The organism is Enterococcus quebecensis, assembly GCF_001730365.1.
In the GTDB taxonomy this organism is placed as follows: Bacteria; Bacillota; Bacilli; order Lactobacillales; family Enterococcaceae; genus Enterococcus_L; species Enterococcus_L quebecensis.
On record NZ_MIKB01000001.1, the window covers coordinates 230,687 to 461,372 of the forward strand.

At 35.1% G+C, this 230,686-nt stretch carries 209 protein-coding genes, 2 tRNA genes, 2 pseudogenes, 1 riboswitch and 1 other annotated feature (2 of these 215 cut by a window edge); of the genes and pseudogenes, 39 read left to right on the forward strand and 174 right to left on the reverse strand.

The features are described 5' to 3' along the window. From BCR23_RS01040 to BCR23_RS01070, 7 genes are all read right to left on the reverse strand, one after another. Nucleotides 1-1,929, reverse strand: partial view of a toxin Cry1Ac domain D-VI-related protein gene (locus BCR23_RS01040; RefSeq protein WP_069633648.1) — the 5' portion only. The gene continues 393 nt to the left of window position 1, outside the view; 1,929 of the gene's 2,322 nt are visible here — the first part of the coding sequence; its start codon is at nucleotides 1,927-1,929; its stop codon lies beyond the left edge, outside the window. A gap of 258 nt (nucleotides 1,930-2,187) precedes the next feature. Next, nucleotides 2,188-3,084 carry a hypothetical protein gene (locus tag BCR23_RS01045; protein ID WP_069633649.1) on the reverse strand — a complete coding sequence of 299 codons (897 nt, stop codon included), beginning with the start codon at nucleotides 3,082-3,084 and terminating at the stop codon, nucleotides 2,188-2,190. 183 nt (nucleotides 3,085-3,267) lie between these two features. Further along, nucleotides 3,268-4,566 carry an asparagine--tRNA ligase gene (gene asnS / locus BCR23_RS01050; RefSeq protein WP_069633986.1) on the reverse strand — a complete coding sequence of 433 codons (1,299 nt, stop codon included), beginning with the start codon at nucleotides 4,564-4,566 and terminating at the stop codon, nucleotides 3,268-3,270. Nucleotides 4,567-4,615: 49 nt separating this feature from the next. Continuing rightward, a complete protein-coding gene (locus tag BCR23_RS01055; protein ID WP_069633650.1) occupies nucleotides 4,616-5,806 on the reverse strand; it encodes a pyridoxal phosphate-dependent aminotransferase in 1,191 nt (396 codons plus the stop codon). A gap of 85 nt (nucleotides 5,807-5,891) precedes the next feature. Continuing rightward, the gene (locus BCR23_RS01060; protein WP_069633651.1) at nucleotides 5,892-6,398 is read right to left on the reverse strand and encodes a cell wall elongation regulator TseB-like domain-containing protein; all 507 of its coding nucleotides are present in this window, start codon (nucleotides 6,396-6,398) and stop codon (nucleotides 5,892-5,894) included. Between the two features lie 85 nt (nucleotides 6,399-6,483). Further along, nucleotides 6,484-9,252, reverse strand: coding sequence for a helicase C-terminal domain-containing protein (locus tag BCR23_RS01065; protein WP_069633652.1), 2,769 nt, complete (start codon nucleotides 9,250-9,252; stop codon nucleotides 6,484-6,486). A gap of 319 nt (nucleotides 9,253-9,571) precedes the next feature. Continuing rightward, nucleotides 9,572-11,116, reverse strand: a complete 1,545-nt coding sequence (locus BCR23_RS01070; RefSeq protein WP_069633653.1) for a hypothetical protein — start codon at nucleotides 11,114-11,116, stop codon at nucleotides 9,572-9,574. Nucleotides 11,117-11,481: 365 nt separating this feature from the next. On the opposite strand from BCR23_RS01070, the gene BCR23_RS01075 reads away from it, so the two are divergent. After that, nucleotides 11,482-11,994 carry a DUF5067 domain-containing protein gene (locus tag BCR23_RS01075; protein ID WP_069633654.1) on the forward strand — a complete coding sequence of 171 codons (513 nt, stop codon included), beginning with the start codon at nucleotides 11,482-11,484 and terminating at the stop codon, nucleotides 11,992-11,994. Nucleotides 11,995-12,349: 355 nt separating this feature from the next. Here the strand turns inward: BCR23_RS01075 and BCR23_RS01080 are convergent, their stop codons facing one another. The 13 genes from BCR23_RS01080 to glgB all read right to left on the reverse strand — a co-directional run bounded on the left by BCR23_RS01080 (nucleotide 12,350) and on the right by glgB (nucleotide 29,796). Further along, nucleotides 12,350-13,792 (reverse strand): amino acid permease, encoded by a 1,443-nt coding sequence (locus tag BCR23_RS01080; protein WP_069633655.1) that lies wholly within the window; start codon nucleotides 13,790-13,792, stop codon nucleotides 12,350-12,352. A gap of 454 nt (nucleotides 13,793-14,246) precedes the next feature. Next, nucleotides 14,247-15,293 carry a lysylphosphatidylglycerol synthase transmembrane domain-containing protein gene (locus tag BCR23_RS01085; RefSeq protein WP_069633656.1) on the reverse strand — a complete coding sequence of 349 codons (1,047 nt, stop codon included), beginning with the start codon at nucleotides 15,291-15,293 and terminating at the stop codon, nucleotides 14,247-14,249. A 30-nt stretch (nucleotides 15,294-15,323) separates the two neighbouring features. After that, the gene (locus BCR23_RS01090; RefSeq protein WP_069633657.1) at nucleotides 15,324-15,602 is read right to left on the reverse strand and encodes a DUF1294 domain-containing protein; all 279 of its coding nucleotides are present in this window, start codon (nucleotides 15,600-15,602) and stop codon (nucleotides 15,324-15,326) included. A gap of 91 nt (nucleotides 15,603-15,693) precedes the next feature. Continuing rightward, a complete protein-coding gene (locus BCR23_RS01095; RefSeq protein WP_069633658.1) occupies nucleotides 15,694-16,596 on the reverse strand; it encodes a diacylglycerol/lipid kinase family protein in 903 nt (300 codons plus the stop codon). 128 nt (nucleotides 16,597-16,724) lie between these two features. Then, nucleotides 16,725-17,954 (reverse strand): peptidase T, encoded by a 1,230-nt coding sequence (gene pepT / locus BCR23_RS01100; protein ID WP_069633659.1) that lies wholly within the window; start codon nucleotides 17,952-17,954, stop codon nucleotides 16,725-16,727. Between the two features lie 22 nt (nucleotides 17,955-17,976). Continuing rightward, entirely contained in the window at nucleotides 17,977-19,095 is a 1,119-nt protein-coding gene (locus BCR23_RS01105; RefSeq protein ID WP_069633660.1) for a Nif3-like dinuclear metal center hexameric protein, read from the reverse strand. After that, nucleotides 19,085-19,795, reverse strand: a complete 711-nt coding sequence (locus BCR23_RS01110) for a tRNA (adenine(22)-N(1))-methyltransferase (RefSeq protein ID WP_069633661.1) — start codon at nucleotides 19,793-19,795, stop codon at nucleotides 19,085-19,087. The genes BCR23_RS01105 and BCR23_RS01110 overlap by 11 nt, the downstream gene beginning before the upstream one ends. 168 nt (nucleotides 19,796-19,963) lie before the next feature. Then, nucleotides 19,964-21,880: an endonuclease MutS2 gene (locus tag BCR23_RS01115; RefSeq protein ID WP_069633662.1), complete on the reverse strand. Its 1,917-nt coding sequence runs from the start codon at nucleotides 21,878-21,880 to the stop codon at nucleotides 19,964-19,966. A gap of 383 nt (nucleotides 21,881-22,263) precedes the next feature. Further along, nucleotides 22,264-24,081, reverse strand: coding sequence for a glycoside hydrolase family 13 protein (locus BCR23_RS01120; protein ID WP_069633663.1), 1,818 nt, complete (start codon nucleotides 24,079-24,081; stop codon nucleotides 22,264-22,266). Nucleotides 24,082-24,097: 16 nt separating this feature from the next. Further along, entirely contained in the window at nucleotides 24,098-25,537 is a 1,440-nt protein-coding gene (gene glgA, locus BCR23_RS01125; RefSeq protein WP_069633664.1) for a glycogen synthase GlgA, read from the reverse strand. Further along, a complete protein-coding gene (gene glgD, locus BCR23_RS01130) occupies nucleotides 25,534-26,688 on the reverse strand; it encodes a glucose-1-phosphate adenylyltransferase subunit GlgD (protein ID WP_069633665.1) in 1,155 nt (384 codons plus the stop codon). Before glgD ends, glgA begins: the two co-directional genes overlap by 4 nt. Then, on the reverse strand, nucleotides 26,678-27,820 hold the full coding sequence (locus tag BCR23_RS01135; RefSeq protein WP_069633666.1) for a glucose-1-phosphate adenylyltransferase: 1,143 nt from the start codon (nucleotides 27,818-27,820) through the stop codon (nucleotides 26,678-26,680). Before BCR23_RS01135 ends, glgD begins: the two co-directional genes overlap by 11 nt. A 77-nt stretch (nucleotides 27,821-27,897) precedes the next feature. Further along, nucleotides 27,898-29,796 carry a 1,4-alpha-glucan branching protein GlgB gene (gene glgB / locus BCR23_RS01140; protein ID WP_069633667.1) on the reverse strand — a complete coding sequence of 633 codons (1,899 nt, stop codon included), beginning with the start codon at nucleotides 29,794-29,796 and terminating at the stop codon, nucleotides 27,898-27,900. A gap of 499 nt (nucleotides 29,797-30,295) precedes the next feature. Here glgB and BCR23_RS01150 point away from each other — a divergent pair, with 499 nt between their 5' ends. After that, the gene (locus BCR23_RS01150; protein WP_069633669.1) at nucleotides 30,296-31,042 is read left to right on the forward strand and encodes an SDR family NAD(P)-dependent oxidoreductase; all 747 of its coding nucleotides are present in this window, start codon (nucleotides 30,296-30,298) and stop codon (nucleotides 31,040-31,042) included. A gap of 78 nt (nucleotides 31,043-31,120) precedes the next feature. Here the strand turns inward: BCR23_RS01150 and alaS are convergent, their stop codons facing one another. Together alaS and BCR23_RS01160 are read right to left on the reverse strand one after the other, a co-directional pair. Next, complete coding sequence (gene alaS, locus BCR23_RS01155) at nucleotides 31,121-33,760, reverse strand: alanine--tRNA ligase (RefSeq protein WP_069633987.1); 2,640 nt, start codon at nucleotides 33,758-33,760, stop codon at nucleotides 31,121-31,123. A gap of 327 nt (nucleotides 33,761-34,087) precedes the next feature. Continuing rightward, on the reverse strand, nucleotides 34,088-35,194 hold the full coding sequence (locus BCR23_RS01160) for a DUF7278 family profilin-like fold-containing protein (protein WP_069633670.1): 1,107 nt from the start codon (nucleotides 35,192-35,194) through the stop codon (nucleotides 34,088-34,090). 96 nt (nucleotides 35,195-35,290) lie between these two features. Here BCR23_RS01160 and BCR23_RS01165 point away from each other — a divergent pair, with 96 nt between their 5' ends. Beyond that, on the forward strand, nucleotides 35,291-35,725 hold the full coding sequence (locus BCR23_RS01165) for a GNAT family N-acetyltransferase (RefSeq protein ID WP_069633671.1): 435 nt from the start codon (nucleotides 35,291-35,293) through the stop codon (nucleotides 35,723-35,725). A gap of 28 nt (nucleotides 35,726-35,753) precedes the next feature. Here BCR23_RS01165 and BCR23_RS01170 read toward each other — a convergent pair whose 3' ends face one another. The 6 genes from BCR23_RS01170 to BCR23_RS01195 all read right to left on the reverse strand — a co-directional run bounded on the left by BCR23_RS01170 (nucleotide 35,754) and on the right by BCR23_RS01195 (nucleotide 42,752). After that, complete coding sequence (locus tag BCR23_RS01170; RefSeq protein ID WP_069633672.1) at nucleotides 35,754-37,106, reverse strand: DEAD/DEAH box helicase; 1,353 nt, start codon at nucleotides 37,104-37,106, stop codon at nucleotides 35,754-35,756. Nucleotides 37,107-37,489: 383 nt separating this feature from the next. After that, on the reverse strand, nucleotides 37,490-38,824 hold the full coding sequence (locus BCR23_RS01175) for a trypsin-like serine protease (RefSeq protein WP_069633673.1): 1,335 nt from the start codon (nucleotides 38,822-38,824) through the stop codon (nucleotides 37,490-37,492). 151 nt (nucleotides 38,825-38,975) lie between these two features. Further along, the gene (locus tag BCR23_RS01180) at nucleotides 38,976-39,320 is read right to left on the reverse strand and encodes a zinc ribbon domain-containing protein YjdM (RefSeq protein WP_069633674.1); all 345 of its coding nucleotides are present in this window, start codon (nucleotides 39,318-39,320) and stop codon (nucleotides 38,976-38,978) included. A 101-nt stretch (nucleotides 39,321-39,421) separates the two neighbouring features. Beyond that, on the reverse strand, nucleotides 39,422-40,267 hold the full coding sequence (locus tag BCR23_RS01185) for a histidine phosphatase family protein (RefSeq protein WP_069633675.1): 846 nt from the start codon (nucleotides 40,265-40,267) through the stop codon (nucleotides 39,422-39,424). Nucleotides 40,268-40,466: 199 nt separating this feature from the next. Continuing rightward, nucleotides 40,467-41,417 carry a DHH family phosphoesterase gene (locus BCR23_RS01190; RefSeq protein WP_069633676.1) on the reverse strand — a complete coding sequence of 317 codons (951 nt, stop codon included), beginning with the start codon at nucleotides 41,415-41,417 and terminating at the stop codon, nucleotides 40,467-40,469. A 12-nt stretch (nucleotides 41,418-41,429) separates the two neighbouring features. Continuing rightward, on the reverse strand, nucleotides 41,430-42,752 hold the full coding sequence (locus BCR23_RS01195) for a DRTGG domain-containing protein (RefSeq protein WP_069633677.1): 1,323 nt from the start codon (nucleotides 42,750-42,752) through the stop codon (nucleotides 41,430-41,432). Nucleotides 42,753-43,198: 446 nt separating this feature from the next. Between BCR23_RS01195 and BCR23_RS01200 the strand changes: the two genes are divergently transcribed. After that, a complete protein-coding gene (locus tag BCR23_RS01200) occupies nucleotides 43,199-44,641 on the forward strand; it encodes an MFS transporter (protein ID WP_205688477.1) in 1,443 nt (480 codons plus the stop codon). Between the two features lie 79 nt (nucleotides 44,642-44,720). Here BCR23_RS01200 and BCR23_RS01205 read toward each other — a convergent pair whose 3' ends face one another. Continuing rightward, entirely contained in the window at nucleotides 44,721-45,104 is a 384-nt protein-coding gene (locus tag BCR23_RS01205; RefSeq protein WP_069633989.1) for a phage holin family protein, read from the reverse strand. A 180-nt stretch (nucleotides 45,105-45,284) separates the two neighbouring features. After that, nucleotides 45,285-45,707, reverse strand: a complete 423-nt coding sequence (locus tag BCR23_RS01210) for an ArpU family phage packaging/lysis transcriptional regulator (RefSeq protein ID WP_069633678.1) — start codon at nucleotides 45,705-45,707, stop codon at nucleotides 45,285-45,287. A 405-nt stretch (nucleotides 45,708-46,112) separates the two neighbouring features. Here BCR23_RS01210 and BCR23_RS01215 point away from each other — a divergent pair, with 405 nt between their 5' ends. Together BCR23_RS01215 and BCR23_RS01220 are read left to right on the forward strand one after the other, a co-directional pair. Beyond that, a complete protein-coding gene (locus tag BCR23_RS01215; RefSeq protein ID WP_069633679.1) occupies nucleotides 46,113-46,490 on the forward strand; it encodes a helix-turn-helix domain-containing protein in 378 nt (125 codons plus the stop codon). A 4-nt stretch (nucleotides 46,491-46,494) separates the two neighbouring features. Beyond that, nucleotides 46,495-47,172 carry an ImmA/IrrE family metallo-endopeptidase gene (locus BCR23_RS01220; RefSeq protein ID WP_069633680.1) on the forward strand — a complete coding sequence of 226 codons (678 nt, stop codon included), beginning with the start codon at nucleotides 46,495-46,497 and terminating at the stop codon, nucleotides 47,170-47,172. Between the two features lie 133 nt (nucleotides 47,173-47,305). Here BCR23_RS01220 and BCR23_RS01225 read toward each other — a convergent pair whose 3' ends face one another. Further along, complete coding sequence (locus BCR23_RS01225) at nucleotides 47,306-48,187, reverse strand: helix-hairpin-helix domain-containing protein (RefSeq protein WP_069633681.1); 882 nt, start codon at nucleotides 48,185-48,187, stop codon at nucleotides 47,306-47,308. Nucleotides 48,188-48,721: 534 nt separating this feature from the next. On the opposite strand from BCR23_RS01225, the gene BCR23_RS01230 reads away from it, so the two are divergent. From BCR23_RS01230 to BCR23_RS01245, 3 genes are all read left to right on the forward strand, one after another. Continuing rightward, the gene (locus BCR23_RS01230; RefSeq protein WP_069633682.1) at nucleotides 48,722-49,267 is read left to right on the forward strand and encodes a DUF5626 family protein; all 546 of its coding nucleotides are present in this window, start codon (nucleotides 48,722-48,724) and stop codon (nucleotides 49,265-49,267) included. 705 nt (nucleotides 49,268-49,972) lie between these two features. Further along, nucleotides 49,973-51,103 (forward strand): baeRF6 domain-containing protein, encoded by a 1,131-nt coding sequence (locus tag BCR23_RS01240; RefSeq protein WP_069633684.1) that lies wholly within the window; start codon nucleotides 49,973-49,975, stop codon nucleotides 51,101-51,103. Nucleotides 51,104-51,571: 468 nt separating this feature from the next. Then, nucleotides 51,572-51,772 carry a cold-shock protein gene (locus BCR23_RS01245; protein ID WP_010760878.1) on the forward strand — a complete coding sequence of 67 codons (201 nt, stop codon included), beginning with the start codon at nucleotides 51,572-51,574 and terminating at the stop codon, nucleotides 51,770-51,772. A gap of 278 nt (nucleotides 51,773-52,050) precedes the next feature. Here BCR23_RS01245 and icd read toward each other — a convergent pair whose 3' ends face one another. The 13 genes from icd to BCR23_RS01310 all read right to left on the reverse strand — a co-directional run bounded on the left by icd (nucleotide 52,051) and on the right by BCR23_RS01310 (nucleotide 65,962). Then, nucleotides 52,051-53,325: an NADP-dependent isocitrate dehydrogenase gene (gene icd, locus BCR23_RS01250; RefSeq protein ID WP_069633685.1), complete on the reverse strand. Its 1,275-nt coding sequence runs from the start codon at nucleotides 53,323-53,325 to the stop codon at nucleotides 52,051-52,053. After that, a complete protein-coding gene (locus BCR23_RS01255) occupies nucleotides 53,322-54,467 on the reverse strand; it encodes a citrate synthase (RefSeq protein WP_069633686.1) in 1,146 nt (381 codons plus the stop codon). The genes icd and BCR23_RS01255 overlap by 4 nt, the downstream gene beginning before the upstream one ends. A gap of 419 nt (nucleotides 54,468-54,886) precedes the next feature. Beyond that, entirely contained in the window at nucleotides 54,887-57,595 is a 2,709-nt protein-coding gene (gene acnA / locus BCR23_RS01260) for an aconitate hydratase AcnA (protein ID WP_205688479.1), read from the reverse strand. Between the two features lie 566 nt (nucleotides 57,596-58,161). Next, entirely contained in the window at nucleotides 58,162-59,553 is a 1,392-nt protein-coding gene (locus BCR23_RS01265; RefSeq protein ID WP_069633688.1) for an oxaloacetate decarboxylase subunit alpha, read from the reverse strand. Further along, the gene (gene citX / locus BCR23_RS01270; RefSeq protein WP_069633689.1) at nucleotides 59,550-60,092 is read right to left on the reverse strand and encodes a citrate lyase holo-[acyl-carrier protein] synthase; all 543 of its coding nucleotides are present in this window, start codon (nucleotides 60,090-60,092) and stop codon (nucleotides 59,550-59,552) included. The genes BCR23_RS01265 and citX overlap by 4 nt, the downstream gene beginning before the upstream one ends. Then, complete coding sequence (gene citF, locus BCR23_RS01275; RefSeq protein ID WP_069633690.1) at nucleotides 60,085-61,614, reverse strand: citrate lyase subunit alpha; 1,530 nt, start codon at nucleotides 61,612-61,614, stop codon at nucleotides 60,085-60,087. The genes citX and citF overlap by 8 nt, the downstream gene beginning before the upstream one ends. Nucleotide 61,615: 1 nt before the next feature. Continuing rightward, the gene (gene citE, locus BCR23_RS01280; protein ID WP_069633691.1) at nucleotides 61,616-62,503 is read right to left on the reverse strand and encodes a citrate (pro-3S)-lyase subunit beta; all 888 of its coding nucleotides are present in this window, start codon (nucleotides 62,501-62,503) and stop codon (nucleotides 61,616-61,618) included. Beyond that, nucleotides 62,491-62,799: a citrate lyase acyl carrier protein gene (gene citD / locus BCR23_RS01285; RefSeq protein ID WP_069633692.1), complete on the reverse strand. Its 309-nt coding sequence runs from the start codon at nucleotides 62,797-62,799 to the stop codon at nucleotides 62,491-62,493. The genes citE and citD overlap by 13 nt, the downstream gene beginning before the upstream one ends. A 12-nt stretch (nucleotides 62,800-62,811) precedes the next feature. Further along, a complete protein-coding gene (gene citC, locus BCR23_RS01290) occupies nucleotides 62,812-63,807 on the reverse strand; it encodes a [citrate (pro-3S)-lyase] ligase (protein ID WP_069633693.1) in 996 nt (331 codons plus the stop codon). 18 nt (nucleotides 63,808-63,825) lie between these two features. After that, the gene (locus tag BCR23_RS14950; RefSeq protein WP_069633694.1) at nucleotides 63,826-63,951 is read right to left on the reverse strand and encodes an OadG-related small transporter subunit; all 126 of its coding nucleotides are present in this window, start codon (nucleotides 63,949-63,951) and stop codon (nucleotides 63,826-63,828) included. A 42-nt stretch (nucleotides 63,952-63,993) separates the two neighbouring features. Further along, nucleotides 63,994-65,115: a sodium ion-translocating decarboxylase subunit beta gene (locus BCR23_RS01300; RefSeq protein ID WP_069633695.1), complete on the reverse strand. Its 1,122-nt coding sequence runs from the start codon at nucleotides 65,113-65,115 to the stop codon at nucleotides 63,994-63,996. 29 nt (nucleotides 65,116-65,144) lie between these two features. After that, nucleotides 65,145-65,543, reverse strand: coding sequence for an acetyl-CoA carboxylase biotin carboxyl carrier protein subunit (locus BCR23_RS01305; protein ID WP_069633696.1), 399 nt, complete (start codon nucleotides 65,541-65,543; stop codon nucleotides 65,145-65,147). Nucleotides 65,544-65,638: 95 nt separating this feature from the next. Beyond that, nucleotides 65,639-65,962: a hypothetical protein gene (locus BCR23_RS01310; RefSeq protein ID WP_069633697.1), complete on the reverse strand. Its 324-nt coding sequence runs from the start codon at nucleotides 65,960-65,962 to the stop codon at nucleotides 65,639-65,641. 396 nt (nucleotides 65,963-66,358) lie between these two features. On the opposite strand from BCR23_RS01310, the gene BCR23_RS01315 reads away from it, so the two are divergent. From BCR23_RS01315 to citG, 3 genes are all read left to right on the forward strand, one after another. Continuing rightward, nucleotides 66,359-67,702, forward strand: a complete 1,344-nt coding sequence (locus BCR23_RS01315; RefSeq protein ID WP_069633698.1) for a CitMHS family transporter — start codon at nucleotides 66,359-66,361, stop codon at nucleotides 67,700-67,702. Between the two features lie 153 nt (nucleotides 67,703-67,855). Further along, nucleotides 67,856-68,560, forward strand: a complete 705-nt coding sequence (locus BCR23_RS01320) for a GntR family transcriptional regulator (RefSeq protein WP_069633699.1) — start codon at nucleotides 67,856-67,858, stop codon at nucleotides 68,558-68,560. After that, nucleotides 68,544-69,431, forward strand: coding sequence for a triphosphoribosyl-dephospho-CoA synthase CitG (gene citG, locus BCR23_RS01325; protein WP_069633700.1), 888 nt, complete (start codon nucleotides 68,544-68,546; stop codon nucleotides 69,429-69,431). The genes BCR23_RS01320 and citG overlap by 17 nt, the downstream gene beginning before the upstream one ends. A 46-nt stretch (nucleotides 69,432-69,477) precedes the next feature. Here the strand turns inward: citG and BCR23_RS01330 are convergent, their stop codons facing one another. Further along, complete coding sequence (locus BCR23_RS01330; protein ID WP_069633990.1) at nucleotides 69,478-70,200, reverse strand: response regulator transcription factor; 723 nt, start codon at nucleotides 70,198-70,200, stop codon at nucleotides 69,478-69,480. A gap of 111 nt (nucleotides 70,201-70,311) precedes the next feature. Here BCR23_RS01330 and BCR23_RS01335 point away from each other — a divergent pair, with 111 nt between their 5' ends. Next, nucleotides 70,312-72,162, forward strand: coding sequence for a sensor histidine kinase (locus BCR23_RS01335; RefSeq protein WP_069633701.1), 1,851 nt, complete (start codon nucleotides 70,312-70,314; stop codon nucleotides 72,160-72,162). A gap of 132 nt (nucleotides 72,163-72,294) precedes the next feature. Next, on the forward strand, nucleotides 72,295-73,509 hold the full coding sequence (locus tag BCR23_RS01340) for a YdcF family protein (RefSeq protein WP_069633702.1): 1,215 nt from the start codon (nucleotides 72,295-72,297) through the stop codon (nucleotides 73,507-73,509). A gap of 92 nt (nucleotides 73,510-73,601) precedes the next feature. On the opposite strand, the gene BCR23_RS01345 is transcribed toward BCR23_RS01340, so the two are convergent. The 23 genes and pseudogenes from BCR23_RS01345 to BCR23_RS01445 all read right to left on the reverse strand — a co-directional run bounded on the left by BCR23_RS01345 (nucleotide 73,602) and on the right by BCR23_RS01445 (nucleotide 90,225). Continuing rightward, nucleotides 73,602-73,943 carry a hypothetical protein gene (locus BCR23_RS01345; RefSeq protein ID WP_069633703.1) on the reverse strand — a complete coding sequence of 114 codons (342 nt, stop codon included), beginning with the start codon at nucleotides 73,941-73,943 and terminating at the stop codon, nucleotides 73,602-73,604. Beyond that, the gene (locus BCR23_RS01350; RefSeq protein ID WP_069633704.1) at nucleotides 73,940-75,238 is read right to left on the reverse strand and encodes a Y-family DNA polymerase; all 1,299 of its coding nucleotides are present in this window, start codon (nucleotides 75,236-75,238) and stop codon (nucleotides 73,940-73,942) included. The genes BCR23_RS01345 and BCR23_RS01350 overlap by 4 nt, the downstream gene beginning before the upstream one ends. Before the next feature lie 343 nt (nucleotides 75,239-75,581). Continuing rightward, nucleotides 75,582-76,115: a hypothetical protein gene (locus tag BCR23_RS14805; protein ID WP_205688480.1), complete on the reverse strand. Its 534-nt coding sequence runs from the start codon at nucleotides 76,113-76,115 to the stop codon at nucleotides 75,582-75,584. 99 nt (nucleotides 76,116-76,214) lie between these two features. Beyond that, entirely contained in the window at nucleotides 76,215-77,081 is an 867-nt protein-coding gene (locus BCR23_RS01360; protein WP_240482511.1) for a hypothetical protein, read from the reverse strand. An 89-nt stretch (nucleotides 77,082-77,170) separates the two neighbouring features. Beyond that, nucleotides 77,171-77,710, reverse strand: a complete 540-nt coding sequence (locus tag BCR23_RS14810; RefSeq protein ID WP_205688481.1) for a hypothetical protein — start codon at nucleotides 77,708-77,710, stop codon at nucleotides 77,171-77,173. 369 nt (nucleotides 77,711-78,079) lie between these two features. Then, nucleotides 78,080-78,793 carry a hypothetical protein gene (locus tag BCR23_RS01370; RefSeq protein WP_069633705.1) on the reverse strand — a complete coding sequence of 238 codons (714 nt, stop codon included), beginning with the start codon at nucleotides 78,791-78,793 and terminating at the stop codon, nucleotides 78,080-78,082. A gap of 14 nt (nucleotides 78,794-78,807) precedes the next feature. Next, nucleotides 78,808-79,383, reverse strand: a complete 576-nt coding sequence (locus BCR23_RS01375) for a hypothetical protein (RefSeq protein ID WP_069633706.1) — start codon at nucleotides 79,381-79,383, stop codon at nucleotides 78,808-78,810. A gap of 216 nt (nucleotides 79,384-79,599) precedes the next feature. After that, nucleotides 79,600-79,788 carry a hypothetical protein gene (locus BCR23_RS01380; protein ID WP_240482512.1) on the reverse strand — a complete coding sequence of 63 codons (189 nt, stop codon included), beginning with the start codon at nucleotides 79,786-79,788 and terminating at the stop codon, nucleotides 79,600-79,602. 165 nt (nucleotides 79,789-79,953) lie between these two features. Further along, entirely contained in the window at nucleotides 79,954-80,511 is a 558-nt protein-coding gene (locus BCR23_RS01385) for an SMI1/KNR4 family protein (protein WP_069633707.1), read from the reverse strand. Nucleotides 80,512-80,542: 31 nt separating this feature from the next. Continuing rightward, nucleotides 80,543-81,598 carry a ribonuclease domain-containing protein gene (locus tag BCR23_RS14860; protein ID WP_069633708.1) on the reverse strand — a complete coding sequence of 352 codons (1,056 nt, stop codon included), beginning with the start codon at nucleotides 81,596-81,598 and terminating at the stop codon, nucleotides 80,543-80,545. 34 nt (nucleotides 81,599-81,632) lie between these two features. Further along, complete coding sequence (locus tag BCR23_RS14865) at nucleotides 81,633-82,043, reverse strand: RHS repeat-associated core domain-containing protein (RefSeq protein WP_069633709.1); 411 nt, start codon at nucleotides 82,041-82,043, stop codon at nucleotides 81,633-81,635. Nucleotides 82,044-82,164: 121 nt separating this feature from the next. Continuing rightward, on the reverse strand, nucleotides 82,165-82,614 hold the full coding sequence (locus tag BCR23_RS01400) for a hypothetical protein (RefSeq protein ID WP_069633710.1): 450 nt from the start codon (nucleotides 82,612-82,614) through the stop codon (nucleotides 82,165-82,167). Nucleotides 82,615-82,630: 16 nt separating this feature from the next. Beyond that, the gene (locus BCR23_RS01405) at nucleotides 82,631-83,572 is read right to left on the reverse strand and encodes a hypothetical protein (protein ID WP_069633711.1); all 942 of its coding nucleotides are present in this window, start codon (nucleotides 83,570-83,572) and stop codon (nucleotides 82,631-82,633) included. Between the two features lie 45 nt (nucleotides 83,573-83,617). Next, nucleotides 83,618-83,821: pseudogene (locus BCR23_RS14955) on the reverse strand (RHS repeat-associated core domain-containing protein); the annotation flags it as partial. A gap of 164 nt (nucleotides 83,822-83,985) precedes the next feature. Continuing rightward, complete coding sequence (locus tag BCR23_RS01410) at nucleotides 83,986-84,720, reverse strand: hypothetical protein (protein ID WP_069633712.1); 735 nt, start codon at nucleotides 84,718-84,720, stop codon at nucleotides 83,986-83,988. Between the two features lie 12 nt (nucleotides 84,721-84,732). After that, nucleotides 84,733-85,044, reverse strand: coding sequence for a hypothetical protein (locus BCR23_RS01415; protein WP_069633713.1), 312 nt, complete (start codon nucleotides 85,042-85,044; stop codon nucleotides 84,733-84,735). Between the two features lie 266 nt (nucleotides 85,045-85,310). Then, nucleotides 85,311-85,751 (reverse strand): hypothetical protein, encoded by a 441-nt coding sequence (locus tag BCR23_RS01420; RefSeq protein WP_069633714.1) that lies wholly within the window; start codon nucleotides 85,749-85,751, stop codon nucleotides 85,311-85,313. Nucleotides 85,752-85,885: 134 nt separating this feature from the next. Beyond that, complete coding sequence (locus tag BCR23_RS01425) at nucleotides 85,886-86,335, reverse strand: hypothetical protein (protein WP_069633715.1); 450 nt, start codon at nucleotides 86,333-86,335, stop codon at nucleotides 85,886-85,888. A 359-nt stretch (nucleotides 86,336-86,694) separates the two neighbouring features. Beyond that, nucleotides 86,695-87,219 carry a hypothetical protein gene (locus BCR23_RS14570; protein WP_141706663.1) on the reverse strand — a complete coding sequence of 175 codons (525 nt, stop codon included), beginning with the start codon at nucleotides 87,217-87,219 and terminating at the stop codon, nucleotides 86,695-86,697. 338 nt (nucleotides 87,220-87,557) lie between these two features. Next, the gene (locus BCR23_RS01435) at nucleotides 87,558-88,097 is read right to left on the reverse strand and encodes a hypothetical protein (RefSeq protein WP_069633716.1); all 540 of its coding nucleotides are present in this window, start codon (nucleotides 88,095-88,097) and stop codon (nucleotides 87,558-87,560) included. A 17-nt stretch (nucleotides 88,098-88,114) separates the two neighbouring features. After that, entirely contained in the window at nucleotides 88,115-89,008 is an 894-nt protein-coding gene (locus tag BCR23_RS01440; RefSeq protein WP_069633717.1) for a hypothetical protein, read from the reverse strand. Nucleotides 89,009-89,053: 45 nt separating this feature from the next. After that, a pseudogene (locus BCR23_RS14875) lies at nucleotides 89,054-89,215 on the reverse strand (RHS repeat-associated core domain-containing protein); the annotation flags it as partial. 434 nt (nucleotides 89,216-89,649) lie between these two features. Further along, a complete protein-coding gene (locus tag BCR23_RS01445) occupies nucleotides 89,650-90,225 on the reverse strand; it encodes a hypothetical protein (RefSeq protein WP_069633718.1) in 576 nt (191 codons plus the stop codon). A 578-nt stretch (nucleotides 90,226-90,803) separates the two neighbouring features. Here BCR23_RS01445 and BCR23_RS01450 point away from each other — a divergent pair. Continuing rightward, nucleotides 90,804-91,859, forward strand: a complete 1,056-nt coding sequence (locus BCR23_RS01450) for an AI-2E family transporter (RefSeq protein WP_069633719.1) — start codon at nucleotides 90,804-90,806, stop codon at nucleotides 91,857-91,859. Nucleotides 91,860-92,107: 248 nt separating this feature from the next. Here the strand turns inward: BCR23_RS01450 and BCR23_RS01455 are convergent, their stop codons facing one another. Continuing rightward, nucleotides 92,108-92,614: a DUF5067 domain-containing protein gene (locus tag BCR23_RS01455; protein WP_069633720.1), complete on the reverse strand. Its 507-nt coding sequence runs from the start codon at nucleotides 92,612-92,614 to the stop codon at nucleotides 92,108-92,110. Between the two features lie 142 nt (nucleotides 92,615-92,756). Then, nucleotides 92,757-93,983 carry a serine/threonine protein kinase gene (locus BCR23_RS01460; RefSeq protein ID WP_069633721.1) on the reverse strand — a complete coding sequence of 409 codons (1,227 nt, stop codon included), beginning with the start codon at nucleotides 93,981-93,983 and terminating at the stop codon, nucleotides 92,757-92,759. A gap of 130 nt (nucleotides 93,984-94,113) precedes the next feature. Here BCR23_RS01460 and BCR23_RS01465 point away from each other — a divergent pair, with 130 nt between their 5' ends. After that, a complete protein-coding gene (locus tag BCR23_RS01465; protein WP_069633722.1) occupies nucleotides 94,114-94,542 on the forward strand; it encodes a helix-turn-helix domain-containing protein in 429 nt (142 codons plus the stop codon). Nucleotides 94,543-94,741: 199 nt separating this feature from the next. On the opposite strand, the gene nhaC is transcribed toward BCR23_RS01465, so the two are convergent. From nhaC to tyrP, 3 genes are all read right to left on the reverse strand, one after another. Further along, nucleotides 94,742-96,112 carry a Na+/H+ antiporter NhaC gene (gene nhaC / locus BCR23_RS01470; protein ID WP_069633723.1) on the reverse strand — a complete coding sequence of 457 codons (1,371 nt, stop codon included), beginning with the start codon at nucleotides 96,110-96,112 and terminating at the stop codon, nucleotides 94,742-94,744. Nucleotides 96,113-96,346: 234 nt separating this feature from the next. Beyond that, nucleotides 96,347-98,200, reverse strand: a complete 1,854-nt coding sequence (tdc, locus tag BCR23_RS01475) for a tyrosine decarboxylase (protein ID WP_069633724.1) — start codon at nucleotides 98,198-98,200, stop codon at nucleotides 96,347-96,349. A gap of 64 nt (nucleotides 98,201-98,264) precedes the next feature. Further along, on the reverse strand, nucleotides 98,265-99,671 hold the full coding sequence (gene tyrP, locus BCR23_RS01480) for a tyrosine-tyramine antiporter (protein ID WP_069633725.1): 1,407 nt from the start codon (nucleotides 99,669-99,671) through the stop codon (nucleotides 98,265-98,267). 384 nt (nucleotides 99,672-100,055) lie between these two features. Next, nucleotides 100,056-100,258, forward strand: a binding site (T-box leader). 52 nt (nucleotides 100,259-100,310) lie between these two features. Here tyrP and tyrS point away from each other — a divergent pair. Continuing rightward, the gene (tyrS, locus tag BCR23_RS01485; RefSeq protein ID WP_069633726.1) at nucleotides 100,311-101,579 is read left to right on the forward strand and encodes a tyrosine--tRNA ligase; all 1,269 of its coding nucleotides are present in this window, start codon (nucleotides 100,311-100,313) and stop codon (nucleotides 101,577-101,579) included. Nucleotides 101,580-101,690: 111 nt separating this feature from the next. On the opposite strand, the gene BCR23_RS01490 is transcribed toward tyrS, so the two are convergent. From BCR23_RS01490 to BCR23_RS01530, 8 genes are all read right to left on the reverse strand, one after another. Then, on the reverse strand, nucleotides 101,691-106,013 hold the full coding sequence (locus BCR23_RS01490) for a MucBP domain-containing protein (RefSeq protein ID WP_069633727.1): 4,323 nt from the start codon (nucleotides 106,011-106,013) through the stop codon (nucleotides 101,691-101,693). A 187-nt stretch (nucleotides 106,014-106,200) separates the two neighbouring features. Beyond that, a complete protein-coding gene (locus BCR23_RS01495; RefSeq protein ID WP_420809719.1) occupies nucleotides 106,201-107,253 on the reverse strand; it encodes a WxLIP family cell surface protein in 1,053 nt (350 codons plus the stop codon). A gap of 137 nt (nucleotides 107,254-107,390) precedes the next feature. Beyond that, on the reverse strand, nucleotides 107,391-108,122 hold the full coding sequence (locus tag BCR23_RS01500) for a hypothetical protein (protein WP_069633729.1): 732 nt from the start codon (nucleotides 108,120-108,122) through the stop codon (nucleotides 107,391-107,393). Between the two features lie 89 nt (nucleotides 108,123-108,211). Next, nucleotides 108,212-108,433: a hypothetical protein gene (locus BCR23_RS14880; protein WP_069633730.1), complete on the reverse strand. Its 222-nt coding sequence runs from the start codon at nucleotides 108,431-108,433 to the stop codon at nucleotides 108,212-108,214. A gap of 12 nt (nucleotides 108,434-108,445) precedes the next feature. Then, nucleotides 108,446-108,763 (reverse strand): hypothetical protein, encoded by a 318-nt coding sequence (locus BCR23_RS01510; protein WP_069633731.1) that lies wholly within the window; start codon nucleotides 108,761-108,763, stop codon nucleotides 108,446-108,448. 2 nt (nucleotides 108,764-108,765) lie between these two features. Then, nucleotides 108,766-109,863, reverse strand: a complete 1,098-nt coding sequence (locus tag BCR23_RS01515; protein ID WP_069633732.1) for a WxLIP family cell surface protein — start codon at nucleotides 109,861-109,863, stop codon at nucleotides 108,766-108,768. A 35-nt stretch (nucleotides 109,864-109,898) separates the two neighbouring features. After that, nucleotides 109,899-110,552, reverse strand: coding sequence for a hypothetical protein (locus BCR23_RS01520; protein ID WP_069633733.1), 654 nt, complete (start codon nucleotides 110,550-110,552; stop codon nucleotides 109,899-109,901). Nucleotides 110,553-111,631: 1,079 nt separating this feature from the next. Next, complete coding sequence (locus BCR23_RS01530; protein WP_069633735.1) at nucleotides 111,632-112,723, reverse strand: tyrosine-type recombinase/integrase; 1,092 nt, start codon at nucleotides 112,721-112,723, stop codon at nucleotides 111,632-111,634. A 1,016-nt stretch (nucleotides 112,724-113,739) separates the two neighbouring features. Here BCR23_RS01530 and BCR23_RS01535 point away from each other — a divergent pair. Next, nucleotides 113,740-114,054 (forward strand): YerC/YecD family TrpR-related protein, encoded by a 315-nt coding sequence (locus BCR23_RS01535; protein WP_069633736.1) that lies wholly within the window; start codon nucleotides 113,740-113,742, stop codon nucleotides 114,052-114,054. A 138-nt stretch (nucleotides 114,055-114,192) separates the two neighbouring features. On the opposite strand, the gene BCR23_RS01540 is transcribed toward BCR23_RS01535, so the two are convergent. From BCR23_RS01540 to BCR23_RS01600, 14 genes are all read right to left on the reverse strand, one after another. Next, nucleotides 114,193-114,651, reverse strand: coding sequence for a hypothetical protein (locus BCR23_RS01540; protein WP_069633737.1), 459 nt, complete (start codon nucleotides 114,649-114,651; stop codon nucleotides 114,193-114,195). Between the two features lie 36 nt (nucleotides 114,652-114,687). Further along, nucleotides 114,688-115,113 (reverse strand): hypothetical protein, encoded by a 426-nt coding sequence (locus BCR23_RS01545; protein ID WP_069633738.1) that lies wholly within the window; start codon nucleotides 115,111-115,113, stop codon nucleotides 114,688-114,690. Between the two features lie 27 nt (nucleotides 115,114-115,140). After that, nucleotides 115,141-115,698, reverse strand: coding sequence for a TlpA family protein disulfide reductase (locus BCR23_RS01550; protein ID WP_069633739.1), 558 nt, complete (start codon nucleotides 115,696-115,698; stop codon nucleotides 115,141-115,143). A gap of 12 nt (nucleotides 115,699-115,710) precedes the next feature. Next, nucleotides 115,711-116,385 carry a cytochrome c biogenesis CcdA family protein gene (locus BCR23_RS01555; RefSeq protein ID WP_069633740.1) on the reverse strand — a complete coding sequence of 225 codons (675 nt, stop codon included), beginning with the start codon at nucleotides 116,383-116,385 and terminating at the stop codon, nucleotides 115,711-115,713. A 332-nt stretch (nucleotides 116,386-116,717) separates the two neighbouring features. After that, nucleotides 116,718-118,124, reverse strand: coding sequence for a dihydrolipoyl dehydrogenase (gene lpdA / locus BCR23_RS01560; RefSeq protein ID WP_069633741.1), 1,407 nt, complete (start codon nucleotides 118,122-118,124; stop codon nucleotides 116,718-116,720). A 7-nt stretch (nucleotides 118,125-118,131) separates the two neighbouring features. Continuing rightward, entirely contained in the window at nucleotides 118,132-119,760 is a 1,629-nt protein-coding gene (locus BCR23_RS01565; RefSeq protein ID WP_069633742.1) for a dihydrolipoyllysine-residue acetyltransferase, read from the reverse strand. A gap of 134 nt (nucleotides 119,761-119,894) precedes the next feature. Further along, entirely contained in the window at nucleotides 119,895-120,872 is a 978-nt protein-coding gene (locus tag BCR23_RS01570; protein WP_069633743.1) for an alpha-ketoacid dehydrogenase subunit beta, read from the reverse strand. A gap of 2 nt (nucleotides 120,873-120,874) precedes the next feature. Further along, entirely contained in the window at nucleotides 120,875-121,990 is a 1,116-nt protein-coding gene (gene pdhA / locus BCR23_RS01575) for a pyruvate dehydrogenase (acetyl-transferring) E1 component subunit alpha (RefSeq protein ID WP_069633744.1), read from the reverse strand. A 570-nt stretch (nucleotides 121,991-122,560) separates the two neighbouring features. Continuing rightward, entirely contained in the window at nucleotides 122,561-125,173 is a 2,613-nt protein-coding gene (mgtA, locus tag BCR23_RS01580; RefSeq protein WP_069633745.1) for a magnesium-translocating P-type ATPase, read from the reverse strand. A 569-nt stretch (nucleotides 125,174-125,742) separates the two neighbouring features. After that, a riboswitch (M-box (ykoK) riboswitch) is annotated at nucleotides 125,743-125,910 on the reverse strand. Nucleotides 125,911-125,975: 65 nt separating this feature from the next. After that, nucleotides 125,976-126,353 carry a DUF6483 family protein gene (locus tag BCR23_RS01585; RefSeq protein WP_069633746.1) on the reverse strand — a complete coding sequence of 126 codons (378 nt, stop codon included), beginning with the start codon at nucleotides 126,351-126,353 and terminating at the stop codon, nucleotides 125,976-125,978. Between the two features lie 192 nt (nucleotides 126,354-126,545). Beyond that, entirely contained in the window at nucleotides 126,546-126,710 is a 165-nt protein-coding gene (locus tag BCR23_RS14675; protein ID WP_167352141.1) for a hypothetical protein, read from the reverse strand. A gap of 443 nt (nucleotides 126,711-127,153) precedes the next feature. Then, nucleotides 127,154-127,474, reverse strand: coding sequence for a hypothetical protein (locus BCR23_RS01590; protein WP_069633747.1), 321 nt, complete (start codon nucleotides 127,472-127,474; stop codon nucleotides 127,154-127,156). Then, nucleotides 127,464-127,949 carry a hypothetical protein gene (locus tag BCR23_RS01595; protein ID WP_069633748.1) on the reverse strand — a complete coding sequence of 162 codons (486 nt, stop codon included), beginning with the start codon at nucleotides 127,947-127,949 and terminating at the stop codon, nucleotides 127,464-127,466. The genes BCR23_RS01590 and BCR23_RS01595 overlap by 11 nt, the downstream gene beginning before the upstream one ends. 645 nt (nucleotides 127,950-128,594) lie before the next feature. Further along, a complete protein-coding gene (locus tag BCR23_RS01600) occupies nucleotides 128,595-128,834 on the reverse strand; it encodes a hypothetical protein (protein WP_069633749.1) in 240 nt (79 codons plus the stop codon). A gap of 184 nt (nucleotides 128,835-129,018) precedes the next feature. Here BCR23_RS01600 and BCR23_RS01605 point away from each other — a divergent pair, with 184 nt between their 5' ends. Continuing rightward, nucleotides 129,019-129,312 carry a hypothetical protein gene (locus BCR23_RS01605; RefSeq protein WP_069633750.1) on the forward strand — a complete coding sequence of 98 codons (294 nt, stop codon included), beginning with the start codon at nucleotides 129,019-129,021 and terminating at the stop codon, nucleotides 129,310-129,312. Between the two features lie 103 nt (nucleotides 129,313-129,415). Here BCR23_RS01605 and BCR23_RS01610 read toward each other — a convergent pair whose 3' ends face one another. The 12 genes from BCR23_RS01610 to BCR23_RS01665 all read right to left on the reverse strand — a co-directional run bounded on the left by BCR23_RS01610 (nucleotide 129,416) and on the right by BCR23_RS01665 (nucleotide 143,796). Continuing rightward, the gene (locus BCR23_RS01610) at nucleotides 129,416-129,811 is read right to left on the reverse strand and encodes a DUF1398 domain-containing protein (protein WP_240482520.1); all 396 of its coding nucleotides are present in this window, start codon (nucleotides 129,809-129,811) and stop codon (nucleotides 129,416-129,418) included. A 109-nt stretch (nucleotides 129,812-129,920) separates the two neighbouring features. Further along, entirely contained in the window at nucleotides 129,921-130,844 is a 924-nt protein-coding gene (trxB, locus tag BCR23_RS01615) for a thioredoxin-disulfide reductase (protein ID WP_069633751.1), read from the reverse strand. A gap of 353 nt (nucleotides 130,845-131,197) precedes the next feature. After that, nucleotides 131,198-131,926 carry a trypsin-like serine peptidase gene (locus tag BCR23_RS01620; protein ID WP_069633752.1) on the reverse strand — a complete coding sequence of 243 codons (729 nt, stop codon included), beginning with the start codon at nucleotides 131,924-131,926 and terminating at the stop codon, nucleotides 131,198-131,200. 185 nt (nucleotides 131,927-132,111) lie between these two features. Then, nucleotides 132,112-133,731, reverse strand: a complete 1,620-nt coding sequence (locus tag BCR23_RS01625) for a fibronectin type III domain-containing protein (protein WP_069633753.1) — start codon at nucleotides 133,729-133,731, stop codon at nucleotides 132,112-132,114. A 52-nt stretch (nucleotides 133,732-133,783) separates the two neighbouring features. Next, entirely contained in the window at nucleotides 133,784-135,391 is a 1,608-nt protein-coding gene (locus tag BCR23_RS01630) for a fibronectin type III domain-containing protein (protein ID WP_069633754.1), read from the reverse strand. A 161-nt stretch (nucleotides 135,392-135,552) separates the two neighbouring features. Further along, nucleotides 135,553-137,172 (reverse strand): fibronectin type III domain-containing protein, encoded by a 1,620-nt coding sequence (locus BCR23_RS01635; protein WP_069633755.1) that lies wholly within the window; start codon nucleotides 137,170-137,172, stop codon nucleotides 135,553-135,555. A 249-nt stretch (nucleotides 137,173-137,421) separates the two neighbouring features. Further along, complete coding sequence (locus tag BCR23_RS01640) at nucleotides 137,422-139,206, reverse strand: ABC transporter ATP-binding protein (protein WP_069633756.1); 1,785 nt, start codon at nucleotides 139,204-139,206, stop codon at nucleotides 137,422-137,424. After that, entirely contained in the window at nucleotides 139,206-140,957 is a 1,752-nt protein-coding gene (locus tag BCR23_RS01645) for an ABC transporter ATP-binding protein (RefSeq protein ID WP_069633757.1), read from the reverse strand. Before BCR23_RS01645 ends, BCR23_RS01640 begins: the two co-directional genes overlap by 1 nt. 163 nt (nucleotides 140,958-141,120) lie before the next feature. Next, complete coding sequence (locus BCR23_RS01650; protein ID WP_069633758.1) at nucleotides 141,121-141,342, reverse strand: YneF family protein; 222 nt, start codon at nucleotides 141,340-141,342, stop codon at nucleotides 141,121-141,123. A 241-nt stretch (nucleotides 141,343-141,583) separates the two neighbouring features. Beyond that, nucleotides 141,584-142,477 carry a deoxyribonuclease IV gene (locus tag BCR23_RS01655; protein ID WP_069633759.1) on the reverse strand — a complete coding sequence of 298 codons (894 nt, stop codon included), beginning with the start codon at nucleotides 142,475-142,477 and terminating at the stop codon, nucleotides 141,584-141,586. A gap of 185 nt (nucleotides 142,478-142,662) precedes the next feature. Beyond that, the gene (locus tag BCR23_RS01660; RefSeq protein ID WP_069633760.1) at nucleotides 142,663-143,112 is read right to left on the reverse strand and encodes a DUF1801 domain-containing protein; all 450 of its coding nucleotides are present in this window, start codon (nucleotides 143,110-143,112) and stop codon (nucleotides 142,663-142,665) included. Nucleotides 143,113-143,124: 12 nt separating this feature from the next. After that, entirely contained in the window at nucleotides 143,125-143,796 is a 672-nt protein-coding gene (locus BCR23_RS01665) for a YdeI/OmpD-associated family protein (protein ID WP_069633761.1), read from the reverse strand. A gap of 159 nt (nucleotides 143,797-143,955) precedes the next feature. On the opposite strand from BCR23_RS01665, the gene BCR23_RS01670 reads away from it, so the two are divergent. Then, complete coding sequence (locus BCR23_RS01670; protein WP_069633762.1) at nucleotides 143,956-144,297, forward strand: iron chaperone; 342 nt, start codon at nucleotides 143,956-143,958, stop codon at nucleotides 144,295-144,297. A 242-nt stretch (nucleotides 144,298-144,539) separates the two neighbouring features. Further along, complete coding sequence (locus BCR23_RS01675; RefSeq protein WP_069633763.1) at nucleotides 144,540-147,032, forward strand: transglycosylase domain-containing protein; 2,493 nt, start codon at nucleotides 144,540-144,542, stop codon at nucleotides 147,030-147,032. Between the two features lie 45 nt (nucleotides 147,033-147,077). Here BCR23_RS01675 and ccpA read toward each other — a convergent pair whose 3' ends face one another. Beyond that, on the reverse strand, nucleotides 147,078-148,079 hold the full coding sequence (ccpA, locus tag BCR23_RS01680) for a catabolite control protein A (RefSeq protein WP_069633764.1): 1,002 nt from the start codon (nucleotides 148,077-148,079) through the stop codon (nucleotides 147,078-147,080). Nucleotides 148,080-148,292: 213 nt separating this feature from the next. Here ccpA and BCR23_RS01685 point away from each other — a divergent pair, with 213 nt between their 5' ends. Continuing rightward, nucleotides 148,293-149,393 carry an aminopeptidase P family protein gene (locus BCR23_RS01685; RefSeq protein WP_069633765.1) on the forward strand — a complete coding sequence of 367 codons (1,101 nt, stop codon included), beginning with the start codon at nucleotides 148,293-148,295 and terminating at the stop codon, nucleotides 149,391-149,393. Between the two features lie 201 nt (nucleotides 149,394-149,594). On the opposite strand, the gene BCR23_RS01690 is transcribed toward BCR23_RS01685, so the two are convergent. From BCR23_RS01690 to hprK, 6 genes are all read right to left on the reverse strand, one after another. Next, complete coding sequence (locus tag BCR23_RS01690; protein WP_069633766.1) at nucleotides 149,595-150,185, reverse strand: YtxH domain-containing protein; 591 nt, start codon at nucleotides 150,183-150,185, stop codon at nucleotides 149,595-149,597. Nucleotides 150,186-150,208: 23 nt separating this feature from the next. After that, the gene (locus tag BCR23_RS01695; protein ID WP_069633767.1) at nucleotides 150,209-150,649 is read right to left on the reverse strand and encodes a DUF948 domain-containing protein; all 441 of its coding nucleotides are present in this window, start codon (nucleotides 150,647-150,649) and stop codon (nucleotides 150,209-150,211) included. A gap of 216 nt (nucleotides 150,650-150,865) precedes the next feature. Next, the gene (gene galU / locus BCR23_RS01700) at nucleotides 150,866-151,762 is read right to left on the reverse strand and encodes a UTP--glucose-1-phosphate uridylyltransferase GalU (RefSeq protein WP_069633768.1); all 897 of its coding nucleotides are present in this window, start codon (nucleotides 151,760-151,762) and stop codon (nucleotides 150,866-150,868) included. 20 nt (nucleotides 151,763-151,782) lie between these two features. After that, the gene (locus BCR23_RS01705; RefSeq protein ID WP_069633769.1) at nucleotides 151,783-152,799 is read right to left on the reverse strand and encodes an NAD(P)H-dependent glycerol-3-phosphate dehydrogenase; all 1,017 of its coding nucleotides are present in this window, start codon (nucleotides 152,797-152,799) and stop codon (nucleotides 151,783-151,785) included. Between the two features lie 273 nt (nucleotides 152,800-153,072). Next, entirely contained in the window at nucleotides 153,073-153,903 is an 831-nt protein-coding gene (gene lgt / locus BCR23_RS01710) for a prolipoprotein diacylglyceryl transferase (protein ID WP_069633770.1), read from the reverse strand. Nucleotides 153,904-154,083: 180 nt separating this feature from the next. Then, nucleotides 154,084-155,022, reverse strand: coding sequence for an HPr(Ser) kinase/phosphatase (hprK, locus tag BCR23_RS01715; RefSeq protein ID WP_069633771.1), 939 nt, complete (start codon nucleotides 155,020-155,022; stop codon nucleotides 154,084-154,086). A gap of 229 nt (nucleotides 155,023-155,251) precedes the next feature. Between hprK and BCR23_RS01720 the strand changes: the two genes are divergently transcribed. Then, entirely contained in the window at nucleotides 155,252-156,220 is a 969-nt protein-coding gene (locus tag BCR23_RS01720) for a GIY-YIG nuclease family protein (RefSeq protein ID WP_069633772.1), read from the forward strand. A 40-nt stretch (nucleotides 156,221-156,260) separates the two neighbouring features. Here the strand turns inward: BCR23_RS01720 and BCR23_RS01725 are convergent, their stop codons facing one another. The 24 genes from BCR23_RS01725 to BCR23_RS01840 form a co-directional block, all read right to left on the reverse strand. Beyond that, entirely contained in the window at nucleotides 156,261-156,620 is a 360-nt protein-coding gene (locus BCR23_RS01725; RefSeq protein WP_069633773.1) for a phage holin family protein, read from the reverse strand. Next, nucleotides 156,620-156,940, reverse strand: a complete 321-nt coding sequence (locus BCR23_RS01730) for a PspC domain-containing protein (RefSeq protein WP_069633774.1) — start codon at nucleotides 156,938-156,940, stop codon at nucleotides 156,620-156,622. The genes BCR23_RS01725 and BCR23_RS01730 overlap by 1 nt, the downstream gene beginning before the upstream one ends. A gap of 167 nt (nucleotides 156,941-157,107) precedes the next feature. Continuing rightward, nucleotides 157,108-158,706: a daptomycin-sensing surface protein LiaX gene (gene liaX / locus BCR23_RS01735; protein WP_069633775.1), complete on the reverse strand. Its 1,599-nt coding sequence runs from the start codon at nucleotides 158,704-158,706 to the stop codon at nucleotides 157,108-157,110. Nucleotides 158,707-158,953: 247 nt separating this feature from the next. Then, nucleotides 158,954-160,252, reverse strand: a complete 1,299-nt coding sequence (locus BCR23_RS01740) for a pyrimidine-nucleoside phosphorylase (RefSeq protein ID WP_069633776.1) — start codon at nucleotides 160,250-160,252, stop codon at nucleotides 158,954-158,956. Between the two features lie 20 nt (nucleotides 160,253-160,272). Then, nucleotides 160,273-161,454 carry a phosphopentomutase gene (gene deoB / locus BCR23_RS01745; protein WP_069633777.1) on the reverse strand — a complete coding sequence of 394 codons (1,182 nt, stop codon included), beginning with the start codon at nucleotides 161,452-161,454 and terminating at the stop codon, nucleotides 160,273-160,275. Nucleotides 161,455-161,486: 32 nt separating this feature from the next. Continuing rightward, nucleotides 161,487-162,668, reverse strand: coding sequence for a NupC/NupG family nucleoside CNT transporter (locus BCR23_RS01750; protein WP_069633778.1), 1,182 nt, complete (start codon nucleotides 162,666-162,668; stop codon nucleotides 161,487-161,489). Between the two features lie 70 nt (nucleotides 162,669-162,738). Then, nucleotides 162,739-163,407 (reverse strand): deoxyribose-phosphate aldolase, encoded by a 669-nt coding sequence (gene deoC, locus BCR23_RS01755; protein ID WP_069633779.1) that lies wholly within the window; start codon nucleotides 163,405-163,407, stop codon nucleotides 162,739-162,741. Nucleotides 163,408-163,546: 139 nt separating this feature from the next. Further along, nucleotides 163,547-164,485: a sugar-binding transcriptional regulator gene (locus BCR23_RS01760; protein WP_069633780.1), complete on the reverse strand. Its 939-nt coding sequence runs from the start codon at nucleotides 164,483-164,485 to the stop codon at nucleotides 163,547-163,549. Between the two features lie 313 nt (nucleotides 164,486-164,798). After that, a complete protein-coding gene (gene phoU / locus BCR23_RS01765) occupies nucleotides 164,799-165,470 on the reverse strand; it encodes a phosphate signaling complex protein PhoU (protein WP_069633781.1) in 672 nt (223 codons plus the stop codon). 18 nt (nucleotides 165,471-165,488) lie between these two features. After that, nucleotides 165,489-166,247: a phosphate ABC transporter ATP-binding protein PstB gene (pstB, locus tag BCR23_RS01770; protein WP_069633782.1), complete on the reverse strand. Its 759-nt coding sequence runs from the start codon at nucleotides 166,245-166,247 to the stop codon at nucleotides 165,489-165,491. A gap of 10 nt (nucleotides 166,248-166,257) precedes the next feature. Continuing rightward, a complete protein-coding gene (gene pstB, locus BCR23_RS01775; RefSeq protein ID WP_069633783.1) occupies nucleotides 166,258-167,058 on the reverse strand; it encodes a phosphate ABC transporter ATP-binding protein PstB in 801 nt (266 codons plus the stop codon). Nucleotides 167,059-167,074: 16 nt separating this feature from the next. Beyond that, nucleotides 167,075-167,959 (reverse strand): phosphate ABC transporter permease PstA, encoded by an 885-nt coding sequence (gene pstA, locus BCR23_RS01780; RefSeq protein WP_069633784.1) that lies wholly within the window; start codon nucleotides 167,957-167,959, stop codon nucleotides 167,075-167,077. Next, nucleotides 167,959-168,879, reverse strand: coding sequence for a phosphate ABC transporter permease subunit PstC (gene pstC / locus BCR23_RS01785; RefSeq protein WP_069633785.1), 921 nt, complete (start codon nucleotides 168,877-168,879; stop codon nucleotides 167,959-167,961). The genes pstA and pstC overlap by 1 nt, the downstream gene beginning before the upstream one ends. Nucleotides 168,880-169,135: 256 nt before the next feature. Beyond that, complete coding sequence (locus tag BCR23_RS01790) at nucleotides 169,136-169,990, reverse strand: phosphate ABC transporter substrate-binding protein PstS (RefSeq protein WP_069633786.1); 855 nt, start codon at nucleotides 169,988-169,990, stop codon at nucleotides 169,136-169,138. A 186-nt stretch (nucleotides 169,991-170,176) separates the two neighbouring features. After that, on the reverse strand, nucleotides 170,177-171,625 hold the full coding sequence (cls, locus tag BCR23_RS01795) for a cardiolipin synthase (protein ID WP_069633787.1): 1,449 nt from the start codon (nucleotides 171,623-171,625) through the stop codon (nucleotides 170,177-170,179). Between the two features lie 103 nt (nucleotides 171,626-171,728). Continuing rightward, the gene (gene ftsX, locus BCR23_RS01800; RefSeq protein WP_069633788.1) at nucleotides 171,729-172,613 is read right to left on the reverse strand and encodes a permease-like cell division protein FtsX; all 885 of its coding nucleotides are present in this window, start codon (nucleotides 172,611-172,613) and stop codon (nucleotides 171,729-171,731) included. Next, complete coding sequence (ftsE, locus tag BCR23_RS01805) at nucleotides 172,606-173,292, reverse strand: cell division ATP-binding protein FtsE (RefSeq protein ID WP_069633789.1); 687 nt, start codon at nucleotides 173,290-173,292, stop codon at nucleotides 172,606-172,608. The genes ftsX and ftsE overlap by 8 nt, the downstream gene beginning before the upstream one ends. Nucleotides 173,293-173,399: 107 nt before the next feature. Next, nucleotides 173,400-174,501, reverse strand: a protein-coding gene (gene prfB / locus BCR23_RS01810; protein WP_141706664.1) for a peptide chain release factor 2 whose coding sequence is annotated in 2 segments (ribosomal slippage) — nucleotides 173,400-174,428 and nucleotides 174,430-174,501 — 1,101 coding nt in all. Because the reading frame shifts where the segments join, the coding sequence is not laid out codon by codon here. Between the two features lie 80 nt (nucleotides 174,502-174,581). Then, the gene (gene secA, locus BCR23_RS01815; protein WP_069633791.1) at nucleotides 174,582-177,113 is read right to left on the reverse strand and encodes a preprotein translocase subunit SecA; all 2,532 of its coding nucleotides are present in this window, start codon (nucleotides 177,111-177,113) and stop codon (nucleotides 174,582-174,584) included. 336 nt (nucleotides 177,114-177,449) lie between these two features. Then, the gene (hpf, locus tag BCR23_RS01820) at nucleotides 177,450-178,001 is read right to left on the reverse strand and encodes a ribosome hibernation-promoting factor, HPF/YfiA family (RefSeq protein WP_025869219.1); all 552 of its coding nucleotides are present in this window, start codon (nucleotides 177,999-178,001) and stop codon (nucleotides 177,450-177,452) included. Between the two features lie 137 nt (nucleotides 178,002-178,138). Then, the gene (locus BCR23_RS01825; RefSeq protein WP_069633792.1) at nucleotides 178,139-178,825 is read right to left on the reverse strand and encodes a ComF family protein; all 687 of its coding nucleotides are present in this window, start codon (nucleotides 178,823-178,825) and stop codon (nucleotides 178,139-178,141) included. Continuing rightward, the gene (locus BCR23_RS01830) at nucleotides 178,815-180,143 is read right to left on the reverse strand and encodes an ATP-dependent helicase ComFA (protein WP_069633793.1); all 1,329 of its coding nucleotides are present in this window, start codon (nucleotides 180,141-180,143) and stop codon (nucleotides 178,815-178,817) included. The genes BCR23_RS01825 and BCR23_RS01830 overlap by 11 nt, the downstream gene beginning before the upstream one ends. 139 nt (nucleotides 180,144-180,282) lie before the next feature. Further along, on the reverse strand, nucleotides 180,283-180,609 hold the full coding sequence (locus BCR23_RS01835) for a PTS sugar transporter subunit IIB (protein ID WP_069633996.1): 327 nt from the start codon (nucleotides 180,607-180,609) through the stop codon (nucleotides 180,283-180,285). A 124-nt stretch (nucleotides 180,610-180,733) separates the two neighbouring features. Then, nucleotides 180,734-181,021, reverse strand: a complete 288-nt coding sequence (locus tag BCR23_RS01840; protein WP_141706665.1) for a DUF7662 domain-containing protein — start codon at nucleotides 181,019-181,021, stop codon at nucleotides 180,734-180,736. Nucleotides 181,022-181,200: 179 nt separating this feature from the next. On the opposite strand from BCR23_RS01840, the gene BCR23_RS01845 reads away from it, so the two are divergent. The 4 genes from BCR23_RS01845 to BCR23_RS01860 all read left to right on the forward strand — a co-directional run bounded on the left by BCR23_RS01845 (nucleotide 181,201) and on the right by BCR23_RS01860 (nucleotide 183,592). Next, nucleotides 181,201-181,860, forward strand: a complete 660-nt coding sequence (locus tag BCR23_RS01845) for a YigZ family protein (protein ID WP_069633795.1) — start codon at nucleotides 181,201-181,203, stop codon at nucleotides 181,858-181,860. Next, a complete protein-coding gene (locus BCR23_RS01850) occupies nucleotides 181,850-182,086 on the forward strand; it encodes a DUF2829 domain-containing protein (RefSeq protein ID WP_069633796.1) in 237 nt (78 codons plus the stop codon). The genes BCR23_RS01845 and BCR23_RS01850 overlap by 11 nt, the downstream gene beginning before the upstream one ends. Nucleotides 182,087-182,161: 75 nt before the next feature. Beyond that, complete coding sequence (locus BCR23_RS01855; protein ID WP_069633797.1) at nucleotides 182,162-182,926, forward strand: 3-oxoacyl-ACP reductase; 765 nt, start codon at nucleotides 182,162-182,164, stop codon at nucleotides 182,924-182,926. Between the two features lie 159 nt (nucleotides 182,927-183,085). After that, complete coding sequence (locus BCR23_RS01860; protein ID WP_069633798.1) at nucleotides 183,086-183,592, forward strand: QueT transporter family protein; 507 nt, start codon at nucleotides 183,086-183,088, stop codon at nucleotides 183,590-183,592. 61 nt (nucleotides 183,593-183,653) lie between these two features. On the opposite strand, the gene BCR23_RS01865 is transcribed toward BCR23_RS01860, so the two are convergent. Further along, the gene (locus BCR23_RS01865) at nucleotides 183,654-184,361 is read right to left on the reverse strand and encodes a GntR family transcriptional regulator (protein WP_069633799.1); all 708 of its coding nucleotides are present in this window, start codon (nucleotides 184,359-184,361) and stop codon (nucleotides 183,654-183,656) included. Nucleotides 184,362-184,631: 270 nt separating this feature from the next. Continuing rightward, nucleotides 184,632-188,879, reverse strand: a complete 4,248-nt coding sequence (locus BCR23_RS01870) for a 2-hydroxyacyl-CoA dehydratase (RefSeq protein ID WP_069633800.1) — start codon at nucleotides 188,877-188,879, stop codon at nucleotides 184,632-184,634. A 192-nt stretch (nucleotides 188,880-189,071) separates the two neighbouring features. Here BCR23_RS01870 and BCR23_RS01875 point away from each other — a divergent pair, with 192 nt between their 5' ends. Beyond that, nucleotides 189,072-189,680 (forward strand): TetR/AcrR family transcriptional regulator, encoded by a 609-nt coding sequence (locus BCR23_RS01875; RefSeq protein WP_069633801.1) that lies wholly within the window; start codon nucleotides 189,072-189,074, stop codon nucleotides 189,678-189,680. Between the two features lie 108 nt (nucleotides 189,681-189,788). On the opposite strand, the gene BCR23_RS01880 is transcribed toward BCR23_RS01875, so the two are convergent. From BCR23_RS01880 to yidD, 15 genes are all read right to left on the reverse strand, one after another. Continuing rightward, the gene (locus BCR23_RS01880; RefSeq protein ID WP_069633802.1) at nucleotides 189,789-189,974 is read right to left on the reverse strand and encodes a hypothetical protein; all 186 of its coding nucleotides are present in this window, start codon (nucleotides 189,972-189,974) and stop codon (nucleotides 189,789-189,791) included. Nucleotides 189,975-190,097: 123 nt separating this feature from the next. Next, nucleotides 190,098-190,169, reverse strand: a tRNA-Gln gene (locus BCR23_RS01885). Between the two features lie 10 nt (nucleotides 190,170-190,179). After that, nucleotides 190,180-190,260, reverse strand: a tRNA-Tyr gene (locus BCR23_RS01890). A gap of 91 nt (nucleotides 190,261-190,351) precedes the next feature. Continuing rightward, nucleotides 190,352-190,585 (reverse strand): DUF2969 domain-containing protein, encoded by a 234-nt coding sequence (locus BCR23_RS01895; protein WP_069633803.1) that lies wholly within the window; start codon nucleotides 190,583-190,585, stop codon nucleotides 190,352-190,354. An 86-nt stretch (nucleotides 190,586-190,671) separates the two neighbouring features. Beyond that, nucleotides 190,672-191,526 carry a hypothetical protein gene (locus tag BCR23_RS01900; protein WP_069633804.1) on the reverse strand — a complete coding sequence of 285 codons (855 nt, stop codon included), beginning with the start codon at nucleotides 191,524-191,526 and terminating at the stop codon, nucleotides 190,672-190,674. A 15-nt stretch (nucleotides 191,527-191,541) separates the two neighbouring features. Then, nucleotides 191,542-192,315: a class D sortase gene (locus BCR23_RS01905; RefSeq protein WP_069633805.1), complete on the reverse strand. Its 774-nt coding sequence runs from the start codon at nucleotides 192,313-192,315 to the stop codon at nucleotides 191,542-191,544. 1 nt (nucleotide 192,316) lies between these two features. Beyond that, complete coding sequence (locus BCR23_RS01910; protein WP_069633806.1) at nucleotides 192,317-192,892, reverse strand: hypothetical protein; 576 nt, start codon at nucleotides 192,890-192,892, stop codon at nucleotides 192,317-192,319. A gap of 252 nt (nucleotides 192,893-193,144) precedes the next feature. Continuing rightward, entirely contained in the window at nucleotides 193,145-193,795 is a 651-nt protein-coding gene (locus tag BCR23_RS01915) for a CBS domain-containing protein (protein ID WP_069633807.1), read from the reverse strand. 4 nt (nucleotides 193,796-193,799) lie between these two features. Further along, nucleotides 193,800-194,501, reverse strand: coding sequence for an ABC transporter ATP-binding protein (locus BCR23_RS01920; RefSeq protein ID WP_069633808.1), 702 nt, complete (start codon nucleotides 194,499-194,501; stop codon nucleotides 193,800-193,802). Next, entirely contained in the window at nucleotides 194,501-195,277 is a 777-nt protein-coding gene (locus tag BCR23_RS01925) for an ABC transporter ATP-binding protein (protein ID WP_069633809.1), read from the reverse strand. Before BCR23_RS01925 ends, BCR23_RS01920 begins: the two co-directional genes overlap by 1 nt. Then, the gene (locus tag BCR23_RS01930; protein WP_069633810.1) at nucleotides 195,258-196,226 is read right to left on the reverse strand and encodes a branched-chain amino acid ABC transporter permease; all 969 of its coding nucleotides are present in this window, start codon (nucleotides 196,224-196,226) and stop codon (nucleotides 195,258-195,260) included. The genes BCR23_RS01925 and BCR23_RS01930 overlap by 20 nt, the downstream gene beginning before the upstream one ends. 9 nt (nucleotides 196,227-196,235) lie before the next feature. Continuing rightward, on the reverse strand, nucleotides 196,236-197,114 hold the full coding sequence (locus BCR23_RS01935; protein WP_069633811.1) for a branched-chain amino acid ABC transporter permease: 879 nt from the start codon (nucleotides 197,112-197,114) through the stop codon (nucleotides 196,236-196,238). 115 nt (nucleotides 197,115-197,229) lie between these two features. Next, nucleotides 197,230-198,396, reverse strand: coding sequence for an ABC transporter substrate-binding protein (locus BCR23_RS01940; RefSeq protein ID WP_069633812.1), 1,167 nt, complete (start codon nucleotides 198,394-198,396; stop codon nucleotides 197,230-197,232). A 247-nt stretch (nucleotides 198,397-198,643) separates the two neighbouring features. After that, nucleotides 198,644-199,519, reverse strand: a complete 876-nt coding sequence (locus BCR23_RS01945) for an ROK family protein (protein ID WP_069633813.1) — start codon at nucleotides 199,517-199,519, stop codon at nucleotides 198,644-198,646. Between the two features lie 18 nt (nucleotides 199,520-199,537). Continuing rightward, entirely contained in the window at nucleotides 199,538-199,828 is a 291-nt protein-coding gene (yidD, locus tag BCR23_RS01950) for a membrane protein insertion efficiency factor YidD (protein WP_141706666.1), read from the reverse strand. A 215-nt stretch (nucleotides 199,829-200,043) separates the two neighbouring features. Here yidD and BCR23_RS14680 point away from each other — a divergent pair, with 215 nt between their 5' ends. Continuing rightward, nucleotides 200,044-200,193, forward strand: coding sequence for an SPJ_0845 family protein (locus BCR23_RS14680; protein ID WP_167352142.1), 150 nt, complete (start codon nucleotides 200,044-200,046; stop codon nucleotides 200,191-200,193). A 41-nt stretch (nucleotides 200,194-200,234) separates the two neighbouring features. On the opposite strand, the gene yihA is transcribed toward BCR23_RS14680, so the two are convergent. Both yihA and clpX read right to left on the reverse strand, forming a co-directional pair. Next, a complete protein-coding gene (yihA, locus tag BCR23_RS01955) occupies nucleotides 200,235-200,816 on the reverse strand; it encodes a ribosome biogenesis GTP-binding protein YihA/YsxC (RefSeq protein WP_069633814.1) in 582 nt (193 codons plus the stop codon). A 77-nt stretch (nucleotides 200,817-200,893) separates the two neighbouring features. After that, complete coding sequence (gene clpX / locus BCR23_RS01960) at nucleotides 200,894-202,144, reverse strand: ATP-dependent Clp protease ATP-binding subunit ClpX (protein ID WP_069633815.1); 1,251 nt, start codon at nucleotides 202,142-202,144, stop codon at nucleotides 200,894-200,896. 189 nt (nucleotides 202,145-202,333) lie between these two features. On the opposite strand from clpX, the gene BCR23_RS01965 reads away from it, so the two are divergent. After that, a complete protein-coding gene (locus tag BCR23_RS01965) occupies nucleotides 202,334-203,362 on the forward strand; it encodes a lactonase family protein (protein ID WP_069633816.1) in 1,029 nt (342 codons plus the stop codon). A gap of 88 nt (nucleotides 203,363-203,450) precedes the next feature. Here the strand turns inward: BCR23_RS01965 and BCR23_RS01970 are convergent, their stop codons facing one another. Continuing rightward, nucleotides 203,451-204,656 carry an aminoacyltransferase gene (locus BCR23_RS01970; RefSeq protein WP_069633817.1) on the reverse strand — a complete coding sequence of 402 codons (1,206 nt, stop codon included), beginning with the start codon at nucleotides 204,654-204,656 and terminating at the stop codon, nucleotides 203,451-203,453. A 176-nt stretch (nucleotides 204,657-204,832) separates the two neighbouring features. Continuing rightward, complete coding sequence (locus BCR23_RS01975) at nucleotides 204,833-205,339, reverse strand: QueT transporter family protein (RefSeq protein ID WP_069633818.1); 507 nt, start codon at nucleotides 205,337-205,339, stop codon at nucleotides 204,833-204,835. Between the two features lie 235 nt (nucleotides 205,340-205,574). Here BCR23_RS01975 and BCR23_RS01980 point away from each other — a divergent pair, with 235 nt between their 5' ends. Next, nucleotides 205,575-206,534, forward strand: a complete 960-nt coding sequence (locus tag BCR23_RS01980; RefSeq protein ID WP_069633819.1) for a diacylglycerol/lipid kinase family protein — start codon at nucleotides 205,575-205,577, stop codon at nucleotides 206,532-206,534. A 43-nt stretch (nucleotides 206,535-206,577) separates the two neighbouring features. Here BCR23_RS01980 and BCR23_RS01985 read toward each other — a convergent pair whose 3' ends face one another. From BCR23_RS01985 to BCR23_RS01995, 3 genes are all read right to left on the reverse strand, one after another. Beyond that, entirely contained in the window at nucleotides 206,578-207,693 is a 1,116-nt protein-coding gene (locus BCR23_RS01985; protein WP_069633820.1) for a PLP-dependent transferase, read from the reverse strand. Between the two features lie 165 nt (nucleotides 207,694-207,858). Further along, nucleotides 207,859-210,441, reverse strand: a complete 2,583-nt coding sequence (gene recD2, locus BCR23_RS01990) for an SF1B family DNA helicase RecD2 (RefSeq protein WP_069633821.1) — start codon at nucleotides 210,439-210,441, stop codon at nucleotides 207,859-207,861. Nucleotides 210,442-210,473: 32 nt separating this feature from the next. Continuing rightward, nucleotides 210,474-211,103: a histidine phosphatase family protein gene (locus BCR23_RS01995; protein ID WP_069633822.1), complete on the reverse strand. Its 630-nt coding sequence runs from the start codon at nucleotides 211,101-211,103 to the stop codon at nucleotides 210,474-210,476. Nucleotides 211,104-211,301: 198 nt separating this feature from the next. Between BCR23_RS01995 and gloA2 the strand changes: the two genes are divergently transcribed. Beyond that, on the forward strand, nucleotides 211,302-211,682 hold the full coding sequence (gloA2, locus tag BCR23_RS02000; protein WP_069633823.1) for an SMU1112c/YaeR family gloxylase I-like metalloprotein: 381 nt from the start codon (nucleotides 211,302-211,304) through the stop codon (nucleotides 211,680-211,682). A gap of 82 nt (nucleotides 211,683-211,764) precedes the next feature. Here gloA2 and trmL read toward each other — a convergent pair whose 3' ends face one another. Beyond that, complete coding sequence (gene trmL / locus BCR23_RS02005) at nucleotides 211,765-212,271, reverse strand: tRNA (uridine(34)/cytosine(34)/5-carboxymethylaminomethyluridine(34)-2'-O)-methyltransferase TrmL (RefSeq protein WP_069633824.1); 507 nt, start codon at nucleotides 212,269-212,271, stop codon at nucleotides 211,765-211,767. Between the two features lie 241 nt (nucleotides 212,272-212,512). After that, nucleotides 212,513-213,358, reverse strand: a complete 846-nt coding sequence (locus BCR23_RS02010; RefSeq protein WP_069633825.1) for a methyltransferase domain-containing protein — start codon at nucleotides 213,356-213,358, stop codon at nucleotides 212,513-212,515. Between the two features lie 138 nt (nucleotides 213,359-213,496). Between BCR23_RS02010 and BCR23_RS02015 the strand changes: the two genes are divergently transcribed. Then, nucleotides 213,497-214,129 carry a copper homeostasis protein CutC gene (locus BCR23_RS02015; protein WP_069633826.1) on the forward strand — a complete coding sequence of 211 codons (633 nt, stop codon included), beginning with the start codon at nucleotides 213,497-213,499 and terminating at the stop codon, nucleotides 214,127-214,129. Between the two features lie 597 nt (nucleotides 214,130-214,726). Here BCR23_RS02015 and mgtE read toward each other — a convergent pair. The 4 genes from mgtE to yjbM are packed head-to-tail and all read right to left on the reverse strand — an operon-like array spanning nucleotide 214,727 to nucleotide 218,500. Next, complete coding sequence (gene mgtE / locus BCR23_RS02020) at nucleotides 214,727-216,088, reverse strand: magnesium transporter (protein ID WP_069633827.1); 1,362 nt, start codon at nucleotides 216,086-216,088, stop codon at nucleotides 214,727-214,729. 22 nt (nucleotides 216,089-216,110) lie between these two features. Continuing rightward, entirely contained in the window at nucleotides 216,111-217,004 is an 894-nt protein-coding gene (locus tag BCR23_RS02025; protein ID WP_069633828.1) for an RluA family pseudouridine synthase, read from the reverse strand. A 7-nt stretch (nucleotides 217,005-217,011) separates the two neighbouring features. Further along, complete coding sequence (locus BCR23_RS02030) at nucleotides 217,012-217,809, reverse strand: NAD kinase (RefSeq protein WP_069633829.1); 798 nt, start codon at nucleotides 217,807-217,809, stop codon at nucleotides 217,012-217,014. A gap of 1 nt (nucleotide 217,810) precedes the next feature. Beyond that, a complete protein-coding gene (gene yjbM, locus BCR23_RS02035) occupies nucleotides 217,811-218,500 on the reverse strand; it encodes a GTP diphosphokinase (protein WP_069633830.1) in 690 nt (229 codons plus the stop codon). Between the two features lie 195 nt (nucleotides 218,501-218,695). Here yjbM and BCR23_RS02040 point away from each other — a divergent pair, with 195 nt between their 5' ends. Continuing rightward, nucleotides 218,696-219,280: a CYTH domain-containing protein gene (locus BCR23_RS02040; protein ID WP_069633831.1), complete on the forward strand. Its 585-nt coding sequence runs from the start codon at nucleotides 218,696-218,698 to the stop codon at nucleotides 219,278-219,280. Nucleotides 219,281-219,397: 117 nt separating this feature from the next. Then, nucleotides 219,398-220,048: a DsbA family protein gene (locus BCR23_RS02045; protein WP_069633832.1), complete on the forward strand. Its 651-nt coding sequence runs from the start codon at nucleotides 219,398-219,400 to the stop codon at nucleotides 220,046-220,048. A 57-nt stretch (nucleotides 220,049-220,105) separates the two neighbouring features. Here the strand turns inward: BCR23_RS02045 and pepF are convergent, their stop codons facing one another. The 4 genes from pepF to spxA form a co-directional block, all read right to left on the reverse strand. Continuing rightward, nucleotides 220,106-221,923, reverse strand: a complete 1,818-nt coding sequence (gene pepF / locus BCR23_RS02050) for an oligoendopeptidase F (RefSeq protein ID WP_069633833.1) — start codon at nucleotides 221,921-221,923, stop codon at nucleotides 220,106-220,108. Between the two features lie 36 nt (nucleotides 221,924-221,959). Next, nucleotides 221,960-223,150 carry a competence protein CoiA gene (locus BCR23_RS02055; RefSeq protein ID WP_069633834.1) on the reverse strand — a complete coding sequence of 397 codons (1,191 nt, stop codon included), beginning with the start codon at nucleotides 223,148-223,150 and terminating at the stop codon, nucleotides 221,960-221,962. Nucleotides 223,151-223,243: 93 nt separating this feature from the next. Next, entirely contained in the window at nucleotides 223,244-223,894 is a 651-nt protein-coding gene (locus BCR23_RS02060) for an adaptor protein MecA (RefSeq protein ID WP_069633835.1), read from the reverse strand. A gap of 239 nt (nucleotides 223,895-224,133) precedes the next feature. Continuing rightward, nucleotides 224,134-224,532, reverse strand: a complete 399-nt coding sequence (gene spxA / locus BCR23_RS02065; protein WP_010760718.1) for a transcriptional regulator SpxA — start codon at nucleotides 224,530-224,532, stop codon at nucleotides 224,134-224,136. 360 nt (nucleotides 224,533-224,892) lie between these two features. On the opposite strand from spxA, the gene trpS reads away from it, so the two are divergent. Beyond that, nucleotides 224,893-225,903: a tryptophan--tRNA ligase gene (trpS, locus tag BCR23_RS02070; RefSeq protein WP_069633836.1), complete on the forward strand. Its 1,011-nt coding sequence runs from the start codon at nucleotides 224,893-224,895 to the stop codon at nucleotides 225,901-225,903. Between the two features lie 35 nt (nucleotides 225,904-225,938). Here trpS and BCR23_RS02075 read toward each other — a convergent pair whose 3' ends face one another. Further along, the gene (locus BCR23_RS02075; protein ID WP_069633837.1) at nucleotides 225,939-227,654 is read right to left on the reverse strand and encodes an ABC transporter ATP-binding protein; all 1,716 of its coding nucleotides are present in this window, start codon (nucleotides 227,652-227,654) and stop codon (nucleotides 225,939-225,941) included. Nucleotides 227,655-227,919: 265 nt separating this feature from the next. On the opposite strand from BCR23_RS02075, the gene BCR23_RS02080 reads away from it, so the two are divergent. From BCR23_RS02080 to BCR23_RS02090, 3 genes are all read left to right on the forward strand, one after another. Then, the gene (locus BCR23_RS02080; protein WP_069633838.1) at nucleotides 227,920-228,258 is read left to right on the forward strand and encodes a hypothetical protein; all 339 of its coding nucleotides are present in this window, start codon (nucleotides 227,920-227,922) and stop codon (nucleotides 228,256-228,258) included. Between the two features lie 408 nt (nucleotides 228,259-228,666). Further along, nucleotides 228,667-229,149, forward strand: coding sequence for a hypothetical protein (locus BCR23_RS02085; protein WP_069633839.1), 483 nt, complete (start codon nucleotides 228,667-228,669; stop codon nucleotides 229,147-229,149). A gap of 309 nt (nucleotides 229,150-229,458) precedes the next feature. Continuing rightward, nucleotides 229,459-230,169, forward strand: coding sequence for an HAD family hydrolase (locus BCR23_RS02090; RefSeq protein ID WP_069633840.1), 711 nt, complete (start codon nucleotides 229,459-229,461; stop codon nucleotides 230,167-230,169). A gap of 68 nt (nucleotides 230,170-230,237) precedes the next feature. Here the strand turns inward: BCR23_RS02090 and BCR23_RS02095 are convergent, their stop codons facing one another. Continuing rightward, nucleotides 230,238-230,686: the 3' end of a DEAD/DEAH box helicase gene (locus BCR23_RS02095; RefSeq protein WP_069633841.1), read on the reverse strand. Its footprint extends 2,749 nt past the window's final position; the window shows 449 of its 3,198 coding nt (coding positions 2,750-3,198); its start codon lies beyond the right edge, outside the window — the gene reads right to left on this strand; the stop codon is at nucleotides 230,238-230,240.

Sequence of the window (230,686 nt, forward strand, 5' to 3'; positions counted from 1 at the left end):
AAAATCCTCAATTTCTATCTTACCCTTTGAAAGTTTCAGAACGATTTTTTTGCTTAAAGAATCTATGTTTAGTGTTGCTTCATAAATCCCAGGTTGTTGAATATTATCATCAAATGTAAGATTAATTTCATTTGTTCTGTTTTCTAGCGTTTTCATATTTATTGCGCTTGCTTTACTATGCTCTAGTATGAATTGTTTTTGCGCCTCTTTCTCCTTAGGAAAATCTATTGCCAGAACCGTAATTGATTGTCCAAAAAGAAAAGTTTTTCCATCGTCAACTGTGTCTTCGCTTTTGATAAAAAAAGGAATAGTCAGTTCCAACTGATTTTTTGCTTTATCTCTAAGCACCAAGATAGCTTCCGTATAACCAGGTTTTGATAAATCTGGTTGTTTTGTTATTTCTATATCCACTTGATCTGCACCAGCATTATCTGATAAATCCATAATTAAACTTTCCACAGGTGGTAACCCATCACCAATATTTAAAATTTGAAGTACAGGTTTTGCTTCTGGTGCAAGAGTATCTTGAACTTCTAAAATTTCAGAGCGTTCACTTTGATTGCCACTAGAATCGGTAGCCGTAACATAATATTTTTTATAGGGTTTCAACGGCCTTTGACTCTGAGGAATGTCTATTACAAATTGATCGTCTCGAGTTGCTTTACCAGAAAATATAAGGTCATTCGTCGTGCTATCAAACACTTTTACTGTAGATTCGGTTTCTGCTTGTCCTTCGATTTGATTACTGACGTCTTTTAGCGATGTCACTATCGGTTTGAATGGTGCACTGACATCTTCAACAATTTGTTTCTTCACCACTACTTTACCATGTAGGGCACTTCTGATCATAATCTCTTGTTTCCCTCGAAAATAACTACCTTCTGGTAATTTATAAACGATATCCCCATTACTATCAGCTCTTATTTGGTAGCGATACCCATCCCCTTCAACTTGGGACTCAAGCGAGCCTTTTGGAATGTCCTCATGACCTGAAAACCACACAAATGCATTAGGGTAGGTTTTAGCTCTAATCGTTGTGCTATTTAGAGTAGTTCGATCATCAGTCAACCCGTCCACAGTTAATGTCATACTCACCTTGTTCAATAGATTTTGCGCTTTAGTTATTTCTTTAAGGTAGTTGGCTTTTAATGTTTCATTTAGTACTTCACTCGCTAGTGCTTTTGCTTTATTTATTTTAAGTTGGGTTGTACTGAGTTTGATTGCTGTATGTGTACTATCAGTAAATAGATCTTCTATTAAAGCCTTTGATTCATCAACAGCATGATTCAAATCCACGAAAGAAGACGTCTTAAAAAATCCATTATTCCTATTAAAAACACCGTTTCCATGAACCGAAAATTCAATTGTCGCTTTATCTGATGTTGCCACGAATACCTTTCTTATACTCGTTGTGATCTTATCTCTAGCATTCTGAAATTGATTTACTTGCTTAACATAATAGGAAGAATCTAAATTAGGATACTCGGTTCCTGGAAAAACAAATACCGAGTCTTTGGTACTAAAACCGTTATATCCATGATCTGAAGTTACACTATCAACTGTTATTGAAAATTGGTAGATTTTCCCTGGCACCGTATTAATAACTTGTTTGACAGATACCTTGTCACTAGTTCTTTGAACCGGTGATATTTGAATGTAATCATACCTTTCTGATACTTTAAAACGTGTAAGAAAATCGGGTTCAGCAATTAATTTAGGATAATCAGGGATTGATTTACCATTTAACAGTGGAATCCAACTGTTTTTCGACAATAGGTCAAGCTTTTTCAAACTTTCATCATTCGCATTCGGTGGTGGTAAAATTGACTCAGCCTTTAATTTTTCCGTTGAGCTTTGTAGAGCTACAGCGCAACTAAAAAACAACAACAAACTTAATAAAATAACAGTGTAAAATATATTTTTTTTCAATTTAATATCCCCCCAGTTAACATTCTATAGCACAACGACTTTATTTTATACTCCAATACTGAACACTTTTCTGTTCACATAAGGAATTCCTTACAAAATATAGCCATGTTAAAGAAAAAAAAAAAGAACAGATTGAAAAAACAATCTGTTCGAGAGTTCGAAATATATTTGGACACTTTTCTAGCGTCATTATCTTTGTATGAATTTTATTAACCCTTGTATCACTCAATTTGTTGTTAGGTGATGGATGATTAATAACTATTCAAAATACTTACTATTTTCTAATTCCATACTTGAATCTTCAATAATTCCACTTAAGGATTTATCTAAGATACCTCTTTTTTTCTCTTGTTCTGCTTCCGCTACTTTTTGACCATAAGCTGTTTGACTTTTAGCCTTTTCTTTCGCAGTTTTTAGCTCTTTTCTAGAACGTGGCAACGTATGACTGATATCTTCTTCTTTACCAAAACGTTCCATATCAGGTTTGATTTGTTGGTATTGACGCCTTGTTACTGGGATTTCCGGTGAACCTTTAGGTATATTGAATTTTTGAACTGTAGGATCTTCATCCCCTTTTACTTGAAATGCTGCTGGTTCGTCGTCAAAAAGTAGATATGAGTCTTGATCCTTCTTCATTGCAGTGGCTAACTCTTGCTCTGTTAACATCGGTACTTTTTCTTCTGGGATCACAGAAGCTGGAATATATTTTGGGACAAAATAAGAACGGGTATCATAGGTAAAATTCTTTGACACTGATTTCTTGTTTTTCCCTGAAGTATTTTGAAAATCATTACCGTAGGAACTTTTTTTGGGCATCGTTCCAAATAGGTTGTTTTTTTGTTTTGTTGTTGTTTTATTATGAGTCATCATGTAATTTGGTAAATTGGATTTATGACGAGCTAATTCTGCCACCTGTTCCTGACTATGAGAAACATGCTGCGTATTTTTTTGCATCGGTTGTTTTTCTCGCACTGGTTGAACCATTACTGGGTCAATCACTGGGGTATTTGTCTTTACTTGTGTTGTCGTTTGGGTGAGCACTGGTTCTTCTTGAAAGAGTGTTCGTTTATTTTCAGAAGTTAATTTCACGCCTAATTCATCATCATAAGCTGGAAAACGAAAATGTTTTCTTTTAATTTGAGTTGGGTTTTCCATTCGAGTCATTCCTTTATTATACTTTCTGTCAATTTTACCATAAAACAATTGAATTCTAAACAATTTGCCTTACTTTTTCTGTTTTCAATCAGATATTTTATCCAAATGAATATTATTTCATAAAAATTAGTCGTTGAAGCAAAGCACAAGGCTTCTTCCAACGACTAATTTCAATGTGATTGCCTAAGGGTAAATACGGTTTAACAAACGTGGGAATGGGCTAGCTTCACGAACATGTTCGATTCCAGCCAACCAAGTAACTGTACGCTCTAACCCTAAACCAAAACCAGAATGAGGGACAGATCCATAACGACGTAAATCTAAATACCAAGAATATTCTTTCTCATCTAGGTCATGGTTACGAATTTGCTCTAATAAGTAATCATGATCAATAGCTCTTTCAGATCCACCGATGATTTCTCCATAGCCTTCTGGTGCAATCATATCTGCACAAATCACAACATCATCACGAGTAGGGTGTGGTTTCATATAGAATGCTTTGATTGCTTTTGGATAGTTTAAAATGAATACTGGGCGATCAAATGAATTGGCAATAAATGTTTCATGTGGCGAACCAAAGTCATCTCCCCACTCAATATCATCAAATCCATTTTTCTTCAACAATTCAACGGCTTCATCGTATGAGATACGTGGGAAAGGTAATTGTGTGTATTTTTTCAATACTTCTCTATCGCGCTCTAATACATCTAAAGCATGATCACAATTGTCTAACACACTTTGAACAAGGAAAGCCACATATTGTTCTTGGACTTCTAAACTTTCTTCTTGATGCATAAACGCCATCTCAGGTTCGATCATCCAAAATTCAATCAGATGACGGCGAGTTTTTGATTTTTCCGCTCTAAATGTCGGACCAAATGAGAAGACTTTACCAAATGCCAAAGCTGCTGCTTCCATATATAATTGTCCACTTTGCGACAAGTAAGCTTTTTGGTCAAAGTAGTTTGTTTCAAATAGATCCGTTGTTCCTTCTGCAGTACTTGCTGTTAAAATTGGTGGATCAATCTTAACGAAGTTATTATTATTGAAAAATTCATATGTTGCACGAATAATTTCATTACGAATTTGCATAATAGCATGCTGACGTGAAGAACGCAGCCATAAATGGCGATGGTCCATCAAAAAGTCTGTTCCATGTTCTTTAGGCGTGATTGGATACTCATGGCTTTCTCCAATGACCTCAATGCCTGTCACGCCAATTTCGTAGCCAAATTTTGAGCGGCTGTCTTCTCTAATCTCACCAATGATCCAGACAGATGTTTCCTGTGTTAATCCTTTTGCTAATTGAAATACTTCCTCTGGTACTTCACTTTTTACAACAATCCCTTGAAAATAAGCTGTTCCATCACGTAGTTGTAAAAAAGCAATCTTTCCGCTTGAACGTTTATTGGCGATCCAAGCACCTATTTTAACCGTTTCGCCCACATGATTTTTTGAATCAATAATTTGAATTTGTTTCACAATCGTCTCTCCATTCATTCCTTTTTTACCTATCCCGAATTAAGTGTTTTTAATTAACTGATTTTTTCTCAATAAATGCTGCAATTCTTTTAACAGCTTCTTCCAAAGTAGCTAAGTCTGTTGCATAGCTAATACGAACATGCTCAGGAGCGCCAAAACCCGCTCCTGTTACGAGTGCAACATGGGCTTCTGTTAATAGATCATCCACCCATTTCGTTACGTCTGTGTAACCACACATATTCAAGGTTTCTTTTATATTAGGAAACAGATAAAACGCACCGTGAGGCTTTTCCAACTTGAATCCAGGCAATGCAGCGAACATTGGATAAATCTTATTTAATCGCTCTTCAAACGCCACTCTCATTGTTTCTACCGTATCTTGTTCCCCAATTAGTGCTTCAACAGCTGCATACTGACTAACAGCTGTAGGGTTGCTCGTTGATTGGGATGCAATATCATTCATCGCTGAAATAATAGTCTCATCTCCAACTGCATAACCAATCCGCCAACCTGTCATAGCATAACTTTTAGATACACCATTAATGATAATCGTTTGTTTTTGAATCGCTTCTGATAGTGTTGCGATCGGTGTAAAGGTTGCTCCATTGTATACTAGTCTGCCATAAATATCATCAGATACAATTAAGATATCATTTAAAACAGCCCATTCGCCGATTTTTCTCAATTCCGCTTCAGAATAAATCATTCCCGTTGGATTAGAAGGTGAATTTAAAATAAGTAATTTGGTTTTATCTGTTTTAGCTGCTTCTAATTGTTCTACAGTTACTTTGAATTCATTCTCTTGAGTACATGAGATAAAAACAGGTACACCTTCGGCTAGTTTCACTTGTTCTCCGTAACTCACCCAATAAGGAACTGGAATAAGCACTTCATCGTTTGGATTCAGAACTGCTTGAAATAACAGGTACAAAGCAAATTTTGCCCCATCTGTTATGATTACATTTTTTGACTGATAACTCAACTGATAAAATGTTTTAATGTATTTTACGACCGCTTCTCTTAATTCTTTAATTCCAGCCGAGGGTGTATAATAGCTAGCTTTGCCATTTTCAATCGCTTGAATTGCTGCCTGTTGAATATTTTTAGGGGTGGTAAAATCCGGCTCCCCAACTGTTAAACTTAAAATGTCTTGTCCTTCCGCTTTTAGTGCATTTGCTTTAGCTGCTGCGGCTAAGGTAACAGAAGGTTCTAATTTTTTTGCGCGTGTTGATATCTCCATGCATCTCTCTCCATTCATTTTTTCCCCTTATTTCATCAATAACCTGTATCTCTATTGCTCATAATCTTGTTCAAAAAAAGCCTCGTCAGACATTTTTGATCACCATGATTTCTTCGGCATTTTTGAAGGACAGTAAATAATAAGTTAATAGGCCTTCTTCATTTTTTGTAACAATTTCCCAAGTAGGCTCGTTTTTATACAATCCCAAACTAATTTTTTGAATGTCTTTTTCTTTGTAATCTGTTTCCATAATTTGGCGGATATGTCCTTCCTCCACCCCATCTTTTTGATTTAGTACAGTGACTTTTTCTCCTGATTTCGGGATGATTACAACTAACTCTTCCCCTTTGTCATTTTTTCCAGTCACACTAAAGTAAGTGTCTTTTCTAGTAAACCAATAAAATTTATCAACGGATTCCAAATGTGCATATTCTTTTGCGATTTCTGTTGCTTCTTTTTGTGCTTGTGTTCTAGGATGTGTTGAGCGAACATAGAAAATAATCATCATTACAATGATCGCTAACAAAATCGCAATCACCCCTACAAGAATCTTCGTTTTTCTTGCTTCATGCTGTTCTTCTTGTTCTTGCAATGGCCTCGCCCTTTCCAAACGTACTGGTTATTATTATATCAGAAAATCAGTTTGATTTAATAGATTGACAGTAAATTTATTTCGTTTAATTATTTAAAAATTCCTTTAGCTCAGAAGTTATCTCTGTTAATGCTGCTTCTTTGACTGGCAAACTTTTGGGTAAAGCTTTTATCATCCGCTTACCATATTTTGCTGTGATCAAACGTCTATCTAAAACAACTAACGCTCCTCTATCGTTTTCAGAACGAATCAAGCGGCCTAGTGCTTGACGCAAACGAAGTGCCGCCTTAGGTAAAGCCTCATGAGTGAATGGTTGAATTCCTTTTTCTTCAAGATAATCATAACGCGCTTTTACAAATGGACGCTTAGGGTTTTCAAACGGTAAGCGAGTAACAATTAAGAGCGATAATGCGTCTCCCGGTAAATCCACTCCTTCCCAAAAACTATCCGCACCTAATAAAACACTATTTTTTGAGTATGCAAACCGCTTCAGGATTCTTTCTCGGCTGCCACTTATTCCTTGTGCCAGAAGCTCTCTGCCCTCATTGAGAAATTGTGGATGCAAGCGATAATAAACACTGGATAAAATTTCATGTGACGTGAATAGAACCAACATCGAACGATCTTGTTGCTGAGACAATTCTAGAACGACAGACGCAATATAAGTAGAAAACGCTGTGGCATCTGCTTGGCTGATTGCAATTGCTTCGGTTGGAATATACAATCGGGCATTTTGTTCATAGTCATAAGGATCTGGCAATGTTTTAAACAAGACATCCCTCAATCCTAACTTATTTGGTAAATATTTCTTATCATTACCGAATTTCAAAGTTCCACCAGTATACAAAATTCGTTGATAGCGATCATACCAAGCAGTTTCTGGCAAGATGCTCGAATCTAAGTCATTGATAGAAAGTAAGCCATAGCCTTGTGGTGTTACATTGTACTCCTTGATCCAACGGGGATGCCATTCATTCACATAAATATCAAAGCATTCATAAATAAACTCTATCCGCTCAAAAAATTGCAATAAGCTCACAAAAATAATTCGTTGAGACGGTGTGAATTTGTCCAGTTGTTCAGTAATGGACTGCTGTAATCTTTTTTGAATTTCCTGCATTTCGCTTAATAGAATCTCAATTTTTTGGATCGAAGACTCACCATCTAATGATAAATGATCAAATATCTGTTTAGTCAATAGCGTTGTTTCTACAGTTAACTGTTCTTCACTTGAAAATAGTTGTCCCATTTCATAAAATAAATCACTGAACTCTTCGACTAGATCATTTGATGCTTTACAATAGATACGCAACAATCGTTGTTCTTCTATTTCTTTTCCGAAAATTTGATTGACTTGATCAAACAACTGATCTTCTTCTAAATATAAATTAACTTGCTTTTTAAACGAGAGATAATTAAACTGGCGATTTGCAATTTTCCCAGCAATATCCGGCAAATGATGAGCTTCGTCAATAATCAAATATGAACTTTTTGGAAGGACTGGTATGTCTCTTAGTGTTTCTTGTGCCAAAAATGAATGGTTTACGATTAGTACATTACTTTGTCTAACTTTTTTATATAAAAAAAGGACAAAATCTTCTTTGTACAGCGAGTCTTTTTCTGATAAAAAATCTATTCCACGATGGGCAACTTCTTTCCAGAATACATGATTAAAATTGGCCAATTGCAACTCATCTAAATCCCCTGTTTCTGTTTCCAATAACCAAACTAAAACGCCCATTTGATACAAAGCGTACTGCTTTTGCTGGATAGGATTTTTTAGAGTCGCTTTAAATCGTTGTAAATCAAGATAATGGCGATGACTTTTGATAATTGTTGCCTGCAGTGGTTTGGGGCAAATATCATTCGCTAATGGAATATCTTTTTCAGCCAATTGATTTTGCAAAACGATTGATACCGTACTAATAATAACTGGATTATCAGGCGTTGCTAGATAACTTAAGGGAAATAGGTATCCTAAAGTTTTTCCTGTACCTGTAGCCGCTTCAATAAATAAATCTTTCGTTTCAGACTTGGTAAAATGTTCATAAACTAAGTTCATCATTCGACTTTGTTCTGAACGATACCCAATTTTATTTGCAAACACTTTTTCTTTTGCTTTTTTCTTTTGCGGAAAAATGTGTTCCCCATACAGCTTCTCTTCAAATAAGGGGACTTCTTTTTTTCTTAAGGCAATTCCTGAAACGACATGCTGTTCTTTTGATAATGGTTGAATATCTTTTTTCATTTCTGCATAAATTTGATGAATATATGCGCTAGTATCCATACCTGTTTGCTGACTTAATTGATCGATCGTCTCCATTGTAATCAATGGTAAACGACGCATTCTTGCTTCGATTAATAATAAAAGTTCAGCCGTTACCTGTGCATCACTGTCTGCTTGATGAGGATTATCATGAATCAATCCTAAACTTTCAGACAAATCCCCTAAACGAAAACTTTTTTCTGTCGGTAAAAAAATCTGTGCCAACTCAACTGTATCGATCCCGGGAATATTAAGTTTGGGTGTGCCGCATCTAAGTAATTCCTGTGTTAAAAATGAATAATCAAAATAAATATTATGTGCAACAAATATAGTATCAGCCAACAGATTATAAATCGTAAAGGCAACATCTTCAAAGTAAGGTGCTTTTTGCACGCGGGAATTACGAATACCAGTAAGATTTTGAATTTGTTTAGAAATGGCTTGATTGGGATTAATGTCAGTAGCAAAACGGGAAATGATCGCTCCATCTTGGATCAACACACAACCAAATTGAATGATCCGATCAATTGTGGGATCCGTCCCAGTCGTTTCTATATCAACTACTGCATATATTTGATTTTTATTCATTGAGTCCCCGCCTTTCCTCTATCCTTGAAAATTATACTACAAAATCAAAGTTTTTTTTAGTATTAGTTTATCTTCCTACCTCTCTACAGTTTTTTCAATCGTAAATTAGTATGATTGTTCTAAAAACTGACAATTTTTCTACTCCAAAATAGAATCACCCTTTTGCGATTCCTTACTTTCCTTTCCCTCATCTAACCTTTTTAGAACCTATATACTATTTTTAATTACAAAAAAACCTCAGGTGATATTCTGAGGTTTAAGACTTAAAATTTTTTCTTAATCTTACAACTAAACTAAGATTTTTTTGATACACTTCAAACTACTCTTCAACTGGTATCAAGCTCAAGTTTTGCATATATTGATCCATTAAAATGTACCCTTCTAAACGGCGTAGTAAGTCAACCGAGCAACGGACTTTTTTACCGAATAATGAACGGCTATAAGCAACCTCACGCATTTCTTGTAGAAATTCATCTAAGGAAGCGACTAAACTGCCACAACTTAATCGACCACAAATTAAAACATCCTCTTTGCGTTGTCTCAGTACTTGTCCCCATGAATAGTTTAAATACTCTGCTTGACTAATTTGAGCCAACAAGTCCGAGCGTAAAATGCTTTTTTTCTGAACATGACTTTTCTTAGAACCTAAACGCATACGTTTATTCATAAAGCACAAGTAAATCTCATCTTCCAAGTTTTCCATTTCGCTCTTTGAAAAATTTGGGATTTTCGTTGGTGCTTCAATTGTTTTGCTTGCTTTTAGTTGCTTAGAAAAACGAGGCCAATTACTTGGTGTTGCTTTTTTCGTCCTTCTTTTGTTAAGCACTAATTGATTAAGGTCTAGCATTTCAGATTTCATTGTTTCTTGTGGCGCCTTTTTAGCTATCTCAGATTCAGCAACTTCTTTGTGTTTAGCTTTCATTTGTCTGCGTTTTAATTTCAATGAAGTACGTTCTGTAGACTCTTGGTTTGATTCCTCTTTATTTTTTTGTTCTTGATTTAGGTAAACTGTAGGCTCTTCTTCTACTTGGAAATCTTCTTGAATTGGTTTTCCCGCCAATTCGTTCTCCAACTTTTTTTCTGTTTCTTCTCCTACAACTTCCCATGTCTTTGTTGTTTCGTCTATTTTTTCCGACGTTACTTCTTCTTCGTTTACAACTTCGCTTTCGTCAAGATCGACTTCTACATTAATTGGATTTTCTGAGCGAAGCATTGTTTTTGTTGCCTCTACAGTTTTATCTTCTTCAATCACCAACGGTTGTGCTCTTTTCAGATGAATCGTCTGGATACTTCTAGAAATGATCGGATCACTTTTAGCTGTATGCATTTCGATTTTCCCCCGACTGATCATTTCAGTTAAATCGGTAATCATTTTGCGTAGGCGGAAAATTTCATTTGATGTTTCAATCATTTGTTTCATCATTCCCTGTACTTCACCAGAGCTAAGTGCAGCATCTCCTCGAAAAACAAGTGAACGCTCCTGTTTTTCAAGTGTAATTTCTTCAAACCATCGTTTTAGATTCATACGAAGGTCTCTTCTAGTTGGTTCAAAACTTCCCATAAGTAATGTGTAGTACATCACTTCTGTTTCAACATACATGTAAATCTTCTTAACAACTAACTCTTCGAACTCCTCTGTTTCATCCCAGCTATCACAGATTGCATCAAAAAAGGCTTCGCCTTCAGCTAAATTTTGGTAATCTTTCGCTAGATTTAGCTTTCGAACTAAATAAAATGAATATGGAGTATCCACATTATCGGCATAAACCTCACGGCCTAAATAATCTGGATCGACCTCTTTACAAAGATAGGTTGATCTTTCTTCTTTTTCTGATTGACGTTGTCGCTTACTAATCGTTCTCACTTCCTCAATTTTTTTCCTGTATAAATCGTATCATTTTTTTAGAAAAAAGAACACACTTACTATTCATTATACCTGTAAAAAAGCAAAAAAAAGCTCATTTTTTTACAAATATGTGAAATTAAAAGAAAAACAGTGATAATTATCACATTTTAAAAGCATTTATATTAATAATCTGATTTAACAGTCTTTTTACAACACACTAAAAAAGTCATCATAAAAAAGTATATCTAAGCTATGTTCTGCTCGCTGTATTTTTTTATTTTAGGTTACATACTTCATTTCTCAGAATAGCTAGCTAATTATTTTCTCATTTGTTACAATATGTGAATTGGAATAATTGTAAAAAATGATGATGGAGTGATCAAATGATAGGTGTTTTGAGAAAAATGAGCTTATTCATAGTTTTAATGGCCGTTTTATTTATACTTGTAGCTTGTGGGTTATCAACAAATAGTGTTGGACATGGGCATGGACGAGAAGATAGTAAAAAATCTGCAGATGCTGCAACTGCTAAAGTTGGAGACTTTACAGTGACAATCTATAATGATTATGAAGTGATGAAACTATATGATGAAATGGAGATCATAGTAATTACATATGATTTTACCAACAACAGTGATGAGAACCAAACGTTTAATACCGCAATATATGATAAAGCCTTTCAAGGAGGAATCAGAATAGAGCGTTCCTATTTAGCTGGAATATTTAACAGAAAAAAATTTAAAGGTTCGAGAGTAGAAATTCTACCCGGAACTACAATCACGCTTCAAAAAGCGTATAAATTAAGAGATTCCACTTCGCCTGTGACAATTGAAATTGAAAATTATGATTATGATCATAAGGAAAAGTTAACAAAAGAATTTAATTTGCAAAAATAATGAATAAGCATTTGGCTATTTCAGATCAATATTTATAAATAATCTTTCTATCGTAAATAAGATAAAGTTAGCAAAATCCCGAAGAGAACCTTCGTGAATTCTTACTTATTTATCGAAGTTAAGCACTTCTTTCCCCTCTGTTTACAGGTTTTTATTATATGTGTTAGAAAAAAAGTCATACTGTTTATGACACTAAATTCTGCTATCATAAATTAAAGACTTTAGTAACATTAGCTATATTCATAAATTTTTTTCATACAAATAATAAAGAAAAGGAGCTGGTTTGATCACCTGCTCCTTTTTATCTACTATTTAAAAAGAAGAACACCCTCTGCAGGCATTCTTCTGTTTTTCTTTAATTTAGTTGAGCTTTCTTTTTATCACGGCGAGCAAGCGCTGGTAAAATCATTCCCAATAAAATCAACACGATTGGTGTGATAACATTAGAAGCTAATTGGAAGAACCACGCTTTAGGATCTAATGCAAAATCAACTTTCGGCACCATTCCTAAAATACAAGCAAAAGCTGTGAATAAGAAACACCATAAACCGAAACCAAAGGCAATTTTTGGATTTTTGATAAATTTGTATTCAGACGTATAATTTTTATAGGCTTTATTTAACATCATATAGGCAAAGAAGACCCATAGATAACGCATTGGCATTACTACAGAGTTCAAATTAGTCAACCATTTAACCAATTCTTTGATATTGTCGATACCAAACATCGGCAACACAATAATGATACTTACTAAAATACCAGTTAATAAATAACCATTGACCAGTGTTCCTTTTTTACTTCTTTTACGTAAAGCAGCTGGAACGTATTCTGGATCAGCATCAGCTAAAAGAATTTGTAGAGGCGCATCAATTGAAAAAGCTAGCGCTGAGATCTGACCAATTCCGTTAGTAATCGCATAAATGATCATCAATAAGTTTCCTACACCATAATATTCACCCAATAATTGGAATGCAGTATATGCACCATTTGCCATTAAATCTTCTGGAATGTTATTACTTGCAAATAGCATTCCCATTGCAAATGAACCTAAAACAGCAGAAACACCTACCATTGCAGCTAAGAAAATCATTCCTTTTGGAAATTCTTTTGCTGGATTTTTCATTGAATTCACGTATGGAGAAATTTTTTCAGCCCCACCGACTGCAAATACCAACATGGATACGGTAGTAAAGTAACTAAAGTCGAATTTAGGGATATACGTACTGATTTTATCCATGTGCGGTGTAGCAAATTCAACACTTGAATTCATCATTGGCGCACCAACTGCTAATAGGATAAACAGCATTGACATCACAAAGATTGCTGTTCCAGCCATTCCTCCGATAACTTTTAAAGTCATCAATCCTTTTGTAGATAAAAGCAAGAACACCAAGAAAATAGCTAAAGAAATCAAGCTAATTCCGACAACAGAGAAATTATTTACAATATCTCCATTCCCTTGGATCGCCCAACCAAAAGCAATTAAGACTAATTGCGGTTTTTGAGCTAGATAAGGGATATGTACTACCCAATACGTCCACGCAGCATAATATGCCAAACGTTTTGTACTCGTATTTTGCACCCATGAACTAACTCCACCACTGCTGTCTTTAAAGGTTGAACCCAATTGTCCGACAATCAATGCGTAAGGAATAAAGTATAATACCAAAATCAAGATCCATGAAGTCACAACAGAAATTCCTTGTTGTGCATAGTTATTCACGACGTTACCTAAGCCCCAAACCATGTTGAAAGCAATCAGACCAACGGTAAACCATCGCAGTTGTTTTTGTTCCATCAAAACACTCCTAATCATAATAAAGTATAAAATATCTTTTTAATCATAATCATTTTTAAGTGTTTAAACAAGCTTTCCTTTGCATAAATATCGATTTTATAAGCATTTTATTAGATTAGTCAGAAAATACTCATTTTTCTTAATAAATCTATTCTTTTACTCTGCTCATTTTTTATAAAAGACAGATTAAAACACTGAAAATTAAACAGTTACACCATTGTCAACTTCTCAACTAGAGGTCTCATCTAAAAATTGCACTTTCTAATATTAGCCATTTGAACACTATTTTGAAATGAATTCTATTTCAATTAATGCTGATAAATACAAACAAGACGAGTGTTATATTCAATAGTAGTCTTTTCTCATACAGTAACTTCATCTCTTTATCAAAGTAAAATAAAAACAGGCAGTATAGAAGTTAAGCCCTTCTATTCTTACCTGTTTTTCTATAGTGTTATTCTTCCAAAGTTTTTTTCTTTTCTTCCCTAACATCGTGAAGCCCTATTTTGATCTCTTTTCTTTTTTGAACAAGTACATATCCAAATCCAATTAGAAACGGTAAAACAAAGCTTCCGAAACGATATAATAGCAACGAGGAAACTGCATCAACAGTACCAACTAACGGTCTAAATAATAATAAATAAACAAATTCAAATGGTCCGATTCCTGCTGGTGTTGGAAACACTCCTGACAAAATAACAGAAAAACTAGTAAAAGAAAGAACCAAAAGAAAATCGATATTTGGATGATTCACAACCAATACGATGTAAGGAATCACGTACCAAAATAGTAGTTTCGCTACATTCCAACAAAAAATACGAATCATAGCTGAACGATCTCTTGTGATCGTCTGAACCGTTTCTCTTAATGAATAGATCTGTAAGTTGCATTTATCTACCCAATCACGCAAGCTTTTACGTTTAAAATGTTTATCCGCTAATTTTGTTAAAAATACTTGCAGATTTATACTACTTGAAAGAATCAATAAAGAAAAAATAATCAAAAATGTCAGCACCATACCGACTAAAATAAATGGAATCATTTTGGGAGCACGCTCATAAAATAAAGAAAATTGGAAAACTAATCCAAGCACCGATAAGAAAATAACAGCGACTTTATACATGATCATATGTAAAGCTGTAACACCCACTCCTTGAGATACAGCCAACCCTTTTTTCTTATAGAAATAAATTTCTGAAAGAAGCGTTCCCGTACCAAAAGAAATTACACGATAAAAAGCTACATAACAAGATGTGAAAAAACCATCTTTCGTTGTGAAATCTTTCTGAAAATACGAAGCAATCTGTTTAATCGAACGACCTTCAACAATTTGATAAACGACGCCAAATAATACAACCAAAGCGACAACAACCCAACTTGTTTCCATCAATTGAGCAAATATATCACTAAGAGAATTATCCATCACATAAATAATTACACCAATAAAAATTGCTAACAAACCAATATTCAGAAAAACTTTTGTTTTAGAATTGTTTTTCATGATTTCTCCCAACTAAATTTGTATTCACGGTTATCTCTTATAACTAAAATAAATAATCGCAATAGCTACAAGTGTACCAAAAATGAAGAAAAAATAAAAGCGTAATTTTCTCGTTTTATGGCGAAAAAGTTGTTGTGCCAATAACCCACCAATTCCACCACCGATAATACCTATAAATAAAAGATCAAATTCTGGTACTCGCCATCTTTTTCTTTTTGCCCTTTTTTTATCGAAATACATCACAAAAAATTCGAATACATTTACCACTAGCAAATATAGCCACGGTAAATGTTTTAGCCAACCACTCATACTTTTCCCTCCAACAATTACTCTGCTACTAGAATACCTTGAAAGAGCAACCGATGTAAAGTTAATTAAACAATAAAATTGAAAATTCATGCTAAGATTTTGGTACAAAAACGCTTAGTCCATGCTTGACTACTTTCATCTTAATTGGTAAATCTTCACTTGGATCACCATCAACACGCGTACCTACTTTCTTTTCAGTCATGCTTTTGATATCTATCTCAGCTGCAGTTATATATTTTATTTCAGGAATCTCATAGATTTTTCCTAAAAGAATTTTTGGCAGATAAAAAGCTAATTTAAAAAAGTTTAATTTGGGCAGAATCGTTAAATGAAACAAGCCGTCATCTGGCGAGGCGGAATCATCAAAATTCGTATAGCCACCAACTGAATTAGTCATTGTGACTGTAACCAATTGTGTTTTGCCTACCCATTGTTCTTTATCTGTTTTAATCTCTAAACGATAGCGCTTTTTCTTGGCTAATAATTTAAAAAAATTCTTCACGAAAATAATTTTTCCATACTTTTGTTTGTCTTCCTGACTAATACGAGCCGCCGTATCTGCTAAAAGTCCAATTGTCATGGTACTGACAATAACTTTTTGATTAATCATTCCATAATCAATTTTTCTAGTAATACCATCTAAAATCACATCAGCTGCTGCTTCAAAATTCATAGGAATCCCTAAAACTCTAGCCATATTATTGACCGTTCCACCTGGTAAAAACCCTACGTTTAAGTGAGGTAACTCTTCCTTAAAATCTTTCACATTATGATTGATTGTTCCATCTCCACCAATAAAAACTAGCGTATCGATCTTTTCTTTTTTCGCCTTTTCTACGGTTTTTTTACTATCGCAATCTGGCCCTACTTGTTCTAGTAAAAAATTTGTGCTCATAAATCCATGATCTTTTGCATAAGTCACAAACTTTTCGGCTAATTCTTTTCCTTTATCTTTGCCTGACGTTTCATTAAAAAGAATCATTACATTCTCCATTTGATTACCTCCTGAACATAAAAGCATAGTGAACTCGTCCAATTTTGACAGAAAAAGAGGAAGTATGTCACTACTTGCAACTATACTCCCTCTTTTTACTTTTTACTATTAGTAACACCAACTAGTTTTTATTTTGCGTTAGATTCCGCAATTTTCACAATCACATCTGTTGCTTTTTCCATTGCTTGTAAAGAAACAAATTCAAAGCGTCCATGCATGTTTTCTCCACCAGCAAAGATATTCGGCGTAGGAATACCTAAATAAGAAATTTTAGATCCATCCGTACCACCACGAACAGGCTCTATCAATGGCTCAATATCAAGTTCAATCATCGCATTTTTCGCTAATTCAATAATGCTCATATCTTTTTCAATCACTTCACCCATATTGTAATATTGATCAAATAAATCAATTTGAATACGTTCTTGATCGAATGGTTGGTTAATGATTTCTTGAATTTTTTTAATCAATGCTTTTCTAGCTTCGAATTTTTCACGATTGTGATCACGAATAATATATGTCATTTTAGCTTCTTCTGGTGTTCCGCTCATCTGCGCTAAATGGAAGAATCCTTCGTAGCCGTCTGTTTTTTCCGGCACTTCATTTTGAGGTAGTTGGTTATGAAAATCAATTGCCAACTGTAATGCATTAATCATTGTATTTTTAGCTGTTCCTGGGTGTACATTTTTCCCTTGAATCGTAACCTCTGCTTGAGCTGCATTAAAGGTTTCATATTGTAACTCACCAACTGGTCCACCATCCATCGTGTAAGCAAAGTCTACATTGAATTGGGCAACATCAAACTTATCCGCACCAACACCAATTTCTTCGTCAGGACCAAAAGCAACACGGATCGTTCCATGTTTGATTGACGGATTTTTGATTAGAATTTCCATTGCTGTCATGATTTCAGCAATTCCTGACTTATCATCCGCACCTAAAAGAGTGGTTCCATCTGTTGTAATTAATGTTTGATTTTTATAGTTTTTCAAATTAGGAAAATCAGTTGTATTTAAGGTGAATTTCCCTTCTTTATCTAATTGAATCGTTGATTGCCCATCATACTTTTCAATCACTTGAGGATTTACATTTACTGCATTGAAATCCGCTGTGTCCATATGAGCAATAAATCCGATGGAACGAACATCTTTATCTATATTACTTGGCAAAGTAGCGATCACAAAACCGTTTGTTTCATTATACTTTACATCACTCATACCAATTTCTTCCAACTCTTTTTTCAAGGTTTGGGCAAAATCAACTTGTGTTTGTGTTGAAGGTGTTGTTTCACTTTTTGGATTTGAGCGTGTTTCTGTTTTTACATAGCGTAAAAAACGAGGCAATAAATTTTCGTACATACTTTTGTTCCTTCTTTCTTTTTTATCTAAATTTAAATGGATTGGTATTTACCTCAGACTCGATAAATGTAACGTTCCAATTATAATCTTTTTTCCATTGATTGAATAGTTCTACTAACTTTGGCTTGCACAACTGCTCAATGTAATGGCCAGGATCAATCACTGACAAGCCTTCTGTCAACATGTCATGAGCCGTGTGATAATAAACATCTCCAGTGATATAAACATCAGCTTTCTTCTTAAGAGCATCACGGAAAAACTTTTCGCCGCTGCCACCGCAAATGGCCACACGCTGAATCAATTGCGTTTCATCTTCAGCGACAATTCTTAGCCCCTCTAGATCAAACTTTTGTTTCACAATTGCAATAAATTCACTTAATGGTATGGCTTTTTCCAAATTACCAATTCTTCCCAATCCATACTCTTTGCTGATATTATCTATTGTATACAAATCATACGCTGGTTCTTCGTAGGGATGTGCAGCTATCATCGTTTGGATCACTTCACTTTGAATCGTTTCTGGGAAAATCACTTCGATTTTGGCTTCTTGGACGGTTTCTTCTTTACCAATTGTTCCAATGGTTGGATTAGCACCTTCAACAGGCGTAAATCTGCCAGTTCCAATCAACGAATAACTAGTATTTTCGTACTCACCTTGAAGTCCCGCTCCAGCTTGACCTAAAACTTTGCGCATCATAGGTGCTTCATCGACAGGTACATATACCGCTAATTTTTTATAAGAAATTGTGTGTGTGTTTGTTAAATAAGTCGTTTCATGAATTCCTAGCAATTCACAAAACCAGTCATTTAGCCCATTATCGATAATATCCATATTCGTATGAGCTGCGAAAACAGCAATATCATGCTTCAACAAATCCGCGTACATTTTTGTTTGCAGATCATTCGTATCTAAACGTTTGACTGGTCTAAAGATAGGTGGATGTTTGGCAATGATCAAATCCACTTGTTTTTCAATTGCTTCAGCAACTACTTCGGGGCGAACATCTAAAGTCACTAACACACGATTTAATTTTTTATTCAATGTACCGATGTGTAAGCCCACTGGGTCTCCCTCTTCGGCTAACCACTGAGGACAGTATGCTTCAAAGTGTTCAATAAATGTATTACCATCAAGACTCATGTGACAAAACCTCCTGAATTTCAGTGATTTCTTGTTCTATTTGTTGCATTCTAGCTTGCTGATCTCCTGTAGCTTTAGCTAATTGAGCTAAAATATTTTGGCGTTGTCTCAATTCGCTCTGCCATTTTTTATAAAAAACTGGCGATTGTGTGTTTAACAAGACTGGTCCAAATAATCGTTCTTTTTCTGAATAAGCAACTCTTTGTACTTCTCTAGATGCTACAATGATTTCATAAATTTTATTATTTTCCTCTAAAATCTCTTCTTCAAGGATCGTATATCCATGTATAGTCAGCCAATCACGCACTGCTCTTTCGCCTATATTTGGCTGTAAAATTAATCGCTCATTACCTTGTAAACGCTGACTAGTCCAGCCAGCCTCTAAAATATCACGAATCAAAGCTCCACCCATTCCGCAAATCGTCACAGCTGATATCTCATCTGATTTATTTACAGCATCTAATCCATTAGCTAAACGAACACTGATTTGTTGGTCTAAACCATTTTTTCTCACTTGTTTTTTAGCAGCTTCGTATGGGCCTGTAACGACTTCACCTGCAATTGCAAAGTCAAGTTTTTTTTGTAAAACTAATGCCACAGGCAAGTAGGCATGGTCTGAACCGATATCTGCCAAACGGCTTTGTTTAGGAACTAACTCCCCTACACGTTTTAAACGTTCTGATAATTGATTTTCATTCATTTGTCATAATCCTCCATGGTTATTATACCATTGAAAATTGGGGTTGAAAACGTTGAAGCAAGTAATTTCTTGGCTATATAAAATACACGTTACTGTATCAAGCACTAGCTAAATATTCTACCTAAATTCAGCTACTTGGTTAGCAGTGATTTGGTTTACCCCACCCAGCTACTCTTCATAATACAGACTGTCCTTAGCTTGTCTTTCCTGCATTTCTTTCCTCAATTTCTTATGAGCTTTTTTAGAACCACGTTCTAGGTCTCTGCGTTTTTTTCGTTCATGATAGTCTTCAAAGAGTGAATCTAAATCATAGTTTGCTGGATACAACTCTTTTGCACTTCTATCTAACTTCAGCTGACGCTTATGAACTTTTATCTCTTCATTCTCTACGTAAATTATTACATCATTTGTCATCTCTACTTCTTTATAGACTAGAGCAATTTTTTTCTTTTCTGTCCAAAATACCCGATCACCTTTTTGATAAGTAGGAAATAGTGTTGTCTCTTTTTCTTTTTTTACTTTTTGAAGAGAATATTCTTTTTTAGTTGAATAGTTACGGTCGTGTAAATAGCTTTGTGCTTTTTTTACAACTTGTTCATCTAAATTCATCTTATTGGCGATCCAAAAAGCATTACTTTCTCCAGTTTCACCTAATATTAATTGATATTTTGGTGTCAAGTTCTCTGGATCAAAAGCCATTGCAGCTGTTAGAAAGTCTTCATGTTGTTCGGAAAATCGCTTAATTTCCCCGTAATGGGTTGTTGTAATAATGATGCTGCCCTTTTTATAAAAAGCTTCCATGATTGCAATCGCTAATGCTGCACCTTCGTTTGGCTCCGTTCCACTACCGATTTCATCTAATAAGATCAAGCTGTTTTGCTTTGCTCTCACAAGGATTTCAGAAATATTACGCATATGTCCTGAGAATGTACTCAATGCGTTTTCAATACTTTGTTGATCACCGATATCAACAAAAATTTGATCAAAAATCCCAACATTAGTCCCAGTCTCTGCACTAATCTGCACACCAATCATTGTTTGTAACGTAACTAAACCGATTGTTTTTAAAACAACCGTTTTGCCACCAGCATTAGGTCCTGTAATGGTCAACCCGCGATATTCTTTCCCTACAGATAGATTCAACGGTACTGCGCTGTCACCTAATAAAGGGTGTTTCACATTTACAAATTTGATAATACCGTCCTGATTAATTTCAGGTTCTATTCCTTTGATATCCCTGCTGTATTTTGCTTTAGCAAAAATCATATCGTATTGTGCTACAACATCTAGATTGGACTGGATCGCAGGTAATTGCTCAGCAATCAGACCTGTAAGTGTAGATAAAATTTGATAGATTTCTGTGGCTTCTTCCATTTTCAACTCAAACAATTTATCATTCAATTTTATCACTGTTGTTGGTTCTACAAAAACGGTGGTTCCTTTAGAAGACGTCTCAACAACTGTTCCAGAAATTTGCTTTTTGTAAGTTGCCTTGATTGGTACTGTGAAACGTTCATTTTTCTTAACAATGATTGCTTCTTGAATTTTTGGTTTATTTTGACTGTTTCGAATAAATGCATTTAGCTTACTCTCAATTTCCTTTTCAGTTTCTTGTATTCCTCTACGAGTTTTGCGAAGCTCACGACTGGCATCATTTTCAACTTGATTGTTACGAATAACATGATATATTTCTTCTTCAATAGTAGAAAAGAGTTGTAAAGTTTCACTGTATCTAGCTAAAAGAGGGGCAATAAATGCATTCTTTTGCATAAATGATTGAATCAATCGATTGCTTCTAAGAAAATCAGCATAACTGACTAATTCGTTTGGTTCTAAAACAAAGCCTTTTTCTACTTGTTTGGTTAGATGTTCAATATTGTTTAACCCCATAAATGGTACATGTAAATTTGCCATAAGTAGGGCTTTGGCTTCTGCTGTTTCTTGAAGACGTTTTTTGACTACGTCTAAATGACTGCTTGGTTGTAAAGCTTTGATCCGTTCTTTTCCGTAATGACTCATTGCATGACTCATCAATTTTTCTTTAATTTTGTTGAATTGGGTTTTATTATAGGTTTCTTGGTTCATGTGTATCTCCTTTTCTTTTTAGAGATACCTATCTTTATCTGACTGGCCAAAGAAGTTACTTGTTAGCTCTGTATCTATTTATTGATTCTGATTGTACAATCAACTAAAACACAAAAATAAGAGATGAAGATTTCCCTTCATCCCTCAATAATCAATAAATAAAGATTGTTATACAGCAATCTATCAGGTATTTTTATGAGTTAAGATAGGTATCAAACATAAGTACACTAAAGAAGCCATCAAAAAATGGTCGTTTAATCTTCAGCTATTCATTTCCTTAGGTTAGATACTTACACTCACAAAAACACCTCTATGGCTTTCTTTGGCTATTCATTTCTCGCACAAAGTATACCGCAGTTTTTTTATTTGGTCAATAAAAAAAGTTACAATTTACCCGAAATAAAGCAACAGTCATAAGGAGCTATTTCTAATTCGTCTAGAATAGTTGCAATTTTTTCATCGGTCATTGGACAATTTTTAGTAAAGTTAAACTCAGCTACATTGATTTTTTTTACTATGTTCGTTGAGTTTAAAACATATAGCGAGTAATTACTAGGGTCATAGCGTAAAACTCCAAATAATTCTTTAGTATAAAAAGGAATAAAGTCACCAGATTTTAGCACATTTGTTTTCTTACGAACGTTGATCCAATACTTGAATCCTTTCAGTATGGTTGAGTCCATATTGTTCCACGGAAAGTACTTTCTATTTTCTGGGTCTTTTCCCCCTGTAATTCCTACTTCGTCACCATAATAAACACAAGGAATGCCAGGTAAAACAGTCATTAAAGAAAAAGCGCTCAGAGTTTTGGTTTTATTGCCAGCCATCATCGTCAATAACCTCTCTGTATCGTGAGTACCTAAGTTGTTGAGATTATTGTAAAAGATATCCGTAGGGTAATTTTCTTCTAGTGTTGTCAAACTTTCAGCGGCCTGTTTAGGCGTCATTTCTTCTTTCAACAAAGCTAAAATAATCGAGCGAAATGGATAATTCATCACGCCGTATAAACTATCACCTAGTATATATTGTCGGCGTTTATCATAAGCTATTTTATTGGATGCATCTTCCCACACTTCTCCGAGAAGGATCTTTTCAGGATATTGATTTAAATTCTGACGAATCCCTTGTATAAAGAAATCCGGCAGCTCATCCGCAACATCCAATCGCCAGCCATCGATTCCAAAGCTATTCCACTTTGATAATACACTGTCTGTTTCACCATAAATAAACTCTTGATAGACTAGATTTTCTTTATTAACTTCTGGTAAATCACCAAATCCCCACCATGATTTATAAATACTTGGATAATCAGTAAACGTAAACCAAGGATAATAAGGACTATCTGAGTCTCTGTATGCTCCCTGTTTTTCTCCGTAACTTCCGTCATAATTAAAATAAATACTGTTCTTGCCAACATGATTAAAAACACCATCTAATATTATGTGCATCTCATTTTCATGTAAAAGATCTACAAGTGTTCTAAAATCTGCTTCATCGCCCAAAATACTATCGATTTTCAAATAATTTGCTGTATCATAACGATGATTGCTAATAGATTCGAAAATAGGGTTTAGATAAATAGCAGTCACGCCCAACTTTTTTAAATAAGGAATTTTCTCAATGATTCCTAAAAAATTTCCTCCCTGAAAATCCCAACGAATAATTTCTCCAACCTCGTTTTTGATATACATAGGCTCATCACTATGATTACCATAAATAAAAGAGTTTCTTTTTGGATGGTTGATCTGATTATGGGCATTTCCGTTATGAAAACGGTCTGGAAAAATTTGATAAACTACTGCTTCTCGGTACCACGCAGGTGCTTTGTCAGGTTTTGAAAAACATGTTGCTTGATAAGGAACAACGGAATGTTCCTCTTCATATATTTGCCCTTCACCACTACAAGCTTTTGTCGTCCCATAGAAAAAGGGTTGGTTGCCTTGACGAATCATAAAATAATAAAAATAAAGTCCTTTTCCTTGATTGAATAAATAGGAACAATTATACGAGTCATTTATATCTCTTGTCATTTTATAGTATTCATTTTTATACTTACTATTTTCTTTACGAATAACAAAATAAACTTCCTCGATAGCTTCTCCTTTTGCAACAATTGAAAAATTTACTTGTGTCTCCTTTTGGACAGCGCCAAAAGGATCTTTGTGTTGTTTTAACCACGGATTATAATAAACAGTTGTCATTGTCTTCACCTACAATTTATGATAATTGAAGCAGATTATTATATAGATCCAAGTAAAGTTGACTTGATTTTTCCCAGCTGAAATCCTTTGACATCGCTGTTTTGATCAAGTGATTCCAAGTCTTTTGGTCATTCCAATACAAATCGATCGCCATATTAGTACTATACAGTAGATAATATGAACTAAACTCTGAAAATCCAAATCCAGTTCCATCTTTGGTAACCGGATTGAAAGGAATCACTGTATCTTTTAACCCACCAATTTCATGTACTATCGGTAATGTTCCGTAACGCATCGCAATCATTTGAGACAAACCACAAGGTTCTGTTGCTGATGGCATCATAAACAAATCCGAACCTGCATAAATCATCTGTGCCAACTCAACATCAAAAGTAATTTTAACCTTAAATTTATTTGGATAACGTTCACAAAACGAACGGAAAGAATTTTCAATTCCAGGATCTCCTGTACCAAGCAATACCAACTGAACATCTTTTTCTAATAATTTATCTAGATCATCCAAAATCAGACTAAATCCCTTTTGAAACGTTAGACGACTAACAATCCCAATCAATGGTACTTCTTCACGAACAGGTAGCTCCATTTTCTTTTGTAGGGCTTGCTTATTTTTCTTTTTTCCTGAAAGATCATTGACTGAAAAATTGACCGGGATCAGGTGATCTGTCTCCGGATCATTTGTATCGTAATCAATCCCATTTAAAATACCACATAGTTTTGCTTGCTCCAGACGCAAAATACCATCTAAGCCAAAACCGAATTCAGGCGTTTTTATTTCTTCTGCATAAGAAGGGCTGACTGTATTTACTCGATCAGCATACATAATCCCTGTTTTCAAATAATTGACTCCATCACCAAAACGAGCAGCCCCATCATAATATCTATCTAGTCCCATCCCAAATAGATCTGGCAGTAAATTTTGATCATATGCTCCTTGAAATTCGATATTGTGGATGGTTAAAACTGTTTTGATCGAGCGAAGTGCTTCGATCCATTGGTATTTTTCTTTAAGTAAAAAAGGAATCATCGCCGTATGAAAATCATTGACATGGATAATATCAGGAATCCAATCAATTTTCTCCAACATCTCGATAATAGCTAATGAAAAAAATGCAAAGCGCTCCCCATCGTCATCATAACCATAGAGATTTTCACGGTCAAAATAATACAAATTTTCAATAAAATAATACGTCACGTTGTTCATCACAAAACGCTTAATACCACAATATTGGTGCCTCCAGCCAACATCTACATAAAAATTAGCAATATCTTCACACTGTAACTTAAAGCTTTCAGGTATTTTAGTAAAGTAAGGTAAAACAACGGAAACTTTCGCTCCTTTTTTTGCTAGTTCTTTAGGCAAGGAACCCGCTACATCCCCTAAACCACCTGTTTTAAAAAAAGGAGCGCATTCTGCGGATGCAAACAATACGTTCATGATTCATTTCCTCCAATAATATCTGCTTCAACTACTTGATTTTTTTGAATCACAATGGGATTTTTTGCTGTCCCTATAATTTTGACACCAGATTTAACGATGACATTTTTGTCTAGTATGGCATACTCGATAACCGCATCCTCACTAACCTGAGCATTGGACATGATGATCGCTCCTTTGACCTGAGCTCCTTTTTTAATAACTGTTCTTCTTGAAACTAAGCTATTTTCTAGTTTTCCTTCAATAACACATCCCGTTGCACACTGACTATTTTTTACACTAGAATCTGCTGAATAGTAGGTTGGTACTTCGTTTTTGAGTTTGGTATAAATTTTTTGTTTTGTATACATTAATGCATTAAATTTTTTCCCATCTAACATATCCATATTTGCCTGATAGTATGAATTCACATCATCAATTTTACTTAAATAACCTGTATATTCATAAGCTGTGGTTTTTGTACTAGTCATTCTTTCTTCCAAGAATTCATTAAGATTTGCTGAACTGCCATTGTTTTGACCAATTACTAATTGATCAATCAGCCATTTAGTCTGAACAATGTAAATATTCATAGAAAGATTCAAATGTTCTGTTTTATTTATGATTTCTTCAAATCCTTGAAGATTTGTAACATTGCCTTCTTTATCGACTTGTATGATTCTACTATTTGTTGATATTTTGTCGCTCTCCATCCGTTTATAGACAACAGTTATATTGTTGTTTTGACTTTGATGGGTTTTTAAAACAGCACGTAGATCAATGGAACAAAGCATACTACTGCCCATAAAAACAGTGTACTCAGATTCTGATTTTTCAAGATAGTCAATGATTGATGCGTAATAAGGCAAACCTTGCGCTTTTTGTTTAAAAAAATCTTGATAGAAATAAACAAAATATCGATTTTGCAGGGAGTCTAAATTCCATTCTTTGCCGCCGCCGATATGATCAAAAACAGAGCGAGTTTCTCCTTCATTAAATACCATAAAAATCGAATGAACATTAGCGTTGGCAATGCTTGAAAGTGGAAAATCAATTAAACGATATTTACAGTCAAAAGGCAATGTATCCAAAGGACGATTTTCAGTTAATGGTAATAACCCTTGAAAGCTTGATGGATTCCCTAAAATAGCACACATTTTCTTAGTCTTCATCACTTTGCACTCCAATCACTTCAGCATAACCAATGACTTCAATCTCATCTTCTTTGTAAACTACTGCATCATCACCAATTATGGCATTTTCACCTATAATAGCATTTCTGATTATAACGTTTTTTCCAATTGTTGCACCAGGCATGATCACACTACTTTCAATCGTTGAGCCGCTTTTTATTTGTACGTCCGTCGAAAGAATACTGTCCTTAACTGTCCCAGCTACATAACATCCATCAACAATCAATGAATTTTTCACTGAAGCTGTTTCCGTAATAAAATGCGGCGGTGAAATAGTATTTTTTGAAAACATACGCCAACTTTTATCACGCATACCCAATTTGTTTTCTAAACGGATAAATTCCATATTGGCTTCCCACAATGAATCAATCGTTCCAACATCTTTCCAATATCCTTCAAAGCGATACGCATAAACATTTTCACCCGCCTCTAAATAAGCAGGAATCACATGTTTCCCAAAATCAAGCATTTGACCATCTTTAGAGTAGCTATTTAATAACACGCTACGCAAGCGGCCCCAGTTAAAGATGTAAATTCCCATTGAAGCTAAATTGTTCTTAGGTTCTTCTGGCTTTTCTTCAAACTCAATAATACGATCATTTTCATCTGTATTCATGATGCCAAAACGAGAAGCTTCTTTATACGGTACTTCAATAACAGCAACGCTCAAAGATGCTTTATTCGCATTGTGTTCTTCCAACATCTCATCATAATTCATTTTATATATATGATCCCCAGACAAAATCAATACATATTGAGGGTTCATATGATCGATATAAGAAATATTTTGATAAATAGCATGAGCTGTTCCTTCAAACCACTTTTCACCATCTGAACTGGAATAAGGCTGTAGAATTGTTACTCCAGAATCAATGCCATCTAACCCCCAACTTGAACCATTACCAATATGATTGTTTAAAGTAAGTGGCTGATACTGCGTTACGACTCCGACATTTTTAATTCCTGAGTTGATACAGTTGCTTAATGTAAAATCAATAATTCGATATCTACCGCCAAAAGGTACCGCAGGTTTCGCGATATTTTTAGTAAGCTTTCCTAGACGTGTTCCTTGGCCACCAGCCAAAATCATTGCAAGCATTTCTGTTCCCATTTTACTTCGGGTGAACCTCCACCCTGCCCCCTTTCAAAAATACATGCCTATTTTTATTTAATTTTCTCTGACTTACGCTACTTTTTCTTTGATCTAGTGTTAATTTCTTTGGGTTTTAAGATAATTGCGCCCAGTGCTGGGACAATCGTTTGGATTTGATGATCAAATTGTTTAAAGGGTTCTGCAATAGTTTCACTGACGGGATTCGATGCAGTCCATGTCCCACCATATTCTTTCATCTCTGTGTTTAGTACTTCTTCATATTTCCCTGAAAAAGGAACACCAATCACAAAATCTTTTCTCTCTATAGGCGTAAAATTCAAGATAATGATTAGGAAGTCTTTTTTTGCTTTCCCTTTACGAATAAAGCTCAAGACAGTTTCTTCACTATTATCCGCGTCAATGATTTCAATCGTCTCAAAAATATGATCTAATTCCCACAATGCTCGTTCATTTTTATAAAACGTATTAAGAATCTGCGTAAAGTGCTGCATGTTGTGGTTCATTTCATCGTCAAGATCAATCCATTCTAAATGTTCATCGTATTTCCATTCTAAAAACTGTCCCCACTCACTTCCCATAAATAACAATTTTTTCCCTGGATGAGTCATCATATAGACATACAAATTTCGTAACTGAGAAAACTGCTTGTAACGATCTCCCCACATTTTATGCATCAAACTTCTTTTTCCATGGACAACCTCATCATGAGACAATGGTAAAATGTAATTTTCATTCATCATGTACATAAAAGAAAAGGTAATTAAGTGAAAATTATATTTTCGAAACACCACATCCATTTCATAAAAACACAGGGTATCGTTCATCCAGCCTAGATTCCATTTATAATCAAAACCTAACGCTCCGCTTTCAATTGTTCCAGTGATTTTAGTTTCCGAGGAACTTTCTTCGGCGATCATGATTAGATCGGGATGAGCCTGTTTGATGACAGCATTCAGTTTCTGTAAAAAATAATAGCCGTCCCAATTACGATTACTGCCATCTGGATTCAAAATCGTCGGTCCATCATCATAATCAAGATAAAGCATGTTTGAAACAGCATCTACACGTATGCCATCGATATGAAAGGTTTCAATCCAGTATAGCGCACTGGAAATCAGAAAACTTTGCACCTCAGGTTTACTTAAATCAAAATTCAATGAACCCCAACGAATATTTTTGGCCCTGATTTCATCAGTGTATTCAAATTGTGCTGTTCCATCAAAATAAGCTAAAGCATCATCGTTAATGCAAAAATGCCCAGGTACCCAATCAATAAGAACACCGATATTATTTAAATGACATTCTTCAACAAACTCCTGAAACTCCTCTGTTGTCCCATAATACGAGCATAACGCAAAATAACCGATCAATTGATAGCCCCAAGACATACCTAAAGGATGTTCCATCAAAGGCATAAACTCAATGTGAGAAAAGCCCATTTCTTTTACATAAGGAATTAATGTATCTTTCAATGAGTGAAACGTGTAAGGAGATCCATCTTCTTCACATTTCCATGAGCTAGCATGGACTTCATAGATATTCAGTGGTCGTTTAAAATAGTTAGAACGCTTCTTTCGTCCTTGCCAAAGACCGTCTTTCCATTTTTTTTCTGGTAGTGTATGTATGATAGCCGCATCTTTAGGACGTTTTTCAAACCTAACAGCGAACGGATCGATTTTATATACTTCTCTTCCATCTTCTTGCTTCACCAAATATTTATAAAAATCTCCTTCTTTTGGCTTTGTCGTAAAAATTTCCCATACGCCAAACTGTTCATCTTTTTTCAATGATAAGGAACGATTCCATTCATTAAAATCACCAACTAGCCAAATAGTTTGAGCTTTTGGTGCCCAAACTCTGAAAACATACCCATTTTTCTCTTTCTGAACCATTTTATGACAGCCAAAAAACTGTTGACTATAAAAATTTTCACCTGTTTCAAATCGTTCAATCGAACCCTTTCTATTCGTCATCTACTTCCCCTCACTCTCACTTGAAATGAAGTTTCTTTAAGGATATATGAAAAAAGTTGCAGAAAATATTCTTTTCTTTCTGAATTTTTTCAAAAGAAAACACAATACACTTTCTGAAACTCTATTGATTCCGAGCATTTATGATATAAAACAAACAGATAAATATTGGGAATTCATCTATTATGTTTTGCAGACAATTAACTATCTTTTATTAGATAAAACTCAGTAATTATATACTAAATCTAACAACAAAATGAAAAAAAAGAAAGAAATATCCCTCTACTGCTCAAATAAACTATTAAGAATTGGAATATTCTTCTCCTTTGAGAATTGCTCATTTAATTTTGAAAATATTCAATCAGACGTATAAAAAAGAACTACTTTATACACCTGTTTTATCTTTTTAACGCTCACTAGATGGAAATTATTTTCATACAACACGAATTAAATGATATATTTAACTTGAATTGTATATTATAAAAATAGGAGGAATAAAAGCATGAATATTTCGTTTGAAGACAAAATCGTGATTGTAACTGGTTCTACATCAGGGATTGGTGCCGCTACTGCAGAAGCTTTTGCTCAATCTGGTGCTACTGTTATTGTTTGCGGGCGTAGGGTTGAAAAAGGAGAAGCAGTGGTAGGAAAAATTAAGAAAAATGGTGGACATGCCTTGTTTGTTCAAACAGATGTAAATGACGATTCCAGCATGAATCATTTAGTCGCTGAAGTAATTGAACAGTATGGAAAAATCGATGTCCTTGTGAATAACGCTGGTGTCTATAAATCTTTTGCCTTCGAAGATATCGATATGGAAAAAGAATATGAAGACGTTTTCAACATTAATGTAAGAAGTTACATCTATTTATCTAAATTAGTTTTAAAATTTATGTTGGAACGAAAAGAAGGTAGTATCATAAATATCGCTTCTGTGGGTGCCCTAAATGGAGGTCCTGGCATTGCAACATATTGTGCATCTAAAGGAGCTATTTTACAATTAACTCGTTCGATGGCGAAAGAATTTGGTGGTCGCGGAATTAGAGTGAATAGTATTTTACCAGGACTAATTCATACGGAAATGATGCCTGAAGGTGGGCCAATGGATAAAGTTATTGATACTATGATTCCCTTAAAAAGAGCTGGAAATAGTATGGAAATTGCTCAACCAATCCTTTTTGTCTGTAGCCCATATGCTTCTTTTATTAATGGTGCATCTATTGTCATTGATGGCGGACAAAGCGCGTAAAACGAATACGCCTATAAAAAATAAGCATTAAGAAGTGTGATCGTAAAACGTTCACTTCTTAATGCTTCATTTTTTATACTAGCTATTCAACCAGTTAGCTACTTCATTTAATGCATCACTGATTCCAGCTGGATTTTTCCCTCCGGCTTGAGCCATGTCGGGACGTCCACCACCGCCGCCACCAACTTTTGGTGCGATTGTTTTGATTAAATCACCAGCTTTTAGCCCTTTTTCATTTGCTGTTTTAGTCATAGCTGCTAACAGACTAACTTTATCGTCTTGAGCTGTCGCTAAAACTAGAACATCTGACAATTCTTTTTGTTTCCATTGGTCTGCTAATTGACGTAATTGATTCATATCTTTTACGTTCACTTTTGCAGCAATATAAGTTGTTCCATTGACTTCCTTGATATCTTTGAAAATGTCTCCTGCTTGTTGATTGGCTAATTTTCCAGCAAGTTGTTCATTTTCTTTTTGTAGATCACGTAATTGTTGTTGTAACTGCTCTGTTTTTGATACAACTTCTTTCAATTGAGGTGATTTAACAATACCTGCAATTGCTTTTAATTGTTTTTCTTCCTCATTCATTAATTCATAGGCTTCTTTACTTGTTACAGCTTCGATACGACGAACGCCAGCACCAATTCCTGATTCAGAAATGATTTTGAAAATGCCGATATCTTCTGTATTTTTCACATGAGTTCCACCACAAAGCTCGATTGAATAGCCACCGATATTTACAACACGAACTTCTTTGCCGTATTTTTCACCGAATAAGGCCATTGCTCCCATATTTTTAGCTGTATCAATATCTGTTTCTACAGTTTCAACTGGGATTGCTTCCCAAATTTTTTCATTAACGATTGCTTCCATTTGGACTAACTCTTCTGGCGTTACTTGACCAAAGTGAGTAAAGTCAAAACGTAAATGTCCTGGTGATACTAGTGAGCCTGCTTGGTTTGCATGATCACCTAAAATATCTTTTAATGCACGGTGCAATAAATGGGTTGCTGTATGATTTTTTAAAATACGATTGCGCATTTTCTCATCTACATGTAGCTCATAAGTTGAGCCTTCAACTAGTTTTCCTGTTAATTGAACTGTGTGTAAAAATTGACCATTTGGTGCTTTTAGAACATTCTCTACATGTGCTACGATCGTTCCATTTTGATCCTTGATCGTTCCGTGATCGGCAACTTGTCCACCCATTTCTGCATAGAAAGGCGTTTCTGAGAAGATTAATTGTGCAGTCCCCTCCGAAAGTTCATTGACGATTTCTTCGTCTTTTAGAATAATCAATAGTTGACTTGTTGCTGCTAACTGACTATAACCAACGAATTTACTTTCAACTTTAATATCCGTTAAAACAGCCGATTGTACCCCCATTGATGTTTCTTTACTACGAGCAGAACGGGCACGTTCTCTTTGAGCTTCCATTTCTTTTTCAAAACCAGCATGATCCACTTTTAAATCTGCATCTTCTGCAACTTCTTCTGTTAATTCAACTGGGAAACCATAGGTATCATACAACTTAAAGATGTCTTTACCGTTCAGTGTTTCTTCATTAGCTGTTTTCACTTTAGCAATCAATTCATTTAGAATCTCTAACCCTTCATTGATTGTTTCATGGAAACGTTCTTCTTCTGTACGAACCACTTTTTCAATAAATTCTTTTTGTTGTAAAACTTCTGGATAATAACTAACCATTACTTCACCAACAACAGGAACTAATTTGTATAAAAATGCTTCATTGATGCCAAGTTTTTTCCCATGCATAACAGCACGACGTAATAAGCGACGTAACACGTATCCTCGACCTTCATTTGAAGGTAAAGCACCGTCACCGATAGCAAAAGATAATGCTCGGATATGGTCAGCAATTACTTTAAAAGAAATATCTGTTTGAGGTGATTGTCCATAAGTCACCTGTCCGCTTAATTTTTCAACAGCATGAATGATCGGCATAAATAAATCTGTTTCAAAGTTCGTTGGTGCATTTTGAACGATTGAAACCACACGCTCTAACCCCATACCCGTATCAATATTTTTATGCGGTAATGGTTCATAGCTATCATCTGCTTGATGATTAAACTCAGAGAACACTAAATTCCAAATTTCTAAATAGCGTTCATTTTCTCCGCCAGGATAATTTTCTGGATCATCTTCTGCCACATCATTAAATGACTCTCCACGATCATAAAAAATTTCTGAATCCGGACCACAAGGACCCGCACCAATATCCCAGAAATTGTCTTCGATATCAATAATATGATCCATTGACAAGCCAACTTCTTCACGCCAGATACGTTTTGCTTCTGTATCTTTTGGATAAACTGTTACATATAATTTTTCTGGATCAAATGCCATCCACTCAGGAGAAGTCAAAAATTCCCATGCCCAATGGATTGCTTCATTTTTAAAGTAATCACCAATTGAAAAGTTACCTAACATTTCAAACATAGTATGGTGACGAGCTGTTTTTCCAACGTTTTCGATATCATTGGTACGAATTGATTTTTGCGCGTTAGTGATTCTTGGATTTTCAGGAACAACTGAACCATCAAAATATTTTTTCAAAGTTGCAACACCAGAGTTGATCCATAGTAATGTCGGATCATTAACAGGGACTAATGACGCACTAGGTTCTACTGAATGTCCTTTTGATTTGAAGAAGTCTAAATACATTTGACGAACTTGGCTACTTGATAATTGTTTCATTATACGATTCCTACTTTCTAAAATGAGTATTTGTTTTGAGATTTCACCCAACAAAAAAAGCGCCATTCATTGCAATACAAGGACGAAAAATCGCGGTACCACCTTGTTTGCAATGAAGTCGCTTGACTATCATTACCTCTTAAACTCTATAACGCAGAGTCGCGTTGATATTTCTATCAAAGATTCTTTAAAGGGAGCAATTGCGTTTTTATGCTATTCTTCTTTCAGCAATGAAGAACTTTCTGTAAACATCAAAGAAACGAATCATATCCTTTATATTCCCTACAAATTATAAGGAAAGATCGAAAAAAAGTCAATGTTTTCAATTTACTTTTCGATTTTAATCACTTTTCTATAGAGGTAATCTGTTGGACTTAACTTTTGCTCAGGTAAAATCATATGATCAGAACTAAAATAAGTGGATAATGGCAACATCTCTTCAATCAAACTATTTTCAATTGGAGATTGTTTGGTTAGTTTTGATGCGGTTGGATTATTCGTTAGCTCGTAACGATTTTTTTGATTGTCTATGATCAAACCAAACATATTTGAACCGTCCATTTTACTTTTTATTTGGCGACCAGATTCGTTCTCTTGGATTAATAATTCATTGCCCCAACGAAATAAACGGCGAGTCCCTGCCCCTACAACAAATTCCCATTGATCCTCAGACATTAAACTGAAACCTTCTCTTTTAAGACTTAATTTTAGTTCATCATGCGTGCAATCTTTATGGCTATAGACAAAGTAATAATTAGATTCAGGTAGAAACTCTAAGTAAAATTGATTTTTTTCTAAAAGCCATTTAGGAAATGACCAGCTGAGACTTTCTGAAGCTGAAAGTACTGGAAATAGTTTTTCGCAAATCTGTTCTTCAAATGGAGAAAATCTCTCTACTTCTCCTTCAAATGTTCCTGTAACTGTATCAACTATTCCTAAAAACTCCGTTCCTGCGGGCAAAGCATATTTTTGAACAAACATCGCGGGAATCGCCATTTTTCTTAAGTTTGTTGTATGATCATTTATATACTCAGATATCCCTTCTAACGAAGACAGATCATAACTCACTTCTTCCTCTCTCCATTCACCGACAGAATCAATCGCTTCATTAGTCAATGTTGTTTTAAATGTATTTTTTTCTAGACTTTCTACATCAAAACCTAGTAATTCATGCGCTCGTAATCCTTCTGCACCTAAATCCCAACCAAGAATTGCTTCACTATTTCCTGGTACAAAAACAAACAATTCTCCATCTAGCTCAAATTCAAACGTACGACATTTAATGCCATAAAGTTCAAAATCAACTAACTCAATTGTATTGATTTCCATCGTTGGTGGAACAAAGTACATCAATAGTTGTTGTAGAATCGTTTCTTTTTCAACATCTTTTAAGTTTTTCCAATTTGACCATTCAATTTGTTCAAATAGATCCAAACCAACCCCTCCTCGTATGTTTCAAAAATATCTGCTATGATTAAGTATACCATTGAATGATTTTTTCATTAAGAAAATTAACTGGAGGTTTTTAGTATGCATACCCATTTTGGCAATGAGCGCTGGCATCAAGCTGCAGCATTTGCTTTGCGTTATGATGTGTTTGTTTTAGAGCAAGAAATTTCATTACAAGAGGAATTTGATGCACTCGACACAAATGAACGGAACTATTTCGTTGTTTATGAGGGTTATCTTGCGATTGGGACGATTCGCTATCAGAAAAAAGATGCTGTTACAATCCAACCTGATCGTTTTTGCGTGAGAAAAGAATATCGTGGAAAAGGGATCGGAAAACAGCTACTTTTATTATTAGAAGAAAAAGCTATCGGCGACGGATGTCTTTTCAGTGTCTTATCTGCTGAAAAAACAGCTTTATCTTTCTATAAATCCCTGAATTACACTGTGAATTCTGCTGAATATATAGAAGACGGCATCCTTTGCGTAGAAATGATCAAAAAAATAAGCAGCTAAGATGACTAATTCATCTAGCTGCTCATTTTTATTTATAACTATTTTTCTTAGATTTTTTAGCTGTACGAGTTTGCTGACGACGTTCAACTTTACGTTTTTGCTTATTGCTAGCTGAAATTGCCCATTCAATTTTCTTTTTGTATCCTGGTTTGATTTTTTTCTTTTTCTTTTTAACCAAACCAATTAAAGTTGGATCTTCCAAAGAATCTTTTGTTTTTTCACGTTTTGTTCGACGATTACGGTCATACGTATCAATCATTTCACCATTTTTAATTTCTTTTGGATGAAACTCGATACCTAATTGTTCCACTTCAGAAATTGCCTCTTCATCTGCTGGAGAGTATAAAGTGATAGCAGTTCCATCTAAGCCATTTCTTCCAGTTCTACCTACGCGGTGAATAAAGAAATCTAAATCCGTTGGGACTTCCGCATTGATAACATGAGAAACACCTTCAATATCAATCCCTCGTGCAGCTAAATCTGTCGCTACAACATACTGAAACTCAAGATCTTGTACTTGACGCATCACACGTTTTCGTTCGCGTGGAGAAATATCTCCGTGAATTTTCGCCACTTTTAGACCTTGATCTTTTAAGTAATCAGTAATTTCATCTACCCGTTGTTTCGTGTTGGCAAATATGATTACTAGATAGGGATGTCCAATCGTTAATAATTGATAAATCAAACGATTTTTATCTTTTCCTTTAGTAGAAACTAACCAATTATCAATAGTTTCGGAGATAATATTTTTTGGTTGAATATGCTCAACAACAGGATTTTCCATGTATTTTTTCAAGAAAGGTTTTAATTTTTCAGGAATCGTTGCTGAGAACACTAGCATTTGTAGCTTATTAGGCAAACGCCCAGCGATCTGATCGACTTCTTCTAAAAATCCCATGTCTAACGTCATATCCGCTTCATCTACTACAAAGGCAAACGCTGTATGTGCTTTTAACGCCTGCTCATTCATCAAATCTAAAATCCGTCCAGGGGTTCCAATCACCACATGAGGTTGCTGATTTTTTAATTTAGCGATTTGACGCTGCTTATCTGTTCCTCCGACAAAGTTCGTCACACGAATTTCAGGTTGACTAAATTTAGCAATTTGAATCGCTTCTTGGTAAATTTGATTCGCCAATTCTCTACTAGGTGCCGTGATTAGAATTTGTACTTCATCCAATTGAGGATTTACTTTATTCATCAATGGTAATAAAAATGTATGGGTCTTTCCACTCCCTGTTTGGGATTGACCGATAACACTCTTGCCTTTTTTAATGACAGGAATCAATTTTTCTTGTACTTCTGTTGGTTGTTCAAACCCTTTATCTGCTAATGCTTCCATGATAAAATCGTTGAATTGAAATTGTTTAAATGAACTCATTTACCTCACCTCTTTCAAACTTGTTGTGTAAGTCCTCATGCATTATACCACAAAAAGCGCAAATCCTTATTGATTTTCTGTTTTTTTCTCTCTTTTTATTGTGCTGCTTGTATAGATCCGATCAGTCAATTCGTTAAAAGAACGGAAATATTTTAACTATATATATCCTAATTTAAGTGCAAATATAAAAAAGAACAACATACAGAAAAGAGATAACGAAAACAAAAAAACACCAATACTTTAACTAGTTTGGTATGAGTCAAACGCTAGGATTTCTTCATTTTTTGCGGTAAAAATTAAAAAAATGAAGAGAAGTGGTGTTCACTTTCTCCTCATTTTTTATCACTACAATACTTTCAACCAATTTAACTAATTAATAAAATTTATTTTTTTACTAACCTAATTTGAATAGCTTCCATTTGTCTTGCTTCACCAGTTGTACCCGCAGTTTGACCATTTTGAACCCATGGCAACCATCCTTTATTTGATACATGTGCTCGATATTCAACATTATATACTTTAGCTATCTCACCAGTTAGTTTAATTTGAATAGCTTCCATTCTTTTCTTTTGGCCTGTAGTACCTGAAACAGCCCCATTAGAAACCCAGTTCATCCAACCTTTATCTTGGACATGAGAACGATACTGAATGCTTCCACCAATATGCCCTAAATTGTTAATAGATATTTTTATTGCTTCCATTCTTCTTTTTTGGCCTACAGTTCCAGATACACTTCCGTTTGCAACGTTACCAATCCAACCTAAATCCATAAGGTGGCTATTATAATTCACTCCTTGTGTACTCGGCGGAACCAGTGGCAATGATGTAATCCATGATCTTACCACATAAAATTTTTCTTCGTTTATTCTTGTACCAAAATTTTCACTGCCCGCACCGTAAGCATGTACAGATAAAATTTGTTTATTATTATTATAAACACCGCTACCGCTTGAACCTCCAGTTGAATCCAACTTATAGTAAACATTGTTAGCCGTGGTTCTTAGTATGTTTTCTGTCTCTGTTCCCATTTTTTTATTCAAGTCTCCATGATAACCAGACAACGTGATTGGGCTGTTCATTACTGTTGTTAAACCAAACCACCCTACACTGTTTCCGATATTTCTATCTAGTTTGATAGCACCAATATCATGTTGAGAATTACCGTTTTCAGTCCACCCTCTAACACTCATTAGTTTTTTAGAATAAGCAACACCATAAGGAGCGTAATTTCCATTATATCCAGGATAAACAGTAACAGATTTTGCAAAACCGCCATTTTCTTTACTATAAATACAATGACCAGCTGTTAGAACCGTGTCTGAAGATACTAAATTCCCAGTCCCAATATAACTTTTTCCATTTGGATATGTTATCACTAAAAAAGCTACTTTTTTGTAGGGATCTAACGTCGTATTAGATACAATTTTCCGATTGTCACTGCCAATAATGGATCTAGGATCCATACTTGAAACACCTGATTCCTTGTCAGAAACAAATAATGCATCTTTAGGTATCTCTGGGATAAATCCTTCCTCTGATACCACTCCCCCCTCAAATGCTAACGTCTCTAACTCTGACGGAATACTTTCTTGCTGAAAAAATTCTTCTACTATCCCATCATTATAAATCGTGTCCAAATCACTTTCTGCATACACTTGAGTAGCAAACAATCCCAAACCTAAACACATAAAACCTACTATTGTGCCCCACTTTTTCATAAACCAATCTCCTATATTTCATATTTTTTTTTAAAACTTCCTTTAAAATAATTATACCTAAAAGAAATATGTTTTTCTATAAAAAAAATATTTTTTTTTCATAAAGTTCAAAAAAACTCTGCTGATTTAATAAATCAGCAGAGTTGAAAACTTAATTTTTCTTAACAAACTCAGATTTCAATTTCATTGGACCAAATCCATCAACTTTACAATCAATGTTATGTCCATCAGCAGCATCAACTACTAAACGAATGCCTTTGACTTTTGTTCCTTGTTTGATCGCACCACTAGCACCTTTGACTTTCAGATCCTTGATAACAGTCACATTATCACCATCTGCCAAAACATTTCCATTGGAATCCTTGATAACTGCAACTGTCTCCTCTGCAGCATCTGTTGGTGACCATTCATGTCCACACTCTGGACAAATCATCATGCCTCGATCCTCATAAGTGTACGTTGAGCCGCATTGTGGGCAACTTGGTAAATTTTCCATTTAAAATCTCCTTTAAAATGTTGTCACTTCATTCTATCGTACTTCCACATGAAAGGAAAGCCCCATTTTATAAGGAAATTCTGTTGAAAAAATAAAAGTTATTACTTGTTCTCTTTGCCTTTTTCTACATAAGAAAGATCATTCACGCTATCAACTGTATATTTACCATCTTTATAGGTTACTTTTGACACACTAGCATTTTTCAGTCCACCGTCAGGCAAATCTGCATTTGCATCTAATTCACCTAATAATGTAATGATACTCATACCATGAGAAACAACTAAGATGTTATTTGCGCCTTCTTTTTCCGCATCTTTTACGATATCATCTAATCCTGCTGTTAAACGACTAACGATAGTTTTGCTGTCTTCTGCCGGCCAATTGACACCTTCTTTAACATTTTTCTTATCCATGTCAGATAAAATATCGGCAAATTCAATGATTCCTTTATAAAAACCGACTTCTTTCATCCAGTTATTGTATTCTTCGTAGGTCTGACCTTTTTCTTTTGCAACCGCAGTCAGCATTTCTTCATTCATTAAACCTTCATATGTGCCAAAATTATACTCTCTCAATCGCTTATCTTTCGTCATTTCTTTTGTGAGTTTTTCTTGTCCATTATTTTTCAATACTAATTCAGCCGTTTCGATTGCTCGTCCACTGTCACTTGTGACTACTTTGTCAAATGTAACATCTGATAATCCTTTGCCTAATTGTTCGGCAACTTCAACTCCAGCAGGTGTTAGAGGTGCATCAATCCACCCTTGAGAGCGGTCAACAGTATTAAGCATTGTCTTACCATGACGAGCAAAGTAAATTACCACCTCAGTATTTTCTTTCTCTTTTGTATCAGCTTTTTTCTCTTCTTTTGCAGTACCATTACCGCTACACCCAGCCAAAACCATTGATAACAACGCCACGCCAACAAACATTTTTTTTAAGTTCATCATTCTCTCTCCTTTTTCTATTTCCTTTTTTGTTAACTAGTGAACGAATGAAGTCTAATTTAAAAAAGAAAAAACCCAACTACACCAAATGTATTGATTTGGCATAATCAGGTTTAGCTTGTATTGAAACAATCACTATCCACTATTCAACTAACTCTAGTATAATAGATTCAGCAAGGAATGTAAATGCTTTCATACCCTATTTTTTATATTCTTTACATAGTTCTTGAATTTCATTATAAATCTCGGAAACTTCTTCTAAATTTTTTGCATTGGCACCGCTGGCTAAAGGATGTCCGCCACCGTGATGTTTTTTTGCCAACTCGTTGATCACAGGTCCTTTTGAGCGTAAACGAACTCGGTAATACCCCTCAGGTTGCTGAACAAAAATCCCCCAAGCCAAAACTTCATCGATCACCCCTGGCAACGAAACAATTGATGCTGTTTCAGAATCTACAATGCCGTACTCATCAAGCAATGTTTGAGGCAACATGACTTTGGCTGCACCATAAGCATCTACTTCAATATTTTGATACACATATCCGGCAAGTTTTGCTACATTCATGGGAATTTGCTCCAACTCACGATTTAACTCTGCTGAATTAAATTCATAAGTCATCAGTTCAGCCGCCACTTCTAATGTATGCGGTGTTGTTGCCGGATATAAAAATCGACCTGTATCACCAACAATTCCAGCATATAATAAACGTGCCGCCTTATTATTCATGACTAATTCCTCTTGATTCAGGTGATAAAAATCAGCAATAATTTCACTACAGCTGCTCGCCTTTGTATTGACCCATACTAAATCACCGTAGGGTTCGTCATTGGGATGATGATCGATTTTGATCAATTTATCCCCTAATTTGTAACGATCATCACTGATTCTAGGTGAATTAGCTGTATCTGTTACAATAACTAAAGCATTTTTATAGCAATCATCTGATACTTCATCCATTTCAGCTAAAAACTCTAAACCTTCAACAGATCCGCCAACTTGATAAACTTTTTTTTCCGGAAAGCTTTCTCGAAGTATCTCTGCCAAACCAACCTGAGAACCAATGGCATCTGGATCTGGTCGTTGATGGCGATGAATAATAATTGTTTGATATCCTTTTATAGTTGTTAATATTTCTTTTACAACATCCATATTTACTTCCTCCTATGTCCGCTCCATTACTTGACAAACAACGATTGCTTTAGCAACAAGAGCGTTCTCCAAGTATACTTCAATATCTAATTTTGCTGAACGACGCCCGATTTCTAAAACTCTTGGTCGTATATCTAGTTCGCTTTCTAATTGGATGAGACGCAAATAATGCAAACTCATTTGTTCAATCAAAACATTTCTTCTTTGATTGGTGATCATCGTCCGCTGTGTCACATTTGCGATGATTTCACTTAAGACACCAAATGAAATGGTTCCTACACTGTTAACCATTTGGGGGGCAACAGAAAATTTAAATTGAGGTTCGCCAGTTTTTGCTCCCTCTTCTACTGGCATTACTTCACCAGAAATTTGATCTGAGATCGTATCTGCAATCTGTGGCTGACGTTGCACCAATTGCATAGCTTTCATCACATCTTGCCTTGAGACGAAACCAACTAGAGACAAGTCGTCTTCAACCACTGGCATTACTTCTAATCCATCCCAAATCATTTGATGACTGACACTAGCCACACTCATCATTTTTTTTACAACAATCGGATCTTTAGTCATGACTTTATCCATGGTCAATGTTTCTGATTTCCCTAAGACATCTTTGGCCGTGACGATCCCCACCAAACGAAGACTTTTATTGACTATTGGAAAACGTGAATGGTGGGTCTTTTCAGAAAGATTTTGATAATCACCAATAGTATTGGTAGAGAATAGATAATTGGTCTTTTCTAAAGTTGTATAAATATCACTGACTAACATAATATCTTTTTTGATCAATTGGTCACTTAGCGCTCGGTTAATCATTGTAGCTACCGTAAATGTGTCATAGGTAGTTCTTAATACAGGCATTCCCAATTCATCTGCTAATTCCGCAATTTCAATGTCTGTATCAAACCCGCCAGTAATCAAAACTGCTGCTCCATTTTCTAATGCTAATTTTTGAACGCCTTGACGATTCCCAACAATCATCAATGAGCCTGGTGTGATATATCTTGTCATAGCCTTTTCAGTCATCGCACCGATGACAAACTTATTTAAAACCTTATCTAAACCAGCTGAACCGCCTAAGACATCTCCTTCAATAATTCGAACGACTTCACCAAACGTCAATTTTTCAATATGTTTTTTTAGTTTCCGCTCAATTCTGATTGTTCCTACACGTTGGATGGTTGAAACCAATCCGATATTTTCAGCATCTTTGATTGCCCGATAAGCTGTTCCTTCACTGACACCAAGATTTTTTGCGATACTTCGAACAGAGATGCGATCACCAATCGGCAACCCTTCGATGTACTTTAATATTTGATCATGTTTCGTAGCCATAATATCCTCCTTAATTTAAAAGCCTAGCAGGTTCGTCTAGCTTTGACTAAAAATTGGTTTATTCAACCAGCTGTAAAATCTATGTTCTTAAGCAGTTATTGATTTGCTCTACCTTCATGTATTCTTGACCATTTATAACGATTTACAAAAAATCAGGGCTAACCTTCTGTTTTAATTTCTCTTCAATCAAAAATGAAACAGCTATTCCTTCCCTATTGATTGACTTCACTTAAAAAGTATAACAAAAAATTCAGTATTTTAGTACAGATATTCTTTTTTTATTGTAACAGAAGTTAAAAATAGACGAACATACTTCTATTTGTTATTACAGTTAAGAGACTAAAAATCTGTTAAAAAATCATTTTCACATTTTTTTCACTGACATTTTTTCAAAAAAAGGAGTATGATAGTAACGGACTCTTTACACTTTTATAGGAGATGAATAAATGGAATCAGTGAATAGTTTTCAAGAGAATAAAGACGTACAAAAAAACCGCTGGTGGATTTTAGTTTCGGTGGCCATGTTTACTTTTATGTCTACATTAGACGCTAGTATTGTTAATATAGCTTTACCAACGATTTCCACGGATATGAATGTACCTATGAATCAATCAGAATGGATCGTTTCAATTTATTTGATGATTGTCTGTTCTTGCTTATTGCTCTTTGGGAAAATAGGAGATAGTTTTGGCAAGATCAAAGTTTATCGCATTGGAACAATTATTTTTACAATCGGTTCTTTATTATGCGGCTTCAATCAGTCTTTAGCTTTTCTGTTATTTGCAAGAATCGTTCAAGGGATTGGTTCAAGTATGACTATGGCTACAAACGCTGGAATCATAACTGAAGTTTTTCCTTTTAAAGAACGTGGTCGAGCTTTAGGTTCAATTGGTGCCTTCGTTTCCCTTGGATCGATTGCAGGTCCTGGAATCGGCGGATTAATTCTTTCTCAATTTTCATGGCCTTATATTTTTTGGATCAATGTTCCTGTTGGAATCATTACTATTTTGATTTGTGAGAAATTTTTGCCGAAAGATATTACTAAAAGCGGAAAAAAAGTTGATACACTTGGATTTAGTTTATTCGCCATCTTTATTATGACTTTCTTTGGAGCAATCTTTATTGGGCAAGAAATTGGGTTTACTGCTGTCTTACCATTGGTGTTATTCGCATTAGCATTATTCTCTTTCGTTGTTTTTCTAAGAGTAGAAAAACGGATTAGTCATCCGTTGATCACGTTTTCGATTTTTAAAAACAAAATCTTTACAATGAGTTTGATGACCGCTGTTTTAATTTTTTCATCTAACTTTTTCGTCAATGTTGTGATCCCATTTTATTTGCAAAACGCACGTGGTCTACCAGCTAGTAAAGCTGGTCTACTGATGATGGTCTTCCCCTTGTTAATGGTAGTAGGCTCACCAATCAGCGGTTTTTTGACAGATAAAATTGGTACAAAATTTTTAACGTTTACTGGATTGATTTTATTATCGATCACTTCGTTTATGTATATGTTTTTAAATCAAGGAACACCACTTTGGTATTATATTGTAGCTACTGGCGTTATGGGATTAGGTAATGCACTTTTCCAATCGCCAAATAATACAACCGTTATGAGTAGTGTGGCAAAAGAAGACTTAGGTGTTGCTGGAAGCATGAACTCTCTTGCGCGAAATCTTGGGATGGTTCTAGGAATTGCTCTGGCAACAACGATTCTATACAATGCCATGAGCGCTGTTTATGGTCAGCGAGTTACTACTTATATAAGTGAACAACCCGACGTCTTTATTTTTGGTATGAGAATTACTTTCTTGGGTTCTTTTATCTTATGTTTGACCGCTCTAGGACTAACATTGTTTCGTTCATTGAAAGAGAAAAAAAATAAACACTAAAAAAATGAAACGGATAGCAGAATTGTCTGCTTTCGTTTCATTTTTCTTTTATTTAACCAATCAGCAAATTTATTTGCTGTTAGTCATTTTCTTTTCCACTCTTGATACTTTTAATAAAATCTTCAAATAATTCCGTTCCAATCCCCATTTTTTTATAATTCTCGAGAATTGATTTTAACTCCATCAATAGATAGCCTACATATAAAACGTAGATTAACCCCACACCAGCTCCACCTGGAATCAAGGGTGCTAAGGGAATAAAAAACATCAATAACACCATACTTGCAACTTTTCGCAAAATGCCATTAATCCCTACTTTGCTTAAAAAGTTTATTTTTGGATTGATTTTCGCTGCTAAACTGCCGCTTAAAAAATCGATAATCATCGCTATGCAAATCAATGTCAAAACGTAAATAGCTTTGTGATCTGCATCGACTAGGAAACGATCTAAATACTCAAACATCTTCATAATTACCACCTTTTTTCATTATTTAATTTAGTTGTTTGCTGATTTATAAAAATAACCGATAGTTCACTCTTAATGTCTTTTTTCATCATTGATTGAACACTTATTAACTAGCGGTTAAGTACAGTTTATTCGATTTTTTCTCTAGTAAACTGCCGTCTTTCTCCCACAAAAATGTCACTTTTCTATCAATAGTTTTCCACTTTCGTAAGATTCAGCAAAACGAACCATCGCTTTATCTAGCTCTCGATAAAACTTACTTTCACTCATGTGATGTTTCATGTAAATGGCAATATTTGTCGTAAAGTTACGATCCATATACTTATCATATAAAATCTCTCGATCGTACACATCCAATTGATTCATGGCGTCTATGATTTTTGCTAATTCAACTTCAGCAAGATGTTTTCGATCGATTATCTTTTCAGCTTTTTGAGCAAATTGACCCTCAGTATTATTCATTTCAAATCTATAAGCAGCGGTTACTTTTGGCGAATGTTTCTCTCCAGCAATTCGTACCAATGAACGGTATGTTTTCAGTAAATCATGAACCTTTTTCTTCGTTTTTTTTCGATCAATTTCAGGAAATAATAGCATCATTTATCTTCTCCTTTTTATTTATTTTCTTCTTCCGTTATTCTTTTACTAAATTGTTTGTCGATCTCCTAATTCTGCCAAATTCAAATAATAGATCCGCAGCTTAATTTTTGATTTTTCCTTCATTCATCATTTCGTCCCCTTTCATTTTAGTAAATTAGCTAATATATAATAAAATCGTTGACTAAAATTAGCATTTACGCTATCATATAAGTATAGTTAAATAAGCTCTATTCTGTTTACGTACTTTCTAATTTTAGAAAATATCTGACTAGAATGGCTTTCCATAACTATTTACTGATAAATTAGCTTATAAGAACATTTTAATAGCTTAAAAGCTAATTGTCAACTAAAAATAGCTTAAAAGCTAAAATTTTTCTCATTTAAGCTTATGAAAGGTTGAAAAACATGAGTTTAACTTACAGAATCAAAGAGTTGGCTGATAAGAAAAAAGTTACTTTTGCTGAGATCGAACGAAATGTTGGCATTTCCAATGGACAAATTCGTCGCTGGGATACTTCTTCTCCTAAAATAGAAAATATCCAAAAAGTAGCTGATTATTTTGATGTCTCTACTGACTATTTATTAGGACGTTCGAAAAGTTCTTCTATTGAAGAAGCTGCTCTAGAAGATAATCTTTCTTCTCAAATTATGTTTCGAATGAATACAGATGGCTTATCAGAAGATGAAGTGGATGAATTGAAAGATGAAGTAGATCGTTTTCTTCGTTTTAGAAGATCTGAAATCGAACGTGAACGAGAATTAAAACAAGACGACAAGGCGTGATTGGATGACAGAGCAAATTGATGAATATCTTAGTTTTTCAGACAAAATAAACGATTATATTTCGGCGATAATGGTCGCAAATAATATCGGTTATGAAAATTACGACTATTCATATCTTTGGGATTTCGTAAAATCTAAGGGTGTCTCAATGCGCAGTTTCCCATTCGATGGCGTAGCAAGAGATCGTATTTCTGGTATGATCGTTAAAGACTCTTTAGAGACAACAATTGGCTATAATCAAAATATGAACGAAAAAAGAAAAAACTTTACCATCAGTCATGAAATCACTCATTATTTGTTTCATATGACTGAAAATAACAGTATCTTTACTGATACTGATCGCAGTTTGCACTATTCTTATAATGAAGAACTTCATGAGTTTCAAGCCAACATCGGTGCATCTGCAATTCTTATTCCAGATGTGGTTTTGTTCCGTTTCTTAAAAGAAGGATGGAATTTGTCTCAACTTTCCAATCATTTTAAAATATCGGAAAGTGCCCTTTATATTCGCTTGATTCATACGATGCAGGCTAATTTTGGTGTTTCTTATATCGCAGCGAAAACCAATGCGGATGCTATTCGGTATAAATTTGCGGGAAAAGGACAGCACTCTGCGGTTGAACTTGGAACAAATCTTGAAGCACGACTATATAGGACGAATCGCTTTATTGAAGCATTGTGATCAATAATAGGCAAAGAAATAAGAGAGTAGGAGGATAATCAGATTTTTTTCTGATTACTCCCCTACTCTCTTTTCTATATAAAAATACTGACCATTGAAAAGCGGCGACTTGACTATCTTCTTGTTACCATCCTTACATATTCGTCATATTTGGAAAAGCCACTTCTAAATCTGAATAATTATAATAGGACTGTCCATTGAAGCTAACAAAAACAAAATATTCAACAGTTTTCAATGAAGCGAAACTACTAATTGGGTTACCAGATAAACAAAGACCTCCTATAAATCTCATCTTACCTATTGGTGATAAATCAGAAATATTATTTTGATCTAAAATAAAATGATTGACTGCTTCAAGATTAGATAGATATTCTATAGAGTCAATCTGGTTATTAAATAAGTGTAAATCATCCGAAAACTTCAGATTTTTCAAACCCGAAATATCATTTATTTGATTATTATTTGCATACAACTGTAAATACTCTATTTTTTCTAATCCATTCAGATTTCGTAACTTATTATCTGAAACATCCAAAAAATATAAATTTTTTAAATATTGCACTCCGCTTAACGAATACACTACTGGATATTTTTCAGGATTAGCCTCAACACTTTTTACCTCCTCTAGTTCCTTTTCTGTAACGAAATCGTTTATTGATTTGTTCAAACCTTCCCCTACTGAGTATGCTATACTGGAGCTTTCAAAAATATCTATGATTTTTGCTGGAAAAACTCCATCAAACGAGACTTTTTTGTACGCTAATCCTTGATTTTTAATCTCTTCTAAAGTAACTTTTCCTATGCCTTTTACTCTGATTAAATCATCCAATGAATCATAAGGTCTTTCTTCAATAATTCTCTGAGCGATTACTTTGCCTATTCCTTTTATCTTTTGTAACTCTTCGTAATTTGCTTCATTAATGTTTATTCCCCCACTAGCTTTTGCATCCTTTGGAATACCTGTGACAAAAAAAACTATTAACAAAATTACTAGCGTTGATTTTATTTTCCTCATAAAAAACATCCTTTATTTTTACCATTAAGTATAATATAAACAACAACCTTGCACAAGACTTCTAAAAAGAGTTATTTTCATTTTCTAAACGCTATGACGAAACATCTTAAATGTATTTTGTTTTATGCAGAACTCGATATCCTTATTACGAATCATGGATTTAATGAAAATCTTACACATTCAAGCATTCTCTCTTTATAAATATATTTATTCCATTCTATTCAATAGATGTATTATTTATATTTACAGTTCCATCTACATTATCTACATTTGATAAAATAATAGATACCGCCAACTCCCTAATATATTTTTAATATTACTCATTCCACATCATCTATATAAATTATTTCAACATTAAGAATATTTAAATCAAAATCACTAAGAAACCATAAATATCAATACCCAAACAAAAAAAACCAAGCTCTTTAAAGATTAATTTTAAATTAAAATTAAAGTCAATATAAATTAAAAAACATTTACAAATATACGAACATAATGTATTATATAAATATCTAAATCGCGATGAGGAAAAAAATGAGAGTTGGGAAAAAAATGAAGAAAAAAACATTACTTGCTAATTTATTGGTAGGACTATCTTTACTATTGTTCACCACACCTGCGTCTGCAGAAGAAACAGAACAAGTGATAAATTCAGAAAAAGAAGTTCCTTCAATTAACATTGACGGAGACTTGCAACACAGTGAATCCCCTGTTTATAGCAACGATGGGATATACTTAGGTAAGATTGTCATTGATGAAATTCCTTCATTACAATCGAGAGGATTAATCCACAGTGAAGTTGCGAAAAACAAAAACTATAATATACATTTTATTGGCGTAACCGCTAATGTAGGATTCGGAATTACTGTAAAAAACAAAAATATCACTAGAGCTTATAATGCTTGGTCTAACGGATTAATCTGGGATGTTAGCACGAATAAATTGACACGTACAAATAAAGAGACTCGATTACCTGGTAGAGCGAGCTTTGGCTTTAAAGGTTGGGGATTTAACACAAGTTTCAGGCTCAGAGCAGTAATAAGTGGAAATAATTTACAAACGCATCTTGACATACCTTAAAAATCATGAGAGGAGCTCATAACATGCTTGGTTTAATTTTACTAACATTAACTTTGCTAATGTTAGTGGAGTGTGTATTAATCTACTTTAACAAAAACAGTAATAATAAAAAAATACGCAAAATAGCTCTTATCCTCATCTGGATTAACGGATTGTCTATTATTTGTTTTTTATTACCTGTCATAACGTTTGTAATTTTAAATAAGTAACTTGCTCCTTTACTTATAATCCTCATCACATTGAAGGGGGTTATTCTTTTAATTAAAAATCCTCTGCCAAAATAGTCTCGATCCATCCATCATCGAGACCAAAGGAACAAAAAAACCACCACGACCGTCGTCTGTGGTGGAAATGAAGGTTGTTATTTACTCTTGGTAGGAGTAAGTATGAAAAACCAATTCGGGATAATTGGCATGAAGATATACTAGCACTTTCACTTTAAATAAAAATGAATAGCTATTTTATATTTTATAAAAAAACTATGAGGAATTACTCATAGTATGACCTCTTAAGTTTCCTTTTCTTTTACATTCTATCAACCCTTATTAGTTCCAACATTTTTATGCCTGTGCTACACTTTTGTTAGTAACAAAAAAATGTTTCAATATAGCCAGCTTTGTGAATCAGCTTACTAAAACTTGTGAAAAAATGTCACTGTTTTAAATTAAACGGTTCATACAGCTTTAAACTTAGGGGGAATGTATTATGTTAGATCAAGAAAAAGACAATTTATCCGTTCTAATCTCTGACAAAGTTCAAGGTCCGTTTGTTACATTTATTTTAAACACTCATGTTGCTCATCAAGATGTCGAAAAAGATTCTTTAGCTTTAAAAAATTTCGCTAAAGATGCTAAAAGCCGTTTTGAGAAAAAATACACCGATCTATCTTGGGTACCATTTCAAGAGAAAATTGATGCATTGCTTGCGGATGCCTCTTTTTGGCGAAATGCAACCAAAAGTGTATCCATTATTATCAACGAAAAAGATATCTTTATTCACCGATTAAACGTTCCCGTTGATAATCAATACTACGTGGACGATCGACCTTATCTTTTAGGCATCATCAAAAATAATCAATTCAATTATCGTTATTATTTATTAGCATTAAATCGAGACTCCATGCAGTTATACTTAGTTGAAGACAATCGTGCTAAACCTGTCTCTCTTCCAGAAGATGCTCCAATTGATTTGGTTAGCGCTTTAGGAGATGAACTAACAGGCGGCGATGTAAATTACTCCATTCAAGGAGGTACTGGTTATAACGGTTCTTCAAAAGAAGGTGTTGCCTATCATGGTGTCAATACAAAAGATGAAGAAGTAAAAATCGACTGGACAAATTACTATCAAGCCGTTGACAATTATTTAAAAGATACATTTGTTAACTCCGATAAACTTCCTATTCGTTTGTATGCTTTACCAGAAAATCAAACATTATTTAAAAAGATAGCAAAGAATCCTTATTTAGATACATCGGTCTCTGTCTCACTTTCACCTGCACAAGTCTCTATCAAGGATATTGAAAAAGGTGTTAAAAAAATCAATGCTGAGCTTGAAACAGTTGAGACAACTGCGTATAACCAATTGTTAGATAAAAAGTTTGTTGATCAACTTGTTGATATTGTGCCGGCAACTGACGAAGGTCGTGTCTCTCATTTATTTATTTCTACAGCTAACTTCGTAAATGAAACAACAGAAATGTCTAATGAAGAATTTGACCGTAGAAAAGTCTTAAATAAAGTCACTGATAAAGTCTTAAAAACCGGTGGTAAGGTTTTTGTTTTAGACCAAAAAGCATCACCTGATGAAAAAACGCTATTAGCCATTCTTCGCTACTGATCAGATAAATGGACAAGAGCCACTTGACTATCTCAGTCAAGTGGCTCTTTAATTAAGTGAATTAAATATTTTTTTAGCTATAAACCATGTAAAAACTATCTATTAGTAAGGATAACCTTATTCTCATCTAAACAATCTGAACCCTTCCTACTTTCAAATCTATGCAGCTCCCAGGCTGCGCCTTCGGAATAGATTTCTACGACATAACTCTATCATTACTTTCATATCTAATGCTTAATACTTCTATACTATAACAGAAATAAATTTTTTTTGACAATTAATCTTTATTTCTTAACAAATCTTTATTTTCTAAAGAGATATTACTAGTCAAGAGTCTAGAAATATGCTATTATAAAAGAGTAGTTTTTGTTCGGTAATATATGTGTAGCTGTTTCAAATAAACATCTTCCACATTTTCACCTTTCAAGTAATTGCAAATATGTGTATAACACAAGGAGGATTTTTATTATGGAAACAGGTACAGTAAAATGGTTTAACTCAGACAAAGGTTTTGGATTTATCACTGCAGAAAACGGTAACGATGTATTCGTACATTTCTCAGCTATCCAAGGCGACGGATTCAAAACTTTAGAAGAAGGTCAAGCAGTGACTTTCGACGTTGAAGAAGGCCAACGTGGTCCTCAAGCTACTAACGTTAACAAAGCGTAATTAACCTTAGTAAATTCAAAACCTGACGAATATTCGTCAGGTTTTTTTATATCTAAAAAAGAAGAGGATGAGACAAAAGTAAAAAGCTCTTTTGCCTCATCCTCTAAACCCAAATAAATAGTGTTGTAAAAACAGCTACTACGCTTCGATCATACCAAACTCTAAATGATTTGAAGGCTTCAAAAATCCCTTCTTATTTCTGAGATATAAGTTGATGTTACTCAGTCCCTACTCGGTTCTCAGCGCTAAACGCTTTTGTCTCAACCTCTTCTTTTAGCTTATTCTTTAATCAATCGTACTAGCTCATCAGCGAATCCAGAACAGCTTAATAAAGTTGCGTCTTCCATTTGATCTGCGAAATCTTTCGTCACAGTCTTGTTTCCTATCGCTTCTTCAATGCTTTTAGTGATTAATTGACTGACCTCTTTCCAACCTAAATAATCAAACATCAGTGTACCTGATAGTAATAAGGAGGATGGATTCAGTTGATTCAATCCAGCAAACTCTGGAGCCGTTCCATGAGTTGCTTCAAAAATACCATGTCCTGTTTCCAAGTTTAAATTTGCTCCAGGTGCAATTCCAATCCCACCAACTTGAGCAGCGAGTGCATCCGAAATATAATCACCATTTAAGTTCAAAGTAGCAATCACATCATACTTTTCAGGATGAAGTAAAATATCTTGTAAAAAGATATCTGCGATTCTATCTTTGATGATTAGTTTTCCAGATTCCTCAGCCTCTCGCAAATGCCGATCAGCTTCAATCTTTCCAAATTCATTTTGGAGCTTCAAGTACTTTTCCCAAGTAAAAACTTTATCCCCAAATTCTTTTTCGGCCAAAGCGTATCCCCAGTTTTTAAATCCACCTTCTGTGAACTTCATTATATTTCCTTTGTGGACTAAGGTTACTGATTTACGGTTATTTTCTAAAGCATGTTCAATTGCTCCACGAACTAAACGTTCAGTTCCTTCTTGTGAAACAGGTTTAATACCGATTGCTGATGATTCTGGAAAACGGATTTTATTTACACCAAATTCAGTTTTTAAAAAAGCAATCAGTCTGTCAGCCTCTGAACTCTTAGCTGGAAATTCAATACCAGCATAAATATCTTCCGTATTTTCCCGAAAAATTATCATATCGGTCGCTTCTGGATTCTTTAGTGGTGACGGTACACCTTTGAAATAACGGACTGGACGATAACAAATGTATAAATCTAATTCTTGTCTCAAAGCGACATTCAGTGAACGAATACCGCCGCCAATCGGAGTCGTTAAAGGACCTTTGATCGCTACGAGATGCGTTTTTATGGTTTCCAATGTTTCACTCGGCAGCCAGTTGTCCGTTTTGTTAAAGGCTTTTTCCCCTGCTAATATTTCCTGCCAAACTACTTTTCGTTTCCCAGCGTATGCTGTTTCTACAGCTGTATCAAACACATTTTTAGCAGCTTGCCAAATCTCAGGCCCGATTCCGTCCCCTTCAATAAAAGGAATGATTGGAAAATCAGGAACTATTAGTTTTCCATTCTCAAAAACAACTTTCGCCCCATTTTTCATGCTTCCATTCCTCCCGAATGCAGTGTCGTTTTTAATTCACTATATTTTACCTGTCTAGGACCAACATAATGAGAGCGAGGACGAATCAAACAATCCTCTTTTTTCTGTTCATAAATATGCCCTAACCAGCCAGAAACCCGACTCATAGCAAAAATCAATGTGAATAAATCACTATCGATAGTCAAACAATGGTACACTGTCGCTGAATAAAAATCGACATTAGGAATCAACCCTTTTGTCTTCTTTAAATAATGTTCAACTTGGCAAGATAAAAAATACCACTGTTCTTTTTCTGTGAGAGTTGTTAACTCTTTTGCTAATTTTTTCAGATGTTTTTTTCTCGGATCTTCTGTTTTATATACTCGATGACCAAAGCCCATGACCTTTTCTTTTCGATCTAGTTTTTGATTTAGATACTCTTCTACATTCAAATTGCCTGAATTGATTTCCATCAACATATCAAAAACACGTTCATTTGCTCCGCCATGCAGAGGTCCTTTTAAAGAACCGATTGCTCCAGTAATACATGAATAGACATCCGATAATGTGGATGCGCAAACTCTAGCTGTAAACGTACTGGCATTTAAATCATGATCTGCATGAAGAACCAACGCTTGATTCATAGCGGCAACCTGTATTTCCTCTGCTTCTTTTCCTGTCAACATATAAAGGAAATTCGCTGCGATGGATAGATCGCTGCGTGGTGGAATAGGGTCTAAGCCTTTTCTTAGCCGTGCATAGGCAGCAATGATTGTCGGCATTTTTGCTTGTAAAGCAATACTTTGTTGGTAAGTTGAACTATCGTCTGTCGCTTCAGCATTTGGATCAAAGACACCTAAAAGAGAAATCGTTGATCGCAACACACTCATCGGATGAAGATTCTGACGTGTTTGAATCTTTAAGCAAGTAACGATTGTGTCAGATATTGGCATTTGGGCAGCTAAATCTTGTTTAAACTTTTCCAACTCTTGATTGGTGGGTATTTTCAAATACCATAGTAGATAAATCACCTCTTCAAACTGAACATTTTCAGCTACTAAATCATCAATATTGAATCCCGCAAACAACAATTGATTTTCTACGATTGAACTAATTTTTGTTTCAGAAACAATAACACCTTCTAAGCCTTTATGAATCTCCATCCAAGTTCCTCCTTTAAATAAAAGCTGAACGAGCTCTATCTATCTCGACTGGAAAATAGGAAAAATCGAGAGTGGTGCTTTTTACCACTATCTATTTTTATCTTTTTCCCGAGAGATTCGCTCGTAAAGCTAGATAATAAAAGCTGAACGAGCTCTATCTATCTCGACTGGAAAATAGGAAAAATCGAGAGTGGTGCTTTTTACCACTATCTATTTTTATCTTTTTCCCGAGAGATTCGCTCGTAAAGCTAGATAATAAAAGCTGAACGAGCTCTATCTATCTCGACTGGAAAATAGGAAAAATTGATAGTGGTGCTTTTTACCACTATCTATTTTTATCTTTTTCCCGAGAGATTCGCTCGTAAAGCTAGACCGTTTAGGATAACAACCTTCTATTTTGTTTTATACCTTATCCCCTACTAGCTTTGAAGTTTCTTTCGAATCACCATTGGCAAAATTCCGCCATGCTGATAATAAGTGATATCAACCGCTGAATCAAAACGAAGAAGCGTCTCAAATTTGATTACTTCTCCGTTTGGTTTACTTGCAGTCACAGTCACAGTATCCAAAACGCCTTTCGTTTCATCTATATCGATGTCAAATAACTCAGTTCCTGTTAAACCTAAGTGATCAGCATCTTCTCCCGGTTTGAATTGCAATGGCAAAACGCCCATCATTACTAGATTTGAACGATGAATTCGTTCATAGCTTTTCGCAATTACTGCTTCCACACCAAGAAGCTGTACTCCTTTTGCTGCCCAGTCTCTTGATGAGCCCATCCCATAATCATCACCAGCAAGAATCACAAGTTTCGTCCCTTGTTTCTGGTAATTCATTGCAGCATCATAAATAGACATTTTTTCTTGTGTTGGTGCAAAAACAGTATAGCCACCTTCAATTTCTGGGACTAGCTGGTTACGAATACGAATGTTGGCTAGCGTTCCTCTCATCATCACTTCATGGTGACCACGTCTGGCTCCATAAGAATTAAATTCACGAATTGCCACTCCTCGATCAACTAAATATTGACCTGCTGGGCTATTTTTTTGAATACTTCCGGCTGGTGATATATGGTCTGTTGTTACCGAATCACCGAATTTTGCGATCACCGCTAATTGTTTTAAGGGTTTTCTTGATTCTCTTTCTTTGGACATTCCTTTAAAATATGGAGGATTAGCAATATAAGTCGATGCTTCTTCCCAGCTATATAAGGGTTCATCATTGGTTTCAATATTATTCCATTCCTCATTGTCACTGAAAACCTGCGCATATTCTTGTTGGTACAATTCTGGTGTGACACATTCATCAATTAACTTTTGAATTTCATCTCTGGTAGGCCATAAGTCATTAAAATAAATCGGCATCTCGTTTTCACCTATACCTATTGGTTCGTTGAATACATCTATATCAACCCTTCCAGCTAAAGCATAGAGTACCACTAGTGGTGGTGAAGCGAGATAATTCGCTTTGACTAAGGGATGAATACGACCTTCAAAGTTACGATTACCGCTTAATACACCTGCCATTAGCAAATCATTATCTTTAATCACTTCTTCGATTTCAGGCTTTAAAGCTCCTGAATTACCAATACATGTGGTACAGCCATAACCAACCAAATGGAAGCCCAGTTGTTCTAGATAAGGCAACAATCCTGCTTTTTCCAAATACGCCGTAACAACTTTTGACCCTGGTGCTAAGGACGTTTTTACATAGTTTGGTACGTTTAAGCCAAGCAATGCCGCTTTTTTAGCAACTAAACCTGCACTCAGCATAACAAACGGATTGGATGTGTTCGTACATGAAGTAATTGCTGCAATCCCTACTGCTCCTGGTTTTAATTGATGGTGAACTCCTTCTAACTCTAAAGGAACACTTTCTTCCCGCTGTTCTTCTGAGAGGCCATAGCCCTGCAAGCCAGCGGGTGCTTTTAATGCTTGTTCAAAAGCTGTTTTCATTTCTGATAAAGGAACCAGATCTTGTGGTCTCTTTGGTCCTGCAAGGTTTGCTTCAATTTCACTTAAATCGATTTCAATCACTTTTGTATAATTAGGTTCTTGATCATTTATCGGATCATAGAATAATTGATTTTCTTTTAAGTAACGCTCGGCTACTACTACTGCTTGTTCTTCCCTTCCTGTTAGTCGCAGATAACGAATCGTTTCATCATCTACAGGGAAAAAGCCACAGGTTGCACCGTATTCAGGCGCCATGTTCGCTACAGTTGCTCGATCAGCTAAACTTAAATTAACCAAACCCGAGCCAAAAAATTCAACAAATTTTCCAACAACTTTTTGTTCTCTTAACACTTGAGTTACTTTTAATGCTAAATCTGTTGCAGTAGCACCTTGAGATAACTCATTGATAAAACGGACACCCACAACATCTGGAATTGGAAAATAAGAAGGCTCCCCAAGCATGCTAGCTTCTGCCTCAATTCCGCCAACACCCCAACCTAAAACACCTAATGCATTAACCATGGTTGTATGAGAATCTGTACCAACAAGCGTATCAGGATAAAGTAAAATCCTGCCATCTTCTTGTTTTTTTTGTGTCACAACAGAGGCTAAATACTCAATGTTGACTTGATGAACGATTCCTGTCGCAGGTGGTACGACACGATAATTATCAAAGACTTTTTGCGCCCAACTTAAGAATCTATAGCGCTCTTGATTTCTCTGAAATTCCATTTTCATATTTAATTGCAATGCTTGTTTCACTCCTGCAACATCTACTTGAACAGAATGGTCGACTACTAAATCTACAGGAACTTCTGGATTGATGGTGGTAGGATCTCCGCCAAAATCGGCAATCGTTTTTCTTAAAGAGGCTAGGTCAACTATAGCTGGAACACCTGTGAAATCTTGAAGAATCACTCGAGCAGGTTTAAAAGGGACTTCACCATTATTAATATGTTTTGAAGACCATCGAGACAAATCATCAATATGCTCTTGAGTGATTCCGACTCCATTTTTTTGTCGTAACAACGATTCTAAGAGTACACGAATGCTAAATGGTAATTTGGCAACAAATGGATCTTGAGCCGTTTCCAATGAAGCTAATGAGTAATAACTGTATTGCTTATGATTCATTTCAAAAAAAGTTTCTGATGCTTGTTTGCTGGTAATCAAAAACATCCCTCCTAAATTTCAAAACTGAACAGACTTTTTTTACACATTTAATTTTCGTCTTTTCTCTGATAGACTAGCTCATGAGCTTGGATAATAGAAAATGCTAAATAATTCAGTTTGTTTTAATGTACATGCTTCCAAAAAGAAAAATCTTTACAGTTTCATAATCTATGTAACCTGATTTCAGCCATTATAACGACATTATAAATAAATGTAAACCTTTAAGATAATGAGAAAAGTAACATTAATTAACATAGAAACGTCATGTACATGTCATGAAAATAAAAACTTTTATATAAAGGTTTTGTTGAGTTTTAACAGGTATGCCTTTAATAAAAATTAGCTATTTTAAATGATTTGCACATGTTTTTTTAACCAAAAACACATCTTAAAAAATGTTGTTTCCCTCACTAAATAGATGACTTTTACTAAGTCATATTTACACATTTTCAGGACGTTTTTGCCGCTTCCATGTAAGACAAAATTTTTTAAAAGTTTTCTTTAAAACCAACATAAAACACGTTACAAACTCCGCTTAGAATAAGCTAGGTTTGTAACGTGTTTACTCAAATATCTAAAGTAACTTTAACTTCTTGCAAAGGAACATCATAGAATCGGTCTTCTCTTCTACCTAAAAAATCTTTCCCTTGTTGTGGGAACAAAGCATACATCAAAACATCTTCTGTTGATTTTGCATACTCACTTATTTCTTTTTCAAATTGAGGTAGTTCCGGATCTAATAAATCAGCGGGTCTAACTGTGATAATGTCTTCTTCGCCTATAATTAGTTTTATCATTTCGTTTGAAATCGCTACTGGTGGTTTTCCGTATAGTCCTTTTACATAGTCCTTGATTTCTTTTGGTACCATTTTATAGCGTTCTCCGCTGATAACATTCATCACTGCTTGAGTCCCAACCATTTGTGATAGCGGGGTTACAAGTGGCGGGTAACCTAGATCAGCTCGAACTTTGGGTACTTCTCTTAAAACTTCTTCGTATTTATCTGCTAATCCTTGTTCAGTTAACTGGCTCAATAGATTTGATAACATCCCCCCAGGTACTTTGTAAATCAAGGTTTTTGGTTCTGTATCCTTCACTTTGGGATTCAACAGGCCTTCTTCTCTAAACTTGTCACGAATCGGATTAAAATAATCGGCAGCTTCTGCTACTTTTTTCATATCTAAATGAGTATCGTAACCTAGATTTTCTAATGCCAACGCCATTGATTCCGTTGCAGGCTGACTCGTTCCACCTGAAAATGAAGAAATCGCTGTATCAATAATATCTGCGCCGGCTTCGACAGCTTTTAGGTACGTCATTTCTGAAATACCACTTGTCGCATGTGTATGAACTTCCAAGGGTACTTGGATGTTGTTTTTTATTTCTGTAACTAAACGATAAGCATCGTCTGGTGTCAGAATTCCTGCCATATCTTTAATGCAAATTGAATCAGCACCCATTTTTTCTAATTCTTTAGTTAATCCGACAAAATAATCAATTGTATGAAAATCACTGGTTGTATAAGAGATTGCTGGTTGGCAGTGACCACCAAATTTCTTCGTTGCTTCGATGGATGTTTGTAAATTTCTTGTATCATTTAATGCATCGAAAACGCGGATAATATCAATCCCATTTTCAATTGATTTTTTAACAAAGGCTTCTACAACATCATCCGCATAGTTTTTATAACCAAGTAAATTTTGTCCTCGTAAGAGCATTTGTAATTTTGTATTTTTGACTGCTTTTCGAATTGTTCTTAGGCGTTCCCAAGGATCTTCATTCAAAAAACGAATACAGGCATCAAACGTTGCCCCGCCCCACATTTCTAAAGCGTGATATCCAGCTTCGTCCAGCGTTTGAATGATCGGAAGCATATCACTTGTCGGCATCCGTGTAGCTATTTGACTTTGTTGTCCGTCTCTTAAAACTGTTTCAGTAAAAAGGATTTTCTTTGTCATTTCATCTTTCCTTTCTCAATGAGTTGACTAATGGTTTGTTGCATTTCTTCTATACTGTGACGTCTTTGTCTGCCGCAGATTTTTGCTTCTTCATCACAGATAAAACAGGTTCTTGGTTTGTGATTTAGTGCTGTGCGACTTATTGAACATAGTCTGTGATCTTTAAGATAAATCACATCTAAATCCATCAACCGTCCATAAATATGTGTTTCTTCAACTTGAATTAATTTCTTTTTCAGTCCTTCAGGTGTTTCGTTAAGGACTAGATAATATTCAGAACCTGTATTCAACTCTTGATGTTTACAAACAACTAACTTTTCAGGAAGAAACAGCGTATTGATCTCTTTAATGACAGTTAAAAATGCGTTTCTTAGTTGCTCATTTGTTTTTACAGGTCCTGGGATATTCATTGTAGCGCTTAATAAAGTGCACGTTGGGTATTTTTGTAACAGCTCTTGTTGAATTATCACTCGGTTTTCCCGAGCATCCATTATTTCTTCGAGAGTAATTTTTTCTCCTTTTAAATAGGTTTCAGACATTCTTAACCACATCAATAATTGAACCATCTCGGTATTCGATTAGGGCGACGATTTGCTCGCCGTACTGGATTGTATCAGGTTGTCCTACAATACTATAGGCTTTTTGCTGTAGTTCTTTAATCGTCAATTGTGGAATATCCACTGCTTTAAAATGTTCTACTAAATCTTGACGTGCTGGATTAATGGCAATTCCGATTTCAGTTACCACAACATCTATACTACTTCCAGGCGTCACCACAGTATTGACTTCTTCAACGATTGTCGGGATTCTACCTCTAACCAAGGGTGCAATTACCAGACTCATTTTACATGCCGCGCTTGTGTCTGAATGTCCCCCAGAGGCACCACGAATAACACCGTCTGAACCAGTAATGACATTCACATTGAAATTTGTGTCAATTTCAAGTGCTGAAAGGATCGCTGTATCTAATTGATTGATCACTGAACCTTTACTTAATGGCGAAGCGTACATATTTGCATCAATTTCATAATGGTTGGTATTTTTTCCTAACGAATTGGCAGACAGATGGTCAAAATCTTGGACATCAATTATTTTTTCAATCAGACCTTCTTCTAGCAGTTCAACCATTGCATTGGTAATCCCACCTAATGCAAAGCTTGCTGTAATACCGTCTTTAATCATTGCTTCTTTCAAAAATCTGGAAACGGCCAACGCAGCTCCCCCTGTTCCCGTTTGGAAAGAAAATCCACTTTTATAGTAGGGAGAATGTGTAATCACTTTAGCAGCATATTCAGCAATCAATAATTCTTTGGGATTTTTTGTAAAACGAGTTGCTCCTTTGGCTATCCCGTCAGAATCACCAATAGCCTCAACCTCAACAACAAAATCCACATCGGTTTGTGGAATGCTGATTGGTGTATTTGGGTACGGCACCAAGCTGTCTGTAATAATCACCACTTGATCCGCATATTTGGCATCAATCATGGCATAACCTAAAGATCCGCAAGTTGCCTTGCCTTTTGTCCCATTTACATTTCCATACGCATCCGAACTTGGTGCCCCAAGAAAGGCTACGTCAATATGGATATCACCTCTAGCAATCGCTCTGGCACGGCCTCCATGTGAACGAATCACAACTGGTTTTTCCATGATTCCTTCAGAAATCGCAGCCCCCACTTTATCACGTAAACCACTAGACGTAATATTTGTTACCACACCATTTTTAATATGTTCGATTAATGGTTCATGGATATTTGCGATTGAACTAGGTGCAATCGCTAAATTCTTGATTCCCATCGCAGCAATTTCTTGTAACACCATGTTCATGACAAAATCCCCTTCACGAAAATGATGGTGGAAGGAAATCGTCATCCCATCTTTTAAGCCTGTTTTTTCAATGGCTTCTCTTAAACTACCCAATAATTTGGTATCTCTCGGTCTGACTGGATTGATAGTGCGACTAGCTTCTTTGTATTTATGAATATTTGTCAATTCATCTTTAAATAAACCGTATTGTTCAGCATAATTATCTGGAATTTCTTTGCCTACATTGTTTTTCATTTTAGACTTCCTCCTCAGAAATTAATTTTGCTGCAATAGCTAAAGCAATCACTCGCTCCGCCCGTTCAACGATTGGTTTATCTACCATTTTTCCATTGACTGAAATCACGCCTGATCCTTTAGCTTCGGCTTCCCGAATTCCCCAAATAACTTCTTTCGCATGTTGGATTTCCTTTTCAGTTGGCTCGTATACACTGTTTACTAAAGGAATTTGGCGTGGATTGATGACGGATTTACCATCAAAGCCCAATTGTTTGATTAACTCAACTTCTGCTAAAAAGCCTTCCGTATTGTCTACATCTGAATACACCGTATCAATCGCCGCGATTCCTGCAGCTCTAGCAGAATGCAAAATAAAACTACGGGCAAAAAATAATTCTTGTCCATCTGGATAGCGGTGTGTTTTCATGTTTGTCACATAATCTTCTGCACCAAGTGCAATCCCGATTAACCGCTCACTTGCCAGTGCGATTTCTCGAGCATTCAAAACTCCTTCAGCCGATTCGATTGCCGCCATCATTTTAGTCTTGCCAACAGTGATTCCATACGTTGTTTCCATTTCAGTGATCACAGCAGCCACATCAACAATATCTTGAGCCGTTTCTGTTTTTGGCAGACGAATCACATCCACTCCTGCCAAAACCATTGCTTCAATATCTTGGTGACCAACTGTATCCAAGCTATTAATCCGAACGACGGTTTCCACAGTAGAATAGTCAAATGTTCGCAATGCATTATAAACAAGTAAACGAGCACTATCTTTTTCTTTCAAAGAAACGGCATCTTCAAGGTCAAACATCAATGAATCTGCTCCGTATAATGTTGCATCTCGCAACATCGATGCATTAGCTCCCGGTACAAACATCATTGTTCTTCTTAAAGTTTCCATGAATGAATCACCTGCCAATCAATTGTTTCTTCGCCTGCACCACGATAAACGGCCGCAACGGTTCTGGCTTCAATCGTGCAATCTAATGCGCCTTTGTCTACTGCATTGACTTTGACATTCGTTACATCTAGTTTTTCCAATGTTTCTCGAATTTTCGCACGGATCTGACGCCCGAATTGTTTTTCAACGCTACTATTTAAATCAATTTGAATTCCGTTTGTCTCACTTGGATCTAGCATGATCAAAATGTCACTTGATTCAGTTGTACCTGCGGATGCGTTTTGCTTTATTTCCAAAATGTACACCTCTTATTCTTTTTTGTGATTCATGATTTCTTTAAATGTTGTCTCTGGAACAAGGGTTTTGATTTCTTCATAAGCGCCTTCATTCATCAAAGCCCTAACTCTAGATGCACTGATTATTTCATCAGCTTCTACTTTTCTAGGCAAAACGACTAGCTTCAACGTAGAAGAGAAAACTTGTTCCATCGCTTGATTATAGATATTTGTCACTGGTGATAATGGTTCTTCACCCACAAAACGTGTTGTAATAGCTAAAACCGGTGCAATTCGTTCTTTAAAAAGGACGGCATCTAGCGTTGCCTGAGCTTTAGCGATAGTATCTTTGGCTTGATCTTTTAGAAAATAAGAAGGAAATGTCGCACTTGAAACAATATATTCTCTTGTTGGTAAAACAACAACATTTTTTAAATGCTTGATTCCTTCCTTTACTAAACGAAAACGAGTGGTTGTATCAAAAAGTGAACGCTCTTCGGAAACAACAAAAACATAAACTGTCTCATTTTGTTTCGCTGCTTCGGTAATCAAATATAAATGCCCTTTGGTAAATGGATTAGCATTCATCACAATGCCAGCATTCTTTATAGTGGGGCGTTTCAACTTACTAATTTCTGTTAGATAGTCATGAAAATTCGGCATTCCTTGCTCCATAAAAGCCAACTCTTTTGTTACAATGATTTCTGTAAACCCCAAAGAACGGAATAAAGAGCTGACTGTTGGTTTCGTGTATAAAAAATAATGAGTAAAACCTGAATCAATCAACTGTTCACGTAAGTTTTGAACGATCTGGGTCAAAAGATTTTCATTTTGATAGGAAGAATCAACTGCGATACATTTCAAAATATTATGATAGACCGATCCTGTCGCAATTAATGTTTTTCCATCATAGATCCCTATGGTGTAATCTACCTGATCATCTGGTATCAATTCAGAAGTTTTTAGTAATTCAGCCCATTGTTTATATGTCTGATGATCCCGATCCAACCACAATCTTTTTATGATCATTGGATATCACTTCCTACTTTATTTTGCGGGGAATATTTTTAGTAATAATTTTGAAATTAAAAAAAGTAAAAATAGAACTAAAAATACTCCGCCCATTCCAAAAATCATTAACTCTCCAGCAATTTTTAATGCTTCCATATTCATAGCAGTTCAAACTCCTTTCCTTTTTTAGTTATGAGTACGTTGTTATGAAAAGAATGCCAGTAACAATCCGCCAGCTATAACAGATGCAATCTGTCCTGAAACATTCGCACCTACGGCATACATCAAGACAAAGTTTTGAGGATCTTCATCCGTTGCCATTTTTTGGATTACACGACTGGACATTGGAAAAGCGGAAATTCCAGCAGCTCCGATCATTGGATTGATTTTTTCTTTTCTGAATAGATTCAACAATTTAGCAAATAATACGCCACCCACGGAATCCATAATAAATGCGACTAACCCAAAGGCGATAATCATTAATGTTTGGACATTCAAAAATAAACCTGCTTGCATTTTGATTGAGATCGTTAATCCTAATAAGATAGAAACAATATTTACTAATTCATTTTGAGCCGTATTTGATAAACGATCTAGAACACCGCATTCTCTTAACAAGTTACCAAACATTAAAAATCCTACTAGTGGTAGAGAAATCGGTGCGATAAATCCTGCGACGATCGTAATAGCGATTGGAAAAATGATTTTTGTCATTTTTGATACGCTATCCGCTTTATATGTCATACGGATTTTGCGTTCTTTTTTCGTTGTAACAGCTTTGATCGCAATTGGTTGAATGATTGGAACAAGTGCCATATACGAGTACGCTGCAACCGTAATCGGTCCTAGTAAATTAGGTGCTAACTGATTGGATACAAAAATCGATGTTGGACCGTCTGCAGCCCCAATGATACCAATAGAAGCAGCCTCTTCGATATTAAAGCCAAACATTACAGCAACAATTACGGTAAAGAATATCCCAAATTGAGCTGCCGCACCAAATAACAACATAAACGGATTTTGAAGTAATGGACCAAAATCAATCATTGCGCCAATACCGATAAAAATCAGTAACGGAAAAAGCTCTGTGGCAATTCCGGCTTTAAACAAGACATCTAAAACGCCTTCTGCTTCAGAACCATTGACCATTTGTGTCAATACTCCCGTTCCTGGAAAGTTGACTAAAATTGTTCCTAACCCCATTGGTACTAGTAATGTTGGCTCATATTCTTTTTTGATCCCTAAATACATCAACAAACAGCCAATTGCCATCATAAAAATTTGTCCGAATGTTATAGATGTGATTCCTTGAATTAACGTTTCCACGATTTCACTTCCTCCAAAAATAGTCTATTTTAATCTATTGTAATTAACGCATCACCAGCATTGACAACTTGTCCTAATGTGATGTGAAGCCCTGTTACTTTGCCGTCTGCCGTAGCTACAACTTCATTTTCCATTTTCATTGCTTCTAAAATCAATAATGGTTGGTTTTCTTTTACTTCATCTCCAACGTTCACTAAAATTTTCAAGATCGTTCCTGGCATTGGTGATGTCATTGCATCATTTCCAACTGAGGCTGGTGTTACTGGTGTTGGTGTTTGCTCCACTGGTGTTGGTGTTGGTGCGGCTTCTACCACAGGTGGAGTTGGTGTAACTGGTACGGCAATCGGTGCTTGTGGTACACCGCCGATTTCTTCCATTTCTACTAAATACTCTTTTCCATCGATTGAAATTTTGAATTTACGTAACATTTCTTTTCCTCCTAAAGTTTAAAATGTAATGGGCTCGTTTACTCTGACTGAAAAATAGAAAAATGACTGCGATGTTTTTTTGTCACAGGCAGATTTTATCTTTTTTCCTTAATTGACTGAATAACAAACTTGCTTGTTGTATGATCAGTCGATGCAATGCTAGTAACTATGGCAGAGACCAACTGCACTTCTGGATTTCTTTTTAAAATACGCTTAACAACAAACTCACTTTCTGGTCGATCGCCTGCAGCAATTGCTGTTGCAATCGATGAAACGACTAGATATTCCTCACTTTCCACTGAGATGTAGCCATCAATTTCCCGCCACTTATTTATTTCTTTCACAGTAGAAGACAGTGGTAGTTTATTTGCTTCTACCTCTGTTTTGTCTTTATTAAACAGCCATTCAAATAAACCCATGAACTCACATCCTTTCTGTTTATGCATTCATTATAGGTAAAAACGATTACAATAAAATGGATTCAGCAAGGATAAATTGTTCTTTCGCTGTTCCTCTTTATCTCGATTCTTCTAAAACGCATAAAAACATTGTTATATCAAGGTTTATAAGCATTTAAGGATTTATTAACATCTTATTAATATCTCTTTAAGAAAACGCTATCATTCGTGTTTTTTTAGTGTTCTTTTTCTCCCTATCGACTATTTATCTAAACTTTGTTGGATTAAACTAGGCATTGTTAAACGAAACAAGAAAGGGTTTTCAAAAAAAACATCTTATCGTTATTTTTCTATTAATCAACAAAAAAAAGCCCGATTGTTTCGGAAAACGAATTTAATGTTGAAGGAGAGAAAAAAATGTTATTAACTGTTTTGTCTTATGTGATGATCATCGTCTTCATGTTTGTCATCATGAAAAAGAAAATGTCCCCGTTTACTGCACTAGTTTTGATTCCATTGATTTTTGCATTGATTGCTATGGTTGCGGGAGTTTCTAAGAAAGGTTCTATCGGAGACTTTGTAATGGAAGGTGTGAAAACAACATCCACTACTGGTATCATGTTACTTTTTGCCATTCTTTATTTTTCAATCATGTTGGATGCAGGGTTGTTTGATCCCATTACGAAAAAAATGATCCATATTGCCAAAGGTGATCCAATGAAAGTCTTGATTGCTACAGCAGTTGTTGCCGCAGCGGTCTCTCTTAATGGCGATGGAACAACTACCACTCTAATCTGCTGTTCTGCTTTTATTCCTATCTACAAAAAATTAGATATGAAGTTGATGAACTTAGCTGTTATTGTTATTTTGCAAAATACAATCATGAACTTACTTCCTTGGGGTGGACCAACAGCTCGTGCAATGAGTGTATTGAATGTTGGTGCTGAAATTTTAGCTTATCTGATTCCTGGTATGATCATTGCCTTACTTTATGTAATTTTCATCGTAGCACCTTCTATGGGGAGAAAAGAACGTGCTCGTCTTGGAATCAAGCAACTAACTGATGAAGAAATCGATGCAATGACAACTGTTACTGATGAAGAAACGTTGGCCATTCGTCGACCAAAAATTTGGTTGTTCAATGCTATCCTAACAATTTCATTGATTGCTTTGTTAGTCACTGATTCATTTGTTGGTCTCGGCTTACCGCCATTGTTCCTATTCTTAACAGGCACTGTTGTCGCTTTAATGGTCAACTATCCTGTTTTAAAAGATCAATCTTCACGTATTGGTGCAAATGGTGGCGATGCTGTTCAAGTGGTTATCTTAGTTTTTGCAGCTGGTGTCTTCATGGGTCTCTTCCAAGGAACTGGCATGGCAGATGCATTAGCTCAAAGTTTCACAAAAATTATTCCAAATCAACTCGCTGGTTTCTGGGGATTAGTGATTGCGCTAATTTCAGCTCCTGGTACCTTCTTTATTTCAAATGACGGCTTTTATTTTGGTGTATTACCAGTCTTGGCAGAAGCTGGCCGTGCATATGGTTTTACTGACATGCAAATGGCCTTAGCTTCATTGATGGGGCAAGCATTCCACTTGTTAAGTCCTCTTGTCGCATTTATCTATCTATTGCTTCGGTTGACAGGTTTAGATATGGGTCAATGGCAAAAAGAATCCGCAAAATGGGCCTTGGGGATTTTCATTATTTTTGTTGTAACGATCATTTTAACTGGACATATGCCACTTTATATTCCGCAATAACATATCCTTTAATCTTGAAAATCGCACAATTCGAACAAAATGATTGGGACCCGTATAAAGGGTGGGAACAGAAGCAACGCCTTCTTATTTCTCGGAGCTAAATACTTCTGTCCCAACCTCTTCTCTATTATTAATCTGCAAGGAAGTGATCAGATGAGCACAGTATCCGAAGCCGTTGGAAAAAATTTAGATTTAAGTGTAAATGAACCTCTAAAAGAACTTGTTTACGATGCCTTTCGAAAAACAATCATCCTTGGTGAGATCCCAGCTGGACAACGTATTAATGAAAAAGAATTCTCTGAGGTGATGAATATTAGCCGTACACCGATCCGCTATGCATTACAAAAACTTGTTGCAGAAGACTTAGTTGATCATGTTCCTGGCGTGGGAATCATTGTCAAAGGGATTTCAATTAATGATGCACATGAAATTTATGCGATCCGAAAGTCTTTAGATGTTTTGGCAACGATTACTGCAATGAAAGTGATGACTAATAAAGATTTTGAAGAATTAAAAAAGCTGTTAGAAGAAACTGAACAATTAAATGAACAAAATGAAATTGATCAAGTACTGAAAAAATTTTCTGATTTCAACGACTTGATTTACGAAAAAAGTAAAATGTTGCGATTGAAATCAATTGTTATGAAACTACGTGAATACTTAGTTTACTTTCGAGATATTTCCATTCGTTCTAAAAATCGTCGAGATAAAGCGCTAAATGAGCATTGGCAAATTTATAACTGTATGAAAAATCAAGAAGAAGCACAATTGGGATTATTGATTGAGGAACATTTAGATTATTCCCAAACGTTTATTATTAAAGAAATGGAAAAGTATTTAAATGAAACAAGTGAATAAACCTATATCTTCCCAAACAATTGGTACATTTGCCTTGCAAGCTTTGCTTTATGAAGCGGCTCTTTATCCCAAACCTGGATTAGTTGATCCTAAAAGTTGTGGCGCGCATAGCGATATGAATTATTTTACTTTTATTGACAGTAGTACTACTCTTGCGCCATTTCTAACCGAGTATGTTCAGTTGGGTATTAAACATAAAGGAACGCCTTTTGAATTATTTGCCAACGTTCGATCCCTTGGGCAAAAAGCAGAAAAAGCGATGTTAGCAAAAACCAATGGTGTCAATACTCATAAAGGAGCAAATTTCTCTTTTGCTTTAGTTTTGAGTGCAACAGGAAAGATTATTCAAGAACAACGAATAACCCTTCCTTTTTCAAAGCATGAAACAACTGTGATTTTCGACTATGTAAAACAAATGACTAAGGGCTTGCTTGCAAAAGATTTTGCTGATTTAGTACAAAAAAAACACTTAAGTTACGGTGAAAAACTTTATGTAAAATATGGTCTAACTGGGATTCGTGGAGAAGCTGAATCGGGATACCCAACTCTTCAAGAAATTGCACTCCCTTTTTTAAGAAAGCACCGTAAAGCTCAACAGCATAGAACATTTCTACTACTATTGTTACAACTCATGGCTAACATCGAAGATTCAAATTTAATCAATCGTGGTGGTATCAATGCTTGGAAAAATGTAAAAAAACAATCCGATGAACTACTACAACTTTTTTCAATAGACAGCTCTGAAAAAGAATTGGAAGAAGCCTTAATTCGTTTTGATCAAGAATTAATTCAAGTGCACCTTAGTCCTGGCGGTTCTGCTGATTTATTAGCTTTAAGTTACTTTTTTGCTCAGTTGGAAGGTCTATTTTGATACTTATCTTAATAGACAATAGAAAAAAACAGCGGATGAGCGTTTATTATTCATCGGCTGTTTTTCCTTCTGGATTAAATAGATAACCGATTCCCCAAACGGTCTGTAAATACTTGGGTTTTTTCGGATCATCTTCGATTTTATTTCTTAAATAATTAATATACACTGTGATCAGATTTTTATCCATATCCCCATCGCTCCAAACACTAGCATAAATCTGCTCTTTACTAAATACTTGATATGGATTTTCCATAAAGAATAATATCATCATAATTTCTTTCGAGGTCATATTCACTATGTCACCGTTTTTGCTAAATTGATACTGATTTTTATCAAACGAAAAGAGACCTTCTTTTAATATGCTTTCTTCTCGCTGCTGGCTTAATGTCAGCAACTGTTCGGTTCTGTTCAGAGTACTGATAACTTGGGCACGCAACACAGTTGGAGCAAATGGTTTGGAAATATAAACGTCACCACCTGATTCTAGACCACTGACAATATCTTGTTCACTCTTTTTCCCGCTGACAAATATGATTGGCGTTAAAGGCTGACGTTCTCGAATTAATTGAGCCAAATGATAGCCATCATTTTCATGCTCTAAACTTACATCTAAAAGGAATAACTGAAAATCTACTCGATCCATAATATCTAACGTTTTTTCAATCGTATCACTCTGATAAACTAACAGCCCTGTCGACTGAAGCGATTTCCAAATCAGCCTACGAATAGCAGGTTCATCATCCACAACTAAAATTTTTTCGTTCCGCAACATACACACCTCGTTATTCTTTTTATATTATCTCTACAATAGCGGAATTATCTTTAAATTTCAATATGAACTTGTTATGATATGAACAGACTTTTAAAAGGAGCTAGACCAATGAAACGAACAACTAGAATTGTAAACATCATGATTACAGCAATGATCCTCTTTATTGTTGTATCCGTTTTCTTTGCAATCCGTGGTTTCTCTGTTATTAGAAAAACAACCACTGCCAGTGGACAAGATTTCTTGTTGCAGTCAACAGAGTATGTTGGTAAAGTGATTCAGTTATCTATGAAAAATCGGCATCAATCACTCAATTACTTAGCTATAGACGGCAATTTAAAAAACAGCGATGCCCCTGCAACTTACTTAAAAACTAGCCAATCTTCTCTTACTACTTTTTTTGACTCACTTAATGATGAAGCTGATGCACTTTTCTATGTAGCACCTGACGGGACACCATTGTATGCTTTTCATTGGAACTCAGAAAAAAAACAGGTGTCAATTGCGGATATTCAAAGCATTCGTCCATTCATTAATCATGATTTATCTTTAAAGCAGCTACTTGATAATCCTACTACTCAAAATGGCGATTCCTATTTTATAGATAAAAAATCCTATATTAATTTTTATAAGGAAATCCGAACAGTAACAGGCAGTATTGATGGTTACTTGATTTTACCACTTAATTTAGAGGCGTTTTATAAGAATTTTTTACAAGATTTTGAATTAGACTATAAAGGTTACCCAATGATCAAAGATCGCTCAATGACTGTCATTATGCATCCTGTAACAAAACAAGTGGGTCTAGATATTATTAGCGATCGGGAAAAGCTTTATCCTAACTTTGATTACTCTGATTTAAAACGATTGGAGAAATATCAATTAAATCATTCTTCTGGAAAGTTAACCTATAAATCTTATTGGTGGGATGAAGATATACCTTCAGAAGTGTTAAAAATCAGTGCCTTTGAATGGATTGATGTTGGTTTAGCTCATTGGGTCGTTGCGATCAATGCGGATTATAATGAACGAAACGATGCTATCATCAATTTCGTCATTGTTTTGTCTTTCCTTTTAGTTTTATTATTACTATTAATCATCATCTGTTCGCTGTTTATTCATAATTTCAGAAAAAAAGAAACAATCGAAGAAGAAAATCGACGATTAATCGAAAAACAAAAACAACAAAAAGTACAACATCAACTAGAATTAGAACTCTATCAGCGCAATAAAATGGAAACGGTTGGTTTGCTCACTACTTCAATCGTGCATGATATGAATAATTTCTTAACCCCCATCATAGGTAATACGCAGTTACTTCTTGAAGAATACGCAGACAATCCTGTATTAGAAGCAGACCTAGAAGAAATCTTGCACTCTGCTCAAAGAGGAAAGCAGCTTTCATCAAACGTTCTACGTTTTTCTAAAACACAAGACAGTGTTCAAGAATGGATGGATATTTCTGCTGCTATTGGTGTAGCCACCCATCTTATTGGAGAAATTATTCCTAAAAAAGTACAGCTGACATTATCAATTCAAGAAAATCTAGGAACAACTAAGCTGGAAGAAATTGATTTACAAAACTTGATCTATAACTTGATAACTAATGCCTATCAGGCAACAAAAGATAATAATGATAAACGCCAAAAAATTCAGGTAACTGTTCGCCCTGCATCAAAAGAAATAACAGATATACTCAAAAAAGATAACCATAGGATGAATCATATTGACGCCTTTGTTACACTTGAAATCTCTGATAATGGATCAGGGATTCCTACTAAGTTACAAGAAAAAATCTTTGAACCATTTTTTACTACCAAAACGGCTGATGAAGGTACTGGCTTGGGCTTGTTCGCGGTGACCTCAATCGTTGCAAAATATGGTTGGCATCTAGTATTGGATTCAGAGGAAGGACACGGTGCTAGTTTCTTAATCACTTTTCCAGTACGTTCTCCTAAATAAACATTCTTTTATAGGATGTTTATTTTTTTTATAAGGTAATAACTATGTTCTACTCCTTAGACTTTATAGTATTTTTTCCGTTCATTTTTCGTTATACTGATAAGGAAATCATTTATTGAAGGAGTTCTATCCATGGGAAGTTATTTTAGTATTATCATCGGCATTATTTATCTGATTGGTGCATTTATGATTCCAACTTGGCGTCGTAAAAAAGTAAATCAAGATTGGAAGTTTTTTGAATTACTTTGGTTCTCACTTTGTTTTATCTTCTATGTCATTTATTTGGAAATCCAGCTTCACACTTATTACTATCTAATTCCTTCAGCCTTTTTACTGCTTTTTCTTTTTTGTTATTTTAAAGAAAAACGCAGATTGGTAAATGGATTGCTATTTAATCTATTTTTGGTTGTCGGTATGACTTATCTTGGGATTTTGTTAGTTAGAACGAATGATCCACTACTGATGGTTTTGGCTGGAATCACAGGTGCTGTCTTGTTCCTACTCTTATTGATTGGGCTTTATGCGTTACTTGTTTTCTTATACTGGAATGCTATTGTCGTTTTACGAAAAGAAGGACATTCTCTCGCCAATTTATTAACTTTGCTTTTAGCAATTGGTTTGACTGTTTTTTTAATTTTTAATTTTTATTCTACTCGAATTTTGCCGCAGTGGGCTTCTGTATTGTTTGGCATTTTGCCCTTATCAATGTTTTATTTTTCAATCGTTTTTTATAATTTTTTAACGATTTCGATCATCTATCAATTCAATCAGCCCAACTATAACCAAGACTTCATTATCGTTTTAGGCTCAGGTTTGATTGATGGAAAAACAGTGCCTCCACTTTTAGGTAAACGTATTGAAAAAGCCATTCAATTTTACAAAGCTCAATCTCGAGCAACACTACATCCGCCTAAAATTCTTATGTCTGGCGGTAAGGGAGATGATGAGCATATTGCTGAAAGTATCGCTATGAAGCAATATGCTATAGAAAAAGGGATTCCAGAAGAAAGTATTTTAGTTGAAACAAACTCTAAAAATACTTTGGAAAATATGAAATTTTCTAAAGAAATCATGGAACAAACTTTTGGTGGAACAGATTTTCATGCACTCTTCACTACTAATAATTTCCACCTATTTCGAGCGGGTCTTTTTGCGAAAATGGCCAATCTAAATGCTAATGGCATCGGCGCAAAAACGGCTTTTTACTTTCTGCCAAATGCTTTTTTGAGAGAGTTTATTGCAATCGTAATGATGCATAAACGCCGCCATTTAATTGTTTGTGGTTTCATTACGTTAATGATGATTCTATTAGCATTAGCTGACTTCTTCCTTGTCTCTCACAATTAAAACAAAAAACGAGGATAGGACAAAAACGTTTATCAGTATCCCACAAGACTGGTGCATGATTCGCAGAGTTATGTCCCAGTCTTGTTTTTTCTTTAGTGAAGATGCACATGACGAATCTCATCGTAACCAACCTTTTGACTATCCACATAAATTCCTAATTCATCGTGCCCTTGAATTCTTCCTATAATATCGGCTCCGTAATTCCCTTCACCATCTAATTCTTCTTTCTGAATAATTACTTCAACTTGATTTTGAAAGGCTTGAGCTAAAACTTCATCGATTTCAGCCCAACTCATTTGTCTCTTCTTTTCAGGCGGTTGTCTTTTCTTCTCTTGTTCAATAATTGCTGTATGTTCAGACAAATAAAAGCCTGCCCATTTTTTCATTTTTCGATCTTGATACTGCTCAAAATAATAGTCTCGCTCTTTGCTCATTGTAATCCCTCCATTCCTCCTGCATGTCCACCTACCAGTGATGCTCTTGAAATTGCTGTACCGCCAGATGATACCGAACTTGCATGAACTAATGAAACGTAGCCGAAGCGCTGACGAATTTCATCAATTAGCTGGTCTAAGTTTCGTTCTTTCAATTGTTCGTCTGGCTCATGAAATAAATCTAATTGTACATAAGTATTGTAATTTAGTTTGGAATACGTAATTCCAATATGTCGTACTTCTTCTCCATGCCAATGTTGTCTGAATATCATCAGACAGTAGTCGATTAACATCCTACTACTATTTGTTAAAGGAACTTTCATTTGCCTTGAAAAACCTGTTCCTTCTCTCTTAACAGCTTTTGAAAAGCCAATCGATAAGTGAACGCATTCTGTTTGGCAGTTAGCTTTTCTAAGCCTAGCTGCCACCTGATCTGCCATTTCTCGAATCACTACTTCAATCTCGTCTTGTTTTAGATAATCTCGCATCAAAATCTGAGAATTATTATAGGATCTCTCTTCTGGTATGTACTTTTCCGCTAAACGACTGCGGTCGATGCCGTGAGCATGAGCATAAAGCTGCTCGCCAATGATTCCAAGATTTCTTTTTAAGCTATTTATATCTGCATGGGCTAAATCATAAACAGAACGAATGCCGAGATCGTTCAATCTCTTCGCTAATCTTTGACCGATTCCCCACATGTCAGTCATTGGTTCAATGGACCAAACTTTTTCAGAAACATCTTCATAATGCCATGTTGCTAACCGTTCATCATTATGCTTCGCTTCAATATCCATAGCTAATTTGGCTAATAAGGGGTTGTCTCCAATGCCAATGGTAATATATAATCCTGTTTCTTTTTGGATTCTTTGTTGGATGAGTTTAGCTAATTCCATTGGTGTTCGCCCGAATAATCTCCAACTGGCTGTTACGTCTAAAAAAGATTCATCAATCGAGTAGATATGTAAATCTTCTTCTGCCACATATTCTGAATAAATAGCATTGATTTTCATGTTCTCTTTGATGTATTCATTCATTCGTGGCGGAACTACTACTAATTCAGGGTGATTAGGTACATCGTATTTCCTCGTTACATTAGTGATGCCAAGTACTTCTTTCGCTTTTGGAGAAGAAGCTAGAACCAGGCCGCCGGTATTTTCAGCATGACTCATAACGACAAGCATTTTTTCCATAGGATCATATCCTCTGGCCACACATTCGACAGATGCATAAAATGATTTTACATCAATACAAAAAATCGCTCTTCTAGGTTCTTTTTCATAGTCAAAAAACATTGCAATCCTCTCCTTGGTTTCTTTCATAGTTATTATACGAACGTACGTTTGTTTTGTAAAGGGGAACATCTTTTTAAATTTTGTGGGCTACAGACAAATTAAAAATAATACGAGCTACTATCAGCTTTTTGTCTGATAATCGCTCGTATTATTTTAGTATTTAATATTATCTAACATAACGTCTTTTGAAATGTGCTGACAATAGTTGCTAAACCAAATTATTTATAAACAACAATGATTTTCTTTTACAATTGTTTCATCTAATAACATATCATCTATTAATTTTTTGAAGTTCAAACTCCATAAATATAATGCCTCTTCTTTATACTTAATTTCTTGCAGACTATATCATTTTCCCCGTTCTAATTTTACACAAACGGATGAATTGTTCTGTTGCGCTCCAATTCTGCTGAACGCGATTTTTTGAATACCAAAGAGAACCACCTCTTATCCAATTTTCTCGCCATTTTTGTATTCCTTTATCTTTATCTGGATAATCATGCAGGCCAAATTGAAAACCGCAACATGGACAGATTTCATCTGAAGTGGAGCCATATTCTTCAGTGTAAGCTGGTTCAAATAGTCCATCAAACTCACAAACTGGACAACTATTTTTCTCCTCTTCTTTCTTAGTAGATATAATACCAACACTATTTAATTGTTTTTGTACGTCCCAATCCTTTGGTTGATCAGGAATATACCAAAAAGGACAACCCTTTTTCAGCCAATTTTTTCTCCATAAATCATGAGAAATTCCTTTATCATCATCTTTTCCAAATTGAAAACCACAACAAGAACAAACCTCACCTGATGGATGTTTTTCTCCATATGGCTCCATTTCAAGTTCTTTAAAGCCACAAACTGTGCATGTATACATTGTATTACCGCCATTCCTAAAATTCGCTTATTTGATTTTCCAGCACACTCATCTTTCTCCTACCACGTTCAAAGATGATTCTTTTATAATTGAAATCAACTACAGAAAGAACAACCCACTTTCATGTGCAATTTTTTCATATACTTTTTTATCTTCTTCACTTTGAAAAATCAAAGGTATACTAATATCATAATTCGTTTTTATAATTAAAGGTACTGTATTGAAATACAAGCTACTCCATAAACTTTCCCGTAAAAAACCTTTAAAAAACATATTCAATACATTAAGATCATCTATTAAATAAATTGGTTCTTTACTCTTTCTCAAAATTTCAATCTGTTTTAATATGATATATTTATCTATTTGATCAAAGAGCTTCTCTTGACTAATCAGAAACTCTATTAAATCTTGATTATTTCCAAATGTTCCTAAGTCGATATAACATTTTTCTCTATTTAATTCAAAAACTTTTTTGATGAAGCAAAGAAATTTAGATTCTTGACTTAATTTAAAATAGTTGTTTGATAGCAAATCTAATCGTGGATCTTCTTTAAGCATCGGTTTATTAAAAACATCTAATACAACCTTTTTGTATTTTTTTTCAGTCTCAATAAGTAGATCGTCATAATCATCAGCTCGAATATATAGCTCCCATAACTCACTATTAATATTCACCGTATCACTATCAATTGGCTGTATTTTGGGAATGATACCGTCTTGTGATTGAATCTCTAAGTCTGGTTCCTTTTTCATCGTAAGTTTTCTCTCGCTTTCCTTTTTCAAAATCTCTTTTATTTTTGTACTTTTCCAAGAACATCTTCTACGACTGGCTCCATCACCTTGTGACAAAACTGAATCATATTTTTGTAAATATCCAGTATCTTTTTTTGCTTTACTGTTCCCATTTCTTATTGTTGTGCCACTTTTAGGATTAAAAACAGCTTCTACCTCGGATATAATTGACAAAGACGTAATTGGCGCTACTGAATAAATTATGTATATGGTCGGAGTAAGCTATAAAAATACATAGCTTACTCCAACTTTGATTACCTTTTCTACTGATGACTCTCGTATTGCAAATTCACCAAATTCGTCAACTGCGATTTGGGTGACCACTCTGTTGGTTTATCTGGTTTAAAGTGCCATTGACAACCTCCTAATATCCAATTTTCACGCCACTTTTTTATACCTTTAATTTTTTCTGGATAATCATGCAGGCCAAATTGAAAACCGCAACATGGACAGATATCATCTGAAGGGTATCCATATTCTTCATCATAAGCTGGTTCAAATAATCCATCAAATTCACAGACTGGACAATTATTTTTTATCAGATTACTCTTTTTATAAGTGACGTCAATCTCTTTTAGTTGTTTTTCTACATCCCAATTTTCTGGACACTCAGGAATATACCAAAAGTGACAGCCTTCTTCTATCCAATTTTTTCGCCATTCTTCATATGAATTACGATTATCTTTATCATCTTTTCCATATTGAAATCCACAACACGAACAAATTTCACCTGATGTATTTTTACCATTATACTGCTTATTTTCTAAGCCATCATAGCCACATACTAAACACGAATATAACATATTTATTCCCCTCTCTATTTCTCAGGTTGCCTATTCCAATATTTTTTTCATCATATAACCTAGTTACACCATCAGTATCGACTTTTTTGATACTTGTCTTTATTCTTATGCATATCATTTGCCTTTTTAGCATAGTCATCAACACTCTTAGCCCCCGATCATGATGAGCTTTGAGTGTCTTATGTAGCTTCTAGTTGTTGTATTTTCTGGTACATAAAAGGTTTTAGTTGCTCAATATTTTTCAAAACATTATGTATAGTCAAAGTAAGTACACAAATTTGAAACTTACTTTGACCTATTTTAAAATTTAATCACTCTACTCTGTTTTATTATTTAGTTAGTTTATCTATAGCTATTCTTCCGTTAATTTTACTTCTTTATAATGCTTCCATTAACAATTGATTTTAAAATATCAGGCGAATAAAGATAATCTAAACCTATTTCAAAATCAGTTGACTTCTCATTTAAAATAATATTGTTCAACTGTTCAATACTTTCGTACAAAAACTTCTCTAGTTCAACATTTTTCTTTTGTTTCCCCCACACCCCCTCAATTATTCCCCAGTCAAAGCATCGCATAACTCTCAGATAGTTAGCACCTGACCAATCCGGATTTATGTCATCGCTTAAAACAATTCCACCAGAAACTAACTTATCTAACTGTTCTAAAATTTTAATTATTTTGGAATTATTTGAAACTATAATGTTATCATTTTCAATTGAAGGCCATGCGTTTAAAAGTTCTTCTCTTTTTTTTACGCCCGCTCTTATTTCAGCAATGTCTACTTTTTTATTCCAATAAACTTTTCTAATTATAAAAAACGTATTCTCATCAAATTCTTCTCTTTCATTTGAATATATAGAAAAACTAATTAAATCGCTATTCGGAACTTCCCTTACCAGTTGAAATATAGGCTCGCATTTTGTTTTAATATTTTCATTTATCACAGTAATTTTTGCTGGTTCTTTTATATAGTATTCTGTAATTTCTTCATATCTAACCATTGGTATTTGAGAAAAAGAAGTGCTATATTCTCTAATTTTTTTACCATTAGTTAACTCTTTAGATCGTGCTATTTTCATTTTTTTCTCCTTTACTATTTCCCTGTAAGTCTTGTATCAACATAAGTTGGTGGTTCTCCGTTTTTAGGTATAGAGTATACGTCACCTGTTTTAGGATTCCAATATAAGTCTGCCTTACTTTTACCACTCTTTCCTTTTACATCTTGCGTATATTCTTCACCACCTAAATCTTTTACTTTATTATTCGGTAGACGTTTCGACTCTTTAGCCTTAACGTCATCTAAATCTCTATCCTTCGCTATTTTCTGAATATAATCCCCAATAAACCATCCAACTATCCCATTAGCAAGGTCTTGCGCACTTGGGACTTTTGGTAGAGACAGAAATGAGAAGTTTCCTGTATCTAAATCTGGCTTAGGTATCGTTGTCACAGGCGGAACTACTGGAACTCTTGGAATTGGAATCACAAACGCCGTTCCTACAACAAGCCCTGAACTACTACCCGTCCATTTTTTATCCGCCGTATCGCAAACTTTCTTGATTCGGACGGTTGCTGCTGCTCGTGTCGCCTGCGCTCTAGCTACTTGAACTTGATATCGATAAGCCGCACTTTGATAATACAACGCCTGACTGTATGTCTGATAGCCCACAGGTTGCCCATTTCTTCCTCTGATATAATTGACACCGACATAGTTTTGCTACGGGTAGTACGATCTTCCACCATAATTCCCCACATAATTAATCCCTGATGGAATTCCTCCCCATGAACTTGAGGCACGCTGTGAAGATGGGACAACGGCATTCCAAACAGCTTTTGCACCATTCCATAATGACTGTTTTTAACTTTTTGTTTTCAAGTATCCATACTAATCTAATGTTGGATCAGCAGTAAGCCAAGTAAAAATAGATTCCTCTTCTGGATTTTCCATGTTGAGCCAAGCTATATAAAATGTTAGTTTTTCAATATCAGCCTCTTTATTGAGAGTTACGCTCTTTCCATTATCCAAATAGAAATACTCAACACCAGTAATATCTCCTACAGTTCCTATACTCAATTTTAAATTCCCCTTAAAAAAACTTACATTTAATAATACAAACGTATATCTTTGTTTAAATGACAATGTTTTATGTATACAGCCAGAGTAAACTATAATTACTGTAGTTACTCTGACTTTAATTACTACTTTTAGGCTCCGCTCCTCAACTTTTTAGAGATGTTTTTACATAATTTCACTCCAGAAGGGAATAAAATTCTTTTTTTTCTTATAGTACTCTACTTTTTTTTCTTTCAACTTAAACTCATACTGTAGATAAGAAAATAGTGTTTCTCCGTAGTAAATAATATCAGATCCAACTACAGAAATAACTGGATTGGGTGTTAATTCTAACTCTGAAATATACCTATGAGAATAGATAGGGATTAACCGTGGGGCCTGATTAAGATGCTCCAATATTTTTTTATTTCTTTCCTCTGTATCCTTTGGTTCCTTCTCCCAATATTCTTCATTCCAATCAACATCATTTAAACTTTCTTTTATTCCTTTAACAGGCGCTTGTATTCTAAGTTTGTTATTCTCTATATTTTCTTTCGATAAATCTCTCCAATTAACAAAACTGTATGAAACTGGTAATCCATAGCTATAAAATTCCTTTAAAGCAAGAGGGAATCTAATCTTATATATCTTTTCAATTTTTTCAATCTCTTCATTATCCATTCCTATTTCAAAATCAACTCCTTTTGCTCTCAAAGAAGATATTAATTCTGACCATTTTTCCATCTCATTGTCCGTCCCTTCAGATCTATACTTTTTATTTTACTTTCTTAAATGTGTCATAATGATCATCTGTATACCAAGCATTCCCCTCTTCATCTACTACGAGTCTTTCTGCATTTCTATCTTGCCCTTTTATTTTAGGATCAACATCATACTCTTTATATTTTCCATCTGGTAATTTTTGTTTTCCAGGTTGAGGGTTGTTCTTATATTCCCTACCACCTTTATAGCCATCTGGAGGCGTTCCTTTATGTTTTTTGATGTGATCTAACACATCTATTACTTTGTCTGGTATATTATCTGAATTACTATCTAAAGTTTCTCCAGTTGTGCTATAATAAGTCGTTTTTCCGTTGGTATGATCAATACTAATCCTTCTACGACCTAAATTATCGACAACTAATGAGCCTCGTTGACCACTTACATTATAATCGTTCGATGACCAACCTTTAGGTAGTTTATTCACCCCATAATTTCTAGCATCTATTCCGTCATCTGTTCGTAAATCCTTCGCTCGCTGATTGATTCCTTTACCAACCAAATAGCCTGTTCCAATCAATAAGCCACCAAAAGCTCCTGTTAACAGAGCGCTTCCGGCTTCTGCTGCAGTTAATGCACTACCTCCGCCTATTAAAGTTGGAAGTCCTAGCAAAGCCTCCGCACCCATTGATGACTTTTTAGTTCCCATCCATTTCTTATCCGCCGTATCACAAACTTTTTTTATTCGGACTGTCGCTGCCGTTCGTGTTGCTTGTGCTCTGGCTACCTGTACTTGGTAACGATAAGCCGCGCTTTGGTAATATAATACTTGTTGATATGCTTGAGATCCGACTGGTTGCCTGTTTAACGCCCCTATATAATTAACACCAACATAATTTCTTTGCGGATAATAAGCACCCGGTGCATAATTCCCTACATAGTGGATTCCTGACGCAACACTGCCCCACGTACTTGCAGCTCGCGGAGAAGATGGAACAACAGCATTCCAAACTGCACTTGCTGCTTTTTTTACACCATTCCAGACAGCACTGGCGACTTTCTTCACACCGTTCCAGACTTTCTGAGCGACTTTTTTGACGGTTTTCTTCACGCTATTCCATGCTTTCGACCACCAACCAGCATTTCTACGGATTGTTTTCTACGTAGATATAGCGATTCTGACTCTGGGGTTGTTCTACTTTTCCGTACCATGTATCTTCTTGTAGGAAGCGTCCAGTCGTTGTGCTGTATTCTCTGGCACGTAAATGGATTCGATTAGACTGATCATGGTATTCACTACGGTAGCCATATTCGTTTTCTAAACGCAAGGCGGCTTCCCCATATTCATTATACAAGGTATTGGTGATTAATTCACCGCTTTGTCGATTCGTGATCGTACCAATACTGCTATAACCATCACGATGGTATTGACCTTCTTCGTCTCCTAAGATATCTGTTTCTTCTCCAAAGGTAAATTCTTGTCTTTGGGTGGTTTTGACTTTTTTATCATAGGTTTCTTGCGTGAGTTTTGTTTGGTACCATTCTTTTTCAAGCAAACATAAAAACCTAGAGGAAATTTCCTCTAGGAATTATACTAACTGATTTAATTCTTTAGTTTTTCTTCACCAACATTAGTTGACAAAGAGCCTTTTATTCGGATTCTTGACTTAGGAGCCATCAGGTATTACCCATTAATGTTGGATCAGCAGCAAACCAAGTAAAAATAGATTCCTCTTCTGGATTTTTCATGTTGAGCCAAGCTATATTAAATACTAGTTCTTCAATATCAATCTCTTTACTGAGGGTTAAACTAATTCCATTATCTAAATAGAAATACTCTATACCAATAATATCACCTATTGTTCCTACACTCAATTTTAAATTACTTTTAAGAAAACTTATTAATGATAAACCTTCTCCTGATTCAACTTCACTTTTTATAGCTTTATTTTTATCCATATCTAGGATGACCTTTACGTTTTGAATATTCTTAGTAATTTTCAATGTAATACTGATACATTCATCAACTAAAAAATGTTGACTACTGACTTTTAGTGATTTATAGCTATATTTTTTTTCTATATTATTTTCAAATAATCGAATATTTCCTAATGGTGTTTTCAACATAAAAACTCTCCTTTTACTATTTTAAATACTGTTTAGGGTTAACTGGATAACCGTGTATTCGTCCAGCCCCATCAATATGCACTCTCACTCCAGTTTCTCCATTCGGACCTATTACTTTTCCAGTATCCCATACTTTAGTACCGTCATTTAGTAACTTTCCTTTTATCCAGCCTTCTTGTGTTTCATTTACTCCCGTTTGTCCTTTTTTCCACTGAGTTTTTGTATCTATACTGTTGTTATGTCCTGGAACATGTTTACCTTGTTTTCCAGCATCAACCGGGGGAGCATTTTCAATATCACCATTAACTGTTCCTTGTTTTGGTAATCCAGGTACATCCTTCGCTATCTTCTGAATATAATCTCCAATAAACCATCCAACTATCCCATTCGCAATGTCTCTTGCACTTGGGATTTTCGGCAATGATGGGAATGAGAAGTTTCCGCTATCTATATCTAAACCTGGTTTAGGAATCATCGTTACAGGCGGGATTACTTGTACTCTTGGTATTGGCATCACAAATGCGGCTCCTACAACCAACCCTTTATTCTTACCCGTCCATTTCTTATCTGCCGTATCACAAACTTTCTTGATTCGAACAGTTGCCATGGCACGCGTTGCTTTCGCACGTTGAACTTGTACTTGATAGCGATAAGCCGCGCTTTGGTAATATAATGCTTGTCGATATGCTTGAGCTCCGACTGGTTGCCTGTTCAACGCTCCTATATAATTAACACCCACATAATTCCTTTGTGGATAATAAGCACCCGGTGCATAATTCCCTACATAGTTGATTCCTGACGCAACACTCCCCCACGTACTTGCCGCTCTCGGAGAAGATGGAACCACTGCATTCCAAACCGCGCTTGCAACCGTTTTGACACCATTCCAGACAGCACTGGCGACTTTCTTCACACCGTTCCAGACTTTCTGAGCAACTTTTTTGACGGTTTTCTTCACGCTATTCCAAGCTTTCGACCACCAACCAGCATTCCCGCTGCGGTCACGGTATTTCTGCGGATTGTTTTCTACATAGATATAACGGTTTTGGCTTTGTGGTCGTTCGACTTCTCCATACCATGTATCTTCTTGTAAGAAGCGTCCTGTAGCTGTGCTGTATTCTCTAGCACGTAGATGGATTCGGTTGGACTGATCATGATATTCACTGCGGTAGCCGTATTCGTTTTCCAGAATAAATAGGTTAACAATTCCACTGGATTTTTATGTATAAATTAGAGCAAGTTTTTTACTTAATGTCCGTTTCTTCCTCTGTCGTAATCAATTTCGTTTATATATGAATTCAGAGCAACTAAAATATACAGCTACTCTGAATTTTTAAATTCCATTTTTTTAATTAAAAATCAGCTAGTTTATTACTTAATATTTTTTCGTACTTCATCAATGGTCATTTTGTGTATCACATTCTCTGTAGTATCATTTTTTTTGTTTAAAATAAAATAGATACAATCCCTATCTATTACAGCCTTTCTCAATTCCATTTTTTGATTTACAGTATACTTTCCTATTATTTTATCTAGATAAAATAACTCTAAATAAGTTTCATCATATAATATAATGTACCGATTTTTTACATCAATAGATGTAGTTACTTCACTAAAAGAAAGTACTATTCCCATTTCCTTATTCTTATACATAAGCGTTTCTTCGTCTAACTCAATAATATATTCATCCTGATTATTAGTAATAATCTTTTCCTTTTGAAACTTTTTTTCAGTTAACTCCCCTGTCAATAAAGAAAATTTATACATATAATCCAAACGTTTTAATAAAAAACTATTTTCTTCAAAATAACAAAACTCTGTATATGGTAAAAACTGGTCTTTTATCATTATTTGTTTTTTATCTCGTAAGTAAATAATATACATAGTTCCGCTTTCTACATCGTGTATTACGATTGTATCAGTATTATAATCTGAATAAACTTGATAAATCATTAAATCTGAACATATCTCATACACATCTATTTTTTCCAAATTTTTATTGAAAATTAAAATTCCTTCATAAGAATTATTTACAATCACAAATTTTTGTGTCACAGAAAGTACATAAATATCATTATCAATTATTGGTACTGTTATTTCTCCCAATATGTCCCCCTCCTATCTTGGTAGCTTTTTATTTAAATCTGCAGTTCCTGGTTTTAATTCACCTGTTTTTGGATCAGCTTCACCTATATGTTTGCTATGTTTATCATATACTTCTAAATGGCTTCCACCACCTAAGATAGTCTCATTATCTAAAGGAAATCTGTTATCTCTTTCCCACTCAGTTTCTTTCACTATTTTCTGAATATAATCCCCAATAAACCATCCAACTATCCCGTTAGCAAGATCTTGCGCACTTGGGACTTTTGGTAAAGACGGAAATGAGAAGTTTCCTGTATCTAAATCTGGCTTATGTATCGTTGTCACAGGCGGAACTGCTGAAACTCTTGGAATTGGAATAACAAATGGCGTTCCTACAACAAGACCTGAATTTCTTCCCGTCCATTTCTTATCTTACGTATCGCAGTCTTTCTCAACTTGAACTAACACTGTCACTCGTGTCCATTACTTAAACTTGGCAACAATCAACACTTGTATTAAAATATCTAAACAAATTATATTTTATGTACATAATCAGAGTAAGTTGATACAAAAAATCTAACTTACCCTGATTTAAAATGAACTTGCTATTACTAGTTCACTATTTGAATGGACCTTTCAAATAGTTCAACCCCATTTTTCATAACTGCTCTTACTTCTTCAATTTCTTCTTCACTCCAATCTGGTGTATATATTTTTCCAGATTTATTGATAGTCGGAAGATTGTCTCCATAAAAAAGTTTTGAATAAACCTGATTATAACTATCTTGATCTTCTAAAAAATGTTCATCGATTGAATAAGCTAAATCAGTAAAAATATTCCAAATGTCTAACATTTCTTTTTCATTTATTTCTTCTGAATTACTTACATACCAATGTATGAGCCAGTCAATATCAAAAGAAACTTCATTTTCTTCACAGATAATCCGATTCTCAATACAATAATTTTTGAAATCCAAATAATTTTTGAAGAATAATATTTTTCTACCTTTTGTGATAAATCCGTCCTTGTCATCTGTATACCAAACGGTCAATAATTTTTTTTCTGATAAATAAACTGAACTCTATGATAATCCATAAAGTAGCTTCCCCCTTAATTTTATTTAAATCCACGATCTCCATGCTTTTTCAATTCATTATGTTCAGTCTTGGGACCTGTTTTCCAATTTCATTTTCCATATTTTTCATCAAGTAGTCGTTTTGCAAAATCGTTCCCATTTTCGCCTATATAAGGTCGCTCTCCAGCAACCCAACTAGGAATATTGCTTGCTTTTTCCTTACCACTACCTGATATTGGCTTTTTGAATTCCTTTGATGCTACAACATTTCCTGCCGTACCATAATAATTGGTAATTCCTGTATTATGATCAACAGTAATTCGCCTACGTCCTAGCTCGTCAATAACAAGCGTTCCTCGTTGACCACTTACATTATAATCGTTAGATGACCAACCTTTAGGAAGTCTGTTCACACCATAATTTCTAGCATCTATTCCATCGTCTGCCCGTAAGTCTTTTGCCCTTGTACTTATTCTTTTCCCTATCAACCATCCTGTTTCAATCAACAAACCACCGAAAACCCCTGCTAAAAGAGCGCTTCCTGCTTCTGCCGCAGTCAAGGCACTACCACCGCCTATTCAGGTTGAAAGTCCTAACAAAGCCTCTGCACCCATCGATGATTTTTTCTTATTTGACGGTTTTCTTCACACTATTCCAAGTTTTCGACCACCAACCTGTATTTCCGCTTCGATCACGGTATTTCTGCGGGTTGTTTTCTACATAAATATACCGATTCTGGCTTTGCGGTTGTTCCACTTTTCCATACTAGGTATCTTTTTGTAGGAAGCGTTCCTTTATACCACTGCAGTCAAAATATTCCTTCAATTTCTTATTCTTTGTTTAAAAATATATTGAATAAATTATGTATGTAATTGAAGTAATCTATAAAAATACATAGCTTACCTCAACCTTTATTATCTTATTTATCGTACTGTCTATTCACTAACGAAGTTAACTGTTGATTAGATAGCCAATTCTTTGGTTTATTTGGCTTATAGTGCCATTCACAGCCATTCATTATCCAATTCTCACGCCATTTTTTTATACCTTTTATTTTTTGTGGATCGTCATGCAATCCAAACTGAAACCCGCAGCAAGAACAGATATCATATGAACCATACCCCAGTGTATTATAAGCTGGCTCATCTAGTCCATCAAACTCGCAAACGGGACATATATTTTTTATCTCATTTCTCTCTTCGAGTATAATCCCTATCTCCTTTAGCTGTTCTTCTAAATCCCAATGTTCTGGAAGATCAGGCATATACCAAAAAGGACACCCTTTTTTTATCCAAGATTCTCTCCACCAATCATGAGAAATTCCTTTATCATCATCTTCACCAAATTGAAAACCGCAACAAGAACAAACTTCACCTGAAGGATATTCTGTTCCATATGGCTCCATTTCAAGTTTATTAAAACCACAAATTAAACACTTAAACATTGTCTATCATTCCCCCTTTTCTAATTATTTACCTGGCTGCCTATTCCAGTAATTTTTTCCTTTTTAGGTTTAAATATAGTTCTACTGCTACCATCTCTATTATATGTACCAAAAAGACCTGTCGCACCATAATAATTGGTAATTCATATATGATAGTCAACACTAATCTGTCTATTTTGACACATCGCGCTTAACTATTCGTCTGGTTATAAACCTTATTCAAAAATATTTGATTTCATCTATGTATAAAGTCAGAGTAACTAAAACATATCGTTCCCCTGACTTTTTAACACTCTATTTTTTAATTTAAACTCAATAAAAATTAATCTTTAATTAAACTATGTTTGATATAATTCACCGTACTTTTCAATTTTTTGATATTCTATTTCAATCTTTTGAATAGCAGCATTCAAAAGATTATCTTTATTTATCTCCCGCAAACCATTAATAATATTTTCCAACACTTTTTTCCATTCTGCGACAAAATCCTGTTTTGATAATTCTATTCTAGAATTATCGTTTAACAGTTTTTTTGTTCCTCCCACGACTGATGTCCACTCTGAATCAATTGTTAAGCAATCATTACTCTGCCAAGTCATATTCCAAATACCATGAAATGAACTTGAAGGCCATTCAACAGTAAGAGTTCCTTCTTCTTTCGTTCGAAGCTGAAATAGCATTTCTAAAACATCATCCATCAGTTCGCTTAAATTATATTTATACGAAACAACTATTGGAATATAATTCCAAAACATTATCATATCTTCTGTATGCAAAATATAAGCACTTTCTACTAAATCAGACAAATCTGAAATATCATCTATTTCCATTGCTCCATTACTATTTATTTTGGGATTACTTGCTTGTATTCTAAACATTACAAAATTTTCCTTTCTTATTCTGATGGATATCCATGAAATGTACCTGTTCCATTATTTCTGATCCATATCCTTTTAGCTGGAACTGTACTCCCATCAGGTTTATGAACAACTGAAGATGAACCCGGTGGTAAATCAAAGTATCCACACTCTCTTGCTCCTAATTTTTTTGCTATTTCAGAAGCATAATCTAAATCTTTATCACTCCATTGTCCCTGAGGTGTTCCTTCGCTTTTAGCTGTAGCAGGACCTTCTTTCCAGTTCACCCCATGTTTTTTACTACCTTTATATTTTGCTTCTGGTTTTATTGAATTATTTTTATTAGCATCCTTCGCTAATTTCTGAATATAATCCCCTATAAACCATCCAACTATCCCGTTAGCAAGATCTTTTGCACTTGGGACTTTTGGTAAAGAAGGAAATGAGAAGTTTCCCATATCCATATCTGGCTTAGGTATCATTGTTACTGGTGGTACAACTGGAACTCTTGGTATTGGAATTATAAAGGCTGTCCCTACTATGAGTCCTTTATTGCTCCCCATCCATTTCTTATCCGCCGTATCACAAACTTTTTTGATTCGTACGGTTGCTGCCATTCGTGTAGCTTGCGCTCTAGCTACCTGTACTTGGTAACGATAAGCCGCGCTTTGGTAATATAATGCTTGTTGATATGCTTGAGATCCGACTGGTTGCCTGTTCAACGCTCCTATATAATTAACACCCACATAATTCCTTTGTGGATAATAAGCACCTGGTGCATAATTCCCTACATAGTTGATTCCTGACGCAACACTACCCCACGTACTTGCAGCTCGTGGTGAAGATGGGACAACAGCATTCCAGACAGCACTGGCGACTTTCTTCACACCGTTCCAGACTTTCTGAGCGACTTTTTTGACGGTTTTCTTCACGCTACTCCATGCTTTAGATAGCCAACCTGCATTTCCGCTACGGTCACGGTATTTCTGCGGATTATTTTCTATATAGATATAACGGTTCTGGCTTTGTGGTCGTTCGACTGCTCCATACCATGTATCTTCTTGTAAGAAGCGTCCTGTAGCTGTGCTGTATTCTCTAGCACGTAGATGGATTCGGTTGGACTGATCAGGTAGCCGTATTCATTTTCCATAATAAATAGGTTAACAATTCCACTGGATTTTTATGTATCAATCAAAGCAAGTTAATTGTCGCTAAATATCTGCTTCTTCCTCTGGTGTAATCAATTTGTAATCCATAAATTATCTGACCTACTTTCTACTTGGCCTTTTACCACTCCAATCCCAATTATGCTCATGCGGGAATTTGTGGTTATTGTGTCCGTCACTATGTTTAAAGTCTATATCTCGTTCAGCCTTACCATTTTTGTCATAAAATCGCCTCTGTAAAAGATCTCCTGATTTGTCATACAAATTAGAACTTTAATCAGGCTCACCAGTAACTGGTAAATCACCACCCCTTTAGTTAAAGTGATTTTCAAAGCTGTATCAGAATTATGTATGCTCTTAGAGAAAACTATGGCAAGCATAGTCTCTCTAATAATTTGTACTTCATATCATTCACTCTTTGTGACTTTTAACTTTAAATCATGTAGATTATTTTGCTTCCTTATCAGAGCATTTATTTGTGCAAAGGATGACTCTCCATTTGAGCAAATAAATATATCCATATGATCAGTTGGTGTAATAATTATTTCATTTTCTTCAAAAATAAAGGAAACAAAGCTATTGTATTTAAAAACAGAATCAATAAAATACTTTACCAATTTATTCTCAATGTCTGTTTCTATGCCAATATCACTGTGACAAATCTGTTCTTTTTTTAATACCTTATATAAATTATTCGATAAACCTCTATTCACTACCCATTCGTTTTCATAGTTCAAAATAAATACACTTTTCTCATTTAATTTTTTTAAAAAATCAAGTAAAAATGTAACTAAAATTTTCTCACTTTGGTTAAATTGTGACTCACTACCACCATATTGAAGATCAGAGAAAGTCGTAATATCTCTATGATTAATAAATTCTACAATGTATTCTTTACCTGAATTACAACTAAGTTCTGCAAAGTCATAAAAAGCGAACTTCTTTTTCAAATATGAAAATTTTTCTTCAGTTATTTTTTTCATAAATAGTATCTCCTGTTTTCGTTTTAAGGCTGCTTATTTTTATTTTTTGATCTGTTTGGCCAAATTTCTTCACCCTCATAGTCCAGGGATAACTGAATTTATTTCATAATTATAGTACCACGCTAAATAAACTTGATGATCTATTACTTAAAATAATTCTGCTAGGTGCCAAGATAGTGTACTTTCATAGATTTTAATGATTAAATAACTTAGCACATTCTTATATTAGATGACCAACCTTTAGGTAGTTTATTCACTCCATGTTTGTAATACCATTCTAACAATAAGAACTTACTATATCAACATGAATAAAAAATAAAACATATATATATTAAATAAAAAACAAAACAAAAGTTTCGAACCTCCTATTCCAATCCAATTTCATACTTCTAAAAATAAATTTTTCCTATTTTTACAAAGAGTTAACTATCAAAAAAAGGAAAAAAGGATTATAGTTATCTCATAAGGTTATTTTTGTTCAGAGCTCTCACTTTCCTAGGTAATAAATATCTACGTAAATTCAGTAAGAACGCTGACCTTAAAAAATCTTAGACCACTATTTATTAGGAGCGATGTCTGTGACCATCTATGAAAAATTTCTCCAAAACGAACGCCTAAGACGTTTTTTTGTTTTAGCTGCGATTATTTTCGTTTTATATCTTGCTAGAGGTATGATTACAATGATTCTATTGACATTTATTTTTACTTTTTTAGCTCTTCACTTCGTAAAATTTGTTCAAGGATTCATTAAAATCCCTTCTTTTGTACTTGTTGTAGCAACCTATTCTTTGATTGTCTTTCTGGTTTATCTGGCAATTACAAAGTACGTTCCAGTGCTTATACATCAGTCTTGGCAAATGTATAATTCTGTTGTACAGTTTTATCAAAATCCAACCGATGACCATAATCAGTTACTAATGGCTATCAATGAATATATGGCCAAATCAAACCTGATGTCACAAATTCAAAATGGTGCAAGTATGATTCTGCGTTATATTCAAGATATCGGATCGATCGGACTTTCTTTTGTTCTTTCATTTATTCTAAGTTTCTTCTTTATGATTGAGAAAAAGCAGATGGCAGAATTTTCTAAGTTATTTTTAAAGAGTGATTTTGACTGGTTTTTCCAAGATATTTATTTTTTTGCAGATAAATTTGTTAATACATTTGGTGTTGTGATGGAAGCTCAATTCTTTATTGCTGTTGTGAATACGGCTATTACTACTATTTGTTTAGCACTAATTGGATTTTCTCAGTTGCCTAGTCTGGCAATTATGATTTTTATTCTGAGTTTGATTCCTGTAGCTGGCGTGATTATTTCCTGTATTCCATTAAGTTTTATTGCTTATTCACAAGGTGGGATCAACGATGTGATTTACATTTTAGTTGTGATCATTGTTGTTCATTTATTTGAGTCTTATGTATTAAATCCTAAATTCATGTCTAGTAAAACAGATCTGCCGATTTTTTATACTTTCGTTATTTTATTAATCAGTGAACGACTATTTGGTGTTTGGGGATTGATCGTTGGTATCCCAATCTTCACGTTCTTTTTGGATATTTTGAAAATTAAAGCGATTCGACCTTTAAAACAACTACCAGCGATTAAAAAGAAGAAAGAGCGATTGGATTAACCTCCAATCGCTCTTTCTTCTTTTGTGGCTTTGGCTATTTTTGTATTTGGAAATCAGTCAGGCAACAAAGACTAATTGATTTCGGACCAAATAACTAACTCTCAATAGCTACCTGATCGATATCCTAATACACGGCCATATATAAGGAAAATCAATTCCACTGCTCCCTTTGAAGCTAAAAACCAGCTTTTTTATAACCAAAAAACTAGCTGAACCACCCTTTTCAACCTTCTTACCTAAGCCCCTATTTACTGTAAAGTAAACTCTTTCGTCAATTTCACTTTATCACTGAATAATTTCGTTGCTTCAACAGATACTGGTGTTGTCATATCTGCCAATTTGTATGGTACTTTCAAATTCAGTGTTACTCCTGGCTGAATTTCAGTCATTGAATCTACATACCCTTCTTCAGTCATGATAGCTGAGTCTAAAGCAATCCCATTTTGAAATGCTTTCGTTGTGATTGACGTTAAAAACATCGCATTTTTTTTGCTATTGTTAGTAAATTCGTAATCAATTACAGCCACGTCTTCTCCCTTGTAATCTTTAGCAAAGGTCAACTCTTTAATTGCAACATGATAATCACCTAAGTCACCGATATCAGTCACTTCTGCGTCTTGTTTTTTCACAGCTGTACTTGTTGCTGTCTCTTTTTTAGATGTTACTTCCTCTTTAGAGTCAGACCCCATATTTACTAGAACAGTCCCTATTACTAGAACACCGATCCCAATCAAAACAATTTTCTTCACATTCATTTTTTTGTCTCCTTTGTTATTTAGTCCGTTGTTACAACTTGATAGTACCTAATAAACAAAGAAGAATCTTATGCATTTTGCATAGTCTGATAACAAAAAAATCTGTCATACGAATCTAGGCATTCGTGACAGATTAAGTTTTTTATTGATTGAAACTTCTATATATAAACGAATTAAGCTCTAAACCACCTTTTGTGATCACCACCCAAAATAAAACCAACAGTCCATAACCTATCCAACGATAAACTTTATTTTCAGATGACAATAAAGGGAACTTTCTTTGATAATCTAAAAAATTAGTAAATAAGATAACCGGCAAAATGAAAATAAAAAGACTCTCCACAAGTTCTCTGATTCGCAAACTTCCTGTCGGTTGGTAAACTATGCTTCCAATGATCTGCCCAAATGAAATGACATACCAAAACAGAGCAATTACACGCTTCCACATTGTAGCTGTTCGAAATCCTGGAACATACTTTCTAAAAAAAGTACTAACACCTTTCAACAAATGACTGCTTGTAAAAATAAACTGCCTCACATATTTATTTTTAAGCCATATATTTGTCCTCGACCAGTTTGCTCTATAAATTCTTATTGGCCTTTTTTTGGAAACAGTATTTTTTTTTGCTTGCTTGACAGCTAATAATTTTCGCGAAAGTTGTTGTCTAAGTACTAAATGCATTTCTAAAGCTGTTTGATAACGTTCTCTCGGTTCTAGTTTTGTTGCTTTTCGAATAATTCCCTTTAATGTAGAATCTTCTGTGAGACGTTTTTTGGGATACTCTTTTACCGAGCATATATTCATCACAACCCCCAGTGAATACAGATCACTCCGCTCATCTGACTCGGCAAAGCCAAACTGTTCTGGCGCAGCAAATCCCATTGTTCCTAGCTGAACTGTATCACTTTCTTTCTCCCCGTCAACAGTTCGAACTGCATCAAAGTCGATCAACTTTATATTCCCCTCATTGGTCAGTATAATATTTCCGGGTTTGACATCTCGATGAACTAACCCTTTATTATGCAAAGCACCCAATGCCTCTAAGACAGCCATCGCTAGAGTTAAAATTTGTTCTGTTTCTAAAATGCCAGATGATTGAATAACTTCATTCAATGTTCTTCCCTGAACAAATTCTTCATACAGCCATAGTTTTCCATCTTGAACAATCAGCTCTTCGATTTTAGGTAGATGGGCATGTTTGATTTTTTGAAGTGTAACTAAATGCTCTTCTAGATATAATGGATAGCATTTTCTTACCAATAATTCTTCGGTGGAATGTTTCCGAACAAGCATCGGTCCATTTCTTTTATCTGTCAAAGGTTTGATTTCTTTATAAAAAAGAATCGTCTCCCTATTGCTATTTTCCATGATTACACTCCATTGCTTTATTTTATTTTTCAATTATAGCAAAGAAAGTGTTGTAATAGAATCGATCTTTGTTAAAATCGATGTATAATGAACACAACGTTATTTAATCGAAATGTAGGGGATAAGTAAAATGAATGAGAAAGATACAGATAAACTGATGCATTCACTCAAAAAAGCCGAAGATTTTCAAACAATCTTTTCCGAAACACGTCAATATACTGTTGATCAAACACTGAAAAACTATTTAGCTCACTGGTTAAATAATAAACAACTTTCAAAAAGTACCGTGTTAAAAAAAGCAGGTATCACAGAAGCAACCGGCTACCAGTACTTTGATGGTAAACGAAATCCTTCTAGAGAAAAAGTCATCGCTTTAACTATTGGTTTAGCATTAACCTTGGAAGAGACCAACGAACTGTTGAAAAAAACAGGTTATGCTCAACTCTACCCAAAACATCCTTGGGATGCTGTAGTGATTTATGGTATTTCCCATTGTTTATCGATTCCAGAAATCGATGATTATTTGTATAATGAAGGTCTTAAAACCTTTGGTGAATGACTGATGTTTACCACAAAAAAAAGTGTGGGACAAAACTAAAAATCAGTTTTGTTTCACACTCTAAAGCCTAATAAACGGTGGACAAAAGCCAGGTTCTTCGGCAATTTCGCAAAAATCGAGCAATACAAGAAGCGTATTGTTCGATTTTTACTCCAATTGCTCGAACCTAATCGACTTTTGTCTCAACCTCTTTTGTATATCATTTTTTTGACTTCTTCTTTCCAAGAATTGTAACCACAAAGGACACTACCGGTAAAACATAACAAAATACTGCATAAGGTAAGTAATTTACCGTTGCAACTCCTAAAGTTCCTGAAATAAAGACCCCACTTACTCCCCAAGGAATCAGAGGATTCACAACTGAGCCTGCATCATTCAATCCTCTAGACAACAACGTCAAAGGAACCTTTTTTTCTTTAAATTTATTGATAAAGGATTTTCCAGGTAGAATAATTGATAAGTACTGCTCACCGATCAGTATATTAATACCAATCGAACTCATCATTGTAATCACAATCAGTTTTTGGCGAGAATTAATCGCTGATTCAAACCGATCGAGTAAACAGTCAATGATCTCCATTTTTACCAATAATCCACCTAATGCTAAGGCTAAAATAATCAACGATACCGACCACATCATACTTTGAATCCCACCTCTGGAAAGCAGTTCATCCACTTGGTTATTTCCAGTTTGGGACACAAATCCATTTTGAATCATGTCAGCGGTCTCCACAAATGAAAAATGTGGATTTGTCATGAACATCAAAAGAACGGATATACCAATGCTCAGTAATAATGTAGGTATCGCAGGAATCTTCTTCCATGCACAAATAAAAAGAATAGCCAAAGGAATAATGGGAACAATAGAAATTGTAAAATGAGCATTCAATGTATTTACGATTTCATGAATACTTGTACTATTTAACGCTCCGTCATAATGTAATCCCATTATTAAAAAATAACCAAAGGAGAGAACAGCTGCCGGAAATGATGTTTTATATGTATTTTTTAAATGAGTAAACAAATCGACTTCTGAAATTGCAGCAGCTAAATTGACTGTATCTGAAAGTGGAGAGATTGAATTGCCTAAAAAAGCACCGGAAACAATTGCTCCAGTCGTTAATGCTGAATCAACACCTATTAAGCTCCCCATTCCTAAAAAAGCAATGCCGATCGTTGAAATCGTGGTGAACGAACTCCCCACAGCTCCTCCGACAATACCAGATATCAAAAAAACAGTCGGAATAAAATATTTCACAGATAAGAAAGAAAATCCCAAAACCATAATCGTCGGAATCGTTCCACCAGCAATCCATACACTGATCAAAGCACCGATCAAAATAAAAATCAATATTGGAATAATGCCAGAAGAAATTCCTTCTATCAGCGCATCATGAATAAAATCCCAAGAAAATTTTTTATAAACAGCAAATAAGAGCAAATAACCAATAGCAATTAAAATGGCAACATGAGCTGGTATACCTATACCAATAATACTAATACCGATCATTAACAATAATGTTATTAATAGAAAGACTGCCTCGTTAAAATTCACTTGATATTTTTTCATAGATCGTTCCTCACATTTTTATAGAGATCGCTTTTCTGGCTGTATCTCAATTATTTAAAAATAGCGACTAAAAGGATAGAACAGAAGTGTTATTTACAAAGAGATTGCTTCTCTTTTCACCATTTAGTCGCAATTAAGATATGAGACAAAAGTGAGTTTTACTTTTGTCTCATCCCTCTTCGCACTCTTCATTGCTAAACGTATCCTGACTAAAAGACACATTTATATTGTTATCTATTCAGCGTAAATTGCTTCTAATTTTTCTTGAATTGCTTGTTTGATTTTTTCTGCATATTCATCGAAAACTTCTTTGTCATTCATATATGGTGACATTGCTGCTGCACGTAGGATTGTTACTTTATCTGCACGTTCCCATTCAGCACGAGAGAACCCTAAGCTGTTTACAAATTCAAATGGGCTGTGACCATATTCTTCGATAGCAAAATCAGTATGTGATGTGATGAATTCATTGTTATACAATCCGCCTTTTGCATAAGAAGCGTAGTCGTAGAAATCATGGTTCAATTTGTTCATTTTCACAAGATCTGTATTGCCTTTTTCATTAAACACATAGTCCACCATATTAAAATCAGGTTTTGTTAATGCATGAATTTCAATGGTCTTATCACCAACTTGGAATTCTAATCCGTCGATGAAATGATAGAAGTGATAGGCTCCTTCGATACTTGCCCCCATCAATTTACCGTAACCTGTTACGTTTAGTGGTAATACTTTATGCGCCGTCCAGACAGCAGCTGCTGTAGCACCTGCTTTTGATCCTTCAAGAATATAAGCACCAAGTAAGGCTGGAATGTCTGCACCTTTTTCAAATACATAAGTTGCAAAGTAAGAAATTACGTCACGCATGCGAATATCTTTGATTACGACACCACCGGCAGAATATGGAATATAGCCCATCTTATGTGGATCGATCGTTACAGATTCTGCTTCTTCGATTGCTTTGAATGAGTTATAGACTTCTCTTGTCAACCAATCATTTTTTTCTTGGAAGATGTTATGTTTCGCATAAACTTCTTCAATTTTATCCCACTCGATAAATTGATCATTTTCATCTAAGAAAATTGAACGGCCGTAACCACCATAAGCAGCATCCACATGTACATAGAAGTAAATACCTTCTTTTGCTAATTTGTTGCGTAAAGCAATGATTTGATCAATACGGTCAACTTGACCTTCTTCTGTGGAACCAACTACGCCAACCACACCTAATGTTGGAATTCCTTGTGCAGCTAAATCACGGATTTGCGCTTCTAATTTGTCAATATCCATACGGTATTCACTGTTTACTTCACCAGCAATTACTTGATCTAAACCGATACCGATAATATCTGCGGCTTTTAACCATGAATAATGTTTTGTTTGAGGAACAATCCATTTTCCTAGTTTATCTAAGTTTTTACCGCTGCGAGCTGAATGAGCTTTGATTTCATCCATTTTATCTTGTACTTTGTCTAAAATATCTAGAATTTCTGTTGTAGACATATTTAGTAATTCCCATTCTGATTTACCAGAAACCATTTCTGGTACAACTGCTTGAATGGCAAATGGCAATGATTTCATGTTACGGGCATACCATAACCCTTCTAAGTTGGCGATCGAACCATCTGCTGCGATATGTCCCCAACCATCTTGATACCCCATCAAAGTAGCAAATTCTAATCCTACTTCTTCTTCCATTTGTGAGGTTGCTGGTGATGACTCATAAGCTACGTTATTACCGTTCCAAAGCATTGCAGTTGTATAGGCAATAATTGAAGGCATCAATGTTTCAGCATTCATATGCCCCCAGAAACGTCCAGCTGAATGCCATGGCAATGATTCTGTACGTAAACGTGAAGATAAAACATTGAACACACTTCTCATGTTGTCAGCTGTTTCTTGGAAACTTTTAGAACTTCTATCCTGTGGTGTAATAACAGGTAAATCTTGCGGCATATAGTTTTGTCTCCAGCCAACATGTTCATCGACCATTTTATTTAAAAGCTCTTTGAATAAATCAACGTTTTCGCCTTTGTCACCTATAAATAATGCTTTTAAGTTTGTATCGTCAGTGTTGAAATTTTTCATGATATTTTCCTCCAATAATTTCATAATTAATCATGCTGAAAAGTTTAGTTTTAATCGTTCTTTCTTATTTATCTGTTTTCTTCCATTCTGGTTTCTTTCTCTTATAAATGAACAATGCAATACCGATCATAATAACAGTTGCCGCCACTTGGAAAATAATATAAGCTATATGTCCACTTTGAGGAACTGAAGTTGGTGGAATCAAGCTGACTAGAATCGTAACAACCACACTCACGATCGCTAGAACTGAAACAAACCACATCAAACCATTGCCTTTGCTGCCTAATCTAAATGGACGTTTGGCATCAGGCATTGTGTAACGTAATTTAATTGCTGAAAGTGAAATCAATAGATACACGATGCAATAAAGAATAGTTGTTGTAATTGTGATAATTAAAAATGCTGCACTAATATCTGGAACAACCACATACAAGAATGAAACAAGTGAAATAACGATTGCTTGGATCATAACAAATGTAATCGGAATTCCTTTGCTATTACGTTTTTGGAAGAACGGTGGTAAATTCCCTTCTTCGGCCACTTTAATCATTGATTTACTTGGACCTAAAACCCAAGCACTCAACTGAACCAACACACCAACTAAAATCATTAAAGAAACAATATTATTGAAAATTGCCGGAATGCCAAGATCTTGTGTCATAATGACAAATGGTTGAGTAATATTAGCTAGTTCCATTTTTCCAGCTGGTACACTGTCAGCTACACTTAAACCTGCCACTAAGTTGAAAACAACCAATAGTAAAACAGAAGCAATCACCGCAATTGGATAGTTGCGTTTTGGATTATCAATATTGTTTGCATGGACAGATGAAATTTCAACTCCAGCAAAAATGAAGATAATACCTGTTAATGTTGGTAAACTTCCTAAATCACTAAAATCAGGTAATAATTTACTCGCTTCAAAATGACCTAAATAACTATCTTGGTTGATTCCATGTTTCGCCATATACATCATTCCTAAAACAACTAAAGCGACAAAAGGAATGTAAACACCTATAACAGCTCCCCAATCACCAGCTATTTTTACCATGTCAAATTTCAAATTAAGTAAGGTTATTGCCCAATATGAAATCAATATCATAATAAAAATAAATAAGTTATTGTGTCCTAAATCCGGACGATCAATCACATAACCTAGTAATACACCTACAGTTGAAGCAACCATAACCATTCCAAAAAACATTTGTACCCATAATAACCATGAAGTAACAAAACCCCATTTTTCACCAAACGCATTTCGTACCCAAACTTGGGGACCACCTTCTTCTGGCCAACCAGTCGATAGCTCAGCTGAAATTAAGGCAATTGGTAAAGCAAAACAACAAGCTGCAATCACCATATAAAAAATTTGTGCCCATCCTGTTGATGCTAATGTTGGAACACTACGAACCGTTCCAAAAAAGGCCATTGTAATTCCAATTAATCCAAATAATGATAATTTCTTATTCATACTTCTTTTTGACCTCCTGATTATATTTATTTTTTGTTTCCCACATGTGAAATCACATTCAAAGTATAGGTACCTTTCATGTCCAAGTCAAAAAGAGCAGAATTAAAAAAAAAGCTCGGTATTTAACATTTTTATACTCTATATAGCGTGTCAACGCGTCACTGTACTAAAGTGTTTAGGTATAAAAAAAGAGTTAAAACAGCTGTTTTGTAAAAGGTGTGTTTTCAATTGTTAGAAATCATTTTGAGTCCTTCTATCTTTCAAATAACCTAGATTAAAATGAAGGATGCTTAAATGAGAAATACTTCATTTAAAAATAATAAAAAGAAAAAAGAAGAATTTGACAAGTTCCTCTATTTGTCGTAGAATGACTACAAAATAACATATCAAACGTTAATAAAGCGAAGTAGCAAAGATGTCCCTATTTCAGAGAGCCAACGTTAAGTGTGAGTTGGCATATACATTTTTTGTGAATTACACTTTTAGTTTCTCACCGTAAGTGGGCGTCTATCTACGATACAGATTTGAGAGGTATATGATCATTCATATACAATTTGGGTGGTAACACGGAGAAGTTCGTCCCATAGGCTAACAGCCTATGGGGCGTTTTTATTTTCTTAAAAGAAAGGAAGAAGAAACATGACAAACATTATTGATGAATTAGAATGGCGTGGCGCCATCAATCAACAAACAGATAGCGAAGGTTTACGCGAATATGTTGAAACCGAGAGCATTTCATTATATTGCGGTGTCGATCCAACAGGAGACAGTATGCATATCGGACACTTAATTCCTTTTATGATGTTAAAAAGATTTCAAGCATTTGGACACCATCCGTTTATTTTAATCGGTGGAGCAACAGGAACAATCGGTGATCCTAGTGGGCGCACAACAGAACGTCAACTACAAACAATGGAAACAGTCCAACATAATGTTGATTCTTTAACAAGACAAATGGAAAAATTATTTGCAGTTGATACAGATAATACATTAACTTTAGTGAATAACTACGACTGGACGCATAATCTTACTCTTTTAGATTTCTTAAGAGATTACGGAAAATTCTTTAATATAAATACTATGCTTGCCAAAGATATCGTAGCAAGCCGTTTAGAAACAGGGATTTCATTTACAGAATTTACTTACCAAATTTTACAATCTATGGACTTTTTACACTTATTCCAAAATAATAACGTTCGTATGCAAATTGGCGGAGCAGATCAATGGGGGAATATCACCGCAGGTCTAGATTTGATTCGTAAAAAAGAAGGCGCAGATGCAAAAGCATTTGGTTTAACGATTCCGTTGATGCTAAAAGCAGATGGAACGAAATTTGGGAAAACAGCTGGCGGTGCCGTTTGGTTAGATCCAGAAAAAACAACGCCATACGAATTCTACCAATTCTGGGTAAACCAAGATGACCGTGATGTAATCAAATACTTAAAATTCTTTACTTTCTTAACAAAAGAAGAAATTGATGCTTTAGAAGTCAAAGTACAAACAGAACCACACTTACGCGAAGCTCAACGAGTATTAGCGGCAGAAATGACGAAATTCGTTCATAGTGAAGCAGATCTAAATGATGCTTTAGCTATTTCAGAAGCTTTATTTTCAGGAAATGTAAAAAACCTTACTGCTAAACAAATTGAAGAAGGCTTTAAAAATATGCCTACCGTTGAAACAGGGACGCTTGATCAAAATCTTGTAGATTGGCTGATTGAATTAGGTATTGAACCTTCTAAAAGACAAGCTAGAGAAGATATTTCAAATGGTGCGATTTCAATCAATGGTGATCGTATTAAGGAATTGGACTTTGTAGTTACTGCAGAGGATAGTTTTGATGGAAAATTCATTATTGTGAGAAAAGGTAAAAAACAATACACTTTAGTGAAGTTACTTTCTAAGTAAGAATAGTCTTCTTAAAATAAACACATTAAAAATTATTAACACAAATGAAAAAGTTTCGCCCCTATTATTGAATTGGGGCGAAACTTTTTCATTTACTTTTATTTCTTATTATTAAGGCGTTTGCTCTACTTGCCATAGAATCGTTGCCCTATAGCCTCCTGGCTGTAAAACTTCTCCAGACGGTACTTCTAATATCAAGCCTGATTCATTTTTATCCCACTCATTACTTACATTGTATTGTCCTTTAGTATCATGTGTTCTTTCTGCTACTGATTGTGAGACATTTTCTGACAGAACTACTGTTTCTGAATCACTAATTTTATATCGGATCGCAGATGGAAGAATTTTACTTGGATCTTCTTGGCTAGTTAATGGTTTTTTCAGAGTCGCCGTTAGATTCCAAGCACTAGTACTTTTACGATTGTCCCAAACAATCAATGGTTTGTCATATTTCGCTTTTTCGACTTTTATAAATGGAATTCCTAAAGTCTTACGCCCAAAATTCAAGAATTTAGGGGAAGATTGTACGAACAACATTCCTTTAAATTGATATTGAACAGTACTTTCTTCACTTGTGACTGGGATTTTGGTCTCATTTTCTGGTTTTTTCACTAGTTGATAGTTTTTGTCCAGAATAGATTGAAAGACTTGTTGCACTTCTTTTTCTTCCGTTAAATCGATCGTTGTTCCAATAATTTTATCAAAAGTAATAGGATCATGTAATGCCTCTCCGATTTCATCCACAAAGGTAACATTCACTTTTTGATTGCTTTGAATAACGATAGTAATCGTTTTTCTCAGTATCACGGAACCTTTTATCGCTTTTAACGTTGCTTTATAGTTCCCTTGTACAGGATTCGAAGTTAATGTGGTTGATTCCACAGAAAGATCTACTCCTTTACTTGAACCTGCAGCAACATCCCAGGCGACAGCCTCAGATTTTTCAAGAATCAATTGATTGATTTCACTTGTTGTCAAATTTTGGAAAGGATCAGGTCTACTTTTAAAGTTATTTGCAGCTATATAAAGCCCAGTAGAAGGCACTGTGCCATCTATTACTTGAACTGGAATTTTGATCAATACACTTTTGTCTTGTTCATTTTTATCCGTCATACGCACCATCACGCTTTTTAAACCCGTCGTTGACGTATCTGGCATCTCTCCTTCGTACTCATACGAAGCAGTATGTCCCGGTAGTATAACAACATCTTCAAGAACATCTGAAGCTTTTTTATTGAACGTAGCACCTTTTTTAACTATTTGCGGAACAGCTTTTGCTCCAAGATTGTAAACATTAAGTTTTAAAACATAATCTTGTGACGGCAAACCTTCATATGCTCCTTTTGACTCAGTAATCGCTATGACTGGGAGATCATACTCTCTGATTGTTCCTAATTCTTCATTAAGCTTTTCTGGGAGTTTATTCCTTGATATTGATAATATACCTTTGAATTCTTTTTGTTGATTAGAGGTAAATGGCATTGTACCTTCTTCACCATTTGGATAAGTTACATAGATAGTCCCCTGAACAGACTCCGTAACAATCTTACTTAATTTAATATTCGTCTTGGCATCATCCATATAATCGTTATAAACATTAAAAACCTCTGGATCAGCTTTTAGTTGCATATATGGAATCTCTTCTCCTGCAAAAACCTCATAACCTGTTTTAAAGGCTTTGTCTGGGGCAATACTTTTCCATGATGCACCTAATTGATAGGCCGAATCAACACCCGACGCAAGAACGGTTCCTTCAGCGTAATTTTTCTTCTCAAATCCCAAAGCAGCAAATGAGTTAGTGAAATAATTCCTTCCATTTTGAACACCAATCAAGTTATAATTTCCGACCATATATTTTCTATATTCTGATAACCAATTTCCTCGAGAATCTTTTAACTTAATGCTAAATTTGTTCTCTTGTTTAGGTTGCATATAAAATCCGCTGTTATTTCCCAAAGAATAAATCGTCACATAATCATCATAATAATTTGTGTCTACACTTTCTAACATTGAAAAACTCTTCGTTTGATTAGAAACATTATACATATCCAATTTGACTGAAAAATTCAAATTTCGATGTAAAGATAGATTGTATACAAAAATAATCTGATTTTTTTCATCTATTAAAATTTCTTTTAACTTTTTTTCTTTTCGCAGAAAGTATTTAGATGAGAAATTTGAAATAATATCATTCCGACCAATTCCATTGATTCTATCCCAAGCCCCTCCATACAAAACACCATTATTCACACCTGGAATATCTGTTACGTTTCCCGAGTGAACATATCCTCTGTCCCCCTTGTCTTTGACAATAAATCCTAATTCACTTTTCAAGTCGTTTGTAGAAAGTCCTCTACTTGGAAAACCGATCTTAGATTGATTTAGCGGATTAGTAATAAATCCGTCATTAGAATTTAAGCGAACGTCTTGCCACCCTGACATGCTTTCATTTTCAAATATTTGATCAGGAAGTACTGACGTGTCAAGCGTATAGTTTAGTACTTGATTACCTAAAGTAGCTGCAAGCGTCACTTTTTTCAGGCCCCTGCTGGAATTAATGATTGTTGTTTTAGTAACTCTTGTCTCTAACATTTTTCCTGAGGTTACTTCCCACGCTTTTGCTTCTATTTTTTGTGTTAGTAATTGAATAATTTGTCCATTTGTTTTTCCCTTAACTTCACTTACATTTAAAAACCGTAAACTATTAAAACTCATCCCTACTTTTGAATTTAAAATAACCGTTTGATTATCTGCCGTTTTATCATCTGAGATCACTGTAATGGGTATTGGGATCACTGTTGATATAATTTGGTTCCTCTTATCAGTCATTTTAATATATCCCCAATTAAACCCTAATTTACTGGTATCAAAAGTATCAAATGGTTCAGTGGGATCTCCAGCCTGATTTTTGACCCATTCATAAGTAGAACTAGTGGCATCATTGTCGCTAAAAGATTGATATTTCGAAAAAATATTCCCAGCATTTGTTCCCATTGCTAACTCTTTGTTCAGTCCAACTTTAAAATAATACGGAGATTTCAACTCTGCACCAAAAACAATAACAGTCCGTGTGGTAGTCGCTGATGCCCCATCCAAATTTACTTCGATAGTTGCTCTGTATTCCCCGACTGAATTATTAGCCGCTGTTGTTTCAGTAAATGATACAGAAAGTTCTTCACCTGTGCTCATATCCCAAGCACTTGAATCAGACTTTGATTGAATCAGTGTAAGTAGTTCACTTGTGTTTTTCCCTTTGGTTTCATCAGGATAAAGCACTACTTCAGTATTTGATTTAATCATCACTTTATTTGTTAAAAGGGAGGTGGTATCTTTATTAGTCACATTAATTGGTACTTTAAGCGTCGTTGTGACACTTTCATTCTTTTTATCTGTCATTTTTACATAGGCCCAATGAAATCCCGCAGTACTAGTATCAAATTGTTCCAATACTTTACCATTTTCATTGACAAACTGGTAATTGGCATCCGTCGCATCTGCATAATATAATGCTTGAAACTTCGTAAATAAATTGGTTGGGTTCGTTCCTAACGATAGTATAGCGTTTTGAGCAACAGCAACGAAACTCTGCGGATCAGCCCCAAATACAATCACATCTTTTTGAACAGAAGCTTTTTGCAACTCACCACCAGATTCTAGCGAAACTTCAAAATCAGCCTTGTACGCACCTACAGAAGTTCCTGAAATCGTTGTTTTAATGACGTTTACCGGAACTTCTGTACCATCTTCGGTAGTCCAAGCTCGCGCATTTGATTTCATTTTTACTAATTGTTGTATTTGCTCTTGTGTTTTGTTCGCTGTTTCTGCTGGATACAAAATAATTTTTCCACTAATATTATCCGTTTGAAGCGCCACTTGATTATCTAACAATAAAGAGGTGTCACTATCCTTAACGGTCACTGGTATCGGTACTCGGATACTGGTTAGGTTGTATCTTTCAGTAATTTCTACATAAATCGTTTGAAACCCTATTCGCTCAGCACTTGTTTTAGCAGGTGAACCATCTGCATTTACATAGGCATATAAAGCACCCTGTTCCGGGTGGGGTATAATCCGCTCAGAAAAGAGTTTGGTAAGATCAGCTTCATTGTTGAGATCTGGAAATTTTTCATTTTGTTTCATGGTCAATATTTTAGGTATAGCTTTTAAGCCTTCAGCGTTTTCAACAGGTTCTAACACCTTAACCAACTGTTTATTTTTCTCTACTACTTTTCCACTTTTTTCTATACTCACTTCAGAATCTTTGTCCTTCAGCTGTTTAAATTGCTGTTTTACTTTAATCTCAGGTTTTGCCAATATTGGATTAACTATAGTAAATAAAGTCAGTATAAAAAAAACGCTAAGTATACTTCCCCCAATACAATAACGAATTATTGTATTTTTAATGAAGCTTTTTTTCTTTTTTTTGCGATTCACTTTCTTCTCCTTTCTTTTTTATTTTTAATCACTTAACAAGTTCTCGCTTTTCCAACCACCCCCTTTACATCGCTACCACTTTAGCTGAATCTAGCCATTGTTTAGGATAATCATTCACTGAGTAGAGGTACTACACAAGATGAGACTAATTTTTAGTGATGTTTTAATTTCAGGTATTTAAGATTAGCTACGTTCTTTTACGAGTAGTTCCTTGGCTTTTTATCACTTTAAAACTTAAACCGAAAACAACAAAGCTAACAAAAAAGATTACGATCAATAACTGAAATACCCACTTACTATTCGCTTTGTTTTCTAACTGTTTATTAAGACTCTTGGCTTCCAATGTATTAACCTCAAAATCTTCTGTCCATGACCACTTCCCACCACTTTTTGAAGAAATCTGGATCTGAGCTGAATACCTTCCTGCAGCTAACCCCTTATCGGTTAAATCAACAGGAAAATCAATCATCGAGTTCGGTGCCATTCGCATCTCTTTTTTTTCGTATTCAAATAACACTTTTTGTTTATTGGCTTTCCTTACTAAAATATCAATATCCATCCCTTCCAGATATACAGGTTGAATATTTGAAATATTGACAAAGAAATGACTTTTTCTATCCTTAAAGGCTATGTATGTTTTATTTAGTTTTAACTCCGGTTTTATGTTGCTAGTATCACCGACTCTTAATAACATCCCAATTAAAAAAGCAAATTCGTTAACCACAACATCTTTTTTCCCTTGAACATTTTCTGAGTTATCCACTGCCAGCTGCATTTGGATACCTCCTGCTATCAAGCTATCAGCAGTTGACTCGGGTAAAGAAATCAGCAAGTCAACTTGCTTACTACTTGTGGCAGGAATCACCACTTTTTCGGGACCATTGACGATGGTTGTGAAGTCAGTTGTCAAAGAGGCATCTTTTGGTAATTGATTGGCTCCATATTCTACTTTACCAATATTATTGGTTTTTGCAGCGTTTAAGCGTATTTCAACTGTTAGCTCTTTTGCTATTGAATTGTAGAGTTTTAGGAAAACTTTTTGTCTTTGTCCTGGTTTCATCGTAAGATCAAAGTAACCTAGGTTCTTGTTCGTCTGATTCTCAGGATATAAAACCTCATAAGATAAGCCACCAATCAAATTTGTTTCATCTTGTTTAGCAAAAGTTTTATTGGGATTACAGAACAGCATAAAACAAAAGAATAGCAGTGCTAAATATGCACACGTTTTTTTTACCTTCACCCGTCTATTCCTCCTTCTCTTTATAAAAACAACTTCTTGACTCCGTATCATATAGACAATTCTGTGAACAATTTATAACAATAACTGTCAACCAACCTACTCACTTATTTAGTATCAACACACTACCAAACTATTTCTTAGTATGTGTTGTCAAGACTCCAGTTAACACTAGCTTTAAATGCTTTACCAGAAACACCTTTACCTGTAGTAACAGTTAATTTAGTATCCGTTAACTTTGTAGCGAAACCACCTTTAACAGCATCTGCTTTTGTTTTTGAAATGATATTTGTCGCAGTTGTGTTTCCAGCTTCTAACGTTACACTTTTGTTAACAGCGATGTTATTAGGATCAGCTAGTGCTCCTAGATTGCCTGCAACCGGATTTGGTAAAAAATCATTTGTACCTGGATCAACTTCACCAATATTGTAAGATTGCGCATCACCTAAAGTAAACGTTAGTTTTGATGGCAATTCTGTAGCCGAGCTATCTTTAGAAACTAATTTAGAGAGTGTTGCTGTCATTTTCCAAGCAGATGTTGTAACAACTTTTGTCCCTTCTCCACCTTCACCGCTTGTTTCAGTTCCTTGTCTGTCATCATTCACGACAACATACTGATCCCCGACTACCTTATTGCTGTATGTAGCAATATTCGCTGTTGCTGATTGACGTCCAAAATCAAATTTAGATGGTGTCCAGACCATTGCTAAGTTATCTTTAAACGGTCCAGGCCCAGGTTTTACAGGACCATCAGTATCAAAACGAATCCCCAAATCTGTTTGCTCAGTTCCTACTTCTTCTGCATTCGCAGGTTTTGCAAAAATCAGTAATGCCGATGAAGCAAGTAATGTTGTAAATAGTATTTTTTTCAAAATTTAATCCCCTTTCTTATTTAGCGTAAATAAAATCGGCGACAGTTACTGTTATAAATTGTTCACAGAATAAAACACTTCTCATATAATTATCCAATTAGCTTGATTTGATCTTTTAATAAGACAAATAAATAAATAATCAAAGATAAGCTTGCAATAGATACTATTAACAGACTGAAATTAATCGCTAAATCAAGTCTTTTTTTTCTTAGTTTTCTTACTAAAAAAACATCCCTTGAAAGTGTTACTAGAAAAAACAACAGCGAACTAGAGGTAATTCCTCCTAATATATATACCCACAAATAATCGATCTTATTCTCCTCCTATATAGTTATGTTGTACACTTTACGTAAACTGATAACACCTACAAATACAATCAAGCAGCCAATACCTACTAACAATAGGAGAAATGATGTCATCATCTGTCCCAAATGAGGAAGAGCACCACTCGTATTTGGATAAGCTATTGATTTTGTTTCATATATAGGTGGTTTGTTTTTTTCTGGTTCAACAAACTGATCAAAGGAAATCCCTGTCTCAGTCCTTTCTTTTTCAGCTAAAGCATAAGTTGTTGAACTAACACTAGCGAAACATACATAGATCAGAAGAATTAACGACCAAAGAAAGTACTGGTTTTTCATCCTTATTCACCATCTTTTCTACTGATTTTTTTTCGTTTGGGTGTCCCTTGTTTTTTTCTTTTGGCTATTCTAATCTTCTTCCATTGTTTTTCCCAGTTCTTTCGTCTAAAAAGAATCGTTAGCATAATTAAACCATTCACCGCAATCAAGAAAATTGTTGTTCCTTTGATCCAATCAGGGGTAATAATTTTAAAGACACTTTCTTCATTCATCTTTTTAGCCTGTTCGTTAGTAATTATAAATTCTTTACTTAACTGCCATTCCTGATAGTCATTGGATGCATCTAATTTTAAGTTATAGGTTCCTGAAGGTAATGCTGCAATTCCCCAATCCATTTCAAAATCAAAAACACTATTGGGAGCCATGCTATAATTTTCTACCGACTTCCTTTTAACAACTTCCGCTGTATCTTTTTTCGTCATAGTTGCCACGATGCTTACATTTTCCAGCACCTTTGGTTCAGGATTTTGCAACTTAGCTAAAACCATTTTCTTCCCACGTTTGATTGATGCTTTCACAGAGTTTAAATTCAATATTTGAGCATTATTAAATTCATCCCCTGACTCTGCCGTAATTACTCCAACACGATAAGAAAATTCTGTAGAGACACCGCTTTTCTCTTTTTGTTCTTGATCTAAAGCAAATATGATTGCTCCCATTTTTACCCCATCATACATTTCTTTTGGCGGGGTTAATTGAATTTCCACTGTCTTTTCTTCATAGTTACCTATCGTTAGGTCTGGTGTTTGAACTTGAATCATCGAAGTGATCGGATCTTTTAACGTTGCATCATAGTAAGTTTTATCATCACTATATTCAATTGTTCCACCGTCTCCTGTAATTGCATTTGTTCCATAAATTTTTATGTGCACAGGGTCTTTTTTAGTACTTTTGATTCTTACTTCTAATGTCTGTGCTTCTCCTGGAGTTGTTTTTACATAAAAATAGCTTTTGTTGGGATCTATCTGAGTATTTGATTGAACTAATGTCACCGTATACCCTAAATTATTCTCATCATCTCTAGCCATCACTCGATCTACAAAAAAAAATATCGAAATGAGGCACAAGAGTGAGGCATAAATAACACTAATCTTTTTCATGGACAACGTTTCTCCTAACTACTAAATATTTATTCTTATTTCATCGATTGCACGACAAATTCCACATGCCATTGATTTTTCCCATCATATTTCACGTGATTCACTAAGCGATAACCTTTCTTTTCAAAATAATCGTTCCAATGAGCCATAAATTCTTTAGCATACTTTTCAGCATCTTCTTTAGTTTGAAAGTGAGCCTCTATTTTGACCTGTTCATTATCTTCATAAAACTCATCCTTATCCTCATATAAATAAGTTGTAATGACATATATAATATAAACAATAGTCAATGAAGCGATGAACAGTACTAAAAACAGCGGCCAAATGATCGTTCTCATCAAAGCTATTCCGTTAACTATGATACCCAATAAAAAAGCAATCATTGATCCGTTCATTTCTTTTTTCTTGATGTCTCCTCGTTTATTTTGGATGTAAAACATCAAAACCAGAAGTACATTCAATGTCATCAATACAAACCCAATCAACAAGTACTTCAGGATATCCTGTAAATAGTAATTCATTAAAAATAATAACTGAATAATAAACTTGTCTTTTTTATCAATATAAAATACCGCATGCTCATAAAATTTTGAAAAGAACATAAAGTTGATGCCCCATCCACTTAAGAGTAAGCCTTCCCAAATATAATACCTTCTATATTTTTGATAATAATTCTTTTTATCTCTCACACATTCAGCCATCCATTTCTTTGTATAATCTCTTAGATTTTTTCACATACTTACTTAAACTTCTCGGTATAAAAACAGCTCATAGCACCCAACGTCTCATGTATTTTCCTTAATACACGATTATCGTGAATTTTCTTCTCTATATTTAATAAGTGATAACTTAACCTTTTATCCGTTTATTCCTAATATGAAAAATAAAGTTTATTACTCTGTATTTTCCCCTTGATTTCTTCGATTAATTACCGTAGATGACTTCATTAATCTCACGATAAATCGCAATGTTAACCATATTTTCATATAATAGCTCAATAATTTTGAATTCTTTTCTTGTTAGTGGTATTCTTTTTTTACGAATAACTAAACATAATTTTATTGCATCTAAAAAGTACTCAACAGACTCTCTTTTCGTCCTCATGCTTTTCAATAAATAGTTCTTATAATTAATTGATCGCATTTTCTATGACTATTCTTAAGGTCTCGACTCCTTGGTCATATAGGACAATTTCTGTAACTGACTTTTTACTCATTTGAGGAAAAAGTTTCATCTATTTTGATTCTATTTTTTCCATAAACAATCCAAACAAACTAAGGAATAGTTGTCTTACATATCAATTATTGGAATACCTTGTCATAATACAAGATTTCTCCACGTTGATACTTAAACCATCCAATAGGCCTATTTGTTTTTTTGTAATTTCAATTAATGAGTAACAGTGTTCATTAAGAGTTTTTTTAGCAATAAACGTATGTTGTCATTCTATTCAGAATCATTTCTAAATATGTAATGGAACAATTTTACTTTTCATATGGCTCCCTCCTATATCAATTGTTTTCTCATTTATTTTCTCGTTTTATTAACAAACCAGAAAAAGCTCTCCAAACCTAGCTAAATAAACAATTCATGATAGGTTTGACGGATAACTTGACGGCTTGCTCTACACTCAATTTCTAACGAGAATCCGCTACGATTCGTCTACATGAATAAGCGAACCATAAAAAAACTTTTTAACGATCGTTAAATGAAAATAACGAAAAAGACTATCACTTCCAAACTATATGATTTTTGGAAAGTGGATAGTCTAACTAATTAATTGAATTGCTTTTCTTTTTTCAGTCATAAAAGCACTGATATAAATATCCAGTGTCATTTTGGTAGAATGATGACCTAAGAGCGCACTAATTGTTGCTATGTTCACCCCTTTTTCCAAGCACCTAGTCGCAAAGCTATGTCTAAGTTGATGAAAGCGAATCGCTGTAACATCCAAACTCTGACATATTTTTTTTAGCCAATTCGTTATAAGACGGGGCTCTGCGGGCTTATCATCTCCTAAAACAAAAGGCCCCCTACTTTGTTGTTTTCCTTTAGTCAAAAGTTGGATCAGTTTGTTAGACAGGGGGATGGTTCGTTTAGACGCCACGCTTTTTGGTGTACCCTCAATAATTTTCGTTTTCACATTTCTCTCATTTACCACTTGAATTCGTTGAATCGTCCGTTGAACGGTAAGGATATTCGTTGAAAAATCAATATCTTCCCACTTTAGTCCAGCTATTTCCCCAATCCTCATTCCAGTTTCTAGAGCCAATAAAACTGCTAATCCTTTGGGGTGAGAAGCCGCTTTTTCCTTTAGTATTTTTTGTTGTTCTGATGTAATTGCCTTTATATTATTCGGTGTTTTCTTAGGTAAAACAACATTTTTACAAGGATTGTCTGTAATCAATTCTCTTTTCACAGCAGCGGTGTAACAAGACATCAATACTTGAAAGATGATCCTTACAGAGTTTGGGGACAAATGCTTTTCTAAGTCTTTAACCCATTCATTTAAATTGTTCGTTGTGATTGCTTTCAGTGGCATCTTCCCCAAAAAAGGAAGGATATGTGTTGCCATTTTATTTGTATAACTCGCACATGTACTAGGCTTTAAGTGTCCTTGTATTTCAGTTAACCAACAAGTAGCCCACTCAGTAAGGGTTCCTTGATAAACAATCGTTTTAAATGTATAGTTATGTGCGTGCAAAGCTTTCATTGTTAATAGTTTTTCTTTAAGAGGCATATACTTTTTATTATATATGTATCCATATATCGCACCCCCATCTTCCTTCCTACCTTTTATATATCGCCCTTCCCAACGACCATCTTTTCTTTTATAAATATTTTCTCCTTTTCTAACCATAAATCTCTCTCCTTTCTCTCTATTTTGACGGCAATTTGACGGCAAATGAATTATTCAACAAATCACCTATTTTAAACAAATAAAAAACAAATTATAACCAAATAAATACAAACAAAATTATAATGCGATGTTGACAAACACCCAAAAACATTATATTATCGAACAATAAACGTTTATCTCACATTTATTTCACAATTTTCTCATTTGTTAATATAACAAGAAATCAGATTAAAATAAAGAGGAAAAAAATTTCGAAGTAAATAATTCAATTCCTAGACCTTCTATCGTCTATTTCTTTCACTTCTTATATTTTCTTTAACAGTCGTAGTCTCCTCCTCTAAAAACTATCTCCAATGACAACTATATGCATTTAGGCAATTCATAAACAATAAAATTCAAGTGTCAAAAACATTTTTTATTTATCCTTTTTATGAAAAAAGTAGAATACAAAAAACTATTTAAAAAAAGTTTTTTCGCCCTTCCTCCTCATAGCATTTTTCGTTAATTCCGTGCTAGAAATGATTGATTTATGTCGCTTCATTCATTTGGTCATAAACTATCAACAGATGATTCGAGATTGATCTTCCGATCTTTTTAAATTTATTCTTGCAAACACTAAAAGCGATTTAAGATTTTTTATCAGATCATTCCTAATACAAAAAATATTTCCTTATCCAGTAACATCTAAGACGATATATTCCGTTGCTCTTTTTCTTTAATCACTTTTTAAAAATAGATTTTTTTACACTTTCTTTATTCAATATACTGGACAAAATACAAAATAGTTTTATAATGGAAAATGCTTGTAGTTATCCTTACTATTGAAATAACGATTCAATAGTCGCTTTGTAAATTATTATTTCGTAAAAAACAAAATTTTCTTGTGACAAAAAGCACAACTAAATCAAAGTTGATAGTTGATGTTCGATGATTGATACAAGGTGAACCAAAGGAAAGTTGCTTCCATTTACTGTAGCGATGCAGAATGCTTTTACTTATACAATAAGGAGGAACTTATGAAAATCGAAAAAATACAAGACGGCCATGGCGATGAATTTTTCCGCTCTTTATTAGCTTTAGAAACACTAGAAGATTGTTATAACTATTTTGATGACTTAATGACTTTAAAAGAACTAGAATCGTTAATTCAACGCTTTGAAGTTGCTAAACTATTATTATTAAACAAAACATACAGTGATATTTCCGAAGCCACAGGCAGCAGTACAACGACTATCTCTAGAGTTAAAAGAATACTTGATGAAGGAAACGATGGGCTATTAGAAATGGTTCATAGAATCGATGAACAAAACGAAGAAGAACTCCATCATTAAACTATTTATAGAATCGAAAAAAACGTTAAAAATTAATTTTTAACGTTTTTTATCTTCTAACTTTAAAACTAAATAAAAAAAACATCCGTTAATAGAATTAAATTTTCGACTGAATTCTATCATAACGGATGATTTTTATTATTTAGCTATCGGTTGAATCGTTTGCATAATCCATTTATCATTTTTTTCTTTATACTCTGCTTCCACTTTTTGCGGAAATTTTGATCCTTCAGGTGTTTTAATCGTAAATGTAGTAGTCACTTTTCTTTGCCCATCAGAACTATTTTTGATTTCTTCTGTCTTCATATCTATAAGCTCATTTACAGGTTGTGCAGCAGGCTTACTTATCTGCGGAATTGGAGGACACATAGAATCTACTAGTTTTGTATCCATCCTTTTTTTTAAGCTTACCCGCTTTTCTTCATTCGATATATCAGGAGAGTAGTAAAAAATATCATAGACAAGGGTTTCGTTGTACTTTTTGAATTCTTCTATCGCATCTTTCTTTTTATCCGCTGCAGAAGAAGAATATTGCAAAAAGCTAATTCCTAACATTATTAAAATAATACTCGATATAAGAAAATATTTTTTCTTCATACCTTACCTCTTTTCTTTTGTTTAAACCCATTGTCCTTAAACGTAATTATAATGGCTCATGAGCCATTTATCTTTATTTTTTGTATATACCGCTTTGAGTTTAGTAGGTCGATTTGGTAACTTATTTATACTCATATTAAAAGAAACAACAATTTCAATTTTATTTTTTTGAAAATTCGAATGAATTGTTTTCATATCATCAATAATAATTTTCGGAGGTTCTTTACTTACTTGAACAATCGGGCAAACCTGATCTAAGACCGAGTCAGTCATTTTTGTTGCAAGATAAGATTCTCTCTCCTTGTACTCATCATAGGTTCGAAAAGAAACCATTTCTGTAATCAATTGCTCGTTATTTCTCAAAAAAGACTGTTCTCTCTTCATCGTAATAAAATAAACACAAGCCGCAGAAATCCAAACAACAACATTCAATAGAATAAGATTTCGAGTAATTTTTCTCATAAAAATTCTACCTCTCCAACATGCCGTTTATTTAATTCTCTCTAAATAATTTTTAAAACTAGACTCATTTAAAGCACCCAATGACTTTCCTTGTATTACGCCATCAGCATCAATAAAAACAGTCATTGGTAATGCATTAAGCCCATATTTCATCATACTGTCACCCGTTTCATCAATATAAAGTGGCATAGTAAGTTTTTCATTGGTCATAAATTCTTGTGCTTTTTGCTTTGTTTCTCGATAACCATCTGTTTGATTAATCAACAAGTATTGTACATTAGTATCTGAATCAAAGGCTTTTTGAAACATTGGCATTTCTTGTCTACAAGGTGGACACCAACTCGCCCAAAAATTAAGAACAATGGGTTTCCCTTTAAATTCAGAAAGCTTCAATTCTTTTCCTTCAGCGTCTTGAAAGGAAATATTAAAGGCATCCTCAGTAATTTTATTGATAGGCATATCCTGTGAATCTGGTTCAACACTCATATTAATGTCAGTATTCGACTTTAATTTTGTATACATGAAAAAACTAGCGCTTAGCAATGCAATTAAACTAAGAAGCAAAAAAATAGATTTCTTTTTCAACTTGGTTCCCTCCTAACGTGGTACAAACAATTGCAAATAATTGATCCAGCCTGTCATCATAAAAATTCCAACAACGATTAACAATAATCCCGAAATCAGATTTATTAACTTGTAATTTTTCTTTATCGCAGCAAATACTCCTTTAAAAGAATCAATAAAAAGAGTACACAGGATAAATGGAAGAGCTAACCCCATAGAATAAATAAATAAAAGCCATCCCCCCATAAGAACCGTACCATGCTGTGAAGCAATCAGCAAAGCTGTACCTAAAAAAGTACCTAAACATGGAGACCAACCAATGGCAAAAATAACACCAAATAAAAATAATGAAAAACGTGAAGCAATCTTTCCAGAATGTTGAATACTAGGAAGCAAACGCGGTAAATTCGGCAAGCGAATCAACTCAGTCATTTTAAGTCCAGCAAATATAACTAGTATCCCTGTGACCAACTGTATTTCTGTACGGTATAAAATCAAGTATTGGTTAATATAGCTAGCAAGCATTCCCATTACAATAAATATGAATGAAAAACCACCAATAAATGAAAAAATCCTCATTAGTGAATCAATTTTACTTTTCTCGTTATTTGACCCTAAAAAGTAGGTGATATACACCGGGAGCAAAGGTAAGATACATGGGGAAATAAATGTAAGTACACCTTCCAAAAAAAGAATAAAAGAAAACATAATTGGTATAAGATCCTTTCAAAAGAATTTTAAATTCTCTACACTTCTATCTATTTAAAAACTAGAACACCAAAATATTAACATATCCGTGTGTCATTTAAATAGATTTAACATTACAATCGGTTATCATTTTTATTTGTAAAATGAAATGTTACTATATTTTTCTTTCTAGCTGATCCCCCAATGATATATATGTTTTTTTTATTTTTCTTTTGAAAATCCCTCCTATCAAACAAAATTTTTAATCGAATAAAATAACACCTTATATAAAATTGCAAACAAAAAACCGAGCCTGGCCAGCTCGGTCTTTCTTTGTGTGACAAATATGCTATTTAAATATGAATTGGCAAACCTAAAGCCAATTCAGAAGCATCCATAGTAATTTCCCCTAAAGATGGGTGTGGATGGATCGTTAATGCGATATCTTCTGCATTCATACCAGATTCAACAGCTAATGATAATTCAGAAATCATATCACTTGCGCCAACTCCGCCAATTTGTGCTCCGATAATAACGTTATCTTCGTTAGTAGTAACCAAACGTACAAATCCTTCAGTTTTACCTAAAGAGATCGCACGACCGTTACCAGCGAATGGGAATTTGTAAGCAGTTGCTTCTAATCCCGCTTCTTTAGCTTCAGCAATTGTCATACCAACACTTGCTAATTCTGGATCAGTGAAGGCTACAGCAGGCATTGCTTTGTAGTCTACTTCTACTTTTTTACCAGAAATTGCTTCAGCAGCAATTTTAGCTTCATAGCTTGCTTTATGAGCAAGAGCAGCACCCGGTACGATATCTCCGATAGCAAAGATGTTTGATACGTTTGTTCTGCCTTGTTTGTCAACTTTGACTAAACCACGTTCGCCAACTTCAACACCTGCTTGCTCTAAACCAAGATCATCAGTGTTTGGACGACGTCCAACTGTTACCATTACATAGTCAGCAGTAACTGATTCTTCTTTGCCGTCTACTTCATATTTTACAGTTACGCTGTCGCCATTGTCGATTGCTTCTTTAGCCATCGCTTTTGTTACAACAGTTACATTTTTCTTCTTGAAGTCATCTGTAACTAGTTTAACCATGTCTTTTTCATATGTTGGTAAAATTGAAGGACTACCTTCTAAAATTGTCACTTCAGAACCTAAGTTAGCATATGCGCCACCTAATTCTGCACCGATAACTCCGCCACCAATGATAACAAATTTCTTAGGTACTTCTTTCAAGTTCAAACCACCTGTTGAATCTAAGACACGTCCGCCAAATTTAAATCCTGGGATTTCAATTGGACGAGAACCAGTTGCTACGATCGCATTATTGAATGAATATGTTTGAGCTGAATCTGGATGAATTACACGTAATGTATTTTCATCAACGAAGAAAGCTTCACCTTCAATAATTTCGATTTTATGTTTTTTTAGAAGGAATCCAACACCGCTTGTTAACGTATTAACAACTTTGTTATCTTTCCATTCTTGTGTTTTCGTAAAGTCTAGCTCTACACCTTTAGCTGTTACACCAAACATTGTTGAGTCTAGTGATTCTTGGTAATGATGTCCAGCTGCGATCAATGCTTTAGAAGGAATACATCCAACGTTTAAACATACACCGCCGATAAACTCGCGTTCAATAATCGCAACTTTTTGACCCATTTCAGCAGCACGAATCGCTGCAACGTATCCTCCAGGGCCTGAACCAATTACGACTGTATCTAATTCAATGGCGAAATCTCCTACTACCATCTGATAATCATCCTTCCATTAATAGTAATTCTGGATCAGCTAATAAACGCTTAATGTTGTTCATTGCTTTTTGAGCTGTTGCTCCATCAACGATACGGTGATCAAAACTCATTGAAAGTTTCATCACACGACCAACAACGATTTCACCATCTGCATTTACAACTGGTTGTGTAGCGATTGTACCAACACCTAAAATCGCAACTTCAGGGTAGTTGATAACTGGTGTGAACCAGCCTCCGCCGACTGAACCAATATTACTGATTGTGATAGAACCATCACGCATATCTTGAGCAGTTAATTTACCTTCAATTGCAAGAGCTGCTTTTTCGTTGATTTCATCAGCGATTGCAAACATGCTCTTAGTATTCGCATTTTTAACGTTTGGTACATATAAACCATGATCAGTATCAGTTGCGATACCAATGTTGTAGTAGTTTTTATAAACGATTTCTTGTGCTGCGTCATCAATTGATGCATTCAAGACTGGGAATTTTTGAACAGTTGCAGTTAATGCTTTAACAACGTATGGTAAGAATGTTAATTTAGTACCATTAGCTGCTGCAACATCTTTAAATTTCTTACGGTGATCCCATAATTTAGATACTTCAACTTCATCATGCAATGTAACGTGTGGTGCAGTGTGTTTACTGTTAACCATCGCTTTAGCAATTGCTTTACGAGTTGGAGTCATTTTTTCACGAGTTTCAGCTTCGCCTAAATCAGAAACAAATGGTTTAGCAGGAGCTTTTGGTGCTGCTGTAGCTTCAGTTGCTGCTGGTGTTGCTGCAGTTTGTTCAGCTTGCGCTGGAGCTGCTGCTTGTCCGCCGCCTGAAATAAAGCTTTCAATATCCGCTTTTGTTACACGTCCGCCTTTGCCAGTTGGAGTAACTTGTGTGATATCTACATCTTTTTCACGAGCAAATTGACGTACTGATGGCATAGCCAAAACACGTTTATTTGGGTTAGCTGCTGCTACAACGCCAGTTGATGCTGCTGGTGCAGGAGCTGCTTGTTCTGTTTGAGCAGGAGCGCTTGTTGCTGGAGCTGATGCTGGTGCAGAGTTGTGTCCTGGTGCATCGATTTCAATTAATACATCTCCAACATTTGCTACTGTACCTTCTGGTACAACAATATTTTTAACTGTTCCGGTAACTGGTGAAGGAATTTCTTCAACAGATTTATCGTTTTGAACTTCTAATAAAGTATCATCTTCATTGATTGTATCGCCTGATTTAACGAACCATTTTACGATTTCGCCTTCTGCAATACCTTCACCGATATCTGGTAATTTGAATTGGAAAACACCGCCGCCATTATCTGCTACTGGAGCTGCTGCAGGTTGAGCAGGTGTTTGTTCTTGTGCAGGAGCAGCTGGTGCAGCGTCGTTTTCAGGATGTCCTGGTGCATCGATTTCGATCAATACATCTCCAACGTTTGCTACTGTGCCTTCTGGTACTACGATTGATTTAACTGTTCCTGTAACTGGAGATGGAATCTCTTCTACAGATTTATCGTTTTGAACTTCTAATAGTGTATCGTCTTCATTAATTGTATCGCCAGCTTTTACAAACCATTTTACGATTTCGCCTTCTGCAATACCTTCACCAATATCTGGTAATTTAAACTGATAAGCCATTTTTTAAGCCTTCCCTTCCTTTATCGTATCTGTCTAACTCGCAAATTGCGGAAAACAACAGCTCTAAATTTCCACGTAAAAAATTACGTGAAAATTTAGGCATGCTGTTTAAAGCAAATTTATTCAGCTGTTAATTAAAATTCTGCGATTTCTCTAGCTTTCGCTTCGATATCTTTAGCATTTGGCAACCAAATGTTTTCTGCTTGACCAAATGGGAAGATTGTATCTGGAGCAGATACACGGCCAATTGGTGCTTCTAATGATAATACTGCACGTTCAGAAATTTCAGAAACAACCATAGCGCCAACGCCAGCTTGTTTTTGAGCTTCTTGAACAACAACGACACGGCCAGTTTTCTCAACTGATTGAATGATTGTTTCAACATCTAAAGGAGCCACAGTACGTAAGTCAATGATTTCAACAGAAATATTGTCTTTCGCTAAGTTGTCAGCAGCTTTAATTGCTTCACGAACCATTGCACCGTAAGTGATGATAGAAACATCTGTACCCTCACGAGTAACAGCAGCTTTATCTAAAGGTACTTCGTAAGATTCATCTGGCACTTCCTCACGGAATGAACGGTATAGTTTCATGTGTTCTAAATAAACAACAGGGTCATTGCTTCTGATTGCAGAAATCAATAGTCCTTTTGCATCATATGGATTTGACGGGATAACAACACGGATACCAGGAGATTGAGCAATCAATCCTTCTAAGTTATCTGAGTGAAGTTCTGGTGTATGCACACCACCACCAAAAGGTGCACGAACAGTAATAGGCATGTTACGTGTTCCACCCATACGGTAACGAGTACGAGCCATTTGACCTACGATTTCGTCAAATACTTCAAATACGAATCCAAAGAATTGGATTTCAGGAACTGGACGGTAACCTTCTAAAGCTAAACCGAAAGCTAAACCACCGATTCCAGATTCTGCTAATGGAGTATCGAAGACACGGTCTTCGCCAAATTTTTCTTGTAAACCTTCAGTTGCACGGAAAACTCCGCCGTTTTGACCAACGTCTTCACCGAAGACCAAGACGTTTTCGTCTTTCTCTATTTCTAGAGCTAAGGCATCTGTAATTGCTTGGATCATTGTTTTTTGTGCCATGATTATTTCGACTCCTTCGCTTCGTAGAACGCAATTTGTTCTTTAATATTTTGAGGTTGAACTTCAAACATGTTTTTCAAGAAATCAGAAACTTTTTGTTTTGGAACTTTGTCTGCTTCTGCAATTGCTACTTTGATTTCTTCTTTAGTTTGTTCAATGATTTGGTTTTCTTTTTCTTCTGTCCATAATCCTTTTGCTTCTAGATATTTACGGAAACGGATTAATGGATCTTTTTGTACCCATTCGTCATCCATATCTTTTGAACGGTAACGTGTTGGATCATCACCTGATAATGTATGTGGACCATAACGGTAAGTTAATGTTTCGATTAGAACAGGACCATTTCCTGCTGCAGACCACTCACGAGCTTCTTTAGCAATTGCATAAACTGCTAATGGATCCATTCCGTCAACAACGATTCCTGGGATTCCTGCTGCTACAGCTTTTTGTGCTAATGTTTTAGCTGCTGTTTGTTTTTCACGAGGTGTTGAAATCGCAAAACCATTGTTTTGGATGATGAACACGCCGTTTGCATGATAGGCACCTGCAAAGTTGATTGCTTCATAGAAATCACCTTGTGAAGAACCGCCATCACCAGTATAAGTGAAGACTACGTTTTTCTTACCGCGTTTTTTCATCCCTAAAGCAACACCAGCTGCTTGGATGTATTGCGCACCAATGATGATTTGTGGTGGTAATGCATTTAATTCTGGCGCATAGTGGTTACCCGCTACGTGTCCACGAGACCATAAAAATGCCTCTGTTAATGGTAAACCATGTTGAACTAATTGAGGTACATCACGGTAACCTGGTAATAGGTAATCTTCTTTTTCCATAGCAAATTGACTTGCTAATTGGCTTGCTTCTTGTCCAGCTGTTGGTGCGAAGAATCCTAGACGTCCTTGACGGTTCAATGCAGTTGAACGTTGGTCTAATACACGTGACCAAACCATACGAGTCATTAACTCAACTAATTCGTCATCTGATAAATCTGGTACTGCGTCTTTGTTTACGATTTTCCCATCTTTATCTAAAATTTTAAATGTTGGGAAATCAGCGTCGACTTTTTCCATAAGTGCATTAAAGTCAATAGGTTTTTGTTTCTTTGCCTTTGCCATTTTGTCACACAATCCTCTCTGTTACGTTTCTTTTTTTCGAATAAAAATAAAACAGCGATGAAAACTGTATTACTTTTTATCGACTACACTTACAAATTATCACTAAACAAGTAAAAGAGCAAGTAAAAAGTTAGTATTTCTTTAAATTTGATTAAAATACTCGAAACCTTTCGTACCAAAGGTTAGTGATTAAAATCACAAACAAGAAACCGTTTTACAAAAAGAGTTCCTGATCATATCTTTTGACATTACTCTGTTATAGTCAGCCGAATCATTGTTATGCTACAGATAAATTGTCAGTCGGCAATTATTTGCTAAAAAATGAACAGACTTTTTTGAGTTAGACAAAAAGGAACAAAGACAAAATACTGCATATTTTGTCTTTGTTCTCTAAAAAACGAATATTAATAGTTTTATTATACATTTTTTCTACTCATTACGAATAACACTATCGATCACAAATAAAATTTTCGTCATTTGTTCCCAAAAAATTTATTCTAAAAAAACGATTCAAAACACTCATTTCAATAAATGAATTATCTACAAAAGTAGATTCAAGAATTTTATGACTTAAATCCACTCTTTTGTATTACGAATATATAGTCGTTTAGCAACTTCTACCGTAATCAAATATAGTACAATGATCAAAATAAACCACGCCCAATAATTAGCCGGAAGTTTCACAAAGTCAAAAACCTCCCGAATCGGTGTCAAGACAATCAATAATCCTAACCCAATTGCACCCATACTAGATAGGATCACAGCTGGTGAAGCAATACTTTGGATAAATGGAAGCTTCCTTGTACGTACCATATGAACAACTAAGGTTTGACTAACTAAACCAACTACAAACCAACCTGTTTGGAATAAATGTTGTGTTGCAACTGAATTGGCACTGAAAACAAACCACATAACCAGATATGTCATAATATCAAAAATGCTACTTACTGGACCAATACACAGCGTAAATTTCATTAAGCCATTTGTTTCCCAACGAACAGGTTTTGCTAATTCTTCTTCATCAACATTGTCCCATGGGATAGTTAACTGAGCGACATCATAAATCAAGTTTTGAATCAACAATTGAATAGACAGCATCGGCAAAAATGGTAAGAATGCACTAGCCACTAGAATTGAAAAAACATTCCCAAAGTTTGAACTAATCGTAATCTTGATATATTTCATCATATTACTGAAAACTTTACGACCTTCAAGTACGCCGTTTTCTAAAACGTTTAAGCTTTTCTCCAAAAGAATAATTGAGCTAGCATCTTTAGTAATATCTGCCGCTGTATCTACTGAGATTCCAACGTCAGCTTTTCGTAATGCAGGTGCATCGTTGATACCGTCCCCCATAAAACCAACAGTATGTCCATTACTTTGCAAAGTTTCGATGATTCGAGATTTTTGCATCGGATTTAATTTAGCAAATAAGTTCGTTTTCTCTACTTCTTCTTTCATTTGTTCATCGGACATCGTATCGATTTCTGATCCTAAAACCACATGTGATACTTCGATGCCAACATCTGCACAAACTTTTTTTGCTACAATATCATTATCTCCAGTCAAAACCTTTACGTTTACTCCATGTTCATGTAAAGATTTGATTGCTGTAATAGCAGATGTTTTGGCTGGATCTAAGAAACCCATGAAACCGATTAGCACCATATTTTTTTCATCTTCTACTGAATAAACAGCTTCACTATGGACATCTTTTTTGACCGCTACAGCTATCGCCCGCATCCCCTGTTCATTCATATGGATATTGACTTCACGCATTTTCTTCCGTAATTCTGGCGTTAAAGAAACTAACTTGCCATCAATCTCAGCATGTGTACATACAGCTTCCATTTCTTCAACTGCACCTTTAGTAATCATTAACTGATGGCCATCAGCATTCACAACAACCGTTAAGCGACGCCGAGAAAAATCAAATGGGATTTCATCTAATTTTGTGACTGATTTAAATGGGCTTTTTGTTGTGTTTTCTTCATGAAAATTTATGACTGCTACATCCATTAAGTTTTTCCAACCTGTTTGATAATGTGAGTTTAAGTAGGCCATTTCTAACACATTATCATTCACATTTCCCATTGGGTCCAGATGCTGTACAAGAACCACTCGATCTTCCGTAATTGTTCCTGTCTTATCTGTACAAAGCACATCCATACTACCTAAATTTTGAATGGAAGGCAGTTCTTTAACGATTACTTTATGTTTGGATAAACTCAATGCACCTTTCGCTAAGTTACTTGTAACAATCATTGGCAACATTTCAGGTGTCAATCCCACAGCTACAGCAATTGCAAAGAAAAATGCGGAACCCCAATCTCCTTTGGTGATACCATTGATTAAAAATACAATCGGGAATAAAACCATAACCATTCGCAACAAGAATTTACTGACTTTAGTCAAACCAATATCGAATGATGTTTTTCCTCTTTGTTTAGTTGCGTTTTTAGCAATATCTCCAAAAAAGGTATTTTGTCCTGTTTTCAAAATAATTGCTTTTCCTTGTCCACTCAAGACATCAGTTCCCATAAAAACTAAATCTTGCATATCAAGAGCAGAAATACTATCTTGCTCCTTATCTACTCCAGCCTCTACAAATTTTTCAACTGGCATGGATTCTCCAGTTAAAGAAGATTGGTTGATAAACAAATCTTTTGTCCAAAATAAAACTGCATCTGCTGGAATCATGTCGCCCGTTGCCAACGTTACGATATCTCCTGGCACAACTTCGTCCATTGGAATTTCTTTCGTAACGCCTTCACGAGTCACAGCTGCTGTATTTTCAATTAACTCTTTTAAATTCAAACTTGCTTTTTGCGAGCGATATTCTTGAATAAAGGAAATAACTACGCTTGCTAAAATCATCAAGCCCATTACAATTGCTGCTTCGAAATCTTGTGTAGCGGCAGATACAATCATCAATAATGCTAGCACGTAAACAAAAGGGTCTTTAAACGCTTCTAAAAACATAATAATTGCAGGAGTTGGCTTTTGAGCCGATACTTCATTTGTTCCATATTCTTCTAAACGATGTTTTGCATCTTCTTCAGATAGTCCTTTTCCTGACGTACGTAGTTCCATCATTAATTCTCGTTCAGACAGCATTGCCAGTTTTCTTAACTCTTGGTCTTTAGTTATTTTTTTCATTTCTATTGCTTTTTTGTTCATCATTTTCTTTTCCTCCATGTTCTAGCTCAATTCATCTTGTCTAGAAAAGGAAAAATCATTTCGATTCCATCGTTTCCAAGATGAAGGCTACATTTAATTTTCTCGAATGACTGGGGTCTTCCATGTGACTCTTCCTCTCTTTTTTTATTTTAAAACGATGGATCTTTGTAATTGTTAGAAGGTTACTTCGCTCCCTTTGGTCGCCAAGTACTGTTCATCATCAGCTCTGGCAAAGCCAGTCGTATTACTTCAATTCTTAAAGCTTTTGCTATCCGACTTATCTTTTCCTTTTAGCTGTTTGTTTTTTTTTGCGGAACTTCGCTCCCTTTGGTCGCCAAGTACTGTTCATCATCAGCTCTGGCAAAGCCAGTCATATTCCTTCAATTCTTAAAGCTTTTGCTATCCGACTTATCTTTTCCTTTTAGCTGTTTGTTTTTTTTTGCGGAACTTCGCTCCCTTTGGTCGCCAAGTACTGTTCATCATCAGCTCTGGCAAAGCCAGTCGCTGTGATTCACAGCAAAACAAAACGCACACTCAACAATAGAGTGTGCGTAAAATAGCAACTTAAATAAAATTATCTCTATCGTTGAGCTTTAGCACTATAGGGCGTAGATAATTTCTTATCAGCTACGTTATGAATGACCTTCACGATCATTCCTGTTCAACCAACTAAGAGTCTCTCGATTCTTTCGCGGCAGCAGCATATGTCCAAATAGGAGCCTCACCTAACAATTATTCAGTTCTTTATCCTCAACCATAATAGTCCATATTTTAACGATTGTCAAAAAAATAAAAAATTTTGTTCTTAAGTTTGATTTGTTTTGTTGTGTTTAGCTAAGTCAGCTTTTCCTTGAATAATCTCAGCTCTTGAAAAATTTGCTGCTTCTAATTCCTTATCTGATAAGTTTTCAAGTATTTCATAGAACCACTTTCCTAGTTCATAAAATTGTTCATTTGCCATGTTTTCGGATTCAGAAAACAATGTATTTTCAGCTTCATTAATTTTGAATTTCAAAATAAGGTCTAACAGATGATTTTGAATCGGAATTGAATATTTTTCTCCAGTTACTTCATCTGTTACATGAACCATGGGCATAATTTGAACTTCTTTTGTTTTTTTGAACGGATTGAAGACGGCTGCTTTAATTTGTCTCATAAACCAATCTTTTTCATTTTGCATCATTGTTATTTCACTCCTTTTATAATAGTAATTAAAATACTAAGCAGATTTTTACTCATCATTTTCTTATCTTCTATTTGATTTTACCATTATAAGTAGGAATTGCTAGGGTAATACTTGTGAATTCTGAACGCTTGTAATTCTGCTTCATGTAAGGTTTCGGACTGCTCTTCTAGTTGTCTTTTTGTGCGTCAGTCATTTCCTCAAAAAATCGACGTTCTTCGATTCGGCATCTTCAATGATTTCTTCAAAAAAAGTGCCTTCTTCTTTTGGATAAAAATAAGCAATCACTCGTTCATTATGGTGACGTTCACTTGCATATAATTGTCCGCAAGCTTCCATTTCCCGCTCTAATAACATCGCTATTTCGGCGTTTTCATCTTATTTCTCTTCATTTTTTATTCGTCTTTTTCAAAAGTACTGTTTGCTGAACTATTTTCTGGCACCGTTGTCCCAAAAGAAAAGTTCACGGTTTAGAAAATCGTTAATTTATCATTGGCTTGACCAATCTTGGTTTCCTGATTTTGAATTTCTCCAGCATTAATATCAATCATTTTTTCATATCTATTTATATTTTTTCATCCCTAATATCAAGTATGTCTTAATAAAGAATACAAGCAAATAACAGTTTTATCAATACTCGATACATATTATTCATTATATTAATTATGCATATTTTTAAAATTCTCATTTGCATCATTTTATTCAAAATAAAAACGGCTAAGACAGCTTTTAAGCTTGTCTCACCGTTGCCCTTCATATGCAAGAAGAGTACAAATTTTTATAGCCATCTAATGTTACGTCTATCGATTGCCTAAAATTTTCCAAACTAAATCAGAAAGAAAGGTACTTGCAAAATTACTAAACACATCCGATGTAAATTCTGGCAAATATTTTTTCAACAGATTTGTTACTCTGTCCTGATTTTTTGTGGATGTCTCCACTAATAATTCTGTACAGGCTTGAAATTCTTGACTATCTTGGGGTAACTTAGTCAGCGTTGCTTTTATTTCTTTGTAAAACTTATCCCAGTCGATTTGAACATCATCTGATGAATAGTTAACTTTATTATCGTTACCAAATATAAATGGGGAGTTATTAAAATGATTATTTTTAATTTCCATATTCTACTCCATTATTATTGCCAAACATAATTGGACTATTCGAGATATCACACTGATCCATATTAATGACTATCCGTTCACCATTAGTATTGTTGATACAATACTCAATAACTTCTCTTATATAGTTAGCAAATTGTGGCTCTGCACAAGCAATGATATATCTGTTACCAGAATTCAAATGGATGTACATGTCTTCCCCTCTGCTATCATTCGCTTTCTTTATTTGGTAGATAATTGCCCCTGAAACTACTAGTCCTAAAATACTAATAATCGTAAGGTTTTTTATAAGAAATAGGAATATGATAAAAGCAATAATTGGTTTAGTCATACTTTTGCTTGGTGGCGTATGAAGAGATATTTGTGCAATACTGCTGATTTGCAATGTCGTTCGATTAAATTGAATTGAGTTCTTTTCAATTAAGATTTGGCTCGTTTCAATTCTTTGATTGTTTAAATCATTATTTTCTGTATTCATTTAACTTCTCCTTTTGTATACTAATCACAACTTATTGATTATAACTTATTTCTATCTATATGTAAATAAATTTCAAAACATCTACAAGATAATATGTTTTGAAATTTTTTTCTGTTATTTTTCCTTATATATAAGGGAGTGATTTCTCGTGTTATTTAATGAGGTTTACAAGGAAAATTAGGTTGCGTGTTCGCATTCATTTCGTATATACTTAGAAGGTAGAATAGAATGACTGTTCAAATTTGAATATAAAAATAAATTGGCACTTCAAAATCTGGCGACAACCAAATATTTGAAGCCTTGTAAAGACAGAGCAAACTGCCCAAACAAGTTGCCAATAGTGCTAGCAACATATACTAGCTTCTTTTCTTGTACCTAAAGTGTACCTATTTTTCTATAGGTTTCTTACTAGTTTCTTTAGGTTACTTTGAAAAAGTAGTAGATGATTTTAGTGACTATTGTGAACGATATTGGGAAGTTGCCTAATATCGTTTTTTTCTATTCTACAAATTTAAGGAAAGGAGGATTGTTCAAAGTAAGACAAAATAAAAAAGGCACTTCATCACTTGGCGACAACCAACTGATGAAGCCTTGCATAGACAGAGCAAACTATCTATACAAGTTGCCAATTGCTAGCACAAAGTCCTAGCATTCTTTATTGTACCCAATTTTACTAGATTTTTCTAGTCCGTCTGGAAATTTTTTGTTAAAATCATGTACTTTATAAAGTCTGTATACTTTTTCTAGATAATTGATGGCGGTATTGGTAGTTTTAGGATGATAAAAAGTCGTTGAGTTTTGAGCAACTGAACTAAAATAGGAATCAATGCCCTTTTCGTATTGAGACATTTTTGGGAAGTTATCGAAAAATTGACTTTTTATCACTGATCACTCCAGTAGCGTTTTTTGCTTTACCTCAAAAAGAAGGCGATGGAAATTCTACCAGACTTACACTAATCATATACAAGTCATTTCTAACGCTAGTTCAAAAAAGTTGCCTAAGTCAATTTGTACATTCGGAAGCGCTGAAGCACGAAATTCAGCGCTTCAAAAAAAGGAGAGAACCATTATGAAAAAAGAGCTACATAATCTAAAAGCAATCCCCTATCAAGATATCACCGATTTACAAGATTTATTGGATCGTCTAGAATCTTGGCAAGAACCACTCGCTGTATTAGATCATTTCTTCCAATTCCGAACAGGTCCGATCAACAAGAAAAAAGTAATCAAAGAATACTACGCATGCGGTCATTTGTTCCACGCTTTTTTTACAGAATTTCTCCGGTTGATAGAAGATAAACAAGTCAAAATCGAAAAATTAGATCGTGAAAGAAAAGTAATATCTCATTTTATTAAAGTCTAATCAGCACCAGTTACTCTGTTAGTATAAAAATAGTGATGAGAAATTGTGAGTTCATTTCTCATCACTATTAACATAATTGCTTTCCTAATCCGAAAGTTACTGTTTAAACTTCTGGAATTGGTTCACTTAACAAAATTTCCCCACTTTGACCAAAATAATCCACTTGCATAGCCAATAAATCTGTCCGCCAATAGCCTACCCCTGCAGCTCCAGCAAGCTCCGTGAATTCTTCAAAAGTAATGTCACCCGCTTGTGCTTTTAAAACTGCTTTTTTTATTTCTGCAGAAGACTCTGTCACAGAAACATTTTTAGGTTTACCATTCAGTTGAATTTCAATGTATGACGCCTCATCATAGTAGCGATACACACCCACTTCTACCAAATAATCATATTTTTCAACACCTATTTTTTTAAAATCGCGGATTAACTGGGAAAATCCACCTGCATTTTTTTCATTATTGACGATTTTTTCGATTGCTTTTAAATTAAGACTCAACACATTCACTCCTATTAAATTGTATAAAAATAGATCTAAGCCAAAACTTATCAAGCTTTGACCTAGATCTTGGTCAGTCAACATTATGATGATACTTCAACAAAATGGTTGATTATTCAACTTCTGTCATATCTTCAATATATTTATACACTTGTTGTCCAGCAATTCCACCTTCACCAACAGCTGTTGTGATTTGACGTAATGTTTTTTCACGAACATCACCAATGGCAAAAACACCTGGCATACTTGTTTTCATATCTTGATCTGTTTCGATCCAGCCTTCTGCATTTGTTAAACCAGCTTTTTTAAATGGTTCAGTCAAAGGATCAAGTCCAACGTAGATAAACACGCCGTCAGTCTCGATTTCTTTCACTTCGTCCGTCAACACATTACGTAATTGTCCACCTTTAACCATCATATCATCGCCAACGATTTCTTCTAACACAGTATTCCATTCAAAAGAGATTTTTTCATTAGCAAAGGCACGATCTTGGATGATTTTTTGGGCACGTAACTCATCACGGCGATGTACAATCACAACTTCTGATGCAAACTGCGTTAGGTAAATTGCTTCTTCAACAGCTGAATCGCCGCCACCGATAACTAATAGTCGTTTATTGCGGAAAAAGGCGCCATCACAAACTGCACAATAAGAAACACCGCGACCAGCGAATTCTTCTTCTCCTTTAACACCTAGTTTGCGATGCTCACAACCTGTAGCAATGATTACTGTTTTGGCTTGATAGGTTTTGTCATCACAAATAACTTCTTTATATGCACCTTGATCTTTAATATCCATCACAATGCCATATGCATTTTCGGTACCGAATTTTTCAACATTTTCATACATTTTATAAGCCAATTCAGGTCCCATGATCGAATCAAAACCTGGATAGTTTTCTACTTCAGCAGTATTATTCATTTGACCGCCAGGAGCACCGCGTTCGATCATCAATACTGAAAGATTAGAACGTGACGCATATAACGCTGCGGTCATACCAGCAGGTCCTGCACCAATTACAATTACATCATACATATCTCTTTTCACCCTCCGAATTTTTCAAGTACATTTACTTTACAACTTAAAAGAAGGATTGTCTATATTTCTGCCCAAATTTACTCTTCAAGAATTGATTTTTCTAATGATTCAAAATAAAAAAGCAGTAACCTTTTTAAGTTACTACTTTTTCTATTGAATTTCATTTTGTTAAATAATAGACATAACCCATTTGACTCATAAAAGCGCTGAATACCATGCAAAGCGGTAGACTCAAGTTTTAATTTACTTTTCTGATGATGATGCACTTGTGTTGAAACGTTTTACTTCCCCGAACTTGCTTTTAACTATTCTAATTAAAGCAAGTTACTGCATAATTGTTTTTATAGTTCTTATTTCAAATTTTTTGAAATGAAATCATAATTGCGTTCTGTTAATTTTGCTGCACTTGTTTGAACACCTTTTGAGTATTTATCAAATGTACGAACCCCTAGCAACTTACCTCTTTGATCGAAAATTGGTGCGCCGTAGTTCCCATCTTTGCTAGCTTGGTTAAACCAAAAATTAGAAGCAATATTATAACTAATTGTTGCTTGGCTTTCCCACATTTCACCTTTCTTGTCAGCATCGTATCCAGGCATAGTTACTGTGTTACAAACTAAAATAGCAGGATTTTGGGTAACAGGAACAATTGAAACTACCTCACCAATATTTTGTCCATTTTCATTTGTTTTTACTGTCAAAATCGCTAAATTTCTCCAAGACTCTTCAAAATCCACTGATTCAACTTGGAATGAACCGAAAGGAGTACTCTCTCCATTTTTTCCTGGTGTAACAAATGATTTTTCAAGATTTCCACTGTTCTTTAAACCTTCAACAACGTTGTAAGAAGTTAAAACTTTATTCTTACCAATGACTGTTCCAGTACCTGTTACGCCATTAGCATCAATAAATGCTACACTTTGGTAACGTCCTTTGGCTGTATCATTGACTTTTGTTTTGTTCTCAGTTAATTTTTCTCTTACTGGATGAGCAGCTTCTACTTGTGGTGTTGCGGCAACTGCTGCAGTAGATAATACTGCACTGCAAAGTAATACTGTTACTATGTTTTGAATTTTCATTTTTACCATCCTTCATTTTTACAATATTTTTGTATACCAAAAATTATTTTGGTCATTCGTTTTATGCTACTTGAGTCCACCGCATTACATGGTATTCAACAACTATTTTTCGGCTATGCTTTGAATTCAATACTTGTTTTGTAAATCTAAATCTCTTTTTCCTTCATTTAACTCTTTTATGCTAATTAAATTTTTTCCCAAACAGGAGACTTCCCTGGTTCTTCACCACGTGTCCACCATTTAGCCTGGTATTGTATGCCTTTGTATGTTACTACGCTTTTACCTGTATATGCGAGGTTTGAGTTCCATTCTTCGATAATTTCCGTGTTTAATTTTTCCCATACATCATTTGTTCCCGGCGTATTTCCTTGGGTCCACCACTTGGCTTTGTATTCAATTCCCTTGTAGAATACTTTATCTCCACCTACGTAGACTTTAGATTGAACCCATGTCGTTTGACCTTCTACTGGCTTATCTACTTCTTTTTCTGTACGAACTGCTAATCCTGCAGACATTTGAGAACGGTTCGCTGCTTTGTCTACTGCTACAATTGTGAATGTATATGACGTATCCGCTGTTAACCCATTTACTGCATAGTTTGTCGTTTTGCTTTCGCCAATTCTTACGCCGTTTCGGTAAACTTCGTATCTATCAATGCCTACATTCGCTGTCGATGGATTCCATGATAGTTGGGCAGAATTTTTGGTTACATTCGTTGCTTTTAATCCTGTCACTTGACTAGGAGCTTGGGTAACTGACTCTTTCTCTGTGCGGATTGTTACACCTGATGACATTTGCGAACGGTTACCTGCTTTATCCACTGCTACAACGGTGAATGTGTAGGATGTATCTGCTGTCAAGCCATTTACTGCATAATTTGTCGTTTTACTTTCACCAATTCTTGTGCCATTACGGTAGACTTCATATTTGTCTACGCCTACATTATCTGTTGATGGATTCCATGATAATTGCGCAGAATTTTTGGTTACATTCGTTGCCTTTAAACCTGTTACTTGGCTTGGCGCTTGGGTATCTGTTTCTTTTTGATCCAAATGTTCGGCGATAAATTCATAATTTGATCTAGTGATTTTTGATCCCGAATTTTTAACTGGAACTCCACCGATCCAAATCTCACTTGTATGAACAGCAATTAATTGATTCTGCTCATTAAAAACTGGCGATCCAGAAGTTCCATTGATTGCATCGATATCATAGAAAAGACGATGCACTGTTTGTGAAAGTACTGAACCTTTTCCTTCCCATAACTCCCCATGTTTATCTTGACTGTAGCCTGGTATAGACCCTTTTGTCCCTGGTGAAATAGTAGGAAACTCTCTAACTGGAATTATTGGCACGACATCACCAATATTTTGACCTCTACTATTGGGTTTCACTGTGACAACCGCAATATCAAAATCACGATTCTTTCCTATACTCCAATATTTGTGTATATCTACTGATTCAATATCAAAACTACCGTACGGCATCATATTTCCGTTTCTAGCTGGATAAACTTTTGCTTGACTAATATCTACACTTGTTTTTATATTTTCGACAACATGTCCTGCAGTTAGTATTTTATTTTTCCCGATAACCGTACTTGAGCCAAACCCCTGATTCGTTGAAAGGTAGGCAACACTGGAATACGGAGCCTTTGTCGTGTCCATAATTCTCACTCGTTCATCTGTTCCTATAACAGCTCTGCTTTCTGGCTTTCTTTCCTCTGCATAGCTCGTTGTTGTCATTATTGTTGTTGATAAAACTACCCCACATAATAATAATGTCGCAATTTTTTTGATTTTCATACTCCTATTTTCCTCCTAAAAAACTTCAATTATACTCTTAGTATTTGCCACTTTAGTTCTTTTCCCAAACAGGAGACTTCCCTGGTTCTTCACCACGGGTCCACCATTTAGCTTGATAGTTTGTTCCTTTATAAGTAACTTTACTTCCACCGTTGTAAGCTAGGTTTGAGTTCCATTCTTCAATAATTCCTGTGCTTAATTTTTCCCATACATCATTTGTTCCCGGCGTATTTCCTTGGGTCCACCACTTGGCTTTGTATTCAATTCCCTTGTAGAATACTTTATCTCCACCTACGTAGACTTTAGATTGAACCCATGTCGTTTGACCTTCTACTGGTTTATCTGCTTCTTTTTCTGTACGAACTGCTAATCCTGCAGATATTTGAGAACGGTTCGCTGCTTTGTCGACTGCGACAATTGCAAATGTGTAGGATGTATCTGCTGAAAGTCCACTTACTGCGTAGTTTGTTGTTTTACTTTCACCAATTCTTGTACCATTTCGGTAAACCTCGTATCTATCAACACCCACATTCGCTGTTGATGGATTCCATGATAATTCAGCAGAAGTTTTGGTTACATTTGTTGCTTTTAGCCCTGTTACTTGGCTTGGCGCTTGAATAGCTGGCTCTTTTTCTGTACGAACCGACACGCTTGAGGAGACTTGCGAACGGTTACCTGCTTTATCTACTGCGACAACTGCGAATGTGTATGATGTATCTGCTGTTAAGCCACTTACTGCATAATTTGTCGTTTTACTTTCACCAATTCTTGTGCCATTACGGTAGATTTCATATTTGTCTACGCCTACATTATCTGTTGATGGATTCCACGATAATTGCGCAGAATTTTTGGTTACATTCGTTGCCTTTAAACCTGTTACTTGGCTTGGCGCTTGGATATCTGTTTCTTTTTGATCTAAATGATCTTGCACAAAGTCCAAGTTAATTCCAGTTAATTTTACTGCACCATTTTCTGAAGTGTATGCTGAGGTATGGATACCGATTAGACGGTTATCTGCATCAAATACTGGACCACCTGAATTTCCTCCTATTGTATCTGCATTGTAGTAGACACGATAGGCTCCTTGAGATGTAACACTTCCAGTCCCCTCCCACATTTCATATCCTCTATCTGCCCCATATCCTGGTACACGAGCACTTGATCCTAAGGGAATTGTAGGAGTGTTTTTTACAGGTACTTTGGGTACGGCTTCTCCAATTTCCTGACCAAAACCATTTTTTGTTAACGTAATAACTGCAATATCATGGTCATGTTTATTTACATTTGATGAATAATTTTTATGAATATCAATAGATTTAATACCAAATTGACCAAAAGGATTGTAATGCTGATTTCTCCCTGGAATAACATAACCTTTATTAATTGATCCTGAACTGTTTAATCGATTTACGACATGTGCCGCTGTAATCACTTTATCCTTGCCAACAACAACGCCAGTTCCTCTGACTCCATTTGCACTAATGTAAACAACACTAGAATAAGGTGCCTTTGTTGTATCTGTAATTCTCACTCTATCATCTGATCCGATGATCTTTCTAGAGGTCGGTGTATTTGTTTCACCGAATGATACCGTTGTAAATGAAGTCGTGGATAGAACGACACCACACATCAATAACGCTGTAATTGTTTTAATTTTCATGACTTACTCCTACTCTTATCTATTTTTAAATGATTATTTCAGTAATGCTCAAATAGCGTTGTTCCAATGATAATTTTATCCATGTAAAATTTTTTATAGGTCAAGAGAATAACACTTCCTACTTAACATTACTTTTACAATATAAAAGAACGATCTATAATTTATTTCTTTTCCCAAACAGGAGACTTCCCTGGTTCTTCACCACGGGTCCACCATTTAGCCTGGTATTGTATGCCTTTGTATGTCACTACGCTTTTACCTGTATATGCGAGGTTTGAGTTCCATTCTTCAATAATTCCTGTGCTTAATTTTTCCCACACATCATTCGTTCCAGGCGTGTTTCCTTGGGTCCACCACTTGGCTTTGTATTCAATTCCTTTGTAGAATACTTTATCTCCACCTACGTAGACTTTAGATTGAACCCATGTCGTTTGACCTTCTACTGGTTTATCTGCTTCTCTTTCTGTACGAACTGCTAAGCCTGCAGACATTTGAGAACGGTTCGCTGCTTTATCTACTGCGACAATTGCAAATGTGTAGGATGTATCTGCTGAAAGTCCACTTACTGCGTAGTTTGTTATTTTACTTTCACCAACTCTTGTACCATTACGATAGATTTCGTATCTATCAACACCCACATTCGCTGTTGATGGATTCCACGATAGTTGAGCAGAATTTTTGGTTACATTTGTTGCTTTTAATCCTGTCACTTGACTTGGTGCTTGGATAACTGGCTCTTTTTCTGTATGAATTGACACACCTGATGACACTTGGGAACGATTCCCTGCTTTATCCACTGCTACAACGGTGAATATGTAGGATGTGTCTGCTGTTAAGCCATTTACTGCATAATTTGTCGTTTTACTTTCACCAATTCTTGCGCCATTACGGTAGACTTCATATTTCTCCACACCTACGTTATCTGTGGATGGATTCCACGATAATTGAGTAGAATTTTTGGTTACATTCGTTGCCTTTACCCCTGTTACTTGGCTTGGTGCTTGAGTATCTGTTTCTTTTTGATCTAAATGTTTGGCAATAAATTCATAGTTTGTACCAGTAATTTTTGACCCTCCATTTTTTGTTGGATGACTATTCGTTCCATACCAACTTGTATGAACTGCTATCAATTCATTTAGATTGTTATAAACAGGTCCACCAGAGTTTCCTCCTATTGTATCTATATTGTAATAAACACGTAATGCACTTTGTTCAATAATGGAACCTCGTCCTTCCCACATTTCCCCAAACTTATCTCCACCATAACCTGGCATATTCCCTTTTGTTCCTAAGGGAATATGAGGGACATTTTTGACTGGAATTACTGGAACAACATCTCCTATATTCTGCCCATTTTTATTAGGTTTTAATGTAACCACAGCAATATCATTATCACGATTATTATTTACTGACCATCCCTTGTGAATATCTATAGATTCCACTTGAAAAGAACCGAAAGGTGAATAATTTCCATCTTTAGCCGGAACAACTCTAGCTTGACTCATCTGCCAATTTGTTTTTATTCCCTCAACAACATGTCCTGCAGTTAATACTTTGTTTTTTCCAATAACTGTACCTGTACCAGATGTTGTATACATAGAAAGATAAGCACTACTAGAATATGGAGCCTTCGTTGTATCTGGAACTTTCACCCGCTCATCTGTTCCTATAACAGCTCTGCTTTCCGATTTTTTCTCTTCTGCATAACTATTGGATGCAAATGTTGTTGTTGATAAAATAGTTCCACATAATAGCAAGGTGGTAAGTACCCTAACTTTCATTTTAAAATCCCCCCTAACATTATTTTCCTTCTGGACTCTTATTTTAGGTGAAACATTCCTTTTATAACGTTCAAAAAAATCTTTAAAAAAGAAAAAAATGAATATAAAAATAAAATAAATTCCAAAAAAACAAATTTCCGTTTAATCTACATTTAATTTTAAACCTATAAAATCATAGAATTTTCATTAAAATACACTGTTTATATGTACAAAAAAAACAACGAAAAAAATTTTTTCGTTGTTTTTTTCTTAGCCTTCACTATTTTGTAGCTTATACATATCCGAATATAAACCATTTTTCGCTAATAATTCGCCATGATTGCCTCGTTCTACAATCGTTCCTTTGTCCAATACTAAAATCAGGTTAGCATCTCTAATTGTAGACAAACGATGAGCAATAGCAATGGTCGTTCTCCCTTGACGCATATTCGCCAATCCTTCTTGTATCAATCCTTCAGTCTCTGTATCTATGCTCGCCGTTGCTTCATCTAATATAAGAATTTTTGGATCAGTCACCATTGTTCTGGCAAAAGAGATTAGTTGTCTTTGTCCACTTGAATAACTGGCACCACGTTCAATAACTTTAGCATGATACTTGTTAGGAAGTGTTTCTATAAATTTATCTGCTTGAACAAATTCTGCTGCTTTCTTAATTTGTTCATCAGTGATCTCTGTGTTTAACATGCGAATATTCCCTGCAATATCGCCATAAAACATAAAAGCATCTTGTAAAACTAAGCCTAACTTTTTCCTTAATTCAGCTAATGGATAATCCCGAATATCACGGTCATCAATCAATATCTCCCCTTCATAAAATTCATAAAAGCGCATCAAGACATTTATAATTGAACTTTTCCCGCTTCCTGTATGTCCAATTAATGCAACAGTATCGCCAGGGTTCGCAACAAAACTGATATTCTTCAACACTTTATTCGTACCATCATAAGAAAAACTAACATGCCGAAACTCGATTTTTCCACGTAAGATTTCGCCATCAGCTCCAATATTTTGCTGAGGCGTCAACTCGTCATTATCAAAAATTTTCAAAATCCGACTACCTGCTACCATTCCATCTGTAAAAACACTTAAAAAATCCATCATTTGAGTCATCGGATTAAAAAATGCTTGAACATACGTCACAAAAGCATAAATCAAACCGACTTCCACAGGAGAGTTCAGTGCGTCATAGCCAAACAAAGTCAATGTTAATGCAATCGCTAACGTATAAAGGAAGTTAATGATTGGGCCCAAAAGCAAGGAATTTGTTCTAATCATCGAAAAACGTGTACGTAAATAATCATTATTGGTTTCTTCAAATTCTTTTTCTAAACGTTTTTCTTGTCGAAATTGCTGTATAATTTGCATACCTGAGATATATTCATTTAATTTTGTATTCAACTGACTCAATTTTTCTCGCATACTTCTATAAATTCTTGAACTGAATTTTTGATAGTACCAGATTACCACTAGTAAAATAGGTAAGAAAATCAAATTATACAAAGCGATCCTACCATTGATCTGAAACATTGCAATAAAAGAAGATGTTACTGCAAAAATTCCCGTTAGAACCATCAAAAATACATACCAAAACTCAAATAAAGTTTCTGTATCATTCGTTACGCGAGAAACAATTGAACCTGCTGGGGTTTGATCAAAATAACGCATTCCAAGTGTTTGCAATTTTTCAAATAACTTCACGCGAATATACTGATAGGTTTTTAGTGAAGCCGTTGAATATAAAAACCATTGGAAAAACCAAATAATACTTTTAATAATCACACCAAACAGGTACAATCCAGCAAAAAATAAAATCACTTGATTCGTAGCTGTTTTTGGGGTTAAATAATCATCCATAAATGTTTGAATGATTCTTGGTAAAAAAATGTTAATAATAGAAAGAATCAAAGCAAACAAAATTGCTGACAAAAAAGTACGACGAAACGGCCGAGCAAATTTAAGCAATCGTTTAACAATCGAAACTTGTTCTTTTAAAGGAACGGATTTTGTCCATTCGGATTCGTATTTTTCTTCCATTATACTTCACTCCCTTCGATCTTCGCTTCCAACTGTTGTTTATCCCACATCCGTTTGTACCATCCAGCTAGATTTAACAACTCTTGATGGGTACCACGCTCCACAATTTTACCTTCTTCTAAAACAATGATTTCTTTGGCATGCATCACACTACTTAATCGATGTGCTGCAATAATCGTTGTTTTTTCTTTTCTAGCTTCTTTTAAGTTTGAAAGAATCGCTTCCTCCGTTTTAGCATCAACAGCAGATAAAGCATCATCTAAAATCAATAACTCAGGATTTACAATCAATGCCCTAGCAATTGAAATTCGTTGTTTTTGACCACCAGATAATGAAACACCACGTTCGCCAACTAATGTATCATACCCTTTAGGAAAATCCTTGATTTCATTGTTGATAAAGGCCATTTCAGCTGCCTTTTCAACTTCTTCCTCCGTAAAATCAGGATTGGCAAATCGAATGTTATCACGAATCGTCATTGAAAATAGAAAATGGTCTTGAGGAACATATCCCAATGAATTCATCAAAGCATTCAATGTATACTCTTTAATATCATGTTCTCCAAAAGTAATCCGACCTTCATAATGATCATATTCCCGCATTAATAATTTTAATAAGGTTGTCTTTCCAGCACCCGTTTTTCCAACAATCCCTAGAGTGTCTCCCTCACCAATCGTAAATTTAATTTGTTCCAATGTTGCCTGTTCATCTTTTGGATAAACAAATTTAGCAATTTCCATCGATAACCGACCTTTAGCTGGTGTTTGGATTCCATCCTTTTTCTCAATGATATGCGTTTTTTCATGTAATAACTCATTCACACGATCATAACTGGCATTTCCCCGCTCTAATACATTAAACAGGCGACCAATCGCAAACATCGGCCAAACGAGCATTCCGATATAACTTATGAATGAAATCAACTGGCCAATTGTAATCGTACCTTCCATAATAAAACGTCCGCCAATAATAATCGTCAGTACATAAGAAATTCCAATAATCAACGTAATAAACGGATCAAACAAAGCGTCTAAAAAGTTTACTCGTTTATTTTTGACGATAGCATCATCGATTTTCTCAGTAAAATCTTGAATATCTTCTTTTTCCTGTCCAAAGGTTTTAATTACTTTCATCCCAGTAATACTTTCTTGGGTCTTGTCATTAATTGTTGAAAAGGCTGCTTGTGAATCTCGAAAAGCATCATGTAACTTTGATCCCAATACTCTGGAAGTCACAGCCAATAACGGCAACGGAATCAACGCAATCAATGTTAATCTCCAATCAACAAATAAAATCATTGCTACAATTGTTGCACCGCCTGTTATCATTGAGTCTGCAAAGGTCAGAATCCCTGCTCCAGCAACATTTTGGATTGCATTCAAATCATTCGTTGCATGAGCCATCAAATCACCAGTTCGATACTTTTGATAAAACACATTATCCATTTTTGTAAAGTGATGAAATAATTGCCGCCTTAAATCTTTTTCAAGTCTAGCTGCACTTCCCCAAATATGAGTGCGCCAAATATAGCGAAAAATATACTGCGCTAACGCTGCTGCCAACAAAATACCAACCCAAAATAAAATAGGTCGAATCGTCAAATCTTTTGCAGCAATCTTATCCACAACGATACCAATGACTTTAGGTGGAACTAGTTGAACCAATGCAACCATAATCAATGATAATACCCCAATAATATAACTTTTTTTCTCCTGTTTGAAAAACCAACCTAATTTTTTAAATATAGACATGTACATTCTCCTTTTCTACTCTACCTACTCTTCGCTCACACCATTCATTTGTTGTTTTTGCATCTTAATACAACTCCTTTCATCAATTAAAAATAAGCACAAAAAAACGGACCAAAAATCAGCCCGCTTGTGTTTTTGAATTATGAATAGCTCCTAAAAAACCTTATTTATCCCCTTGGTTCTTCATTTGCTGCATCATTTGACGAATCTTCTTCTCAGAAGGTTTTTGTCCCATAGACATCATCATCATTCGTAACATATCCTCATTAACGGGAGGATTCTTTTTGAAATAGTCTTGCATATATTTGCGCGCAAGGAAAAATCCACCTGCTGCACCTACTAATAAAGCGATAATCGCGATTAACACTACTAAACCTGTTGACATATAAATCTCTCCTTTCCACCTAGAAAAGCCAAACAAGAACTTCTGCTATTAACGTGATTCATGCAGTCAATATTCCTGTCAAACTTACTATTTTTAAATTTAGTTGGGAATTTGTCCCAATTTTTTATAAATTGCTCTCAAGAAATCATTTTACTAGAAAGAAGCCGAAAAGAAAAGCTCTTTTGTCAGATTCCTCACAAGAATTTTACAAAAGCTCATTTCCTTTTGGTTTTCTCTTGTCTTATAAACCTTTTTCGATTTTTTCTAACAAATCTGGATCAAATTTTTGCGACTTCAACATAGCAATTTCATAGCCATAAGGTGCTTTACTTGTTTTTTTATCTGCACCAACATATGGCGTTTCCAAAATTTTAGGTAAATCTTTTAATTTTTCATGGTGAACAACTTTATTCAACGCATCAAAACCAATCGTACCAAAACCAATATTCGCGTGACGGTCTTTATGAGAGCCCATTGGATTTTTAGAATCATTAACATGGACAACTTTTAAACGATCCAACCCAATAATTTTATCAAATTCTTCTAGAACACCATCAAAGTCATCTTTAACATTGTAACCAGCATCATTGATGTGACATGTATCCATCGTTACAGATAATTTCTCATTCAGTTTAACACCTTCAATAATCGTTGCTAATTCTTCAAACGTACGGCCTAACTCCGTTCCCTTACCTGCCATTGTTTCTAAAGCAATTTGAGGTACTTGTTCCTTCCATAGAACTTCATCAAGACCTTTGATGATTTGTTTTAAACCGGCATCCACGCCAGCTCCGACATGGGCTCCTGGATGAAGAGTGATTTGTTTTGCACCTAAAGCATGAGCACGTTCAATTTCTTGACGTAAAAATGACGTAGCAAAACCAAAATTCTCTAATTTGATTGTATTCCCTAAATTAATAATGTACGGTGCATGAACAACAATATTGCTCAACTCATGCTCGTCCATAAATTTTTGACCAACTTCAATATTCATTTCTTCAATTGGCTTGCGGCGTGTATTTTGTGGTGCGCCAGTATATATCATAAACGTCGTCGCGTTGTAACTTGCCGCCTCTTCTGCTGAACCTAGTAGCATTTTTTTACCACTCATACTAACATGTGAACCTAATAACATAATGATCCTCCTAATTTAAAAGCCGAACAGGCTCGTTTCAGTTCTGACAGAAAACTAACCCGTAAAGCATAACAATTATAAAACTATACAAGCTTACATTTTCTACAATTTTGCTTCCCTTAAAAGAGTACGTGAAAGGAATAGAAAAGACAATCTTTTTGCCTATTCTAAGATACTAAATTTCACTACTTATCTTTCTTTGCAAAACGCATATAACTATCAATCCATTCTTCCATTGAAATTTTACTAACCAATTCCCCAATCAACTCATAAGGGATATTTTTCGGATTACTAAACCGAATACAGCTTTTCCCCATGTTTAACTTCGTGGGAACTACCTTTTGATATTCTTCTTGAAACCATGCTAGTAATTTTTTATTTCCCATAATTCCCATGTGATACAACGACAAATGGTTCTTCTGAGCAGCTAAACTAATAAAGGGTAGTGGTTCATCTTTTCTATCTAGATATCCATCTGGAAAAACGCTTAGAGGTACCACATATGTCGGCATACCATATTGCAAGCGTAAAATAAACCCTTCTGGGATATTTTCGGCCATGACTTCAGCTAATCGCTGATAAGATTCTTGCCATTTTTCATCAATATTTTCTATATAATCCGTTACTCCATCCATGACAGCTCTCCTTTACTTTGCCAAAAACTGACGATATAATTCTTTTGATTTGAATCCTTTTTCCAAAATATCAATCATTTCACTTTTCCTTTTTTCTTGTGTAGCTACCTGTTTAGCGCTATAGATATACCGTGCCCAATCCTTTTTATAGCCCGGGGTTAGTTTATCAAATAACGCTCTCGCTTCTTTATAATTTTCAATAAAAATTTCTATTTCTGGTATAAATTGAACATAGTCATCCACGCGAGCACTGCTTAATGATTTGGTTTTCGACTTCTCTATAACATTTTTTACCCCTGTTACTGTAAATGTCTCGTCCAAACGTACCATTCGATTGAATTTAAATGAACTATTGGCTATATACCCATCTCTCTCATTTACTTCAAGGGTTGGAAAAATTTCATCTCTGTGAACAAATGTCGGATAAACCTTATTGCCTTTCTTAGGGTATGCAACAAAAAGCACACCATTTTTATTAAGCAACTGCTTTTCAACAACCTCTGTTACAACAGCTTTAAACTCTGTCATTGTTGTTACAAAAACAAATAATAAATCTACTGGCTCAACCGGAAATTGTTCATGTGCATCTTTCAGTTCAGATAAATAATGTTCATTAGGTCGATTGACAATCGCTTTACTTGGATAGTTCTCTAGCTTCAATTTTTCAACAATCGATTTTTCCATTCTATTCAGCCTTCCACTCTGTTATCGGACTCACTTATAGTTTACCACAGAACGATTATTTATTTTACTTTCTAATTTTTTCAAATCATGATGAAATATACCTAACTATTTATCATGGTATACTAGAGGCATAAATCAATAAGAAAGTAGGTAGATGACATGACTATTATTGAAGAATATATTTTGAACGCTCCTGAAGATCGTCAAGAACAATTACAGAAACTCTATTTAACCATCAAACAACTGGTTCCTCAAGCATCGGAAAAAATGTCTTATGGGATGCCAACCTTCTATTTAAATGGTAATTTGGTTCACTTTGCAAACCAGAAAAATCATATCGGCTTTTATCCTTCTCCATCTGCTATTGAAGCCTTTAAAACTGAACTGACTGGTTACAAAACAAGTAAGGGAGCTATTCAATTTCCAACCGATGATACGTTACCAATAGATTTGATCGAAAAAATTGTATTGTTTAGACTTAAAGAGAACACTAATAAATGATAACAATAGGGGCGGACTTTTCAAGTTCGCCCGCATTTCAGACTCAGTACTACAAACAAAAAAGACTTTTTTACTACTTCATGAACCACCACACTACACTATCCTCCACTACTTCAATACTTCTCCTTCTCTATAACAAATAAAAAATTTCAGCCTATACATATTAAGTTTTTTCGACAAATCAGCTATGAAATATCTGAACAACTGTTCATTATTGATTTTTTTTGCTATAATATCACGGAATGTATCATTATATTGAGGTGAAGCTTTTGGACAATCGGAATAATTCCCATAAAACGGAACAATATTCTCATAAAGTACCGGAAAAGAAAAAAATTTTTTTGATCATAAATGTAGTGATTCGTGTACTGCAATCATTATTTGTCTTTGCAGTGGTTATGATTCTGTTAGGCGGTTCACTAGGACTTGGTATAGGTATGGGCTATTTTGCTTTCTTAGTGGAAGATACTAAGCCCCCGACAAAAGAAGAACTTCAGACAGAAATCAGTGATATCACTGAGGTTTCTAAGATGACTTATGCTGACGGTACTAATATTGCCATGATCAAATCTGACCTTGTCAGAACAAGAGTTGACGGAGAACATATCTCTCCATTATTAAAAAAAGCAATTATTTCTACTGAGGACGAATACTTTGAAGAACACAAAGGTGTTGTTCCAAAAGCTGTTATTCGTGCCCTTGTTTCTGACGCGACAGGTTTGGGTGGATCATCTGGTGGATCAACACTAACACAACAGCTTGTCAAACAACAGATATTAACAGATGAAACAACATTCAAACGAAAAGCTACTGAAATATTGCTGGCTTATCGTATTGAGAAATATTTTTCAAAAGACGAAATCGTCACTACTTATTTAAATGTTTCTCCTTTTGGTCGTAATAATAAAGGAGAAAATGTTGCAGGTGTTGAAGAAGCCGCTAAGGGTCTTTTCGGAAAAAGTGCTAATGATTTAACACTTCCTCAAGCTGCCTTTATTGCTGGACTTCCTCAAAGTCCAATCATCTATACGCCCTATAGCAATACAGGTGCGCTAAAAAGCGATGAGAACCTTTCATATGGAATGAAGCGAAAAGACTTTGTTTTGTTCAGTATGTATCGTGAAAAAGCAATTACTAAAGAGGAATATGAAACTGCTAAAAATTATGATCTAAAACAAGATTTTCAACCGCAACAAGAATCAAATCAAAATACTGAAGGCTATTTATATTATGCTGTAATGGATCAAGCAGCCAAAGTAATTATGGATGTCAACATAGAAAAAGCCGGTGTGAAAAAAGAAACACTGGATGATCTAGGTCTTTCTCAGTATGAAGATCAAGCACGAAGAGAAATTCAAAATCGTGGATATACAATTCATTCAACAATTGATCAAACCGTCTACGATACCATGCAAAATGCTGTAGCAAACTTCGGTTATATGCTAGATGATGGTTACGGTGCTGGCCTTGTTGAAACAGGGAATGTCTTAATGGATAACAAAACAGGGAAAATTATTGGTTTTGTTGCTGGCCGTGATTATAATGTTAGTCAAAGTAATCATGCTTTGAATACAACTCGTCAAGTCGGATCTACCATCAAACCTATTTCTGTTTATGGGCCTGCTATAGATCAAGGGATGATCGGCTCAGAAAGCCGATTGGCAAATTACCCCACTTCTTATAGTGGCGGAGACGAATTAACAAACGCAACAAATTCCGGTACGAATACATTTGATACAGTTCGTCACTCATTAGAATGGTCTTATAACATTCCCGTTTACCATCTAAATGAAGCTATGAAAAAGCAAATGGGTGATGATAACTTTTCCTATAACAACTATTTAAGTAAAATGAATTATCCACCTAAAAATGACTGGGCTTATGAATCTGCTCCTTTAGGAACAGTCGAAGCAACAGTTCTTACTCAAACAAATGGTTTCCAAACACTTGCAAATAAAGGACAATATCAAAAAGGTTACATGATTGATAAGATCACAGACAATAGCGGAAAAGTCATTTATGAACATAAAGAAACTCCTGTTCAAGTATATTCCCAAGCCACGGCTTCTATCATGAATGACATGATGCGATCTGTGTTGGATTCAAAAATAACTACTCCATTCAAAAATATGGTTTCAGGATTAAATCCTGCATTAGGAAATATTGATTGGATTGGAAAAACAGGAACAACAGACTCATACGTAGATGCTTGGTTAGTTGTTTCTACACCAACAATTACTTTAGGATCTTGGACTGGTTATGACATTCCAACTGCTATGAGCCCAAATAGCGGAGATCAAAATAGTGTATACCTTGCTAATCTAGCTAACGCGATCTATTCAGTCAGACCTGACTTATTCGGCAACGGTGAGAAATTCACACTTTCAAATGATGTAATTAAATCGAATGTATCAAGTTTTACAGGCGAAAAACCTGGAACATTCACTTATAATGGCGGTACTTATACAGCTCCTGGACCAAATGTCGTTTCCTTCTATGCAAAAGATGGTGCGCCTAAAGGGCAATATAAGTTTGGTTATGGCGGATCAGATGCAAATTATAGTGCTTATTGGAGTCGCTATGCTGCTCCAAGTAACTCTGGTACAACACCTTCTTCTTCAAATTCAGGCCAATCAACAACGCCTTCTTCTTCTGAGAAAAAAGAAGATACTAAAAAGGATGAAGACAAAAAAGAAAATGTTACACCTTCATCAAGTCGAAACAACAATAACTAAAAAAAGCAGACAACTGAACGTTCAGCTGTCTGCTTTTTTATTGCCTTACTTCGTTGAACCTTTTTGATCCATACCGTATGGTAAAATAACTGTTTTATCTTCGATTTCTTCTTTGTTCATTAATTTTGTCAATAGACGCATTGAAACTGCACCAATATCATATAAAGGTTGTGTCACACTTGAAAGACGTGGACGAGAAACTTCTGTCAGTAATGAATTATTGCTTGTAATGATTTCAAACTCTTCTGGTACTTTCACACCAGCATCAAGCATGCCGTCTAACAAACCGATTGCTAATTCATCATCTGTCACGTAAGCTGCAGTCGCTCCGCTATTACGAATACGTTCAGCCAAATTGATTCCATTTTTGAACTTATACTCAGATTCAAAAATCAATCCTTCATTATAAGACAAGCCATTGTCTGCCAATGCTTCTTTATAGCCTTTGATACGGTTTTGTCCATTGATTGGATCGATCAACGCTCCGCTAACAAATGCAATTTTCTTATTTCCATTTTTAGCTAAAAAGCTCGTTGCATCTTTTGTTGCTTCTTTATAATCAATGTTCACACTACCTACTTGCTCATCAGGGTCAATAGAACCAGCTAAAACAACAGGTGTTTTAGAACGTGAAAATTCGCCACGGATCTCATCTGTAATATGGTGTCCCATAAAAATAATTCCATCAACTTGTTTTGCTAAAAGGTTATTCAATACGTTCACTTCTTTTTGATCGTTACCGTCTGAATTAGCTAAAATAATGTTGTATTTATACATTGTTGCAACATCATCAATACCTCGAGCTAAAGAAGCAAAAAAGATATTGCTGACATCAGGAATAATTACACCGACAGTCGTTGTTTTTTTACTTGCTAAACCGCGGGCTACAGCATTGGGACGATAATCTAAGCGATCGATTACTTCTAGCACTTTTTTACGTGTAGCAGGCTTCACATTGGGATTGCCATTTACTACACGAGATACAGTCGCCATGGATACATTTGCTTCACGAGCAACATCATAAATAGTAATTGTTTGTTTTTCCATGTTTATTCTCCTAAATATTTAAAGTTATTTGCATTTTCTGAAAACGCTGTTTACATTTCTCACTAAGAATATCAGAGTTCTTTTATTTTTGCAACCGTTTTATCCCATTTTCATGAAAATTTACTACATATTTCAAAAAGCACTTTACAGCATTTCGTGGTATGATAAAGGTAAGTTTTACAGTAAATCGTATTAAAAGAAAGAAGGATATTTATGAATCAAGAAAAAATCAATGATCTAAAAAAATGGATGGCTACTGAAAATATCGATCTTACTTATATTAGTGATCCCGGACATATTGCCTACTTTTCTGGCTATGAGAGTGATCCCCACGAAAGAGTTTTAGCACTGTTTATCTCATTAAATCACGATCCTTTTTTATTTACACCTGCTTTAGAGGTTGAAGATGCAGAAAAAAGCTCATGGACCTATCCTGTTTACGGTTATCTTGATAGTGAAAATCCTTGGGAAAAAATTGCTCAACACATTAAAAATAACCAAATACCAACTAAAATTGCAACCGAAAAAGATGCTTTATCTGTTGCACGTTTTGATTGTTTAAATCATTATTTTCCAACAAGTGATTTTTCGGCAAATGCCACACCTATCATTGAAAGATTACAATTAATAAAAACGCCCATTGAAATTTCTAAACTTATGGAAGCTGGAAATTGGGCAGATGTTGCTTTAGAAATTGGGTTTAAAGCCATCAAAGAAGGTGCTAAAGAGCAAGAAATATTAGCTGAAATTGAATACCAATTAAAGCGCCAAGGGATTCGTTCAATGAGCTTTGATACGTTAGTATTGACAGGAAAAAATGCAGCTAGTCCTCATGGAAATCCTGGAAGTACTGCTGTTTCCAAACATGAGTTAGTCCTATTTGATTTAGGCGTAGTTTACAATGGCTACTGTAGTGATGTTACACGAACAGTTGCCTATAAAGAACCAACAGATTTCCAAAAAGAAATCTATTCGATTGTTTTAGAAGCACAACTAAAAGCCATGGATGCTGTAAAACCAGGAATCACAGCTGGCGAACTGGATGAAGTTGCTCGGGGAGTTATCAGCAGTTATGGTTATGGTGACTATTTCAATCATCGTCTAGGACACGGTATCGGTACAACTGTTCATGAATACCCTTCTCTAGTTACGGGAAATGATTTAGTTATTGAAGAAGGTATGTGTTTTTCTATCGAACCAGGTATTTACATTCCTGGAAAAGTTGGTGTACGTATCGAAGATTGTTTACATGTAACTAAAACTGGCTGTGAAGCTTTTACAAAAACACCAAAAGAGTTAATGATCATCGATTAATATAAAAAAAGAAAGAGCTTGAGACAAAACTAAAAATCAGTTTTGTTTCAGGCTCTAAATCCGAATAAACGGTGGGAGCAGAATTAACTCCTTCAGAAATAAGCTGCAATTAGAAAAAATTTGAAAAGTAATTTTCGTTAATTCTCTCTTATTTCTCGGAGTTAAACCCTTCCGTCCCAACCTCTTTCTTTTTTGTTAGTGCTATTCACCTTTAACATCTTCTAGTGATTCTTTAACAATTTTCTTTGTTTCTTGTTGGGCTTCTTCTACTTTTTCTGGTACATCCTTGGTTACTTCTTTTGCTTCAGCAATTCCTTCAGACACGGTTGCTTTTGCTTTTTTTGCTGATTCTTTTACATCAATAAAGATATCATCAGAAGTATCTTCAGCAATATCACCTAGCTCGTCTACTTGATCATTTACATCTTGAGCAGTCTTTTTAAAACGATCAGTTAGATCACCCGTTTGTTTCTTAAACGATTCTAAAACTGTATCAGACACACCTTGTGCCTTGTCTAAAGAATCTTTTGTTTTATCTTTAACGTTACCAGCCAAATCACCAGCTTGCTCACCTAAAATACTCGCTTTATCTTTAGCAATTGATGATAACTCGGAACCTTTTTGCATTGCATAATCTGTATAATCGGTTGCTTTATCTTTAAAATCATCTGCTTGATTTGCCAAGTCCTCACGCAATTCTTTACCAGACTTTGGTGCTAATAACAACGCCGCTGCCGCTGCTGCCGCTCCACCGATAATCGCTCCTAAGAAAAATCCACCTTTTTTAGCCATGTTTATTCCTCCAATATCTTTTATTATTTAGTTGATTCACTTGTTTTTGATGATTTAGAACGAAAAGCTCTGAATGCTGCTCCGCCAACTTTGCTTACAACCCCTGCTTTAGCAGTTGTCTTGCCAACAGATCCGACTTTTCCAAGTAAATTTCTGCTAGAATAATTAAGTTCAGAAACACTTTCACTTAGATCAGCTACCGCCTCAAATAACGGGTCAATTGTTGCAACTTTCTTATTAACATCATCTAATAACTCGTTACTCTTTACTAATAACCCTTCTACCTGTCTAGATAAAATATCTACATCTTTTGTTACAACCTCAATTGTTTTATTGGCTTCATCAACTGTGGTAGTTACCCTCTCGACTGTTTTACCAATTTTTATCAATACTAAAACAATAAACACTACTAATACAGCAAACGCTACTGCAGCAATAATCGCTGCAACCTCTCCACCTGTCATACTGTTGCTCCTCTCATCAAATATTCCATGTTCTTAGAATAACACCAACTGATTATTTTCACAAATGATTCAGTTAGCTTTGTTATTTTAATTATAACAATTTATAGAACAACTCTCTACATAGTTTTTAAACAAATTTAAGTGTTTTTTATGAAAAAAAGACAGAACAAATTTTGCTCTGCCTTCAAAAGAAAAAATCATTTCAATTGTTTTTCTCTATTTCTTTTTAGGGGCGTCTTCTTTAGCAAGTTCAGCACCTAGTTCAATAATATATTCACGTAGATTATCTTTCACTTCTGGGTGAACTAATCCGTATTCAATACTGGTTTTCATAAAACCAAATTTGTCCCCTACATCATAACGTTTACCAGTAAATTCTCTAGCAAATACACGTTGTGTTTTATTCAACGTATCAATCGCATCTGTTAATTGAATCTCCCCGCCAGCACCAGGCTCTTGTGATTCTAGTACATGGAAGATTTCAGGTGTTAACAAGTAACGACCAATAATCGCTAAATCGCTTGGCGCTTCTTCTGGTTTTGGTTTTTCGACAAAGTTATTCACGTTGTACAACCCTTTAGAAACCTCTGCTTCTGGGTTAATAATACCATATTTAGATGTTTCTTCATGAGGGACTTTCATCACAGCAATCGTTGATGCATGTGTTTCATCGTAGTCATTCATTAATTGTTTTGATAATGGGATTTTATCTTCCATAATATCATCACCAAGCATAACAACAAATGGTTCATTTCCTACAAATGCTTTTGCTTGTAAAACAGCGTGTCCTAAACCTTTTGGATGGGACTGACGAATAAAGTGAAGATTAACATCCGTTGTTTCTTCTACTAATTTTAACAAATCTGTTTTATTTTTCTCACGAAGATTACTTTCTAACTCGAAGTTTGCGTCAAAATGATCTTCAATAGGGCGTTTTGCTTTGCCTGTTACAATCAAAATATCTTCAATTCCTGAAGCTAATGCTTCTTCAACGATAAATTGAATTGTAGGTTTATCTACGATCGGCAGCATTTCTTTTGCCATCGCTTTTGTCGCTGGTAAAAATCTTGTTCCCAGTCCAGCTGCTGGAATAACTGCTTTTTTTACTTTCATGCCAAATGGCCTCCTAATAATTATATAGAAAATTCATTTTCTGTTTTACCATCACGCAACATAATTTCTTTTGCTGCTTGTTTTACATCTTTACCTTCATACAATACCTTATAAATCGCTTCTGTAATTGGCATATCAACGTTTAACTGTTGAGAAAGCTCATAGGCGGCTTTTGTTGTAGATACACCTTCAACAATCATCCCCATATTTTCAAGAACCTCATCTAAACTGTGTCCTTTGCCAAGCAAATTTCCAGCTCGCCAATTTCGTGAATGAACACTCGTACAGGTAACAATCAAGTCACCAACCCCACTCAATCCAATGAAGGTTAGAGGATTTGCACCCATTGCTACACCAAGACGGCTGATTTCAGCTAAGCCACGTGTCATAATCGCAGCTTTTGCATCATCACCAAATCCTAATCCATGAATCGCGCCAGCACCTAAAGCAATAATATTTTTTAAAGCCGCACCTGTTTCTACACCAATCACATCATCATTTGTGTAAATTCTGAAATAATCATTCATAAATAATGATTGGACATACATCGCATCTGCCAAATTCTCACTTGCCGCAGTAATCGTTGTAATATCATGAACAGCCACTTCTTCTGCATGACTCGGACCAGATAAAACAGCAACACCGCGTCTTATATCAGCTGGAATTTCTTCCATCAACACTTCTGATATGCGTTTATGACTTCCTTGTTCCAAGCCTTTACTAGCATGAATAATCAACGGCTTATTTGTACATTTCGCAGTGACCTCTTTTGCGACCATTCGAATCGCTTTTGTCGGAACAACAAATAATATTGCATCCGCATCTACAATACACTCTTCTAAAGATATCTTCCCTTGAATCGATTCTGGAATAACTAGATCAGGAAGATAATGTTGATTTGTGTGATAAGTATTGATTTCATCAATTTGTGCTTCATTATGTCCCCAGATACGAACCTCATGGCCATTTTCTGCTAACACTTGGGCCAAAGCAGTACCCCACGAACCAGGACCTAAAACAGCAACTTTTTGTTTCATTGGTGAAAATCTCCTTTCAAAATAAGAACAGCTAAATAAATTACTCAGTTCTGACAGAAAAATAGGGAAAATCAACTAAGTCATTCTATGACCCATTTAATTTTTATTTTTTCCTTAGAGCTGATTCAGTGTCGCTAGATCACAGAAAAGCTGACCGAGGAATAAGCATTCAAATCCTCTTCTTATTTCTTTAAATAAACTTGCCAAATAACTAATTTTATAACTTTCATACCCAGCTTACATTTTAACATAGCTTAGCTTGAATGGGCAGTTCTAAATGGCTTTTTTTGCAGTTCCTTTTTCACGATCGTAAAATTTCGGTGATCCTTTTTTGCGACGAACAACCACTGTAATAATCGCACCAAAAAATAGCACAAGAGAAACTAGTTGTGAAACCCGGATACTTCCAAATGCATATAGACTATCCGTACGCAAACCTTCAATAAAGAAACGACCAAATGAATACCAAATAATATATCCTAAAAAGACTTCGCCTTCTTTTAAGAAATTTTTCTTTCTTCTTAAAAGGACTAATAGGATAAATCCTAATACGTTCCAAACAGACTCATATAAAAACGTCGGTTGATGATACGTTCCATCAATATTCATATTATCGATAATAAACTTAGGTAAGTGCAATCCTTCTAAAAAGGCCTTTGTCGTCGCTGGACCATATGCTTCGTGATTCATAAAATTACCCCAACGTCCAATTGCCTGCGCTAAAATGACACTTGGCGCCGCAATATCTAAAAAGGTCCAAGTTGAGATAAATCGATGACGTGTAAAGAAAAATAAAGCTAGTCCTCCACCAATCAGCCCTCCATAAATCGCCAAGCCGCCATTTCTAGTCAAGATGATTTCGATTGGATTATCGACGTAATCCTGCCATTGAAAAATCACATAATACAAACGAGCACCGATAATGGCACTAGGTAATCCCCATAACATAAAATCAACCACGTCATCTTCTTTCAAACCGACGCGGACCGCTTCTCTACTACTTAGCCAAACAGCTAGTACGATTCCTGAAACAATGATAATTGCATACCAGTATACTGCTATTCCAAAAAGATTAATTGCAACTGGGTTTACTTGTCCAAACATTTGGCTTCCTCCTTAAACTATAGGTAACAAAGCTTTGCTACACCATGTACGTTTTAATATTAGTTTATTTTATTCACTATGTTCCAAAGCCAAAACAGAGCTCCCCAAGCCTTATCAGAAAAATAGCAAAACATGTTTGTAACTTTTTTTGTTATTTTTCTGAAAGACTAACCCACTAAGTTAGATAACACCTGAATTTTCCTCAATCAATCGAGTTAAACGCTCTTCAAATGATTTCGTTGCATCATAGCCCATTGTTTTTGCACGGAAATTCATTGCAGCTACTTCGATAATAATTGCAACGTTTCGTCCTGTTTTTACAGGAATCCTAATTTGCGGAACATCTACACTAGCAATCTCAACCACCGCATCATCGGAACCTAAACGATCATATTTTTTATCTTTTTCCCATGCTTCTAAATAAACTACAAGTTGAACCTGCATGAATCCACGAACAGCACTTGCGCCAAACAGATTCATGACATCAATAATTCCAATTCCTCGAATTTCAATCAGATGTTGCAAAATTTTAGGTGGTTCTCCCACAACCGTTAATTCATCTTGTTGATAAACATCCACTCGATCATCTGCAATCAAACGATGTCCACGTTTAATCAACTCTAAGGCCGTCTCACTCTTACCGATACCACTGTCACCTTGAATTAAGACTCCCAAGCCATATACATCAACTAAAACACCATGTACACTTGTTCTTGCAGCTAATCTGCCATCCAAATAACTTGATAATTCTCCTAACAATCTTGACGTGGAGATTGGCGAACGTAAAACTGCCAAACCTTTTTCTTTTGCCGCTTGCACCATCTCAGCAGGTGCTTCTAGTCCTCTAGAAATAATAAAAGCTGGAGTGTCTTTTTCACATAAACGACGCATAACCATCAATCGTTCTTCTGGCATCATTCGTTCAGAAAATGTAATCTCCTTACTACCGAACAACTGCAATCGATTATGAGGATAGTAATTAAAATAACCCGTTAACTCCAATCCCGGACGAGAAATATCGCCTGTTGTGATTTCTCTATTTAAACTTTCTTCATCGCCATAAACGACTTCTAAAGAAAGTTTTTCTACCAGCTGATGAATTTTAACAACTTCTTCCATATTTATCGACCATTCCTTTCTTCTACTCGTTCCATTTTATCATTTCACGTAAGAAGTTTCTAGCTATTAAGAAGATCAACGTATTTTTGTACTCCTTATGTAAAAATTTTATTCTATTAATTATTCTTACAAGGTTGTTTTTTCTTCGTTATTGACTATCATCAATAAATTTGTATACTTAGTTTGTATCACTGTATCCTGTTGAAAATAACCTATTGGAAGTGTTTCTATGAAAAATAGTTTAAAAGAACAAGCAAAGAGTCTTCCTTTGAGTCCTGGCGTTTATTTAATGAAAGATCGTCATGGAGAAGTCATCTATGTAGGGAAAGCAAAAAAATTACAAGAACGCGTCAGTAGTTACTTCGTCAAAAACAAACAACATTCCAAAAAGACTCTCCGCTTGATTCATCAATTAACTGATTTCGATGTTATAGAAGTCACTACTGAGCTAGATGCTCTTTTATTAGAATGCCAACTAATCCATAAATATCGTCCCATCTATAACCGGCAAATGAACGCTTTTGAAAAGTATAAATATATTGAAATTAATACCCAAAAGAAAGATGTTACCATCAATATCCTTACAGTTCCTACATATAAAAATTGTTTTGGTCCTTTCCCCATTAACCGCAAACTATCTGAATTGAAAGGAATTTTGGAGGACCTGTACGGATTAAATCAAAAAAATTATTGGCAACAATCATTTTCTAACGATTCCCCTAACCCAATTAAACGAGAAATCATTGTTGAAGAACTACTAGGTGCATTCGCATTTAATAATCAACAACCACAAAACCGTCTAAAAGAAAAAATGATTTTAGCTTCAGAACGTTATTCATTTGAACAAGCTAAAAAAATACACGAAAACTGGAAATTTATCACCCATTTCTTCACTCAAAATAAAAAACTGATTCTTGCAAATCAAACTCAATGGCAACTCCTCTATATTGCAATCGGTGCGAAAATAAAATATTATCTGATCTATCAAGGACTAGTTGTCAATAGTCGAACTTTGACAAAACAAACCTTTAATAAATATACTTCAACCCAATTAGTGAAAAAAATTCTTCCAAAAAAAAGACCTGAAAATAGGAATCAATTTTCTAAAGAACAAGTTGATTTTATCAATATTTTGTACAGTTATGTTAACCAACACAGAGAATGTCAGTTAATTGATCTTACTGATCCCTTTGCATAAAAAAAGGATAAAACCCAACATACTCGCTTGGGTTTTATCCTTATTCACCGTATTTATCTAAATTCCGCTCACTGACAATTGCATTGACTAATGACATAATTACTGCCATTAAGATTGCTGCTCCAAAGCTGGAAAAACCAAAATTCATTTCTCCAACAAATGAAGAAGTCATCTTCAAAATCGCTGCATTTACAATGAAGCTAAACAATCCAAATGTAAGTAAAGTAAGTGGAAGGGATAAAATCGTTAACACTGGTTTTACTAGCATATTCAATATGGAGAGCACAAATGCTGCAACGACTGCCATCCAGATACTTCTTACAAAAATCATATTGGGGAAAATTACTGATAGTGACACAAAGGTCAACGTATTAACGATCAAACGTTGAAAATACGTCATTAGAAGTCACTCCAGTCATCATCATTCACTTTTTCCGCTTGTTTTCTTTGTTTTTGTTCGTTAGCATAGGGGTTGGCATTACGAGTATTTCTGTTGTATGGATTTTGATGTCCATAGTAGTTGCTGTTTTTGTTTCTACCTGAAGGAATCAAAATAGCCAAAACAATATATAGAAAAATTGGGCTGCCAATAAAGATGAAACTAGCCACCACATAAATCACACGCACAATCGTTGGATCGATCCCTAACCACTCTGCAATTCCCGCCAAGGTTCCTGTTAAAACCACATTATTAGGAGATTTTGTCAATCGTTTTCTCATTTCTTTCACCTCTTGTCTCTTAGATTTTACACTAGAATGGATGAAGAATCATCCTTTTTTCACTCATTTCTCTTTCCAATAGTTAAGATGGAGCCAAATTTTGACTACGACTCTTAACTATCGGTTGAGAAATTTATATTTGCTTAAGCGATCACTGCTCTACACATTTATTTATCCGTGTCTTTTAAATAAATGTTTCCTGTTGTTGTAGAAGCATTGATTTGTGCCATATCGTCTTCATTCAATCGTCTGAATTGTAATAATTGATTGGTTCTTTCTTTCTTCTCACGAATGACCTCATAGTCACTCAAACGGCTATTGATACTGCCTAAACTCGTTTTTACAGTACCTTCTATACCTAGTTCAGCCGGTAATGCAATCTTTACATTTCCATTAACCGAACTTGCTTCTATCTTGCGTAATGTTTTTTCTTTAGCTGTAATGCGAACATCACCATTAATCAATGAAACACCGATTGTTTGAGGTGTTGCAGCGATCGTTACTGTACCATTCACAGTTTCAATAATATTGTCTAAGATTTCGCCATCCAAAACTTTAATATCTCCATTTACACCTTCGATTTCAAGCATTGTTGCATCGATTTTGTTAAACGTGATAGAACCATTCGTTGACTTTGCATATACATCTTTTGCTTTTAAATCTTCTACAGACACATTACCATTCAATAATTTGATTGAAACATGGTCAAATGTGCGTTCTGGTAAGTAGAAAACTAAATCTGCACGTACACGCTTGTTAGGAATTTGGAATGAAATAACTTCATCATCTACATCAATTTGGCTTCTTTCCAAAAATGCTTCAAGTGGTGTTTCGGCATCCATTTTTCCATAAAGCTTGATTTTTCCTTCTACTTTAACATCTGCTTGATCCCACGTTTTGAAAACAATATTTCCGTTAGCAACTTTAACATCAATCAAACTTGCTTGTGGTGTTGGGTAATTGAATTCATGATCAAATTTTGTTGTAGCAACACCAGGTACTTTAAAGCTAACATCTTTCCATTCCATATTATCATTCATTGTTTCTGAGAATGAATTAAATGTTTTCTTAAGAAAAGAACCTAGTTGAGAACCTGCTTCACTCATTTTTTCCCCAACTTGATTGATCGTATCTGTTGCTTGATCTTTCCAGTCATCAGGAATATCAAATTTTGATGTAACACGGTCTTTTGTCTCAGACCATTGTTCTTTGCGAATATTTTTTAATTCTGCTTCTAAAGTAATCTTTTCTTGATTTCTTTCATCTAAAGAATCTTCTAAAGACTTAATTTCTGTTTCTAAGGAAGTTCTTAAATCTAAATCTTCGTTTACTAATTCTCCTAATTCTTCTTTTGTGTTTAATTCCATCAATTTTTCTTGTGCTTCTTTGATTTCTTCTTTAACACCTGCAATTTCAGCGTTGATTTCATCTAACTCTACCGATGTACGGTTTGCTTCTGTTGCTAGATCATCAAGGATTTTTTCTAGACGCTCATGATCCTGTGCTTCTTTTGCTTTAACGTCTTCGTCAGAAACTTCAGGTTCAACAACCTCTTCCTTTTGTTCTTCTAACTTATTTAATAAATCTACAACTTTGTCATTTTCTATTGTATCAACAGTTGGGTTCGTTACATTTACTTTGTCGGCAGCTTTTTTGATTTGTTTCTCATCTTTTTCTGTCGCCATGTTTTCTAGTAAGACCAAAGCTTCCTCTGAAGATAGGATACCTTTTTTAACTAAGTCTAATACTCTTTCTCTTTCTTTCATGGAAATTGCCTCCTTAGCAAATTTTTCACCCGAGGGTGTTTTCCTTATGTACCTATTATGCCTTCTTTTTTATTCTTTGTCATAGGACTTAAGAATGAATTTTATCCTGTACTTCCGTACAATATCAAAAATCATAAAAAAGAAGAAGATAATCTCGTATTGAGTAATATCTTCTTCTTATTATATGTTAGATTATACAATCAACCATTCCGAAAGCGCCTTTCATTCGATAAACAATTGACTATTCTTAAGAAATTTGTTTGTAAATCAATTTAGGAGCTTGTCCTTTACCACCGATTTGGATGTTCTCTTTGATCATAGCTTCTACTTCAGAAATATCTGTTTTATTTGCATGGACAGTAACAAGAGAATCTCCAACTTTAACGTTATCTCCAATTTTCTTGTTTAACACTAGACCAACAGCTAGATCAATTTCATCTTCTTTAGTTGCTCGGCCGGCACCTAATTTCATAGCTGCAACACCAATAGCATCTGCAACTATTTCAGATACAACACCCTCTTTATCCGCTGTTACTTCAAACGTATACTCTGCTTGAGGTAATAATTCAGGATTTTTCACCCATTCAGGGTTACCACCTTGATTTTTAACGAATACTGCAAATTTTTCCAAAGCTGAACCGTCTGCAATCACACCAAGCAACATTTGACGTGCTTCATCTAAAGAATCTGTTTTTCCTGCTAGGACAACCATTTGACTACCTAAAGTTAAAACTAACTCTGTCAAATCCTCTGGTCCGTTTCCTTTTAATGTATCAATCGCTTCTTTAATTTCTAAAGAGTTTCCGATTGCAGCACCTAAAGGTTGAGACATATCAGAGATGATCGCCATTGTTTTTCTTCCAACAAGATTTCCGATACGAACCATTGCTTCAGCTAATTTTTCAGCATCTTCTTCTGTTTTCATAAAGGCACCTGCACCTGTTTTTACATCTAAAACAATCGCATCTGCACCAGCAGCAATTTTCTTACTCATGATTGATCCAGCAATCAAAGGTATCGAACTAACTGTTCCTGTTACATCACGTAGTGCATAAATTTTCTTATCAGCTGGCGTTAAGTTTCCAGACTGACCAATAACAGCAATTTTATCTTGATTAACAATATTGATAAACTCTTCATCACTGATTTCGATATGGAAACCATCGAATGATTCCAATTTATCCAATGTTCCGCCAGTATGGCCTAGACCACGACCAGACATTTTTGCAAAAGGAATATCTAATGCAGCAATAAGTGGAGCTAATACTAATGTTGTTGTATCTCCAACGCCACCAGTAGAATGTTTATCCACTTTTACGCCTTCAATACCAGATAAATCGATAACATCACCTGAATCAACCATTGCAAGAGTTAAGTTAGCGCGTTCTTCATCTGTCATATCTTGGAAATAAATAGCCATTAACAATGCACTTGCTTGATAATCTGGAATTGTTCCAGCAGTATAACCATCAATAAAAAATTTAATTTCTTCTTTTGTTAGTTCCAATCCGTTGCGCTTTTTTTCAATAACGTCGACCATTCTCATCTTTATCACCATTCCTTTTTTTATTTTAAATCTGCTAAGAAGCTAGTACCATAATCTGGCATCTTCACATTAAAGTTATCCGCCACGGTTGCGCCAATATCAGAAAATGTTTTTCTCAAGCTTAGTTCCTGACCTTTTGAGAAACGTTTAGAATAAACTAATAATGGTACGTACTCCCTAGTATGATCTGTTCCTTTGTACGTAGGATCATTCCCATGATCTGCTGTAATAATCAATAAGTCATCTTCTTTTAATTTAGAAAAAACTTCTGGTAATCGTTGATCAAATTCTTGTAATGCTTCTCCGTAACCCAAAGGATCTCTCCTGTGTCCAAATACAGCATCAAAATCAACTAGATTTAAAAAGCTCATTCCATGAAAATCTTTATCTAACAATTCGATAAACTTATCCATGCCATCCATATTTGATACTGTACGAATGCTTTCAGTCACACCTTCACCATCAAATATGTCAGATATCTTACCTAGTGCTATTGAATCTAATCCGTTTTCCTTTAACGTATCCATAACTGTTTTATCAAAAGGTTTCAATGCATAATCATGACGATTTGCAGTACGTTTGAATGTATCTTTCGATGTTCCAACAAATGGTCTAGCAATGATACGTCCTAACATATACGGTTCATCTCTCGTAATTTCACGAGCATATTCACAAATACGATACAATTCTTCTAAAGGAATAATTTCTTCATTCGCTGCAATTTGTAAAACAGAGTCTGCTGAAGTGTAAACAATCAATGCACCTGTCTTAAGTTGTTCTTCTCCAAGTTCTTCAAGAATTTCTGTCCCGCTGGCAGCTTTATTGCCAATGATTTCTCTTCCTGAGAATGATTTGATCTTTTCTAACAACTCATCTGGAAATCCATCTGGAAAAACTCTGAAAGGTTTATCAATGTATAATCCCATGATTTCCCAGTGACCAGTCATTGTATCTTTACCGGCAGAGGTTTCCTGCATTTTCGTATAGTAACCTAAAGGCTCGTCTACTTTTTGAACACCAGATATTTCTTCAATATGTGACAATCCTAAAGCGCCCATATTAGGAAGATTTAATCCATTCATTTCTTTAGCAATATGGCCAAGCGTATGCACGTCAAAATCATCAAAATCATTTGCGTCTGGTGCCTCACCTATTCCTACAGAATCCATTACGACAACATGTATTCTTTTAAATTCTTCCATTCTTTTTCACCTCATCAGTTAAACTTAAAAAATTAATAAATTAATCCAACGATTGTTGCTGTTAAACAACTAACAAGTGTTGCGCCGAATAATAATTTTATACCAAAGCGTGCAACCACATTCCCTTGTTCTTCATTCAAACTTTTAACAGCTCCTGAGATGATACCGATTGAAGAAAAATTAGCAAAAGAAACTAAGAAAACAGAAATGATTGCTGTTGTTCTGCCTGAAAATTCGATTGAAGTCGTTGTTAAATTAGTCATAGCAACAAATTCATTAGAAACTAGTTTCGTTGCCATGATACTTCCAGCATCTACAATTTCGCTTGCTGGTACACCCATCAAGAATGCAAATGGTGCAACTAAATAACCAATAATATCTTGGAACGAAATTCCGAAAATCCCTTTAAAAATTGCGTTGATCATTGTAATAACTGCTACAAACCCGATCAACATCGCTGCAACCGTAATTGCTACATGGAAACCATCCATGATATACTCTCCCAGCATTTCAAAAAAGGATTGCTCTTTTTCATCTTTTACTTCTAAAACATCTTCTTCATCTGTCACTTCGTAAGGATTGATTACCGATGTAATGATAAATCCGCCAAACAAGTTTAAAACAATAGCGGTTACAACATACTGAGGTTTCAATAAAAACATATAAGAACCTATAATAGCCATTGATACAGTTGACATCGCTGAAGCACATAATGTATATAGTCGGTGTTTTGGTAATAGTCCTAATTGTTTTTTTACAGAAATAAACACTTCTGATTGACCTAAAATAGCTGAAGCAACAGCATTATAAGATTCTAACTTACCCATGCCGTTGACTTTACTCAATGCAAGGCCAATATATTTCACAATAAACGGAAGAATTTTAAAATACTGTAAAATTCCAATTAATGCAGATATAAAAACGATTGGTAATAAAACGCCAATAAAAAATGAGCTTGCGTCTGGATTAACTAGTCCTCCAAAAACAAAGTTTACACCTTCACTAGCATATAATAGTAAATTATCAAAACCTTTTGCAATTCCTTCAATAACGAAATTACCTGCACTTGTATTCAGTAATACAAATCCTAAAAGAAATTGTAACGCCAACATAATGACAACTGGTTTAAATTTAACCTTCTTACGATCGCTACTCGTTAACCATGCAATTCCTACAAAAAACACCAAACCTATACAGCCAATTAAATATTTCATGTTCTCCTCCAATTTGAACTCGTTTACATTCTTTTGTAAAAGTAAGCGAGTTGCTTACTTTATTCTTTTTTTAATATCCGTTTCCTTGATCAGATGAGTCACCTGAAACAATAGAAACTCCTGCACTTGCACCGATTCTTGATGCTCCTGCTTTAATCATTGCGTCTACATCTTCTTTTGTACGAACTCCGCCGGAAGCTTTTACGCCAACATTAGGTCCTACAGTTTTTCTCATCAATGCAATATCTTCTGCTGTTGCCCCACCAGTTGAAAAACCAGTTGACGTTTTAACAAAATCAGCTCCTGCTTTGACAGATAATTCAGAAACAGTAACAATCTCTTCTTTTGTAAGTAAGCATGTTTCAAGAATAACTTTTACAAGTACATTTCCTGATGCCTCAACAACGGCACGAATGTCTGCTTCTACAGTTTCTAAGTCGCCAGATTTTAAAGCTCCTACATTGATAACCATATCAACTTCTGTAGCTCCATTGGCAATAGCATTTTTTGTTTCAAAAGCTTTAGTTTCAGATGTATTAGCACCTAAAGGAAAACCAATTACAGTACAAACGTCAACGCCTGAACCTTTTAATTCAGTACTAGCTAGGTTAACCCAATAAGGATTCACACAAACCGATGCGAACTGATACGTTTTAGCTTCTTGACAAAGTTTTACAATCATATCTTTTGTTGTTTCAGGTTTTAATGCTGTATGATCAATCATTTTTGCAATATCCATTATTACACTCCTTTAGTTTTTATACTTGTATTATACACTCAACAAGAACATTTGTAAACAACATCATGAAATTATGTTCAATTAATAAAAAAATAAATAGGAACGTTTTTTTAGTCCCTATTTATTCTATAAATAATCTCTATAGATTCAATAACCCTTCAGCTGCAATTTGATCAATGATAAGTACATTTGCATATTTACCCGCCAATGCACCATCAATAGCTTTGATTTTTCGCGAACCACCTGCTACTAAAATTGCTTTTTCTTTTTCTCTTAGTTCTGATAGTTCAATACCAATTGTTCGTTCGTTGATCTTCTGGCTGCATATTTCACCACTACTATCAAAAAATCGTGAACAAATATCCCCAACTGCTTGTTCTTTAAGAAGCTTTTCCTCTTCTTCACTAAAATAACCTAAACGAAATAACAAGGCTTCGTCTCTAACTGTTCCCACTGTAAACAGTGCAATATTTGCTTGTTTTCCTTTAGAGATGATTTTTTGAATATGCCGATCTTGCTCAACCATTTTTTTTACTTCTGCATTGTCAAAAATAACTGGTAGTGGCAATTGTACCGCTACAGTATGAAACGCTTTTTCAAATAAAGTCAACGTTTCATTGGCATATGTGTTCACACTAGAGTGGCTGATACCACCTTTTAGTTGAACAATTTCCACACCTACTCTTTCTTGGGAATCTAGTTTTCTTGCAATCTCATACATAGTTGTTCCCCAACTGACTCCTAAAATATCTCCATTTTTGATTGTTTCTTCCAAATATTCAGCTGCATATGAGGTTAGATATTCCGTTATCACTTGATAATTAGGTTCAGGTGAAAAGACAACATGTACTTCTAATAAGTCATATTTTTCTTTAAGACGTTTTTCAAGTTCGAATAAATCGGAAAATGGATCGGAGATTGTAATCTGCACGTAACCTTTTTCCTTAGCATAATTCAGCAATCTAGAGATCGTTGGACGGGAAAGATCTAATTTTTTTGCAATTTCCTGTTGACCAAGACCAGATTGGTAATACAATCTAGCAGCTTCGATACTAAGTTGTTGTTTTTGATTATCCATATTTATAGTCCGTTCTTTATATTTTCTTCAATTATAGCAAGAAAAAATGGCTAAAACAAACCACACTTCCTTGGTTAATTAAATAAATAGTTCCTAACTCTTCTGTTTTATCTTTGTCAAAACTTAAACATTCAGCAACAAAAATTATAATGGTTAGGTTTCCCAATATATCTGTATAATACATCTTGAATGAAATATTGTAAACACATTAATGAAATTTTGTTCAAAATGATTTTTATTTTTACGTTTTTCAGATTTTTATACTAAAAAAAAATACCCCGATAAGATTATCGAAGGTAATTTTTGCTACTTGTTATTCATCATGAGGATTATTCAACTCTGTGATTTTGCCTGTTGCTAAATAAACAATCCATTCACAGATATTCGTCACATAATCGCCAATACGTTCCAAATAAGTCGCTACATGGAGATAATCTGTTCCACTTACAACCGTTTCAGGATTGGCTTGCATCGCTTTGATAGAATGTCTATAGATACTATCAAAATATTCGTTTACTCTTGTGTCCATTTTTGCGATCATTCGTGCATCTTTTTGATCTGTCTTTACGTAAGCTATCAAAACATTATCAACCATTTTCTTAACATAATCAGACATATCTGATATTTCTTTTTCAATCTCAGGAATACGTGTCTCACCTTTTAAACGAATCGTTGATTTAGCAATTGATACAGCGTGATCTGCCATTCTTTCTAAATCAGAACTAGCTTTCATAACAGTGATAATCATTCTTAAATCTGTTGTTACTGGTTGCTGTAAGGCGATCATTTCAAAGCTTTTCTTTTCTAATTTTACTTCCATATCATTAATTTCTACATCATAATCGATCACTTCTTGGGCTATTTTTTTATCATGATTAATGTAAGCACGTACAGATTTATGTACCACATTACTTACCATCATGCCCATTTCATAAAATTGGTTATGAAGATTTAACAATTCTTCTTCAAATTGGCTACGCAACATGTGTCTTCCTCCTTTTATTTACCCAAATTTTCCAGAAATGTAATCTTCTGTTTGTTTTTCTTTAGGGTTCAAGAATATTTTTTTGGTATCATTAAATTCTATCAATTCACCTTGCAAAAAGAAAGCCGTTTTATCAGAAATCCGAGAAGCCTGAGACATATTATGAGTCACCATAATCATTGTATACTTTTCTTTTAACGTTAAGAGCATATTTTCAATTTTCCCACTGGAAACAGGATCCAATGCACTTGTTGGCTCATCAAGTAAAATGATATCTGGATCAACCGCTAAAACACGAGCAATACACACACGTTGTTGTTGTCCGCCTGATAAAGATAGAGCACTTTTGTGCAGCTTGTCTTTTACATCTTCCCAAACAGAAGCAGCCTTTAAACTGGTTTCAACCGCTTCGTCTAAAACCTGCTTGTCTTTTTCTCCTTTTAAACGTAACCCGTAGATCACATTTTCATAGACAGAAAAAGGAAATGGATTCGGTTGTTGAAAAACCATTCCGATTTCTTTACGCAGATCCACGATGTCCGTTTTAGGACCGTAGATATCTTTACCTTTGTAAAGCACACTCCCAGTAATCGTAACACCTGGAATCAAATCATTCATTCGATTCAACGAACGGAGATAAGTAGATTTTCCGCAACCAGAAGGACCGATCATAGCAGTGATTTCTCCTTGATTGATACTTAAATCAATCCCTTTTAAAGCTTCTTTTTTGCCGTAATACAAATGCAAATCTTTTGATGAAATAATTTCTTTTGTCATCTTGCTCCTCCTAACCAAAATGCCCAGAAACGTAATCTTCTGTCGCTTGAATTTTTGGTCGTGTAAAGATTTTTCTTGTTTCATCGTATTCGATTACTTTGCCTAAATAGAAGAAGGCAGTATAATCACTGATCCGAGCAGCTTGCTGCATATTATGTGTCACGATGATAATCGTATAGTCATCTTTTAAATTAACTAGTGTCTCTTCCACTTTTCCGGTTGAAATTGGATCTAATGCACTCGCTGGCTCATCTAAAAGTAAAATATCCGGTTTCATAGCAATAGCCCTAGCAATACATAAACGTTGTTGCTGACCACCTGATAAAGCCAAGGCACTTTTATCTAAGTTGTCTTTGACTTGATCCCAAAGTGCGGCTTGTTTTAAACTTGTTTCAACAATTTCATCTAACTTTTTCTTATCTTTTTCACCATGTTGTTTTAACGCAAATGTGATATTTTCATAAATTGATTTACTAAACGGATTAGGACGTTGAAATACCATGCCAATTCGTTTACGCATTTCATAAACATCAACTTCTTTTGTATTCACGTTTACACCTTTGTACATGATGTTTCCTGTAACTTTGGTGTTAGCGATCCCATCATTCATGCGGTTCAACGAACGTAAATAAGTCGATTTCCCACAGCCAGAAGGGCCAATCAAAGCAGTGATTTTATTTTTTTCAAACTCTAAATCAACACCTTTGATTGCTTCATTATCGCCATACCAGACATGTAAATCATCGGTATGAAGTGCAATCGGTTCTGGTAATTTAATAATATTTGTGTCACTTAAATTATATTCTTTCATTCTGATTCCCCTAACATTAGGCTGATGTCATTCTTTTATACAGTCTGTTTCCGATGAAACGAGCGCCGAAATTAAATAGCAATACGACTAAAATCAGAACTGCTGAAGCACCAGCGGAAACTGCTGCTCCATCTGGCATTGTTCCTTCTGTATTAATTTTCCATATATGAACTGCTAGCGTTTCTGCTTGACGGAAAATACTGATTGGGCTTGAGACACTCAATGGATTCCAGTTACTGAAATCTAACGCTGGAGCACTTTGTCCAGCAGTATAGATCAATGCAGCAGCTTCACCAAAAATTCTTCCAGAACTCAAAATTACACCCGTTAAAATTCCTGGTAACGCCTCTGGAACAACAACTTTTGTAACAGTTTCCCAACGAGATAAACCTAAGGATAGTCCCGCTTCTCGTTGTGTATAATGAACAGCTTTTAAAGATTCTTCAACATTTCTTGTCAGTAAAGGTAAATTGAAAAATGTTAACGCCAAAGCTCCAGATATAATTGAAAAACCATAGCCCATCTGTATAACAAAAATCAAGAACCCAAACAAACCAACAACAACTGAAGGTAGTGAACTCAAAATCTCAATCGAAGTTCTAATAAGATCTGTCACCCAATTTTTCTTTGCATACTCAGACAAATAGATACCGGCACCTAAAGAAATAGGAAAACTAATCAGCATTGTAATCAACAATAAATAAAGTGAGTTAAATAGTTGAATCCCAATACCACCACCTGCTTGATAGGCTTTAGAAGGTTTTGTCAAGAAGTTCCAAGAGATATGTGGAACACCTCGAACCAAAATATAAAGCAGCAATGCCGCTAAAATTAAAACAATAATGCCTGAAATAGTGTATAAGACACCTGTTGCAAATTTATCTGCTTTTTTTGCATTCATTATTTCAAGGCTCCTTTCCTACCGATGATCCGAATAATGATATTAAATAGTAAAGACATCAATAGCAAAATCAAGGCTAGTGACCAAAGTACATTATTTTCTACTGTTCCCATAATCGTATTTCCAATGCCCATTGTCAAAATACTCGTTAATGTTGAAGCAGGTGTTGTTAAACTAGCTGGCATAACCGCAGCATTACCAATAACCATTTGAATCGCTAATGCCTCACCAAAAGCACGAGCCATTCCAAAAACAACAGCTGTCAAAATTCCTGGAACTGCAGCTCGTAAAACAACTTTATAAATTGTTTGCCAACGAGTCGCTCCTAAAGCCAACGAGGCTTCTCTATAATGTCGTGGAACAGATTTTAATGCGTCAACTGTCATCGTTGTTACTGTGGGCAAAATCATAACAAAAAGTACAAATGTTCCTGCTAAGATCCCAAACCCTGTACCTCCAAAAATCGAACGAATAAAGGGCACGATTACAGACAAGCCAATAAATCCGTACACAACAGAAGGTATCCCAACTAACAATTCAATAACGGGTTGCAAAATTTTTGAGCCTTTCTTTGGAGAAATTTCTGTCATAAAGACAGCTGCCCCTATTGCAAATGGTGTTGCAATGATCGCTGACATAAAAGTTACGATAAACGATCCAGCAATCATCGGTAATGCGCCTACCATTGGCTTACCATCCGTTCCTGTTTCACTTGGATTCCAATTTGTACCAAATAAGAAATCAGAAAGTTTTATTTTATTTGTAAAAAAGGTCGCTAACCCTTTACTTGCTACAAAATAAAAGATCGATAGGACAACTAAAACAATCAAAGCAATACAAAGAAAACTAATAAATTTCCCTCGTTGTTCCATTCTGGCACGCTTTGATTTGGTTAACAATTTTTTCTGTACATCCTCCAAGAAAATTCCTCCTTAAATTAAAAGCGTAGCAGGCAAGCCTACGAAGCTAGATAACATAAAAGCTAAACAGGTCCATTCAATCTCAACTGAAAAATATGATTAAGGTATTTTGCCACAATCAAATTCTATCTTTTATAATAAATGTTCCGTTTTTCAATAATTTCCATAACAAATTCAGTTTAACTTTCCAACATAAATTTGCGTTTAATAACATGTAAATCTTATGTTAAGTTTGTAAATTTTGTGTAAAGAGCAATTATTTGATGAGATTTCCTTGCCAGTCCCGCTCTACTTCCATTTTAGAAACAGGAATATACCCCAATTGTCCAATGATTTTTTCTTGTACATCATCTGATAACATGAAAGATAAGAATTCTTCTGTCAATTGCTTTGGTTTTCCTAACGTATACATATGTTCATATGACCAAATTGTCCATTTATTGCTTGTAACATTCTCATCTGTTGGCTTCACACCGTCAACGCTTAACGTATTAACTTCATCGTTAACATAAGAAAAAGCTGTGTAACTGATTGCTCCTGGCGTATCTGCGACAATAGAGCGAACCATTCCACTTGAATCTTGTTCTTGCGCTTGAATTGCTGTTTTGCCATCTAATACCCAGCGTTCAAAAGTAGCCCGTGTACCACTTCCAGCAGCACGATTCAGCATAACAACAGGAATGTCTTTTCCCCCGACTTCTTTCCAGTTTGTAATTTCACCTAAAAATATTTTTTTGAGATTTTCTAATGTGATATCTGATACACCGATGTTCTTATTTACAATTGGTGTGATTCCTACTACTGCAACTCTGTGATCTGTTAGTTTAGACGCATCGATTCCTTTCTTTTCTTCTGCAAATAAATCTGAATTTCCAATATCGACAGCGCCAGTCTGAACTTGACTTAATCCTGTACCGCTACCGCCGCCCTGAACATTGATAAAACGACCTGGGTGCTGACTTTGATACTCTTCAGCAGCTGTTTCAACCAAAGGTTGTAACGCTGATGAACCTACCGCTGTAATTGATTCACCTCGATCAATCCACTTGGCACAGCCTGATAAAGTTAGTATTCCCATTAGACTAAAAAATAATAGCATTTTCTTTTTCATTTATCTGATAATCCTCCAAACTCAATTCAATCAATTCATTTTAACATTAACTGTTTCAGTTTAAAATTATAAGTTTCCAAAGTAATCTTTTTTTCATAATAAAATAACAATGGAACCTCTCAAAGTAGTAAAAAAAACCAAAATAAAAAGTACAATCAATAATTCGAATTGCACCTTTTATTTTCATTATAGTAATGGTGAAATCAGACGTGCTAGTCCTTCTTTCAATTTGATAAGTACACCTCTACTTTGGTACTTTTCTTCAGTTAAAAGATCTGATACTTTTGAGTCTTCATAAAAAGCATTTCTCACTTCTTCTGAAAATTCTTGATCATAAATAATCGTGTTAACTTCAAAATCCAAACGGAAAGAGCGCACATCAATATTAGCCGAACCAACAGAAACTATTCCACCATCAATAATCATTGTTTTGGCATGTATAAAACCATGTTCGTAAGTCTCAATAATAGCTCCATATTCTAATAATTCAGCTGAAAAAGAATAGGTAGCCCAATAAACAAGCATGTGATCTGGTTTATTAGGTATTTGCATACGAACTTTAACTCCTGATAATAACGCTAATTTCAACGCCTCATGAATAGAAGCATCTGGTATATAGTAAGGCGTTTGAATAAGTATTTCTTTTTTTGCTATTGAAATCATTTTCAAATAGGTCATCTTGATTTGTTCAAGCTCCGAGTCAGGACCGCTAGTCACAACTTGAACTGCTTTTTTTCCATCAGAGGTAATTGAGGGAAAATAAGCTGAATCGTAACTTAGTTCTTTACGATGCTGCGAATTCCAGTCCATCAAAAACCGATTTTGCAAACTGTATACGGCCTCACCATGAATCCTCAAATGATTATCACGCCAGTAACCAAATTTTTTGACACTACCTAAGTATTCATCCCCAACATTAAATCCGCCTGTATAACCAATTTTACCATCAATCACAACAATTTTTCGATGGTTTCGGTAATTAATTCGAGGGTTTAAATACGGTACAAATAATGGAAAGAAAAAAGCAATTTCTCCACCCATACTTCTTAATTCCTGAAAAAATTTCATATTTACCTGAGTTGATCCCCAGGCATCTAAAAGTAATCGAACCTTAACCCCTCTTTTGACCGCATTGATCAATTCTTGTCGTATTTCTTTACCTAATGTATCTCCACGATATATATAATATTCCATATGAATATGGTCTTTTGCTTGTCGAATATCTTCGATCAGTCCATCAAATTTTTCTCTTCCATCCGTATATAAACGAATGTCATTGTTTGTCGTATATAAGGAACTTTCAAATATAGTTAGCATGTAAATCAGCTGTTTTGAATCAACTTCTCCTGTCGGTGGATGCGGGAAAAGACCTCTCAATAAAGATTGTTTCTCGGATTCTATTTCCGCATTCATACCAATTTTTACCTGCATCTTCATATCAAAAATTTTGTCTTTAGAAATACCTCGGCCAAAGAAAATATAAAGAATAAATCCCAGGACTGGGATAAACATCAGTACCAACAACCACGACCAAGTTTGAGCTGTTTGTTTTCGTTCTCGAAAAACAATAATCAATGATAATAGCATATTAGCGATAAAAATAATAACAAATAAATTATCATACAAAAATTTCATTTATTCACCCCAATTATGTATTCCATACATTCCTTTGTAAAGCATAACGAACTTATGAAAATAAGTAAAGAAAAAGCAGACAACAATGTCTGCTTTATTTGTATTAAATTTTTAAGAAACGACGCATTGAAATGATTGAACCTAAAGATCCGATTGTCATCCCAATCACTACCATCAATAGATCAATTTGCCAAACAAATGATTCAGGTTTTAACAGTGAATAATTTGAACTTAGCAATTGTGGATTAAATAGCGTGTAGAATTTTTCATAACCGAAAGTTAATACCAAGATTGGAATAATCGCTCCAATTAAACCGATCCAAGCACCTTCTATAAAGAATGGCCAACGAATGTAACCATTTTTAGCACCCACCAAACGCATGATTTGGATTTCTCTTTGACGAGAAATGATCGTGATACGAATCGTATTAGATATCAAGAATACTGCGACAAATAATAGTAAAATTGCGGCTCCTAGTCCCCATGTTCTAACTTTTGCTGCAATGCTAAATATCTTGTCTGATGAAACACCACCATAATCTGCTTTAAATACATTTGGTAATTTTGCAGCTTTTTCTGATATTTTTTTTGTATCTGATGGTTCTTTTGCACTTACTAGATATACATCATACAATGGATTACTGTCACCTTCAAAAAGATTCCAAGCTTCACCCATTTGTTTTTGGATTTTCTTTAATTGTTTGTCTTTGTTAGAATATGAAATTGTCGCAACATTATCAATTTTATTCAATTCTTTTTCTAATTTTTGCATTTCATCTGGTGTTGTACCGATGTCAACAAAGACAGATACTGTAACGTTTTCTTCAATATCTTTTGCTAATTTTGTTGCATTAAAAATTACTGCCATAAAAATCCCAACAAGGACTAAAGTAATCGTAACAGCACTGGCAGACGCTATTGTCATCCACCCATTACGTTTTAAACTTTTAATACTTTCTAGGACGTGAGAAAAGAACGTTCTAATCATCGTAGCCATATTCTCCTTCCGCTTGGTCTCGAATAATTCGGCCATTTTCAATAGCGATTACGCGATGACGGATCGTGTTTACAATCGTGCTGTTGTGTGTTGCCATCACAACAGTTGTTCCCTGAGCATTGATCCGATCTAAAAGTTTCATGATTTCCCATGAATTTTCTGGATCAAGGTTTCCTGTTGGCTCATCGGCAATTAGAACTTTAGGCGTATTTACGATTGCACGAGCAATAGAAACACGTTGTTGTTCTCCACCCGATAATTCACTTGGGAAAACTCGCACTTTATGTTTTAAACCAACTAAGTCAAGAACTTCCATTACTCTTTTCTTGATATCTCTTGGTTTACGACCAATAACTTGCATTGCATAAGCAACATTCTCATAGACTGTTTTTTTCGTCAGTAGTTTGTAATCCTGAAAGACGATTCCGATTTCTCTTCTAAGGTAAGGAACTTCAGCATTTTTTATTTTCATCAAATCATGACTAGCGACTTTTAAACGACCTTTTGTTGCTTTTTCTTCACGGTACATTAGTTTAATAAATGTTGATTTACCGGCTCCGGAAGGTCCAACAACATAAACGAATTCACCTTGTTTTATTTCCACTGAAATATTACGAATAGCTGTCGTACCATTCGAATACTTTTTCATTACATCTTTCATTTCAATCATGGCGTATTCTCTCCATCTCTGTTTTCTAGACTATCAATCATTATAACATGACTTTGTTTCAAGGTTCTTTCAACAGTTTACAATTTTGTTTCATTTATATGAATTGCTTAATTTAATTGTTGCTTTAAGTACGCATCAATAAAGCCATCCAAATCTCCGTCCATTACTGCTTGTACATTTCCAGTCTCATAATTTGTTCTATGATCTTTAACCATCGAATATGGATGGAACACATAAGAACGAATTTGTGACCCCCAGCCAATCTCTAATTGTTCGCCACGTAAAGAAGCTGCCTCTTGGGCCTTCTTGTCCATCTCCAATTGATAAAGTTTTGCTTTAAGCATCCCCATCGCTTGTTCACGGTTTTTTAATTGTGAACGTTGCGCTTGACTAGCTACAACTGTACCTGTTGGAATATGAGTGATACGAACAGCTGATTCTGTTTTATTAATATGCTGTCCACCAGCTCCACTGGCACGGTACGTATCAACTTTTAAATCATCTGTATTAATATCAATCTCTACATTTTCATCCAATTCTGGCATGATATCAACTGAACAAAAAGAAGTGTGACGACGCTTGGCAGAATCAAAAGGAGATATACGAACTAAACGATGAACCCCTTTTTCAGATTTTAAATATCCATATGCATTATATCCTTTAATTAAAAGAGTTACACTTTTAATGCCCGCTTCGTCTCCTGCTTGGTAATCTAATGTCTCAACTTGAAAACCATGACTTTCAGCCCAACGTGTATACATTCTAAGAAGCATACTTCCCCAATCTTGAGACTCTGTACCTCCAGCTCCTGGATGGAGTTCCATAATAACATTATTTTTGTCATAAGGCTCGTTTAACAACAATGAAAGTTCATAAATACTTAATTTCTCTTTCAAGGCTAATACACGTTCTTCCAGTTCTACCTGAGTGTCTGAATCATATTCCTCTTGTTGCATTTCACTCATTATCTCTAACTCTTCAAGCTCATCAGCAAATTGATGAAATTGTTGAAACTTCTCTTTGTAAACGTTGGTTTCATTAATTAATTGCTGCGCTATTTCTGAGTTATCCCAAAAACCGGGCTCTGACATTCTGTTTTCTGCTTCCGCAATGTTCTCTTCTAACTGATCTAAGTCAAAGAGACCCCCTGAAACTTGTAATTGATTGATTCATTTCATCTAAAGCAGTTCGGATCTCAGCATTTTCCATGATCTTCTCTTCCTTCCATTTTCAATACTTTAGTACACAACAAACGAAGGTGGGGCGAACGGCCCCACCCTAGTCAATTATTACATATCTTTACCATGACAATTTTTGTATTTTTTGCCACTGCCACATGGACAAGGATCATTACGTCCTATTTTTTCGTCAACATGAACTGGTTTTTGTTTTGCACTTGTGTTACCTTGCGCTTCGTCTTCATCTGAAGGATGACTTGCTTCACCTTGAACGACTTGTTCACGCTGAACATTTTGACGAATTTCTGATTTCATGAATAGACGAGTAACTTCAAACTCAATTGCACCAATCATTTCTTCAAACATATTGTAACCTTCTGTTTGATATTCAACTAATGGGTTGTTTTGTCCATAAGCACGTAAACCTACAGATTGACGTAATTGATCCATTGCATCGATATGGTCTGTCCATTTTGTATCTACAACACGTAGAATAACAACTTTTTGGAATTCTAGAATTTGTTCTGGACCATTTAATTGTTCTACCTTAGTATCATAAACTTCTTGAGCACGTTTCACCAAATATTCTTTGATTTCTTCTGGTGATTTGCCTTCGATATCTGCTTTAGAAATAGAGTCTTCATGAACTAATGTTGAGGCAGAAAAATCTACAATACCTTCAAGATTCCAGTTTTCTTTTTCTAATTGAGTGTGGCTATCCACAACACGAGAGATGGTACGTTTTACCATATTCAATAGTGTTTCAGTCAACTCAGTTTCTTCCATGATCACTTCTTGGCGTTGAGCATAGATAACTTCACGTTGCTCACGCATTACATCATCATATTGTAAAACGTTTTTACGTGTATCATAGTTATTTCCTTCAACACGTTTTTGTGCAGATTCTACTTGTTTACTTAGCATTTTACTTTGAATAACTGCATCTGACTCTTCAATATTCATTCGATCCAAGAATGCTTTGATTCTTTCTGAACCAAAACGTTTCATTAAATCATCTTCAAGTGATAGATAGAATTGAGAAACCCCAGGGTCTCCTTGACGACCTGCACGTCCACGTAATTGATTATCAATACGGCGAGATTCATGACGTTCAGTACCAATAACAGCTAAACCACCAAGTTCGATAACACCAAGACCTAGTTTAATATCCGTACCACGACCAGCCATGTTGGTAGCAATCGTTACTGCACCTTTTTGACCAGCATTCATAATAATTTCTGCTTCTTTAAAGTGATTTTTCGCATTCAATACTTCATGCGGTACTTTTTCTTTATTTAGTAACTCTGATAATAACTCTGAAGTTTCAACAGCAACTGTACCAACTAAGACTGGTTGACCATTATGGTAACGTTCTTTGATGTCTTGAACAACTGCTTTAAATTTACTTTGTAATGTTGGGTAAAGTAAATCTGCACGGTCATCACGAATGATTGGACGGTTTGTTGGGATTTGGAAAACTTGAATATTATAGATTTCACGGAATTCTTCTTCTTCCGTTTTAGCAGTACCTGTCATCCCAGCTAATTTCTTATACATACGGAAATAGTTCTGGAATGTAATTGTTGCCATTGTTTTTGTTTCATCTTCAATCTCTACGCCTTCTTTGGCTTCGATTGCTTGATGCAAGCCATCTGAATAACGACGGCCATCCATGATACGACCAGTAAATTGGTCGACGATCAAGACTTTTCCTTCTTGAACAACGTAATCAATATCACGAAGCATAATAAAATTAGCTCGTAATGCTTGATCCATATGATGAGTTAACGCTGTGTTTTCAATATCATAAAGGTTCTCTAAGCCGAAGTTTTCTTCTGCTTTTTCGATACCTGCTTCAGTTAAGCTAATTGTTTTAGATTGAACATCGATTTTATAATCTTCTTCTTCTTTCAAACGTTTAACGAAGTTATCTGTACGAGTATAAAGAGCTGTTGATTTTTCAGCTTGACCAGAAATAATCAATGGTGTACGAGCTTCATCAATCAAAATTGAATCGACCTCATCAACGATCGCATAATTCAATGGACGTTGTACCATTTGATTACGATATACAACCATATTATCACGCAAGTAATCAAATCCTAGTTCATTATTTGTACTATATGTGATATCGCAATTATAAGCATCGCGTTTTTCTTCTGATGTTTTTGAGTTAATGTTCAACCCAACTGTTAAGCCTAGGAAGTTATACAACTCACCCATTTCATCAGAGTCACGAGTCGCCAAATATTCATTGACTGTTACCACGTGAACACCTTCACCTGTTAAGGCATTTAAATAAACCGGCATTGTCGCTGTCAACGTTTTACCTTCACCAGTTCTCATTTCAGGAATGTTACCATCATGTAAAACAATACCACCCATTAATTGAACGCGATATGGGTATAACCCTAAAACACGTTTTGCAGCTTCACGGACAACCGCAAAAGCTTCTGGTAATAATTGATCTAATGTTTCACCTTTTTTATAACGAGCTTTAAACTCGTCAGTCTTTGCTTTTAGTTCTTCATCGCTTAATGCAGCAATGGCTGAAGCATGACTTTCTACCTGAGTAGCAATGCCATCCAAGCGCTTCAGTTCCTTTTTATCATTTTCAATCATCTTTTTTAAAAAATTCGCCATGTTTTTAAGTGTTCCTTTCAATAAACTCTATTTATTTTTTGCACTAAATGCACAATCATCCTGTCCATTTTATCACTAGTTGGTAAGAAAAGAAATAACTTCTCTTAATATTAATAATATATTATACCATTTTTTATGTAATTCCGCTAAAAATAAGGAAAAGAGACTGCGACAAAACGTATGCCGTCTTGCTCCAGTCTCTTAAAAATCAAGTAGTCGGAAAGAAAATAGCTCTTAGTAGCAATCTCTCTAAAAAATCTGCAAATTTTAATAAATTAGATTATTTTAGTTTTTATTCATTGAACCAAGAGCAAATTTATCTGATTCAACTATTGATTAATCTGTTTCAATTAGTCCATATTTGCCGTCTTTACGACGATAAACAATACTTGTTCCATTGGTTTCTGAATCTTCAAAGATAAAAAAGTTATGTCCTAACATGTTCATTTGTAAAACGGCCTCTTCACTATCCATTGGTTTTAAAGAAAGACGTTTTGTACGAACAATGTCTAATTCTGGCGTTTCTTCTGGTGTCTCTTCACCATTTAAGAAAATAGCTGCTTTCGCAGTATTCATCCCTGTTTCACGAGATTTACGGTTAATTTTTGTTTTAAACTTACGAATTTGTCGTTCTAATTTATCAACTACTAAATCAACACTAGCATATAAATCAGGTGATGTTTCTTCAGCACGTAAAACTAAATATGGTAGAGGAATCGTAACCTCAACTTTTGCTGTTTTTTCAGTGTAAACTTTTAAATTCACATGTACTGTTGCTTCAGGTGAATCACTGAAATAACGTTCTAATTTACCAACTTTTTTCTCTACGTAATCTCGGATAGCTTCAGTAACTTCGATGTTTTCTCCACGCACATTATATCTAAACATAACGATTACCCCTTTCAACTACAACTAAAGAAGGAATAAAAGGACCACTCTGTTATCCTTCTTCTTAATTACATTATAACGAACTATCTTAGTTTTGCCAACAAAATTGCGGTCTAATTTACATTTTAATTATGCTTTTATCTTGCAATAGAAAACGTATACAGTTTTGATGGCTGATTCTCCAAAATAATTTGAGCTGCGTGAAATATTGTACGTCCTGTTGTATAGATATCATCCACTAAAAGAATGTCCGAATTTGCAACAGCTGCTTGTCCTTCTTTTGTGAGTTTAAAGGGTTGTTTTAAGGTTAGTCGCTCTGTTCTTGTTTTTTGTACTTGTGAGAGTCCATCGGTAACTCTTACAAGATATGGTTGGTAGGAAATATTGGCCGCTTCTAGTAATCCTTCAACTTGATTAAAACCTCTAATTTCCATTCGCTCTTTTGAAATTGGCATTGGGATCACTAGAACGTTCTTTTTCTTTTTGAAATAAGCCTGTAAAAAAGAGGTGAAACTATACCTAAGTGTATAATTCCCTTTGAATTTATATTCTTCAAACCATTCTTGCATCGCTTGATTGTATGAGAAAAGTGCTTCATGATGAAAATCATAATTCGGGTAACATTCTTGCCACCGTAGGCAGTCACTACAATACTTGTTCTTTGTCTGACGCTGACAACCATAACAGCAGTCTTTGAAAGCTAGTCTTTGAAATTCGTTAGCACAGATTGAACATAATTGCTCCGTTAAAATTTTTTTAGGTATTAAAATTTCTTTGATTGTTAAATTTCTATTAATTGATTGTCCACAGTAGTTACATCTCATCAATCAGTTCTCTTTCTATGCCTAAGGAATTCATTTTTTTAATTTGTCTAATGGCTTCTTTCATCCCTTTTGTGCAACCATCATGCAAAAACCAGACTTCACCAGCTGTATATTCTTTTCTTCGATCCACTCGTCCAGCAATTTGAACAAGCGCTGAGGTTGTAAAAACGTTGTGATTGGCGCCTAAAACAATCACTGATACACCATCAAATGTCACGCCTCTTTCTAATATTGTCGATGTTATTAGAATTCGATACTCTTTATTTCTCATTCCCATTACTTTTTCTAAACGATCTGGATCTTTGGAATGAACAGAAGCTAATGGTGCTTTCGGAAATTGCTTTTCAACGACTACTTTCAATTGCTCCATCATTGAAATAGTCGGGCAAAAAATCAGCACGTCATTTTTACTCACTAACGTGCGAATTTTAGCGATTAATTCTCTCGGACTATTTCCACGTTTAATTTTTTGCTGCCACTTATGACACCATTTTATTTTTGGAACTGGTAACTCTCTTCGATGATAGCGAGCTGGCAAAATGCTTGTATGCAACTTTTTTTGTTGTGTTTGTCTAATTAGTTCTTTTGTTGGTGTTGCCGTTAAATAAACAAGCGAACTATGATACTTGATAGCTTGTTGCACCCCATATCGCAGTAAAGAATTACCCACAAAGGGGAAAGCATCTACTTCATCAATAATCAACACATCAAACGCCTGACGAAACCGTAACAACTGATGTGTGGTACATACTAGCAATTTAGTATAACGATAAGCTTCTTCCATCTTTCCATGAAGAAGAATCATCTCTTCATCAGGAAAAACAGCTTGTATTCTAGGAAAAAGTTCCAAACAAACATCTACTCTAGGCGACGCAACACCGATTCGATACCCAGATTCTAAACAATAATGAATCATTTTAAATAACATTTCTGTCTTTCCTGCACCAGTTACAGCCCAAATCATTCTCGATTCAGCTTTCTTTACAGATGTTAATAATTTATCCGACACCTCCTGCTGTCCTTTTGTAAGTTCTCCTTCCCAGACAAAATAAACGGCTCTTTTTATCGATTCGGGTTCCGGTAAATGATAAAACATTTGACTTGTGTCTACTCGACCTAATTGAATACACGCTGGACAAAAGAACGAACCACTCACTAATTGAACCTCTCGTTTATTATGAATCTGACCGCAACGCAGGCATTGTATTTCTTTTTCATTCTGAACTTTCATCGTCGGTAATTTTTGACTATGTTCTTCTATCCCTTCAATACCAGTGATTTCTTTTTTTAAGACTTTCCTTCCCCATAGTTCTTTCATTTTTTTCCCCTCCACTATAATATACGCATCTTTTATATGATATTTTTTTACATTGAAGAAATACGAGAAAAAAGAAAAAAGATGAGACAGAAGTAAAAATCACTTTTGTCTCATCCATATCGCACTTAGAAATAATAGTTTACTCTTTATTACCAATCAAATTCAAGGCTTGCTGTAGAACTTTCTCACCGTTCATCATTCCGTAGTCTGCCATATTGATTACTTCTAGAGGGATCCCTTTCGGCTCTAAACGTTTTTCAAAATCACCTTTCATAAAACGAACTTGAGGACCTAATAATAATACATCCACAGGTTTGCTTTCTAAGTTGTTGTCAGCTTCTGAAGCAGAGACCGCAAAAATATCCGCATCTACTCCTTGTGCATCAGCCGCTTTTTGCATTTTTGTTACTAGTAAACTTGTGCTCATCCCAGCAGAACATACAAGCATAATTGTTTTTTGAGCCACTTTCATCCATCTCCTTCTATATATCTATAATATAACGTATTTTCTTTCTATATTAAATATATTATAGTGAACACCTATTTTTTGTCAACGCTTTCCTCTTTTTGCTTCATTGGCACTTAATCACTTATACAAGCCACTTTGATTTCAATAACTTATTAAAAACAACATATTCTTTTTCAATATTTATTTGCACAACTTGATAACTAGCATTCAACCAACCATACGCTCCTTTTTCTGGATGCTTATAGTCATTGGCCCACCAATCAACATCCATTCGTGCTGTTTTCGGAAGTCCAGAATGAGGAAAAAGTAGCTCGTCAAATTGGGTAAAAGTCAGAGTTACTTGTGAACCGCCATTGGTTGTTAAATAATGGGTAACGCTATCATATTTCTTTTGACGCTCTTTTGCCAAATTCTCCACTCCTTTCGCTTAAAGTATAACGACACACCTTTTTCTATTCAAAATTCTTGTAATTATTATCTCATAAATACTTAAAGAAGCAAACGATGCTCTCTCATTTAAAACGAACGGTTGCATCTCTTTCAGATTTTTTTTATACTTAAGACATTATCTAGAAAAGGAATGAGAAAATGCTTGAAAGTTATTTTACCATTCGTTCTGATGGAGAAAGTGAAATCGAGATAAAAAAATCGCGGTTTATCTGTGCTCTTAAACGTGTTTATTCCGAAGAAGAAGCAAAAGATTTTATCGCTCAAAAGAAAAAAGAACATTGGAAAGCAAATCATAATTGTAGTGCTTTTGTAATTGGCGAAAAAAACGATATTCAACGCAGTAGTGATGATGGCGAACCTAGTGGAACAGCAGGTGTGCCTATGCTAGAAGTCCTTAAAAAACAGGAGCTAATCAATGTTGCAGCAGTTGTTACTCGATACTTTGGCGGGACTAAATTAGGTTCTGGCGGTTTGATTCGAGCGTATAGCCATGCAGTTTCTAACGCTTTAACTGACATTGGTTTGGTCGAAGGAAAGTTGCAACAGGAAATTCGCTTAACAATCAGTTATGCAAATTTAGGAAATGTTCAAAATTTTATGGAAAATAATCCCTATACGTTACAAGACACAATTTATGGTGAACATGTCGAAGTCCTTTGTCTTGTTGATGAACCAAAAACAGAGCTATTTATGGCGGAAATCATCGAGCAATTAAATGGCCAGGTTACTTTTGAAAAAGGCGAATGTTCTTATCATGAAATACCGATTACTGAAAAGGAGCAAGTAGATGACATTTGAAGAAGTACTACCTCAGATTAAAAAAGGGGCAAAAGCTGTAAGATCAGGTTGGAGTGGTTTTGAATTATACATTGAACTAAGAGATGAGATTGGAACATCAGATGGTACCTTCCTCCAAGTTACTCCTTATTTTTTGATTAAAACATCTGATGAGGGATATAGTATGTTTTCACCAACAGTTTGTGACATACTGGCACAAGACTGGAAAATAGTCAACGTAGATTAAAATTTTGGAACAAACTAGGACGCTTTATATAAGTTGTCCTAGTTTTTCTTGTTACTATAAAAAAGGAGTAATAGTATGCATTTCGACGAATATAAGAAAAAAACAATTTTTGTTACAGGAGCAGCTTCTGGTATTGGTCAAGCTCAAGCCATTGCTTTTATCAGTCAAGGAGCAAATGTTTTAGGTATGGATCTTGATGCAGTTGGTTTAGCTGAGACAGCTGAAAAAGCGAAAAACGCAACAGGTCACTTTTCATCCTATGTAGGCGATGTTACTAAAGAAAATGAGATCATTTCAGCTATAGAGAAAGCAAATGGACTATTCGGTATGATACATATTTTATTGAATACAGCTGGTATTTTGGATAACTACGCACCCACTTTGGAAACATCTGAAGAGCTATGGGATCGTGTTCTATCTGTGAATTTAAAGGGAACATTTTTGGTGACCAATCAAATTCTACCGCAAATGCTGAAACAAAAACATGGTGTGATCATCAACATGGCTTCTATTGCAGGAATGGTTGCTGGAGGCGGTGGTGCAGCTTATACAGCTTCAAAACATGCAATTATTGGTTATACAAAGCAATTGGATCATGATTATATTAAACAGGGAATTCGAGCAAATGCTATTGCTCCTGGTGCTATCCAAACGCCAATGAATGCTGCTGATTTTGCCGGAGATGGCAAGATAGCAGAATGGGTGGCTAATGAAACGCCTGCTGGCCGCTGGGCAAAACCAGAAGAAGTTGCTTCATTAACATTATTTTTAGCGAGCGAAAACGCAGATTATATTCACGGAACTGTAATGACCATTGATGGCGGTTGGCTAGAAAAGTAATGTGGTTATACTTTACAAAATATGTAATCTTCGGTACCATGAAAAACAGTGAAGAAATTCACACTATGACACTTCAGTTGGCTGTGCTTTTAGCAGTCACGTCCTTTGGTCATAGTTATTACTAAAACAGATGATCTGTTTTACAAAGGAGAATAAAAAATGAATACCCCTAACTCACAGACCCAGTCGTGGTCTGTCATCGCTTTGGCGAAAATGGCTTTAATCACTGCATTATATGTTGTTGTTACTGTCTTTTTGGCACCGTTTAGTTTTGGTGCCATCCAGCTCAGGTTTTCGGAACTGTTTAATTACTTACCGCTTTTCAACAAACGTTATATTGTAGCAGTAACTCTTGGTGTTGCTATCTCAAATGTTGCTTCACCGTTAGGTTTAGTCGATGTAATCATTGGTAGTTTATCAACATTCTCAATTTTACTTCTTTCGTACCATGTAACAAAACGACTAAAAAGCCAAATTAAAAAAATGATTTTCACGGCGATTCTATGTTCATTGTCTATGTTTACTGTCGCTGGACAGTTGACTTATTTTTATCACCTGCCGTTTTTCTATACTTGGCTGACCGTTGCTATTGGTGAACTTTTATCCATGTCTATTGGCGGTATTTTGATTTATTGGATCAATAACAAAATCGATTTATCAAAATAATAGTTTTTATTCTAAAATTAAAACGACGAGATCATGCTAGTTCAGCTATCTCGTCGTTTTTCTATTTTTCTAAATAAAATTCGAAGCGATTTCCTACATACTGGGTTCTTACATATTCAAACGGTGTCCCATTTTCAAAGTAAGATATCTGACGCAAGCGTAAAATCGCATCTCCTCGTTTAATTTTTAAATAATCAGCAATCTGTTCCGAGGCTAACATTGCCGATATTGTTTGATTGGCATGTCCAATCTTATTGCCGCCTTTTTCTTCCAGAGTTTTGTAAAAAGAACTGGTGATTTCAGTCTTGCTATATTGATCGACTAAAGAATATGGAACACTGGCAACTTCAAAACAGATTGGCAAATCATCTGCAAAACGAATCCGCTCCATTCGTATGATTTGTTCATTTTCTTTCAGTTTTAATTTTTCCATTTCACTGGAACTTGGTTTCGCTACATAATAAGAAACCGTTCGGCTAGAGGGTACTCGATTTTGAGATAGCATAATATCAGTAAAACTCGTTGTTCCTGTCATTGTTTCTTGGACTTTTTTACGAGCAACGTACGTTCCAGAACCAATCTTGCGTTCTAAGATTCCCTCATCGGCAAGTGTTTGAATCGCTTGCCTCAGGGTCATACGACTAACACTGAACTGAATAGCCAACTCACGCTCTGATGGAAGCCTGTCTCCAATCTTCCAAACACCATGTTCAATGTCCTCTTTAATTTTATCGTGGATTTGAATATAAACTGGTAAACTTGACACCATCTTATTTCCTCCTTTTTATTCTCTTTCATTATAACTGGTATATACCTTATAAACAACCTAAAGTTCTAAATATTAGCAAATGAAACGTTTGCAACAATTATTTGGTATGCTTCATTAAAACTGTCACTATTCTTCATAACTCTTTAATTATATAATGGATATGCCGCAAAAAGAAATAAAAAAATCTGATCTAGCATCATTAAACATCCTCTTCTACAAACAAAAAACAACCCAAGCTGCTGACAATTCTACAGCTTAGGTTATTTTTTATTAAGAACGAATTTTTTCTTCGTCCATCATTTTATGTGCAGTCGCCATCATTAAACGAATTCGATTCAATTGATTCACTAGTGAAACTCCAGGATCATAGTCAATCGGTGCAATATTGGCTTTTGGATACTGACGGCGCAACTCTTTTATTACACCTTTACCAACAACATGATTTGGCAAACATCCGAATGGCTGCATACAAACAATATTATTCACATTTGATTTTAACAACTCAATCATTTCACCAGTTAAAAACCAACCTTCTCCTGTATGATTTCCAATTGAAAGGATTTTCCCAGCATCCTCTGCTAGTTCATAGATAGAGCTGAGACCATCAAATCTTTTCGAGCTTCTTAACGCCTTGTCCATCGGTTTTTCAACATACTCAATGATACGAATCGCAAATTGAGCTAGGTTTTTACTTTGTTTAGACATCCCCATATTCTCATATTTCCAAACTTGATTATACAACGAGTAATTCATAAAACCAATAATATCAGGAACTACAGCTTCAGCTCCTTCGGCTTCCAGCAATCGGACAATATCGTTATTGGCAGTAGGTGAATATTTCACCAGAATTTCACCAACAACTCCGACTTTTGGTTTTTGGAGGTCTTTTAACGGTACTTCATCAAACTCTTTGATGATTTTTTTCATGTTTCGATTGAACAGTGTTAATGAACCATTTCGAACATTTTTTTCGACTTGTTTCAACCATTTATCATGAAGGGCATCAATCATCCCCACTTTTGTTTCATAGGGACGTGTTCTGTAAACAACCCGTTCAAATAAATCGCCGTATATAAATGCCACAGCAATCCGTTTTAGCATTGGCAAAGTAAACTTGAATCCTGGATTTGATTCAACGCCTTTATTTCCCATTGAAACTGATACTACTGGAACTTGAGGGAATCCCGCATCATTTAGAGCTTTTCTAAGCAGAGGAATATAATTCGTTGCACGACAACCTCCACCTGTTTGGGTCATCATAACACTGACATGGTTTAAATCATATTCTCCGCTTTCCAGAGCTTCTACCAGTTGTCCAATTGAAATAATTGCTGGATAACAAGCATCATTATTGACGTATTTCAACCCTACATTAACTGCTTCACGGTCATCCGCGGGTAAACAAACAACATTGTACCCAGATGCTTTTAACGCCACATCAACTAAGCCTGTTTGATGGATTGGACTTAACATTGGCAAAAGTAAGGTATGCGTTTTTTTCATTTCTTTAGTAAAGATAATCTTTTCTGGTTCTTCATGCTGCAATTTTGGTTCAAAATTCATTTTCTCCCGTTCGCCAACCGCTGCTTTTAAAGAACGCAAACGAATCCTGATTGCTCCAAGGTTTGAGCCTTCGTCAATTTTTAAAACCGTATAGATTTTTCCATATTGATCCATGATTTCTTCTACTTGATCGGTAGTCACTGCATCTAAACCACAACCAAAAGAATTCAACTGAACCAATTCAAGGTTTTTCGATTTGGCAACTACACGAGCGGCTGCATATAAACGGGAATGGTAAACCCATTGATTGACTACACGCAAATTACCTACATCACTTAAATGTGACACACAGTCTTCTGTCAATACATGGAAGCCTTCTTGTGTAATAACATCAGCAATTCCATGATTGATTTCAGGATCTAAGTGATATGGACGTCCAGATAAAACAATTCCCTTTTCCCCTTTTTGATTTAGCATAACTAAGGTTTCTTCCCCTTTGTTGCGAATATCCTCTTTGAAAGCCTCTAGTTCTTCATATCCGTGCCGTAATGCTCGGGTCACTTGTTCCGCTGATATCCCAAGATCTGCAAATGTTTCACTCAAAACTTTTGCTACAGAAGCTTCATTAGCTAAGTTAATATAAGGGTTACGATAATCAACTTTCCCATCTCGGATGTCGTCTACATTATTTCTTATAACATCAGGATAACTTTGTACAATTGGGCAGTTGAAATGATTATCTGCTTCTGGTGATTCCTGTCTTTCAAAAACAACACCAGGGTAAAAAATCAACGGAATTTCTGAATCGATCAAAGCTTGAATATGTCCGTGAGAGATTTTAGCTGGATAACAAGCTGTATCACTAGGTATAGTTTCCATTCCTTGTTCATACAACTTTTTATTAGAACGTGGTGACAGTTCTACACGGAAGCCCAAATCAGTGAAAAAGGTATGCCATAAAGGATAATTTTCGTACATGTTCAATACTCGAGGAATCCCAATTCTTCCGTGTATCGCATCTTTTTCTTTCAATGCTCGGTATTTAAATAATTTACGGTACTTATAATCGACTAAATTGACTCTGCGGTCTTCTCTTTTAACTTTAATTTTTGCGCCTCTTTCGCAGCGATTCCCAGTAATAAACTGTCGACCATCAGAAAAGATTGTAACGGTCATCATACAGTTATTTTCGCAAAGACCACAATGAGTGAATTCTTTATCTGCTGTAAAAGTGTCCAGTTCTTCTAATCCAAGAATCGTTGTTTCTTGTCCCAATTCATAATTTTCTAAAGCAATCAAAGCAGCGCCATACGCCCCCATCAGACCTGCTATCGACGGACGAACAACTTCTCGTTCACTAATCGTTTCAAAAGCACGTAATACGGCTTCATTATAAAAAGTCCCTCCTTGGCAGACAATTTTCTTGCCCAATTCTTCTGGACGGCGAACTTTGATTACTTTATAGATTGCATTTTTAATAACCGAATAAGACAATCCAGCTGAAATATCACCAACAGAGGCGCCTTCTTTTTGAACTTGTTTCACTTTTGAATTCATAAATACTGTACAGCGAGAACCTAAATCAACAGGCGCTTTAGAACTTAGTGCTTCAATAGCAAAGTCTTTTACATCAAAATTTAGTGATTTAGCAAAAGTCTCAATGAAAGAACCACAACCAGATGAACAGGCTTCGTTTAGCTGGATTGAGGACAATACGCCCTCTTTAATTGTCATGGCTTTCATATCTTGACCACCGATATCTAAAATGAAATCCACTCCTGGCTGAAAATGATCCGCTGCTTTATAATGAGCCATCGTTTCAACTTCACCAATATCTACTTTCAACGCATTCTTTATTAAATGCTCTCCATATCCAGTAACTGCGGATTTTCCGATAAAAACATCTTTAGGTAATTGTTGGTACAAGTCTTTTAGGACGCTCATTGTTGTTTCTAAGGGTTGACCTTGATTATTGCCATAGAATGAAAATAGTAAATTTCCTTCTTCATCGATCAAAGTAACTTTGGTTGTCGTAGAACCTGCGTCAATTCCTAAAAATGCTACTCCGTGATGTTCTGACAAACTTTTTTCTTGTGCTTTCGCTTGATTATGACGCACTCTGAACGCTTTTAGTTCTTCTTCATTTTTGAATAACGGTTCTAACGTATCTGTAGGTTTTAATTGTTCTTGATTTCCTTTAGTCAGACGCTGAAGTAAATCAGCTAACGTCGTTGGGTTAGCTCCTTCAGAATAAATAGCTGCCCCCATTGCTACAAATAATTGCGGATTTTCTGGAAAAATCACGTCATCTGGTTGAACATCTAAGGTTTCAATGAATCGTTTTCTAAGTTCAGACATAAAGAAGAGCGGACCACCTAAAAATGCTACTTTCCCTTTAATCTTCCGACCTGAGGCAAGTCCTGCAATTGTTTGATTTACCACTGCTTGAAAAATGCTCGCTGAAATATCTTCTTTTGCCGCTCCTTCATTGATCAGAGGTTGAACATCCGTTTTAGCAAAAACACCGCACCTTGATGCGATCGGATAAATCGTTTGGTAGTTTTTAGCCAGTTCATTAACACCATTTGCATCTGTTTTTAAAAGAACTGCCATTTGATCAATAAAAGCACCCGTTCCCCCAGCACAACTGCCATTCATTCTCTGTTCCAAAGCACCTTCAAAAAAAGTAATCTTCGCATCTTCACCGCCTAATTCGATTGCAACGTCTGTTTCTGGGATAACTTCTTCTACCGTTTTTGTACAAGCGATCACTTCTTGCACAAAAGATATATTCAAAACATCTGCTAACCCCATACCGCCAGAACCTGTGATCGTCATTGTAACTGGCGTTGAGGCACCTAATTCTTTCATTGCTTCAGTCAAAACTTTTTCAGTTGCTGCTTGTACATCTGAATAGTGACGTTCATATTTTGCGAATTTCGTATGATTTTCTTCATCAATAATTACTAATTTCACAGTTGTTGAACCGACATCTATTCCTGCTCTGATCGTCATACACTTAATCTCCTTAAATTCCATATACTCTTATTCCCCAACACTTTGTTGATTATCGTACAGAATGTCTGATATAATACTTATGTATATTTTAGAAAGATTCTAAATTTATTGCAACAGGCAAAACACCCAATATTGTGAGATAAGCAACAAACTTGAAAAAACTGTTGATTATTTCGAAAGGAATTTTTTATGTCAAAGAAAATCGACCTTCGGGTTAAGCGGACACATAAAATGATTATTGAAGCTTTCTTTCACTTAGTTGAAGAAAAAGGATATGATTGTATAAAAATTCAAGATATCGCTGATGAAGCAATGATCAACCGAGCAACGTTCTACGCTCATTTCAAAGACAAACAAGATCTCTATGAACAAATTTTTGATTTTGCGGTCAATGCCTTTACTTCTGTGATTGATACGGAACAAATCATTGTCAGTAATCGAATTAAAGTAAAACAAATTGAATTGCTGCTTGCACACATTTATGTCAATATCCAAAAGAATAAAAAATTTTTTTTAACAATCATGGATGGCAGTTCCAACGAGCTACTACGAAAAAAATTAGCTGAGATTATTTACGAAAAATATGCCGATATTCTTGCTAAGTTAAAAATTACAGAAAACGACATAGAGGTTCCCATTGATTTCATTATTGAGTATATGACATCTATTTTTATTGGTACTCTTCATTGGTGGATTACAAGTGACACAGACATGTCTCCAAACCATTTGGCTAGACTTGTTATTAAACTAGTAGGAAATGGCCATCTAACAGTCTTAGGGCTTGAGATTGATAAATAACCTAAAATAGCCTGAAACAACTGTAGTGATCCCGAAAAGTTAGACTAAAAATCTAACTTTTTAAGTTCGGCTCAGTTGTTTCAGGCTATTTTTTATTCTCTAATTATTTTAGCGGTTTTTAGCTCGCCATTTTTTTGTATGTTCTGTATCTCTAGCAGAAATCACTTTGATTCCAGTTGGCTTCTCACCATTTTTCTTTTTAGAGAAAAGATTTACTTTAACATCATATTTTCCCTCACGAGCTAAGTCATAAACTTTCTCAGCGGTTTCAGTTATTTTCTCTTTGATATTCATTTGATCCACTCCTAATGCTTTTTATCCACTTTATCATACATTTCAGAAAAAGAGAACAGATGTTACTGTTATGTTCATTTTCTATAAAAAAAGAACAACTCCAAATGAGTTGTTCTAATAATACTGGGGTAGCTGGATTCGAACCAACGCATGACAGGATCAAAACCTGTTGCCTTACCGCTTGGCGATACCCCAAAGATGAAAATGGAGGAAAGTGGATTCGAACCACTGAACCCTAAGGAACGGATTTACAGTCCGTCGCGTTTAGCCACTTCGCTATTCCTCCAAAAGGTTTTAGTAAAAAACCTGACTTAGTTATAATACAAAACTTTCGAGCAAATTGCAAGCATATTTTCAAAAAAAATTGTTATTTATTTTTAGTCATTTAAATTCCACTGACGAATGATATACTCAATGGCTTCATCTAGCGTTTTTACTGTTGCTTCATTGCGATTATCAATCACTACAGCAAATTTTTTTGAGTCTTGTGGCACAACTTGACCAATTTCTTTTTTTCCGATCATTAACGTGTTGATGGTGATCGTTTCACCATTAATTTTTTTCTGCGTCTCTTCGATTCTAACTTCTATATCTTTATTTTTCTTTGACATCTTCATCCCTCCAAGACTCTATGGTATCATGTTACGTAAAAAAAAGCACCTATCATTTACGATAGATGCATGATCTTATTTCTATTTTAGGCACTAAATAATTGTTTTCTCTTGATTTCACTAAATGCACCACAAGCAATGCCTACTATCACTGAGATAATTCCTATAATAATAAACAACCATAAAAAACTTGATAGGTACGTTTGAATGAAATCATACATCGCTTTAGATTGGATTCCTAGCCTTTTTAGAACCCCTTGCAGTAAAATAATTGCAGGTGCCACGATCATCATTAATCCGCTGCCTATGCAAATATAGGCCCAGTATCTCAATAAACGGTGAAGATACCCTCTCAACGAAGAATAGAGAGAAATACTTAATAACCCCCATAAAACACCACAAATCCCCATAAAAAGAATCAGTTTCGATTTATAATTCATGACTTTACGGCCATAGGAAACCAAAAACGGCAACTCAATATAGCCTTTATAAATCTTTACAGCATTTTCAGACAGTCCCTTAACAGCTTGCTCTGATTCCGGCGTTGCCTGAATATTTTTTTCTTTCATGTAAGTTGTAATATCTTTAGAAACGGCCTCTTGGATATCTTGTTCGTTAGAGATAGAATATTTAGAACCTGTATTATACATGGCTTCAAAATATGCATTTACATCTGTTTTAACCGACTCTTGACTGATTGATTGTTTTAAGACACCTTCTGGGATATTACTGCCCAATGCACTGTTTTCTACTTGCTCGTTGATTTCACTCGTTAATTCTGAGTAATAATTTGCTTTAGCGGCTTGTTTGGCCATATAGCCTTCACTAAAGAGCGTTAATCTCAGCGTTAATAAAATCAAAAATGCAAACAAAAAGACAGAGGACAAAAAAGCAATAAAAAAACGAGAGATGACTTTCATTAAATGACCACGATTTTTCATCTGACTGATCCTCCTTTATGACTTCTCATTAATGATTGGCCCAGAGACATAATCTGCAGAAACAAAAACACGTTCTGGTGTTAAGCCAATTGCATCTAATGGGTAGCAAGTATATAGAATCAGAGATCTTTTTGAGCGGTCACCTAATTTTGTATTGATAGACGAATCTCGATAATCAGCAACTTTTACTTCTGTTACTTGATAGGTATAATCACCATAATGAGTATGGATGCTTACTGTATCTCCAGGTTCCAAGTAATAAATTTTCCCAAATGAAGGCAAGTTATGTCCCCCAATCAAGGTTGTTCCTAAATCCCCCGGAATCATGCTGCCAATATACTGTCCTGCGCCTAAACGTAAAATGTCTTCACTATCTCCGTAATATAATGGTTCATTAATTCCAACTTTGTCGATCACAACCTCACCAAACTGATCTCCTCCTACTGGATAGACCATATTTGAAGAAGCTAATTCTTCTTTATTGAATACTTCTGATCCAGCAACATCATTTGAGTTTGTATTACTATCACTCTCTGCATTAGTTGAATGACTAGCAGCATCATCCGTTTTTTTGACTGCAGAGGACGAATTTCCTTTTTGCGTTCTTTGAGCATAAAGGTTTGTCCCTTTTTGATCAAAAGAGGGCGCATCATTCAGTGAAATCAATTCAACAGCTGAAGAAGCAAAATTAATGACAGGTGCACCAATTATGTAAATAATGAGATAGCCAAAACACATAAAGAGAAGAGGCACGTAAATAAATGCCCCTACTCTTTTTAATTGTTTCATCTTATGCTAATTTGTTCTTTCTGCTCACAAATACTGCACCTGCTGCAGCAACGATTAATGAGCCAAAAGTAATTCCGCTTAATGCGTAATTTGATCCTGTATTTTTTACTGGAGTTCCAGTCTTGTATACAGGAGCGCCGTTAGCGTCTGTGATTGTCACAGCTGAATAGCTTCCGCCACCAAATGTGATTTTCACGCCTACAGCATTTCCAGCAGCTACTGCGTAACTTTGAATTTGCGAAATTACGTTAGCCGGCAACAATTTAATTGCACCTGCAAGTGAATTAGCACCTGACGTATTAACTGATACGCCTTCGACTAATGTACGAGCTGCTTGGATGTTTTTTACAGCTTCATCTACTTGAGCTTGTGTCAAATCAACACGTTTCAAATGATTTTCAGCTGCATTTTTTTCAGCTGCATCAAAATAGAATTTTTTGCCGCCAATTGTTGCACCAGCATTTAATTCATTAAGAACAGACTGTTCAGCTGTCGATATAGCACCATCAGCTGAAGCTGTTGATGCAAAGCTCAATGTAGCTACCACAGCAACGATAAATCCAATAACTTTTTTCATATTTTTTCCTCCCATCTTAAATATTTATAATCAATTACAGAAATTCAAGAGAAAATCTGTAAAAATTATACCAACAACAACTCCTGAAAGTCTCTATGCCACAGTGAAATAATATCAAAATACTTAAAGGATTTTGATATACAAACTTTGTATAACAAGCATTGTTTTTTACTTCACTATTTAAAATTATCACAAGCTACTTTAATAGTCAAACTGTTTTCAAGAAAAAATCTTAAGCAATTAAAACTTTACTTAGATTCTTTTCGACATAAGTACTGCTTCAAAAACATCATATCCAGCTTCCTTCAAAATCGCTTCAATTCGTTGGGTCTCATGACTTTCGATTTGCAACTCAATGATTGTTTCTAATTCCTTATGGTTCACAACAACAGTCAGGATACTAAAATCATTCATTGCTAATAATTTTGCGATATCAGCCAAAATCCCTTTGTGATCCTCTGGAATTCTGAGCTGAATTCTTGTACCTCCATCATGATAGCCCGTAATTTTTAAAAAGGCATCGAAAATATCGTTATTTGTAATAATCCCAACTAATTCATTTTTAGACACAACTGGCAAGACACCAATGTTTTTTTGACGCATTTGAAAAATCCCATCTTCTAAAGAAGCCTCTGGTTTTATTGTTTCAACTGTTTTTACCATCACATCTGCTACTGTTGTCTTATTTAATAAATAGTTCACTTCATAAACACTTAAACTGGTTGCTTTTGAAGGCATAGCTGCTTGGATAGTTCCTTCTGTGATTAATCCAACAAGTTGTTGGTTCTTTACTACAGGCAAACGATGAATATTATTCTTTTTCATTAAATCAACTGCATCAAATATCTTCATCTCTGGTTGAGCAACAACTAAATTTTTTGTCATAAAATCACTTACGCTCATATCATTATCCTCCTAAATATGCTTTTTTCACTTCTTCACTGTCAAGTAGTTCTTTACCGAGCCCACTTAAAACAACCTCTCCGGTTTCTAAAACGTATCCACGATCTGCAATTGATAGAGCCATTTTAGCATTTTGTTCTATTAACAAAACAGTTGTTCCTTGTTTATTGATTTCTTTTATAATATTAAAAATTTCTTGAATAAAGATTGGCGCTAATCCCATAGAAGGTTCATCTAGCAACAACAGCTTAGGCTTAGACATCAGTGCTCTACCCATAGCAAGCATTTGTTGTTCACCGCCAGATAAAGTAGAGGCATCTTGATTTTTTCGTTCTTTCAAAATGGGAAAGCGGTCAAAAATCATGTCATAATCTTGTTTTAAATTTCCATCTTTCCTTAAGAATGCACCCATTTCCAAATTTTCCTGAACAGTCAAACCAGAAAAAACATGGCGACCTTCTGGTACTTGACAAAGTCCTGCGGCAACGATTTTTTGCGGCATCATTTTTTGGATTTGTTGTCCTTCAAAAGTAATGGAGCCACTGGAAGGACGATTAAGTCCAGAAATTGTTCTTAAAATTGTTGTTTTTCCTGCCCCATTAGCGCCTATCAGAGAAACGATCTCTCCTTGTTCAACATTAAAACTTACATCTCTTACCGCTTGAATCACACCATAATGAACAGATAGATTTTCAATTGTTAGCATTACAGTTCACCTCCAAGATAAGCTTCAATCACGCGCGGATCATTTTTAATGGTTTCTGGTTTTCCTTCAGCGATGATCTGTCCATATTCTAAAACATAGATTCTTTGGCAAACATCCATAACTAGGCTCATATCATGTTCGATCAAAACGATCGTAAGTTGAAACTCTTTTTGGATTTTCCGAATCAGTTCAGTTAAATCAGCTGTTTCCTGCGGATTCATTCCCGCCGCTGGTTCATCTAAAAATAGCACTTTGGGTTCTGTCGCCAAGGCTCGAACGATTTCTAGCCGTCTCTGCTCTCCATAAGGTAAGTTTTTCGCTAATGTTTGAGCCTTATCTTCTAAACCAAAAATAGCAAGCAGTTCATAAACTTTCTTTTCCATTTCCTCTTCTTTTCTATAAAAAACAGGTAATCTTAAAATACTTGAAAGAATTCCTTCTTTATTTTTGCTATTCATTGCGATTAAGACATTGTCCATAACTGTTAAATCTTTAAATAGTCGAATATTTTGAAACGTTCGGCTCAATCCCATATCCGCAATTTTGTATGGTTTCATTCCATTCAACACATGTTCTTTCCCTAAAATATCCAATGTTACCGTTCCTTCACTTGGTTCATAAACACCAGTTAAAAGGTTGAATAAAGTGGTTTTTCCAGCGCCATTAGGACCAATCAATCCTATTAGTTCATTTGTTTCTAAAGTCAGATTAACATTGGAAACCGCTGCTAATCCGCCAAAATTTTTAGTTAAATTACTAACGTTCAATAGAGGCATTTGATTTGTCCTCCTTTTTCTTCAATAGTTTTTTTACAGAGAATTCCCACGTTCCTAAGAGTCCTCCTGGTTTGAAAATCATAATAATAATCAAGGCTAATGCATAAATGATCATTCTTAATGCGCCAGCATCTTGTAAAAACATATTTAAAATCCCCAGAACAATTGCTGAAATAAACGTACCCGTCACACTACCGATACCACCAAATACTACAATAATCAAAATATCGATCGACTTCATGAACCCAAAATCTTTCGGTGCGATCGTTTGAACATAACTTGAATAAATTGCTCCAGCTACACTTGCTGTGACTGCACCAATAATAAACGCTACTACTTTATATTTAGTTGTATTAACTCCCATGGACTCAGCCGCAATTTCATCTTCTCGTATAGCCATCGTTGCACGTCCTGGCCCACTATGAATAAAGTTAACAACAAGCAAGGTTACAATAACAACAAAACCAAATACCATCGACCAATTGACCATTGGCGGAATCCCAAAGATACCCGCAGGTCCATTAGTGATCTCTTTCATATTGATAATAATGATCCGAATGATTTCAGATATTCCCAAAGTTGCAATTGCCAAGTAATCCCCTTTTAACCTTAATGTTGGAATGCCCACAAGTAATGCTACAATTCCAGATAAAACAATTCCTAGCAAAATACCGCTAAAAAAACCGCCCATTGTAGGGTATTTTATAGACATTATCGCTGCACTATATGCGCCAATCGCCATAAATCCGGCATGCCCCAAAGAAAACTGTCCGGAAAAACCAATAATCAAATTTAGTCCAAGCGCCAACATAATATTAATACCGATTGTAATTAGTGTATACTCCGTAAATGGTGTAATAACACCTGTGACATATAATACATAAATAAACGCATACGCTGCCGCAGCAATTAAAAGCCAAACAAAATTATATTTAAGATTCTTTTTCATGCGCGCCACCTACACTTTCTCTTTGATGTTCTTGCCAAGAATTCCGGCAGGACGAATCAATAAAATAATAATTAATAATGCATATACTACCGCATCTTTATAATCGGAAAAACCAAGAGCAATCGTAATCGTTTCTAACAACCCAATCACAAACCCTCCTAATGCTGCACCTGGGATGATTCCAATACCGCCTAATACTGCGGCAACAAAAGATTTAAGTCCTGGAACTACCCCCATCATTGGATCGATGGAATTGTAATAAAGTCCAATCAACATCCCTGCAGCCGCAGCCAAAGCTGAACCTAGCGCAAAGGTAAATGAAATCGTACGATTGACATTAATTCCCATCAATTGTGCTGCATCTGCATCAACAGAAACCGCCCGCATCGCTTTTCCCATTTTTGTTTTTTTAACAATAAGTTGCAACGCAATCATCAATACTAGGGAAATAACTAAAATAAGTACTTGAATATTTGAAATTTGAATAAATCCTAGTTGATAACTCTTATACTCGATCGCTTGAGGGAAAGATTTTTTTTCAGGGCCTAACCAATAGATCATACCGTTTTGTAATAAAAAGGAAACCCCAATTGCTGTAATCAATGCTGCAATTCTTGTTGACTTTCTTAAGGGACGATAAGCCAGAAATTCAATGACTACACCAATCACTGCCGCTCCTGCCATTGATAAAATCAATGCTGGAAAAAAGCCTAAACTTAACTTGTTGATAAAGAAATACCCCATAAATCCGCCCAACATATAGATTTCTCCATGGGCAAAGTTGATTAATTTGATGATCCCATAAACCATTGTATACCCTAAAGCTAATAGAGCATAAATACTACCTAGAAAAAGCCCATTTACTAGTTGTTGGATAACTACTTCCATATTTTTCACTTCCAATGTTTTAGAATAATTATTTTTTTATTAATGAAAAAAGAGGATGGACAAAACGCAGATCATTGTCTCACCCTCTTTCAATTTCATATGAATAATTGTTTTTTTAAGGATTCACAGCATCCGCAGATGTTTCTTTTCCGTCTGTTAATCCTAGCACTACTGCTGATTTTTCAGGATTATGATCTTTATCCATTGTCATTTTTCCTGTTACACCAACAAAGTCTTTCAATGATGCCAAACCTTCTTTGATGTCTTTTGAATCTGCTGAATCTTTGTCTTCCATCGCTTGTTTTAACATGTAAACTGAATCATAACCTAATGCATTGAATGCAGATGGTTGTTTGTTATATTTTTTCTTAAATGCTTCCACAAATGGTTTTACTTTGTCAGTAGCAGGTGCTTTTTCTGAGAAATGTCCTGTGTAATATACATCAGAAACATTTTTAGCACCAGCAATTTCAATTAGTTTTTCATCGCCGAATCCATCTGCACCAAGAATTGGTTTGTTAATTCCCATTTCACGTGCTTGCTTGATGATCAAACCTGCTTCTGCATAATAACCTGGAATATAGATTGCATCATAATCAAGGTCTTTGATTTTTGTTAAGATAGCTTGGAAATCTTTATCTCCTGCAGTGAAAGTTTCTTCTTTAGCAATTTTTCCTTTGTATGTGTCTTTAAATGATTTTGTCAAACCAATAGCATAATCACTTGAATTATCTCCGATGATTACAACATTTTTGGCTTTTAAATTATCTTGGGCAAAGTTTGCTAAGATAACACCTTGGAATGTATCTTGGAAACAGGCTCTAAAAATGTATTCTTGCACTTTATCATTTACAACAGTAATGCTATCATCCGTTCCAGAAGGTGTAATAGCTGGTACCGCTGCTTTTGTCATATTTGGAATTGTTGCTTTAGCTGCTCCTGATGTTGCTGGACCAACGACAGCGACAACTTTATCTTTCGCTGTTAAATTGGCTGCAACAGATGTTGCTTCGCCATTTTCTGATTTGTTGTCTTTTTCGATCAATTCTATTTTTTTACCAAGAACACCGCCAGCATCATTGATCTCTTCAACTGCTAGTTTAATTCCTTCTTTTTCAGCATTCCCGTATGCTGAAACATCTCCGGAAAGTTCCATATTCATTCCAATTTTGATCGTGTCACCCTCAGCCTTATTTCCACCGCCGCTTGCACCGCCGCCAGCCGCTGGACCGCATGCTGCTAGTAAAAATAGACTAGCAAATAAAAAACTGAACTTTTTCATCTTATTTCCCCCTTGTTTTAAAAGCCGAAATAGCTTTTTCGTCTAAGTAATGATCTTCGCATATATAATTATTAAATAGTATGTATACAAATATAATCAAAAACGAAAGAAATGTCAACGAATTTTCAGAAAATTTCTATAATTCAAATTATTAAGATACACCTTCTACTTGTATGAGCCAATATTTCCCTTTATTTTCAAAAAACGTCGAGTTGCATATTACAACTCAACGTTTTGATTTTATTTTTTATTCCCAATTTTTCTTCGCTAAAAAATTAGCTGCTGCTCCAATCAAATTTGCATCATTTTTATAGTTACAAGTAACAATTTGTGGTACAAAATCATTCAATCCAAACTCGTCAAGTTTATCTTTCATCCGCTGATTGATTTCATCTAGTAACCCTTTTTTAGCTGATACACCACCACCTAAAACAATCATCTCTGGATCAAGAGAAAATTGGATGCTAAACAATCCTTGGGTTAAATACTCGTAAAAATTATTGACCTCTTCTATAGCCAATTCATCGCCAGATTCAGCAAAAGAAAACACGTCTTCCCCAGAAAAAGTCTCTTTCTCTATCCCTTTTCGTTCGCAATAACGCCAAGCCATTTGAACTGCAGTCCCTAGTTCGCTAAATGTTTTTCCTTCACTTAAGTACATTAAGCCAAATTCACCGCCATAAAGGTGAGCTCCTTTAGCAATTTCACCTTTACGAAACACAGCTCCTCCAATTCCTGTGCCGATAACAACGAAAACTACTTCTTGCTTTCCTTTGGCAGCGCCTTCATAAATTTCCGCCATCCCTGCGCAATTGGCATCATTTTCAATGGTCACAGGAAGTTTGAATAAGTCTTCTAATTCTTGAAAAATATTAAATCCATGAATATATGGAATCGCTGAAATCCCATTAATCATTTGTTCTTGAACATTTACCACACCTGGTGCACTTAATGCTACACCTTCTATCTCCTGATCTATTTCGTTAAACACCTTTAATAGAGTCTCTTTCATTTCTTCCCACGTATTTGGTGTTTTAAATTTCCCTTTGCAGCTCATTGTTTGCTTGTTCCAAATTCCATACTTTACAGCTGAACCACCAAAATCAAAGGCTAAAATAGCCATCCCATAACCCACCTTCGTCTATTTATTGTGCTTGTTCCTTCTATAGTTATAAGGACCATGATATTCTTGATCCGGATTTCTTTTTAGACTAAACTTTAAAGGCACATAATCAATCCCGCCCTTTGTAAGTGGATGACATCTTAAAAATCTCGCTGTTCCCATTGTTATTCCCTTAATGCTGCCATGTGTCTGCATTGCATCAATCATGTATTGTGAACATGTTGGGTGGTAACGACAACTAGCCGGAAGTCCAGGAGAAATAAATCGTTGGTAAAAACGTACCATTCCTATAAAAATATTTCCTGCCACTTTATCCCTCTTTTCTCTATCCGAAAAAACTATACCTCGTTTTGTCATTGAATGCAAGTTTACGAATAAAAGTGAAATACTTTTATATAAATTGTTAATAGTTGAAAAAGAAAACTATTCAAATTTCTGAAAGGATGATAAACTAAAGAAAAGAGATTGTAGTATATGATTTACGCAACTTCCCTTAATCTAAATTGAAATGGAGATAATCAAAAATGGGTTTAAAATTTGAACGTACAAATGACTTAGATAAATTATTCGATTCTTTTGCCGTAGATCCTAAAAAAATAGAAATGCCAAAAGAAGAATTAGAAAAACAAGCGGCTAAAGCTGAAAAACAAGAAGATAAGAAAAAAGAACAATAAAAAAATACTTTGACCTCGCACAAGAGAGTCAAAGTATTTTTTTATAGATATTTTTCAATCGCTTGCCAAGCTTCTTCTTTGCCTTCTTTTGTTTGTGAAGAAAAAAGAATAAAATCATCTGATTTATCGAAGTTCAGCGCTTTTTTGATAATACTTTCGTGTTTGTTCCATTTGCCACGAGGTATTTTATCTTTCTTCGTTGCAACCACAATGACGGGAATCTCATAATATTTTAAAAACTCATACATTTGAATATCTTCTTGCGTCGGTGCATGACGCAAATCAACCAATGAAACAACCGCTTTTAATTGTTCTCTTGTGGTCATATAAGTTTCAATCATCTCGCCCCATTTTGCCCGCTCTGTCTTAGAGACTTTGGCATAGCCGTATCCTGGAACATCGACAAAATGCAACGCATCTTCGATCAAGTAAAAGTTTAAGGTTTGAGTTTTTCCTGGTTTACCAGAAGTTCTAGCCAAATTTTTACGATTGATCAAGGTATTGATGAACGATGACTTCCCTACATTTGAGCGTCCTGCTAAAGCAATTTCAGGAAGATCTGTTTCTGGATATTGTTTAGGAGAAACCGCACTGATGATAATTTCTGCATTATGAACATTCATGTTTCTAACCTCCTCACATTATTTCATAAAATCAGTAAAAAAGTAGAGACGCATCTCTACTTTTAGTATTTTTCATGTTAGCCTGCTTTTTTGTCTTTCTTGTTATAGACGATTGCTGGTTTACCAGTTCCTTCAACAGCCATCTCTGTAATGATCACTTTTTTGATTGTATCATCTGACGGCACATCAAACATCACATCCATCATGATCTCTTCAATGATTGAACGTAATCCACGAGCACCTGTATTGCGTTCAATCGCTTTATTAGCGATTCCACGAAGTGCATCTGATTCAAATTCCAATTCAGTATCATCCAAAGACAATAATTTTTGATATTGTTTGACTAACGCATTTTTTGGTTCAGTTAAGATACGAACCAAATCATCTGTTGTTAGTTTTTCTAAAGCTGCGGTAACTGGTAAGCGTCCAATAAACTCAGGAATCAAACCGAATTTCAATAGGTCTTCAGGAATGATTTGCTGCATAACGCTTTCGTCTTCGTTCAACTTGCTGTTATTCGTACCAAAACCGATTGTTTTTTCACCTAGGCGGTTTTTAACGATCGTTTCAATCCCATCAAAGGCTCCACCAACAATAAACAAGACATTGGTCGTGTCGATTTGGATAAATTCTTGATGAGGATGTTTGCGTCCTCCTTGCGGTGGAACACTTGCAACGGTTCCTTCCAAGATTTTAAGCAATGCTTGCTGCACGCCTTCACCGGATACGTCTCTTGTAATCGAAACATTCTCGCTCTTACGGGCGATTTTATCAATCTCATCAATATAGATGATCCCTTTTTCAGCACGTTCTACATTAAAATCAGCAGATTGTAATAGCTTAAGTAGAATATTTTCTACGTCTTCTCCTACATACCCCGCCTCTGTTAAACTCGTTGCATCTGCAATTGCAAATGGTACATTCAATGTTCTAGCCAATGTTTGTGCTAAAAATGTTTTCCCAGAACCCGTTGGGCCAATTAAACAAATATTGCTCTTTTGTAGTTCTACATCTTCAGAGCTTGAATTTTCTGATTGATTTACACGTTTATAGTGATTATAGACAGCCACTGCTAATGAGCGTTTTGCCTGATCTTGTCCAATTACATATTCGTTTAAGACATCCAATATTTCTTGAGGTTTTGGGACATCCGTTAATTCACGTACGGCTTCGTCGTAAAATTCTTCATCAATAATCTCTTTACATAAGTCGATACATTCATTACAAATATAGACACCAGGTCCAGCAACGATTTTCTTTACTTCTTCTTGTGTTTTACCACAGAATGAACAGCGAACTGCGTCATTGCTATTTGTATTATCGTACATGTATGTCACCCCTCTAAAATTAAAAATGACTGTCCTTACAGTCTTAGAATATAATAGCATAAAACAAGTGAAAATGCGAACATCGGATTTGTAAAGATTTTATAAATCTAAGAATTCTTATGTTATACTAAAAGAGAAAAAATGACTTGCTGATTCTTATGAACACAGCAATAAAATGGAGGGAATTTCATGCTGGAACAAATTTTATTAGGAACATACACTCGTAGAGTTAGTAAAGGAATCTATCAAATTATACTAGATACTGAAAAAGAAATGCTTCTAGAAGCAGCTTTATTAGTAGAAGAAAACAGCCCAACATACCTAGCATTAAATCAAAAAGGTGATCTATTTAATGTCACATCAGTCGATGGCGAAGGCGGTATGGCAGCATATACAAATAATAATGGTCAATTTGAATTAATCAATAAAGTAACTGAAGCCGGTGCTCCTCCATGTTATGTAGCGATAGATGAAGAAAAACAGTTAGTTTTCGGGGCAAACTATCACCAAGGAATTGTGCATGTCTACCGTATTTTAACAGATGGACGTTTAGAACATACAGATAAAATTATTCATGATGAAGCTACTGGCCCTCATGAAAATCAAGACAATGCCCATGTTCATTACACTGACTTAACACCAGATCGTCGTTTAGCTGTTTGTGACCTTGGTACAGATCGTGTGTATACGTATGATGTTAGTGAAGAGGGAAAATTATCAGAAGTTGCTCAATATATCGCTGAACCTGGTACAGGTCCTCGTCATCTAGTATTCCATCCAAACAATCAATATGCTTATCTTTTCGGTGAGTTAGACAGCACAGTCACTGTCTTGTCTTATAATGCTCTAGACGGTTCATTTGAACAAGTCCAAAAAGTATCAACTTTGCCTGATGGTTTCAATGAATTCAATGGTGGCGCAGCCATTCGTATTTCTGCTGATGGACGATTTGTTTATGCTTCAAATCGTGGTCATGATTCAATTGCTGTCTTTGCAACAGCAATTGATGGCAGTAACGTAGAACGTATCCAATTGATTTCAACTGAAGGTGAGATTCCTAGAGATTTCGATTTAGATCCTTCTGGAAAATTTGTTGTCGCAGCGAATCAAAATACGGATAATTTAACCCTTTATCGTCGTGATGAAAAAACAGGTCTTTTAGAAATGATCCAAAAAGATGTTTATGCACCCGAATGTGTATGTGTTTATTTCAAATAATTACTCTCCTATTTACGAATTCGTATAATCAAATAAACATCCCCACAGCACTATTTAACCTGTGCTGTGGGGATGTTTTAACTAGAATTTATTTTTTCTGTTTTTTCAATTTATACGCATACTCACTTGCTTTAAAAAGTAAGCCATTGACTGGCAAGTCAAATTCACCAATAAATTCATTCACTGTTGGATTAAAGTTAGACTTAAACTTAATCAAACCATCACTTAAACTACCTTCCAATCCGCCCATATTACATGATGTACAACCACGTTCAAAACATTCATTGATTGCATCAAACCACGTTAAATACGCTGGCATATATCGTTTATAGCGATCGTCCATTCCTGCATAAAGAATTTCACTAGTCGAACCAAAAGTAATCGCCAAAGCACCTGCAACTACGGCAATATCACCAGAATGAGCGATGTTTTCTTCCAGTTCAGTCATTTCACGTGTTAAAGAAAAATCTAATTCTTCAAGTGTATGACGTTTTTTTACTTGGTTCTCTTTTAGGTTTGCTAAATCTTCTTTATTCTTATCAAAGCGCTGTTTTGTTTCTTCAAAGCGTTCTTTTAGGTTTACTTCTGCCAACATGATAAAAGAAGTCTCAGGGTAGATTGTTAATAGTTTTTTGAAATAATCGCTATTTCTAAGTGAAATATTTTGCCGTTCAGTCGTCAGTTCGATAACTTTGGCAAAATCATCCACCAACTCATTATGTCCTGTTTTTACAGTGACACCTTTTTTCTGGGCTTGTTTCATCATTTTCTTGGTGCTTTTTGATAGCTGTTCTTCACTAAAATCTTCTTTATAAATATTTGCTTGAAAACGCGGCTGAATCGTCGCATCCATGGTCATAGTCAAGCCTTGATGTTTCGCTCCACTTGCAATAATGTTATCGATGATCGCTTGAGCTGATGAGTTGATCGTTTGCTCTTCACCAATATGGAAATCTTTATAATGTATCGTTGGATCCATTTTCACAAATAATGCACGTTTTTTCTTTCCAAATTGTTTCAACTCTTTGAAGAAAAACGACACAAGTTCTTTATTAGTGTAATCCATGATTGGTCCTCTTGGTGTATAAAGCATTGAAAATTTCATTGGTAACGGGCGGATCAAAACTAAGCTAGATGCAATCAACGTCCCATTTTCATAGACACCAACGATCTCTGAACCCCAATTGTCTTTAACTTTTGCCCATGCAGATGATTGCAGTAAATTGCATAAGGGATGGTTTTCCACAAATTTATCGTGTTCTTTGGCATCCACGCCAATTTTAAATTCAAACATTAGAAAAAAACTCCTCTACATTTTAGCTTCTGTATTACCTTATCATAATTTATTCAACAGGAACAGTAAAGTTTTTCATTAAATTGGTTAGAAAATTTTAAGAGGCTGAATCAAAACTTTATTGTCTTGAACCAGCCTCTTATACTATAATATCATTCACAAAATTTTTTTATCGATCAAAGTCGTTTATCAAAATGAACGGATTTATTGATCCAAAACATTATTGGTGCAGCTACTGCCATTGTGGCAAATTCACTAAGCGCTAATGTAGCATAATTCCCCCAGAAAGCTGCTCCGCCAGCTGGTGCCAACATATAGGCAATGATACACATTGTCGCTGTGAAAAATAACGTATTTAATGCTAAGCGAGCGATAACATTAGGCACTCTTTTTTGTAATAAGGCTGTCAATCCTAACGAAATAAAGGATTGTAATCCACCGTATATTGCGTCCATGGCGCCAAAGCCAAAGAAAAAGTTATAGACCACAACTCCGCCTAAAACGCCCCACATCAGTTTCCGGTTGAAAACAACTAAATGATTCAGACTTTCAGAAATTCTAAATTGGATGGGGCCTGACGATACGGGTGCTACTAAAATTGTTAAACCTAGATATAATGCCATCACAATTCCATTCATAGTAATGGCTTTTACTTTACTGTTTTTATTGACAGTATCTTGCATAATTTCCCCTTCTTTCTCCGAGTTTTTTTACAAGGGATGGTTGATGAACCTTGTTGAAAAGAGATTTCTCCTCAAAAAATGATACGTAGGCATTATATCTTATAATCCTCACTTTAACAATGAGAAACTACTTTCGATGTAGTGTTCAGTCTTTTTTTCTTATTTTTTCAAGCTTCCGGCATTCTTAATTTTTCCTCGGTCTGTTATAATAAAACTTTGTACAGGGAGGAAAAAAATGAAGAAACATTTTTATCTTGTCATTAATGAAAATGCAGGTAGCGGCACAGGTCGCAAAGTAGCTGGCAAAATCATCCGACAGTTACAAACAGCAAGCATTGATTATACGACATTTTATACAAGTCATGCAGGACATGAAATTGAAATTGTTGAAAGTTTGGCGCAAAACATATTGATCCCTTGGAGCAACGATGAGGAAATAGAGTCATTCCCACTTTTGGTTGTTCTTGGAGGAGACGGTACTTTGCATAGCGTTCTTAATGCACTGAAATCATTCGATTCTAAAATTCCAATTGGGTATATTCCCTGTGGTTCAGGTAACGATTTTGCTCGTGGCGTTGGAATTCCAAGACAGGCGGAGAAAGCTTTTTTTCAGTTACTTAAAGCTCAAAGTCCTAAAGAAATTCACGTGATCACATACGATGAATCCATTCAAGATGAGCGCGGACTTGCTGTTAATAATATTGGAATCGGCTTGGACGCATCAATTGTCAATGCCGCAAACACATCAGCATCAAAGCATGCATTAAACAAGTTTAATATGGGGTCGCTATCTTATATTTTTTCTATTTTAAAGGTATTATTCACTCAAAAAGGCTTCCCGATTCTGGTAGAGATGAATGGTAAGAAACTTGAATTTGATCGGGCATTTTTATGTACTGTCACGAATCATCCTTATTTCGGTGGTGGTGTTCCGATTGCTCCTGTTGCTGATCCACACAAACCAGTTCTGGATTTTGTTTTAGTCGAACGTGTTAGCCTATTTAAAATTTTTTGGCTGATTATCTTATTAATGCAAAAAAAGCAGATGAACTCAAAGTACTTTCATCACTTTCAATCTAGTAAGTTCCGAATTGTTTCCACCGTTCCTCAATATATCCATGCAGATGGTGAAATTTTAGGTAAAAGAAGTACAGATATTTCTTTTGGAACAGAAACAAGATTATTTTGGTTTTAAAAATATCAAAAGAAGGGTGAGCCAACTAAGCTCACCCTTCTTTTTAATCTAATTTTTCAAAAGCCTGCGTCAAATCTGCAATCAAATCCTCACTGGCTTCAATACCAGTTGACAACCTCAATAAATCTGGCGTTAAACCATAAGACTCTCTCAATTCTTCTGGAATATCCGCATGTGTTTGTGTCGTCGGATACGTAATTAAACTCTCCACTCCACCTAGACTCTCTGCAAAAGTAAAAATCGATAAATTTCTTAAAAACGCTTTGATGGAATCTTGATTCTTAATTTTAAAACTTAGCATACCGCCACGCCCTGGGTACATCACTTCTTTAACATGGGAACTTTCTTTCAGATATGCAGCAATGGCTTGAGCATTCTTTTCATGTCTCTCCATTCGCAAAGATAAAGTTTTCAACCCCCGGATCAATAACCAACTATCAAAAGGGGATAAAACCGCTCCAGTTGTGTTTAAGGAATAAGCTAATTTTTCACCGATCTCTTTTGAAGCTGCTACCACGGCTCCTGCCAATAAATCATTATGTCCGCCTAAATATTTGGTGGCACTGTGTAAAACAATATCAGCACCTAAGTCTAAAGGTCTCTGAATTAAAGGCGTATAAAAAGTATTATCAACGATTAGTTGTGCGTGATGTTTTTTAGCGAAAACTGCAACATTCTCTATCGACACTTCACTCATCAAAGGATTAGTGGGTGTTTCAATAAATACAGCTGTGGTTTCATTTGTGATCGCTCTTTCAAAACCACTTTCATCATCTACATAAATAAAGTGATACATGCCTTGTTTTTCCAACTCTTTAAAATAACGGTAACTGCCGCCATATAAATCTCTAGAGGCGACAATTTGACTACCAACAGGGAATTGGCTAAATACTACTTGAACAGCACTCATTCCTGAACTAGTCGCCAAACCAACTGCACCATTTTCTAAAACGGCTAACGCTGACTCTACGACTTCTCTTGTTGGATTTTTAGTTCTCGTGTAATCATAGCCCGTCGACTCACCTAGTGTTGGATGTTCATACGTCGTTGAAAAATAAATAGGCGTATTGATTGATCCAGTTACTGGATTTTGATGATTACCGATTTGTGCCAAAAATGTGTCTGTTTGAACTTTACCCGATTGCGTTTTCTTTTCCATTCACTTCCCTCATTTCTACCAAAATAATATACCTTCATTTTTAGTTGAACACATCGCTGTGTTGCTTTTCATTATATACATTGAATGGTTTTCAAGGCAAGAAATAGTTCCAATAAGTAAGAAAAAACTGGAACAGCCGTTTAACTGCTCCAGTTTATCAACTATTTATTTCATAAAATCATACGGTGTTGTCTGTTTCATCCCGATCATCGGATCTATCGTTTGTTGTTGCACTAAATCCGGTGTTAATAATCTGTCAATTTCAGTCTCAATTTGTTCATCGACATCTTGAACAGGCTCACTAAATAAAGAAATTTCTTCTATTTTAGGTGCAGGTTTTAGTGGTTCAATCGTTTCTTTTACTACAGAAGTTTTTTCCTCTTTAACTGCTTCGTAAACAACTGGCTTATGATCATCTGTATCAGAGAATGGTGATTCCTTATTCAAGCCGTCTTCATAAGCTTCTAACTGCATTCTTGTCGTTAAGGACATGTCATCAGCGCTTGTAATTCGCTCTTTTAACATTGTCAAACGACTGGCAGATTCATGAGCCACACACGTATTAAAGGCTTGAACTTCTCCCAGTAAAATGAGTATATCCTTACTCCTCGTAACAGCTGTATATAGTAAATTACGCTGCAGCATGCGATGGTATTGATGAACCATTGGCAAAATGACCATTTTAAACTCGCTGCCTTGTGCTTTATGGATCGAACAACAATAAGAAAGAGTAATCTTATTCCATTCATTACGTTTATAACTAACTTCATTATTATCAAACTGAATTACTAATTCATCGACCTTATCTTCTGATTCTTTGGCCAAAATAATGCCCACAATTTCTCCCATATCCCCATTAAATACGTTAAGTTCAGGAGTATTGACTAGATGAAGAACTTTATCACCAATACGATAAACAGATTCATTCCATTTTACTTCTTTTTTCGTCCCATCATTTGGATTAAAAATTTCCTGCATCATTTTGTTTAAGGCATCGATTCCTGCAGCTCCTCGGTACATTGGTGCTAGCAGTTGAATATCTTGTGGGGAAAAGCCTTTAGCTTTAGCTTTCGTCACGATTTGACGGACGTACGTTTCGATATGATGGACGTCACTTGGGAAAAATGAACGATCCTTTTGATTCACAGTAAAATCTTGCGGTAATTTCCCTTGTTTGATCTCGTGGGCTAAGGGAATAATACTAGAACCGTCACCTTGACGATAGATCTCTGTCAATTCTTTTTTCGGGATTTCATTGATCTGCAGTAAATCATGTAAAACTTGTCCTGGGCCCACTGAAGGCAATTGGTCTTTATCCCCCACAAAGATCACTTGCATATTAGTAGGAATCGCTTTGAATAAGGTATTGGCCAACCAAGTATCTACCATTGACATTTCATCCACGATCAACAATCCACCTTCAAGCTCTTTAGCTGTCATACTAGGATTTTTTTCTCGTCCAGTTAACCCTAATAGACGATGGATTGTACTTGCTGGTAGCCCCGTTGTCTCATTCATTCGCTTGGCCGCTCGTCCAGTTGGTGCCGCTAATAAGATAGGAAACATTTCCTGCGTATAATCTTTTACGTCCAAAGAAAGTCCATTTAACTCTGCAAATAGCGAAACAATTCCGTTAATTACAGTGGTTTTCCCTGTACCAGGTCCACCAGTCAGGATGAATAAAGGTGATTTGATAGCTTCCTCTATGGCAGTTTGTTGGGAATCACCATACAGGATGCCTAACCTTTTTTCAATACCACGAATATTTTTTTCAATGTCTTTTTTGTCATACTTGATTTCTTTTTTTCGGGAAAGTAGACGTTGAATGGACGTACCGATTCCCCACTCAGAAAAATACAAGCTATTTTCAAAAAGTTTCGTTCCCTCTTGCTGAATTTTTCCTTCTTCAACCAAATGAATGATCTGTTCAGCTACTTGATCTAAAGAGATCTCCACAGGACGGCTCGCTTCAAGGGTATTAATTGTTTCTCTTAAAAGCATCTCTGCTTCTACATAAGTATTTCCTGAACGAACAGAATGTTGAAAAATCTCATGAGTGATCGCTGCTCGTACTCGCTTATCAGAATCCGCACCTATTCCCAGCTGTTCAGCAATATTGTCAGCACGTTTAAACCCGATCCCTTCAATATCTTCAACCAATTGATACGGGTTTTCATGAATGACATCTAATGTTTCTTCTTTGTAGGTTTGATAAATAGCAAATGAAAGCTGACTACCAAATCCATATCGGTTCAAACCAACGATTACTTGTTCCATTCCATGATTCAGGCGAATTGTTTCAATAATTGTTTGGCGTTTTTTTTCATTTAATTGAGGAACTTCTTCTAAAACATCAGGTGTAGCAATGATTCGATCAATTGCATCTTCTCCTAATATCTCGACAATTTTTTCAGCAGTCCGCTTTCCAATACCAGGAAATTTTTCGCTAGAAAGATAATTTACAACGCCACTAGCCGATGTTGGGCGTTCTTGTTGATAACTATCTACTTGAAATTGCTTACCGTAACGAGGATGATCAACAAAATGCCCAAAAAAGCGATATACTTCTTCCTCTTGAATTTGACCAAAGCTACCAGTCGTTACGATTTCTTTTTCTAAATAGTCTGTATTCGTATCCGTAATTTTTACCAGTAATACTTTATAAAAATTGCTGGGGTTTTGAAAAAAGATTGCCTGGACCTGCCCAACTACATACTCTTTTTCCTCTTCTCCAAACAGTGTATCCATCAAATTCCCCCGCTTCTATTCCTAAAATATGTTTACAGTAAAAATGAATCATCATTCCATAGTTTTAATAAATACTCTTGCTCATGATCTGGTTCAGTCGTTTCTAGTATGGACAAGCTGTTGTTTTTAAGCCCACCCATATTACGCAATTCACCTAATTCTTTCCCTGACATTGATTGGATAGCTGCCGTTAGAGATGCACCATGCCCAACAAAAAGATAGGGACCTTCTCCAGTCTTAACTGCTTGTTCAACAACCGATGAAATGCGAAAAATTGCTTGTTCAATCGGTTCGCCTTCAAATTCTTCTGGATTATATCTATCTAATTGATAACGCATATGATCTAGCTCTGCGCTGTAGATTTTTCTCATTTTAGCGATAGATTGTCCTTCTAATTTACCTAGTCCTAACTCTTTCAATTGATCTGTATAAACGATTTCTACTGGCTGCTCTAATTCTTGATTAATGCCTTCTGCCGTTTTTTTTGCTCGGGGAGAAGTACTTGAAAAAATCTTTTCAAAAGGAATCTCTTTGAGCGTCTGTCCTAATAATTTGATTTCTTCATAACTTGTCGGAAGCAGTGGTGAATCTCCGCTCATTCCTTGGAATCGCATTTCCTGATTCCATTCCGTTTTCCCATGACGGGTAAAATATAATTTCATGCCTTTACTCCCTTGATTCTAATCTATTAATTTTCTAAGTTGTTGTTTTCCATTAATTATCTTAACTAGTGTATCATTTTCACTATAAAAATTCCATTTAACTACGAGAGTTCTAAAGAAAAAACAGTCTGATTGTATTTCAAAAAAACTGAGTTATAATTAAAAATGTAAAAGACCCCATTAAAGGAGGAACTAGCTTTGTTCTTTGAACATATCCATCATATTGCTATCAACTGCTCTAATTACCAAAAAACGAAGGAATTCTATGTAGAAAAACTTGGATTTGATATTATTCGAGAAAATCATCGAGAAGATAAAAACGATGTCAAACTAGATTTAAAGCTAGGCGTTCATGAATTGGAGATTTTCATCTCCTCAGAACTTCCCAAACGTCCTTCATACCCAGAAGCGCTAGGTTTAAGACATTTGGCTTTTAAAGTGGATGTTATCGAAGATGTGATTGCTTTTTTAAATACGAAAGGTATTGAATGTGAACCCATACGAACAGATACTTTTACAGGTGAGAAAATGATTTTTTTCTTTGACCCTGATGGTTTACCTTTGGAATTACACGAGTAAGACAATTTCTTAGCAAATATCTTTCCTAAATCAAAAAGCTGTTCTCTTCAAAAAAGAAGGAACAGCTTTTTGACTACCTATTTTAATCTAATTTATCTTGTTCATAGTGATGATTCAATTCTAATGATGGAAAACCTTGTTGGCGTAGTGCTTCATAAACTACTAAAGCAACCGTATTAGACAAATTCAACGAACGAACATGCTCATCATTCATAGGAATACGTAAGCATTTTTCTTCATTTTCACGCATAAAGCCCTCTGGTAAGCCTGTTGTTTCTTTCCCAAACATAAAATAATGATCTTGATGATCTGTATAATCCACTTCACTATACGTCTGGTTAGCGAACTTCGTGATCAAATGCAACGGTTGATCACCTAGATAAGTTAAAAAAGCAGCCAAATTCTTATGATACGTGATATTCACATCATTCCAGTAATCCAAACCCGCTCGTTTCAAGTGCTTATCATCTGTTTGGAAACCTAACGGCTCGATGAGATGTAAGGGTGAGTTAGTTGCTGCACAAGTACGAGCAATATTACCTGTATTTGCTGGAATTTGAGGTTCAAATAATACAATATGATTTGTCATGATTACAGTTTCCTTTCATTTGAGTGACACAAAATATATTTTTATTCACTAAAATTAACATAAAAAAAACGTATCGCCTCGGTGTCAATCACTGCGAGTCGCTACGTTAGTGAAGCTCTTTTCACTAACTTTTATCAGAACAGGAACCTGATAAAAACCAATGAAAAAACAACTTGTATGTAATATAACACCATTACCGAAGCTTTGCAATACCTTTTAGCAAATTAACGAAATGTAAGCGCTACCTAAATTTACCTTTTAACATGCGAACGTCAATTGTGATTTCTGTTAGTGGATTTTTTTTAAGTTCTTCTTTTATCCGTTCATCTACTCCCCACTCCAATGGAGACATCTCCAATAAATCTAAACGATTCTCTTGTGGAATAGCAAACGTAAATGTCACTCGTTCATTAACTAAAACATCCATTTCTTTAGAAAACTTCGCTAAAACTTTTTCATTGGAATAATTTTGTTTGTTTTTATCTTCTGGATAAAAAGCAGCTCTTAACTCTTTTAAGTACCCTGCTTCTGGAATCACTTTAACCACTGTACCATCTTTTTTTAACACACGCTGGAATTCCCGATAATGAGAGGGAGAAAAAATATTCAAAACCGTATCCATAGATTGATCTGCAAATGGTAAATTCGTCAAATCAGCTACACACCAAAATGCATCTAGCGGCTGACTACTAGCTAAATAAATCCCATCTTTTGAAATATCAAAACCAAATTTAGAACCCGCCAAACCTAAATCAGAAAGTTCTGATAAAAAACTTCCTTCACCACAGCCTACATCTAGTGTGTGACCAATTAAGTCCATCGTATCAATTAACTTTTCTAATAAAGGTTGATACATCCCACTTTTGATCATCTTACTTCTGTGAACTAACATTTTTTTATTATACTCAGTCTGAATGCTGTGAGAAAGAAAATAAATCGTTCCTTTTTTCGATAAATCAAATTGATGATTTTCTACGCAAATCAAACTATATCCTTTTAATTCAAAGCCCTTTTTACAGACTGGGCAAAGAAATTGTTCTTGATGTTTTTCTAAAAAATTACGAGCTGAATCAATTTTTTTCAACATAAGGTTACTTCCTATTCACTATAAATTCTGAAACAAGTGGATAAACTATCGTTATTTATCTTACAACGATAAGAGGACTTTGGCAACAAGCATAATTATGGTACAATGCGTTTGAAGAAAAGACAAGGAGTGGAAAGAATGATCAAAGAATTTTGTGCCGAGAATTTCACGGATATCCCTACTGCCATTAGAAATGGTGCTGGACGTATTGAATTGTGTGATAATTTAGCCGTAGGTGGTACAACACCAAGTACTGGTGTTATTGAGGAAGTCATTTCATATGCTGGAGAAAAATCGATTCCAGTGATGACGATCATTAGACCTCGGGGCGGAGATTTTATTTATAATGATATTGAACTTAAAATCATGCATACAGATTTAATCGAAGCAAAAAAAATGGGAACAGACGGCGTTGTTTTAGGCTGTTTAGCAAATGATGGCTGGCTAGATGAAGAAGCATTAGAGCTATTGATTGAAAACGCAGAAGGCCTACAAATCACTTTCCATATGGCTTTTGATGAACTAAGCAAAGAAAATCAATTTAAGGCGATTGACTGGTTAGCAGAACATGATGTACACCGTATATTAACTCATGGAGGGCTTGCGGGAACACCAATTGAAGAAAATTTTGATCATCTAAAAGAATTGATTAACTATGCGAATGATCGGATTATTATCTTACCTGGTGGTGGCATTTCTGATAAAAATGTTGATGCTGTAGTGGATGCTCTACAAGTCAGTGAAGTTCATGGAACAAAAATCGTCGGATAATATCATAAATCTAGAAGAAACGATCCTACTGAATTAATTCAGAGGCGATCGTTTCTTTTATTATCTAAATGTTCATTTGATTTTTTTCTCTTGTAGCTGTTGCTGTTTTTTCACAAATAGCATTCTTTGTTTTTTCAATTTTTATTTTTTACAATAAAGTTAATTCTGTTATCCAGATATTATTTTTATAATCTTTCAAAAAACTCGTACGAAAGCAGGTTACTTATTCATGAAAAAAAGAAAACAGCTCTCTATATGATTGGTTTTGTTTCGATCACGATAACAATGGTTATGGATGTCTACGAGTATACCCTATCTTTGCCACTTCTGGCTTACAACTCGTATTCTTTTTGATTGTCGGAAGATTGCTGTGGTTCATATCTATCGATCAGTTTAGCCCTATCAGTCGCTATACCCTTTATTATTTATCAATTAACCGCTAAATATAGACATACAGCACCGTAAAGCAGATTGAAATATAGGATAACAAATAAAAAGAGTCTGAGACACAACTAGCAAGTTGTATTTCAGACTCTTAAAACATAATATAGACGTTGGAAAATACTTTTGTTCCAACCTATTTTTTTTGATTATTTTTCAAATAAAATACTGCATAAACAAGCTAGCAATATTAAAATAAATCAGCACACTAGTCAAATCACTTAAAGTTGTGATAAACGGACCACTAGCAACTGCTGGATCAAAACCTAATTTATCCATCAACATGGGAATCAAACTCCCAGCCAAATTTGCTACAGTAATTGCACAAAGCATAGCCATTCCTATAACGAATCCCAAAGGAAAATTATGTTGCCAAATACCCACAACAATAAAAATCGCTACTCCTGTCACTGCACCCGTTACTAGACCTGTTAATACCTCACTAACAATCAAACGACCAAAATTATTATCTTTTTCATCTGATATCGCTAGTCTTCTAACTGCAACCGCTAATGATTGTGTCCCTGCATTTCCTGCTGTTCCTGTGATCAATGAAATAAATACAGCTAAAATACTTGCTTCGCTAACTAATTCTTCATAATGGCTGATTAAAGTAGCTGTTGACATTCCTAAAAATAATAACGTAATTAACCAAGGCAAACGTTTTGAAGCTGCCTTAAATGGATTTTCACTGACCTCTTCAACGTTGACACCCGCCAAACCAGAATAATCACTAGCCGCTTCATCATCGATAACATCGATGATATCATCAACGGTTACAATTCCCAATAAATGGTCATCATAATCTGTGACTGGAAGTGCTAGAAAGTCATAATCTCGAATCGTCTGCGCAACATCTTCTTGATCGTCCCCAACATGCACAGAAATTACCCGCTCGCTTAATACATCTGAAATCATTGTATCATCATCATTCACGATCAGATCACGTAAAGAAATAACCCCGACTAGATGATTTTCTTGATCCACCACATATACATAATAAATCGTTTCAGCCACATCTGCCTGATTTTTCAACACGTACATCGCTGAACGAACTGTTTGATTGGCAACAATAGAGACGAATTCTGTCGTCATGATTGATCCTGCTGTATCATCTTCATAATGCAGCAGTTCTTTGATCTCCCCAGCATCCTCTGTACTCATCAAACTCAGGTACTTTGCCTTTTGGCTTTTATCTAACTTATTTAATAAGTCAACTGCGTTATCCGTATACATCTCCGATAACATTTCTGCAGCGTAACTTGGACGCATTTCTGCAATGTAATCGTTCATATTCTCGTTATCTTCTTCAATAACATCAAACATATCCGCTAATTCTTTAGGAGATAAGTAGCTATACACTTGTTTTCTATCTTCTTCATCAATCGATTGGTAAAATTGTCCCTGTTCATAGATATGAAGAGTTAAAAACAACTCTCGAAATTCAGCCATTTGCTGCTCTTTCAATTTTTCTAACAACAATGAGAAATGATCTTCCATTTCTTGCCCTTCATTCACACGTACCTCTCCTTTCTATTCTCTATAGTCGATCTGCAATTTTCTTCATATCTTCTGCTAAAGAAGAAGTCAGATCTAAGCGTTGTTTCGTAAATGGATGGATAAAACTTAATTGACAACAATGTAACGCCTGGCGTAAAATCCCGCTATCCATTTTGCCACCATACATGTCATCCCCCAACAAAGGACATCCAATCGCTTCAAAATGTACTCTGATTTGATGTGTTCTCCCTGTATGTAATTGAATATTCACTAACGCTTCATCAGCCTTACGTTTCATCAGCCAGTACTCTGTTTCAGCCTGCTGTCCACCTTCTACTATTGTTCTTTTTAGTATTGAAGATAAATCTCGACCAATTGGAAGTTGTATACTGTCATGGTCTTTTAATTCTGATACCCGTCCACCAACTAAAGCTTGATAGATCTTGATCACTTCTTTTTTACGTAATTCCTGATCCAACATTGCATGAGCAAAACCATGTTTAGCAAATAGCATCAAACCTGTAGTATCTCTATCCAAGCGTGTTACTACATGAATAACCTGATTTTTATACTGTTGTGCTTTATAATAAGCCTTCACACGATTAGCCATTGTACCATTAGGGTGATATTGGGCAGGAATCGAAGCAACACCTGCTGGCTTATTAACGACTAAATAATGGTCATCTTCAAAAACAATATCGATCGGCACATCATCAACGAGTAAGGTCTCATGCTCCCCTTCATCAGGAATCGTGATTTTTACTTGATCCCCAAAAGACAGCTTAAATAGTGCATTTTCAACAGACTGATTGACTTCGATTTTGCCACCTTGAAACTTGATCTTTGCTAAAAGACCTTTAGAGACTCCCTGCTCTTTCAGAAAACTTTTTACTTGCTGTGGTTCCTTCTTTTCAACTATCCAATTAAATTCCATTAACTTATTAATCCTCACTAATAAAGGCATCTTTTACTCGATGCCAAAAATGCATATGTCGATAAGAAGCAAAATGAATGCGTTCGTCCGCAATTCGATAATAAATCGACTTAATATCGTCTTGATAAATATCTAATTGATCCACCGTAATTAAATAATCATTACTTTCTTGCAACTGGATTTCGACCCATTCTGTATGGGCAATCACAATAGGAGAACCCAATGTTCGAAAAACACGATTATTTAACGAAGCAATTTCAGCCAGTTGAAAAGCATTAATACTAGGATGTAATACTGCCCCGCCAATGCTTTTATTATAAGCTGTTGATCCTGTTGGTGTAGATACAGATAACCCATCCCCACGGAAACGTTCAAATAGTTCATCCTTGATAAATACATCAGCCACCATTGTACGATTTCCACGTTTGATTGTTGACTCATTCAATGCTAAAAAATGCTTATCTGGTTTATTACCATGGAAACTAATTTTCACGTCTAACAATGGATAACTAATACTTTTTTCTTGATGAACCAGAAGGCTTTGAACTAATTCTTCTAATTCATAGTCGCGCCAATCCGTATAAAAACCCAAATGCCCCGTGTGGACACCTAAAAAACTAACTTCATTCAATCGATGACTGAAACGATGGAAAGCTGATAATAATGTGCCATCCCCACCAACAGAAATAACAAGATCTGGTTGGTGGTCATCAATTTCTATTTTATTTTTTGTTAATAACAGGAGTAATTGACCGGTAACTTCTTTTGATTTGTGTTCATGATTATGAACAATTGATACTTTCATCTCACTCCCCCTGTTCTTTATCAGGCTCTTCTTTGTTATCTGTTAATCGTTGATAGTAATTATCTTTTGATTTTCCTCGCCCATGCGAAAACAGATGCTGAGCTTCTTGAATTTCTTCACGAATCGTCGACATTTCTTCATCTAACTGATAAGCAGCTTCTGCCGCTCGTTGCAGCCGCTCTTTCATTTCTTCTGGAAAAACGCCTTGATATTTATAATTTAAAGAATGTTCAATCGTTGCCCAAAAATTCATTGCTAATGTACGAATTTGAATTTCAGCTAAAATCATTTTTTCACCTGTAATTAATTGAACTGGATACTGGATCACTAAATGATAGGAACGATAGCCACTCTCTTTTTTATTTGTGATATAATCTCGTTCTTGAATGATTTTCAAATCTTTTCGATTTCGAATAATATCTACTACTTGACGAATATCTTCAACAAATTGGCACATGATCCTAAGCCCTGCAATATCCTGCATCTCTTCTTCCAAACGATCTACAGAAATATTACGTAATGCCGCTTTCGTTAAAATACTGTCCACTGGTTTCACACGACCAGTTACAAACTCAATAGGTGTATGTTTATTTTGTTCTCGAAACTGCTTACGAATACCGCGCAGCTTGACTTTCATTTCTCCAACAGCCTGTTCATACGGTGCCAGAAAAAGCTCCCACTCTTTCTCCATCCTTATCCCTCTATTTCTTTGAATTTGATTCACAGCTTATTTTACCATAGAGCCGACAAAAATAGGGTAATTTGAGAAATTGTGTAAATTTTTTCGAGAATAGCGTACTTTTTAACTTCTAGTTCACTTTTCTTGACGTAAATAGGTAAAGTATGTAAAAATTGAATTAAATTAAAGAAAGTAGGTCAAAAATCAGTGAGCGAAAATTTGGAAATAGAATTTAAAACATTACTCTCTATTGAAGAGTTCAAACACACGATTAACTACTTTCAATTAAAAGAAGATCAATTTTTTACCCAAATCAATTATTACTTTGATTCGGTTGATTTTCAATTAAAAAAAAGACGTATCGGTTTAAGAGTTCGTACACTATCAAATAATGCAGAAATCACTTTGAAGATTCCAGAGAAAGTTGGCTTACTGGAAATCAATGATACCATTTCTATTGAAGAAGCACAGCGTATTGTTGAATCGGCCATACTTCCAGATTCTGGAAATGTATTCAGCAAGTTGACTACTTTAGGAATCAACAAAAATGATTTACGTTTAATCGGCAGCTTAACAACTAAACGAGCAGAAATCAAACTTCCCCAAGGTTTACTCGCGCTAGATGAAAGTTGGTACAATGAGCAACATGATTTTGAATTGGAATTAGAAGTCGAAGACGTAAAAAAAGGCAAAGAAAGTTTTCTTTTTTTATTGGATACTTTGAATATCAAAGAAACCCCATCACCAAACAAAATCCAGCGAATGATGCTAAGCTCGAAAGAAAAAGATTAAGAAGTTATAATAGTAAAAACATATCATTTCATTTTTCCCAGATTTTCTGATAAATTAGGGACACTTAGTTGAGAAATGATGTCTGGTTGCAAAAGGGTCAAATTGGAGGAAGTATGAATGATTGAAATCTATCTGTTCGTTAATCCTTTGGGGGGCATTTGTCTCAACGTAGAAAAGGATATTTTAAAATTGGTTGAAACTGAGAATAAAAAAATCCAGTTTCGTTTTATCCCACTAGTTAATATGCGAACCATAAACCATCTTATAAAATTATTTGATATTCCATCTCATGATATTGAACAACGGAATCAATTATTTGAAGATGTTTATTCCGCTGCATTGGATTATAAAGCAGCACAATTACAAGGTAAGAAAAAAGGACGTCATTTGCTTCTAGGCTTACAACAGTCTGTAGCAGTAGATAACCTTCCCTATTCATCAGAACTGGCTGAAAAACTTGTCGTAGAAGCTGGTGGTGATTTGGATATGTTCAAAGCTGATCGAGAATCTGATTTTGTCAAAGAATCATTTCAAACAGATCAACAAATTGCTCGTGAAATGGGTATTGTTAAACACCCTTCGGCAGTGGTATACAATTATACATGTGACCGTGATTTCGGAGTACTCGTAGAAGATTGCGAGTCAATGGATGAAATCAAAAAATTATGTGAAACATCAGAAGATACGCTACAATATTTTCATGAAAAATTTGAATTAAATAATTTCGATGAATCACGTGTTCCACATGGTCATTTGCATCTACTTTAATTTTAAACAAAAAACAAACTCGCCTTCCTATTCGATTAGGAGGCGAGTTTGTTTCTTTTATTTCTCTAGAGTTTCTACAAGTTGTTCTAATTCATTCAACCTTGATTCAAAAATAGTCATAGCATCTTCAATATATTGCGGTTTAGTCATATCTACTCCAGCTTTTTTCATTACTTCTATTGGATAGTCACTGCTTCCAGATTTTAAATAAGTCAAATATTTTTCCAAAGCAAGTGGTTCATTAGCTAGAATTTTATTTGCTAACGCTGATGCTGCTGAAAAGCCTGTAGCATACTGGTACACATAGTAATTGTAATAAAAATGAGGAATACGCGACCATTCTAAAGAAATTTCTGGATCTTTCATCACTTCTGGGCCATAATACTTCTGATTTAAATCTCCGTAATACTCACCTAGATACTCACTAGTTAAAGGCGTACCTTTGGCATCTTCAGTGTGAATAAAATGTTCAAATTCGGCAAATTGTGTTTGACGGAAAATTGTTCCCTTAAAGCCATCTAGATAATGATTTAATACATACGCACGAATACGTGGATCCATTTCTGTCTCCAATAAATATTCTGTCAACAGATTTTCATTAGTCGTTGATGCAATTTCCGCTAAGAAAATTGAATAGTCACCATAAACATATGGCTGATTGTTGCGAGTAAAATAACTATGAACGCTATGTCCCATTTCATGAACCAATGTGTATAATTGATCTAAGCTATCATGCCAGTTCATTAAAATATAAGGCACTGTGTCATAGGCTCCAGATGAATAGGCACCACTACGTTTTCCTTGATTTTCGGTAACATCAATCCAACGGTCATTAAATGCTGTTTTAACAACATCTAAGTACTCCTCTCCCATCGGTTTTAAGGCAGTAATCGCTTTTTCCTTTGCTTCTTCATAAGAATATCTGATTGAAGCTTCTCCTAGTATCGGCGTGTACATATCATACATATGCAGCTCATCCAGTTTCAATAGGCGTTTGCGTAACGACACATAGCGATGAAGCAATGATAAATTTTGATTTACTACATCAATTAACGTATCATATACACTTTCTGGAATATGGTTGTTACTCAATGCAGCTTCTCTTGCAGATGAATAGTTACGAACTTTAGCTTTATAATTATGCGCTTTAACGTGTGAGCTTAATGTTTGAGCAAATGTATTTTTGAATTGCTCATATACAGTATATAGCCCCTTAAAAGCCTCTTCGCGAACATTTCTATGGATATTTTCCATTAATTGACCGTAAACACCATGAGTCAGTTGAATTTTTTCTCCATTTTCATTTTCGATTACCGGAAATTTAAGATCCGCATTGTTTAAGATAGAAAAAGTATTACTTGATGCTTCAAAAATTTCACCCGCACCAGCTAATAACGCTTCTTGATCTGCCGATAAAATATGTGGTCTTTCACTCAAAATATTCTCAATAAAATGACGATACATCTCTAACTTCGTATTTTCATCGAAATATCCCCAAACTTTCTCATCGTTTAGCGATAATACTTCTGGCTCAAACCAAGCAACCGCTTCGCTAGCCTGGGCTAGTAATGAACTTGCACGAGCGTATAATGCCTGATATGTCGTATTGGTAGTGTCCTGATCATTTTTTAAATGAGCATAGACATAAATTACTTCGATTTTACGATAAATACTTAGTAACATTTCAATACTATTTAAAAATGCATTACTTCCACTTCCTAATGTCCCTTTAAACTGTTCAACTTCTTTCAACTCATCTGATAAAGCTTGAAAGGCTTCATCAAAAGATTGATCATCCTTAAATATTTTCGTCAAATCCCATGTCATCTCTATTGGTAAACTTGAACGTTCTGGTAATTGTTTTGCTTCACTCATAGCGTTTGCTCCTTTTCAAATTATTGTTAGATAGATTTATCTTATCACACTTTTAAAGGGAGTAGCAGTGATTAAACATTTATTTTCGATTCTTTTCAACCTTTCCCCCACATCTGCGATACTTTGATTTGGATTACCCATCAAAACTTTCCAACCATTTTCAACTCTCACTAAATGTTTACACGTAATCAAATAAGCAAGTAATTGATTTAAGCAATACTCTTGCATCAAGCTCATACAAACATTAGGCATCTCATAAAAAAAATCGACGGACTTTTCCAATTCTTTCATTAAAATCTCAATTAGTTCTGAATGCTCAATAACATTCTGATTAAAAAAATAGACCAAATTCCAAATTTTCACTTTTAATAAAATATCTGATCCTCTACAACAAAAAATGTGTATTCCCGAATAATAGAACCAAGTTGGCAGCTGAAGGATATGAAAACGATTGTTATATAACTCTGCTTGAATCACTCGTATTTGGTTATCTCTCCTATATAATTTTCTACCCAAATCATAATAGTACTCTTTCATCAACTTACCTATTTCAAACGTTCTTTGACTATAAATTTTTGATTTGTTGGGAAAGTCAAAAATTTTTAATAAAAAATCGCTGTAAAATTCCCATGTTTTTTTGGAAGAATAGACTCTTTTTTTCCAATCTTCCTCAATGTGAAAATGTAAGACTAACTCTTTCACTTCCCAATCCACTGTCCATAAATAAAAGCCTAGATTTTTGGAGTAATAACATAAATTTTTGGCTAGTTCACTTAAAACTTGATGATTTGAAAAGAGTTTCTTACCACAAATCCAAATGGGAACATAACCATGTTTCTGATAACTTTGAGTCCTTTCTACCAATTTTTGAGTACTTAACGAACTACATTGAATTTCTATCGCAAGATTTCCTATCAAAAGATCAGGACGCTGATTTAACGCTGGCAGATGCTTTTCTAATTCATAATCAATTGATTGTTTTTCACACCATTTGGCAAAAACCTTTTTCAACACCAAATGTTCCTCAGTCTCACCGTTTAAATAAATACTGCAAGTACTGTTCCTATAATGAGAAAAATGCGGCAATTTAACTCTTCCATTCTTAATGCGAACAGGATCATGGCAAACAGGACAAAAATACATTTCCTCTTTCAATTGTTCAATCTCTTCTCTAGATTGATTCAGTAACGTAATGACTTCCTTTTCTTTTGTACATGCATTGAACATATTATTCCCCCCGTAGTTAAAGTACGCAGGAGAAATGATTATTCACAAAAAAAATGATGTAAAGCTCTAATCGCTTTACATCATTTTTGGCACTTATTTAAAGTAATATCTTGTTAGCTCTAACGCATTGCGTTCCATAACACACGTTCCATATTCATTGAGCGTTTCTGGAGTAACAGTAGATAAATTAGCAAACTCTAATAGCTGAGCTAATTCGTTTTCCACATCTGTTTTTCCTAACTCATCCAATAAGAAAATAACTTGGAGATAATATGTTCCTTTAAATGTATATAAATTTGCTACCACAGACTGCAAGTATACTTCATTTGCTAACTGCACCATTGTATCAAAATCATTTAGTTCAAAAACCAGATTTTTCACTGTATTATCAGTAAATTCCTGTGTATCATCAGCAAAATCTTCTTCTATTTGTTTACGAATAATATTACTAACTTCTTCTGAATTTAAATCATTAAACCCTTCAAAATTAGATACTTCATCGATTGATGCATTCTTACTAATGAATAGTTCCAACCCATCACTTTTTGGTAGAACTTGAAAGGTAACAGCTTCACTACCTTGAAATTCATCTTCCACATCAACTTCTTCCAAAATACTGTAGAAAAAATTCTCTACTTCCTTGTGGTTGCCAAGTAAATCCAAAAATGTAATTCCTCTGTCAGCCAAATCTTCATTACCAATCAACACACGTATGGTATTTTCATTGATATGTTCCATTTCCATGTCGCTACACCTCACTTTTGCTCTATCAGGAAACTTATTCTTACGTACATTGTAGCGGAATCACGCCAAATGTAAAGGGAAAAGTAACAATATTTACAAATAAACTAGTGTCTTTGTATTTTCCTTGAAACTCATTTTTCTTATTATGTATTTTTTTTTATAATTGTTTACTTTTATTATGTAAAGCTCCAAAGAAAAAGAAAACCTCTGTCACAAGGACAAAGGTTCTCATTTTACATTTATAAACCTGCCATCAATTGCGCTTGACGTAATTCCAGTTGCCGAACTCCTCTTGGCAAGAAACGTCGAATTTCATCCTCATTAAAACCAACTTGTAATCTTTTTTCATCAATCATTATTGGTCGACGCAACAATCCAGGATTCTCTTTTACTAACTCTAGCAAGTCTTGCAACGGAAGCTCATCCAAATCCATATTTAGTTTTTGGAAAACTTTAGAACGAGTGGAGATAATCTCCTCAGTTCCATCCTCTGTCATTCGCAAAATTGCTTTCAGTTCAGAAATATTCAATGGTTCTGAAAAAATATTTCTTTCCTTGAATGGAATCTCGTGTTCTTGTAACCACGCACGAGCCTTACGGCAAGACGTACAACTTGGGGAAGTATAAAGTGTCAACATGTGCATCACTCCTTTTTGTGGATCTCGCCACATTTTTGAAACAGAAAAGCTTACTACTTTCCTATTTAATGTAAGTATACCCAACTTCAAGTCAAAATACTAGCTATTTTTCCAAAAAAAAACATAATTTCCCGTTATTTTACGGTTTTTTTTTCAATATTCAAATAAAATTCGTTTTTTTTTAGACATAAAATTATAACGTTTTCATTCTACAAAATTGATACCTATTTTTTATATTGTAAAAAATGTGCTAGTCTAAAAATTCTAACATTTTATTTTTTCATCCTACTCCTGTTTTTTTTTTTATTTAGCTGTATAATAATATCAATGACTTTTATTAATTAATTAAGGTGGTTATTTATGGAAACTATTTTTTCTGGCATTCAGCCAAGCGGAATACCAACTATTGGAAATTATATTGGTGCAATGAAACAATTTATTGAATTACAAAATCACTACAACTGTTACTTTTGTATTGTTGATGAGCATGCAATCACAGTCCCTCAAGATCCTGTGAAACTTCGTCAACAAACCCGTGGTCTAGCAGCTTTGTATTTAGCTGTAGGTCTGGATCCTGAAAAAGCAACAATTTTCATTCAGTCTGAAGTCTCAGCTCACGCTGAAGCGGCCTGGATTATTCAATGTAATACAACTATCGGTGAATTAGAGCGAATGACCCAATTTAAAGATAAATCACAAAAAAATGGACGTACAGGAGTTAGTGCTGGTCTTTTAACTTATCCACCGTTAATGGTGGGAGATATTGTTTTATATAATGCAAATCTTGTTCCCGTCGGTGATGATCAGAAACAACATTTAGAATTAACACGAGATTTTGTCGAACGTTTTAACAAGCGTTATGCACAAAAAAACCAAGAAATTCTAGTCCTTCCTGAAGTAAAAATTGCTGAACAGGGCGGACGTGTAATGAGCTTACAAGATCCAACTAGCAAAATGAGTAAATCTGATTCAAATGCTAAAGGCTTTATCTCAATGTTAGATGAACCTAATGTTATTCGCAAAAAAATCAAATCCGCTGTGACTGATTCAACTGGCATCATTGAATATGATCCAGAAAATAAACCTGGAATTTCCAATTTATTAAGTATTTTCTCAGCATCTACAGGTCGTTCTGTTGAGGAATTGGCTAGTGCTTATAACGGAAAAGGCTACGGTGAGTTTAAAACAGACTTGGCAGAAGCTGTCGTTGAACTGCTAGCTCCGATTCAAGAGCGTTATCACGAGTTATTAGCTTCTGATGAGTTAGATGATATCCTTGACAGAGGTGCTGAACAAGCACGTCTTGTCGCTAATAAAACATTACAACGTATGAAAAATGCGATTGGTTTAGGTAGAAAACCACGAAGATAAGACAAAAAAACAGGCTGAACGAATCAGCCTGTTTTTTAGTCTCTAAATTGCGCATCATGTAACCTGCGATAATGTCCGCCTTTTGCCAATAATTCATCATGGGTTCCTTCTTCTAAAATGCCCTTTTCGCTAACAACAATAATACGCGTAGCATGTTTGATTGTTGCCAAACGATGGGCAATAATTAACGTTGTTCTTCCTTCTGCTAGAGAATTCAATGACTCTTGAATCACTTGTTCTGTCTCAGTATCCAATGCGGAAGTTGCTTCATCAAGAATTAAAATGGGAGGATTTTTCAAAAACATTCGAGCAATCGCTACACGTTGTTTTTGCCCTCCTGAAAGTTTAACACCTCGCTCGCCAATCATCGTATCTAGACCTTCTGACAGTTGATCAACCACTTTTTCTAAGTGGGCTAACTTAACTGCTCGTTGAATTTCTTCTTCTGTTGCATCTAATTTTCCATAAGCAATATTTTCACGAATCGTCCCTGGAAATAAGAAAACATCTTGCTGGACAATACCAATTTGACTTCTTAAAGAAGCCAAAGTCATATCTTGAATATTGATGTCATCAATCGTAATTTTCCCCTCTGATACTTCATAGAATCTTGGCAACAAATTACAAAGCGTTGTTTTTCCAGAGCCGCTTTGACCAACGAAAGCCACAGTTTCACCTGGTACAATTTTCAAATTTATATGATTTAATACCTTCGTAGAATCAGCATATGAAAATGAAACATCTTCATAAATAATATCTCCATGTAAATGCTCAACGGTTAAAGCATTTGGTTTGTCTTGAATTGCAGGTTCTTTGTCTATTTCTTCAGTGAAACGCTTAAAACCAGCAATTCCTTTTGGATAACTTTCAATCATATTATTTACTTTTTCGATTGGACGGACAAAAACGTTGGCCAGTAAAATAAATCCAACAAAATCCCCACTTGTAATTTCACCTTTAATTGAGTAGTATGCGCCAAAAATCAAGGTGAAAAGGTTAATCAGCCGTATTAAAAAGTAATTATATGCTGAACTAATTCCCATCACTTTATAAAAAGTGATTTTAGATTGACGGTACGCTTGATTCAATCCCTCAAAACGCTGACGTTCAAATGGCTCATTAGCAAAAGATTGCGTTACACGAATCCCACTAACAGAAGCTTCAACACCTGCATTAAAATCCCCAAGGTTATCATAAATTTTCGTATTAACTTTTGTCATTTTTTTATTGAAGAAAACCAATGCAATGGTAATAAAAGGTAAAACTATAAAAGTTGCCAAAGCCAACTGTACATGGATTCTAAGCATCAAATAAAATGCTCCAACTAATGTCATCACAGTGATAAACACATCTTCTGGACCATGATGAGCCACTTCAGAAATCTCAAATAAATCTGTTGTTAAACGGCTCATCAATTTACCAGTCTTTTGATTGTCATAGTATTCAAAAGGTTGTGTCTGTAAATGTCTATAAAGTTCACGACGCATGTCGGTTTCAATATTTACACCAAGCTTATGACCAAAAAATACTACGATATACTGTAAAAAAGTATTAAGTATATAAAATAAAAGCAACCCAATACAGGCTAGTGCAATCAAACGAAAATTTCCTTTAGGCATAATTTTATCAATAATTTGATTCACAACAACTGGAAATGCCAATTCCAGTAAACCAGCTAGAACAGCACAACCAAAATCTAAAATAAATAAATGCTTATACGGTCGATAATAATTAAAAAATCGTTTTAACATAAACTCCCTCTTTCTTTTTTTGACACTGCTATTATTATACGCAAAGAAAGTCTTGGATGCAAAGTCTGAAACCATCAATAAAAGCAGCGTATACTGTTATTATTTTTGCTTTAAAATCAGATTATCCAAGTTTAAAAGTAAAAACGACCAAAATAGGATAAAAATAAACAGATTTCAAGTTGAAAAAACGTTATTTTAACTATACTATAAATAAGGCTATATATTTCACGTATAGCATACTATCATTAATAAAAGGGGAGTCTAAGTGAAAACAACAAAACTAGTTATTGGTGTTATAAGTATTATTTTATCATTATTACTACTGTTTCAATCTTCTATTGCTGAACTTGTGAATGACATAGAGAATAAAGCTGAGACTGACAGAATTACAGGTATGCTTTTGGCCTTTTCTTTATTAGTAGCTGGAATAGTTGCCATTACAACTAAAAATTCTTCTGGTAATGGCAACTTTATTGCTGCTGGATTTTATATTGCCGGTGGATATGGTAATTTATATATTTGGACAGTATTATCGATTATCTTTGGAGCAGTTTTCGTTATTGGGGATCCGAAAATAAGGAAAAATAATCAAAACACTAACTAATAAACTAATCTGAATTGATGATAGTTCCATTGTGTTTCAGACATTTTGAATACTATAAATGTTGATATATCAATCACTTGAAAAGATTAAAGCAATTTGTTAGGTTATAGCTATACATGTGCACCATAACAAACACCGATGAGTCACTTATGTCTTGGGGAAGATAGGTCTTATCGGTGTTTCTTTGCTCATATACTGAATTATCCCCTACCTCAATTTACTATTGATGTTACTTTAAAAAAACAGTCAATAAAATGCAAGATAATTCTAATTATTATACCTTTAAAAACAAAAATAAATAAAATATTTCATTTTAAAAGTAAAATATAATCGTCATATTGGATTTATTATTATTCTCATGATACTATATTTATGTAACAAATAATATTTTAGGAGGATTATTTTATTATGAAAAAGAAATTTGGTTTACTTGTTGCTCTGACTTTTGCTACTTTAGCTGTATCAGGAATGAATGCTTCTGCCGAAGAAGTTGGTACTTCTAATCAACGCTCTTCATTCCAACCTTATTTCACTGGTTCTGATATTTATAAAGATATTAAACCATTTGAAACAGTGGAATTTGCTATCCCTAAACTGCCTGTCATTTCAGGATATCATGTAAATGTTAAGTTTTATGCAAAACCAACTTCCAATAGTTCTGAAAACTTTTTAGTTGAACAAATATCCCCTGATGGTAACTGCGTTCTCGCTAGCGAAGTTGTTGCTGGATACAACAGTAATCTTTTCTATAAATCAACGGCAGGAGCTGGGTACTTTGGAACAAACTTCCGAATTGCTCGAATAACTAATTTATCTCTTCAACCTATGAACTATACTATTCAATACAATTACAAATTATCTACAGATCCAAATGATTTTGCCGGATTGTAGTATATAAAAACAGCGATTGGGACAAAGGTGTTTAACTCTGAGAAGTTAATGTGATCTAAGCAAAGCATAGTCTGCTTTTGTCTCACTGTTTATTCCGATTTTAAAGATCTGGTGTATAACTTGTAGAGTTATGCACCAGATCTTTATTTTTTATACCCCCTAATTCCTTTGATACTCACATTCAAACCCGTTAAATCTCTTTCACTTACTTTCTAATTTAAATTAAAATTTTTCTTTCTGTTCTTTTGTGAAAAAGTTCGCTACAATGATAAAGGATTTTGAAAATTATTAAGGGGTGCAATTTTTTTAATGAAAACCATTGTTTTTGACGTTGATGATACAATTTATGACCAACAACAACCATTTAGAAATGCTATTCAAGCAATTTTTCCTACTGTAAAGCCAGAAGACATGCACGCATTATACATTCGCTTTAGGTTCCATAGTGATGAAACTTTCCCAAAAGTTATGTCTGATGAATGGACGTTAGAGTACATGCGCTTTTATCGCATTGATGAATCTTTAAAAGATTTAAATTATCCCACTGTTTCAAAAGCAGAGGGCTTAAGGTTCCAAAAAATCTATGAAGATGAACTGGATAATATTGTCATGCATCCAGAAGTAGAAAAAGTATTTGATTTCTTGAAAGAAAAAAAGATTCCCATGGGAATTATTACAAATGGTCCCACAGATCATCAATTTAAAAAAGTCAAACAACTTCAGCTAGAAAAATGGGTTCCTACCGACAACATCATTATTTCTCAAAGTACTGGTTTTCAAAAACCAGAAAGAGAGATTTTTGACTTAGCAGCCAAAGAGTTTTCTATGGAGGCTGAACATACCCTATACGTGGGTGATAGTTTTGAAAATGATATCGCTGGTGCCAAAAATGGTGGTTGGAAATCTGTATGGTTCAATCATCGCTTAAGAGAGATGCCTTCCCATGAAGAGGCTACCCACCTTAAAGAAGTTACCTCATTTGATGATCTATTGCCAACAATTCAAGCTCTATTTGCTTAATTTTTGTAAATAAAAATAGTGCAGCGACTCATCGGTAAATTTTGACGATGAGTCGCTGCACTATTTTATTATTCACCAATACTTAAAATCATTCGAATATCGTCTTCTGTCATTTTTGCTAACTGCTCTTCATTTCCTTGAATCACTTTTTGGAACAATTCGCGTTTTTCTTGCTGTAAGGAGTCCATTTTTTCTTCAACTGTCCCTTCAGCGATCATACGCCAGACTTCTACAACATTCTTTTGACCGATCCGATGCGCCCGACCAGCCGCTTGTTCTTCTACCGCTGGATTCCACCATAAATCATATAAAATCACAGTATCAGCGCCCGTTAAGTTTAATCCTGTCCCCCCAGCTTTTAACGAAATCAAGAAGACATCTTTTTCGCCAGCATTGAAGGCATCTGCCATTTCCATGCGTTCTTTAGGTTTCGTACTTCCTCTCAAATAAAACGTTGTTAATCCCAATTCATGAAGCTCTTTTTCGATGATTGATAACATACTTGTAAATTGAGAAA

Coding starts and splice junctions, on each gene's coding strand:
- BCR23_RS01445 (WP_069633718.1), bottom strand. CDS start 90,225: ATGAAAAAAATAACTGAAGAAAAATTTTCATATTTGAAAAAGAAGTTC.
- BCR23_RS01115 (WP_069633662.1), bottom strand. CDS start 21,880: ATGAACCAAGAAACCTATAATAAAACCCAATTCAACAAAATTAAAGAA.
- citX (WP_069633689.1), bottom strand. CDS start 60,092: ATGTCTGAAACCTATTTAAAAGGAGAAAAAATTACTCTCGAAGAAATA.
- BCR23_RS01150 (WP_069633669.1), top strand. CDS start 30,296: ATGAATATTTCGTTTGAAGACAAAATCGTGATTGTAACTGGTTCTACA.
- cls (WP_069633787.1), bottom strand. CDS start 171,625: ATGAAATTTTTGTATGATAATTTATTTGTTATTATTTTTATCGCTAAT.
- BCR23_RS01180 (WP_069633674.1), bottom strand. CDS start 39,320: ATGGAAAATTTACCAAGTTGCCCACAATGCGGCTCAACGTACACTTAT.
- mgtA (WP_069633745.1), bottom strand. CDS start 125,173: ATGATGAACAAAAAAGCAATAGAAATGAAAAAAATAACTAAAGACCAA.
- BCR23_RS01750 (WP_069633778.1), bottom strand. CDS start 162,668: ATGAAATATTTAATTGGCTGTATAGGTTTGGTGTTTTTTGTAGGAATT.
- BCR23_RS01985 (WP_069633820.1), bottom strand. CDS start 207,693: ATGGAAAAGAAAACGCAATCGGGTAAAGTTCAAACAGACACATTTTTG.
- BCR23_RS01075 (WP_069633654.1), top strand. CDS start 11,482: ATGATAGGTGTTTTGAGAAAAATGAGCTTATTCATAGTTTTAATGGCC.
- trxB (WP_069633751.1), bottom strand. CDS start 130,844: ATGTATGATGTAATTGTAATTGGTGCAGGACCTGCTGGTATGACCGCA.
- BCR23_RS01205 (WP_069633989.1), bottom strand. CDS start 45,104: ATGTTTGAGTATTTAGATCGTTTCCTAGTCGATGCAGATCACAAAGCT.
- trpS (WP_069633836.1), top strand. CDS start 224,893: ATGGAAACTATTTTTTCTGGCATTCAGCCAAGCGGAATACCAACTATT.
- BCR23_RS01940 (WP_069633812.1), bottom strand. CDS start 198,396: ATGAAAAAGTTCAGTTTTTTATTTGCTAGTCTATTTTTACTAGCAGCA.
- pstB (WP_069633782.1), bottom strand. CDS start 166,247: ATGACAAAAGAAATTATTTCATCAAAAGATTTGCATTTGTATTACGGC.
- recD2 (WP_069633821.1), bottom strand. CDS start 210,441: ATGGATACACTGTTTGGAGAAGAGGAAAAAGAGTATGTAGTTGGGCAG.
- lgt (WP_069633770.1), bottom strand. CDS start 153,903: ATGTTTGGACAAGTAAACCCAGTTGCAATTAATCTTTTTGGAATAGCA.
- citF (WP_069633690.1), bottom strand. CDS start 61,614: ATGAAAAACAATGTAGGCAAAGAAATTCCAGATAATTATGCTGAACAA.
- ccpA (WP_069633764.1), bottom strand. CDS start 148,079: ATGGAAAAACAAACAATTACTATTTATGATGTTGCTCGTGAAGCAAAT.
- BCR23_RS02055 (WP_069633834.1), bottom strand. CDS start 223,150: ATGTTCAATGCATGTACAAAAGAAAAGGAAGTCATTACGTTACTGAAT.
- BCR23_RS01640 (WP_069633756.1), bottom strand. CDS start 139,206: ATGGAAGAAAAATACGAATCCGAATGGACAAAATCCGTTCCTTTAAAA.
- secA (WP_069633791.1), bottom strand. CDS start 177,113: ATGGCGAATTTTTTAAAAAAGATGATTGAAAATGATAAAAAGGAACTG.
- BCR23_RS02045 (WP_069633832.1), top strand. CDS start 219,398: ATGATTGAAATCTATCTGTTCGTTAATCCTTTGGGGGGCATTTGTCTC.
- liaX (WP_069633775.1), bottom strand. CDS start 158,706: ATGAAAGAAAGAGAAAGAGTATTAGACTTAGTTAAAAAAGGTATCCTA.
- BCR23_RS02030 (WP_069633829.1), bottom strand. CDS start 217,809: ATGAAAGTATCAATTGTTCATAATCATGAACACAAATCAAAAGAAGTT.
- pstB (WP_069633783.1), bottom strand. CDS start 167,058: ATGAAAGAATATAATTTAAGTGACACAAATATTATTAAATTACCAGAA.
- hpf (WP_025869219.1), bottom strand. CDS start 178,001: ATGTTTAGATATAATGTGCGTGGAGAAAACATCGAAGTTACTGAAGCT.
- BCR23_RS14680 (WP_167352142.1), top strand. CDS start 200,044: ATGGGTTTAAAATTTGAACGTACAAATGACTTAGATAAATTATTCGAT.
- hprK (WP_069633771.1), bottom strand. CDS start 155,022: ATGGAAGAAGTTGTTAAAATTCATCAGCTGGTAGAAAAACTTTCTTTA.
- BCR23_RS01190 (WP_069633676.1), bottom strand. CDS start 41,417: ATGGATGTTGTAAAAGAAATATTAACAACTATAAAAGGATATCAAACA.
- BCR23_RS02010 (WP_069633825.1), bottom strand. CDS start 213,358: ATGTTGAAAAAAATTGATTCAGCTCGTAATTTTTTAGAAAAACATCAA.
- BCR23_RS01660 (WP_069633760.1), bottom strand. CDS start 143,112: ATGGATGGAGTAACGGATTATATAGAAAATATTGATGAAAAATGGCAA.
- BCR23_RS01515 (WP_069633732.1), bottom strand. CDS start 109,863: ATGAAAAAGATTAGTGTTATTTATGCCTCACTCTTGTGCCTCATTTCG.
- glgD (WP_069633665.1), bottom strand. CDS start 26,688: ATGAAGACTAAGAAAATGTGTGCTATTTTAGGGAATCCATCAAGCTTT.
- tyrS (WP_069633726.1), top strand. CDS start 100,311: ATGACAAACATTATTGATGAATTAGAATGGCGTGGCGCCATCAATCAA.
- citE (WP_069633691.1), bottom strand. CDS start 62,503: ATGGAAACTTTAAGAAGAACAATGATGTTTGTACCGGGAGCTAATGCA.
- BCR23_RS01175 (WP_069633673.1), bottom strand. CDS start 38,824: ATGAAAAAGTGGGGCACAATAGTAGGTTTTATGTGTTTAGGTTTGGGA.
- BCR23_RS01370 (WP_069633705.1), bottom strand. CDS start 78,793: ATGAAAATAGCACGATCTAAAGAGTTAACTAATGGTAAAAAAATTAGA.
- BCR23_RS01970 (WP_069633817.1), bottom strand. CDS start 204,656: ATGTTTGAATTTAAAATTGGCGTGGATGCCAAAGAACACGATAAATTT.
- BCR23_RS01965 (WP_069633816.1), top strand. CDS start 202,334: ATGCTGGAACAAATTTTATTAGGAACATACACTCGTAGAGTTAGTAAA.
- pdhA (WP_069633744.1), bottom strand. CDS start 121,990: ATGGCAAAGGCAAAGAAACAAAAACCTATTGACTTTAATGCACTTATG.
- BCR23_RS01620 (WP_069633752.1), bottom strand. CDS start 131,926: ATGAAAATTCAAAACATAGTAACAGTATTACTTTGCAGTGCAGTATTA.
- phoU (WP_069633781.1), bottom strand. CDS start 165,470: ATGTTGCGTAGCCAATTTGAAGAAGAATTGTTAAATCTTCATAACCAA.
- BCR23_RS01650 (WP_069633758.1), bottom strand. CDS start 141,342: ATGTCAACAGGTTTAGTAGTGTTAATCGCGATTATCGCTTTATTAGTA.
- BCR23_RS01555 (WP_069633740.1), bottom strand. CDS start 116,385: ATGTTTTCTTTTATTCTTTTTTTGGAAGGTGTACTTACATTTATTTCC.
- BCR23_RS01900 (WP_069633804.1), bottom strand. CDS start 191,526: ATGAAAAATCGTGGTCATTTAATGAAAGTCATCTCTCGTTTTTTTATT.
- BCR23_RS01730 (WP_069633774.1), bottom strand. CDS start 156,940: ATGAGAAAACGATTGACAAAATCTCCTAATAATGTGGTTTTAACAGGA.
- BCR23_RS01830 (WP_069633793.1), bottom strand. CDS start 180,143: ATGAAAGAACTATGGGGAAGGAAAGTCTTAAAAAAAGAAATCACTGGT.
- BCR23_RS01090 (WP_069633657.1), bottom strand. CDS start 15,602: ATGAGTGGTTGGCTAAAACATTTACCGTGGCTATATTTGCTAGTGGTA.
- BCR23_RS01995 (WP_069633822.1), bottom strand. CDS start 211,103: ATGAAATTATATTTTACCCGTCATGGGAAAACGGAATGGAATCAGGAA.
- BCR23_RS14675 (WP_167352141.1), bottom strand. CDS start 126,710: ATGTTATTAGAGCGGGAAATGGAAGCTTGCGGACAATTATATGCAAGT.
- BCR23_RS02060 (WP_069633835.1), bottom strand. CDS start 223,894: ATGGAAATGGAACATATCAATGAAAATACCATACGTGTGTTGATTGGT.
- BCR23_RS02015 (WP_069633826.1), top strand. CDS start 213,497: ATGATCAAAGAATTTTGTGCCGAGAATTTCACGGATATCCCTACTGCC.
- BCR23_RS01870 (WP_069633800.1), bottom strand. CDS start 188,879: ATGACGATCAGAGCAGGAATAGATGTCGGTTCAACAACTGTGAAATTA.
- ftsE (WP_069633789.1), bottom strand. CDS start 173,292: ATGATTGAAATGAAAGATGTAATGAAAAAGTATTCGAATGGTACGACA.
- BCR23_RS01760 (WP_069633780.1), bottom strand. CDS start 164,485: ATGGATAATCAAAAACAACAACTTAGTATCGAAGCTGCTAGATTGTAT.
- BCR23_RS14805 (WP_205688480.1), bottom strand. CDS start 76,115: ATGTATACATGCACAGTTTGTGGCTTTAAAGAACTTGAAATGGAGCCA.
- BCR23_RS01350 (WP_069633704.1), bottom strand. CDS start 75,238: ATGTTTTTTGACTATGAAAAAGAACCTAGAAGAGCGATTTTTTGTATT.
- BCR23_RS01635 (WP_069633755.1), bottom strand. CDS start 137,172: ATGAAAGTTAGGGTACTTACCACCTTGCTATTATGTGGAACTATTTTA.
- BCR23_RS01220 (WP_069633680.1), top strand. CDS start 46,495: ATGACAGAGCAAATTGATGAATATCTTAGTTTTTCAGACAAAATAAAC.
- alaS (WP_069633987.1), bottom strand. CDS start 33,760: ATGAAACAATTATCAAGTAGCCAAGTTCGTCAAATGTATTTAGACTTC.
- glgA (WP_069633664.1), bottom strand. CDS start 25,537: ATGAACGTATTGTTTGCATCCGCAGAATGCGCTCCTTTTTTTAAAACA.
- BCR23_RS02075 (WP_069633837.1), bottom strand. CDS start 227,654: ATGTTAAAACGATTTTTTAATTATTATCGACCGTATAAGCATTTATTT.
- BCR23_RS01255 (WP_069633686.1), bottom strand. CDS start 54,467: ATGGAGATTCATAAAGGCTTAGAAGGTGTTATTGTTTCTGAAACAAAA.
- BCR23_RS01865 (WP_069633799.1), bottom strand. CDS start 184,361: ATGGTGTCAAGTTTACCAGTTTATATTCAAATCCACGATAAAATTAAA.
- citC (WP_069633693.1), bottom strand. CDS start 63,807: ATGATCATAAAAAGATTGTGGTTGGATCGGGATCATCAGACATATAAA.
- BCR23_RS01315 (WP_069633698.1), top strand. CDS start 66,359: ATGTTATTAACTGTTTTGTCTTATGTGATGATCATCGTCTTCATGTTT.
- ftsX (WP_069633788.1), bottom strand. CDS start 172,613: ATGATTAGAACGTTCTTTTCTCACGTCCTAGAAAGTATTAAAAGTTTA.
- BCR23_RS01080 (WP_069633655.1), bottom strand. CDS start 13,792: ATGGAACAAAAACAACTGCGATGGTTTACCGTTGGTCTGATTGCTTTC.
- BCR23_RS01200 (WP_205688477.1), top strand. CDS start 43,199: ATGGAATCAGTGAATAGTTTTCAAGAGAATAAAGACGTACAAAAAAAC.
- tdc (WP_069633724.1), bottom strand. CDS start 98,200: ATGAAAAATTTCAACACTGACGATACAAACTTAAAAGCATTATTTATA.
- BCR23_RS01105 (WP_069633660.1), bottom strand. CDS start 19,095: ATGAGTCTTGATGGTAATACATTTATTGAACACTTTGAAGCATACTGT.
- BCR23_RS01590 (WP_069633747.1), bottom strand. CDS start 127,474: ATGGAAATTAAAAATAATCATTTTAATAACTCCCCATTTATATTTGGT.
- BCR23_RS01725 (WP_069633773.1), bottom strand. CDS start 156,620: ATGACGTATTTTCAACGTTTGATCGTTAATACGTTGACCTTTGTGTCA.
- nhaC (WP_069633723.1), bottom strand. CDS start 96,112: ATGAAAAAATATCAAGTGAATTTTAACGAGGCAGTCTTTCTATTAATA.
- BCR23_RS01690 (WP_069633766.1), bottom strand. CDS start 150,185: ATGGCTAAAAAAGGTGGATTTTTCTTAGGAGCGATTATCGGTGGAGCG.
- BCR23_RS01065 (WP_069633652.1), bottom strand. CDS start 9,252: ATGAATAAAAATCAAATATATGCAGTAGTTGATATAGAAACGACTGGG.
- BCR23_RS01310 (WP_069633697.1), bottom strand. CDS start 65,962: ATGGGTTTATTTGAATGGCTGTTTAATAAAGACAAAACAGAGGTAGAA.
- BCR23_RS01720 (WP_069633772.1), top strand. CDS start 155,252: ATGAAAAATAGTTTAAAAGAACAAGCAAAGAGTCTTCCTTTGAGTCCT.
- BCR23_RS01925 (WP_069633809.1), bottom strand. CDS start 195,277: ATGCCTCTATTGAACGTTAGTAATTTAACTAAAAATTTTGGCGGATTA.
- BCR23_RS01170 (WP_069633672.1), bottom strand. CDS start 37,106: ATGAGTTCATTTAAACAATTTCAATTCAACGATTTTATCATGGAAGCA.
- BCR23_RS01305 (WP_069633696.1), bottom strand. CDS start 65,543: ATGTTACGTAAATTCAAAATTTCAATCGATGGAAAAGAGTATTTAGTA.
- BCR23_RS01665 (WP_069633761.1), bottom strand. CDS start 143,796: ATGGAAAAATCGATTGTTGAAAAATTGAAGCTAGAGAACTATCCAAGT.
- BCR23_RS01435 (WP_069633716.1), bottom strand. CDS start 88,097: ATGTTTAGAATACAAGCAAGTAATCCCAAAATAAATAGTAATGGAGCA.
- deoB (WP_069633777.1), bottom strand. CDS start 161,454: ATGGAAGAATTTAAAAGAATACATGTTGTCGTAATGGATTCTGTAGGA.
- BCR23_RS01705 (WP_069633769.1), bottom strand. CDS start 152,799: ATGAAACAAAAAGTTGCTGTTTTAGGTCCTGGTTCGTGGGGTACTGCT.
- BCR23_RS01320 (WP_069633699.1), top strand. CDS start 67,856: ATGAGCACAGTATCCGAAGCCGTTGGAAAAAATTTAGATTTAAGTGTA.
- BCR23_RS01215 (WP_069633679.1), top strand. CDS start 46,113: ATGAGTTTAACTTACAGAATCAAAGAGTTGGCTGATAAGAAAAAAGTT.
- BCR23_RS01165 (WP_069633671.1), top strand. CDS start 35,291: ATGCATACCCATTTTGGCAATGAGCGCTGGCATCAAGCTGCAGCATTT.
- BCR23_RS01335 (WP_069633701.1), top strand. CDS start 70,312: ATGAAACGAACAACTAGAATTGTAAACATCATGATTACAGCAATGATC.
- BCR23_RS01455 (WP_069633720.1), bottom strand. CDS start 92,614: ATGAATGTGAAGAAAATTGTTTTGATTGGGATCGGTGTTCTAGTAATA.
- BCR23_RS01535 (WP_069633736.1), top strand. CDS start 113,740: ATGAAAATCGAAAAAATACAAGACGGCCATGGCGATGAATTTTTCCGC.
- BCR23_RS01570 (WP_069633743.1), bottom strand. CDS start 120,872: ATGGCACAAAAAACAATGATCCAAGCAATTACAGATGCCTTAGCTCTA.
- citG (WP_069633700.1), top strand. CDS start 68,544: ATGAAACAAGTGAATAAACCTATATCTTCCCAAACAATTGGTACATTT.
- pepF (WP_069633833.1), bottom strand. CDS start 221,923: ATGAGTGAAGCAAAACAATTACCAGAACGTTCAAGTTTACCAATAGAG.
- BCR23_RS01975 (WP_069633818.1), bottom strand. CDS start 205,339: ATGCAAGATACTGTCAATAAAAACAGTAAAGTAAAAGCCATTACTATG.
- BCR23_RS01930 (WP_069633810.1), bottom strand. CDS start 196,226: ATGAAAAAGAATCTTAAATATAATTTTGTTTGGCTTTTAATTGCTGCG.
- BCR23_RS01230 (WP_069633682.1), top strand. CDS start 48,722: ATGAGAGTTGGGAAAAAAATGAAGAAAAAAACATTACTTGCTAATTTA.
- BCR23_RS01340 (WP_069633702.1), top strand. CDS start 72,295: ATGGGAAGTTATTTTAGTATTATCATCGGCATTATTTATCTGATTGGT.
- BCR23_RS01825 (WP_069633792.1), bottom strand. CDS start 178,825: ATGAGATGTAACTACTGTGGACAATCAATTAATAGAAATTTAACAATC.
- BCR23_RS01185 (WP_069633675.1), bottom strand. CDS start 40,267: ATGAACTTAAAAAAAATGTTTGTTGGCGTGGCGTTGTTATCAATGGTT.
- clpX (WP_069633815.1), bottom strand. CDS start 202,144: ATGTACGATAATACAAATAGCAATGACGCAGTTCGCTGTTCATTCTGT.
- BCR23_RS01085 (WP_069633656.1), bottom strand. CDS start 15,293: ATGAAAAACAATTCTAAAACAAAAGTTTTTCTGAATATTGGTTTGTTA.
- trmL (WP_069633824.1), bottom strand. CDS start 212,271: ATGACAAATCATATTGTATTATTTGAACCTCAAATTCCAGCAAATACA.
- BCR23_RS02025 (WP_069633828.1), bottom strand. CDS start 217,004: ATGGAATTTAATTGGATAGTTGAAAAGAAGGAACCACAGCAAGTAAAA.
- BCR23_RS01565 (WP_069633742.1), bottom strand. CDS start 119,760: ATGGCTTATCAGTTTAAATTACCAGATATTGGTGAAGGTATTGCAGAA.
- BCR23_RS01905 (WP_069633805.1), bottom strand. CDS start 192,315: ATGAAACAATTAAAAAGAGTAGGGGCATTTATTTACGTGCCTCTTCTC.
- BCR23_RS01095 (WP_069633658.1), bottom strand. CDS start 16,596: ATGGAGAATGTAATGATTCTTTTTAATGAAACGTCAGGCAAAGATAAA.
- BCR23_RS01860 (WP_069633798.1), top strand. CDS start 183,086: ATGAATACCCCTAACTCACAGACCCAGTCGTGGTCTGTCATCGCTTTG.
- BCR23_RS01265 (WP_069633688.1), bottom strand. CDS start 59,553: ATGACAAAGAAAATCCTTTTTACTGAAACAGTTTTAAGAGACGGACAA.
- BCR23_RS01880 (WP_069633802.1), bottom strand. CDS start 189,974: ATGAATATCAAAGAGAAAATAACTGAAACCGCTGAGAAAGTTTATGAC.
- BCR23_RS01055 (WP_069633650.1), bottom strand. CDS start 5,806: ATGGAGATATCAACACGCGCAAAAAAATTAGAACCTTCTGTTACCTTA.
- BCR23_RS14810 (WP_205688481.1), bottom strand. CDS start 77,710: ATGTTATATTCGTGTTTAGTATGTGGCTATGATGGCTTAGAAAATAAG.
- icd (WP_069633685.1), bottom strand. CDS start 53,325: ATGAAAAATGGGGCGAAAGTTGTTTTTGAGAATGGAAAACTAATAGTT.
- BCR23_RS01945 (WP_069633813.1), bottom strand. CDS start 199,519: ATGGCTATTTTAGCCTTTGATTTTGGTGGTTCAGCTGTAAAGTATGGA.
- BCR23_RS01845 (WP_069633795.1), top strand. CDS start 181,201: ATGCTTGAAAGTTATTTTACCATTCGTTCTGATGGAGAAAGTGAAATC.
- BCR23_RS01895 (WP_069633803.1), bottom strand. CDS start 190,585: ATGTCAAAGAAAAATAAAGATATAGAAGTTAGAATCGAAGAGACGCAG.
- BCR23_RS01915 (WP_069633807.1), bottom strand. CDS start 193,795: ATGAGCGTAAGTGATTTTATGACAAAAAATTTAGTTGTTGCTCAACCA.
- BCR23_RS01595 (WP_069633748.1), bottom strand. CDS start 127,949: ATGAATACAGAAAATAATGATTTAAACAATCAAAGAATTGAAACGAGC.
- BCR23_RS01240 (WP_069633684.1), top strand. CDS start 49,973: ATGTTAGATCAAGAAAAAGACAATTTATCCGTTCTAATCTCTGACAAA.
- BCR23_RS01855 (WP_069633797.1), top strand. CDS start 182,162: ATGCATTTCGACGAATATAAGAAAAAAACAATTTTTGTTACAGGAGCA.
- BCR23_RS01625 (WP_069633753.1), bottom strand. CDS start 133,731: ATGAAAATCAAAAAAATTGCGACATTATTATTATGTGGGGTAGTTTTA.
- lpdA (WP_069633741.1), bottom strand. CDS start 118,124: ATGGTAGTAGGAGATTTCGCCATTGAATTAGATACAGTCGTAATTGGT.
- tyrP (WP_069633725.1), bottom strand. CDS start 99,671: ATGAATAAGAAATTATCATTATTTGGATTAATTGGAATTACAATGGCC.
- BCR23_RS01385 (WP_069633707.1), bottom strand. CDS start 80,511: ATGGAAAAATGGTCAGAATTAATATCTTCTTTGAGAGCAAAAGGAGTT.
- BCR23_RS01400 (WP_069633710.1), bottom strand. CDS start 82,614: ATGTTGAAAACACCATTAGGAAATATTCGATTATTTGAAAATAATATA.
- BCR23_RS01685 (WP_069633765.1), top strand. CDS start 148,293: ATGAATCAAGAAAAAATCAATGATCTAAAAAAATGGATGGCTACTGAA.
- BCR23_RS01670 (WP_069633762.1), top strand. CDS start 143,956: ATGACTATTATTGAAGAATATATTTTGAACGCTCCTGAAGATCGTCAA.
- pstA (WP_069633784.1), bottom strand. CDS start 167,959: ATGAATGCAAAAAAAGCAGATAAATTTGCAACAGGTGTCTTATACACT.
- yihA (WP_069633814.1), bottom strand. CDS start 200,816: ATGAATGTTCATAATGCAGAAATTATCATCAGTGCGGTTTCTCCTAAA.
- BCR23_RS01345 (WP_069633703.1), bottom strand. CDS start 73,943: ATGAGCAAAGAGCGAGACTATTATTTTGAGCAGTATCAAGATCGAAAA.
- BCR23_RS01790 (WP_069633786.1), bottom strand. CDS start 169,990: ATGAAAAAGAAAATGCTATTATTTTTTAGTCTAATGGGAATACTAACT.
- BCR23_RS01135 (WP_069633666.1), bottom strand. CDS start 27,820: ATGGGAACAGAAATGCTTGCAATGATTTTGGCTGGTGGCCAAGGAACA.
- BCR23_RS01910 (WP_069633806.1), bottom strand. CDS start 192,892: ATGAAAAAAGTTATTGGATTTATCGTTGCTGTGGTAGCTACATTGAGC.
- BCR23_RS14570 (WP_141706663.1), bottom strand. CDS start 87,219: ATGTTTAAGTGTTTAATTTGTGGTTTTAATAAACTTGAAATGGAGCCA.
- BCR23_RS01875 (WP_069633801.1), top strand. CDS start 189,072: ATGTCAAAGAAAATCGACCTTCGGGTTAAGCGGACACATAAAATGATT.
- galU (WP_069633768.1), bottom strand. CDS start 151,762: ATGAAAGTAAAAAAAGCAGTTATTCCAGCAGCTGGACTGGGAACAAGA.
- BCR23_RS01585 (WP_069633746.1), bottom strand. CDS start 126,353: ATGATGCAAAATGAAAAAGATTGGTTTATGAGACAAATTAAAGCAGCC.
- BCR23_RS01225 (WP_069633681.1), bottom strand. CDS start 48,187: ATGAGGAAAATAAAATCAACGCTAGTAATTTTGTTAATAGTTTTTTTT.
- BCR23_RS01120 (WP_069633663.1), bottom strand. CDS start 24,081: ATGACAACTGTTTATTATAATCCGTGGTTAAAACAACACAAAGATCCT.
- BCR23_RS01110 (WP_069633661.1), bottom strand. CDS start 19,795: ATGAATGAAAATCAATTATCAGAACGTTTAAAACGTGTAGGGGAGTTA.
- BCR23_RS01675 (WP_069633763.1), top strand. CDS start 144,540: ATGTATCATTATATTGAGGTGAAGCTTTTGGACAATCGGAATAATTCC.
- glgB (WP_069633667.1), bottom strand. CDS start 29,796: ATGACGAATAGAAAGGGTTCGATTGAACGATTTGAAACAGGTGAAAAT.
- BCR23_RS01460 (WP_069633721.1), bottom strand. CDS start 93,983: ATGGAAAATAGCAATAGGGAGACGATTCTTTTTTATAAAGAAATCAAA.
- deoC (WP_069633779.1), bottom strand. CDS start 163,407: ATGGATATTGCAAAAATGATTGATCATACAGCATTAAAACCTGAAACA.
- BCR23_RS01195 (WP_069633677.1), bottom strand. CDS start 42,752: ATGGCTACGAAACATGATCAAATATTAAAGTACATCGAAGGGTTGCCG.
- BCR23_RS01630 (WP_069633754.1), bottom strand. CDS start 135,391: ATGAAAATTAAAACAATTACAGCGTTATTGATGTGTGGTGTCGTTCTA.
- BCR23_RS01695 (WP_069633767.1), bottom strand. CDS start 150,649: ATGACAGGTGGAGAGGTTGCAGCGATTATTGCTGCAGTAGCGTTTGCT.
- BCR23_RS01510 (WP_069633731.1), bottom strand. CDS start 108,763: ATGAAAAACCAGTACTTTCTTTGGTCGTTAATTCTTCTGATCTATGTA.
- BCR23_RS01530 (WP_069633735.1), bottom strand. CDS start 112,723: ATGGTTAGAAAAGGAGAAAATATTTATAAAAGAAAAGATGGTCGTTGG.
- pepT (WP_069633659.1), bottom strand. CDS start 17,954: ATGTACGAAAATTTATTGCCTCGTTTTTTACGCTATGTAAAAACAGAA.
- BCR23_RS02085 (WP_069633839.1), top strand. CDS start 228,667: ATGAAAAAGAAATTTGGTTTACTTGTTGCTCTGACTTTTGCTACTTTA.
- BCR23_RS01980 (WP_069633819.1), top strand. CDS start 205,575: ATGAAGAAACATTTTTATCTTGTCATTAATGAAAATGCAGGTAGCGGC.
- BCR23_RS01605 (WP_069633750.1), top strand. CDS start 129,019: ATGAAAAAAGAGCTACATAATCTAAAAGCAATCCCCTATCAAGATATC.
- BCR23_RS14950 (WP_069633694.1), bottom strand. CDS start 63,951: ATGAATATGGAAGCATTAAAAATTGCTGGAGAGTTAATGATTTTTGGA.
- BCR23_RS01920 (WP_069633808.1), bottom strand. CDS start 194,501: ATGCTAACAATTGAAAATCTATCTGTTCATTATGGTGTGATTCAAGCG.
- BCR23_RS01645 (WP_069633757.1), bottom strand. CDS start 140,957: ATGTCTATATTTAAAAAATTAGGTTGGTTTTTCAAACAGGAGAAAAAA.
- yjbM (WP_069633830.1), bottom strand. CDS start 218,500: ATGGAGAAAGAGTGGGAGCTTTTTCTGGCACCGTATGAACAGGCTGTT.
- BCR23_RS01245 (WP_010760878.1), top strand. CDS start 51,572: ATGGAAACAGGTACAGTAAAATGGTTTAACTCAGACAAAGGTTTTGGA.
- BCR23_RS01850 (WP_069633796.1), top strand. CDS start 181,850: ATGACATTTGAAGAAGTACTACCTCAGATTAAAAAAGGGGCAAAAGCT.
- BCR23_RS01045 (WP_069633649.1), bottom strand. CDS start 3,084: ATGGAAAACCCAACTCAAATTAAAAGAAAACATTTTCGTTTTCCAGCT.
- BCR23_RS01655 (WP_069633759.1), bottom strand. CDS start 142,477: ATGTTATTAGGTTCACATGTTAGTATGAGTGGTAAAAAAATGCTACTA.
- BCR23_RS01465 (WP_069633722.1), top strand. CDS start 94,114: ATGAATGAGAAAGATACAGATAAACTGATGCATTCACTCAAAAAAGCC.
- BCR23_RS02090 (WP_069633840.1), top strand. CDS start 229,459: ATGAAAACCATTGTTTTTGACGTTGATGATACAATTTATGACCAACAA.
- spxA (WP_010760718.1), bottom strand. CDS start 224,532: ATGTTGACACTTTATACTTCCCCAAGTTGTACGTCTTGCCGTAAGGCT.
- BCR23_RS01935 (WP_069633811.1), bottom strand. CDS start 197,114: ATGGAAGTAGTTATCCAACAACTAGTAAATGGGCTTTTTCTAGGTAGT.
- BCR23_RS01540 (WP_069633737.1), bottom strand. CDS start 114,651: ATGAAGAAAAAATATTTTCTTATATCGAGTATTATTTTAATAATGTTA.
- BCR23_RS01740 (WP_069633776.1), bottom strand. CDS start 160,252: ATGAGAATGGTCGACGTTATTGAAAAAAAGCGCAACGGATTGGAACTA.
- BCR23_RS01545 (WP_069633738.1), bottom strand. CDS start 115,113: ATGAGAAAAATTACTCGAAATCTTATTCTATTGAATGTTGTTGTTTGG.
- BCR23_RS01210 (WP_069633678.1), bottom strand. CDS start 45,707: ATGATGCTATTATTTCCTGAAATTGATCGAAAAAAAACGAAGAAAAAG.